This window comes from Lentibacter algarum (assembly GCF_018860975.1).
Classification (GTDB): domain Bacteria; phylum Pseudomonadota; class Alphaproteobacteria; order Rhodobacterales; family Rhodobacteraceae; genus Lentibacter; species Lentibacter algarum_A.
The window spans coordinates 1-224613 of sequence record NZ_JAHKQI010000009.1 but is presented as its reverse complement, the minus strand read 5'-3'; the positions used below and the strand labels follow the sequence as shown (position 1 = coordinate 224613).

The 224613-nt window shown below is 56.9% G+C and carries 219 protein-coding genes, 3 tRNA genes, 3 rRNA genes and 4 pseudogenes; 99 read left to right on the top strand and 130 right to left on the bottom strand.

The window, feature by feature from the left end:
* Positions 1-165: 165 nt before the first annotated feature.
* Positions 166-1062, bottom strand: a complete 897-nt coding sequence (locus tag KO498_RS14980) for a LysR family transcriptional regulator (RefSeq protein WP_215960726.1) — start codon at positions 1060-1062, stop codon at positions 166-168.
* 84 nt (positions 1063-1146) lie between these two features.
* Between KO498_RS14980 and KO498_RS14975 the strand changes: the two genes are divergently transcribed.
* Positions 1147-2328 carry an MFS transporter gene (locus tag KO498_RS14975; RefSeq protein ID WP_215960725.1) on the top strand — a complete coding sequence of 394 codons (1182 nt, stop codon included), beginning with the start codon at positions 1147-1149 and terminating at the stop codon, positions 2326-2328.
* Positions 2329-2743: 415 nt separating this feature from the next.
* Entirely contained in the window at positions 2744-2989 is a 246-nt protein-coding gene (locus KO498_RS14970) for an aldo/keto reductase (protein WP_252731470.1), read from the top strand.
* A gap of 57 nt (positions 2990-3046) precedes the next feature.
* On the opposite strand, the gene KO498_RS14965 is transcribed toward KO498_RS14970, so the two are convergent.
* Genes KO498_RS14965 through KO498_RS14955 form a run of 3 tightly spaced genes read right to left on the bottom strand, consistent with a single transcriptional unit; the run spans position 3047 to position 5741 of the window.
* Entirely contained in the window at positions 3047-3622 is a 576-nt protein-coding gene (locus tag KO498_RS14965; RefSeq protein ID WP_215960724.1) for a GNAT family N-acetyltransferase, read from the bottom strand.
* Between the two features lie 58 nt (positions 3623-3680).
* Positions 3681-4787: a 3-isopropylmalate dehydrogenase gene (gene leuB / locus KO498_RS14960; RefSeq protein ID WP_215960723.1), complete on the bottom strand. Its 1107-nt coding sequence runs from the start codon at positions 4785-4787 to the stop codon at positions 3681-3683.
* 57 nt (positions 4788-4844) lie between these two features.
* A complete protein-coding gene (locus KO498_RS14955; protein ID WP_215960722.1) occupies positions 4845-5741 on the bottom strand; it encodes a LysR family transcriptional regulator in 897 nt (298 codons plus the stop codon).
* Between the two features lie 93 nt (positions 5742-5834).
* Between KO498_RS14955 and KO498_RS14950 the strand changes: the two genes are divergently transcribed.
* Positions 5835-6761, top strand: coding sequence for an NAD-dependent epimerase/dehydratase family protein (locus tag KO498_RS14950; protein ID WP_252731469.1), 927 nt, complete (start codon positions 5835-5837; stop codon positions 6759-6761).
* Here the strand turns inward: KO498_RS14950 and KO498_RS14945 are convergent.
* The 4 genes from KO498_RS14945 to leuC form a co-directional block, all read right to left on the bottom strand.
* On the bottom strand, positions 6693-7601 hold the full coding sequence (locus tag KO498_RS14945) for an endonuclease/exonuclease/phosphatase family protein (RefSeq protein WP_354667668.1): 909 nt from the start codon (positions 7599-7601) through the stop codon (positions 6693-6695). The genes KO498_RS14950 and KO498_RS14945 overlap by 69 nt on opposite strands.
* Positions 7602-7747: 146 nt before the next feature.
* A complete protein-coding gene (locus KO498_RS14940; protein ID WP_215960721.1) occupies positions 7748-8587 on the bottom strand; it encodes a hypothetical protein in 840 nt (279 codons plus the stop codon).
* Positions 8588-8932: 345 nt separating this feature from the next.
* Positions 8933-9538: a 3-isopropylmalate dehydratase small subunit gene (gene leuD, locus KO498_RS14935; RefSeq protein ID WP_215960720.1), complete on the bottom strand. Its 606-nt coding sequence runs from the start codon at positions 9536-9538 to the stop codon at positions 8933-8935.
* Complete coding sequence (gene leuC, locus KO498_RS14930; protein ID WP_215960719.1) at positions 9538-10944, bottom strand: 3-isopropylmalate dehydratase large subunit; 1407 nt, start codon at positions 10942-10944, stop codon at positions 9538-9540. The genes leuD and leuC overlap by 1 nt, the downstream gene beginning before the upstream one ends.
* A 241-nt stretch (positions 10945-11185) precedes the next feature.
* Here leuC and KO498_RS14925 point away from each other — a divergent pair, with 241 nt between their 5' ends.
* Positions 11186-12571, top strand: a complete 1386-nt coding sequence (locus tag KO498_RS14925) for a mechanosensitive ion channel family protein (protein WP_215960718.1) — start codon at positions 11186-11188, stop codon at positions 12569-12571.
* A gap of 464 nt (positions 12572-13035) precedes the next feature.
* Positions 13036-13353 (top strand): hypothetical protein, encoded by a 318-nt coding sequence (locus tag KO498_RS14920; protein ID WP_215960717.1) that lies wholly within the window; start codon positions 13036-13038, stop codon positions 13351-13353.
* 114 nt (positions 13354-13467) lie between these two features.
* On the opposite strand, the gene KO498_RS14915 is transcribed toward KO498_RS14920, so the two are convergent.
* On the bottom strand, positions 13468-14721 hold the full coding sequence (locus tag KO498_RS14915) for a DNA polymerase IV (RefSeq protein WP_215960716.1): 1254 nt from the start codon (positions 14719-14721) through the stop codon (positions 13468-13470).
* A 144-nt stretch (positions 14722-14865) separates the two neighbouring features.
* On the opposite strand from KO498_RS14915, the gene KO498_RS14910 reads away from it, so the two are divergent.
* Both KO498_RS14910 and KO498_RS14905 read left to right on the top strand, forming a co-directional pair.
* Positions 14866-15705: an SPFH domain-containing protein gene (locus KO498_RS14910; protein WP_215960797.1), complete on the top strand. Its 840-nt coding sequence runs from the start codon at positions 14866-14868 to the stop codon at positions 15703-15705.
* Positions 15705-16013, top strand: a complete 309-nt coding sequence (locus KO498_RS14905; RefSeq protein ID WP_215960715.1) for an NfeD family protein — start codon at positions 15705-15707, stop codon at positions 16011-16013. The genes KO498_RS14910 and KO498_RS14905 overlap by 1 nt, the downstream gene beginning before the upstream one ends.
* A 67-nt stretch (positions 16014-16080) precedes the next feature.
* Here the strand turns inward: KO498_RS14905 and KO498_RS18355 are convergent, their stop codons facing one another.
* The 4 genes from KO498_RS18355 to KO498_RS14885 all read right to left on the bottom strand — a co-directional run bounded on the left by KO498_RS18355 (position 16081) and on the right by KO498_RS14885 (position 19453).
* The gene (locus tag KO498_RS18355; RefSeq protein WP_215960714.1) at positions 16081-17382 is read right to left on the bottom strand and encodes a calcium-binding protein; all 1302 of its coding nucleotides are present in this window, start codon (positions 17380-17382) and stop codon (positions 16081-16083) included.
* A 178-nt stretch (positions 17383-17560) separates the two neighbouring features.
* Complete coding sequence (pyrF, locus tag KO498_RS14895; protein WP_215960713.1) at positions 17561-18289, bottom strand: orotidine-5'-phosphate decarboxylase; 729 nt, start codon at positions 18287-18289, stop codon at positions 17561-17563.
* Positions 18290-18319: 30 nt separating this feature from the next.
* Positions 18320-19048: a phosphatidylethanolamine N-methyltransferase family protein gene (locus KO498_RS14890; RefSeq protein ID WP_215960712.1), complete on the bottom strand. Its 729-nt coding sequence runs from the start codon at positions 19046-19048 to the stop codon at positions 18320-18322.
* A gap of 132 nt (positions 19049-19180) precedes the next feature.
* Entirely contained in the window at positions 19181-19453 is a 273-nt protein-coding gene (locus tag KO498_RS14885; RefSeq protein WP_215960711.1) for a hypothetical protein, read from the bottom strand.
* A 240-nt stretch (positions 19454-19693) separates the two neighbouring features.
* On the opposite strand from KO498_RS14885, the gene clpB reads away from it, so the two are divergent.
* Positions 19694-22309, top strand: coding sequence for an ATP-dependent chaperone ClpB (gene clpB, locus KO498_RS14880; protein WP_215960710.1), 2616 nt, complete (start codon positions 19694-19696; stop codon positions 22307-22309).
* A 138-nt stretch (positions 22310-22447) separates the two neighbouring features.
* Here the strand turns inward: clpB and KO498_RS14875 are convergent, their stop codons facing one another.
* Both KO498_RS14875 and KO498_RS14870 read right to left on the bottom strand, forming a co-directional pair.
* A complete protein-coding gene (locus KO498_RS14875; protein WP_215960709.1) occupies positions 22448-23986 on the bottom strand; it encodes a calcium-binding protein in 1539 nt (512 codons plus the stop codon).
* Positions 23987-24216: 230 nt separating this feature from the next.
* On the bottom strand, positions 24217-24663 hold the full coding sequence (locus tag KO498_RS14870; protein ID WP_215960708.1) for a DUF302 domain-containing protein: 447 nt from the start codon (positions 24661-24663) through the stop codon (positions 24217-24219).
* Between the two features lie 94 nt (positions 24664-24757).
* Here KO498_RS14870 and KO498_RS14865 point away from each other — a divergent pair, with 94 nt between their 5' ends.
* Together KO498_RS14865 and msrP are read left to right on the top strand one after the other, a co-directional pair.
* Positions 24758-26275 (top strand): FMN-binding glutamate synthase family protein, encoded by a 1518-nt coding sequence (locus KO498_RS14865; RefSeq protein ID WP_215960707.1) that lies wholly within the window; start codon positions 24758-24760, stop codon positions 26273-26275.
* Positions 26276-26363: 88 nt separating this feature from the next.
* Complete coding sequence (gene msrP, locus KO498_RS14860) at positions 26364-27257, top strand: protein-methionine-sulfoxide reductase catalytic subunit MsrP (RefSeq protein WP_215960706.1); 894 nt, start codon at positions 26364-26366, stop codon at positions 27255-27257.
* 8 nt (positions 27258-27265) lie between these two features.
* On the opposite strand, the gene KO498_RS14855 is transcribed toward msrP, so the two are convergent.
* On the bottom strand, positions 27266-27736 hold the full coding sequence (locus KO498_RS14855; protein ID WP_215960705.1) for a hypothetical protein: 471 nt from the start codon (positions 27734-27736) through the stop codon (positions 27266-27268).
* 116 nt (positions 27737-27852) lie between these two features.
* Here KO498_RS14855 and msrQ point away from each other — a divergent pair, with 116 nt between their 5' ends.
* From msrQ to KO498_RS14810, 9 genes and pseudogenes are all read left to right on the top strand, one after another.
* The gene (gene msrQ, locus KO498_RS14850) at positions 27853-28473 is read left to right on the top strand and encodes a protein-methionine-sulfoxide reductase heme-binding subunit MsrQ (RefSeq protein ID WP_252731468.1); all 621 of its coding nucleotides are present in this window, start codon (positions 27853-27855) and stop codon (positions 28471-28473) included.
* An 833-nt stretch (positions 28474-29306) separates the two neighbouring features.
* Positions 29307-30768: ribosomal RNA gene (locus KO498_RS14845) — 16S ribosomal RNA — on the top strand.
* A 149-nt stretch (positions 30769-30917) separates the two neighbouring features.
* A tRNA-Ile gene (locus tag KO498_RS14840) sits at positions 30918-30994 on the top strand.
* Positions 30995-31003: 9 nt separating this feature from the next.
* Positions 31004-31079, top strand: a tRNA-Ala gene (locus tag KO498_RS14835).
* Between the two features lie 447 nt (positions 31080-31526).
* Positions 31527-34355, top strand: a 23S ribosomal RNA gene (locus tag KO498_RS14830).
* Between the two features lie 90 nt (positions 34356-34445).
* Positions 34446-34560, top strand: a 5S ribosomal RNA gene (rrf, locus tag KO498_RS14825).
* The 16S, 23S and 5S rRNA genes sit together here with 3 tRNA genes alongside, the layout of an rRNA operon.
* A gap of 95 nt (positions 34561-34655) precedes the next feature.
* Positions 34656-34732, top strand: a tRNA-Met gene (locus KO498_RS14820).
* A 49-nt stretch (positions 34733-34781) separates the two neighbouring features.
* Positions 34782-35443: pseudogene (locus KO498_RS18475) on the top strand (IS6 family transposase).
* Between the two features lie 185 nt (positions 35444-35628).
* Complete coding sequence (locus tag KO498_RS14810) at positions 35629-36441, top strand: IclR family transcriptional regulator (protein ID WP_215960704.1); 813 nt, start codon at positions 35629-35631, stop codon at positions 36439-36441.
* On the opposite strand, the gene KO498_RS14805 is transcribed toward KO498_RS14810, so the two are convergent.
* From KO498_RS14805 to KO498_RS14795, 3 genes are read right to left on the bottom strand one after another with little or no spacing between them, the layout of a single operon-like run.
* Positions 36383-37306, bottom strand: coding sequence for a DMT family transporter (locus KO498_RS14805; protein WP_215960703.1), 924 nt, complete (start codon positions 37304-37306; stop codon positions 36383-36385). The genes KO498_RS14810 and KO498_RS14805 overlap by 59 nt on opposite strands.
* Positions 37303-39009, bottom strand: coding sequence for an FAD-dependent oxidoreductase (locus KO498_RS14800; RefSeq protein ID WP_215960702.1), 1707 nt, complete (start codon positions 39007-39009; stop codon positions 37303-37305). Before KO498_RS14800 ends, KO498_RS14805 begins: the two co-directional genes overlap by 4 nt.
* Positions 39010-39035: 26 nt before the next feature.
* Complete coding sequence (locus KO498_RS14795) at positions 39036-39788, bottom strand: SDR family NAD(P)-dependent oxidoreductase (protein WP_215960701.1); 753 nt, start codon at positions 39786-39788, stop codon at positions 39036-39038.
* A 168-nt stretch (positions 39789-39956) separates the two neighbouring features.
* On the opposite strand from KO498_RS14795, the gene KO498_RS14790 reads away from it, so the two are divergent.
* From KO498_RS14790 to KO498_RS14780, 3 genes are all read left to right on the top strand, one after another.
* The gene (locus KO498_RS14790) at positions 39957-40985 is read left to right on the top strand and encodes a TRAP transporter substrate-binding protein (protein WP_215960700.1); all 1029 of its coding nucleotides are present in this window, start codon (positions 39957-39959) and stop codon (positions 40983-40985) included.
* Between the two features lie 73 nt (positions 40986-41058).
* On the top strand, positions 41059-41631 hold the full coding sequence (locus tag KO498_RS14785; protein WP_215960699.1) for a TRAP transporter small permease subunit: 573 nt from the start codon (positions 41059-41061) through the stop codon (positions 41629-41631).
* A complete protein-coding gene (locus tag KO498_RS14780; protein WP_215960698.1) occupies positions 41624-42961 on the top strand; it encodes a TRAP transporter large permease in 1338 nt (445 codons plus the stop codon). Before KO498_RS14785 ends, KO498_RS14780 begins: the two co-directional genes overlap by 8 nt.
* A 276-nt stretch (positions 42962-43237) precedes the next feature.
* Here KO498_RS14780 and KO498_RS18425 read toward each other — a convergent pair.
* A pseudogene (locus tag KO498_RS18425) lies at positions 43238-43339 on the bottom strand (DDE-type integrase/transposase/recombinase); the annotation flags it as partial.
* A 274-nt stretch (positions 43340-43613) separates the two neighbouring features.
* Between KO498_RS18425 and KO498_RS14770 the strand changes: the two are divergent.
* From KO498_RS14770 to KO498_RS14755, 4 genes are all read left to right on the top strand, one after another.
* Positions 43614-44105: a Csu type fimbrial protein gene (locus tag KO498_RS14770; protein ID WP_215960696.1), complete on the top strand. Its 492-nt coding sequence runs from the start codon at positions 43614-43616 to the stop codon at positions 44103-44105.
* 46 nt (positions 44106-44151) lie between these two features.
* Positions 44152-44598, top strand: coding sequence for a fimbrial biogenesis chaperone (locus KO498_RS14765; RefSeq protein ID WP_215960695.1), 447 nt, complete (start codon positions 44152-44154; stop codon positions 44596-44598).
* A gap of 114 nt (positions 44599-44712) precedes the next feature.
* Entirely contained in the window at positions 44713-47082 is a 2370-nt protein-coding gene (locus KO498_RS14760; RefSeq protein WP_215960694.1) for a fimbria/pilus outer membrane usher protein, read from the top strand.
* An 8-nt stretch (positions 47083-47090) separates the two neighbouring features.
* Positions 47091-48023 carry a Csu type fimbrial protein gene (locus KO498_RS14755; protein WP_215960693.1) on the top strand — a complete coding sequence of 311 codons (933 nt, stop codon included), beginning with the start codon at positions 47091-47093 and terminating at the stop codon, positions 48021-48023.
* Positions 48024-48116: 93 nt separating this feature from the next.
* Here KO498_RS14755 and KO498_RS14750 read toward each other — a convergent pair whose 3' ends face one another.
* Complete coding sequence (locus KO498_RS14750; RefSeq protein ID WP_215960692.1) at positions 48117-49199, bottom strand: Hint domain-containing protein; 1083 nt, start codon at positions 49197-49199, stop codon at positions 48117-48119.
* Between the two features lie 366 nt (positions 49200-49565).
* Between KO498_RS14750 and dapE the strand changes: the two genes are divergently transcribed.
* The 3 genes from dapE (at position 49566) to rnr (ending at position 53713) form a co-directional block, all read left to right on the top strand.
* Positions 49566-50714, top strand: a complete 1149-nt coding sequence (dapE, locus tag KO498_RS14745; RefSeq protein ID WP_215960691.1) for a succinyl-diaminopimelate desuccinylase — start codon at positions 49566-49568, stop codon at positions 50712-50714.
* Between the two features lie 3 nt (positions 50715-50717).
* A complete protein-coding gene (locus KO498_RS14740; RefSeq protein WP_215960690.1) occupies positions 50718-51332 on the top strand; it encodes a TIGR04282 family arsenosugar biosynthesis glycosyltransferase in 615 nt (204 codons plus the stop codon).
* Positions 51333-51469: 137 nt separating this feature from the next.
* Positions 51470-53713, top strand: coding sequence for a ribonuclease R (gene rnr, locus KO498_RS14735; RefSeq protein WP_215960689.1), 2244 nt, complete (start codon positions 51470-51472; stop codon positions 53711-53713).
* On the opposite strand, the gene KO498_RS14730 is transcribed toward rnr, so the two are convergent.
* Together KO498_RS14730 and KO498_RS14725 are read right to left on the bottom strand one after the other, a co-directional pair.
* Positions 53714-54097, bottom strand: a complete 384-nt coding sequence (locus tag KO498_RS14730) for a DUF1801 domain-containing protein (protein ID WP_215960688.1) — start codon at positions 54095-54097, stop codon at positions 53714-53716. It lies immediately after the preceding gene.
* Positions 54094-54792, bottom strand: a complete 699-nt coding sequence (locus KO498_RS14725) for a glutathione S-transferase family protein (protein ID WP_215960687.1) — start codon at positions 54790-54792, stop codon at positions 54094-54096. The genes KO498_RS14730 and KO498_RS14725 overlap by 4 nt, the downstream gene beginning before the upstream one ends.
* An 85-nt stretch (positions 54793-54877) precedes the next feature.
* Between KO498_RS14725 and KO498_RS14720 the strand changes: the two genes are divergently transcribed.
* Together KO498_RS14720 and KO498_RS14715 are read left to right on the top strand one after the other, a co-directional pair.
* Complete coding sequence (locus KO498_RS14720; RefSeq protein WP_215960686.1) at positions 54878-55588, top strand: helix-turn-helix transcriptional regulator; 711 nt, start codon at positions 54878-54880, stop codon at positions 55586-55588.
* Positions 55589-55658: 70 nt separating this feature from the next.
* The gene (locus tag KO498_RS14715; RefSeq protein ID WP_252731466.1) at positions 55659-57029 is read left to right on the top strand and encodes a lytic murein transglycosylase; all 1371 of its coding nucleotides are present in this window, start codon (positions 55659-55661) and stop codon (positions 57027-57029) included.
* Between the two features lie 42 nt (positions 57030-57071).
* Here the strand turns inward: KO498_RS14715 and KO498_RS14710 are convergent, their stop codons facing one another.
* The 6 genes from KO498_RS14710 to KO498_RS14685 all read right to left on the bottom strand — a co-directional run bounded on the left by KO498_RS14710 (position 57072) and on the right by KO498_RS14685 (position 63038).
* On the bottom strand, positions 57072-57317 hold the full coding sequence (locus tag KO498_RS14710; RefSeq protein WP_215960685.1) for a MoaD/ThiS family protein: 246 nt from the start codon (positions 57315-57317) through the stop codon (positions 57072-57074).
* Complete coding sequence (locus KO498_RS14705) at positions 57318-59561, bottom strand: xanthine dehydrogenase family protein molybdopterin-binding subunit (protein WP_215960684.1); 2244 nt, start codon at positions 59559-59561, stop codon at positions 57318-57320.
* A complete protein-coding gene (locus tag KO498_RS14700; RefSeq protein WP_215960683.1) occupies positions 59561-60040 on the bottom strand; it encodes a (2Fe-2S)-binding protein in 480 nt (159 codons plus the stop codon). Before KO498_RS14700 ends, KO498_RS14705 begins: the two co-directional genes overlap by 1 nt.
* Complete coding sequence (locus KO498_RS14695; RefSeq protein ID WP_215960682.1) at positions 60037-60906, bottom strand: FAD binding domain-containing protein; 870 nt, start codon at positions 60904-60906, stop codon at positions 60037-60039. Before KO498_RS14695 ends, KO498_RS14700 begins: the two co-directional genes overlap by 4 nt.
* 100 nt (positions 60907-61006) lie before the next feature.
* Positions 61007-62032 carry a hypothetical protein gene (locus tag KO498_RS14690; protein WP_215960681.1) on the bottom strand — a complete coding sequence of 342 codons (1026 nt, stop codon included), beginning with the start codon at positions 62030-62032 and terminating at the stop codon, positions 61007-61009.
* A 76-nt stretch (positions 62033-62108) separates the two neighbouring features.
* The gene (locus KO498_RS14685; RefSeq protein ID WP_252731465.1) at positions 62109-63038 is read right to left on the bottom strand and encodes a GlxA family transcriptional regulator; all 930 of its coding nucleotides are present in this window, start codon (positions 63036-63038) and stop codon (positions 62109-62111) included.
* Positions 63039-63126: 88 nt separating this feature from the next.
* Here KO498_RS14685 and KO498_RS14680 point away from each other — a divergent pair, with 88 nt between their 5' ends.
* The gene (locus tag KO498_RS14680; RefSeq protein ID WP_215960679.1) at positions 63127-63693 is read left to right on the top strand and encodes a cysteine hydrolase family protein; all 567 of its coding nucleotides are present in this window, start codon (positions 63127-63129) and stop codon (positions 63691-63693) included.
* A gap of 55 nt (positions 63694-63748) precedes the next feature.
* Here KO498_RS14680 and KO498_RS14675 read toward each other — a convergent pair whose 3' ends face one another.
* The gene (locus KO498_RS14675; RefSeq protein WP_215960678.1) at positions 63749-65380 is read right to left on the bottom strand and encodes an AMP-binding protein; all 1632 of its coding nucleotides are present in this window, start codon (positions 65378-65380) and stop codon (positions 63749-63751) included.
* A gap of 59 nt (positions 65381-65439) precedes the next feature.
* Between KO498_RS14675 and KO498_RS14670 the strand changes: the two genes are divergently transcribed.
* From KO498_RS14670 to KO498_RS14660, 3 genes are all read left to right on the top strand, one after another.
* Entirely contained in the window at positions 65440-66390 is a 951-nt protein-coding gene (locus KO498_RS14670; protein ID WP_215960677.1) for a DMT family transporter, read from the top strand.
* Between the two features lie 9 nt (positions 66391-66399).
* Complete coding sequence (locus tag KO498_RS14665) at positions 66400-67050, top strand: sulfotransferase family 2 domain-containing protein (RefSeq protein ID WP_215960676.1); 651 nt, start codon at positions 66400-66402, stop codon at positions 67048-67050.
* A gap of 198 nt (positions 67051-67248) precedes the next feature.
* Positions 67249-67896: a Hint domain-containing protein gene (locus KO498_RS14660; RefSeq protein ID WP_215960675.1), complete on the top strand. Its 648-nt coding sequence runs from the start codon at positions 67249-67251 to the stop codon at positions 67894-67896.
* Between the two features lie 441 nt (positions 67897-68337).
* Here the strand turns inward: KO498_RS14660 and KO498_RS14655 are convergent, their stop codons facing one another.
* From KO498_RS14655 to KO498_RS14615, 9 genes are all read right to left on the bottom strand, one after another.
* Positions 68338-70536: a 3-hydroxyacyl-CoA dehydrogenase NAD-binding domain-containing protein gene (locus KO498_RS14655; RefSeq protein WP_215960674.1), complete on the bottom strand. Its 2199-nt coding sequence runs from the start codon at positions 70534-70536 to the stop codon at positions 68338-68340.
* Positions 70537-70560: 24 nt separating this feature from the next.
* Positions 70561-70851: a hypothetical protein gene (locus KO498_RS18470; RefSeq protein WP_252731464.1), complete on the bottom strand. Its 291-nt coding sequence runs from the start codon at positions 70849-70851 to the stop codon at positions 70561-70563.
* A 2-nt stretch (positions 70852-70853) separates the two neighbouring features.
* Complete coding sequence (locus tag KO498_RS14645; protein ID WP_215960673.1) at positions 70854-72065, bottom strand: acetyl-CoA C-acetyltransferase; 1212 nt, start codon at positions 72063-72065, stop codon at positions 70854-70856.
* Between the two features lie 24 nt (positions 72066-72089).
* The gene (locus tag KO498_RS14640; RefSeq protein ID WP_215960672.1) at positions 72090-72722 is read right to left on the bottom strand and encodes a glutathione S-transferase family protein; all 633 of its coding nucleotides are present in this window, start codon (positions 72720-72722) and stop codon (positions 72090-72092) included.
* A gap of 166 nt (positions 72723-72888) precedes the next feature.
* Positions 72889-74028, bottom strand: a complete 1140-nt coding sequence (locus KO498_RS14635; RefSeq protein WP_215960671.1) for an acyl-CoA dehydrogenase family protein — start codon at positions 74026-74028, stop codon at positions 72889-72891.
* 24 nt (positions 74029-74052) lie between these two features.
* Entirely contained in the window at positions 74053-74265 is a 213-nt protein-coding gene (locus tag KO498_RS14630) for a hypothetical protein (protein WP_215960670.1), read from the bottom strand.
* Between the two features lie 27 nt (positions 74266-74292).
* Positions 74293-76068, bottom strand: a complete 1776-nt coding sequence (locus KO498_RS14625; protein WP_215960669.1) for an acyl-CoA dehydrogenase C-terminal domain-containing protein — start codon at positions 76066-76068, stop codon at positions 74293-74295.
* Between the two features lie 36 nt (positions 76069-76104).
* On the bottom strand, positions 76105-76491 hold the full coding sequence (locus tag KO498_RS14620) for a MerR family transcriptional regulator (RefSeq protein ID WP_215960794.1): 387 nt from the start codon (positions 76489-76491) through the stop codon (positions 76105-76107).
* 127 nt (positions 76492-76618) lie between these two features.
* Entirely contained in the window at positions 76619-76996 is a 378-nt protein-coding gene (locus tag KO498_RS14615) for a MerR family transcriptional regulator (protein WP_215960668.1), read from the bottom strand.
* A gap of 154 nt (positions 76997-77150) precedes the next feature.
* Here KO498_RS14615 and KO498_RS14610 point away from each other — a divergent pair, with 154 nt between their 5' ends.
* The 3 genes from KO498_RS14610 to KO498_RS14600 are packed head-to-tail and all read left to right on the top strand — an operon-like array spanning position 77151 to position 79384.
* Positions 77151-77564: a PaaI family thioesterase gene (locus KO498_RS14610; protein WP_436835942.1), complete on the top strand. Its 414-nt coding sequence runs from the start codon at positions 77151-77153 to the stop codon at positions 77562-77564.
* Between the two features lies 1 nt (position 77565).
* The gene (locus tag KO498_RS14605; protein WP_215960667.1) at positions 77566-78087 is read left to right on the top strand and encodes a PaaI family thioesterase; all 522 of its coding nucleotides are present in this window, start codon (positions 77566-77568) and stop codon (positions 78085-78087) included.
* A complete protein-coding gene (locus KO498_RS14600; RefSeq protein ID WP_215960666.1) occupies positions 78080-79384 on the top strand; it encodes an MATE family efflux transporter in 1305 nt (434 codons plus the stop codon). Before KO498_RS14605 ends, KO498_RS14600 begins: the two co-directional genes overlap by 8 nt.
* Here the strand turns inward: KO498_RS14600 and arsC are convergent.
* The 4 genes and pseudogenes from arsC to KO498_RS18250 form a co-directional block, all read right to left on the bottom strand.
* Positions 79381-79722, bottom strand: a complete 342-nt coding sequence (arsC, locus tag KO498_RS14595; protein ID WP_215960665.1) for an arsenate reductase (glutaredoxin) — start codon at positions 79720-79722, stop codon at positions 79381-79383. The two genes, KO498_RS14600 and arsC, sit on opposite strands and share 4 nt — an antisense overlap.
* Positions 79719-80777: a quinone-dependent dihydroorotate dehydrogenase gene (locus tag KO498_RS14590; protein ID WP_215960664.1), complete on the bottom strand. Its 1059-nt coding sequence runs from the start codon at positions 80775-80777 to the stop codon at positions 79719-79721. The genes arsC and KO498_RS14590 overlap by 4 nt, the downstream gene beginning before the upstream one ends.
* Positions 80774-81130 (bottom strand): DUF1330 domain-containing protein, encoded by a 357-nt coding sequence (locus KO498_RS18255; protein WP_354667670.1) that lies wholly within the window; start codon positions 81128-81130, stop codon positions 80774-80776. Before KO498_RS18255 ends, KO498_RS14590 begins: the two co-directional genes overlap by 4 nt.
* A 72-nt stretch (positions 81131-81202) precedes the next feature.
* A pseudogene (locus tag KO498_RS18250) lies at positions 81203-81535 on the bottom strand (DUF952 domain-containing protein); the annotation flags it as partial.
* A 119-nt stretch (positions 81536-81654) separates the two neighbouring features.
* Between KO498_RS18250 and KO498_RS14580 the strand changes: the two are divergent.
* On the top strand, positions 81655-83217 hold the full coding sequence (locus tag KO498_RS14580; protein ID WP_215960662.1) for a bifunctional metallophosphatase/5'-nucleotidase: 1563 nt from the start codon (positions 81655-81657) through the stop codon (positions 83215-83217).
* A gap of 418 nt (positions 83218-83635) precedes the next feature.
* Here the strand turns inward: KO498_RS14580 and KO498_RS14575 are convergent, their stop codons facing one another.
* The 4 genes from KO498_RS14575 to KO498_RS14560 all read right to left on the bottom strand — a co-directional run bounded on the left by KO498_RS14575 (position 83636) and on the right by KO498_RS14560 (position 86105).
* Positions 83636-84241: a sulfite oxidase heme-binding subunit YedZ gene (locus KO498_RS14575; RefSeq protein WP_252731463.1), complete on the bottom strand. Its 606-nt coding sequence runs from the start codon at positions 84239-84241 to the stop codon at positions 83636-83638.
* A gap of 122 nt (positions 84242-84363) precedes the next feature.
* Positions 84364-85221, bottom strand: coding sequence for an SDR family oxidoreductase (locus tag KO498_RS14570; protein WP_215960661.1), 858 nt, complete (start codon positions 85219-85221; stop codon positions 84364-84366).
* Between the two features lie 81 nt (positions 85222-85302).
* Entirely contained in the window at positions 85303-85773 is a 471-nt protein-coding gene (locus tag KO498_RS14565; protein WP_215960660.1) for an ester cyclase, read from the bottom strand.
* A 38-nt stretch (positions 85774-85811) separates the two neighbouring features.
* Entirely contained in the window at positions 85812-86105 is a 294-nt protein-coding gene (locus KO498_RS14560) for a DUF2218 domain-containing protein (protein WP_215960659.1), read from the bottom strand.
* 94 nt (positions 86106-86199) lie between these two features.
* On the opposite strand from KO498_RS14560, the gene KO498_RS14555 reads away from it, so the two are divergent.
* The gene (locus KO498_RS14555; RefSeq protein WP_215960658.1) at positions 86200-87093 is read left to right on the top strand and encodes a LysR family transcriptional regulator; all 894 of its coding nucleotides are present in this window, start codon (positions 86200-86202) and stop codon (positions 87091-87093) included.
* A 147-nt stretch (positions 87094-87240) separates the two neighbouring features.
* Here KO498_RS14555 and KO498_RS14550 read toward each other — a convergent pair whose 3' ends face one another.
* Positions 87241-88140, bottom strand: coding sequence for a LysR family transcriptional regulator (locus tag KO498_RS14550; RefSeq protein WP_215960657.1), 900 nt, complete (start codon positions 88138-88140; stop codon positions 87241-87243).
* Positions 88141-88233: 93 nt separating this feature from the next.
* Between KO498_RS14550 and KO498_RS14545 the strand changes: the two genes are divergently transcribed.
* The gene (locus KO498_RS14545; protein WP_215960656.1) at positions 88234-89133 is read left to right on the top strand and encodes a fatty acid desaturase; all 900 of its coding nucleotides are present in this window, start codon (positions 88234-88236) and stop codon (positions 89131-89133) included.
* A gap of 5 nt (positions 89134-89138) precedes the next feature.
* Here KO498_RS14545 and KO498_RS18245 read toward each other — a convergent pair.
* Positions 89139-89336, bottom strand: a pseudogene (locus KO498_RS18245) (hypothetical protein); the annotation flags it as partial.
* Between the two features lie 238 nt (positions 89337-89574).
* On the opposite strand from KO498_RS18245, the gene KO498_RS14540 reads away from it, so the two are divergent.
* Positions 89575-90462 carry a cation diffusion facilitator family transporter gene (locus KO498_RS14540; RefSeq protein ID WP_215960655.1) on the top strand — a complete coding sequence of 296 codons (888 nt, stop codon included), beginning with the start codon at positions 89575-89577 and terminating at the stop codon, positions 90460-90462.
* A gap of 392 nt (positions 90463-90854) precedes the next feature.
* On the opposite strand, the gene KO498_RS14535 is transcribed toward KO498_RS14540, so the two are convergent.
* Genes KO498_RS14535 through KO498_RS14520 form a run of 4 tightly spaced genes read right to left on the bottom strand, consistent with a single transcriptional unit; the run spans position 90855 to position 93814 of the window.
* Positions 90855-91820, bottom strand: coding sequence for an OmpA family protein (locus KO498_RS14535; protein WP_215960654.1), 966 nt, complete (start codon positions 91818-91820; stop codon positions 90855-90857).
* Entirely contained in the window at positions 91795-92364 is a 570-nt protein-coding gene (locus KO498_RS14530) for a peroxidase-related enzyme (RefSeq protein WP_215960653.1), read from the bottom strand. Before KO498_RS14530 ends, KO498_RS14535 begins: the two co-directional genes overlap by 26 nt.
* Positions 92365-92367: 3 nt before the next feature.
* On the bottom strand, positions 92368-93096 hold the full coding sequence (locus KO498_RS14525; protein ID WP_215960652.1) for a GNAT family N-acetyltransferase: 729 nt from the start codon (positions 93094-93096) through the stop codon (positions 92368-92370).
* On the bottom strand, positions 93083-93814 hold the full coding sequence (locus KO498_RS14520) for a competence/damage-inducible protein A (RefSeq protein WP_215960651.1): 732 nt from the start codon (positions 93812-93814) through the stop codon (positions 93083-93085). Before KO498_RS14520 ends, KO498_RS14525 begins: the two co-directional genes overlap by 14 nt.
* Positions 93815-93859: 45 nt before the next feature.
* Here KO498_RS14520 and sfsA point away from each other — a divergent pair, with 45 nt between their 5' ends.
* Positions 93860-94561 carry a DNA/RNA nuclease SfsA gene (sfsA, locus tag KO498_RS14515; protein ID WP_215960650.1) on the top strand — a complete coding sequence of 234 codons (702 nt, stop codon included), beginning with the start codon at positions 93860-93862 and terminating at the stop codon, positions 94559-94561.
* Between the two features lie 123 nt (positions 94562-94684).
* On the top strand, positions 94685-95470 hold the full coding sequence (map, locus tag KO498_RS14510) for a type I methionyl aminopeptidase (protein WP_215960791.1): 786 nt from the start codon (positions 94685-94687) through the stop codon (positions 95468-95470).
* A gap of 51 nt (positions 95471-95521) precedes the next feature.
* On the opposite strand, the gene rsmD is transcribed toward map, so the two are convergent.
* Both rsmD and KO498_RS14500 read right to left on the bottom strand, forming a co-directional pair.
* Positions 95522-96070: a 16S rRNA (guanine(966)-N(2))-methyltransferase RsmD gene (gene rsmD / locus KO498_RS14505; RefSeq protein ID WP_215960649.1), complete on the bottom strand. Its 549-nt coding sequence runs from the start codon at positions 96068-96070 to the stop codon at positions 95522-95524.
* Positions 96067-97278 carry an NAD(P)/FAD-dependent oxidoreductase gene (locus KO498_RS14500; protein WP_215960648.1) on the bottom strand — a complete coding sequence of 404 codons (1212 nt, stop codon included), beginning with the start codon at positions 97276-97278 and terminating at the stop codon, positions 96067-96069. The genes rsmD and KO498_RS14500 overlap by 4 nt, the downstream gene beginning before the upstream one ends.
* Before the next feature lie 84 nt (positions 97279-97362).
* Here KO498_RS14500 and KO498_RS14495 point away from each other — a divergent pair, with 84 nt between their 5' ends.
* Together KO498_RS14495 and KO498_RS14490 are read left to right on the top strand one after the other, a co-directional pair.
* Positions 97363-97851 (top strand): peroxiredoxin, encoded by a 489-nt coding sequence (locus KO498_RS14495; protein WP_215960647.1) that lies wholly within the window; start codon positions 97363-97365, stop codon positions 97849-97851.
* Between the two features lie 120 nt (positions 97852-97971).
* Entirely contained in the window at positions 97972-98520 is a 549-nt protein-coding gene (locus KO498_RS14490) for a YaeQ family protein (protein ID WP_215960646.1), read from the top strand.
* A gap of 8 nt (positions 98521-98528) precedes the next feature.
* Here KO498_RS14490 and KO498_RS14485 read toward each other — a convergent pair whose 3' ends face one another.
* From KO498_RS14485 to KO498_RS14460, 6 genes are all read right to left on the bottom strand, one after another.
* On the bottom strand, positions 98529-98819 hold the full coding sequence (locus KO498_RS14485) for a 4a-hydroxytetrahydrobiopterin dehydratase (RefSeq protein WP_215960645.1): 291 nt from the start codon (positions 98817-98819) through the stop codon (positions 98529-98531).
* Complete coding sequence (locus KO498_RS14480; protein ID WP_215960644.1) at positions 98816-99991, bottom strand: GNAT family N-acetyltransferase; 1176 nt, start codon at positions 99989-99991, stop codon at positions 98816-98818. The genes KO498_RS14485 and KO498_RS14480 overlap by 4 nt, the downstream gene beginning before the upstream one ends.
* Positions 99988-100779: a glycerophosphodiester phosphodiesterase family protein gene (locus tag KO498_RS14475; RefSeq protein ID WP_215960643.1), complete on the bottom strand. Its 792-nt coding sequence runs from the start codon at positions 100777-100779 to the stop codon at positions 99988-99990. The genes KO498_RS14480 and KO498_RS14475 overlap by 4 nt, the downstream gene beginning before the upstream one ends.
* Positions 100779-101243 (bottom strand): RidA family protein, encoded by a 465-nt coding sequence (locus KO498_RS14470; RefSeq protein ID WP_215960642.1) that lies wholly within the window; start codon positions 101241-101243, stop codon positions 100779-100781. The genes KO498_RS14475 and KO498_RS14470 overlap by 1 nt, the downstream gene beginning before the upstream one ends.
* A 73-nt stretch (positions 101244-101316) precedes the next feature.
* Positions 101317-102588, bottom strand: coding sequence for an HlyD family type I secretion periplasmic adaptor subunit (locus tag KO498_RS14465; protein ID WP_252731482.1), 1272 nt, complete (start codon positions 102586-102588; stop codon positions 101317-101319).
* Between the two features lie 128 nt (positions 102589-102716).
* Positions 102717-104450 (bottom strand): type I secretion system permease/ATPase, encoded by a 1734-nt coding sequence (locus tag KO498_RS14460; protein ID WP_215960640.1) that lies wholly within the window; start codon positions 104448-104450, stop codon positions 102717-102719.
* A gap of 169 nt (positions 104451-104619) precedes the next feature.
* On the opposite strand from KO498_RS14460, the gene KO498_RS14455 reads away from it, so the two are divergent.
* Both KO498_RS14455 and KO498_RS14450 read left to right on the top strand, forming a co-directional pair.
* Complete coding sequence (locus KO498_RS14455; protein ID WP_215960639.1) at positions 104620-105372, top strand: MlaA family lipoprotein; 753 nt, start codon at positions 104620-104622, stop codon at positions 105370-105372.
* A 14-nt stretch (positions 105373-105386) separates the two neighbouring features.
* The gene (locus KO498_RS14450; RefSeq protein ID WP_215960790.1) at positions 105387-105980 is read left to right on the top strand and encodes an MlaC/ttg2D family ABC transporter substrate-binding protein; all 594 of its coding nucleotides are present in this window, start codon (positions 105387-105389) and stop codon (positions 105978-105980) included.
* A gap of 5 nt (positions 105981-105985) precedes the next feature.
* Here the strand turns inward: KO498_RS14450 and KO498_RS14445 are convergent, their stop codons facing one another.
* Entirely contained in the window at positions 105986-106351 is a 366-nt protein-coding gene (locus KO498_RS14445; RefSeq protein WP_215960638.1) for a response regulator, read from the bottom strand.
* A 293-nt stretch (positions 106352-106644) separates the two neighbouring features.
* Here KO498_RS14445 and KO498_RS14440 point away from each other — a divergent pair, with 293 nt between their 5' ends.
* On the top strand, positions 106645-107826 hold the full coding sequence (locus KO498_RS14440) for a lytic murein transglycosylase (RefSeq protein ID WP_215960637.1): 1182 nt from the start codon (positions 106645-106647) through the stop codon (positions 107824-107826).
* 10 nt (positions 107827-107836) lie between these two features.
* Here KO498_RS14440 and KO498_RS14435 read toward each other — a convergent pair whose 3' ends face one another.
* Genes KO498_RS14435 through KO498_RS14425 form a run of 3 tightly spaced genes read right to left on the bottom strand, consistent with a single transcriptional unit; the run spans position 107837 to position 110627 of the window.
* Entirely contained in the window at positions 107837-109192 is a 1356-nt protein-coding gene (locus KO498_RS14435) for an aspartate aminotransferase family protein (RefSeq protein ID WP_215960636.1), read from the bottom strand.
* Positions 109189-109854, bottom strand: coding sequence for an HAD-IA family hydrolase (locus KO498_RS14430; protein ID WP_215960635.1), 666 nt, complete (start codon positions 109852-109854; stop codon positions 109189-109191). The genes KO498_RS14435 and KO498_RS14430 overlap by 4 nt, the downstream gene beginning before the upstream one ends.
* Entirely contained in the window at positions 109851-110627 is a 777-nt protein-coding gene (locus KO498_RS14425) for an IclR family transcriptional regulator (protein ID WP_215960634.1), read from the bottom strand. The genes KO498_RS14430 and KO498_RS14425 overlap by 4 nt, the downstream gene beginning before the upstream one ends.
* A gap of 156 nt (positions 110628-110783) precedes the next feature.
* Between KO498_RS14425 and KO498_RS14420 the strand changes: the two genes are divergently transcribed.
* The 5 genes from KO498_RS14420 to recO are packed head-to-tail and all read left to right on the top strand — an operon-like array spanning position 110784 to position 116083.
* Positions 110784-111725, top strand: coding sequence for a tripartite tricarboxylate transporter substrate-binding protein (locus tag KO498_RS14420; protein WP_252731462.1), 942 nt, complete (start codon positions 110784-110786; stop codon positions 111723-111725).
* A gap of 58 nt (positions 111726-111783) precedes the next feature.
* Positions 111784-112323, top strand: coding sequence for a tripartite tricarboxylate transporter TctB family protein (locus KO498_RS14415; protein WP_215960632.1), 540 nt, complete (start codon positions 111784-111786; stop codon positions 112321-112323).
* Positions 112324-112330: 7 nt separating this feature from the next.
* Positions 112331-113959, top strand: coding sequence for a tripartite tricarboxylate transporter permease (locus KO498_RS14410; protein ID WP_215960631.1), 1629 nt, complete (start codon positions 112331-112333; stop codon positions 113957-113959).
* Positions 113878-115299 carry an aldehyde dehydrogenase gene (locus tag KO498_RS14405; protein ID WP_215960789.1) on the top strand — a complete coding sequence of 474 codons (1422 nt, stop codon included), beginning with the start codon at positions 113878-113880 and terminating at the stop codon, positions 115297-115299. The genes KO498_RS14410 and KO498_RS14405 overlap by 82 nt, the downstream gene beginning before the upstream one ends.
* A gap of 49 nt (positions 115300-115348) precedes the next feature.
* Positions 115349-116083: a DNA repair protein RecO gene (gene recO / locus KO498_RS14400; RefSeq protein ID WP_215960630.1), complete on the top strand. Its 735-nt coding sequence runs from the start codon at positions 115349-115351 to the stop codon at positions 116081-116083.
* Here recO and KO498_RS14395 read toward each other — a convergent pair.
* The 7 genes from KO498_RS14395 to KO498_RS14365 form a co-directional block, all read right to left on the bottom strand.
* Complete coding sequence (locus KO498_RS14395) at positions 116070-116471, bottom strand: META domain-containing protein (protein WP_215960629.1); 402 nt, start codon at positions 116469-116471, stop codon at positions 116070-116072. The two genes, recO and KO498_RS14395, sit on opposite strands and share 14 nt — an antisense overlap.
* Positions 116472-116476: 5 nt before the next feature.
* Positions 116477-116977 carry a TetR/AcrR family transcriptional regulator gene (locus KO498_RS14390; protein WP_215960628.1) on the bottom strand — a complete coding sequence of 167 codons (501 nt, stop codon included), beginning with the start codon at positions 116975-116977 and terminating at the stop codon, positions 116477-116479.
* A gap of 35 nt (positions 116978-117012) precedes the next feature.
* Complete coding sequence (locus KO498_RS14385; protein ID WP_215960627.1) at positions 117013-117579, bottom strand: DUF3726 domain-containing protein; 567 nt, start codon at positions 117577-117579, stop codon at positions 117013-117015.
* Complete coding sequence (locus KO498_RS14380) at positions 117576-119237, bottom strand: hypothetical protein (protein WP_215960626.1); 1662 nt, start codon at positions 119235-119237, stop codon at positions 117576-117578. The genes KO498_RS14385 and KO498_RS14380 overlap by 4 nt, the downstream gene beginning before the upstream one ends.
* The gene (locus KO498_RS14375; RefSeq protein ID WP_215960625.1) at positions 119234-120211 is read right to left on the bottom strand and encodes a membrane dipeptidase; all 978 of its coding nucleotides are present in this window, start codon (positions 120209-120211) and stop codon (positions 119234-119236) included. The genes KO498_RS14380 and KO498_RS14375 overlap by 4 nt, the downstream gene beginning before the upstream one ends.
* Positions 120212-120217: 6 nt before the next feature.
* Positions 120218-121705: an aldehyde dehydrogenase family protein gene (locus KO498_RS14370; protein WP_215960624.1), complete on the bottom strand. Its 1488-nt coding sequence runs from the start codon at positions 121703-121705 to the stop codon at positions 120218-120220.
* Positions 121706-121783: 78 nt separating this feature from the next.
* Entirely contained in the window at positions 121784-122668 is an 885-nt protein-coding gene (locus KO498_RS14365; RefSeq protein ID WP_215960623.1) for a LysR family transcriptional regulator, read from the bottom strand.
* 187 nt (positions 122669-122855) lie between these two features.
* Between KO498_RS14365 and KO498_RS14360 the strand changes: the two genes are divergently transcribed.
* From KO498_RS14360 to KO498_RS14340, 5 genes are all read left to right on the top strand, one after another.
* A complete protein-coding gene (locus KO498_RS14360) occupies positions 122856-123920 on the top strand; it encodes a Hint domain-containing protein (protein ID WP_215960622.1) in 1065 nt (354 codons plus the stop codon).
* 153 nt (positions 123921-124073) lie between these two features.
* Positions 124074-124694, top strand: a complete 621-nt coding sequence (gene rpsD / locus KO498_RS14355; protein WP_215960621.1) for a 30S ribosomal protein S4 — start codon at positions 124074-124076, stop codon at positions 124692-124694.
* Positions 124695-124810: 116 nt separating this feature from the next.
* Positions 124811-125893, top strand: coding sequence for a histidinol-phosphate transaminase (hisC, locus tag KO498_RS14350; protein ID WP_215960620.1), 1083 nt, complete (start codon positions 124811-124813; stop codon positions 125891-125893).
* The gene (locus KO498_RS14345) at positions 125890-126804 is read left to right on the top strand and encodes a prephenate/arogenate dehydrogenase family protein (protein ID WP_215960619.1); all 915 of its coding nucleotides are present in this window, start codon (positions 125890-125892) and stop codon (positions 126802-126804) included. The genes hisC and KO498_RS14345 overlap by 4 nt, the downstream gene beginning before the upstream one ends.
* Complete coding sequence (locus KO498_RS14340; protein ID WP_215960618.1) at positions 126801-127520, top strand: extensin-like domain-containing protein; 720 nt, start codon at positions 126801-126803, stop codon at positions 127518-127520. The genes KO498_RS14345 and KO498_RS14340 overlap by 4 nt, the downstream gene beginning before the upstream one ends.
* Before the next feature lie 109 nt (positions 127521-127629).
* Here the strand turns inward: KO498_RS14340 and KO498_RS14335 are convergent, their stop codons facing one another.
* Together KO498_RS14335 and KO498_RS14330 are read right to left on the bottom strand one after the other, a co-directional pair.
* Positions 127630-128253, bottom strand: a complete 624-nt coding sequence (locus tag KO498_RS14335) for an HD domain-containing protein (RefSeq protein ID WP_215960617.1) — start codon at positions 128251-128253, stop codon at positions 127630-127632.
* On the bottom strand, positions 128250-129233 hold the full coding sequence (locus KO498_RS14330; protein WP_215960616.1) for a DUF2125 domain-containing protein: 984 nt from the start codon (positions 129231-129233) through the stop codon (positions 128250-128252). Before KO498_RS14330 ends, KO498_RS14335 begins: the two co-directional genes overlap by 4 nt.
* Before the next feature lie 68 nt (positions 129234-129301).
* Between KO498_RS14330 and KO498_RS14325 the strand changes: the two genes are divergently transcribed.
* The 7 genes from KO498_RS14325 (at position 129302) to folD (ending at position 136783) form a co-directional block, all read left to right on the top strand.
* Positions 129302-129829 (top strand): gamma-glutamylcyclotransferase, encoded by a 528-nt coding sequence (locus tag KO498_RS14325; RefSeq protein ID WP_215960615.1) that lies wholly within the window; start codon positions 129302-129304, stop codon positions 129827-129829.
* 358 nt (positions 129830-130187) lie between these two features.
* Positions 130188-130451, top strand: coding sequence for a hypothetical protein (locus tag KO498_RS14320; RefSeq protein ID WP_215960614.1), 264 nt, complete (start codon positions 130188-130190; stop codon positions 130449-130451).
* 147 nt (positions 130452-130598) lie between these two features.
* Positions 130599-131816, top strand: coding sequence for a biopolymer transporter ExbB (locus tag KO498_RS14315; protein ID WP_215960613.1), 1218 nt, complete (start codon positions 130599-130601; stop codon positions 131814-131816).
* Between the two features lie 3 nt (positions 131817-131819).
* A complete protein-coding gene (locus KO498_RS14310; protein ID WP_215960612.1) occupies positions 131820-133337 on the top strand; it encodes a peptidoglycan -binding protein in 1518 nt (505 codons plus the stop codon).
* Positions 133338-133359: 22 nt separating this feature from the next.
* A complete protein-coding gene (locus KO498_RS14305) occupies positions 133360-133959 on the top strand; it encodes an MOSC domain-containing protein (RefSeq protein ID WP_215960611.1) in 600 nt (199 codons plus the stop codon).
* 139 nt (positions 133960-134098) lie between these two features.
* A complete protein-coding gene (locus KO498_RS14300) occupies positions 134099-135775 on the top strand; it encodes a formate--tetrahydrofolate ligase (RefSeq protein WP_215960610.1) in 1677 nt (558 codons plus the stop codon).
* Positions 135776-135883: 108 nt separating this feature from the next.
* Positions 135884-136783 carry a bifunctional methylenetetrahydrofolate dehydrogenase/methenyltetrahydrofolate cyclohydrolase FolD gene (gene folD / locus KO498_RS14295; protein WP_215960609.1) on the top strand — a complete coding sequence of 300 codons (900 nt, stop codon included), beginning with the start codon at positions 135884-135886 and terminating at the stop codon, positions 136781-136783.
* 56 nt (positions 136784-136839) lie between these two features.
* On the opposite strand, the gene KO498_RS14290 is transcribed toward folD, so the two are convergent.
* The gene (locus KO498_RS14290; protein ID WP_215960608.1) at positions 136840-138147 is read right to left on the bottom strand and encodes an ATPase; all 1308 of its coding nucleotides are present in this window, start codon (positions 138145-138147) and stop codon (positions 136840-136842) included.
* A gap of 150 nt (positions 138148-138297) precedes the next feature.
* Between KO498_RS14290 and KO498_RS14285 the strand changes: the two genes are divergently transcribed.
* Positions 138298-139818: a hypothetical protein gene (locus KO498_RS14285; RefSeq protein ID WP_215960607.1), complete on the top strand. Its 1521-nt coding sequence runs from the start codon at positions 138298-138300 to the stop codon at positions 139816-139818.
* 92 nt (positions 139819-139910) lie between these two features.
* Here the strand turns inward: KO498_RS14285 and KO498_RS14280 are convergent, their stop codons facing one another.
* From KO498_RS14280 to KO498_RS14225, 12 genes are all read right to left on the bottom strand, one after another.
* Entirely contained in the window at positions 139911-140408 is a 498-nt protein-coding gene (locus KO498_RS14280; RefSeq protein ID WP_215960606.1) for a prepilin peptidase, read from the bottom strand.
* A 12-nt stretch (positions 140409-140420) separates the two neighbouring features.
* On the bottom strand, positions 140421-141278 hold the full coding sequence (locus KO498_RS14275) for a tetratricopeptide repeat protein (RefSeq protein WP_215960605.1): 858 nt from the start codon (positions 141276-141278) through the stop codon (positions 140421-140423).
* Positions 141279-141311: 33 nt separating this feature from the next.
* Entirely contained in the window at positions 141312-141884 is a 573-nt protein-coding gene (locus KO498_RS14270) for a tetratricopeptide repeat protein (protein WP_215960604.1), read from the bottom strand.
* An 8-nt stretch (positions 141885-141892) separates the two neighbouring features.
* Positions 141893-142858 (bottom strand): type II secretion system F family protein, encoded by a 966-nt coding sequence (locus KO498_RS14265; protein ID WP_215960603.1) that lies wholly within the window; start codon positions 142856-142858, stop codon positions 141893-141895.
* Between the two features lie 22 nt (positions 142859-142880).
* Complete coding sequence (locus KO498_RS14260) at positions 142881-143849, bottom strand: type II secretion system F family protein (protein ID WP_215960602.1); 969 nt, start codon at positions 143847-143849, stop codon at positions 142881-142883.
* Positions 143850-143854: 5 nt separating this feature from the next.
* Entirely contained in the window at positions 143855-145318 is a 1464-nt protein-coding gene (locus tag KO498_RS14255; protein ID WP_215960601.1) for a CpaF family protein, read from the bottom strand.
* 12 nt (positions 145319-145330) lie between these two features.
* Positions 145331-146590 (bottom strand): AAA family ATPase, encoded by a 1260-nt coding sequence (locus tag KO498_RS14250; protein ID WP_215960600.1) that lies wholly within the window; start codon positions 146588-146590, stop codon positions 145331-145333.
* 222 nt (positions 146591-146812) lie between these two features.
* On the bottom strand, positions 146813-147484 hold the full coding sequence (locus KO498_RS14245) for an OmpA family protein (RefSeq protein ID WP_215960599.1): 672 nt from the start codon (positions 147482-147484) through the stop codon (positions 146813-146815).
* Between the two features lie 16 nt (positions 147485-147500).
* Positions 147501-148928, bottom strand: coding sequence for a type II and III secretion system protein family protein (locus tag KO498_RS14240; protein ID WP_215960598.1), 1428 nt, complete (start codon positions 148926-148928; stop codon positions 147501-147503).
* A gap of 219 nt (positions 148929-149147) precedes the next feature.
* The gene (cpaB, locus tag KO498_RS14235; protein WP_215960597.1) at positions 149148-149984 is read right to left on the bottom strand and encodes a Flp pilus assembly protein CpaB; all 837 of its coding nucleotides are present in this window, start codon (positions 149982-149984) and stop codon (positions 149148-149150) included.
* A gap of 186 nt (positions 149985-150170) precedes the next feature.
* Positions 150171-150356 (bottom strand): Flp family type IVb pilin, encoded by a 186-nt coding sequence (locus KO498_RS14230; RefSeq protein WP_215960596.1) that lies wholly within the window; start codon positions 150354-150356, stop codon positions 150171-150173.
* A gap of 98 nt (positions 150357-150454) precedes the next feature.
* The gene (locus tag KO498_RS14225; protein WP_215960595.1) at positions 150455-150643 is read right to left on the bottom strand and encodes a Flp family type IVb pilin; all 189 of its coding nucleotides are present in this window, start codon (positions 150641-150643) and stop codon (positions 150455-150457) included.
* A 358-nt stretch (positions 150644-151001) separates the two neighbouring features.
* Here KO498_RS14225 and KO498_RS14220 point away from each other — a divergent pair, with 358 nt between their 5' ends.
* Together KO498_RS14220 and KO498_RS14215 are read left to right on the top strand one after the other, a co-directional pair.
* Positions 151002-151868 carry a lytic transglycosylase domain-containing protein gene (locus tag KO498_RS14220; RefSeq protein ID WP_215960594.1) on the top strand — a complete coding sequence of 289 codons (867 nt, stop codon included), beginning with the start codon at positions 151002-151004 and terminating at the stop codon, positions 151866-151868.
* Between the two features lie 2 nt (positions 151869-151870).
* Positions 151871-153094: a UbiA family prenyltransferase gene (locus tag KO498_RS14215; protein ID WP_215960593.1), complete on the top strand. Its 1224-nt coding sequence runs from the start codon at positions 151871-151873 to the stop codon at positions 153092-153094.
* A gap of 5 nt (positions 153095-153099) precedes the next feature.
* On the opposite strand, the gene KO498_RS14210 is transcribed toward KO498_RS14215, so the two are convergent.
* The 18 genes from KO498_RS14210 to coxB all read right to left on the bottom strand — a co-directional run bounded on the left by KO498_RS14210 (position 153100) and on the right by coxB (position 171227).
* Complete coding sequence (locus tag KO498_RS14210) at positions 153100-153837, bottom strand: SDR family NAD(P)-dependent oxidoreductase (protein ID WP_215960592.1); 738 nt, start codon at positions 153835-153837, stop codon at positions 153100-153102.
* Position 153838: 1 nt separating this feature from the next.
* Complete coding sequence (locus KO498_RS14205) at positions 153839-155143, bottom strand: FAD-binding oxidoreductase (RefSeq protein ID WP_215960591.1); 1305 nt, start codon at positions 155141-155143, stop codon at positions 153839-153841.
* A complete protein-coding gene (locus tag KO498_RS14200) occupies positions 155143-156138 on the bottom strand; it encodes a lysylphosphatidylglycerol synthase transmembrane domain-containing protein (RefSeq protein ID WP_252731460.1) in 996 nt (331 codons plus the stop codon). The genes KO498_RS14205 and KO498_RS14200 overlap by 1 nt, the downstream gene beginning before the upstream one ends.
* Positions 156139-156257: 119 nt before the next feature.
* Entirely contained in the window at positions 156258-156881 is a 624-nt protein-coding gene (locus KO498_RS14195; RefSeq protein WP_215960589.1) for a 3-oxoacid CoA-transferase subunit B, read from the bottom strand.
* A gap of 1 nt (position 156882) precedes the next feature.
* Positions 156883-157596, bottom strand: coding sequence for a CoA transferase subunit A (locus KO498_RS14190; RefSeq protein WP_215960588.1), 714 nt, complete (start codon positions 157594-157596; stop codon positions 156883-156885).
* Between the two features lie 96 nt (positions 157597-157692).
* Entirely contained in the window at positions 157693-158274 is a 582-nt protein-coding gene (locus tag KO498_RS14185; RefSeq protein WP_215960587.1) for a L,D-transpeptidase, read from the bottom strand.
* A gap of 102 nt (positions 158275-158376) precedes the next feature.
* Positions 158377-160986, bottom strand: coding sequence for a type I DNA topoisomerase (gene topA, locus KO498_RS14180; RefSeq protein ID WP_215960586.1), 2610 nt, complete (start codon positions 160984-160986; stop codon positions 158377-158379).
* A 144-nt stretch (positions 160987-161130) separates the two neighbouring features.
* Complete coding sequence (dprA, locus tag KO498_RS14175) at positions 161131-162300, bottom strand: DNA-processing protein DprA (RefSeq protein ID WP_215960788.1); 1170 nt, start codon at positions 162298-162300, stop codon at positions 161131-161133.
* Between the two features lie 73 nt (positions 162301-162373).
* Complete coding sequence (locus KO498_RS14170; protein ID WP_215960585.1) at positions 162374-163795, bottom strand: FAD-binding oxidoreductase; 1422 nt, start codon at positions 163793-163795, stop codon at positions 162374-162376.
* 4 nt (positions 163796-163799) lie between these two features.
* Positions 163800-164390, bottom strand: coding sequence for a GNAT family N-acetyltransferase (locus tag KO498_RS14165; RefSeq protein ID WP_436835941.1), 591 nt, complete (start codon positions 164388-164390; stop codon positions 163800-163802).
* Positions 164387-165649 (bottom strand): M16 family metallopeptidase, encoded by a 1263-nt coding sequence (locus tag KO498_RS14160; protein ID WP_215960584.1) that lies wholly within the window; start codon positions 165647-165649, stop codon positions 164387-164389. Before KO498_RS14160 ends, KO498_RS14165 begins: the two co-directional genes overlap by 4 nt.
* Positions 165646-167034, bottom strand: coding sequence for a threonine synthase (gene thrC / locus KO498_RS14155; protein WP_215960583.1), 1389 nt, complete (start codon positions 167032-167034; stop codon positions 165646-165648). The genes KO498_RS14160 and thrC overlap by 4 nt, the downstream gene beginning before the upstream one ends.
* Entirely contained in the window at positions 167034-167705 is a 672-nt protein-coding gene (locus tag KO498_RS14150) for an SURF1 family protein (protein WP_215960582.1), read from the bottom strand. The genes thrC and KO498_RS14150 overlap by 1 nt, the downstream gene beginning before the upstream one ends.
* Before the next feature lie 79 nt (positions 167706-167784).
* Complete coding sequence (locus KO498_RS14145) at positions 167785-168585, bottom strand: cytochrome c oxidase subunit 3 (RefSeq protein ID WP_215960581.1); 801 nt, start codon at positions 168583-168585, stop codon at positions 167785-167787.
* Between the two features lie 18 nt (positions 168586-168603).
* The gene (locus KO498_RS14140) at positions 168604-169188 is read right to left on the bottom strand and encodes a cytochrome c oxidase assembly protein (protein WP_215960580.1); all 585 of its coding nucleotides are present in this window, start codon (positions 169186-169188) and stop codon (positions 168604-168606) included.
* On the bottom strand, positions 169188-169391 hold the full coding sequence (locus KO498_RS18240; protein ID WP_252731459.1) for a cytochrome C oxidase assembly protein: 204 nt from the start codon (positions 169389-169391) through the stop codon (positions 169188-169190). The genes KO498_RS14140 and KO498_RS18240 overlap by 1 nt, the downstream gene beginning before the upstream one ends.
* Entirely contained in the window at positions 169388-170329 is a 942-nt protein-coding gene (cyoE, locus tag KO498_RS14130; protein WP_215960579.1) for a heme o synthase, read from the bottom strand. The genes KO498_RS18240 and cyoE overlap by 4 nt, the downstream gene beginning before the upstream one ends.
* 55 nt (positions 170330-170384) lie before the next feature.
* Positions 170385-171227 carry a cytochrome c oxidase subunit II gene (coxB, locus tag KO498_RS14125; RefSeq protein ID WP_215960578.1) on the bottom strand — a complete coding sequence of 281 codons (843 nt, stop codon included), beginning with the start codon at positions 171225-171227 and terminating at the stop codon, positions 170385-170387.
* Between the two features lie 193 nt (positions 171228-171420).
* On the opposite strand from coxB, the gene tldD reads away from it, so the two are divergent.
* Positions 171421-172842, top strand: coding sequence for a metalloprotease TldD (gene tldD / locus KO498_RS14120; RefSeq protein WP_215960577.1), 1422 nt, complete (start codon positions 171421-171423; stop codon positions 172840-172842).
* Between the two features lie 113 nt (positions 172843-172955).
* On the opposite strand, the gene KO498_RS14115 is transcribed toward tldD, so the two are convergent.
* Genes KO498_RS14115 through KO498_RS14095 form a run of 5 tightly spaced genes read right to left on the bottom strand, consistent with a single transcriptional unit; the run spans position 172956 to position 179951 of the window.
* Positions 172956-174227 carry an aspartate aminotransferase family protein gene (locus tag KO498_RS14115; RefSeq protein ID WP_215960576.1) on the bottom strand — a complete coding sequence of 424 codons (1272 nt, stop codon included), beginning with the start codon at positions 174225-174227 and terminating at the stop codon, positions 172956-172958.
* A 3-nt stretch (positions 174228-174230) separates the two neighbouring features.
* Positions 174231-175334 (bottom strand): mandelate racemase/muconate lactonizing enzyme family protein, encoded by a 1104-nt coding sequence (locus tag KO498_RS14110; protein ID WP_215960575.1) that lies wholly within the window; start codon positions 175332-175334, stop codon positions 174231-174233.
* The gene (locus KO498_RS14105; protein ID WP_215960574.1) at positions 175331-176437 is read right to left on the bottom strand and encodes a mandelate racemase/muconate lactonizing enzyme family protein; all 1107 of its coding nucleotides are present in this window, start codon (positions 176435-176437) and stop codon (positions 175331-175333) included. The genes KO498_RS14110 and KO498_RS14105 overlap by 4 nt, the downstream gene beginning before the upstream one ends.
* Positions 176434-177516: an alcohol dehydrogenase family protein gene (locus tag KO498_RS14100; protein ID WP_252731458.1), complete on the bottom strand. Its 1083-nt coding sequence runs from the start codon at positions 177514-177516 to the stop codon at positions 176434-176436. The genes KO498_RS14105 and KO498_RS14100 overlap by 4 nt, the downstream gene beginning before the upstream one ends.
* Complete coding sequence (locus KO498_RS14095; protein WP_215960573.1) at positions 177513-179951, bottom strand: FAD-dependent oxidoreductase; 2439 nt, start codon at positions 179949-179951, stop codon at positions 177513-177515. The genes KO498_RS14100 and KO498_RS14095 overlap by 4 nt, the downstream gene beginning before the upstream one ends.
* Positions 179952-180019: 68 nt before the next feature.
* On the opposite strand from KO498_RS14095, the gene KO498_RS14090 reads away from it, so the two are divergent.
* From KO498_RS14090 to KO498_RS14080, 3 genes are read left to right on the top strand one after another with little or no spacing between them, the layout of a single operon-like run.
* On the top strand, positions 180020-180910 hold the full coding sequence (locus KO498_RS14090) for a MurR/RpiR family transcriptional regulator (protein ID WP_215960572.1): 891 nt from the start codon (positions 180020-180022) through the stop codon (positions 180908-180910).
* Positions 180903-182003 (top strand): aromatic ring-hydroxylating oxygenase subunit alpha, encoded by a 1101-nt coding sequence (locus KO498_RS14085; protein ID WP_215960571.1) that lies wholly within the window; start codon positions 180903-180905, stop codon positions 182001-182003. Before KO498_RS14090 ends, KO498_RS14085 begins: the two co-directional genes overlap by 8 nt.
* Positions 182004-182057: 54 nt before the next feature.
* The gene (locus KO498_RS14080) at positions 182058-182438 is read left to right on the top strand and encodes a carboxymuconolactone decarboxylase family protein (protein ID WP_215960570.1); all 381 of its coding nucleotides are present in this window, start codon (positions 182058-182060) and stop codon (positions 182436-182438) included.
* 644 nt (positions 182439-183082) lie between these two features.
* Here KO498_RS14080 and KO498_RS14075 read toward each other — a convergent pair.
* Positions 183083-184105 (bottom strand): helix-turn-helix transcriptional regulator, encoded by a 1023-nt coding sequence (locus KO498_RS14075; protein WP_215960569.1) that lies wholly within the window; start codon positions 184103-184105, stop codon positions 183083-183085.
* 134 nt (positions 184106-184239) lie between these two features.
* On the opposite strand from KO498_RS14075, the gene KO498_RS14070 reads away from it, so the two are divergent.
* On the top strand, positions 184240-185286 hold the full coding sequence (locus tag KO498_RS14070; RefSeq protein ID WP_215960568.1) for an alpha/beta hydrolase family protein: 1047 nt from the start codon (positions 184240-184242) through the stop codon (positions 185284-185286).
* A 40-nt stretch (positions 185287-185326) separates the two neighbouring features.
* On the opposite strand, the gene KO498_RS14065 is transcribed toward KO498_RS14070, so the two are convergent.
* The 6 genes from KO498_RS14065 to KO498_RS14040 form a co-directional block, all read right to left on the bottom strand.
* The gene (locus tag KO498_RS14065) at positions 185327-185857 is read right to left on the bottom strand and encodes an adenine phosphoribosyltransferase (protein ID WP_215960567.1); all 531 of its coding nucleotides are present in this window, start codon (positions 185855-185857) and stop codon (positions 185327-185329) included.
* A gap of 14 nt (positions 185858-185871) precedes the next feature.
* Positions 185872-186348 carry a DUF2269 family protein gene (locus tag KO498_RS14060; protein WP_215960566.1) on the bottom strand — a complete coding sequence of 159 codons (477 nt, stop codon included), beginning with the start codon at positions 186346-186348 and terminating at the stop codon, positions 185872-185874.
* Complete coding sequence (locus KO498_RS14055) at positions 186349-187620, bottom strand: SDR family oxidoreductase (RefSeq protein ID WP_215960565.1); 1272 nt, start codon at positions 187618-187620, stop codon at positions 186349-186351. It lies immediately after the preceding gene.
* Complete coding sequence (locus KO498_RS14050) at positions 187617-188246, bottom strand: LysE family translocator (protein ID WP_215960564.1); 630 nt, start codon at positions 188244-188246, stop codon at positions 187617-187619. The genes KO498_RS14055 and KO498_RS14050 overlap by 4 nt, the downstream gene beginning before the upstream one ends.
* 73 nt (positions 188247-188319) lie before the next feature.
* Positions 188320-188985, bottom strand: a complete 666-nt coding sequence (locus KO498_RS14045) for a DUF2927 domain-containing protein (RefSeq protein WP_215960563.1) — start codon at positions 188983-188985, stop codon at positions 188320-188322.
* Positions 188982-189854 (bottom strand): S-methyl-5'-thioadenosine phosphorylase, encoded by an 873-nt coding sequence (locus tag KO498_RS14040; RefSeq protein ID WP_215960562.1) that lies wholly within the window; start codon positions 189852-189854, stop codon positions 188982-188984. Before KO498_RS14040 ends, KO498_RS14045 begins: the two co-directional genes overlap by 4 nt.
* Before the next feature lie 309 nt (positions 189855-190163).
* Here KO498_RS14040 and KO498_RS14035 point away from each other — a divergent pair, with 309 nt between their 5' ends.
* The 6 genes from KO498_RS14035 (at position 190164) to KO498_RS14010 (ending at position 196618) form a co-directional block, all read left to right on the top strand.
* Complete coding sequence (locus KO498_RS14035; protein WP_215960561.1) at positions 190164-191792, top strand: SulP family inorganic anion transporter; 1629 nt, start codon at positions 190164-190166, stop codon at positions 191790-191792.
* A 66-nt stretch (positions 191793-191858) separates the two neighbouring features.
* The gene (locus KO498_RS14030) at positions 191859-192902 is read left to right on the top strand and encodes an aldo/keto reductase (protein ID WP_215960560.1); all 1044 of its coding nucleotides are present in this window, start codon (positions 191859-191861) and stop codon (positions 192900-192902) included.
* 203 nt (positions 192903-193105) lie between these two features.
* Positions 193106-194017, top strand: coding sequence for a 3-keto-5-aminohexanoate cleavage protein (locus tag KO498_RS14025; protein WP_215960559.1), 912 nt, complete (start codon positions 193106-193108; stop codon positions 194015-194017).
* On the top strand, positions 194017-194370 hold the full coding sequence (locus KO498_RS14020) for a hypothetical protein (RefSeq protein ID WP_215960558.1): 354 nt from the start codon (positions 194017-194019) through the stop codon (positions 194368-194370). Before KO498_RS14025 ends, KO498_RS14020 begins: the two co-directional genes overlap by 1 nt.
* A gap of 20 nt (positions 194371-194390) precedes the next feature.
* The gene (locus KO498_RS14015; RefSeq protein WP_215960557.1) at positions 194391-195866 is read left to right on the top strand and encodes a carnitine 3-dehydrogenase; all 1476 of its coding nucleotides are present in this window, start codon (positions 194391-194393) and stop codon (positions 195864-195866) included.
* Complete coding sequence (locus tag KO498_RS14010) at positions 195863-196618, top strand: SDR family oxidoreductase (RefSeq protein WP_215960556.1); 756 nt, start codon at positions 195863-195865, stop codon at positions 196616-196618. Before KO498_RS14015 ends, KO498_RS14010 begins: the two co-directional genes overlap by 4 nt.
* Here the strand turns inward: KO498_RS14010 and KO498_RS14005 are convergent, their stop codons facing one another.
* Positions 196619-197473, bottom strand: coding sequence for a helix-turn-helix domain-containing protein (locus tag KO498_RS14005; RefSeq protein WP_215960555.1), 855 nt, complete (start codon positions 197471-197473; stop codon positions 196619-196621).
* A 105-nt stretch (positions 197474-197578) separates the two neighbouring features.
* Between KO498_RS14005 and KO498_RS14000 the strand changes: the two genes are divergently transcribed.
* Genes KO498_RS14000 through KO498_RS13990 form a run of 3 tightly spaced genes read left to right on the top strand, consistent with a single transcriptional unit; the run spans position 197579 to position 199597 of the window.
* Positions 197579-197785 (top strand): DUF2061 domain-containing protein, encoded by a 207-nt coding sequence (locus KO498_RS14000; RefSeq protein WP_215960554.1) that lies wholly within the window; start codon positions 197579-197581, stop codon positions 197783-197785.
* A complete protein-coding gene (locus KO498_RS13995) occupies positions 197775-198677 on the top strand; it encodes a fatty acid desaturase (protein WP_215960553.1) in 903 nt (300 codons plus the stop codon). Before KO498_RS14000 ends, KO498_RS13995 begins: the two co-directional genes overlap by 11 nt.
* Positions 198678-198697: 20 nt before the next feature.
* The gene (locus KO498_RS13990) at positions 198698-199597 is read left to right on the top strand and encodes a DMT family transporter (RefSeq protein ID WP_215960552.1); all 900 of its coding nucleotides are present in this window, start codon (positions 198698-198700) and stop codon (positions 199595-199597) included.
* Between the two features lie 3 nt (positions 199598-199600).
* On the opposite strand, the gene KO498_RS13985 is transcribed toward KO498_RS13990, so the two are convergent.
* Together KO498_RS13985 and KO498_RS13980 are read right to left on the bottom strand one after the other, a co-directional pair.
* Positions 199601-200329 carry an NUDIX hydrolase gene (locus KO498_RS13985; RefSeq protein ID WP_215960551.1) on the bottom strand — a complete coding sequence of 243 codons (729 nt, stop codon included), beginning with the start codon at positions 200327-200329 and terminating at the stop codon, positions 199601-199603.
* Between the two features lie 30 nt (positions 200330-200359).
* Positions 200360-200698: a DUF983 domain-containing protein gene (locus KO498_RS13980; protein WP_436835943.1), complete on the bottom strand. Its 339-nt coding sequence runs from the start codon at positions 200696-200698 to the stop codon at positions 200360-200362.
* 272 nt (positions 200699-200970) lie between these two features.
* Here KO498_RS13980 and KO498_RS13975 point away from each other — a divergent pair, with 272 nt between their 5' ends.
* The 4 genes from KO498_RS13975 (at position 200971) to KO498_RS13960 (ending at position 202997) form a co-directional block, all read left to right on the top strand.
* Positions 200971-201459 (top strand): EF-hand domain-containing protein, encoded by a 489-nt coding sequence (locus tag KO498_RS13975; RefSeq protein ID WP_215960549.1) that lies wholly within the window; start codon positions 200971-200973, stop codon positions 201457-201459.
* A 74-nt stretch (positions 201460-201533) separates the two neighbouring features.
* Positions 201534-202118: an RNA polymerase sigma factor gene (locus tag KO498_RS13970; RefSeq protein WP_215960548.1), complete on the top strand. Its 585-nt coding sequence runs from the start codon at positions 201534-201536 to the stop codon at positions 202116-202118.
* Positions 202093-202506 carry a hypothetical protein gene (locus KO498_RS13965; RefSeq protein ID WP_215960547.1) on the top strand — a complete coding sequence of 138 codons (414 nt, stop codon included), beginning with the start codon at positions 202093-202095 and terminating at the stop codon, positions 202504-202506. The genes KO498_RS13970 and KO498_RS13965 overlap by 26 nt, the downstream gene beginning before the upstream one ends.
* Positions 202503-202997 (top strand): periplasmic heavy metal sensor, encoded by a 495-nt coding sequence (locus KO498_RS13960; protein WP_215960546.1) that lies wholly within the window; start codon positions 202503-202505, stop codon positions 202995-202997. Before KO498_RS13965 ends, KO498_RS13960 begins: the two co-directional genes overlap by 4 nt.
* 10 nt (positions 202998-203007) lie before the next feature.
* On the opposite strand, the gene KO498_RS13955 is transcribed toward KO498_RS13960, so the two are convergent.
* Positions 203008-204408: a diguanylate cyclase gene (locus KO498_RS13955; RefSeq protein ID WP_215960545.1), complete on the bottom strand. Its 1401-nt coding sequence runs from the start codon at positions 204406-204408 to the stop codon at positions 203008-203010.
* Between the two features lie 83 nt (positions 204409-204491).
* Between KO498_RS13955 and KO498_RS13950 the strand changes: the two genes are divergently transcribed.
* Entirely contained in the window at positions 204492-204776 is a 285-nt protein-coding gene (locus tag KO498_RS13950) for a DUF3572 domain-containing protein (protein ID WP_215960544.1), read from the top strand.
* Positions 204777-204778: 2 nt separating this feature from the next.
* Positions 204779-205474 (top strand): HAD family hydrolase, encoded by a 696-nt coding sequence (locus KO498_RS13945; RefSeq protein WP_215960543.1) that lies wholly within the window; start codon positions 204779-204781, stop codon positions 205472-205474.
* Between the two features lie 277 nt (positions 205475-205751).
* Here the strand turns inward: KO498_RS13945 and KO498_RS13940 are convergent, their stop codons facing one another.
* Together KO498_RS13940 and KO498_RS13935 are read right to left on the bottom strand one after the other, a co-directional pair.
* Positions 205752-206663, bottom strand: a complete 912-nt coding sequence (locus tag KO498_RS13940; protein ID WP_215960542.1) for a pirin family protein — start codon at positions 206661-206663, stop codon at positions 205752-205754.
* A gap of 111 nt (positions 206664-206774) precedes the next feature.
* Positions 206775-207950: a 4Fe-4S double cluster binding domain-containing protein gene (locus KO498_RS13935; RefSeq protein ID WP_215960541.1), complete on the bottom strand. Its 1176-nt coding sequence runs from the start codon at positions 207948-207950 to the stop codon at positions 206775-206777.
* A gap of 162 nt (positions 207951-208112) precedes the next feature.
* On the opposite strand from KO498_RS13935, the gene KO498_RS13930 reads away from it, so the two are divergent.
* Positions 208113-209057: an NAD(P)-dependent oxidoreductase gene (locus tag KO498_RS13930; protein WP_215960540.1), complete on the top strand. Its 945-nt coding sequence runs from the start codon at positions 208113-208115 to the stop codon at positions 209055-209057.
* Between the two features lie 3 nt (positions 209058-209060).
* Here KO498_RS13930 and KO498_RS13925 read toward each other — a convergent pair whose 3' ends face one another.
* On the bottom strand, positions 209061-209417 hold the full coding sequence (locus KO498_RS13925; protein ID WP_215960539.1) for a VOC family protein: 357 nt from the start codon (positions 209415-209417) through the stop codon (positions 209061-209063).
* A gap of 94 nt (positions 209418-209511) precedes the next feature.
* Between KO498_RS13925 and KO498_RS13920 the strand changes: the two genes are divergently transcribed.
* Positions 209512-210246: a helix-turn-helix transcriptional regulator gene (locus tag KO498_RS13920; protein WP_215960538.1), complete on the top strand. Its 735-nt coding sequence runs from the start codon at positions 209512-209514 to the stop codon at positions 210244-210246.
* 64 nt (positions 210247-210310) lie between these two features.
* On the opposite strand, the gene KO498_RS13915 is transcribed toward KO498_RS13920, so the two are convergent.
* Both KO498_RS13915 and KO498_RS13910 read right to left on the bottom strand, forming a co-directional pair.
* Positions 210311-210532: a pyridoxamine 5'-phosphate oxidase family protein gene (locus KO498_RS13915; RefSeq protein WP_215960537.1), complete on the bottom strand. Its 222-nt coding sequence runs from the start codon at positions 210530-210532 to the stop codon at positions 210311-210313.
* Positions 210522-211385 (bottom strand): DMT family transporter, encoded by an 864-nt coding sequence (locus KO498_RS13910; protein ID WP_215960536.1) that lies wholly within the window; start codon positions 211383-211385, stop codon positions 210522-210524. Before KO498_RS13910 ends, KO498_RS13915 begins: the two co-directional genes overlap by 11 nt.
* A gap of 84 nt (positions 211386-211469) precedes the next feature.
* Here KO498_RS13910 and KO498_RS13905 point away from each other — a divergent pair, with 84 nt between their 5' ends.
* Positions 211470-212135, top strand: coding sequence for a helix-turn-helix transcriptional regulator (locus tag KO498_RS13905; protein ID WP_215960535.1), 666 nt, complete (start codon positions 211470-211472; stop codon positions 212133-212135).
* Positions 212136-212224: 89 nt separating this feature from the next.
* On the opposite strand, the gene KO498_RS13900 is transcribed toward KO498_RS13905, so the two are convergent.
* From KO498_RS13900 to KO498_RS13890, 3 genes are read right to left on the bottom strand one after another with little or no spacing between them, the layout of a single operon-like run.
* Positions 212225-212785 carry a TadE/TadG family type IV pilus assembly protein gene (locus tag KO498_RS13900; protein ID WP_215960534.1) on the bottom strand — a complete coding sequence of 187 codons (561 nt, stop codon included), beginning with the start codon at positions 212783-212785 and terminating at the stop codon, positions 212225-212227.
* Positions 212785-213318, bottom strand: coding sequence for a TadE/TadG family type IV pilus assembly protein (locus tag KO498_RS13895; RefSeq protein WP_215960533.1), 534 nt, complete (start codon positions 213316-213318; stop codon positions 212785-212787). The genes KO498_RS13900 and KO498_RS13895 overlap by 1 nt, the downstream gene beginning before the upstream one ends.
* Positions 213315-214958, bottom strand: a complete 1644-nt coding sequence (locus KO498_RS13890) for a TadE/TadG family type IV pilus assembly protein (protein WP_215960532.1) — start codon at positions 214956-214958, stop codon at positions 213315-213317. The genes KO498_RS13895 and KO498_RS13890 overlap by 4 nt, the downstream gene beginning before the upstream one ends.
* Before the next feature lie 412 nt (positions 214959-215370).
* On the opposite strand from KO498_RS13890, the gene KO498_RS13885 reads away from it, so the two are divergent.
* The 6 genes from KO498_RS13885 to KO498_RS13860 all read left to right on the top strand — a co-directional run bounded on the left by KO498_RS13885 (position 215371) and on the right by KO498_RS13860 (position 222447).
* Positions 215371-216801, top strand: a complete 1431-nt coding sequence (locus tag KO498_RS13885) for a Glu/Leu/Phe/Val family dehydrogenase (protein ID WP_215960531.1) — start codon at positions 215371-215373, stop codon at positions 216799-216801.
* Positions 216802-217013: 212 nt separating this feature from the next.
* On the top strand, positions 217014-218267 hold the full coding sequence (locus KO498_RS13880) for a sarcosine oxidase subunit beta family protein (RefSeq protein ID WP_215960530.1): 1254 nt from the start codon (positions 217014-217016) through the stop codon (positions 218265-218267).
* Positions 218268-218279: 12 nt separating this feature from the next.
* Positions 218280-218705, top strand: a complete 426-nt coding sequence (locus KO498_RS13875; RefSeq protein ID WP_215960529.1) for a hypothetical protein — start codon at positions 218280-218282, stop codon at positions 218703-218705.
* Between the two features lie 13 nt (positions 218706-218718).
* The gene (locus KO498_RS13870) at positions 218719-218991 is read left to right on the top strand and encodes a sarcosine oxidase subunit delta (RefSeq protein ID WP_215960528.1); all 273 of its coding nucleotides are present in this window, start codon (positions 218719-218721) and stop codon (positions 218989-218991) included.
* Positions 218988-221918, top strand: a complete 2931-nt coding sequence (locus tag KO498_RS13865; RefSeq protein WP_215960527.1) for a sarcosine oxidase subunit alpha family protein — start codon at positions 218988-218990, stop codon at positions 221916-221918. Before KO498_RS13870 ends, KO498_RS13865 begins: the two co-directional genes overlap by 4 nt.
* Positions 221911-222447 (top strand): sarcosine oxidase subunit gamma, encoded by a 537-nt coding sequence (locus KO498_RS13860; RefSeq protein WP_215960526.1) that lies wholly within the window; start codon positions 221911-221913, stop codon positions 222445-222447. The genes KO498_RS13865 and KO498_RS13860 overlap by 8 nt, the downstream gene beginning before the upstream one ends.
* On the opposite strand, the gene KO498_RS13855 is transcribed toward KO498_RS13860, so the two are convergent.
* A complete protein-coding gene (locus KO498_RS13855) occupies positions 222444-223841 on the bottom strand; it encodes a cytochrome P450 (protein ID WP_215960525.1) in 1398 nt (465 codons plus the stop codon). The genes KO498_RS13860 and KO498_RS13855 overlap by 4 nt on opposite strands.
* A 103-nt stretch (positions 223842-223944) precedes the next feature.
* Between KO498_RS13855 and KO498_RS13850 the strand changes: the two genes are divergently transcribed.
* Positions 223945-224496 (top strand): hypothetical protein, encoded by a 552-nt coding sequence (locus KO498_RS13850; RefSeq protein ID WP_215960524.1) that lies wholly within the window; start codon positions 223945-223947, stop codon positions 224494-224496.
* The last annotated feature ends 117 nt before the right edge of the window (positions 224497-224613 follow it).

Genomic DNA, 224613 nt, shown 5'->3' with positions numbered 1-224613 from the left:
CAATCAAGGTGAATGCACAAAAACCGCATTAGGTCGTGGTGCTGCGGTGCAACTTCCAGGCAGCGGACATACAAATAAATGTCTGTATAGGGCTAACGCGGAGTTACCTTTTGAGGCCACGCTTTGCACGGAAGCGCTATACATGATCAAAGGCGCTCGCATGACTTAGCCTCCACCAATTTTCCCCACCCAGTCAAGAAAAACCCCCAGTCGCCGCAGGCCCGAGACGCGGGTAAGGTAGAGCGCTGAGATATTCAAAGGGGCGGCGTCGAGTTGGCCGGGAAACAGCTCAATCAAACGCCCGGCTTGGATATCGTCAGCGATCATGAAATCGGAAAACCGCGCGATGCCCAGACCGCCCAAGACCATCTGGCGCACGGCCTCTCCGTTGCCTGCGGTGATGGCGGTGGGCACTGTCACGGGAGAGGACAGACCAGCAAAGCGCAATGTGTTGATATGATCGGGTGCCGCGAACCGTACTTGCTCCAGCTGTGCGAGGTCGGCGGGTATTTCTGGCCAGCCGTTGCGGTCAAGATACTCCGGCGCAGCCACCAATTTCCAAGCTGTACGCCCCAAGGGACGGTGCAACATGTCGCTATCAGGCAGCTGGCCCAGCCGAATGGCAACGTCCGCATGGCTACCAATCAAGTCGACCAGCGTGTCGGTCATATCGATCGACAACTTGATGTCAGGGTACTTTGCGTGAAACTCAGCCAAACGCGGGGCGAGAACATGCAGAACGTAAGGAACCGGTGCGTTTACACGCAGTGGCCCCGCGGGGGCTTGTCCGCTTGTTGCGATCTCTTGCAGGGCCTCGCTGCGGTCCAAAATCTCGCGCGCCTCGGCCAGAACAGCAGCACCTTCAGGGGTGATTTCGATAGACCGCGTCGTGCGCCTTAGCAACGTGACCTTCAACTGCTCTTCCAGCCGCGTGACCGACCGGCTGAGCGTAGAGGCAGACACCCCCCTGCGCCGAGCAGATTCAGCAAAGCCGCCATCGTCGACGATCCCGACAAAAGCGGCCAAATCCCCCATGCGCAACAATTCGTGCAATTTTTGCAATGATCCATTCCAAAATTGTCTATTCTCGCAATAGATAGCGGCTGGCATATACGGCGTCGACATCAAATTTATTGGAGAACACCGATGCCCCTTGCCCTTTGGGCGCTGACCATCAGCGCTTTCGCCGTCGGAACGACCGAGTTCGTTATCGTCGGCTTGCTTCCCACCATCGCCGCCGATCTTGGCGTTTCTATTCCGTCTGCTGGCATGCTGGTCAGCCTCTATGCGCTTGGCGTGACCATCGGTGCGCCGGTGCTGACGGCAATGGCGGATCGCGTGCCGCGCAAAACGCTGTTGCTGCTCTTGCTGGGGCTGTTCATCCTCGGCAATGGCTATGCCGCCTTTGCGCCGGATTATGGCAGCCTCGTCGCCGCACGCTTTATCACCGGTCTCGCGCACGGCGTGTTCTTTGCCATCGCCTCGACCATCGCGACCGATCTTGTCGAACCGGAAAAGGAAAGCTCGGCTATTGCGCTGGTGTTCCTCGGTCTGACTGTCGCGCTGGTGACGGGTGTGCCTTTGGGAACGTTCATCGGCCAAAACTTTGGCTGGCAGTCGACCTTCCTTGGCGTTGTCGCTCTGGGCGTCATCGGTTTCATTGCTTCTGCCATCTTGGTGCCCGCGAACCTGACCAAAGTCGCCTCGGCGGGGATCAAAGCCCAATTACAGGTGCTGACTTCGCCGCGTCTTCTGCTGGTCTACCTGATCACGGCTGTCGGCTATGGCGGCAACTTCATCGCCTTCACCTTCCTTGCGCCGATGCTGAACGAAGTCACGGGCCTGTCTGCGGGCGCGGTTAGCTTGGTGCTTTTGCTTTACGGTGCATCTGTCGCAGTGGGCAACATAGCCGGCGGCAAACTGGCTGACCGTATCGGCGCAGTGGCCTCCCTGACGGTGATCTTTGCGGGTCTTGCGATATCACTGGTCGCACTGGGCGCGTGCCTGACCAGCCCGATTGCGGCCATCGCGGTTGCGGCCTTCTGGGGTGGTTTTGCCTTCGCCAACGTGCCGCCGTTGCAGTCTTACGTCGTGCAAATCGCACGCGAAGTCTCGCCCGGTGCGGTTGATGTGGCCTCTGGCCTGAACATCGGTGCGTTCAACCTCGGCATTGCCGGCGGCGCATGGGCCGGTGGGCTTGTGGTCGAAGGCATCGGCCTTGCGGCTGCCCCCTACATTGCTGCTGGTGTGGTGGTTGTCGGGATCGTTCTGGTGCGCTTGTCCGGCCGCCTGAACGGCGCCGCCCCCCAAGCCGTCGCTGCCGAATAACCTCAGCGCCCCGCAGCGTCTTTGATGCGGCGGGGCGAAACACTGAACAGGAGGTTGGTATCATGTCGGCCTTCAATCTGATTTACAAAGACCGCATGAGTTTTGGCATTGAATTGCCACTGGACCGCGACTGGTCTGAGGCCGGACAACGCCGTGCCCGTACCGAAGGTCGCCCCTTTGACGCGCCTGACATCTCAAACCCTGCCAAGGGCGTGAAGCTCGTCGAAAACCTCGGCCTCGACGCCGTCTGGCTGCGGGACGTGCCAGTCCACGATCCCAGCTTCGGGGATGCAGGGCAGGTGTTCGACCCGTTGCCCTCATCGCCCTTAACTTGCGTCAATCGCAGCGCGAAATCGAAGATGATCTGGCCGAGTTGGCTGCGCACGTCATGCCTGAATTTGCATAAGAAAACACAATGGTGGCCGCGGCTCTGTCTGAAGGGTTCCGCCATATTGACTCCGCACAAGCCTATGACAATGAAACGCAGGTCGGCGAAGGTTTGCGCCGCGCCGATGTCCGCCGCGATGAGATGTTCCTCACCACCAAAATTCTGCCGGAACACTTCGCGCCAGAAGCCTTCACCGCTGCCGCCGATGCGTCTTTGGAACGACTGGGAACAGACTATGTGGACCTTTTGCTACTACACAGGTCCTGCATGTGAACTGCAGGGCCAATACCCGTCACCAAACACCAAGTCGAGACCGACCACGTGGCATAATTATGCCCGTTTCGACATGCGAGTTGCCTTTGAAAAACCGAGGAACAAGCGCATGAATGACGTGCTCTCCTGACTTACCGCCTCAAAACCGAGCCTCTCGTAAAGGGCTTTTGCACGCGGATTCGTGTCGATGACATCAAGGGTGATGTGGCTAAAACCATCAGATTTTGCCCGTGCAAACAAGGCCTCAAGCAACGCAGTGCCGACACCCTTACCGCGCGCGGCGTCGCCCACGCAGATGCCGTCCATTTGCAAAGTGCCCTCTGGCGGCTCGCGTTCAAGCAAGGCCAACAACGGCAGTCGCCAAAGCGCACCGAGGCCGTAATGCTTGAATACTTCGCCCGCTCCAGCAGTTGAAAACCCTTTGTTATCAACCTGAAAAGCCGCAATGCCGAGCAAAGTGTCGCCCTCGACAGCGGCAAGGATCGCTTTGCGGTTGATGCTGCCTGAAAAGAAACGAAGCGCTCGGGCATCAGGCCCTAGCAGCTTGCCGAATTTTTCGCCAAATGCCTGCCAGTATAGCGCTGCGGCGGCGTCTTCCATGCCTTCGGGCAGCCCGTGAATGATATCAACCATTCTTAAAAGATAAGAGGCCTCGCAAATCCTGCAAGGCCTCTTCCGGTGAGTTGGCGGCTTAGAGGCTGGCTGTCAACGCGGCGACAATAGCGTCGCCCATTTCCGAGGTGCTGACAGGTGTAACGCCTTCTTCTCCGAGCAAGTCAGCGGTGCGAAGGCCGTCGGCCAGCACCTTCTCAACTGCCTGCTCAAGACGGTCGGCTTCCGTGCCCTGATCAAAGCTGTAGCGCAGGGCCATAGCAAAGCTGAGCACACATGCGATCGGGTTGGCTTTGCCCTGGCCGGCGATGTCGGGCGCTGAGCCGTGCACCGGCTCATAGAGCGCCTTCGGGCGGCCATTGGCCATGGGAACACCGAGCGAAGCCGAGGGCAACATGCCCAAACTGCCCGTGAGCATCGCGGCCATGTCTGAGAGGATATCGCCGAAAAGGTTGTCGGTGACGATCACGTCAAATTGCTTGGGCCAACGGCAGAGTTGCATCGCGCCTGCGTCGGCATACATGTGGCTGAGCTCGACATCGGCATACTCGGCTTGGTGCACTTCTGTGACCACGTCGCGCCAGAGGATACCTGACTCCATGACGTTGGCTTTTTCCATCGAGCAAACTTTGTTGCCGCGCTTGCGGGCCAGCTCAAACGCCGAGCGGGCAACGCGGGCGATCTCGCTTTCGGTGTAGCGCTGCGTGTTAATGCCGACACGCTCGTTGCCTTCCTCGATGATGCCGCGCGGCTCACCAAAGTAGATGCCGGAGGTCAGTTCGCGCACGATCATGATATCAAGGCCAGCAACGACATCTTTCTTGAGGGATGAGAAATCGGCCAAAGCGTCAAAGCATTGAGCGGGGCGCAGGTTTGAGAACAGGTCCATCTCTTTGCGCAGGCGCAAAAGGCCGCGCTCGGGCTTTACGGAAAAGTCGAGGTTGTCATACTTTGGACCGCCAACAGCGCCAAGCAAAACAGCGTCAACTTGTTGGGCTTTTTCCATCGTGTCGTCGTGCAGGGGCGTGCCGTGTTTGTCGTAGGCCGAACCGCCGACGAGGTCTTCGCTGACGTCAAAAACGAGGTCACGCTTGGCCCCGAACCAATCGACGATCTTGCGGACTTCGGCCATGACTTCGGGGCCGATACCGTCACCAGGGAGGATAAGTAGCGAAGGGTTGCTCATGTCGGTGTTCCTTGAGTTGATAAGTTGTCTATCAGCTATCGGCTTGGGCGCGGAGCGTCAAGAAACATGCGGCTTGAGGCCCTCTTCCAGTGCATTCCAAACGTGACGAACGCGGGGCGTATGTTGCAGCGCTTTGGGCACCGCGAGCCAGACTGGCAGTCTCGGGATCGGTAACTCGGGAAAAAGTTGCACCATGTCGGGCGTGTTGATGCCAATACTGGTTTGCGAAAAGCCTATGCCGCAACCTGCGCGCACCAGCTCCCAGTAGACAGTTTGGTCGTCGCATTTGACGGTGAACCAGCTCTCGTCAGCAGGGATGCCAGCGGCGCGCATGCCCTCGATGATCAGCGGGTTTTGGTGGTAACCGACAAGGTCATGCTCGGGTAGGTCTTCGGGTGCTTGCGGCTTTTTTGTTCGGGCGAGATAGCTTTGGGAGGCAAATATCCCGACGCCGATTTCGCCGATCTTTTTGGTGACGACGTCAAGCTGATCGGGGCGATACATACGCACGGCGATGTCGGCCTCGCGAAACAGCAGGTTTTCTGTAGTGTTAGAGGGCAGAAGCGTGAGGTTGATGCCGGGGGCATCTTGTCTCAGTCGGGCGAGAGCCGGTGGCAGGATGTGATGGGCGACAAACTCGCTGGCGGTGATCCTGACAGCGCCTTCAAGGCTGGTGTCCTGGCCTTCTGCCGCGAGTTCGAGTGCCTTCGCAGCAGCGCGCATGTTCTGTGCAGGCTCAAGCAGCAATGCACCCGTTTGTGTGAGCTCAAGCCCGCGGGCATGACGCTGGAAGAGCTCGACGCCAAGGCTTTTTTCGATCCGCTGGATCTGACGGCCAAGAGTTGGCTGGCTGCGCTTTAGCCTGCGCGCGGCCTCGGAAAGCGATCCGGTTTCAGCGACCGCAAGGAAGGCTTGCACGAGCGACCAGTTGAGGGAAGAGAGCATGTTGTCCATTCACATTTGAATAGCACATAGAGATTCTTGCGCAATTTCTATTCGCGGATGGATGCATCAGGTTGCTGTCATCACCAACCAAAGGAAAGAGACATGACACAAAACCCAACTCAGGGCCTGAAAAAGACAGCGCTCATTCTTGGAGCTTCCGGCAAAATCGGCACCCATGCAATACGTGCGTTCACGGCGCGCGGCTGGATCTGCCGAAAGTATGACCGTGCAGAGGGCAATATGACCGAGGCGGCCATGGGCTGTGATGTGATCATCAACGGGCTGAACCCGCCGAACTATCACAACTGGGCAGAGATCATTCCCGAGATCACCGAACAGGTTATTGCCGCAGCTAAGGCGAGCGGCGCGACCGTTGTTTTGCCCGGCAATGTCTATGTTTTTGGCGATGAGGCGGGTGAATGGTCGGAGCAGACGCCGCACCGTCCCGTGTCACGCAAAGGTAAAATCAGAGCCGACATGGAAGCTCGCTATGCACATAGCGGGGTGCAAGTGATCAACCTACGGGCCGGTAGTTTTATCGACCCAGACAAGAACGCCGATATTGTTTCACTTATGATCCTCAACAAAATCAAGAAGGGGCGGATCGGCGCCACGGGCGATCGTCGAGTGAAGCACGCCTATGCCTATCTCCCCGATTGGGCGCGCGCGGTGGCGTTGCTGGCGGAGCAGCGTGAGGCGCTGGGTGTCTATGAGGACATCCCGTTTCCGGGGCATGCGTTTTCACTTGATGAATTGAAGGCCGAGATCGAGCGAATGACTCAGAGCAAACTCATTGTTCGTGCGTTTCCCTGGTGGCTTTTCCGTCTGACCGCGCCGTTTTGGGAGTTGGCGCGGGAACTCCTGGAGATGCGCTATCTCTTTGACACCTCGCATTGGCTTTCGTCGGATAGGTTTGACGCGCTCTTACCAGAGTTTGAGGCGACACCACTTGAGACGGTGTTAAGGCAGCTCGACGTCAACCCAAACCAGCTTGTGACGGCTGGCGCGGCTCGCGAGAGCGCTGTTTGATGCGGTCGGCGCGGGCCAGAAAACGCCTGCGTCGAGCACCTTAAAGGCCGCCGATGGCAGCACATAGTCGACGCGCATGTTGCCCGGAAAAGGATCTTTCCAATCGGCGGTATCTAGCGCGGGGTCACCTTTGTGACTCGGGTTTGCGACTTGCCTGCCGCCTTCGCTTGCTGGCTTCGGGTCTTGCAGAGCGGGGTGCGCGAGCAGAGCTTGCATAACTTCGACGCGGCCATCGCCATCGGCCGGGTCAAGGTTTGAGCCGCCAAGGAGCACAAACGGAGTGGCTTGCGGTGTGTCGAGCAGGTGCAGCCAAAAAGCAGTTTCATCGTGGTTGCGCTTGCCGTTCTGGTCTTCGGGGCCGTCAAACACTGGCGGGGTAGCCTGGTAGGCGAGCAGGTTTAGGGGCCCGCTAGGAAGCTGCACTGGCACCAGCCAATGCGCGACATATGAAAGGCGCTGCACGGCTTGCGCCTTGGGCGAGGGGAAGGGCGAACCGTCGGGCCATGTTGGCAATAGGGCGTTTGGCATGTCCTTCCAAAGCAGTGTCGAAAAGTCTTGCACGGCAGATTTGTTGATGGGGTAGCGCGAGAGCAAGGCCAGCCCGCCTTGCCCCGCAAAGTAGCCAAAGCCCTGTGCATCTTGGGGTGAACCGAGGCGTTTGTCGCCGTTGAGATCAAGGCCTGTGTGCATGCCGGAGTTTGGGCGCAGAGCAAAGAGATGCGGATAGCGAGCGGCCCCGAGCCGCTGGTTAAAGACATTGAGCGCGCGTAAGTCGGCGTCATAATCAAAGTCAGACAGCAGCAGAATATCGGGAGAGATTTGCTTGATGATCTCTTGCACGGCGGCGATTTGTTGGTCTTTGCCAGAAGCAATATCGCGGAGAAGTAAGCCCGGGCCCTTGCGGCTAAGGTCGGCGCTGAAGAAGGCAATGCGCAGTTCGTCGGCTGTAAGCGGGGTCGAGAGGCATAGCGCTAATAGCCCAGCTATCAGGCGGTTTGCATGCCCGCCTGCTCGGAGCTCGAATAGGCGCGGTTGCGCTTCTCTTCGATCAACTCGGCGATGCGCCCCATAGCGACACCGCGCATGATCATTGATGTTGGCAAAAAGGCCCATGCAGTCATTGTCCAAATCAGCGTTTGCGGGTTCTCAAGTGACAATGGGTTGATAAAACTCGATGTCGCTTTCACCACCGCCGGGATCAAGAATGGCAGCAAAACCCCTAACACAATGTTAAGACCAGCATCGCGCTTCAAGCGGTGAACAACGTCGCCGCCTGCGGTTGGATCAAACAAGGGGAGGTTGATCCAGACGTTGAAGGCGCGGTTGCGTGTTGGCCATCCGAGCAGGCGCACAAGTGTGATGAAGACAAACAGTGCTATGATCGAGATGAAATATGACAGGCCAGCCGCGGTGCGGACTGACGCGATCAGAGTTTCCGATGCATTCTCGGGCATCATCAGCACAACGAGGCGCACCGGTGAGAACGGGAAGTCGAGCACGTTGCCCCAAGCCACTCCGATCTGCGAGAGTGTTGCGGAAATCGGGGTTGGATCGGATTTGTTGGCGCAAATGACTGACAGCAAAGTGACGGACACGAAGAGCGCAAAAAAGCGGAGCCGGTTGAACGGCGAAGCGTAGCGGAACTCGATGATTGATGGGTATTGGCTGTAATACTCGATGAAGGTGAGCAAAAACGCCAGCAGCGCTGCGAGCACAACAATTTGCGTCGAGTCAGCGCTGATACCCGGAAGTATCAGAGCAGGCATTGCTACGAGCAAAGCCATAAGTATTGCGCGCAAAACTGCGCCTGCCATCCGGGTTACCACTGCCCAATCCTCTCAACTTGGCTGGCTGCGATGCGTTGCCGCGGCCTTGTTCCAACTTGATCCCGTCGTTTGTGACGGTATGCCTCAATCTTGCCCAATTTTTGCCTTCTTTCGATTCTCAGCTCAAGTGTTGGTTTGATAAGAGCTTGGAAATGGGGCGTTTTAAGGGAGCAAGTGGTGCGAGATTGCATCAATTGCGGAGCGTAAATGTGGCGAAAGAAACGAAATTTACCAGATTTTGTGGAAAATCGTAATTGTGCCCATAGGGGCTGAGTAACGAAGTTTTAGTCAAATTGCTCAAAAGCGGCCATGGGAAGAGTTTCCATGACCGCTCTTAAAAAAGTCTTACACCCAAGGGCGCGCTGTGCTGGCGCTTGCTTCAAAGGCGTCGATTGCGGAAACTTTTTCCAACGACAAGGCGATGTCATCAAGTCCCTCAAGCAGGCAGTGCTTTTTGAACGCGTCGACTTCAAAGCTAAAGATCTCGCCATCTGATGTTGTCACGGTCTGCGCTTCAAGGTCAACTTCCATGCGCGCGTTGGCGCCTTTCTCGGCGTCTTGCATCAGCACATCGACAACTTCTTGCGGCAAGACGATCGGCAAGATGCCGTTCTTGAAGCAGTTGTTAAAGAAGATGTCGGCGAAGCTGGTTGAGATAACCGCCTTGATGCCAAAGTCGGCGATTGCCCACGGGGCGTGTTCACGCGAGGAGCCGCAACCGAAGTTGTCACCGGCCACAAGGATCTGTGCTTCGCGGTAGGCCGGCTGGTTGAGAACAAAGTCTTCGATCTCGGTGCCGTCACGGTTGTAGCGCATCTCGTCGAACAGGTTCTTGCCAAAGCCGGTGCGCTCGATTGATTTGAGGAACACCTTGGGGATGATCATATCGGTGTCGATATTGACCAGCGGCATCGGCGCGGCAATGCCTGAGAGTTTTTCGAACTTTTCCATTACATCATCTCCCGAATGTCAGTGAGGTGGCCAGTGATCGCAGCGGCGGCGGCCATGGCGGGGGACACGAGGTGTGTGCGGCCCTTGTAGCCTTGGCGGCCTTCAAAGTTGCGGTTTGAGGTTGCGGCGCAGCGCTCGCCTTCCGAGAGCTGATCAGGGTTCATCGCGAGGCACATCGAGCAGCCCGCGAGGCGCCACTCAAAGCCAGCCTCTTTGAAGATATCTGCGAGGCCTTCTTCTTCGGCTTGCGCACGGACAAGGCCCGAGCCCGGAACGATCATGGCGCGCATGCCTTCCTTGATCTTCTTGCCTTTGACAACCTCGGCCACAGCGCGGAAGTCTTCAATGCGGCCGTTGGTGCAGGAACCGATGAACACTGTGTCGATCTCGATGTCAGTCAGCTTCTGGCCTGGTGTGAGGCCCATATACTCAAGTGAGCGTTTGACAGCCTCAACCTTGCCACCGGTGAAGTCATCGGGGTTTGGCACATAGCCTGTGATCGGCAGAACGTCTTCGGGCGAAGTGCCCCATGTGACGACTGGTTGGATGTCTTCGCCTTTGAGCGTGATGGTCTTGTCAAACACGGCGTCTTCGTCGGTGTAGAGCGTTTTCCACCACTCAAGGGCGTTTTCCCATTGGCCGGCTTTTGGCGCGTGGGGGCGGCCTTTGACGTAGTCGTATGTTGTCTGGTCAGGCGCGATCAAGCCAGCGCGCGCGCCGCCCTCAATAGCCATGTTGCAGACGGTCATGCGGCCTTCCATGGAAAGATCGCGGATGGCTTCGCCGCAGTATTCAATCACATAACCAGTGCCGCCAGCGGTGCCAGTTTCGCCGATCACCGCGAGGGTGATGTCCTTGGCTGTCACACCGGGGTTAAGCTTACCGGTAATCTCAACCTTCATGTTTTTGGATTTCTTCTGGATCAGCGTTTGCGTGGCCAGAACGTGCTCGACTTCGGAGGTGCCGATGCCGTGTGCCAGCGCGCCGAAAGCGCCGTGCGTGGCGGTGTGGCTGTCGCCGCAGACCACTGTCATGCCGGGCAATGTCCAGCCCTGCTCGGGGCCGACGATGTGCACGATGCCTTGGCGCACGTCAGAAACAGGATAGTAATGCACGCCAAATTCCTTGGCGTTTTTGTCGAGTGCCTCAACCTGAATGCGGCTCTCTTCGGTCATCGTTGCGGCGTTGGCGCGGTCAAGCGTGGTTGGCACGTTGTGATCCGGCACCGCGATGGTCTTTTCCGGTGCGCGCACTTTGCGGCCCGTCATGCGCAGGCCTTCAAAGGCTTGCGGGCTGGTCACTTCGTGCACCAAGTGACGGTCGATATAAAGCAGGCAAGTGCCGTCGTCGGCTTCGTGGGCGACGTGAGCATCCCAGATTTTGTCGTAAAGCGTTTTGGGGGACATAGGTCCTCTCCCGTGTTGTTGAATGAAGGTGTTGCGACAGGTGTTGCGGAGCTTACAAGCAAGCAGCTACAGCGCGGGTTTCGCCGTAAAAGCGCTCACGTAGGCGGGCGCGGTCATCAATGTCGAATATCATGATCATGACATAGCAGATACATCTTGCTGCAATGACTCGCAAGAGTGCGATCAGCAAAGCGCTTGCCCACTTCTGTGCGGCATGTAAGGTTTGTGCTAAGAGGTATCTATGGCTGGCGAGACAGACTTAAAGGCAGAGCGAGCGGCCGGCACCGAGCCGGGGGACGCAGCAGACACGGTTGCTGAATCTGCCGAGGCCGCAGCATCGGTTGCGCAGGAAGTGGTTTTGTCGCTGGCTGACAAGGTGCAAGTGTTTGTTGACGGCTTGTTCAGGCCCTGGAACGTCTACCAGATAGGTATTGCGCTCGGGCTTTTTATTTTCGCGCATCTTGTCGCCAAGTTGCTGACACCTCGCTATCGCGAATGGATGCGCACGCGTGACAACTGGCCCAAGTGGCGGTTGCGGTTTTTGTTGCTGATCGAGCGACGTTTGCGGCTGATCCTGTTTGTGTCGATGATCTTTCCGCTCGTCTGGATCATGCGCGAAATCACATGGCCGTCGCGTTCGTATCTGCTTGGTTGGGTGGCCAATCTTGCCCTGGCCTGGCTGGTGATTGCGGTCGTTACGCGACTGATAAACAACAACTTATTGCGAACTTTGGTGCGCTATGTAGGCTGGGCGTGGATCACGCTTGCAGCCTTTGGCGTAACCGAAGAGGCGCGCAGACTGCTTGACTCAGCGGCGATTGATCTGGGCACCACAAGGATATCACTGTGGTTTCTGCTACAGGCGGCGTTTACGCTCGGAGTGCTGTTTTTCATTGCCCGTTTTGTCTCGAAGTCAACGGCCAGCGGGGTGCGCAAGAACGAAGACATAAGCCCTTCAATGCAAGTTCTGGTGGTCAAGTTCGCGCAGGTCGGGTTTTACGGATTGGCGACATACATCGGCCTAAAGACCATCGGGTTTGACCTCACTGGCCTTGCCGTTCTCTCCGGTGCGATCGGTGTCGGCCTTGGTTTTGGCCTGCAAAAAGTGGTCTCCAACCTCGTGTCCGGCGTGATCATTCTGCTTGATAAGTCGATCAAGCCGGGAGATGTGATCAGCCTTGGCGAGACGTTCGGCTGGATCAATACACTGGGTGCACGCTATACTTCAGTTGTCACGCGTGATGGCCGCGAATACCTTATTCCTAACGAAGATCTGATCACCGGACAGGTTGTGAACTGGTCGCATTCTGACGACTTTGTGCGGCTAGATATCTTCTTTGGCACGGCCTACGGAGATGACCCTCACAAAGTGCGCGCGCTTGCGATCGAGGCGGCGAAGAGCGTTGAGCGGGTGTTGGTGCACCGGTCACCGGTTTGTCATATCGTCGGCTTTGGTGACAGCTCGGTCGACTATATCCTGAGGTTCTGGATTTCTGATCCGACGGGGGGGCTGACGAACATTCGCGGGAATGTCTATCTGGCGCTGTGGGACGCGTTTCAAGAGGGCGGCATTTCTATTCCGTTCCCACAACGCGAAGTCCGGATGTTGGAAGACGAAGCGAATTAGCCTTATTTTGCGAGCTTATCAGCCATTTCTATAGATTTGCCTCAGGCTACGTTCCAAAGCGTTAACCTTTGCAGATGCGAGCTGCTCGCAGGTGACTCGGGTGCATATAGCAGTGCATACCACAGTGCATAATGCGTATGCACAAATTTGCCGAGCGGGTTTAGCGACATTAACTTAACGCAACGTGCGGTGGCGCCGGATATCCTTGCGAGGCAAGGTAGACCCTAGGAAGCTTTTAACCTTAGCGTCATCAACTGACCTGAAAAAGAAACCAGTTCTTGGTCGATGCTGCAGCGAATGGCGGGTTTGAGCCCAGAGTGACGAATGCTGCTTGATCGTCGAATGTCGGCTATGTAGGAGATTGAAAGCGGTTCGCTTCACGAGCTTCTTGCAAAATTGAACCTATGAGGGACCAAAGCTGCACCTAGCGATTGTCCTTACAGCATTGGGTTAAGGAGAGCAGAATGGGCAGGTTTATTGGTCAATTATTAGGCTTCATAGTGGGTGCCGTCATTGGCTTGGCCGTAAGTGGTAGCGTTTTATGTGACCCTATTGTTGTTGCTCCTGACAATATTGAACAAAGACTTTTGGACATAAGCTCAGAGGCTGCAATGATGGTCTTAGTTGAAGGTGGAAATCTCATTAATCGTTGCACCTTAGTTGGTTGGTCGTTCGACCTTGGTAACTTTGGTTTCATGCTTCTAGCTTGGGGCGTACCGTTGCTTTTTGCATGCCTAGGTTGGTTCCTAATTCGTCGGATATGGCGAAAGCCCCGTCAATAAAGTTTATGAAAGCAGCCCTTGGTACTCAATTCTTGAACGGCAGCTTCGTCCCGCGCTGTGGACTTTTGCTTGGGTTTCAGGGAATGTCCGGTTCGGGTCGAGCTTGATTGAAGCTCATCGTAGGGCGCGGCCTTTGCGGATGGCGCTTTTGCCGAACTTTTCGCGGATGCTGTCGGTTGCGCGTTCGATGTCGGAGCGTTTGCCTGCGTCGGGGTCGAGCAGGTCGCCGGCACGGTCGGCGTCATCGGCGGAGACGAGGCCGGAGATACCAGTGCCGATCAGCCGGAACGGCGCTTCGCTTGCAACCTGATCAAACAGACCACGGGCGGTGCGATAGATCACATCAGCCAGCTGGGTGCTGTCGCGCAGCGAGAGCCTGCGGGTGAGCGACTGGAAGTTGGATTTCTTCAGTTTCAGCGTTACCACTTGCCCCGCCAGACCCCGCGCTTTGGCGTTGTCTGCGACTTGCTCGGCGAGACGCCAGAGGTGCCCGTCCAGCAGCTCAAGATTGCCGGTGTCTTCAAAGAAGGTGGTTTCCTTGGAGATTGATTTCACCGGTTCGTGTGCCGAAACGCGGCGCCTGTCTTCGCCGCGGGCGAGGTGATAGAGCCGCGTGCCGAGAGAACCGAAGCGTGCTGTCAGATCTTCCAGCTCCCAGCGGAGCAAGTCGGTGAAGGTGTGTATTCCTGCCTTGGCCAGCGAGGCCTGCGATACGGCCCCCACGCCCCAGATAAGCTTGACCGGTTTATCTTGCAAAAACTCCTGCGTTTCGGCGACGCCGATCACCGAGAAGCCTTTGGGTTTTTCCAAGTCTGACGCAACTTTGGCGAGAAATTTGTTGTGGCTCAGTCCGATAGAGCCTGTGAGGCCGAGCTCGTCTTTCATTCGCTTGATCAACCGCGCGAGCATGACGGCGGGCGGGCGGCCATGCAGGCGTTCGGTGCCTGCGAGGTTCATGAAGGCTTCATCAAGCGAGAGCGGTTCAATCTCGGGGGTGAGTTCAAGCATCATCTCGCGGATGGCGCGCGAGGCTTCAACATATGCGTTCATTCGGGGCGGCACGACCACGCCGTCGGGGCAGAGCTTGAGCGCCTGAAACATTGGCATCGCCGAGCGCACACCGCGGATGCGCGCAACGTAGCAGGCTGTCGAGACAACACCGCGCTTGCCGCCGCCGATGATCACCGGTTTGCTCGCCAGCTCGGGATTGTCGCGTTTTTCGACTGAGGCATAGAAAGCGTCACAGTCCATATGGGCAATGTTGAGGCTGAACAATTCAGGGTGCGAACGCACGCGTGGGCTGCGGCACTCGGGGCAGCGCGCATGGCTTTCAAATGTGGCAAGGCAGTCGCGGCAGAGGCTTGGCATAGGTGCAGCTTAAAGCGCGCTTGGGAGCAATACCACTTGGAAAATGCTGCAAAACACCCCATATTTAACACAACGACTTTAAGAGGGATCAAAACATTGGAACAACTAATAGCTGAATTTTTGGGCGGCAATCTGGTCACGATCATGATCGCCGTCTTTATCATTTTCTGTATTCTGCTTGGGGTTCGAATTGTTCCTCAGTCAGAAAAGCACGTTGTAGAGCGGTTTGGCCGTCTGCGCTCGGTGCTTGGGCCAGGGATCAACTTTATTGTGCCGTTCCTTGACCGTGTGCGTCACAAAGTGAGCATTCTTGAGCGGCAGTTGCCGACAGCCCAACAAGACGCCATCACCAAAGACAACGTTTTGGTGCAGGTCGAAACCAGCGTGTTTTACCGTATTCTCGAACCGGAAAAGACAGTTTACCGGATCCGCGATGTTGACGCCGCGATTGCGACGACGGTTACAGGCATTGTGCGCGCGCAGATCGGCCTGATGGAGCTTGATGAGGTGCAGTCAAACCGCTCGGTTTTGATCAGCCAGATCCAGTCGAGCGTTGAAAGCGCTGTAGATGACTGGGGCATTGAAGTGACCCGGGCCGAGATATTGGATGTGAACCTTGATCAAGCGACACGCGATGCGATGTTGCAGCAACTCAACGCCGAGCGCGAACGCCGCGCTCAGGTGACACGCGCGGAAGGCTCTAAGCGGTCGGTTGAGTTGAACGCAGATGCCGAGCTTTACTCGGCCGAGCAGATCGCCAAAGCGCGGCGGATTGCTGCGGATGCGGAAGCCTATGCGACAGAAGTTGTTGCCAAAGCGATTGCCACCCACGGCATCGAGGCGGCGCAGTATCAGGTTGCGCTCAAGCAGGTTGAAGCACTGGCCACCGTTGGCGCGGGCGAGGGCAAGCAGACGATCTTGCTGCCGGCCAACGCGATGGAAGCCTTTGGTGATGCGTTCAAGATGCTTAAGGGAGGCAAGTGATGGAAGAGGTTGCAAGCACAGAACTTTGGACCAACGGTTGGGCGTGGTTTGCGGCCGCCGTAGCCTTGGGCATACTTGAGCTGTTTGCGCCCGGTTTTATTCTGCTTGGTTTTGCCATCGGTGCTGGTGTCGTGGGCATATTGCTCGGGATCGGTGGGCCGGTGTCGACGTTCCTTGCGGGCTCGTTCGCCACGACGTTTTTGCTGTTTGCCCTGTTCTCGCTGGTTGGCTGGCTTGTCATGCGCCGCGTGGCCGGCGTGCGCCACGGGCAGGTGAAGGTTTGGGAAACCGACATTAACGACGACTAGATCGCAGCATTTTGCCAAAAGAGAAGCCGCCTGCGAAAGCAAGCGGCTTTACTTTTTTGCGCCTTGATCAGGCGAAGTCATCCATTGTGAGGAGCGCGGAACTCACGGTAACCGTTCCCAGCATCTCTCCTGTAACCGCGTGGGTGAGGGTGATCAAAGTGTCAGTGCCATCCTGAAAGGACAAAGACGCTTCGACGTTGTTGCGCAGCACGATCAGATCACCTTCGGCATGAGAGAAGTCGAGCAAGGTGTCGTCGCCATTGTCGGAGGCTCCGAAAATGAAGCGGTCTGCGCCGTCGCCGCCTGAAAGCAAGTCATTGCCAGCGCCGCCAATAAGTTTGTCGTCACCAGCGCCGCCGAGGAGGCGGTCGTCGCCGTTTCCACCGCTGAGCTTGTCGTTCCCGATGCCGCCGTCTAGCGTGTCGTTGCCATTTTGGCCCGCAAGCGTGTCATTGCCCTGAACGCCATGCAGCGCATCGTTGCCACGGCCACCTCTGAGGTAGTCGTTGCCATTGCCGGCATCGACCCAGTCATCGCCGCCACCGGCATTGAGCACATCGTTGCCGTTTTCGCCTTGCATGGTGTCTTCTCCGCGGCCGCCCTTAAGCGTGTCGTTGCCATTTGCGCCCCAGAATTCGTCGTTGCCGGCGCCCCCTTTCAGCAAGTCGTTGCCTTCTCCGCCGAGGAGTTCGTCGTGACCGTTGCCACCAAAAATCTGGTCGTTTCCGCCCTTGCCTGTGAGCAGATCGTCTCCGCCTTCGCCGCGCAGCGTGTCGTCGCCCAAGCCGCCAACGCCCATGTCATCGCCGGCACCGAGGAGGAGCAAGTCGTCGAGGTTATAGCCTTCAACGAAGTTGTTTTCTGCCGTGCCAAAGTAGGCAGATAGCCCGCCCGACATTGCCCAGGTGAGCCAATGCGCGAGGTGGCCGACTGTGGCGTTAGCGTTTCCGTCTTCGTTGTAGATAATGCCGTTGCGAATTTCGAAACCGAGGTGATAGAGCCCGTCAAACACCGAATCGACGAGATCGTCAGTTTCGAGCAGGGAGGTGGCTCCGTCGTCTTGCACGAGGTGAAAGCCGGTCTCGACGTTGCCCTCATCGTTGCCGTGGTGAACGACCCATTCGTCGTAGTAGTTGGCGCGGATATAGTCGTTGAGCGTGTGGACATCAGCGATCGTGATCAACCCGTCTTCAAACAGGTTTTCAGCGTTAATGGCTTCGACGATGATGTTGTTCATGGCGTCGGCCGCTTCGGTTCCGCCGATAATATCTTCCTGCGACACACTTGCAGTCAGACCGGGGTCAGCCCAGATCATGTCGATAATGTTGTCAAAATTGGTCCCAGTGGTGCCTGTCGTTGGAGTTGGCATACGATATCCTTGCAGTTGCGGGCTGTCCGTGAGCGGGCCCTTGGGTTGCGTAAAATCTGCGCGACCCTACCGTCAACTCGACGTCAACGACTGCTTGAAATATGGAAAACTGGCGAAAATGGCGGAGAATCGCGTAGTTTTCGGCCTTGTGAGCGCTGTTTTGCTCAAATTCGCGCGTTTAGCGGTTTGGCGTTCTTGCTTGAGGTGAACCGATCTCGGCCAAAACGTCGCGTGCGGCTTGTGCGGGGTCTGGCGCTTGCCAGATAGGGCGGCCAACGACGATGTGGTCGGCACCGTCGCGTATAGCCATTGCTGGCGTGGCGACGCGCTTTTGATCACCCAGTTCGGCACCAGCAGGGCGCACGCCGGGGGTGACGATAAGCCTGCCGTCTGCGTCTGGCAGATCACGGATCAGTCGTGCTTCTTGCGGTGACGCGATGACGCCATCGGCTCCAGCTTCGAAAGCCCGTCCGGCGCGTTCAAGCACCAGCGCCTGCATCTCACCTTCTTTGATCAGCGATGCGTTCAGATCTTCGCGATCAAGCGACGTGAGGATCGTCACGGCGAGGATCTTCATGTCGCTGCCAGCCGCGCCTTCTTTGGCAGCGCGCACAACATGGGGGTCACCGTGGACTGTGAGAAAATCGAGATCAAACTGCGCAAGGCCACGCACGGCGGCCTCAACCGTTGCGCCGATGTCAAACAGCTTCATATCCAAAAAGATGCGTTTGCCGTGTTCTTGCTTGAGCTCATTGGCCAGAGCCAGCCCGCCGGTTGTCAGCATCCCGAGGCCGATTTTGTAGAACGACACGGCATCGCCGAGGTTCATGGCGAGTTGATGCGCTTCGATCGCGTTTGGCACGTCGAGGGCGACGATCAGGCGGTCGTCTGGTAGCGGCTGTGTCATGGGGTGCTCCGGCTGTTGGTTCGCGGCTGTTTACGCGTGATCATCTGTTGGCGCAAGCGCGGCGCGGTTGCCATAGATCCAGTCCATGTCGGGGCGCTCGGTGCAATACATATGCACCCAGATATAGGCATGCTGAAACAACGCCACAACAAGCGCATTCCAAGAGCCGAACAGCAGGGCTATGGCCCAGAGGCCAAGGAAGGCCACACCATACATACCGTTACTGGTGTAGGCAAAGATGCCTTTGCTGACGAGGGGCATTTGAGCGTAAGCGTCGCGGAAGTGATCGCCGCCCAAGGCGCGGGGGATGGTGAAGTGTTTGAACGTCGAGTGCAGCGCCCAGAGTGCGGGGGCCAGCAAGGCGAGGCCGAGCAGCATTTGCAGGGTTGCGAACTGGGTGATGGGCGTGGCGTCGGCCCATCCAACCATGATCAGCGAGATCGGGCGGGCGATGAGCAGAGGTATGAAGACCAGCGCCCAGACTTTCATGTCATTGTCGCCAAAGCGCTTGGTCAGCCAGTTGAGATGAAGTTGTGTGCGAAAGCCGAGCGCAACGATAACTTGATGCAGTATGGCAAGGCTGATCGAGAGTTTGGCCCATGCAACGCTTGATACGCCGAGGAGGCTTGCGCCTTCGGTTGGTTCGAGCAGGGAAACCGCCCCGAGGGTCATCAGGATTGCGATGCCAATGTGCTGTAACTGGCCTTCAAAAAGGTCGGCGAGGCCCGAACGGGTGCGGATGTCTTCCAATGTGTTCATGGTAGAAGCTTAGAGTGTTTCGCCATTAACCTGAACTATAGATTTATAGCGAAACACGAGCAAAGCCAGCAAGACGGCACCAGCACGGGCCTCTGTGCCTGCGCAAGGGGGGCTTGCGCAGGCAGTAACGTCTTATGCGGCCAGCGGGGGGTGCGTTGGTGCAAAAGGCGTATTTGTCAGGCGGCGCAGGTAGGAGCGCAGGCCCGGGTTATCAGAGCGGTGTTTGCGATAGGCGGCCTCTGTCAGGCTGCGCATCACCAGCGCGTATTCGGCGTCAAGCGGGGCGGTCACAAAGCTCGGATAGGTGTAATCCGTGCCGTTCTCGCTGATAAAAACAACGGCTTCATAGCCGGCAAACTCAAGATTATAGCGGATGCGTGCGATGCGTGTCTGTTTATTGGTCATGTTACGTCTCCTGTTTGAGGCGCGGTTATGCCGCTTGCCTGACACCAACATGGGGGCGAAATGTAACGGTTTAAGGGGCTGCCCACGTTTTCGTGAAAATGTGTGAAGATATGTGCGGATTTCCGCTTGGATGCCCTTGAAGGCCAAAGGGGTGTTCCCCATTTTAATCTCAAGGTTCCCGACGCGACGTATGCCTCTTTTGGGTGCGCCAGCTGGGAAGGCTTATAAAAGGAGAACGATATGAACTTGGAGAAATTCACCGAGCGCGCGCGTGGTTTTTTGCAGTCGGCACAAACTATAGCGATGCGGGAAGACCACCAGCGGGTTATGCCCGAGCACTTGCTTAAGGCCATCATGGATGACAGCGAGGGGCTTGCGAGCAACCTGATCACCAAAGCAGGCGGTGCGCCTCAGCGGGTGAAGGAAGCGGTTGACGCGGCTGTTGGCAAAATTGCCAAAGTGAGCGGCGATACGGGGCAGCCTTACGTTGATAAATCACTTATGAAGGTGCTCGACGAGGCCGAGAGCCTTGCCAAAAAGGCGGGCGACAGTTTTGTGCCGGTCGAGCGGGTCTTGATGGCGCTTGGCATGGTCAAGTCGGCCGCTAAGGAAGCTATGAGTGCGGGCGCTGTGAATGCGCAGGCGTTGAACGCGGCTGTGAATGACATTCGCAAGGGCCGCACGGCAGACAGCGCTAGCGCGGAAGACAGCTATGAGGCGTTGAGCAAGTATGCTTCTGATCTCACCGAGCGCGCTCGAGAGGGCAAGATTGACCCGATCATTGGCCGTGATGACGAGATCAGGCGGACAATGCAGGTTTTGTCCCGCCGCACGAAAAACAACCCTGTTTTGATCGGGGAGCCGGGCGTTGGTAAAACCGCGATCGCTGAAGGCTTGGCCCTACGCATTGTGAACGGCGATGTGCCTGAAAGCCTGCGCAACAAAAAGCTGATGTCGCTCGACATGGGCGCTTTGATAGCTGGCGCGAAGTATCGTGGTGAGTTTGAGGAGCGGCTAAAGGCTGTGCTCAACGAGGTGACCGATGCAGCGGGCGAGATCATCTTGTTTATCGACGAGATGCACACGCTTGTTGGTGCGGGTAAGGCAGACGGCGCGATGGACGCGGCGAACCTGATTAAGCCCGCGCTTGCGCGGGGTGAGTTGCACTGTGTTGGCGCAACGACATTGGACGAATACCGCAAGCACGTTGAGAAAGACGCAGCTTTGGCGCGGCGTTTTCAGCCGGTGTTTACCGAAGAGCCGACTGTGGAAGATACGATCTCTATTCTGCGTGGCATCAAGGAAAAGTATGAGCTTCACCACGGTGTGCGCATCTCTGACAGTGCTTTGGTTGCGGCGGCGACTTTGTCGAACCGCTATATCACTGACCGGTTTTTGCCGGACAAGGCGATTGATTTGATGGACGAGGCCGCGAGCCGTTTGCGCATGGAAGTCGACAGCAAGCCAGAGGAGCTTGATGCGCTTGACCGCCAGATTTTGCAAATGCAGATCGAGGTTGAGGCCTTGAAGGCGGAAGACGATGCGGCGTCGAAGGAGCGCCTCGAACAGCTTGAGAAAGATGTCGGCAACTTGCAGGAGAAGTCGGACGAAATGTCGGCCAACTGGCAAGCGGCACGCGACAAGCTTGAAGGCGCACGCGAGCTGAAAGAGCAGCTTGATCAAGCCCGTGCCGAGGGCGAAATCGCCACGCGGGAGGGCAACCTTGCCCGCGCCGGTGAGCTGCGCTTTGGCGTTATTCCCGAGCTTGAGAAGAAGCTCGCCGTGGCCGAGGCCAGCGAGGGCGATATGACGGTGGAAGAAGCCGTGCGGCCCGAGCACGTGGCGCAAGTTATCGAGCGTTGGACAGGCGTGCCAGCCGGCAAGATGCTGGAAGGCGAGCGCGATAAACTGCTGCATATGGAAGCTGACTTGCATCAGCGGGTTATCGGCCAGAGCAAGGCTGTTACAGCGCTGTCGAACGCGGTGCGACGTGCGCGGGCCGGGCTGAATGACGAGGGGCGGCCTTTGGGCAGTTTCTTGTTCCTCGGGCCAACTGGCGTGGGTAAAACCGAGCTGACCAAAGCGGTTGCCGAGTTCCTGTTTGATGACGAGAACGCGATGACACGGGTTGATATGAGCGAGTTCATGGAGAAGCATGCGGTCAGCCGTTTGATCGGCGCACCTCCCGGCTATGTCGGCTACGACGAGGGCGGTGTGCTGACCGAAGCGGTGCGGCGCAGGCCTTATCAGGTGATCCTGTTTGACGAGGTTGAAAAGGCGCACCCTGATGTGTTCAACGTGCTGTTGCAGGTTCTGGACGACGGTGTTTTGACCGACGGGCAGGGCCGTAAGGTTGACTTCAAGCAGACGCTGATCATCCTGACATCAAACCTCGGCGCGCAGGCTTTGAGCCAACTGCCGGACGGGGCCGATGCCTCCGATGCCAAGCGCGATGTGATGGATGCGGTGCGGGCGCACTTCAGGCCCGAGTTCCTCAACCGGTTGGACGAAACGATCATCTTTGACCGCCTCGCGCGCGATGATATGAGCGGGATTGTCGAAATACAGCTCATGCGCTTGGCGCAGCGGCTGGCGGGTCGCAAGATCACGCTGGATTTGGACGACGCTGCAAAGACCTGGCTTGCCGATGAGGGCTATGACCCTGTCTTCGGGGCGCGGCCTTTGAAACGGGTGATTCAGCGCGCACTTCAAAACCCGCTCGCCGAGGCGATCTTGTCGGGCGATGTGCATGACGGTGATAGCATCGCCGTAAGCGCGGGAGCCGAGGGCTTGATCATCGGTGATCGTGTTGGCAACAGCAGGCGCGAGCCGCCGGAAGATGCAGTCGTGCATTAAGCTATAAAACGAAAAGGGCCGCCCCGATGAGGAGCGGCCCTTACCGTTAGCGCCGGTTTTGGTGAAGCCTTGTCGACGGCAAAGCTATCCTAAAGCGTTTCGAGGTTAAGCTGAGCCACAATTTGATTTCGAAGCGCATTAATAGAGGAAGTCGGCTTCGGTAAGTGTTATGCCTTCGCCGGAGGTGTTTTTGATGGTGATGCTGTCGCTGCCGTTGACGAGTGTGTAACTCTGCCCCGCGCCGATGGTGACGTCGATCATGCCAGAGGCCAGTTGAGCGGAAAAGCTTTGGCCCCATCCGCGCAGGTCGATGAGATCATAGCCATCTTCAAAGTCATTGATCTGATCTTTGCCGCTGCCCGTGGCAAAGACAAACACATCTTCACCTGCACCGCCTGTGAGATGGTCATTGCCCGCACCGCCGACCAGTGTGTCGTCTCCGGCGTTGCCCTTGAGCTTGTCTTTGCGTGCACCGCCGATGAGGAGGTCGTCGCCGGCATTGCCGTTGAGGCTGTCGTTGCCAGCACCACCGCGCAAAGTGTCGTTGCCCTCGCCGCCGCGTAGGGTGTCGTTGCCAGAACCGCCACGCAAAGTGTCGCTGCCCGCGCCTGCGCGAATTATGTCGTGGCCATTGCCTCCGAGAATGCTGTCATCGCCGAGGCTACTGCGGATGTCATCGTTACCGTTACCAGCGTCGATCACATCATCGCCGGCTTTGCTATTGATGGAGTCTTTGCCGTCGTAGCCTTCGATGCTGTCATCATCCTCCGTGCCTGTGATGCGGTTGTCACTATCTGTGCCGTTGATGATGTTGACGCCACTGTCGGGTAGATCGTCACCGCCGAAGTAAACAGCGGACTCAGCTTCGACAAATGCGACGACCTCGGCGAAGTTGTCGGCGACGAGGCTGTGAATGCTGTCCGGAATCGGAAACCCGAGAGGTGCGGGCGCACCGACTGTGGCCTGATAGGTGATCAGGCTTGCGAGAAAATAGAGCGTGTCGGTGCCATGCGGGGCACTGTCAACAAACACGTCGGTTGTTGCGAGGCCAGCGAGCGGGCCACCGTCGGCGAGCAAGCCCGCAAGCACCGGCGCGACTGGAATGAGCGTGATGCTGGCATCGGGGAATTCTGCCTGCAAACTGCTGACATAGCTCAGATACCAGTCGTGATAGTCGGCCTGGTTGAAGGAAAAATAGCTTTGCATCACGGCATTTGAGGGCGGGAAGGCCTCACTGAACAAGCCAAGATCGGACCAACCTTCATAGATGAAGACGTCAGCGGATGGCTGATCTGCGAGGGTGTCACCGATGATGTCGATTGTTGCGGTAAGCGGGCTGTAGCCACTGCCATAGTAGAGCGTGCTGGGGGTTTGGTCTTGAATGAAGTTGGCGGGGGTTATGATCACTTGATCAAAAGTCACATCTTCAAAGCTGTTAACGTCGGAGTCCCAGAGGCCCGCAACGCCCTCAAAGCCCCATTCATTGTTTGGCTCGGGGCGATCGGCAAACTGCTGGAGAAAGCCGTAGCCGCCATTTGCGGCGTAGCTGCCTTCAGTGTGATTGATCAGTTGGTTGAGCCAATAAGGCACGTTGGTCTGGGGGCTGTCGCTGTAGTGATTTACGAGTGAGTTACCATAGAAATACTGACTGAGGTTAACATTTGAGAGAGGTGGCATTCGTCAAAATCCATGTTGTTGGCTTGCATGTTCAGTGCTGCGTCAAGCACTGGTGATACCACGCAGGCAAGCCAATTGGACGATAAATTTGTCGATACCTGGGAAACTGGGCGGAAACTCGCGCTCGATGGCGAAAACTGCAAACTGGCATTTACTGTAATGCCAGTCTTGGTTTTGCGCCGATCGGCTGAGGTAACAAGCGAGTAGGGCGCTGTGATCCGAGATGGGTATTACTCAATTCCGATTGCGGTTTTGGCGATGCGATCAAGCAGTGCTTCGACTTTTTTCATCTCGCCTTCAGGGAAGCTGCGAAAGCCGATCTTGGTTTCGTCGGGTTTGTCAGGCAAGACGATGACGAAGATGTCGTAAGGGCAAAAGACGATGTTCATCGGATCGGCTTCCATCACGTCGCGCGAAATTTTGGCAGAGCAAAAGCTGTAAGTGTCGGCTTTGGAGAACAGGGTGATGTCAGAGCCGACATCGGCTTTTGTGCGCTCGAGCATGTCGCCGACGTGGCTGACACCCTCAATAACCAAACCTTCGTCGATGATTGCGTTCTCCAGGCCGAAGATCACATCTTCAAAGCTGTCTGAAGTCGTGTAGGTGATCATGGTTGAGGTGTCGGCGATTGCGGTCGTGGCCGCGAGCATGGCGAAGGCTGAAAGAAGGGCGCGCATGATGTCTCCTCATGAATTTGTCTGGCAGGTGTGTTAACGCAGCCTATAGTAACAGAAATGCAGTAGAAATGACATATATCAAACAGGGAATGTGATGCAGTTTGCAATGAGTGTGGTGAGCTTTCTGGCTTTGGCCTTTGTGTTTGCGCTAGGCGTTTTGGCGGCGGTGTTGATTGCCATGTATGTGGTTGATCGCCGGCAGAGGGGCGATGCGATCCGGCGCAATTATCCGGTGATCGGGCGGTTCCGGCATGTATTCTCGACTTTAGGAGAGTTCTTCCGGCAATATTTTTTTGCGATGGACCGCGAGGAGATGCCGTTTAACCGAGCACAGCGTGATTGGGTCGAGCGCTCGGCCGAGGGCAAGGGTAACACTGTTGCTTTCGGCTCGACACGCAACTTGGGCATTCCGGGCACAGCGCTGTTTATGAACGCCGCCTTTCCGCCTTTGGATGATCAGTTTGCCAGCAGCGAGCCTTTGGTGATCGGGCCGCAAGCACGCACACCTTATAGTGCACCTTCTTTTTTCAACATTTCGGGCATGTCCTTTGGCGCGTTGTCAAAGCCTGCCGTGCGCGCACTGAGCAAGGGTGCGGCTAAGGCCGGCATTTGGTTGAACACGGGTGAGGGCGGTGTTGCGCCTTACCACCTTGAGGGCGGCGGCGATGTGATCGCGCAGATCGGAACGGCGAAATACGGCGTGCGTGATGAGGCCGGCGCAATGAGTGACGACAAGCTGCGCGAGCTGGCGGCTTTGGACAATATCCGCATGTTCGAGCTGAAGCTGGCGCAGGGGGCGAAGCCGGGCAAGGGCGGGATACTGCCTGCCGAGAAGGTCACTGACGAGATCGCCGCAATTCGGGGTATCACGGCCGGTCGTGCAAGCATTTCGCCCAACCGGCATTTGGAGGCAGGCGATTGGGGTGAGCTTCTCGACATGATCGCGCACATCCGCGAGGTGACTGGCAAGCCTGTCGGCATCAAAACGGTGCTCGGCGGGGACGAGGCCTGGGCGGAGTTCTTTGAGTTGATCGTAGCGCGCGGGGCCGATAGCGCGCCTGACTTTATAACTGTTGATGGCGGCGAGGGCGGCACGGGTGCGGCGCCGATGCCGTTGATTGACCTCGTGGGCATGCCGATCAGAGAAGCGCTGCCGCTGATGTGCGACATGCGCGACAAGCACGGGCTACACGCGCGCATCAGGATTATTGCCAGCGGCAAAATGGTGAACCCGAGCGATGTTGCTTGGGCGATCTGTGCCGGGGCAGACTTTGTCACAGCGGCGCGGGGCTTTATGTTCAGTCTTGGCTGCATTCAGGCTTTAAAGTGCAACAAGAACACCTGCCCGACAGGGATAACCACCCATGATGGCAAGCTGCAGCGGGGGCTGGTTGTTGAAGAGAAATACCTCAAAGTTGCGAATTATGCCAAGCAGGTGATCAAAGAGGTTGAGACCATTGCGCATTCTGTCGGGGTGGCGGAGCCACGCTTGATGACACGCGCGCATGTGCGGCTGGTGCAAGACGACGGCCGTTCAAGGCCGATGAGCGAGCTTTATCCAAGTCACAGTCACAGTCACAGTCACAGTCACTCTCACAGTCACAAGTTATAGTGATCTGGCGAAAACGTGAGAAAGCGTTGGTTGGCGGTTTTGGGAAACGCAGCTAACTTGAGCGGAAACCGGGATAAGGACTGATACTATGGCATTTCGCTGGCGCAACACTCTTAAGGATAGTGACGTAACCGAAGAGAGCGTTTTTTTGAACCGGCGACAGATTATGGCCGGTGTTGCGGGGCTTGGGCTTGTTGGGTCTGCGGCGCGGGCCGAGGCGCTTGAGCCTAACAGCCTTGAGGACATCAGCGGTTACTGCAACTACTACGAGTTCGGCACTGGCAAGGAAGATCCGGCGAAATACGCAGGCCGCCTGACGACAAAGCCTTGGTCGGTGAAGATTGACGGGATGGTCGACAACGCGGGCGACTATGCTTTGGAAGACATTCTTGCGAAGGTGAGCATTGAAGAGCGCATCTACCGGTTTCGCTGTGTCGAAGCCTGGAGCATGGTTGTGCCCTGGAACGGCTTTGAGCTTGCCGACTTGTTGGCCCTCGCAGGTGTGCAGAGCGGGGCGAAGTATGTTGCTTTTGAAACTGCGCTGAGGCCCGACGAAATGCCAGGGGTGAAATACCCTGTCCTTGATTGGCCCTATGTTGAAGGTTTACGGCTTGATGAGGCGATGCACCCGCTCACGATAATGGCCGCCGGGATTTACGGCAAAGAGCTCCCCAACCAGAACGGTGCACCGCTGCGGCTAGTTGTGCCCTGGAAGTATGGCTTCAAAAGCATCAAGTCGATCGTGCGGATAACCCTGACAGACAAAGAGCCGGCGACCAGTTGGAACAAGGCCAATGCCCGCGAATATGGCTTTTATAGCAATGTGAACCCCGAGGTTGATCATCCACGCTGGTCACAGGCGACGGAACGCAAACTTGGCGGCGGGCTGTTTGCCGGGCGCGAACCGACGCTCATGATGAACGGCTATGGAGAGGATGTGGCCAGCCTCTATGAAGGCATGGACTTGAAAGCCAACTTTTGACGCAGTCTTTAGGTGTTCCGCGCGATATGTGTATTCAAGAGTGCAAGGAATGTGTCGCGCTGGGAAATGTAGCGCATGGTGTAGAGCGGCTTGGCGTTATGGAATGTGAGTTTCAGCAAGCCCTCTTTGTGAAGGGTTTGCACTTGCGACAATCCATCCAAATCACGGGTTTGCGCAAAGAGCGAGTTTCCGTAGCTTGTGATCGTATTGCCCTCAAGCCGGATGCGGCAAACAAAGTTGAGCATGATCCACTGATAGAGCGCCAAGAACAGAGTTATGCCAAGCAGCGCCTTGCCGACGAAAGTTTGTCCGTCAGTCAGCGATATCTGCATGTTGCTGAGATCAATGATCAACAAAATCGAGAGCATGACCGCAGGGATAAGCAGTCTAGCGCCCCATGTGGGCCGGAAGACTTGTTTGCTGTTGCTTGCGCTGTCGTGAAGCGCCGCGTTGACGTGAGGCACAAGAGAGTAAGTCATATGCGTGGTCCTGTAACTGCTGTTTTTTGTCGAAGCTTGCGAAACGATTGCGCCGAATTTGTGAAACGGGTCGGGCGGAACTGTGGGGCTTTGAAGGCTCTCGAAAAGGCACCTAAATGACGCCCGCAATGAAGCCGATTTCCGACCACCTAAATGCCCTTGTAAAACGGGTTCCGGCATGGCCCCTATATATACTGTGTATGGGGCATGTTTTCTGGCTGTTCTATCAAGGCCTAAATGGGGCGCTTGGGCCGGAGCCGATCAAGGCGCTAGAGCATGCTTACGGAGAGGCCGGGCTGAAGGTTTTGATTGCGGTTTTGGCGGTGACACCGCTGCGCAAGTACGTGGGGCTGAACCTGTTGAAGTTCCGCCGCGCGCTGGGGCTGAGTGCGTTCATATATATACTGTCGCATTTGTTGGTCTGGCTGGTGCTTGATCTTGGCAATGTGGCGCTGATCTGGGCCGATATTGTGAAGCGCCCCTATATAACTGTCGGTATGGTGGGATTTGCGCTGCTTCTGCCGCTGGCAGCGACGTCTAACAACGCTTCGATCCGCCGACTCGGCGCAACGCGCTGGCGAAAACTACACAAGCTTACCTATCTGGCGGCGATTCTTGGTGCGGCGCACTTCATAATGCTGGTGAAAGGCATTCAGATTGAGCCGCTGGTGTTTATGGCCGTGATTCTGGGGCTGATTGGCACGCGATTCTGGGCCAGGCTGGCAAAGACTGCCTGAATCGGCAGTGATTTGGCAGTGATTTGGTGGTGACTTGGCTGTGAATCGGGCTAGCGACTCGCTGAATGGGTGAGAATCTTCTCTTCAGAGCATGAATTTTCAAATGAATCGGTGATTTGGGGTGATTCATTTGGAGCGATTCAGGTGAATCGGAGGAAAATTGCGAGTCGGATTGATGAATCGGAGCGCGATTCACCAGATTGCGCGGTGAGTCTTGTTGCTCAGCCTGTGGATAACTCAATATCTGGGTTCTGTAGCCAGTCATTGCAGCAATAATCTTGCTTAGGAGCGGTGATCGGCGGAATTATCAACAAGTAACCCCCTCAAAACATAGGAAAAATCAGAAACATGTAAAAAAAATGACATTCGGTGAAAAAAGGGGTTGCGGGTCTCAGCTACTAACCTTAGAACCCCCCTTACCGGACGAGCAGAGACGCTCCAACGGGCCGCCAAACAGACCAACGGAGCGACGCTCCAGCGGGACGGGAGGCAAGAATATTGAGGGATCTGAGGCGGGGCGCGCCAACAAGTTAGGGCGCATCCAGTCACTTTTGTCTCTGAGGCTTCGGTCTCGACGCTCTTTGAAATTGATATTAACTGAAGAGATATGTGGGCGGTTTGGTTCATTCGATGGATCAACCTCTTCATATCAACTACCTAGCGAAGGCTTCGGCCCTAGCGATTATGGATAGTCAGCTTCACTGTTTGGACGGCTTCTAGTTATCTTTGATAACTTCAAGCACGATAAACAGAGAAAACGCCATATGATTTCAGTAAGGTCATATGGTGATGTGCAGAGGTTCGACGTCAAGGTTAAGCAAGCAATTGCTTTTCAACTTGAGAGTTTGATCCTGGCTCAGAACGAACGCTGGCGGCAGGCCTAACACATGCAAGTCGAGCGCACCCTTCGGGGCGAGCGGCGGACGGGTTAGTAACGCGTGGGAACATACCCCTTTCTACGGAATAGCCTCGGGAAACTGAGAGTAATACCGTATACGCCCTTCGGGGGAAAGATTTATCGGAGAGGGATTGGCCCGCGTTAGATTAGATAGTTGGTGAGGTAACGGCTCACCAAGTCAACGATCTATAGCTGGTTTTAGAGGATGATCAGCAACACTGGGACTGAGACACGGCCCAGACTCCTACGGGAGGCAGCAGTGGGGAATCTTAGACAATGGGCGCAAGCCTGATCTAGCCATGCCGCGTGTGTGATGAAGGCCCTAGGGTCGTAAAGCACTTTCGCCAGAGATGATAATGACAGTATCTGGTAAAGAAACCCCGGCTAACTCCGTGCCAGCAGCCGCGGTAATACGGAGGGGGTTAGCGTTGTTCGGAATTACTGGGCGTAAAGCGTACGTAGGCGGATTAGTCAGTCAGAGGTGAAATCCCAGGGCTCAACCCTGGAACTGCCTTTGAAACTGCTAGTCTTGAGTTCGAGAGAGGTGAGTGGAATTCCAAGTGTAGAGGTGAAATTCGTAGATATTTGGAGGAACACCAGTGGCGAAGGCGGCTCACTGGCTCGATACTGACGCTGAGGTACGAAAGTGTGGGGAGCAAACAGGATTAGATACCCTGGTAGTCCACACCGTAAACGATGAATGCCAGTCGTCGGGCAGTATACTGTTCGGTGACACACCTAACGGATTAAGCATTCCGCCTGGGGAGTACGGTCGCAAGATTAAAACTCAAAGGAATTGACGGGGGCCCGCACAAGCGGTGGAGCATGTGGTTTAATTCGAAGCAACGCGCAGAACCTTACCAACCCTTGACATCCTATGACAACCTGAGAGATCAGGCTTTCCTTCGGGACATAGTGACAGGTGCTGCATGGCTGTCGTCAGCTCGTGTCGTGAGATGTTCGGTTAAGTCCGGCAACGAGCGCAACCCACATCTTTAGTTGCCAGCAGTTCGGCTGGGCACTCTAGAGAAACTGCCCGTGATAAGCGGGAGGAAGGTGTGGATGACGTCAAGTCCTCATGGCCCTTACGGGTTGGGCTACACACGTGCTACAATGGTGCATACAGTGAGTTAATCTCCAAAATGCATCTCAGTTCGGATTGGGGTCTGCAACTCGACCCCATGAAGTCGGAATCGCTAGTAATCGCGTAACAGCATGACGCGGTGAATACGTTCCCGGGCCTTGTACACACCGCCCGTCACACCATGGGAGTTGGTTCTACCCGACGGCCGTGCGCTAACCTTTCGAGGAGGCAGCGGACCACGGTAGGATCAGCGACTGGGGTGAAGTCGTAACAAGGTAGCCGTAGGGGAACCTGCGGCTGGATCACCTCCTTTCTAAGGATGTTCTGGCAGATGAGCTTGCTCATTTCGACGAACACTTAGCAGCTACTTCGGTAGCATATAGAGACACTTCGGTGTCTCAAACCGGACCGGACCGTCCTCATATCTCTTCAGAAACAAATTTCAGACCTGCCGGTCTGTATGGGTCGGTAGCTCAGGTGGTTAGAGCGCACGCCTGATAAGCGTGAGGTCGGAGGTTCAAGTCCTCCTCGACCCACCATTTCCTTAAGGGGCCTTAGCTCAGCTGGGAGAGCGCCTGATTTGCATTCAGGAGGTCAGGAGTTCGATCCTCCTAGGCTCCACCAAGGAACAACACCTTAAGATCAAATCTTCAAGCAGCACACGCTGTTTGAACGTCTGATCTTTCAGACGAAGACGTTTCATTCTTAGAATGAGCGTTATTGACATCGTATAGAGAGATATCAAAAATCAACACTGTTGGTTTCCGCGAGTAAGTGGATAACCTCAGATTGGTGCCCTTCGGGGCGAGCTTTAGGCAAGATTGTTTCCTCGATCAGTTCTAGAGTATGCCAGCCTGAAAAGAACAGAGTTGTCCAAGTCAAGTACACTAACCAAGTTGAAGTTCGCACGGACTTCAACTGAAACGCGGTCTTGTTCATACCAAGATCGTAGTTTTTGTCAGGCCTTATAGGCCTGGCGGGAAAATGTATGCTTTTGATACCAGAATAAGGACACCTGCTTTGAACCAGCTTGGTGTCGCGACATGCGCAAGCCTGTCTTTTTCTGGATCAAATCAAGCGCGAGAAGGGCGTTTGGTGAATGCCTTGGCAGTAAGAGGCGATGAAAGACGTGATACTCTGCGATAAGTCATGGGGAGCTGAGAATAAGCTTTGATCCATGAATTTCTGAATGGGGGAACCCACCTGACAGTTTACTATAATTACTTCGGTAATTTATAGTCGGCTGAACCAGGTATTTATAGACTGAATACATAGGTTTATAAAAGCAAACCCGGGGAACTGAAACATCTAAGTACCCGGAGGAAAGGAAATCAATTGATACTCCCCTAGTAGCGGCGAGCGAACGGGGACCAGCCGAGCCTCAATTGTGATTAGAATGGTCTGGAATGGCCAACCATAGTGGGTGACAGTCCCGTATAAGAAGCATGAGAGGACGTATTAAGTAGGGCGGAACACGTGAAATTCTGTCTGAAGATCGGAGGACCACCTTCGAAGGCTAAGTACTCCTTACTGACCGATAGTGAACCAGTACCGTGAGGGAAAGGTGAAAAGCACCCCGACGAGGGGAGTGAAACAGCTCCTGAAACCGAACGCCTACAATCAGTCGGAGCCTCCTTGAGAGGTGACGGCGTACCTTTTGTATAATGGGTCATCGACTTGGTCTATCTAGCAAGCTTAAGCCGTTAGGTGTAGGCGCAGCGAAAGCGAGTCTTAATAGGGCGAATGAGTTAGATGGATCAGACCCGAAACCGAGTGATCTAGGCATGACCAGGTTGAAGGTAAGGTAACACTTACTGGAGGACCGAACCCACACCTGTTGAAAAAGGTCGGGATGAGTTGTGCCTAGGGGTGAAAGGCCAATCAAACTCGGAGATAGCTGGTTCTCCGCGAAATCTATTTAGGTAGAGCGTCAGACGAATACCCCGGGGGGTAGAGCACTGAATGGGTAATGGGGGCCTACAGCCTTACTGATCCTAATCAAACTCCGAATACCCGGGAGTAATATCTGGCAGACACACTGCGGATGCTAACGTCCGTAGTGAAGAGGGAAACAACCCTGACCTCCAGCTAAGGCCCCTAATTCATGGCTAAGTGGGAAAGCAGGTGGGACGACCAAAACAACCAGGAGGTTGGCTTAGAAGCAGCCATCCTTTAAAGATAGCGTAACAGCTCACTGGTCTAAATAAGTTGTCCTGCGGCGAAGATGTAACGGGGCTCAAGCCATGAGCCGAAGCTGAGGATGCACATAGTGCATGGTAGCGGAGCGTAGTGTGACATAGTTCCATGCGTCTTTAGCCTTCTTCGGAAGGTGTTGGACGCAAGGAGCTTTCAGTGAAGCGGGCGCGTGAGCGATCCCGTGGAGAGATCACTAGTGAGAATGATGACATGAGTAGCGACAAACAGGGTGAGAGACCCTGTCGCCGAAAGTCCAAGGGTTCCTGCTTAAAGCTAATCTGAGCAGGGTAAGCCGGCCCCTAAGGCGAGGCAGAAATGCGTAGCCGATGGGAACCACGTTAATATTCGTGGGCCAGGAGGATGTGACGGATCCCGAAGATTGTTTCCCCTTATTGGATTGGGGAGGCCGTTTAGGGGTTCCTGGAAATAGCCCTCCATCAGACCGTACCCTAAACCAACACAGGTGGACTGGTAGAGAATACCAAGGCGCTTGAGAGAACTATCTTGAAGGAACTCGGCAAAATACCTCCGTAAGTTCGCGAGAAGGAGGCCCAGTTCTTACGCAAGTAATGACTGGGGGCACAAACTAGGGGGTGGCGACTGTTTACTAAAAACACAGGGCTCTGCGAAGTCGCAAGACGACGTATAGGGTCTGACGCCTGCCCGGTGCCTGAAGGTTAAAAGGAGGGGTGAGAGCTCTGAATTGAAGCCCAGGTAAACGGCGGCCGTAACTATAACGGTCCTAAGGTAGCGAAATTCCTTGTCGGGTAAGTTCCGACCTGCACGAATGGCGTAACGACTTCCCCGCTGTCTCCAAGATAGACTCAGCGAAATTGAATTGCCTGTCAAGATGCAGGCTTCCCGCGGTTAGACGGAAAGACCCCGTGCACCTTTACTACAGCTTCACATTGGCATTAGGCCGAGCATGTGCAGGATAGGTGGTGGGCTTTGAAGCGAAAACGCCAGTTTTCGTGGAGCCTCCCTTGAGATACCACCCTTGCTCTGCTTGATGTCTAACCGCGGTCCATTATCTGGATCCGGGACCCTGTGTGGCGGGTAGTTTGACTGGGGCGGTCGCCTCCTAAAGCGTAACGGAGGCGCGCGAAGGTTGGCTCAGAGCGGTCGGAAATCGCTCGTTGAGTGCAATGGCAGAAGCCAGCCTGACTGCGAGACTGACAAGTCGAGCAGAGTCGAAAGACGGCCATAGTGATCCGGTGGTCCCGAGTGGAAGGGCCATCGCTCAACGGATAAAAGGTACGCCGGGGATAACAGGCTGATACTGCCCAAGAGTCCATATCGACGGCAGTGTTTGGCACCTCGATGTCGGCTCATCTCATCCTGGGGCTGGAGCAGGTCCCAAGGGTACGGCTGTTCGCCGTTTAAAGAGGTACGTGAGCTGGGTTTAGAACGTCGTGAGACAGTTCGGTCCCTATCTGCCGTGGGTGTAGGATACTTGAGAGGAGTTGCCCCTAGTACGAGAGGACCGGGGTGAACGATCCACTGGTGTACCAGTTGTTCCGCCAGGAGCAGTGCTGGGTAGCTATGATCGGACAGGATAACCGCTGAAGGCATCTAAGCGGGAAGCCCCCCTCAAAACAAGGTATCCCTGAGGGCCGAGGTAGACCACCTCGTCGATAGGCCAGAGATGTAAGTGCGGTAACGCATTCAGTTGACTGGTACTAATTGCCCGATAGGCTTGATTTGATCCAGTAAAAGCTAGGCTTTAACTGATCATCATCAGCATACACTTACTAAAAGTATTGCCTGACTTGGATTTTGATAGACCTTATTTAGTTTGGTGGTCATAGCACAAGCGAAACACCCGGCTCCATCCCGAACCCGGTCGTTAAGCGCTGTTGCGCCAATGGTACTGCATCTTAAGGTGTGGGAGAGTAGGTCACTGCCAAACTTAATAAGGTCTATCAATTCGCTGTCAATCGGCAGCGTTGATGTCTCTCTTTCGATGCCTCAAACCCTAAAATTCGAGTTTGAGGCACTTTTTGGCGCGGGATGGAGCAGTCCGGTAGCTCGTCAGGCTCATAACCTGAAGGTCGTAGGTTCAAATCCTACTCCCGCAACCAAAATAAACCAACAAATACAACACGTTAACAGCCGCCCTCGTGCGGCTTTTTGCGTTGCCGTTTCAGGCGGTGCTACGCTGGTGCTACGTTTTGGGCTTATCTGCGTTTTCCGTTATCCTACCAGGATGTGATCGATCTGCTGTCTGAACGTGGCATATCGGTAGATCGGTCTACGGTTTATCGATGGGTCCAGAAATTTGGACCTGAACTGACCAAGCGAACCGAGAAGCATCTGCGTCGCGCCAGCGTCGATTTGCATATGGATAAGACCTACATCCGTGTCGGCGGCAAGTGGTGATACCTCTGGCGCGCAATTGATGCGAACGGTCAAATGGTTGACTTACGCCTCACTGCACAGCGGGACGCGAAAGCAGCCAAAGCCTTTCTGAACAAAGCAATCGAGCGTGTCAGGCTCCACCGCCCGGTGACAATTGTCACCGACAAAGCGCAAGCGTATCGGCGCGTCATACGCGAAATCAATCATCGCTATGATCCACATTTCGATAGCATCCGGCATATCGACCGAAAATGGAGGAACAATCGGATTGAAAGCGACCACGCCGCCATGAAACGGTTACTTGGATATCGACAAAGGCGACCCTCAGCGGGATCGAAACAATCCGAACCATCAAACGCGGCCACATCCATCAAAACCAATCAGGTGTTCTGGGCGAGATCCAGTCTGTCTGCCAACTCTTCGCAACCGCATGATCCACCGAGTCCACAAACCTCCCCACCGACATAAGTCAATTAATGCAACAGTCCCGTTCAGTTTGCGTCGATCGCAACAGTCCCCTGTTTTTTCAGTCTGAAAATCTAGCGGTATTAATTTCTAGAGCAACGCCCTTATTCTTGATATGGGTTACTGAAAGAGTTTCTAAAAGAAGTAGTTGAATATGGTAAAGCAGAATGACAACTCGTCGAAACGGCGTGGTGTGCAGACTGTCGAAACGAGCGGACGCATACTTACAGCTCTATTGCAGGCGAAGTCTCCTCAAAAATTGAGTAATATTGCTGAAGAAGTTGGAATTTCAGCTGCGCAATTGCACCCTTATCTTGTCTCGTTTCGAAAGATGCAGATGGTCGAGCAAACTGAGCGTGGACTGTATCAATTGGGCCCTTTTGCCTTGCACCTCGGGTTGTCGAGACTACGCAACCAGAATGCGCATCGCGACACGATCGTGCGGGTCGGCGCATTGTCTGTTGAACTACGGCTGATGGTCACTGTTTCTGTATGGGGCACGCATGGCCCTACGATTACCTATGTTCAGGAGTTCGATGACCGTATTCATGCGAACGTTCAAGTTGGCGGGAACTACAGCATGACTGTAACCGCAACTGGGGCAGTTTTCGGGGCGTTTTTGCCTTCGACAATCACGTCGCCGTTGGTTGCAGCAGAACTTACGAACACCGAGTTTGAAAGGCGGGCCTTTTTCAAGGTCGATGAAGAAACCTATTTAGGTGCACAGCAAAAAGCCAAATCGGATGGCTATGCTGTGACACGCGATATGCCAATTCCGGGTGTATCAGCGATCGCGGCACCTGTTTTTGACCATACGGGTCAGATACAGTTGGTGATCACTATCATAGGTCCAACGGGCTATATTGATCTCGCGCCAGATGGTGCGCCTGTGTACCGGCTTCTTGAGTTCACAAGGAACCTTTCTCGTGACCTAGGCTACGAAGAAGCCGTGAATTCTGGCGATTAAAAATTCCCAATGAAACGAAAAGGCCAAGACTCGCTGTGGCCAATCCGGCGAATTGAAGCACGTTCGGTGATTGTCCGGTCATAGGTATCGCGCAGAAAACAGCGGTTGATGGCACTAGGGCAGGGAAGACTGCGGCTGTTGTGCTTCCTAGACGGCTAATTGCGATTGCGAAGAACACCACAGCCAAGGCCCCGCCTAGCGCGCCTTGGTATATAAACTGTTCGAGCCATACCGTTACGGCGACAGGTGGAAGCTCAAACAGATACCAGTAGATGGGAAGGTAAACTGTGGTTGAACAAATAGCGATGAGACCGGTTGTTCGCACGGCGTCCAGTTTCCAGTGAGACATAAGCCATGTAAACACGCCCCAAAGCGTGCCGGTTACAACAAAACACAGATCACCAAGCCAAGGTCCAAATCCTGAGTGCGGTTTACTTTCTTGGTCCGAGGCAATGAAGATCAGCCCTAAGATTAGTAGGGACATTCCAAGTTTGCGGTGCAGAGAAAGCGGGGCGCCGCCAAACCAACGGCCAAGGCCACTTGCAACTAACATGGTCATACCCGGGCTGATAACGACAGCATGACTGAGAGGCGCTAAGGTGTATCCGGTGTTGAATATCCAAGCGAATGGCGGGCCTGCGACAGCAACCAGAACCGCGGTTCGAAACACAGTCGTATCTGTAAAGGGGCTAACCCGCATGAACGCCATAACCGGTAGCATAACTATCATGCCGCCAGCATAGCGTAGCAAGGTTAGGTCGGCACTGCTCAGGCCTTGTTGGTGGCCGATCTCAACGCCAACATTGTAGATCGCCCAAGCGAAAACGGCGGCTATGCCGAAGGCTATGCCACCGCTTCTGTTCATTTGTTGCCACCAGCCATGTGCCGTGCGGCGATATAGCCAAAGGTCAATGCTGGGCCGAGTGTGATGCCGCCGCCTGGGTAATTGCCACCCATGATACTCGCTGCATCGTTGCCGGCTGCGTACAGGCCGCTAATAGGCTGGTTGTTGTCATCAAGCACTTGCGCATACTCGTTGGTGCGCAAGCCTGCGAATGTTCCCAAATCACCCATCACGAGTTTGACTGCATAGAAGGGTCCTTTCTCGACAGGAGCGACGCAAGGGTTAGGCTTGTGGTCGGGATCGCCCAGCGACCGGTTGTAGGACGTTGACCCTTTGTGAAACTGAGGATCCTCGCCATTGCGCGCATGAACATTAAAATCGCTTACAGTGCGCTCGAACTGCTCAGCGTCAGCCCCGATCTGTTTTGCAAGGTCAGCAATCGTTTCGCCTTTAAAGAGGTAACCTGACTTGATGTGCTGTTTGTAGGGCACAGGATATGGCTTCACAAAACCGAGCCCGTATTTGCGCAATGCGCGGTGATCGGCAATGAAGAACGCGCAGATTTCTCCGCCTTCGTCTTTGCACGTCTTGGTCATCGACTGCCCAAAGTCATGATAACTGTCAGCCTCATTGCAAAACCGCCGGCCTGAACGGGTGATAGCTATCACGCCGGGTTTTGAACGGTCAACAAAATGTGGGAAGGTGCCAAGTGTGCCATTCTTGTTGACGGGCCGTGAGATAGGAACCCAAGCTGCCGCGTTTGGCAAGTCATCATTGAGAGCAGCACCTGCTGATTGTCCAAGACGTAATCCGTCCCCTGTGTTTCCGGGAGGGGCAGGTGAGGCGTGTTCGTTCCCTGTTGTCGCGTGCCCAAACAGCTTCATGCGGCGCGCAACATCATGTGGGAAACCACCTGCGGCCATGACAACCCCATCATTCGCGCGAACCTCGACTGTTCCTTGGACAGTTTCAACGAGAGCGCCAATAACACGCCCTTTTGCATCTCTGGTAAGTTCTTTTACTGCGGCCCTAGTCCAGATGGGAACGTCTTTGTCAAAACAGGATTTCGCCAACCGTGCTGCCAACGCGTTGCCGTTCATCAGCCGCATCGGCCGGCCATGAAAGGCCATGTCGCGTAGAAATTTCATGAACAGACCAGCAACATAAAACGCTGATATAGGAGAGCGTGTCACGTTGAAGAAGTGCAAGAGCTCTTTACCTGTCCCTATCATCATCCCTAAGAATGTGATCTCGGCCAATGGAGGGCGCAAGCGTTTGATCTCGGCGCCGAGTTCGCGTCCATCGACAGGGCGCGCAACGATCGAACGGCCACCATCCAAGCCACCGGGGGCATCAGGGTGATAGTCGGCAAAGGTGGGGCCAAGATCGAACTGCAGAGATGTTTCACTCTCAAAGAACTCTACGGCTTTTGGGCCAGCTTCGAGAAAGGCATCTACGCGCGCCGCATCGAAGTGCTCACCAGTTTCGTGCTGTAAGTATGTGCGCGCTTTTTCAACACTGTCTTGAACACCTGCGCGCTTTCCTGGTCCGTTGTTGGGGATCCAGCTCCAGCCTCCAGAACGTGCAGTTGTACCGCCAAAAACAGGTTCCTTTTCGACAACCAGAACTTTCTTGCCGCGGTGCGCGGCACTCACAGCCGCTGATAGCCCACCCGCGCCAGAACCCACGACCAAGACATCGCATTCATATATTTTGCGTTCCATTTTGCTTCCTATTTTCTCAAGTTCGTTCATGCGGTCAAATAGCCGCCGTCGACCGGCAGCAGCGCGCCAGTTACATAGCTTGCTGCATTTGATGCGAGGAAGATCACCGGTCCGACAAGTTCTGTGGGCTGTCCGACGCGCTTCAGAGGCGTGTGCGCCATGAAGCGAGCAATCGCTTCAGGAGTGTCTCTCGTAACTTGGGTCATCGGAGTTTCGATTACTCCCGGTAAGATGGCGTTAACGCGCACACCATGAGGCGCCATGTCTTGTGCCAAGGCTTTGGTAAACTGCGCGATAGCGCCTTTGCTTGCCGCGTATGCTGTTAGGCTGGGGCCCGCGACGATTGACATAATCGAGGCGAGGTTGATCACGCTGCCCGATGTTTCGATCAGATCAGGCAGGAACGCACGCACCATGTTTTTGGCGCCGGTCACATTCACGGCAAACGTTAGATCCCAATCGTCTTCATACGTGTCAGAGTCGATTTCGGTACGCCGAATGATTCCTGCGTTATTCACAAGGATGGAAACAGCTCCGACTTCCTTAGAAATGGTGACACGCAATGCGTTTACTTTGAACTGATCAGTCACATCCAGTTGATAGGCAACAGCCTCACCGCCACTCGCGATGATTTTGTCTCTCACCTGCTCGACAGTTTCCTTATTGATATCAATAAGAACGACAAGGGCGCCGGCGCTTGCCATGCCTTCGGCTATTGCGGCGCCGTTGCCCTGGCCTGCGCCCGTCACGACCGCGATCTCTCCATTTAAAAGAAACATTCGTCTAGCACCTTTTTGAATTTCACATATTGCAAATCAGTTTGTATATATCTAATGTTTTGATTGTCGCCAAGGGAGAAAATAAATTGGCGAGCAATCTATCAACGGCTGGATACGATTTGAGCATGTTTCAAATCGGCTCTCAGCGCAGCGCTCTAGGGAGGCAACATGAATAAGTTTTTAACATTGGCCACGATGGCCGCAGTAGGGGTCGGCAGTTCCGTAACTGCTGAGAATTTCGACCTGCAAAGCGTGTTTGGTTTGACCGTACCGTCTATTGGCCCAAGCCCCGTTAACTGGTCAAATAAGGTTCGCATGATGACCGGTGGCGAGATCGACATCAAGGTTCATGGCTCAGGTGACTTTGTCCCGCCATTTGAAGTTTTTGGTGCGGTAAGCACGGGTGCAATCCCGATGGGTTTTGATTGGATTGGCTACTGGGCCGGTCAAATCCCGGTTGCCAACCTTGTTGGATCAATGCCGTTTGGTCCGACACCTGACATTGCTTTGGCGTGGATGTTTGAAGGTGGTGGCCTTGAAATTATCCAGAAGGCTTATGACCCACACAACGTAAAGATCATCCCATGCCATCTGGTTGTGCCTGAGGCTGGCGGTTGGTTCAATAAAGATATCAACACTGTCGAAGACCTTAAAGGTCTCAACATGCGGATCGCTGGTTTGGGCGGGCAGGCGCTTGCCAAATTGGGCGCCAATACGCAACTCGTTCCTGCTGGCGAAATCTATGTTTCGCTTGAAACAGGTCGAATTGACGCGGCTGAATTCTCTGCGCCACAACTCGACAAGAACTTCGGTTTTCAAGAGATCGCGAAAAACTACTACTTTCCTGGTTGGCACCAGCCTTCAAGCTGGGACTCTATCATCATCAATATGGATGTTTGGAAGGGCCTATCAGAACAGCATCAAGGAACAATGATTGAGGCTTGCAAAGCCAACATTGTTGACAACCTTGGCGATCAGTTGAACCAGCAGATGCTTGCGATTGAAGAAATCGAAGCCGCGGGTGCAACTGTTAAGCGCTTCCCTGACGAAGTGTTGGTCGCAATGAAAGCTGCTGCGACAGAAGTGATGGAAGAAGAAGCCGCGAAAGACCCAATCTTTCAGGAAGCTTATGCCTCTCTGACAGCTTACGTCGAACGCGTTAGCCGTTGGAGCGAGCTCCAAAGTATGCCTAACTGAAACAAGCTAGTAGCATAGGGGGTTACTTAAGTGGCCCCCTATTGCAATTGTTAACAAAGCGAACAGGCCTGACATGGATCGTTTTCTAACCAATATCATCGGCATCTGCACGCTACCCGGGCGCTTTATAGGATGGCTTATGCTACCGCTTATTTTGTGCGTTTGCCTAACCGTATTTGCGGCACAAGCTGGCTGGAACAGTTTCGGTTCTTGGGAAGGTGATGTCTTCCTGCTCGGAGATGGTATAACAGTAAACACGCTCACGGACATGCAGTGGCACATCTTCGCTTTGCTGGTTTTGTTCGGTGGAACACTGGCGTTTCGCGACAACGCACATGTTTCGGTAGACTTTCTGTCTTGCAACTTCTCCAATCGAACCAATGCAACCTTTCAGGTTCTTGGTGATTTATTCCTTATTCTGCCATTTTGCCTTATCATCGCTTGGTTCGGCACCAAGTTTGCGCTTACGGCCCTTTCATCTGGTGAAGGGTCAAACTACGGCGGCCTTCAAGACAGATGGCTTATCAAAGCCTGCTTGCCCGCTGGTTTTGCTTTGCTTGGAGTGGCCACTTTGGCTCGAGCTATGCGCTCAGTTCTAAGAGCTTCTCGTGGACTACCTATCTATAGTGAGCATACTCATGATTGAATACATCTGGCCTATCGCCATGCTCCTTGGCTTGATTGCGGGCATTTTCGCGGGGTATCCAGTCGCCTTTGTTTTGGCGGGTGTCGGGATCATTTTTGCAGTAGCCGCAGGCGTACCAATGTTATTTCTCTCGATTGGTGTGCAACGAATTTTCTCTGGAGTGCTCACGAACTGGCTGCTCATAGCGATTCCATTGTTTGTATTCATGGGGCTAATGCTCGAGCGTTCCGGCATTGCCGAAAGACTCCTACGTTCGCTTGCGTCGCTGTTTCGCTCGATCCCGGGTGGCTACGCTTTTGCGGTGGCTTTGATCGGGATCATCATGGCGGCTTCAACCGGCATTATCGGCGCATCTGTTGTGCTGATGGGGATGATGGCTTTGCCACCAATGCTCAAAAACGGATACGACCCCAAAATTTCGACGGGTTTGATTGCAGCGAGCGGGACCTTGGGGATATTGATACCGCCAAGCGTCATGCTGATCATTCTGGGCGACCAACTTTCAATTTCGGTCGGAAGTCTTTTCATCGGCGCGGTTGGCCCTGGCTTGTTGCTGGCATTCCTCTACGTAGGCTACCTCGTTTATATAGTTATTCGTTCACCAGAGCGTATGCCTGCGATCGCACAAGATAGACCTGAGAGTTTTGGTAAACTGATGTTTCAGTTAGCATTTGATTTGCTCTTGCCAATCATTCTAATCTTATCTGTCTTGGGAACGATTATCGCAGGCATCGCAACCCCCACTGAATCCGCAGCGATTGGAGCAGCAGGAGCTTTGGTGTTAGCGCTGATCTCTCGCCGTCTAACTCTTTCATCGCTTTCAGCAGCTCTCACAGACAGTACAAAGACGACAGCGATGATCATCTTTGTGATGATCGGTGCAACGATCTTTAGTCTTGTTTTTCGGAAACTCGGCGGCGATGAAATGATCATCGATCTGTTTTCATTTGAAGGTAGCAGCCCTTATACGTCTCTGCTTCTGATCATGTTCGTGGTGTTTATCTTGGGCTTTTTCCTTGAATGGGTGGAAATCACCCTTGTTGTTGTTCCGATAGTTGCACCCGTGATCGCTGGGCTTGATTTTGGAATGGACCAAGAGCATGTATTGGCTTGGTTCGCGATCGCTCTGGCAGTCAACTTGCAAACATCGTTTCTCACCCCGCCATTTGGTTACGCGTTGTTCTATCTTCGGGGTGTAGCGAAAGATGTCCCAATCAAGACGATCTACCTTGGAGTTTTACCATTTGTGTTTTTGCAAATGGTTGCTCTTGCCCTGATCATCGTCTTCCCAGAGATCACACTTTGGCTACCACTCTATTTGGGTAGGTAAAAGTGGGCTCTGTCGCAAAGTCTTGGCGTTTGGCTGGAACCAGCAGGCGGCATTGTCATGTTAACTCAGATGGCCAAATAGGCTGGTATCATTCCAGATCAAGCAGCCACAATTTGGTGTTGTCTAACAGAGCGCGCAATTCACTTATCACTAACAGAAATTAGCGCGGCGGCGTTTTTGTGCAACCTTTCGACCTGCGCTTGAAGTTCCTTTTCGTCCTTCGCAAATAGCTTCCGATCCCCCGTGCGGCAAATAGAGAAATCATAGAAAAAGTCATCGGTACGTTGTGTCCTCAACTTGGCAATACCGGCCATTTGCATCGACGGTGCGCCACAGGTAGCGCCATTTGCCGCCAACTCGAATGTAGGTTTCCTCCAACAGTCAGTTGCCTAGTCTTCATGCGGTATATTTGTCCGATGTTGTACAACGGCAATGGCGGTTCTTGAGGTGTGCTGGAAAGGCGCGTTCCTGCTGATGAGGTGAGCACTATGCTCTTCGTCGGCCACTCTTTTTCACGAAGAACACTCTTATTCGACAAGATTTGGACAAGTTTATCGAGAAAGATGGTCTGGCTACTTCGCAGGATTCCACGCCGTGAACTGCTTCTAAGAAGCCCGGTAACGATCACTGTCAAACCCAGAAAGGCATGACTATGTTTATTAAGAACTCCTTGAAACTCTCACTGTTAAGTGCCCTTTGCGCGGCGTCTTCGATGGCTTCTGCTGCTGAGGAAACTGCCAACCTTAACGTTTCAGCCATTGTTGCTGACAGCTGCACGCTGACATCTGCGACGGCGCTATCATTCGCCAGTATCGATTCATCGACGGCCTCAAACGAGATTACGCCAGGCTCGATTGTTGTGCTTTGCACTGGCAGCCGAACCGGCGCTACTGTTACGCTGGGCGCTGGCCAAAACGAAGAAGGCGGCACACGCAAAATGGCCAGCACTGGTGGCGACTTGCTGCCTTATACTGTCTTCTCCGACGCTGGGCACTCAAGTGCTGTCGCGTCAGGCGGCACAGTATTCTCGGGCAACTTGACGGCAGTTGTTCCACAAGCAATACCTGTTTATGGGCAGATACCCCCAGGCAGCTACAGTGCAGGGCTCTATACGGACACAATTTTGGTTACTCTTAACCATTAACGGTTAGAGTAGCCGAGGCAAACCAAACATAATAAGGGAAAATCCCATGTTGAAATCGAGCATAGTGAAAATTGTAAAGCCGGCGTTCGTCGCCGCTCTACTTATCAGCGGGGGCGTCACTTCGCCCCTGCTGGCAGATAGCCTTACGGTGTCACCTACGCGGCTGAATGTGAAAGCTGCGAGCCAGACTACACTGACGGTCAAGGCCAGCGGCAAGCAAGCCTCGGTCTTGCAGATGCGGGTTCTCAAATGGCGCGAAGGCACCGACCCCAAGAAAGCCAAGCCAACGCGCGATGTTATTGTGAGCCCTCCCGTGGCACGCCTTAACCCTCGTCAGGAGCTGACAGTGCGCTTGGTTCGCGTGAGCAAACGCCCCGTGCGTGGCCGCGAATGCTACCGCGTATTGGTTGATCGCCTGCCGGGAAAAGAGCAGTCAGGTCAAGCTGTTAAGCTTCAGGTTCGTCACTCTGTTCCAATGTGCTTTAGCTCCTAAGTTTTGTTTTGAACAAAGTGCCAGCGAGGCGTTTCTCTTGCTGGCTCACGAGTTTAAGGGGTAAAACAGATGAACTGCGCAAAAATATTAGCTATCGGACTCATCAGCTTAGGTATGGTTCCAGTAACCGGTATCGCACAGACAGCTGAAACAGGTCTCGAAGTAAACGCTAACGTGCCTGACCCACTGGCTGTTCTCGAGGAAGAGACGCCGCTGTTTCTCGCCGTTGAAATGAACGGTTCCGACACGGGGTTAGCCGCTGAGTTCTTGGCGCACCCATCGGAAAACCGTATTTCGATCAAACGCTCGGAGCTGGCAGAAATTGGTGTGAAAGCCCCGGGCGCTGTTAATCCGCGTGTTTACCTGGATACTATTCCCGGCCTGACATACCGATATAAGCCGGACACCCAACAGATCATCCTGAATGTTCCAAACGGCAGCTTGCTTCCCAAAGTTCAGTCAGCGGCACGTCGTCCTGAATATCTGGCTGCCGAGAAAAGCACCGGCGCGGTTCTGAACTACTCGCTCGGCGTTGACTTCGGCACCAGTGGAGCCAACAAGAGCTTCGGCTTCAACTCGCTTACACTCGGGCTGGATAGCTGGGTTTTCACTCCATATGGCACACTCAGCACGACAGGTGCTTACCGCTATAGCAACGCAGCCGGCGCAGACAACGCCTTTACACGCTATGAAACCCGCTATGAAATCAGCAATGCAAGCAAGGCGCTGACGCTGTCGGTTGGTGATGTCAAAACATCCGGAATGTCGTGGTCGCGGCCCATTCGCATTGGTGGTGTGCAGCTTCGCCGCGATTTTAGCTTGCGCAGTGACATCGTGACCGAGCAGTTGCTGTCGTATTCTGGTGCGGCTGCAGTGCCTTCAACCGTCGATGTGTTTATTGACAATAATCGCTCTTACACCACATCTGTTGGATCAGGGCCGTTTCGCATCGATGACTTGCCAATATACTCGGGAGCGGGTGACGCTGTTATCGTCGTGCGCGACGAGTTGGGCCACGCCAAGAAGCAAAAGGTCTCGTTCTTTGCCTCACAAAATCTGCTCAAAAAGGGCGTTGCCGATTACTCATTGGAGTTTGGTTATGCCCGCCAGGCATACGGGCTGGAAAGCAACAATTATGGCAGTGACCTTGTCTACTCCGGTAGCCTGCGCTACGGGCTCACCAAAAATGTAACATTAGAAGGGCACTTTGAAGGCAAGAGCGATCTGGCCATGGCGTCTTTCGGCATTAATGTGGTGCCATTCTCGTTTGCCGAAGTCTCTCTAACCGGAGGTGTCAGTGACTACTTTGATACGAAAGCAAAGTTTGTGCAGGCCAATTTCCGCACCTCTATCGGCCAATTGGACTTCAACCTGAACACCATGCGCGCAGAAGACGGGTTTGCCGATCTGGCTTATGCCACTGGCCTTGACTACCTCGGCATTCAGAACATTACGAGCACTGGCTCATTGCTTGAGTTCCCCACAGCGATGGATGTTGTCAGTGTTGCGGTGCCGATGCCGTTTTCCGACCGAAAGCTCGGTGTGAGCATGGTTCACGCGCAAAGGGCCAGCTCTAGTGATCTGTTGCTGTCTACGTCCTATGGGCTGTCTCTCAAAGAGGGTCGCGGGTCGATCAATTTTAATGGCTCTCGCAACTTACGCACCGATGAGACGACGGTTTCGCTGGGTGTGTCGATGTCTCTTGGTAACCGCACCTATGCGCGTAGCAGTTATGACAAGGGCTATGATGGAAGCACGTCAGGCAACCTCTACCTTGCTCGCTCGATAGGAGAGAAAGTAGGCGACACCGGTTATGCCGTTCAGCTCGAAAGCCAACGCGGAAACCAGCTTGTCTCTGCGAGAGGCGACTATCGCAGCCCATTTGGCAAAGGCGGCCTTGAGTTGCAAACAGGCGGTGGTGGCACGTTTGCGCGCGGCACGTTCGAGGGCTCTTTCGTTGCGACGAAACAGGGCATCGCGGCTGGCAACCCGATCACAGACAGCTTTGCTTTGGTTGATGTGGGTGTGCCGGACTTGCCGATCTATTTGCAAAACCGCCCTGTGACGCGAACCAACCAGCGTGGTAAAGCGCTTGTTACCGGCCTCTCATCGCATCGCCGTAACCGCGTCTCTATCAACGTTCAAGACCTGTCAGAGACTGCCAATGTCGGCGCGACGGCGATGGATGTTGTTCCTGCACGTAAATCGGGGATGTTTGTGGGCTTCAATGGCAGCATCCGCCCCAATGTGCTGGTTGTGTTGCGCTACCCGAACGGAGATTTTTTGCCAGCAGGAACATACGGTTATCTGAATGGTCATAAGGACGAAACCTACGTCGGCTATGACGGGCAAGCCTGGCTTGAAAACGTCAAAGGGCGCAACACGATCCGGTTTGACACTCCGCGCGGAGCTTGCACAGCAACGTTCCAGTTTGAAGAGACTGCCGCAACCCAAGACCTTATTGATCCGGTGATTTGCAAATGAACCAAGCTATGCGAAAACTCTTACGTTTGGTCCTTGCGGCTGGTTTTTTGGGCCTGATGCCGCAAGTGGCCTCGGCTCTGTCTTGTCGTGCAACGGTGAGCAACATCAACTTTGGCTCTGTCAGTGTACGTACGGGCGCAACCAACCAAACCTCCGGCACGGTGAACATTTCGTGTAGCGGGACGCTGCTAAGCCTTGTGGGTGTCTGCCTGCGCTTTGGGCCGGGAAGCGGCGGCGCGGGCAACAGCAATTCGCCACGCTATATGCGTCGCGGTGACGGGGCGGCTTTGCCCTATCAGCTCCGCCCGGTTGGCAATGGAAATGCGTTTGGCACACTCAACGAGATCTACGTGCCCGTGACGACGCTTCTGGGGCGCGGCTCTGCGACTGTTCCAATTTTTGCAGATATCACCGCAAATTCAGTGGCGGTGGGCAGTGGCCAATATAGCTCTACGTTCTCGGGCGCGTCCGACATTGAGATGGAATATGGCGAGCTTACAACCTGCGCTTTGCTGAACCAGTCGGCGAGCATTCCGCCGTTTACCGTCTCTGCGGAAGTTGTTCCGAGTTGCGAATTGGATGTGACGTCATTGAACTTTGGCACCATCAGCGGCAGCCTCAACCAACCTGTTGATGAAACGGCAACTATCAATGTGCGCTGCACCTCTGACACCGACTACACTGTCGGGTTGGACATGGGCGGTGGCGGCGGATCAAACCCCGCAAACCGACAGATGCGAAGTGGTTTGCAAACGCTGAACTATGGATTGTACCGCGACGGTTCTCGCACGATGCCTTGGGGCAACTTGCCGGGCAACAGCATGTCGGCCACGGGCAATGGCAGCAACAATGCTTTCACAGTGCATGGGCGTATCCATGCAGGACAGTCGCCTGGTATGGGTGTATATACTGACAGCGTGATCGTTACGATCACCTACTAACGGCAAGGATATGCCGCTCAGTTCAAACGGCTCAGCGATGGGTGTAGTTTGCTGGATGTTCAGGAAACTATCTCGAGCACAGGTTTGCGGGCTTTATGCGGCGCATTGCTCGACCAGTGTGATAGCTTCAAAGGGGCGCAAGACAGGGTGAACCGAACGCATATGTTCGGGCAGTTGGGAACGCGAAACAGGCGCTAGAAGCGTCTCGGCATGTTGCTCGGGCTTGCGCCGCAAACGACCCAAAAACAAGCTTTCGAGTGCCGCTCCAGCAGCGTAGAGCGTTTCGTGCGCAGGCAATATCAACTGGTGGTAGGTCTTGATGAGGCCACTATCAGCCCAGATCGCGGAGGTTCCGTTGACAAGATGTCGGGCGCGTACCAACACGGATTCACAGCCAAACATGTATTCCACCATTGGTTGAGAGATGACAAGTTTTTGGTCGGGGGCGACGATGATATCACGCTGCAAGCCAAAGTAGGGAGCACGCAACTGCACAGGGCGAAAACTGCCGCGAGCCGGCACTGTGCGTGCCAGCGCGCCGAGCACCGAAACAGCGCCATGCTCGACGGTTTGCACAACATCACGGGGTTTGATCTTGGCAACGGGCTTGTAGCGCCCTTGGCTAAGAACTGGGATCGAAGCAGACAGGCTGGGCATCGGGCCGAGCGGCTCAACCTGATCAGAAATCGCAAAAAACTCAACATCACTGTCAATCTGAACCAGATGGGGCGCGAGTGTCATCGAGCGAATGTCATCGGTCCAGAGAGGCTGCGGATGCGAGATAGCGGTGGTTGAACTCCAGCCGGTTTCGGGCCGCTCTAGCGCGAGGCGGCCCCAATTTTTACGCATGTCCCAACTGTAAGTGATGCGCAGCAGATCGGTGCGCTCTGAGCTGTCGAGATCGACAACCGCGTGAGTGGTCTGCCCCCCGCTTTGCAAAACCAAAATGATCCCGCCACCGGGGATTGCGTGAAAGGAAATGATACGTTTTTCGGGGCTGCTAACGCGATGGGCAAGCAGGTTTTGCGGGCGCCCTTCAGCTGAAATACTGGTTTCGATCACCAAGCTGCCTTTGAGCAATGGCGCACCCTGTTGCAAGTGAGCTGCGCTTTTAGGCTCAAGCCCGCGCAGGGCGTAATGCTGTTCATCGCTGCCTGCGATCGCCAACCAGCTCATGCGACACCTGCTTGATACAAGAATATTGTCTTGAATAACCGGAAAAATGTGACCGGAAATTCCGATGCAACGCCCATGCCAATACTGCCTCATTCAGGGCAAAACGAAGGACGCGGCACTGTTGCTTAACAGCGGATCGTCGGCTTTTCGCTCGTTGTGATCAGGGCGGGTTCACCCGCGCGCCTGTTCTGCCTCTGGTTTATTCTTCTTTGAAGATTAACACGAGAACGCCGAGCCTGTTAAGACGTTTCATCATTCACTCAACAGCTTAGTGAAAACAATGTGGCATGTTTGCTTGGTTTGCGGAGACGGGTGTAAACCGATATTGGGGTGACTAGGTTAACATCTTTCTTAAGGAGCGTGCGCATGGTCACGAAGATTGATCCGGTCGAGCTGACGAAAGCCCTCATACGTTGTCCTTCAGTGACGCCTGAAGAGGGCGGCGCTTTGGTGCTGCTTGAGGAGCTTCTGACTGCCGGTGGTTTTGAGTGCACGCGGGTTGATCGAGGAGGTGTTAGCAACCTGTTCGCCCGATGGGGCACGCGCGGAGCCAACAAGAGTTTTGGCTTTAACGGGCACACCGACGTAGTGCCAGTTGGTGATGTTTCGGCATGGAGCGTTGACCCGTTTGGAGCTGTTGAGAAGGACGGCTACATCTGGGGGCGCGGCGCGACTGATATGAAGTCAGGCGTGGCGGCTTTTGCGGCGGCGGCCGTCGACTTTGTGCGTGACACTCCGCCTGACGGCGCGGTGATCCTGACCATCACGGGCGACGAAGAGGGCGACGCGATTGATGGCACGACGGCGCTGCTTGACTGGATGGCCGCGCAGGGCGAGCGCATGTCTTGCTGCCTTGTCGGAGAACCAACCTCGCCGGACACAATGGGCGAGATGATGAAGATCGGACGGCGCGGCTCGATGACGGCTTGGTTCACTGTGACTGGCGAGCAGGGGCACTCGGCTTATCCGCATCGCGCACTCAACCCGCTGCCGGCGATGGCTCGTTTGATAGACCGTTTGGCGAGCCACGAGCTTGACAAAGGCACCGAACATTTTGATGCATCGACGCTGGCCGTGGTGACGATCGACACGGGCAATGCCGCGACCAATGTTATTCCTGCGGCCTGCTCAGCCGCAGTCAATATTCGCTTTAACGACAGCCACTCCGGCGCGGGTTTGACGGCTTGGCTTGAGGGCGAAGCTACTAAAATAAAAGAAGAATTTGGCACTGGCGTCGAGATGCGGGTGAAGGTTTCTGGCGAGAGCTTCATCACGCCACCGGGCGCGCTTTCGACTTTGATTGCAAGCGCTGTGAATGCCGAGCTTGGCGTGACGCCCGAGATGTCGACAACTGGCGGCACCTCGGATGCGCGCTTTGTGAAGGATCATTGCGACGTGGTCGAGTTTGGCCTTGTGGGCAAGACTATGCACCAAGTTGACGAGCGCGTTCCGGTGAAGCAGATCGTCCAGCTGAAGGCGGTTTACACGCGTATTTTGCAAGAATATTTTGCCTGAGTTATGCGGCGGCAACACCTCATTGTCATGGTCAAAAATCCACAAGTCGGACGGGTGAAAACGCGGCTTGGGCGTGATATTGGCATGGTCAAATCAGCGTGGTGGTTTCGGCATCAGGTGGCCGATATGTTGCGCCGGTTGGATGATCCACGCTGGCGAATATGGCTAAGTGTAGCACCTGACTCGGCCGCAGCGAGCAAGGTATGGCCGCTGCATTTGCCGCGTATTTCGCAAGGGCAAGGCGGTTTGGGCCTGCGGATGAAGGGCGCATTTGAGGCACTTCCCAAGGGGCCAGCGGTGCTTGTTGGTGGTGATATTCCGGGTGTGACAAAACCTGAAATCGCGCAGGCCTTCGGGCTGTTGGGCAGGCATGATGCGGTTTTTGGGCCGGCTGATGACGGCGGGTTTTGGTTGACGGGGTTTGCCCGAAAACGCCCGCTCCCGCGCGAGATTTTTGAGAATGTGCGTTGGTCGAGTGAGCACGCTTTGAGCGATAGTATCGCCACACTTTGCGGCCAAAGTTATGCGCTGGCGGCGGAGTTGAGCGATGTTGATACAGTGGATGATTTACGAAAGTTAACGGCGCAAAAGCGCCTGCACAATGCGTGCATACCGTAGTGCATACCACAGTGCATAATGCGTGCTGACAGATTTTACACCGCGAAAACCTTAACGCTGCGCCTGCCGCGTTAAGCGCTTTATGAACAGAGCGTTAAATATTCCCTTCTATTGGCGCGCATGTTAGGTCCGAAGGCATGAACAAACTTCCCACAAAAGACGAAGTCCTTCAGTGGATTTCAGATAACCCGACCCTTTCTTCCAAGCGCGATATTGCCAAGGCTTTTGGCATCAAAGGTGCTGCTCGGATCGACCTGAAGCGCATTCTCAAAGAGCTTGAGGCCGAGGGCCATTTGACCAAGCGCAAGAAGACGTTTCGCGACCCTGACAAGTTGCCGCCTGTGTCGGTGCTGCGGGTGTCTGGCCCGAACAATGACGGTGACTTACTGGCGCGGCCGATGGAATGGACGGGCGAGGGCGAAGAGCCGATGGTGCTTTTGATCACCAAGGCGAGTGACCCGGCTATGGGTGCGGGCGACCAGCTCCTGGCGCGGTTGACCGAAGTGAAAGGCGAAGAGCATGCCTATGAGGGGCGGCTGATCCGGCGGATCGGCACCAACCCGTTGCGCATCCTCGGAGTGTTCAGAAAAGGTTCGGAGGGGGGGCGGATTGTCCCTGTCGATAAAGGCCAGCAAAAAGAGTGGACGGTTGCCGAAGGCGCAACAGAAGGCGCCAAAGATGGCGAGCTTGTAGAAGCCGAACAAGCGGGGCCTAAGGGGCGTATGGGCCTGCCAAAAGCGCGGGTTGTTAACCGGCTTGGAGATCCGTCAGCGCCCAAGGCCGTGAGCCTGATTGCCATTCATCAACATGCTATACCTGATGCCTTCCCTGACGCGGTGATCGCCGAGGCGGATGCGCAAAAGCCAGCAGGGCTTGAGGGCCGTGAAGACCTGCGCGAGATGCCCCTGATCACCATTGATCCGTGGGATGCGCGCGACCATGATGATGCCTGTTTTGCTCAGGCTGATGATGACCCGAAGAACAAAGGCGGGCATATCATTTGGGTGGCGATTGCCGATGTCGCGCACCATGTGCAGCCCGGCACGGCGCTTGACCGCGAGGCGCGCAAGCGGGGCAACTCAACCTACTTCCCCGACCGCGTTGTGCCGATGCTGCCTGATCGCTTGTCGGGTGATTTGTGCTCGCTGCACGAGGGCGTTGAGCGGGCCTGTATTGCTGTGCGAATGCAGGTGAGCAACGTTGGTGAGAAGCTTGGCCACAAGTTTGTGCGCGGGCTGATGCGCTCGCAAGCCTCGCTGAACTATCAGGAAGTGCAGGCCGCCCAGAACGGTGATGTAAACGAGAAGTGTGCGCCGTTTATGGACGACGTTATTGCGCCGCTCTATGAGGCCTATGGCGCTTTGGTAAAAGCCCGCGCCGCGCGGCAGCCGCTTGAGCTTGACCTGCCCGAGCGCAAAATCGTGCTCTCGGATGAGGGCAAGGTGACATCGGTTGATTTTGCCGAGCGGCTTGATGCGCACCGGATGATCGAAGAATTCATGGTGCTGGCAAATGTCGCCGCCGCTGAAGAGCTTTTGAGCCGCAAATCACCGCAGTTGTTTCGCGTTCACGAAGAGCCGAGTGTGCAAAAGCTGGACGCGCTGCGCGAGGTTGCTCAGGCATCGGGGCTGACACTTGCCAAGGGGCAGGTTTTGAAAACGGCGCACCTTAACCGCCTGTTGCGGCAAGCCGAAGGGCGCGACGAGGCCGAGCTGATCAACATGAGCACTCTGCGTGCGATGACGCAGGCCTACTACTCACGCGAGAACTTTGGCCACTTCGGACTGGCACTCAAGGCCTACTCGCATTTCACCTCGCCGATCCGCCGGTATGCCGACTTGATTGTGCACCGCTCGTTGGTGAGTTCGCATGGTTGGGGCGACGACGGTTTGAGCGCCGAGGACATCAACACGCTTGAGGAAACTGCGCAGCAAATATCAGAAACCGAGCGCCGCTCGATGGTGGCGGAGCGCGACACCAACGACCGCTATCTGGCGTCTTATCTCAACGAGCGTATCGGTGCCGAGTTCATGGGGAAAATCAGCGGCGTCACCGGTTTTGGTGTGTTTGTGCGGCTTGATGAAACCGGTGCTGACGGGCTGGTTCCCATCCGCGAGTTGGGCAATGAGTTCTTTCGCTTTGACGCGGATCGCGGCGTGCTTGTTGGCTCGCAAAGCCGACGTGAAATCGGGCTTGGCCTACGTGTCAAAACGCGGTTGCGTGAAGCGGCGCCTGTCACGGGCGGGCTGTCGCTCGAGCTGCTCGAAATCGAGGGTAAAGCCGTTGCCAAGGGCGCGGCTCGCGGACGTGGAAAACCAACCAAACGCAAGCTTGGTGCGGCCAAGAAGAAAGCCGCGAAGGTTAAGCGCAAACGCAAATAGCTATTTTTGATGGTAGCTCAAGCCATGTTTGATCAGCTGCATCAACTCCGCATCAACGACGTTTTTCGTCGTGTCAAACAGGACAGCCCTGTTGCCGTCAAAGCGGTAACTTGCTGGAGCTTGTGAGGCGAAGTTAGAGATGATGTCTGTCTGACAGTGGGCAAACAGCGCGATGCCGCCTGTCTTTGGCAAGCCTAGCCTCAGGGTTGATCCCTTTGCGGTCAGGTAGGCTGGTTGGCCCCAACGTAGCTCTTCTGACAGTGTAACACCGAGCTCATCGGCGCTTGTGTAAATCAGCTCACGCAGATGCATCAACCCTGCGCGTTCTGGCGCGGGGAAGGCTTCAAACACGGCTTCAACGGCGGGGTTGAGAAAGGCTCTCACGGGAGTTTCACAGTTTGCTGCATGGCATCAACATAGCGCATCAACACCGCATCACCAATGATGCGTTTTGACTGCGGCGTCGGGGCCGGGCTGGCGCGCATCCCACCAAGAATTGCAGCGATGGAAGCATCGGCAGAGCAGGGCGTGTCGCCGAACAGGAACTTACGGTTTTCGAGGCGACCGGCGATTGCCTGCAAGTCGTGCTCTAACCGCGCCAACCGCTCTTCGGGGGTGAAGCGCCCGAGGCCTTGCACATGCATGCCTTGCAGAAAAACCTTCCGCATTTTGCCGGTCACAAAGCCGCGCACCAGTTTGGGGATCATGCTGAAATACTCCTGCTGGATGATCGGCCAAACGTCCTCGTTTCCCCAACGATCAAGCGCTTGGTGGAAATACATGTGCTCTTCGGCCATGCGCGAAAAGGCACGGGCGCTTGCGCGGTCATCACCGTTCAGGGCTGCGTCAAAGTCGGCACCTTTGCTCTCGAGAAACGCGCGGATGTTGTCGCTGTCGCAGATCACTTCACCGTCTACGCGGATTGCTGGCAGCTTGGCATATTTGAACTTGCGCGGATCAAGCGTGTCTTCGCGTTGCCACTCGAAACCCGACATTTGCAAGAGGTAGCCTGCTTTGGTGCAAAACGGGGAGGCCGAGAATTCGCCGAAGGCTTTTGGATAGGTGAGCAGCGTGATCATGGGTTTGTCCTTTGTGAAATTGCTTGCTCAAGCTATAAGCAACCCTACTGTCAGTTTTTGTCAGTAAGTTGTGCAAAGATAAATCATGTCCAGAACTGCTCGCCTCTTTCAGCTCATGCAAGCCCTGCGCAGCCACACACCGCCGATACGTGCCGAGACTTTGGCGCAAGATACGGGTGTCAGTTTGCGCACGATATACCGTGATGTTGAAAGCCTGCGCGGCCTTGGAGCGGTGATCGAAGGCGAGGCAGGTTTTGGCTACACGCTGCAAGAAGACGCGCATTTGCCGCCGCTGGCGTTTGAGGAAGACGAGCTGGAAGCGCTTGTGCTTGGCCTACGTGATGTCGAGCAAGTCGGTGACCCGGCACTGGCTGAAGCTGCGCGCTCGGCGCTTGTCAAAATACGTGCACGTGTGCCCGAGCGGCAAGCGCGTCGGCTTGAACATGCGGTGCTTTCGGCGCGGAGGTTCAAGCCCCTGTCCGAGCCGACGATTGACGCCGCAACCCTGCGCCGCGCTGCGTGGGACGAGCGGCTGGTGAGTTTTGCTTACCGCGACAAGGGAGGTAGCGCGAGCGCCCGCAGCGTCAAGCCGCTGGCGATTGTCTTTATGACCAACGCGCATATGCTCTTGGCGTGGTGTCTGCTGCGGCAGGATTTTCGCGCTTTCCGGCTTGATCGCATGCTCGAGCTTGAGGTGCTTGAAGAGAGCTTTCGCCCCGAGCGGGTGCCGCTCTTGCGCGAACACCTCGCTTTGATCAAAGCCGAATACAACTCGGCGACTAACGGCCAGACCTGAAAGCTTTTGCTTTCGGCGCTGGGCAATCCGCGCTAGGCTTCCCGAAACGAGCAGAGAGCGGGGAAGAACCATGCTACGGGTTTCGGGCGGTATTGCAGCACTACTCATGATGATCAGCGGCGAAAGCGTTGCCAGCGGCACGGTTGATGTCTCTTTGCGGCCGATTTTGCGGCCCGGAAGCGGGCTTGGTGGCGAGGTGGTTTCTGTTGAGCCTGTCAGCGCCATACGCTCGACTTTGCGGCCACGGCTGCGCCCCGACGGGTTTGAAAACGCCCAAAGCCCTCTTGTAACCGAAGTTAAAACCTACCCGCGCAATGCCCGTTTTGAGGCTTGGGTTGAAAGCTTCAAGCCGCGCGCAAAACGTGCAGGCATTTCGCAGGGCGTCATAAACAGCGCCTTTCGTGGAATTCGTTACAACACCGATGTGATCGAGCGTGACGGCAACCAAGCCGAATTCAGCAAGACAATTTGGGAATACCTGGCAAACGCGACCTCGGCCAAGCGCGTGAAGCAAGGCAAGCAGATGCTGCGCAAGCACAAGCGCTTGCTTGACCAGATCGAGCGCAAATATGGTGTGGAAAAGGAAGTTGTCGTTGCTGTTTGGGGGCTTGAGAGCTTTTACGGTGATTTGCGCGGTGATTATAATGTGATCGAAGCGATGGCGACGCTGGCATATGATGGCCGCCGCCGTGATTTCTTTCAAAAACAGCTGATTGCAGCGCTCAAAATTTTGCAGCGCGGCGATACGACTGCCTCAAAAATGAAAGGCTCTTGGGCCGGCGCGATGGGCCATACACAGTTCATCCCAACCAGCTATGAGCTTTTCGCAGTTGATTTCACAGGTGATGGCAAACGCGACATATGGGGCAAAAACCCCGCCGATGCCTTGGCCTCGACGGCGGCCTACCTGTCGCGCTCGGGTTGGCGCAAGGGCATGCCTTGGGGCGTCGAAGTGCGCTTGCCTGCAGGCTTCAACCGTGGCCTCGCCAGCCGTAAGGTCACCAAGATGCCCTCGGACTGGGCCAAGCTCGGTATCAAGGATGTCAACGGGCGCGCGATACGTGACTACGGGTCTGCTTCGATCCTGATCCCCAAAAGCGGGCGCGGCCTTGCGCTGATGATCTTTGCCAAGAACTTCCGCGCTATAGAGCGCTACAATGCCGCCGATGCCTATGTGATCGGGGTGGGGCACTTGTCAGATCGCCTCAAAGGCGGCGCGCCTCTCAAAGGGAACTTTAAAGCGGGTGAACGCCCTTTGACGGAAGAAGAGACCAAGGAGTTGCAGAAGCATCTCAAACGCGTCGGATATCCGCTTGAGAAGATCGACGGTAAGATCGGCCCGAACACCAAGAAAATGATCAAGTCCTATCAGTCACGCAACGGGCTGACGGCTGATGGATACGCCAGCGAGGCGCTGCTCAAGCATATTAAAAGGCGCTAAGGCAGGCTTTTCTTTTCGCCTAAATACTCAAAAGAGCCTCGCTCAACCGCCTTCCAGACGGTTGAGGAGCACGACTTCGCTGGTTTCGGAGATAGGTTGAAACCAGCTGTCGTTGTAGATTTTGCCATCAATAGAGACCGACACGCCGCGCGCAAGTTGCGGCTCCAAAGCGGGGTGCGCAAGCTCAAGGGCTTGCAACAACTCCCGCAGGTTTGTGGCTTCGACCTCGACGGAGCGCTGCCCCTCTGCGAGCTCGGCGAGCGAGCCCCAGAGGGTGACAGTAACCACTTACTTAGCCTTGATCGCCGCCAGCAGTTTTGGCGGTGACATGGGTAGGCTTGTCATCCGCACGTCTGCTGCGCGGCTGACTGCGTTGGCGATGGTGGCGAGCGGTGGCACGATGCCGGTTTCGCCCACACCACGCACGCCGTAGGGGTGCCCGGGGTTGGGGATTTCCAAGATAACCGGTTCGATCATCGGCAAGTCGGAGGCCACGGGGATGCGGTAGTCAAGGAAGCCGGGGTTTTGCAGGGTTCCGTCTTCACCGTAGACATATTCCTCGTTCAGCGCCCAGCCGATGCCTTGCACCGCGCCGCCTTGCAGCTGCCCTTCGACATAGTCGGGGTGCACGGCTTTGCCCGCGTCTTGGAAGACTGTGTAACGCAGGATTTTGACAGCGCCTGTTTCGGGGTCAACTTCGGTGTCGCAGATGTGCGTGCCAAAGCTCACGCCCGCGCCTTCGGCGTTTGCCTCGTGGTGGCCGGATATTGGCCCGCCGGTGTTTGACATGGTTGCCGCGATTTCTTTCAGCGTCAGCGGCGGGAACTTGCCCGCGTTAGGCCCTGCGGGCTGTGCGGCGCCATCGACCCACTCAACTGCGTCAGCGTCGATGCCCCAAGTCTTCGCAGCACGGGCTTTCATGGTTTCAATCGCGTGGCGTGCGGCTTTGATCGTGGCGAGGCCAACAGCAAAGGTCACGCGTGAGCCGTCGGTGACGTCGTTCTCGCCGAGGCTGGCGGTATCGGCAATAATGGTGCGCACTTGGCGGTAGGGGATGCCAAGCTCTTCAGCGGCCATCATCGACATTGAGGCACGCGAGCCGCCGATGTCAGGGTTGCCTTCCGACAGGCTCACTGTGCCATCGGGGTTGATCATCAGCGAGACAGAAGTGTTGCCGCCGAAGTTGAACCAGAAGCCACAGCCAACGCCGCGGCCTTGATTTTCACCCAGTGGTGCACTCCAGTGCGGGTGGGCTTTGGCGGCTTCCAGTGTCGCTTTGAGGCCGATCGCTGGGTAGGTCGGGCCATAGGCCGATTTGGTGCCTTCTTCTGCGCCGTTCATCAGGCGGAAGTCGATTGGATCCATGCCGATTGACGAGGCGAGTTCGTCCATGACGCTTTCAACCGCGAAGGCGGCCATTGGTGCTCCTGGGGCGCGGTAAGCTGCGGCTTTGGGGCGGTTGGTGACAACTTCCCAGCCGACAGTCTTGAGGTTTTCAAGATCATACGGCGCGAAGCCACACATCGCGCCGAGCGCGCCGTTCATGGCGTAGAATGCGCCTGACTGATAGCGAAAATCGCCCCAAGCGCCTGTGATGCGACCGTCTTTGGTTGCGCCGATTTTAATGTCGATGCTGGTAGAGGCTGTCGGGCCGGATGCGCGCAGCACCTCATCGCGCGACATGGTCATTTTGACAGGCTTGCCGGATTTCTTTGACAGCATCAGTGCCACTGGCTCAAGGAACACCGTGGTCTTGCCGCCAAATCCGCCGCCGATCTCGGAGGAGGTGACGCGAAGGCGGCCTGACTCCATGCCCATGATTTCGGCGCAGGTTGAACGCACCAAGAAGTGACCCTGCGTGCAGCAAAACAAATCACCTTGGTTGTCATTGCCCATAGTGGCGAGGCAGGCGTGCGGCTCGATATAGCCTTGGTGCGTTGCGGCTGTGGTAAAGCTACGCTCGATGATCACATCGGCCTTGGCAAAGCCTGCGTCGATGTCGCCGTGGCCGTATTGCGAGCGGGCCAGCACGTTTTGCGAGTAGCCTTCGGGCACGCTTTCTTGCGAGCGACCTTCGTGTAACTCGGGTGCGCCGGGTTTCATGGCTTCGTCAACGTCGATGACATGGGGCAGCACTTCATATTCGACCTTGATGGCCTTTAGCGCCTTCATGCCAGCCGAGCGAGAGGTGGCGGCAACGGCGGCAACGGTGTGCCCGTCATAGAGCGCCTTTTTGTCGGCCATGACGTTATCAAGGATGTCGCGGGTGCCTTGGTCTTCCGGCGTGACAGTAAAGTCGGCGCGGGTGACGACGGCTTTGACACCGCTCATGGCTTCGGCTGCCGAGGTGTCTATCGAGACAATGCGCGCATGGGCGTGCGGGGAGCGCAGGCAGTAGCCGTGCAGCATACCGGGGGCGGACATATCGGCGCCGTAGCGGGCGCGTCCGGTGACTTTGTCAAGGCCGTCAGGGCGCGGAACGCGGGTGCCGACAACTTTGAACTCGCGGGTTTGGAACTCATCTTTAGCCATTATGCAGCGCCTCTCATTTCGGCGGCGGTATCAAGCACCGCGCGGATGATTTTGTCATAGCCCGTGCAGCGGCACAGGTTGCCAGCCAGCCAGTAGCGGACTTCTTCTTCGGACGGATCCGGGTTCTTTTCGAGCAGGTTCTTGGCCGCAACCAGGATACCCGGTGTGCAGATACCGCACTGAAGCGCGGCTTTGTTGATGAAGTTTTTCTGCAGCGGGTGTAGCGTGTCGCCCTCGGCCATGCCCTCAATCGTTTCGACTGTGCGGCCTTCGGCTTCGGCACCGAGCACGAGGCAGGAGCAAACGAGCCGCCCGTCAACCAGTACAGAACATGCGCCACAGTCGCCCGAGGCGCAGCCTTCCTTGGAACCGGTGAGATCAAGCGTGTCGCGCAGGACATCAAGCAGGGTGTCTTCTGCTTCACAGAGGTAATCAACGGCGTCGCCATTGACGGTGGTGTTTACGTGGATACGGCTCATGCTGAGGCTCCCTTTGCGCGGGTGTAGGCGATTTTGGCGGCGCGTTTTGCGAGCACGCCGGAGACATCTTTGCGGAACGCGATTGTGCCGCGTTTGTCGTCGATCGGGGTTGCGGCTTCGGTGGCTGCGGCAGCGAGTGCATCGAGGCTCGCATCGTCGCAGGTGCTGCCGACAATGGCGCTGGCGTCAACTTGCTTGACCTTCGGGCCAACCGCGCCGAGCGACATGCTGGCGGCGGTGACTGTGCCTTGCGCATCGAGCGTGAGGTTCACAGCGCAGCCGACAACGGCGATGTCCATCTCGGTGCGCGGGATAAAGCGCAGGTAGGCGTCGGAGGCGTTGTCCGGACGGGCGGGCAGAAAGACGGAGGTGACGAACTCGCCCTCAGTGAGCGAGGTTTTGCCCGGCGCGACAGGAATGTCGAGCACTGGAACGTCGCGGGTGCCGTTCGGGCCAGCGACGCGGATGAGAGCCCCTGCGGCGACCATGGCTGGGACGCTATCACCCGCGGGGCCAGCGTTGCAGAGGTTGCCGACCATAGTGCAGCGGCCTTGCACTTGGGTTGAGCCGATCAGTTCGGCGCCTTCGACAACGCCCGGGTAGGCGGCAACAAGGCCTGCATGCTCGCCCATTTCGGCGCAAGATACGGCCGCGCCGATGCGCCAGCCGCTACCTTCCGGAGTGTCTTCCTGCGTGATGTCGCGCATGCCGGAAATGTGCTTGATGTCAACAATTGCGCTGGGCGAGATATGACCGGAGCGCAGGCGCACGAGCAAGTCGGTGCCCCCTGCCAGAACGCGGGCATTTGTGTCTGCGGCAAGCATTGCAATGGCGTCGTCAACGGTTTGAGGGGATTGAAATTTCATGCCCGTCTCCTTTGATATGGGTGGTGTCTTTGACAGACTCAAAAAGCCTGCTTTGCGAATACTGTCGCCGCTGTTGGCTGGCTTGGCAAGGGGGTGCGTGTTAGCTTCCGCAGATGCTTTGTAGACGCTGCCAATCATTGTCGCTGAGAAGCGGCTCAGGATCGGACGTGGCGAAAGGGTCGGCTTCAATGAGACCGAGGGTGCTTTCTCCGGTGATGTCACGGGCAAAGGCGTAGGGGCGTGCACGAACCGACCAGGCTTTGAGGCCTGCGACCATAGTGCTGTCACTGATTGCGGCCGGATCAGAAGTGAGCAAGTGCTCGGCGTAGGCGTCAAGCGCTGCGGCTTTGACGTGGCCCGTGGTGAGCAGGCGCAGGGTTGTAACAGAGCCTGCTTGCTTCAGAAAGTCATTGAGCGGGTCAGATAGCTGAGCGTGCAGGTGTTCGGCGACAATATATCCGGCGGCGACGTCGGGCTGCTCATAATCCTCGATGAGCGCGCGATTGAGCAGGATGATCCCCCCTGGAAGGTGCGTGGCGTCCCGCACACCGGCGGGCAAGACGACCAGCTTTGCGCTACCCTTGGGTGAGGGCAGACGCGCGCCAAGCCTGCGCAGGGCTTTGACGCCAGAGGCGTCAGTGCAAGGCTGGCCGGAAACACGGATAATCCGCGCCAGCAGGGCAGAGCCGATCTCTTGGCGTTTGACGGCAGGCACCACGCGGGCGGCGTGATCGCGGGCGGCGCCAGGCAGCCAAAAAGCGATAAGGGCAACCACCGCAGCGACAACAGCAAGGCTAACCAGCCAACGCAGGCGGCCCGGGTGCGGCTTGCCACGGTCTATAGCCGAGCGCAGCTTTTCGATGGCCGCGATCATTTGAGCTTCGTCCTCGGCCAGCTCGAGTGTTTCGCCGTTGTTACCGTCAGGAAAGAAAACTGCGGGGAGTTTACCAGGGTTGGCACGCTCGACGGCTGGCAAGAACCAGTGCGCGAGTGCGGTGTCGTTGCTGTCGGATATCGTCAGGGTGCTTTCGCCGATAGAGAGGATCACCTCGCGGCGCTGGGCCTCGGGTGCTGCACGCCAAAGCGCGGTGGCTTCGATGCGGTCATATTCTTTTAGCGCTGTCATTGCGGGCCTGCTCTTGCCTCTTTGAGCGAGGTTAGCATGGGTGTGGCATGTTGGGAAAGAGAGATTGCACGGCCTTTCAGTTTGTTTTGCTTATCTTGAAGCGTTGTCTGTAGCTGCCCGCGCTGAGGCCGGTGACTGACTTGAACAACCTGTTGAAGGCTGACACGTCTTGATAGCCGACTTGCCAGCAGATCTGGCTGATCGGGAGGCTGGTGAGTTCGAGTAAGCCCTTGGCTTTTTCAACGCGGAGTTCCTGTATGTAGCGGTTTACAGGCAGGCCGGTGCTTTTGGTGAAGCGGCGTTGGAGCGAGCGGGTCGAGAGGCCGGAGTGTGCCGCGAGCATTGGCAGGGAGAGGTCGTCGTTTGCGTGGGTTTCCATCCAGTGTTGCAAGGCGCGAATGGTTTGGTCGGTGTGGGACGTTTCGGGGCGGAACGCACGGTAATTGCGTTGCTCGCGGCCTGTCGGGTCGATCAGCATCTGGCGGCAGGTGCGCGACACCACGGTTGGGCCGAGCCAGCGGCCGATCAGGTGAACGCCGAGATCAACCCAGGCCATGACGCCGCCAGCGGTGACGATGTCGTTGTCGTCAAGCAGGATGTGCTCGGGGCCGAGCAACACCTTTGGAAAGGCCTCGCGGAAGTCGGCCTCAAGCGCCCAGTGCGTCGTTGCTCGGCGACCATCTAGCAAGCCGGCGTGGCCGAGCCAGTAGCCGCCAGCGCAGGCCGAGCAGAGGGTTGATCCGGCGAGGTGCTGCTGCTTAAGCCATGCATGCAGGGCGTGATCACTGGTGCCGCGTTTTCCAGTCAGGTTTGGAGGCAGGATGATTGCGTCGAACTGCGGGTTTTCAGCAATGTCGGAAGATGACACGAGGCGGTGCGTGATCTGTTGGCCGAGGGCCGGATCGGTCATGCGGTTGGCCATATCAAACATCTCGCCCAGCCCGAAGAGCGCCGACTGTTGGGCGCCGTCATAGGCGATGATGGCGACGTTTGGCGTATTTGGCATATTTTTTGTCATATGCGCCAATCGTAGAGGGCGGGCAGGCTGCCGTAAAGTGACCGACGACACTGAAACCTAGAGACATGAGGGCGACATGACCAAACAAGCGTTGATTTTGATTGATATCCAGAACGACTATTTCCCGAGCTTTGAAGGCAGCAAAATGCCTTTGCCCGCGATGGACGCTGCAAGCGATAAGGCCGCGGCTTTGCTGAGCGCGGCGCGAGAAAATGGCGTTTTTGTTGTGCATGTGAAACATGTGATGGCGTCAAATGCCGCGCCGTTCTTTCACCCAGATACAGCGGGCGCGGAGCTGCATGATAGCGTTGCGCCCTTGGCAAACGAGACGGTTGTTGAAAAGGCGCGCCCCAACAGTTTTGTCGGCACCGAGCTTGAGAGCATCCTGCGAAAGGCGGGTGTTTCCCGGCTGATCATCTGTGGTGCGATGAGCCAGATGTGCGTTGACGCCAGTGCGCGCGCGGCCGTTGACCTCGGCTTTGAAATCAGCGTCGCCCATGACGCCTGCGCGGCGGCGAATGTGGCGTTCGACGGTGTGAGCGCCCCTGCGGAGATGGTGCATGCGTCGATCATGGCGCCGCTGGCGGCGAGCTACTGCAAGGTTGTGTCCAGCGAGGTGTGCATAGGCCTGCTTGGCGCTTAGGCCGGCTTTGGCCGGCTTTGACGGCGGCGACTGTGCGCAGACCTAGGTGCAGCTTTCAGAGTTTAGAGGCGATACTGCGCAGCTCAAACTTCTGGACTTTGCCTGTCGAGGTTTTAGGCAACTCTTGAAAGACTATGTGCTTAGGGCTTTTGAAACCGGCCAAGAAGCTGCGGGCGTGGGCGATGAGTTCTGCCTCAGTCGCTGTCGCCCCGTCTTTCAGTTCAACAAAGGCGCAGGGGACTTCGCCCCATTTGTCGTCGGGGCGTGCCACCACAGCGCAGAGTGACACCGCGGGGTGCCGGGCGAGCGCGCCTTCGACCTCAACAGAGCTGATGTTTTCGCCACCGGAGATGATGATGTCTTTGGAGCGGTCTTTGATTTGCAGGTAGCTGTTGGGGTGTTGCACTGCGAGATCACCGGAATGAAAGAAACCGCCTTTGAAGGCTTCTTGCGTTGCTTCGGGGTTCTTGAGGTAACCTTTCATCACTGAATTGCCGCGCAGCATGATTTCGCCTTGGGTTTTGCCATCATGGGGCGCGGGTTCGAGTGTTTCGGGGTCGTGAACCGTTGCGCCTTCCATCATTGGCATTGCAACACCAGTGAGGGCTTTGGTGGCGTAGCGCGCCTCATCCGGGTGGTTGTCCCATGCGGGATCCCACAGGCATTCGGTGACGTGGCCGTATGTTTCGGTGAGGCCATAGACCTGCGTAACGTTGAAGCCGAGCGGTTCGATCCCTGCCAAGGTTGCCGCGGGGGGCGGGGCACCGGCAGTGAAGACCTGCACGGTGTGATCAAAGCTGCGGCGTTCGCCTTCGGGCGCGTTGATCAGAGTGTTCAGCACGATGGGCGCGCCGCCAAAATGGGTGACGCCCTCGTCAGCGATGGCGTTGTAGATGTTGCGCGCGGTGATGTCACGGCAGCAGATGATTGTGCCGCCAAGCAGGGGCATCAGCCAGCTGTGGTTCCAGCCGTTGCAGTGAAACAGCGGCACGATGGTGAGGTATTTCGGGCGCAGGGCGAGTTGCCAGCTGACGACAGTGCCCATTGTCATAAGGTAGGCTCCGCGATGGTGACAGACGACGCCTTTGGGCTGGCCTGTGGTGCCGGACGTGTAATTCAGCGCGAGGCTTTCCCATTCGTCTTCAGGCATTGTCCAAGCAAAACCCGCATCGCCGCCAGAAAGGAAATCCTCATAGGTGGTGTGGCGGTTTGAGGCGGGGTGATTTGCTGAAGGGTCTGGCACCTCGATGATGGTCGGTGCTGGCGTTTTCATTGCGGCTATGGCGGTTTCCAGCATGGGCAGGAACTCGGTATCAACCAGCACCAGCTTGGCTTCGCTATGCTCCAGAATGTAGGTGATGGTGCCGACATCAAGGCGGGTGTTGACGGCATTGATCACAGCGCCACAGGCAGGCACGCCAAAATGCGCCTCGACCTGTGCGGGGAGGTTTGGCAGCAGGGTTGTAACCACATCGCCGGATTTGATGCCGGCATTTGCGAGTGCCGAGGCAAGCTGCGAAACGCGGGCGTGATACTCGGCGTATGTTTTGCGGTGCTGGCTGCCATAGGCCACGGCGAGCTGATCGGGGTAAATTTTTGCAGCACGCGCAAGGTGTGACAAAGGCGTCAACGGCACAAAGTTTGCTGCGTTTTTGTCCAGACCTGTTTCGTCTCTGAGCCAACCCATGATGATCCTCCCTATATTCCGAGCTTTCAGTCGGTTTCAGGACAGATTAAACTCATGCGATGCGGTTTGGGAAGACCGGCAACGACATTTGGGGGCAAGCCGAAGTGAGTGACACAAAACCCGTAGCGGCGGCGCTTTGGATATTGGCGGCGATGATGATATTGGGCGTGATCGACAACTTTGTTGCGGTGATCGCGCAAAAGATCAGCATCTGGCAGCTTTACTTTGTGCGAGTCTGTATTTCGATTCCGGTCATTTTTGCGATGGCACAGCTGGCTGGTGCACGGTTTTTACCGCAGCGCTGGGGGGCTGTGCTGATGCGCAGCACGTTCTTTGCCTCGGCTATGCTGTTTTACTTTAGCTCTCTCGCGTTCCTGCCGATTGCGCAGTCGTTGGCGGGGTTGTTCACCTCGCCGATCATTGTTGTGGCGGTGACGGCGCTGGTGCTGAAAGAACCGATCGGGATTTACCGCATTGGTGCGGTTCTGGTTGGATTTGTTGGCACGTTGATTGTGTTGCAAGTCAGCCCGAGCGCTTTTAGCCCGTTGGTGATCGTGCCGGTGATCGGCGGCTTTTTATATGCGATGAGCGCGATTATCACCCGTAGGATGTGTGATGGCGAGAGCACCTATACCTTGCTGGCTGGCACGATGGGCATGCAGGGGGTGCTTGGCATTGTCGGCCTGCTGGTGATTGCCGCGCTGGGCATTGAGGAGCAGCAAGGGCCGCTGGCGTTTGTGACACGTGGCTTTGTGTGGCCGATGGGCGAGATGGGCTGGCTTGTGGTCGGGCATGTGCTCGGCTCGATCGCGGGGGTGTTTTGCCTCACTAAGGGCTATCAACTTGGCGAGGCGTCCTACGTCGCGGTGTTTGAATACTCGGTGATGATCTTCGGGCCGTTGTTTGCCTGGTATTGGTTCGGGCAGAACCTGAGCTTTGGTCAGATCATTGGCGTCGGGTTGATCATTGCGGCGGGCTCGGTGATTGCGCTTCGCTCACGTGCGCAGTAGCGTTCAGGCATGATCATTTCGCCCGGCCGTAACTATATTTTTGTCCATATTCCTAAAACAGGCGGCACCTCGCTGGCACTGGCTTTGGAAGAGCGGGCGATGCGAGACGACATGATGCTGGGGGACACGCCCAAGGCGTTGAAACGGCGGCGCAAGCTTAAAGATGTGCGCGCTGCTGGCCGACTTTGGAAGCATTCGACACTGGCTGACATCGAGGGGGTGGTGAGCCGAGAAGATATCGCTCAGATGCTGGCGTTTACGCTGGTGCGCAACCCGTTTGACCGGCTGGTGAGTTACTATCACTGGCTGCGGGAGCAGAGGTTTGAGCACCCCGCAGTGCGGACTGCCAAGGCTTTGGAGTTCGATGCGTTCTTGCAGGATCAGGGTATCGGACATGCGATGCAAACCATGCCCTACGAGAGCTATATGCGCGACGGGGCAGGGGCCGGGCGCGAGGCGCTCTACATCAGGTTGGAGCATTTTGAGGAAGACGCTGCACCGCTTTGGGAGCATCTGGGCTTTGAACTCGTCCTGCCTCGGATAAACGCGAGCCCGCGAGAGGACGACTATCGGGCTTACTATTCGCAGGCGTCGCGGGAACGTGTCGAGACCATTTGTGCCGCTGATCTCGCGCGTTTTAACTACGGGTTCGAGAATTAAGGCAGGTTTGCCGCAAGTTTGATGACAATTCACAATGATGCGCTATCATTGTTTTTATTGTGGCGACAATGCCCTCAAATTGCCCAAAGTCAGCCCCATAACCCACACGAGAATCACCCCTTCTGGTTGCATAACGCAAAAAGGTCACCTGCCAGTGACCGCAAAAAAAGCTGCTAATTCACAGTCTGGGGAAGACAAATGTTTGGATGGAAAGGCGCTGGTCGCCAAAAAACTTTTAGAGTTTCTGAGCCTTCAGGGGCTTTTTCTGGAGCACAAACCGTAGAGGCAACAGGTGTTCTGACTGGTATCACTGCGGGCACCAAGATCGGAACGGCGATTGGCTGGCGAGATGCCGCGAGCTTGCAAGCTGGCGACATGGTGCTGACATTTGACAACGGGCTACAACCGCTGGAGGGCGTCACGCGCCGCCAGCTTTGGAGCGGCGAAGAGGCTTGCCCTGTGCAGTTCTGGCCGTTGCTGGTGCCGACCGGAGTGCTTGAAAACTCTAGCCCGATCATGCTTCTCGGCCGTCAAGGCGTGATGCTGGAGAGCGACATCGCGGAGGCGCTATACGGTGATCCGTTTGCGCTGCTTCCTGCGGCGGCGCTTGAAGGGCTGCACGGTATCGAGCGGATGTATCCGGCAGACCCAATTGAAGTGATTACGCTCGAGTTTAGAAGCGAGCAGGTTGTTTTCGGTGACCACGGAACGCTGCTGTTTTGCAGTGCGGGCGGCGATTTACTTGAACGCGCCACGGCGGAAAAACCAGAAACGGTTGGCTACAACATGTTGGCTGAGACCAAGGCGAGCCAACTGGTTGAGATGGGCGTTTTGGAAGTTGCCTGAAGGATTGCATGGTGGCTTGGCACCAGTTGACACAATTTGACGGGATTGTTCGCTTTTCATCAATGATGCCTAAAACTTACCACAAATGCGCCCAACCTTTTGCGCATATCCTAGGCAAAAGTAGGGTATTGCAAGAGATCGTCTGCCAGCGATTTTGCACTTGGGGATGACAGTTATCGAACTGTTTCTGGACAGGACAGGCCCGCGCGGCAAGGGGTGAAGAGAGAGCCCCCCTTGCCCGACGCGGCCCGGCCTGAGCACCAGCATCAATCCAAAGTGAAAACCGTTGGCAGAGCCTGAGCTCTGGCCTGGTTTGGTGGGCTATGCATGTCTAATCCCCGCCCTTTTGGGCAACATGTGGGGTGCACCATGCCGGAACCAGAAGAAAGGGTGCGTTGTTTCCAGCGCACCCTTTCAGCTTTTAAGATCGTGAAGTGCAGCTTAGGCTGCGGCTTCCTCGTCTTTTGAGAAGCGACCATAGAAAGTCTGGTTCTTGTCGGCCATTTCCTTGAGCAGGGCTGGTGTGGCGAAACGCTCGCCATACTTTGCGGCCAGCTCGGCGGTGCGCTCGGCAGCGTAAGGCGTGCCAATGATGTCGAGCCATGAGAGCGGACCACCTGACCAAGGCGCGAAGCCCCAAGCCAAGATTGCGCCTACATCGCCTTCGCGGATGTCTTCCAGCACACCTTCTTCAAGCGCGCGAACGGCTTCAAGAACCTGGCTAAACATCAGGCGCTCTTGCACTTCGATGAGGTCTGGCTGTTCTTCGAGCAATGGGTGTTTCTCGTTGAGACCTTCCCAGTAGCCGAGGCGTTTGCCTTTTTCGTCATAGTTGAAGAAGCCAGCATTTGCCTTGCGGCCCATACGGCCCTCTGCTTCGAGGTAGAAGATCAGATCATCAGCTGGGCTATCGGGGTAGTCGTCGCCCATCGCAAGCTTAGTCGCACGTGCGATTTTTGCGCCAAGGTCGATCGAGGTTTCATCCGTCAACTGGATGGGCCCGACAGGGAAGCCAAGCTGGCGTGCTGCGTTGTCGATCAGGGCTGGTGCGACACCTTCGGTGAGCATGCGCGCACCTTCGTTGACGTATGGAATGATGCAGCGGTTGCAGTAGAAGAAGCGTGCATCGTTCACAACGATCGGCGTTTTGCGGATCTGGCGCACGTAGTCGAGCGCCTTGGCCACGGCGCGGTCACCTGTTTGCTTGCCTTTGATGATCTCGACCAGCAGCATTTTCTCGACGGGCGAGAAGAAGTGGATGCCGATGAACTGATCGTCGCGCTTTGAGGCTTTAGCCAGCTCGGTGATCGGAAGCGTCGAGGTGTTCGAGGCAAAGATGCAATCTTCCGGGATGATCGCTTCGACTTTTTTGGTCATCTCGGCCTTGACGCCTACGTCTTCAAACACGGCCTCGATGATCAAGTCGCAGCCCTTGAGCGCGTCGAGATCAGGCGTGGCGGTGATCAGCGAGAGAAGCGCTTCCTTCTTCTCTTCCGTTGCTTTTTTGCGGGCGATGCCTTTGTCCATGTAGGTGGCTGCATAGGCTTTGCCCTTGTCGGCGGCGGCTTGGTCACGGTCGATCAGCACCACTTCGATACCAGCTTGAGCCGAGACCAGCGCGATGCCTGCGCCCATCATACCCGCGCCCAAAACGCCGAGCTTTTTGACGGTTTGGTCCGGCACACCAGCGGGACGCACGGCGCCTTTTTCCAGCGCTTCTTTGTTGATGAAGAGCGAGCGGATCATTGCTTCCGAGCTCGGGTTCATCAGGATGTTGGTGAACCAGCGTGCTTCGATCTTGATCGCGGTGTCAAACGGCACAAGCGCGCCTTCGTAGACAGCCGAGAGCAGGGCTTTGGCCGCAGGAAACGCGCCTTGTGTCTGGGCGTGAACCATTGTTGCGGCGCCCATGAATGTCATGAAGCCAGCAGGGTGAAACGGCGTACCGCCGGGCATTTTGTAGCCTTTCTCATCCCATGGCTTAACGATCTTGGGCTCGGAGAGAACCCACGCGCGCGCGTCGGCCATTGGATCATCTGACACTTCATGGATGAGGCCCGCAGCCTTGGCTTTGTCGGGGCTGACCATCTTGCCTTGCAAGAGGAAGGGCGAAGCCGCCATTGCGCCGAGCATACGTGTGAGCCGGGTTGTGCCACCCGCGCCGGGGAAGATGCCGACCATGATTTCAGGGAAGCCGATTTTGGCTTTCGGGTTGTTGGCGGCAAAGATGCGGTGCGTTGACAGAGGCAACTCATAGCCAATTCCAAGCGCTGTGCCCGGAAGCACAGAAGCAATCGGCTTGCCACCTTTGTTGGTCTTGGCATCCATACCGGCGCGCTCGATTTTGCGCAGCACCGAGTGCATTTGCATGGTGCCATCAAACAGGCCCTTTGCGGGCTCGTCGCCTGCGTCGGCCTTCATCTTGGCGATGGCGTTGAGGTCCATCCCGCCGGCGAAGCTGCCTTTCTTGCCTGACGTGATGATCACGCCTTTGACAGCATCATCCGCGAGGGCGTCGTCGATGTGGGCGTCAAGATCGGCGAAGCCCTGAATGCTCATCACATTCATGGATTTGCCAACGGTGTCCCAGACGATTGTGGCGATGCCTTCGGCATCTTTGGTCATGGTAAAATCAGTCATGTTTTCATCTCCCGTTTTGGGTTGTTAGGGGGCTGTCGTTTCGGCGGCGATCGCCTTTTGAATGACAGCCAATATTTCTGCAGGTGTTTTGGCGTTCACTTTGATATGCTTTGCATAGTCAAAACGCTGACGGTCGATTGCGCTGCCCGGATCGCCTTCCAGCCGGAAGACAACAGATGGCTTTTTGCAAAACAGCCGCATCAGCGCCCCGTCGTGCATTGTCACGAGTTCCAGCTGATCATAGCCCTTGGCCTGAGCCAGAGCATAGACCAGCGGAAACGGGTGAGCATCGCCGATGGGGTGTGAGTACGCCAAAGTTACACCCGTTCGAGAATGGTAGCGGCGCCCATACCTGAGCCGATGCAAAGCGTGGCGAGGCCAAGCTCTTTGTCGGAGCGTTCGAGCTCGTCCATCAGCGTGCCGAGGATCATCGCGCCGGTCGCGCCGAGGGGGTGGCCCATCGCCATTGAGCCGCCGTTGACGTTGACTTTGTCGTGGTCGACATCAAACGCCTGTTCAAAACGCATAACAACCGAGGCGAAGGCTTCGTTGACTTCAAACAGGTCGATGTCGCTGATGCTCATGCCGCTGTCGCGCATGATTTTCTCGGTCACGGGCACTGGGCCTGTGAGCATGATGGTCGGGTCGGTGCCGATCTTGGCTGTGGCGCGGATGCGGGCGCGGGGCTTGATGCCCATTTGCTCGCCGAACTCTTTATTGCCGATCAAAACCGCGGCTGCGCCATCAACGATGCCCGAGGAGTTGCCCGCATGGTGAATGTGGTTGATGCGCTCAAGCTCCGGGTATTTGAGCATAGCGATCTTATCAAAGCCGGGCATGACTTCGCCCATCTGCTGGAACGAAGGCTTAAGAGCGCCGAGGCTTTGCATGTCAGTCTGCGGACGCATGAACTCGTCATAGGCCAAGATAGGCAAGCCATTCACGTCGTTCACCGGAACGACCGAGCGGTTGAAGTGCCCCGCATCCCATGCGGCTTTTGCGCGGCGCTGGCTTTCAACGGCCATGGCGTCGGCTTGGTCGCGAGTGAAGCCATATTTTGTGGCGATGATGTCGGCCGAGATGCCTTGTGGCACAAAGTAGTGGTCGATCGCGATTGATGGATCAACGGCGATTGCGCCACCGTCAGAGCCCATCGGGGTGCGGCTCATGGACTCAACGCCGCCAGCGATATAGGCGTTGCCTGCTCCGCCGCGCACTTGGTTTGCGGCGACGTTGACGGCCTCAAGCCCAGAGGCGCAGAAGCGGTTGATGGACAGGCCGGGGATGCTTTCGTCAAGATCAGAGGCAAGCACGGCTGTGCGCGCGAGGCATGCGCCTTGCTCGGCAACTTGGGTGACGTTGCCCCAGATTACGTCTTCAACGGCGTGACCCTGCAGGTCGTTGCGTTCCTTCAAGGCGTTAAGAGCCACAGCCGAAAGGCGCGCGGCTGAAACTTCGTGCAGTGAGCCGTCTTTGCGGCCCTTGCCACGCGGCGTGCGCACGGCGTCATAGATATAAGCTTCGGTCATGGTTTTCTCCTATCCGGTGTTGTCTTAAGCGCGGTCAGCGGGGCTGCCGGGCATCAGGTCGTATGGGGCTTTCCACCCCGGTGTTTGTTGAATGTTGGTGAGCCAACGGTCGATATTGGCCCATTCTTTGCGCTCAAAGCCGAAGGGCTCCGGGTAAAACAGGTAGCCACAGTTGGCGATGTCGGCGTTGGTGATCGCATCACCGACGAGCCAGTCGCGGCCCTCAAGATGTGCATCAAGCGTTGCGTAAACCGCTTTAAGGCGGCCTTGCAGGAAGTTGATAGCTTCTTGCGGGCGTTTGTCTTCTGGCAGGAAGTTGAGCAGAAACCGAGTGATGCCGGTTTGTGACGAGTTCTTGTGGTTGTCCCATAGTACCCAACGCAGCACTTCGTATTTATCACTTGGCGCGCCGCCGAGTTTGCCTGATTTGTCGGTGACGTATTGCTGGATCACACCGGATTGACAGAGGCGGATGTCGCCGTCTTCAAGCATTGGCACTTCGCCCATGATGTTTTTGGCGCGGTATTCCTGCGAGCGGGCTTCGCCGCCGAAAAAGTCGACATAGACAGGCTCCCAGTCAAGGCCGGAGAGCTCAAGTGCAAGGGCGGCTTTGTAAGCATTTCCAGACTCGCCGAAACAGTGGAGTTTGAGTGTCATATCATAGTTCCTTTCTTTTAGGTCGGCGGTGGGGGTTTCACACCCCCACACCCCCGTGGGATATTTCTACCAAGAAAAAGAGTTGCCGGTTTCTGGCTCTTTTTCTTGGTGAAAGTATCCCCGCCGGAGGCTTCCAGGGGCGAGGATTATTGTTGTCGTTGCGGATTTAGAGTGACCTTGAGATCAACTCCTTCATAATTTCGTTGGTGCCGCCGTAGATGCGCTGAACACGGGCGTCGGCCCACATTTCGGCGACGGCGTATTCTTGCATAAACCCATAACCACCGTGCAGTTGCACACATTCATCAAGCACTTCGCCTTGCGTTTCTGTCAGCCAGTACTTGCACATCGCCGCTTTTTCGACGGTGAGTTCGCCGCGCATGTGCTCGGAGATGCACTCATCAAGGAAGGCGCGAGAAACTGTAAGTTTGGTTTTGCATTCGGCAAGTTTGAAGCGAGTGTTCTGAAATTGCATGATCGGGCCGCCGAAGGCCTCACGCTCGTTGCAATAGGCGATGGTGCGCTCGATGGCGCCTTGCATGGCGCCGACCGCGCCACAGCCGATGATCAGGCGTTCTTGTGGGAGCTGCTGCATCATCTGATAGAAGCCTTTGCCCTCGACTCCGCCAAGGATGTTTTCCGGCGGAATTTCGACATTGTCAAAGAACAGCTCTGAGGTGTCGGCGGCGTGCATGCCGACTTTTTCGAGGTTGCGGCCACGCGCGAAACCCTGCGCTTTGTCGGTTTCGACAACCACCAGCGAGACACCTTTGGAGCCAAGCGACGGGTCGGTTTTGGCCGCGACGATGATCAGCTCGGCGTGCTGGCCGTTTGAGATAAACGTCTTTTGGCCCGTAAGGCGGTAGGCATTGCCGTCGCGGACGGCGCGGGTTTTGATCGCTTGCACGTCAGAGCCTGTTGACGGCTCGGTCATTGCCAATGCGCCAACGGTCTCGCCGGTGACCATCTTGGGCAACCAGCGCTGCTTTTGCTCTTCGGTGCCGCAGTTGAGGATGTAATGTGCGACGATGCCTGAATGGATCGGATTACCCCAAGAGGCGAGGTTGGCGCGGGGGTGTTCCATCATCACCACGGCCTCATGGCCAAAATCGCCGCCGTGGCCGCCGTATTCTTCGGGGATGGACGGGCACAGCAGGCCAAGCTCGCCAGCTTCGTTCCATGCCGTGCGGTCCATCTGGCCTTGCTTGCGCCATTTCTCAAAGCGAGGCGACCATTCATCAGTGATGAACTTTGCCGTCATGTCTGCGAGCATTTGGTGCTCGTCTGTCATCCAGCTTGATGTCATTGGCTTTTCCTCCCCAGAAAAAAACTAACGTTTGCGCGCGTCGAGCTCTGAATTGAACAGCCGCAGGCGGGCTGTCAGGTTTTCTTGGTTGGTGACGCTCTCGAAGTTTTCAAACAGAAACGAGAGCGCTTCACCTTCGTCGAGCCCGGCCTCTGTCGCAAAACGCTTGAGCCGTCGGTAGCCGTCTTCTGTCATGGCACAGGGAAAACGGCGGGTGAGGCGGAAGCGTTTTGGCATCGGGGCGGGGCTCCTTTTCTTGGTGGCTTAGAACTGGTCGGCGGCGAGCGCCATGACAGTTTCTGCGCCCGTCTCGATGCGCGCAAGGTGCATCGCGGTCGCGGGCAGGCGGCGTGCCATATAGTAGCGCCCCGTTGCCAGCTTTGTCTCGTGGAACGCCGCGTCAGAGGTGCCATTTGCCAGCGCTTCCAGCGAGGCTTTGGCCATGCGACCCCACATCAGGCCGAGGCAGACATGACCCATCATATGCATAAAGTCGTTTGAGCCAGACAGAGCTGCGTTCGGGTCTTTCATGCCGTTTTGCATGAAGAACATGCCAGCGGTTTGCAAATGCTTTGACGCTACTTTCAACGGCTCGACAAAGTCTTCCATGCCTTCCACATCTTTGTTCTCAGAGCAGAAATCTTTGACCAGGGCGAAGAAGGCCATGACGTGTTTGCCGCCATCTTGCGCCAGTTTACGGCCGACAAGATCAAGCGCCTGAACGCCGTTAGCACCTTCGTAGATCATCGCGATGCGCGCGTCGCGGGTGAACTGGCTCATGCCGTGCTCTTCAATGTAGCCGTGGCCACCGAAGATTTGCTGGGCCTTAACGGTCATGTCGTAGCCCTCGTCAGTGAGGAACCCTTTCACAACCGGTGTCATCAACGAGATGAGGCCGTCAGCGTCGGCGTCTTCGGCGCGGTGGGCTTGGTCGATCAGCTGCGAACTCCAGAGGATAAAGGCGCGCGCGGCCTCGATGAAGCTTTTCTGGTCCATCAACGAGCGGCGGATATCAGGATGCACGATCAGCGGATCGGCTGGGCCTTCTGGGTTTTCAGCGCCGGTAACCGCACGGCCTTGCAGGCGGTCGTTGGCGTAGATCACTGCGTTTTGGTAGGCCGCGTCTGCGGCCGAGAGGCCCTGCATGCCAACACCGATGCGGGCTTCGTTCATCATCGTGAACATGGCGCGCATACCTTTGTGCATGTCGCCGAGTAGATAGCCTGTGGCTTCGTCGTAGTTCATCACGCAGGTCGAGTTGCCGTGGATGCCCATTTTCTCTTCAATAGCACCACACGAGACGCCGTTGCGCGCGCCGACTGTGCCGTCGTCGTTGACGATAAACTTGGGCACGATAAAGAGCGAAACGCCTTTGATGCCTTCGGGCCCGCCGGGGATTTTTGCCAGAACGAGGTGAATGATGTTGTCTGACATCTCGTGCTCGCCTGCCGAGATAAAGATCTTCTGACCGGAGACTTTGTAGCTACCGTCATCCTGTGGCTCAGCCTTGGTGCGCATCATGCCCAAGTCTGTGCCGCAGTGTGGTTCTGTCAGGTTCATGGTGCCTGTCCACTCGCAAGACACCATGTTTGGAAGGTAGGTTTCCTTTTGTTCTTGCGTGCCGTGCGCCAAGATAGCCGAGGCCGCGCCGTGGGTGAGACCTTGATACATGGTGAAGGCTTGGTTTGAGGCCGAGAACATCTCGCCCACTGCCGTGCCGAGGACGTAGGGCATGTTTTGGCCGCCGAACTCTTCAGGCATATCAAGCCCTGTCCAGCCGCCTTCACGCACTTGATCAAACGCTTCCTTGAAACCTGTAGGCACGCGCACAACACCATTTTCGAGCGTGCAGCCCTCTTTGTCGCCAACCACGTTCAGCGGTGCGAGCACTTCGCTGGTGATCTTGCCGGCTTCTTCCAGCACCGCGGCTGTGAAGTCACGATCAAGATCGGAATACCCTGGAATCGAAGATTCACTCGTTTTGAGAACATCGTGCAGAACGAATTGCAGGTCTTTTGTGGGGGCTGTGTAGCTGGGCATTGTGAATGTCTCCGGGTTTTGGCGTGAGTGATTGGGTTATTCGGCGGCGGCGGGCAAATCGGCGTTTGACGCGATAACCTTGCCGAGCCAGTCAAGCTGGGTTTTGAAATCGGTGATCGCTTCGTTGAGTTCGTCGCGCTGCGATTCCATATCGTTCAGGCGCTCCTGTGCGATGCCATAGGTTGCCTGAAGCTGCGTTTGCTGTTGGTCACCGACATAGTAGAGCTCCAGCAGTTGGCGGATCTCTTCAAGGCTGAAGCCGAAGCGTTTGCCGCGCAGAATTAGCTTGAGGCGGGCACGGTCGCGCTTGGTGAACAGGCGCTTTTGGCCTTCGCGAATAGGGAAGAGAAGCTCTTTGGCTTCGTAAAACCGTAGGGTGCGAGGTGTTACGTCAAAAGCCTCACACATTTGGCGGATTGTCATGGTTTCATCAGAATCAATCACTGAACGTCTCCCTGTCCGTCGTGTGCAACTTGGTGATGCACCTTAGATACTCAGGGTTGGTCTCGTTTCAAGCAAAAGTTGACGTTAACGTAAGGAGTACGTTGCGTCACCTTTTGGATTGCAGGGCGCGCAGCGTTTCTTCACGGTTCTGAGTGAGCTCGGCGATGGCCTCATCAAGTTCGGCGCGTTGTCTTTCAAGCTCTTTGAGCTGCCTTTCAGCAGAATCAACCCAGGTTTGAAGTTGCGCTTCGGTGCCTTGCTCTTCGTAGAGCATGAGAAACTGGCGGATGCCTTCAAGTGAGAACCCCCAACGGCGACCACGTAAAATAAGTGTCATGCGGGCAATTTCACGGGGGCTATAAAACCGTGCGCGCCCCTCACGGGTGGGTTGCAACAGCTCGATGTATTCGTAGTAGCGCAGGGTGCGCGGCGTTACATCAAACTTGGCGCACATATCCTTGAAGGTGAGGCGTTGTTCTGTCACGGTCGTTCTCCTTGGTGCTAACTTATGGCGCGAGTGCAGCAGACACAAGATCAAGGCATGAGTTGTTTTGGGATTATTCAGCCAGCGCTTGCAGGCCTTCACGGAGCGTGGAAGTATGCGTGCAATTAGAGCCGATATGCAGGAGATGACACCAATGGATAAGGTCAAATTTGCGAAGCAGTTTGTGGCCGCGCTTCCGCATTGTCGCGAGCTTGGCATGCGGTTGACAGACATCGGTGATGGGGTTGCTGTGGGCGAGATGCCCTACGATGCAAAGCTGGTTGGTGACCCTGAGACCGGCGTGCTGCATGGCGGGGCGATTTCGGCTTTAATGGACACATGCGGGGGGGCCGCAACAATGAGCCATCCGCGTTCGCCCGCTGGCACTGCAACGATTGACCTGCGCATTGACTACATGCGCGCGGCGACCCCGCAGCAGACGATTGTTGCGCGCGCAGAGTGCTACCACATCACCCGCTCGGTCGCCTTTGTGCGGGTGACGGCTGTTGATGATGATGTTGACAACCCTGTCGCCGTGGCAACCGGCGCTTTTACGGTGGAGCAATAACATGGCGCGTAAACGGCCCGAGCCTGTTCAGGTTATCAAACAACGCCGCGATGCTGTGCTTGCTGCATTGGTGCATGGCGTGCCTTACATCAACTTTCTCGGCATCGAGTTTGACCGGCGCGGCGATGAGCTGACCGCGATTTTACCTTATGATGACAAGCTGATCGGCAACCCGATGCTGCCTGCGATTCACGGTGGCGCGATCAGCGGCTTTCTTGAGGTCGCGGCAGTGATCGGCCTCGGCTGGGCGGTGCTTTGGGACGAGATGGAACGGGGCGAACTTGATGCCGACGAAATCATCTCCGGACATTTGCCCCGCTTGCCAAAGACCATCGACTTCACGGTTGATTACCTGCGCTCGGGCCTGCCGCGAGACGCCTATGCGAGGGCCAAGGTGAACCGCTCGGGCAGACGCTATGCGAGCGTGCATGTCGAAGCCTGGCAAGACAACCGGCAGCGCAGTTTTGCGCAGGCGACGGGGCATTTCTTGATGCCACAGCGCAAGCCTGACAGTGATGATTGAGCTAACGCACCGGCGGGTTCTGACGATCGCTATCCCCATTTTGCTGGCCAATGTGACGGTGCCATTGTTGGGGGCTGTCGATACCGCTGTTGTCGGGCAAATACCCGATGCTGCACCTATCGCAGCGGTGGGAGTTGGCGCGATTATCTTGTCGGCAATTTACTGGGTGTTCGGCTTTTTACGTATGGGCACAACCGGCCTCACCAGCCAAGCCGCAGGGCGGGGGGAGACGGGTGAAGTCGCGGCTTTGCTAACGCGGGCTTTGATGATCGGGCTTGCGGGCGGCGTTGTGTTTATTCTGATCAAGCCGCTGCTGTTTTGGGGCGCTTTCGCAGCCTCGCCAGCCAGCCCCGAAGTTGAAGGCATGGCGCGCACCTATATGCAGATCAGGATCTGGTCTGCCCCTGCAGCGATTGCCAGCTACGGCATTTCCGGCTGGCTTATTGCGCAGGAGCGCACCAAGGCTGTGCTGGTCATTCAACTGGTGACAAACGGTGTCAATGTGAGCCTTGATTTGCTGTTTGTGATCGGCATGTCGCTTGGCGTTGCGGGGGTGGCTTGGGCCACGTTTGTCGCCGAATGGGCGGGTTTTGGTGTTGGCCTCTGGGCTTGTCGTGAGGCTTTCCTTAGCCCCGCTTGGAACGATTGGGCACGGGTGTTTGACCGCGAGAAGCTCAAACGCATGGCGGTGGTGAACACTGATATCTTGATCCGCTCGCTGTTGTTGCAAGGCATCTTCGTGTCGTTCCTGTTGGTCGGCGGGCGCTTTGGCACTGTGACGCTGGCCGCAAACCAGGTGCTGCTGCAATTTTTGCACATCGCAGGTTACGCGCTTGACGGGTTTGCCTTTGCCGCCGAGGCGCTTGTCGGGCAGGCCTACGGAAAGCGCGCAGTGGCTCAGGTGCGCGCGGCTTCAAAGCTCACCAGTCTTTGGGCGCTGGGCTTTGGCTTTGCTATGGCGCTGGTGTTCTGGTTGTTCGGGCCGATGATCATTGACTTGATATCAAAGGCGCCGGACGTGCAGCAGGAGGCGCGACGCTACCTGCCGTGGCTGGTTGCTGCCCCCGTGATGGTTGTCGCATACTCGCAGCTCGACGGCATTTTTATCGGCGCAACGCGCTCGGCGGATATGCGCAACATGATGGCGGTTTCATTTGTGATCTACGCCGTCATGGCTTGGCTGTTGATGCCCGTGTTTGAAAACCACGGGCTTTGGCTGGCGCTGCATATCTCGTTTGTGGCGCGCGGGCTGACGCTGTGGCTGCGCTATCCTGCGTTGGAGCGCAGTGTCGCTTAGAGAATGTCGAGCACGCTTTCGGGCGGGCGGCCAAGTGCTGCTTTGTTGTTGGCCAATACGACGGGCCGCTCGATGAGTTTCGGCACGCGGGCCATGGCGGCAAAGAGCGTGTCGTCTGGGCTGTCTTTGGTCAGACCCTCGGCTTTGAACTCGGCTTCGCCTGTGCGCATCATTTTGATTGGCGCAAGGCCGAGCGCCTTGGCAACACTGCGCAATTCGGCCTCGGAAGGGGCGTCTGTGAGGTAGGTTCGCACCTCTGGTGTGTGGCCGTGCTCTTCCAGCAAAGCCAGTGTTTGCCGCGACTTCGAGCAGCGAGGATTGTGCCAAATGGTGATCATAGCCAAGTGTCCCTTTCGGTTCCGACGGCCTCGGAAACATTGCTGAAACCGTCTTGTTTGAGGAGGTCATCAAGCCCGCGGGCGATTTGCGGCACAAGGCTCATGCCGTGATAGACGAGTGCGGAGTAAAACTGCACCGCCGAGGCCCCTGCACGGATTTTGGCGTAGGCCTGCTCGGGCGTTGCGATGCCGCCGACACCGATAAGTGGGATTTTACCTTGGGTGGACTTTGAGAGCTTGGCGAGCACGCGTGTCGAGGACTCAAACAAGGGCGCGCCTGAGAGGCCGCCTGCCTCTGCTTTGTCAGCACCTGTCAGGCCTTCGCGAGAGAGAGTTGTATTGGTTGCGATCACTGCACTAAGCCCCGCTGCGAGGGCGACATCGCCGATCTCGGTGATCTCGGCATCGGTCAGGTCTGGCGCGATTTTGAGGAAGATCGGCAGCGGTTTTGTGAGGGCGGCGTTGGCTTGCATGACGCCGGATAGCAACGCGGCGAGGGCTTCGGCGCCTTGCAAGTCGCGCAGCTTTTCGGTGTTGGGAGAGGAGACGTTGACTGTCGCAAAATCAAGGTGATCGCCGCAATGGGCAAGCACTTTGGCGAAGTCGTCGGCGCGGTTGTTGCTGTCTTTGTTGGCTCCGAGGTTGAGGCCGATAACGGCGTCTTTCGGTCGCTGGGCGAGCCGCGTTGCGGCCGCTTGCATGCCCTTGTTGTTAAAGCCGAAGCGGTTGATCACGGCGGCGTCTTCTTTCAGGCGAAAGAGCCGCGGCTTGGGGTTGCCGTCTTGAGCGCGGGGGGTGACTGCGCCAACTTCGACAAAGCCGAAACCCGCGCGTGACAGCGGCGCAAGCACCTCGGCGTTTTTGTCAAAACCAGCGGCGAGGCCAACGGGGTTCGGTAGCTTGAGGCCTGCGATTTCGGTTGCCAAACGGGGCGATGTAACTGAGCCGGGCAGGGGCACGAGGCCCGACGCGAGCGCTTTGACCGCGAGGCCGTGAGCGCGCTCGGGGTCGATGCGGTGCATGCCGAAAAGGGCCAGTTTTTCGAGCAGATTCATCCGAACTCGCTTTTGCCAGATGAGGGCTTGGTGCGGATCAGGCGTGAGGTGAGCACGGCGGATTGCCGGTGCACAACGGCGCGCTGATATTCGGGGTCTGTGATCATCGCGAGAAAGGCTTTGGCATTCGGATACCGCGCAACAAAGATGTGATCCCAGTGCTCATTGCTTGGCCCCATGAGGACGGCTTCAAAGCGCGCACGCCAGACGATTGTGCCATTGTTGCGCTGGAAAATCGGCCCGGTTTCACGGCCATAGTTTGCGTAGGCGTCGGCGCCTGTCAGGTCTTTGCCATGCAGCGCGTGGCCTTCGGGGTAGGCGGCGGCGTCACGTAGACGCACGAGGTTAAGCATCTCGATGGGGGTGTCGCGATCCAGCGCTTTGAAGGCCTCAAACTGGGCGCGGGTCGGGTCAACAAAACCTGCGAGCTCTTCCGGAAAGACATGTGTGCCATGCACAAGCGGCAGGGGCCAAGCGAAGGCGACATCGGAGAGTTTTAGAGTGCGGTAGAGATGCGGGAAGAGGGCGTCGCCGCGTGAGACCTCCCATTTGAGTGCTTCACCTAGGGGCTCGGCCTCTACCCCCAGCAACATAAGATCATCGGCACCGGCAAAGTGCTTGGCGGCGGTCTCTTGCGCTTGCTCGGGGGTTGAAAAGTGAACATAGCCATCGGCTATATCTATCGGCGCACCTTGGCTTTCGCCTTCAGCACGGAGCGCGGCCCATTCGGCAGCGCGGAATATCTTGAGGATAAGCATGCGGGTTTGATGCCCTCAAAGGCAGTAAAGGGTCAAGCCCAGAAGCGGCTTCATAAAGCTTTTGACCTCCTGCGGGAAGAGTTGCACCATCATGCCTTAACCAACACAGGAGATTCGACATGTTTGCTCGTATTTTGGGCGCGGCCTCGGCTTTGGCACTGAGCGCAGGCGCAGCGGCGGCGGATTACACGCTGCACATTGTTCATATCAACGATCTGCACAGCCGGATTGAACCCGTCAACAAGTATGACTCAACCTGCAACGCCGAGGACAACGCCGAGGGTAAGTGCTTTGGCGGCTTTGCGCGGGTGGCGACGAAGATTGCCGAGTTGCGCAAAGAGCTTGCCGGCGAGAACTTGCTGGTGATGGATGCGGGAGACCAGTATCAGGGCTCGCTGATGTACACGACATACAAGGGCGATGTCGAAATCGAGATGATGGAGAAAGTCGGCTTTGACGTGATGGCCGTTGGCAACCACGAGTTTGATGACGGGCCTGAGGGACTTGCCAAACTGGTTGACGGTGTTTCGTTTCCGGTGATCTCCGGGAACATAGATGTGTCGCGCTCCAACGTGCTGGCAGGGAAGGTGACCAACCATGTCGTGCTCGAAGTCGGCGGCGAGAAGGTTGCGATTATCTCGGCGTTGGCGACGGACACGGCTGAAACATCATCACCGGGTGAGGCGGTGGTTTTTCAAGACGAAATCGAAAGCCTGAAGGCCGATGTTGCTGCGCTTGAAGCTGAGGGTGTGACCAAGATCATCGCGCTCAACCATGTTGGCGTGAAGAAGGACATGGCGATTGCCGAGGCTGTTGCCGGTCTTGACGCTGTGGTTGGCGGGCATTCGCATACCAAGTTTTCCAACACCGAAGAGGGGGCGATGGCCTATCCGACGATGGTTGGAAATGTGCCGGTTGTGCAGGCCTATGCTTACTCGAAGTATGTCGGGCACCTTGTGCTGACATTCGATGACGCAGGCGTTGTGACGGCGGCGACTGGCGACACGATCTTGCTTGATGCTTCTGTTGCTGAAGATGCGGAAATCGTGGCGCGCGTTGCCGATCTTGCTGGCCCGATTGAAGAAATGAAGAGCCGTGTTGTTGCCGAGGCGGCAGAAGTGATCGGCGGAGATCGCGAGACCTGCCGCTCCAAGGAATGCACGATGGGCAACCTGGTTGCGGATGCGATGCTTGATCGGGTGAAAGACCAGGGCGTCGAGATCGCCATTCAGAACGGCGGGGGCCTACGGTCGTCAATTGACGCCGGTGAGGTGACAATGGGCGAGGTGCTTTCAGTGCTGCCGTTCCAGAACACGTTGTCGACCTTTGAAGTCACTGGCGAGGCTGTTCTGGCGGCACTTGAAAACGGTGCGAGCCAGTATGAAGAAACTGCTGGACGGTTCGCTCAAGTTGCCGGGATGAGTTACACGGTTGACCCGAGCCAACCCGCGGGAGCGCGCATTTCTGATGTGATGGTCGGCGGTGCGCCGCTTGATATGGCAAAAGTCTACAAGCTGGTTTCCAACAATTATGTCCGCAATGGGGGCGACGGTTACAAGATGTTCCGTGATGCCGAAAATGCCTATGACTTTGGCCCTGATCTGGCTGATGTAACGGCTGAGTATCTGGCAAAAAACGGGGCATACACGCCTTACACCGATGGGCGAATTACTGTGAAGTAGGCAGTTTGACCCAAGCCGGTTAGCAGAATGATAAGGCCCCGCGCGCTAAGCGTGTGGGGCTTTTTTTGTTGGTCGAGGGCGGCCCGGTAAACAGAGCGTAAAGCCTGCGTTCCGGCAGGTTAAGGCGTTAAGCTTTTTCGCAAGGGCCGTGCCTAAGCTATGCATACCGCAGTGCATAAACCAGTGCATAATGCGTGCATACGATCCGGCCAAGCGGAGCGTTAACGAATGTACTAACAATGCGCAGGGTGACGCGTGGGGCAAGGAAACCCGAGGTTTTGGGCAAGATCGATGCGGCGACGGTGAAACAGGCGCATGCTATTCTTGAAAGCAACAGGGCCAAGGGCAAACTGGTTCTTGAGGGCTTCTAGGGTAAACACGGGGGCGGCGTTGAAAATCCTGCGCCGCCCTTAATTGCTCAGGCTGCCCGAAGCCGCTGGCGTCGCAGGTTTGATCCGACGCGATAAAGCTCTAATGCGGCGAGGGGGCCGAAGTGCACCAATGCCGCACCAACGCCGCCCCAGTCGTGTAAGGCCGCCCAGTGCAGCAGCGTCATTACAGCGGCCAGATAGACAAACCGTTGCAAGCTTTTCCAGCGGGTTCCCAAGGATTTGACCCAGCCGTCAGTTGATGTGATCGCAAGCGGGATAAACACCAAAAACGCGACCCAGCCTGTCCAGATATAGAATTTGGAAATCTCGCCGCCTGAAAACGCCACCATGTTTTCGTCAATCAGATACAGGATCGTGTGCGCAAGCGCGTAGCCAAAGGCCGCGACACCAAGATAGCGGCGGCGTTTCATCATCCAACGCGGCCAACTTGCCCCCTTGAACAGCATCATCAGCGGGGTGATCATCATAGAGATGATCATGAACCGCGCGGCGAATTCGCCTGTCGGATGTAGCAGTTGATGGATGGCTTTCGGGTCGCCCGACGTCAGCATGGCGAGCATGGGAATGGCGGGCAAACTCAGGATCACCCAAAAGGTGTAGGGGCTGTTGAAGAAGGATTTCAGTGCTGACATGGGCTTGGCTCCGGTTGGTCTCGACGAAGGCGCTGTGACACGTTTGCGGCTATTGCGCATAATCGTAGCGTGCTTTTACTGGCTTTATGGTCATACGAACAGCGCCGGTGTTTCCGTCGCATTTAACTGCTTAGCGATTGAAAATAGTCCTCCCAGCTTTGGTGGGGGCGGCCCGCCACGGCTGCAAAGTCGCTTGGCGCGTCATAGATGCCACGCCGGATACCTTCATAGATGCCGCCGATGATCGGGCCGATGAAATCGCCGAGTTCGGCGGTGCGATCGGCGATGAAGTCTTCCGGCGTCATCTCGCGGTAGGTTAATGTCGTGCCGAATGCACCGTTCAGATAGGCCGCAAGCTGCGTCTGGGTGATCTGTGGCCCATAAAGATTGAAGGTCTGGCCGTTGAAGGTGTCGCTGGTCAGAAGGCAGGCATAGGCATGGGCCAGTTCAGCACGTGTCGTGTAGCCGCATTTGCCATTCCCTGCGCTGTTGGCGATCTCGCCTCTGGCTTTGTAGCTTTCGATGTATTCGACGTCTGGTTCAATATAGATGCCGTTGCGCCCGATGGCGTAGTCCAGCCCGCAGGCGCGCACATCGGCCTCGGTTTGACGGTTGCTTTGCACGACAGCCGAAAAGGCGGTGCCTTCTTCGACGCCTTGGATGCTGGTGTAGACGATCTTTTGCACGCCTGCAGATTTCGCGGCCTCAATGACATTGCGGTGCTGGCCGATGCGTAGGTCTGGCGCATCCATTCCGGAGACGAGCAACAGGGTGTCGACACCTTCCAAAGACGCATGCAACTGCTCTGGCTTGCCGTAATCGCCGGGGCGTATTTCGATGCCGATTTCGGTGCCGAGACCCTTGGCATTGGCCGGTGTGCGGGCAAGGCCGATGAGTGTTTCTTGCGGGTAGGTTTTGATCAGATTGCGGGCGATTGCGCCGCCCAACTGGCCGGAAACGGCGGTTACTGCGATTGTCATAAACTCTCTCCTTGAATGAAGCATGCGGGCGCAACATCGGCCCGCACCCTTCGGATTTATCCGGGCTTTTGCTGGGTTGGCTTATTTGCCAGCCAACTGCTGCAACGCGCCTGCCCAATCTTCAATGTGGTAGGTTTGGGTGATAACGCCGTCTTCCATCTCGTGGATGTCGATTGTCATGATGTCAAAGCTGCGGCCCTCGCCATCGATACCAAAGAACGGCGCGACGGGGGTGCCGGTTGCACGGCTGCGCACGATCACGGTGTCGCCGTCTTGGTGCATGTCTTGAATGGCCCAGTTCAGGTCGGGCATCAGCTTGGCAAAACCGCCGACTTGCCCGAGGAAGGCATCGCGGGTTTTGGCGTTGCCGGAGTAGTCGCCGATGCTGACCCAATCTGCGGATGTTGCGGCGACGAAAGCGTCGACTTGTTCTTGCTGACCGGGGTTGCTGAGCAAGTCGTAGAATGCGGTTACGGTGTCTTTGTTGTCCGCGAATGCGCCTGTTGCGGCAGTTGCGATGACGGCGGATGCGATGAATGTTTTGATGTTCATGGAGTTCTCCAGTGTCGCTTTGGGTTGTTGGAGAGGGATCAGCCGGCGGTTAGAGGCTGCCAATTGATTTCGGGATTTTCACGAAATGCGAACCGCTCGAGGTGGCTGGCAATCACGCGGGTTGTTTTTGTCAGGTCTGCTTGGTTATTGGCCGTTGCCGTCAGTGTCAGCGTGGCGTCTTGAGCGACCAGATCACACTGACCGAAGGGGAATGCGATGTGCCCTGATTGCGGGTCAAACTGCACCTCGATCTTGTGGGCGAAGTGTTTGCAGAGTTGCTGCAGGTAGGTACTTGCGCGGTCGGTTGTGATGTTGGCTGTACGTGTGAACATTTCTGACTTCCTTCTGTTGACCCCAGAAATAGACAGAAGCTGCCTTTTTGATTATCCCATGATGTAAGAAAACATTCTTACAGGAATTAGAAAGATGATTGATGATTACCGCAGCCTCGCTGTGTTTGTAGCGATTGCGGATACAGGAAGCCTGAGTGCGGCAGGACGCCGGCTAAAGCTATCCACCTCTGTGATCAGTCATCATCTTTCGCGTTTGGAGGAGCGTCAGGGTGTTACGCTGTTCTTTCGATCTACGCGCTCGATGTCGCTTACGCCTGAAGGCCAGATCGCCCTTGATCCCGCCCGTCGGATGGTCACCGCTGGCGAAGAAGCTCTTGATGCGATCAATGCTGGCAATGATGAACCTGTCGGGTCGCTTCGTGTCGCAATGCCCGCCTTTGGTGAACAAGGTCGCCTGCATGCCGCGCTTTGGGAGTTTGCACGGCTGTATCCGATGGTAGCGATCTCGCTTCATTGCAGCGACACGCCAGCCGATCTTGTGAAAGGCGGGTTTGACTTGGCGGTCCGCTTAGGCACCCTGCGCAGCAGTAGCCTGAAGAGCCGCCGCATTGCCGATTTCAAGCGCTGGCTGGTTGCTTCACCCGACTACTTGGCTGCTCGTACGCCGATCAGATCCCCCGATGACCTCGCGAAGCAGGACTTCATTTCAGTCACTCAAATTCCGTCGGTGATAACGCTGGAACAGGGCGGGGGGGCGATACAGTTTGAGCCCTCGAATGTGCGTATCGAGGTCACCACAGTGACCTCCGCAAAGGCCGCAGTGCTGGCGGGGCTTGGTATCTGGCACCTCCCGCTCGGAGAAATTGAACATGACCTAGCGCAGGGCCGTTTGGTTCGGGTGCTGCCCGATTGGAGCCTACCTGATCTTGGCATTTACGCCGTCTGGCCGGATATTGGCCCACAAAAGGCGCTGACCCGTCGGTTGATCGATCATTTCGTTTCCCAGAAATCGGACCTGATGCTGTGACGGGGAACTTGCGCCCCGCCCCCTATGCAGCCATCCGATCAGCGATTGCAATGATGCGCTACATATCCCGCAGAGGCCGTTGCATGCACGACCCTTGAGCGAGGTTGAATTCCTGTTCAGAGCAGACGGTTTCGCTCGTTGCAGGGCTTAGTGGCCCGCTATGTCTGCCTGCAGACAGGCTGTTAGCCACGTCGCAAATTGAACGACCATGGGCCGTGTTGAAACGGCCTGCCGCACTGACAGGCAATAGCTTTGCGGCATTGCCAAACGCTTCGGACTCGCCAGAACAAGGTCTCCGCGTCGCAAAGGTTCTGCCGCATACAGTTTCTGCACAAGAGCAACGCCCAGACCGGCTTTTGCCATTGAGAGTGCTGCGTGTGATGACGCAACGATATGTGTCTGCCGGCTTGGGGGTTCACCAAGGAATTCTGTCCAGGACGGAAACGATGCCGCGACACCGCCCCAATCGGTTTCAATGAGACGGGCCGTGGAAAAGAACCCAAGATCGGCGGCACAGTTGTGATCGTCAAAATACGCTTTCGTACACACCGCCACAACATCATCCGACACTTCCGAAACAATTCGTGCGACCTCATTGGGGAATGAGCCATAGGACAATCGTATATCGATCCGCTCTGCTTCCAGATCGAGCGGGCCATGGTCTTCTCGGGTTCTGAGGCTGACATTGGGCTCCTTGACCAAAAACTCAGGCAATCTTCGGGGCAACCAGCTTGTCGCAACGGAGGGAGGCACAGAAACAACCAGTCGGGATTGTGCGACACGATGATGCAATATCTGTGATGTTTCGCGGATATCCTGAAACGCCGCAGTCAGCCTAGGCAAAGCCTCTCGTCCGGCCTCGTTGAGTTGGATGCTTCGCTTTGCGCGATCAAAGAGCCGCCGCCCTGTCTGCTCTTCCAGACCCCGGATCAGCTGGCTGACGGCCGCGGGTGAAATGCCCAACTCTTCTGCTGCGCGCGCAAAACTACCAAGGCGCGCAGCGGCTTCGAATGCCTGAAGGGCCCGCAAGGAAAGAGTATCGGCCATGCTTATTGGTAAGCTTAGCTTATGTAATCGTCAATTATTCGCGCTATTGAAATGAAGGGTTTTTCTATAGTCATGCAGAAAAGGGGCACCAAAATGGATCATAAAGCATTTCTATCCTCCTTGGACGTCGCGCAGCGCGAGGCCTTGCTGGTGCGCAGTGATGGCAAAGGGTTGCGACACTTGGCGGGGCATTGGGGCGCGATCTTGATTTGCGCGGCGCTTATCTATCTTGCGGTGCCATTCTGGCAGGTGCTCGTGCCCGTTCTTGGCATCCTCCTCGTGTTTCTGTTCACGCTGCTGCATGAAACCAGTCACAAGACGCCGTTTGACAGTGGTTGGATAAATGATGCGGTTGGCCACGTCTGTGGCTTCGTGTTGTTCCTGCCCTCAAACTGGTTTCGGTATTTCCATTTTGCGCACCACCGTTTCACGCAAATTCCGGGAAAAGACCCCGAGCTTGAGGCGCCAAAGCCGGAAACATGGGGGCAGTATGTTCGACACGTATCAGGTGTTCCGGTCTGGATCAGCCACGCAAAAACACTTGTCAAGAATGCGGTCGGGCGACAGCACGATGCTTACGTTCCTCAAGCGCGGCGAGGCAAAATCACAAAGGAAGCGCGGTTGTATCTGCTCGGTTACGGCATTCTGCTTGGACTGAGCCTTTGGCAAGCCTCAATGCTTCTGGTCTATGTCTGGCTCTTGCCAATGCTGCTAGGCCAACCGTTTTTGCGCTTTTATTTGCTTGCAGAACACGGGCTATGCCCCACGGTCGCAAACATGTTCGAGAATACGCGCACGACCTTCACCAACAGGCTTGTGCGCTTTCTTGCGTGGAACATGCCCTACCACACCGAACATCATAGCTATCCGTCTGTGCCGTTTTACAAACTGCCCGAATTGCACGACCTCATCAAACCGCATCTGGCTGTCACGGCAAACGGCTATGCGGCTTTTACCAAGGACTATGTTGATACTGCATTCTCGGAAAGATGAAGCGGCAGGCGATCATCTCTTGCCAAGTCAGCCACTGCGAGTTTGACCAGATCGCAGCCACGCAACCTGCTTTCAGTCGCTCCGCTAAACAACGCAAGGTCGCGAAAGTAGCCGGCTGGTTCGGGCCGCGCGCAAATGGCCCACACCTGTTTGGGACGCAGTGGACGCTTCTGGCCCATTTTTACCGATGCTGCGTGATGCATGGATGTCTGCTTGCACGAGTGAGCCAAAAACCTTTGAAAACTGGTTAGGTTTCGAACGTGATTTGTGGCAGCAAAAAATGAGACGTTTTACGCCCCTGTTAGAAACGGAGTTTTGGGAGCATTCCAGCTATAGAAATATAGATTAACTTGAACATGACTTTCACTCGCAAAGTCAGTGGCTTGCACCACTGCATCGCGCAGTCTAACTGCCGTGATCAGGACTAGAGGAACGGCCAACATGACCACAATCAAACTTGCAATTGGCAGTATTTTCGTCGGCTTCGCTGTCTTGGGATTGAAAGCCCTTGCCTACTGGATAACTGGTTCGGTTGCACTTTTATCAGATGCACTCGAAAGCACGGTCAATGTCGCAACAGCGTTCGCCGCGCTCATCGCGATCCATATCGCGGCGAAACCCGCTGATGCCAATCACCCCTACGGCCATCACAAAGCAGAATTCTTCAGTGCTGTCCTTGAGGGTGTAATGATCATCGTTGCCGCACTGCTCATCTTTCGCGAGGCCTACCACGGATTTATGCAGCCAGTCATGCTTGATGCCCCAGTAGAAGGGCTTCTTGTGAACATGACCGCAACAGTCATAAACGGGCTGTGGGCTTGGGTGCTGATCACACGTGGACGAGCACAGAAATCACCGGCTTTGGTAGCCGATGGAAAACACCTGATTACGGATGTTCTTACCTCTGTCGGGGTTGCCGCTGGCGTTATTTTGGCTGTTGCAACAGGATGGTGGATACTGGATCCGGCACTGGCGGCGCTCGTGGCCATCAACATTCTCTGGTCAGGTTCGAAAATCGTCAAAGAGTCCCTGAGCGGTCTGATGGATGAGGCTGTCTCAGCGCAGACACTCGACGCGATCCGTAATGTTATCGCGTCACAATTGAATGGCGCAATGCAAGCGCACGATCTTCGGACACGGCACGCAGGCGCGGCAACGTTTATTGATTTCCATCTGGTCGTGCCCGGTGAAATGACTGTCTTTCAAGCTCATGAAATCTGTGACCGTATGGAGGAGTCTATAAAAGATCGCTTAGATGGTGCCAAGGTTACGATCCATGTCGAACCTGAACACAAGTTAAAGCATTTAGGAGCGATAATTCCGGATTGAAGATGCGATTTTATTGCCGCGCTACAAATGTCGGTGCGGCCCCAAAAGGGACATTCTCAATGTTATAGAAATCACCGTTTGTTAAACGGTTTCCTGAAAGCCGACATTCGGGCTTTTTAAGTGGGGGTCCGCTCTGTCCCGCAGTCTGTCAATTCGACGCCCGATCCTTGCTGTGATCTGCGCGTATGGCTGGTTTTCCCGCCGCGCGGCAGCAGCGAAATTTATGCTGACGCAGCATTTTCTCCCTGCGAGCACGCGCCGCACAAAAACCGATTTCACACACTGGGCTCAAACCCGCCATTCGCGGCATATCGGGTGAATAGTGGGCTGGCTGCGGTAAAGCGGTGGCGCTGGTTATTGGGCTCGATCGACGTGGTTACTGTCAGCAGATTTTACTCTGTATTGAGCAAGATCACTTCAACGCGGCGGTTTTCTTCGCGGCCGTCTTCGGTGAGGTTGGATGTCAGCGGCGACAGGTAGCCCATGCCTTCGGCCTCCATACGGGCGCCGGCAATGTTATAGGCGCTGATCAACCTTTGTCGCACCGAAGCCGCGCGGCGCTTTGACAGGGTGATGTTTCCGCTCAGGGAACCCACGCTGTCGGTATGGCCGACGAGGGCAACTTTGCGGGTGGGGTTTTCGCTTAGGTAGGCTGCGAGGTCTTTGAGAGATGCAAACTCGGCTTCGCCAAGATCAGAAGAGCCGGTGTTGAAGGCCAGACCCGTCAGGACAGAACGCCCGACAGTTTCGAGCTGTTCGGCGAGGCTACCGTTTTGGCCAGGTCGCGTAATCGGTGTTGTCGTTTCGGCTTTGATATCTGCTGACTTTTCAGTGCTGAGCAGCGTTGCTCCTTCGGGGGTGACTTGAATGATCTGGATGTATCCGGCTGTTGCGTCGCGGCTGGTGAGCACAGTGATATACTCGCCTGCGTCGCGTTTGGCCGTCAGGAAGGTATAGTCAAACAAATCCACGAACATATCGGGTGCTGTGATGACATCGGTAGCGAAGCGAAAGTCAAATCCACCACAAAACCTGTCTTCGCATTTGAACAGGAACTCAAAGCCCGCTTCGGCGAGGCTGTCTTCAACGGGGGCGAGCAGCTGTTGGGGGGTGACGCCTTGTGTGTCAACGCGGAAGGCCTGTTTGGTCACGCGGCCGCTGATTTCGAAGGCTGGCAAAAGGCCCTCGGCATAGGGTGCGATCGGGGCGATGTAAGTTGCTGAAGCGCGGCTGCTTTCATGCGTTGGTGACGCATTGAGCGGCAGGGCCAAGTCAGCACTTCGGGCGGGTGCGCTGGCGAGCACACCCAGAAGAAGACCGAGGCAAAGAAGGTTAGCGCGAAAGGGCGTGATACTCATCATTTGGCCGTTGATCTGTGGCCGAGGCCACGCGGTTTGACATGTTGTAAAATCCGGCAACGTTCGAGATATCCCAGATGTCACGGTCTGAGAATCCGACACTGCGCAGGTGCTCGCGGTCGGCTTCGACAATCTTGTGGCTTTCAACAGTGACTTTTTCGGCGAACAGCAGCATTGCGGTTTGGCGGGCGTCAAGCTCGGCGGCGCGCCAGTTCATCACCAGCATTTCGCCCAAAATGGGATCACCTGACAGTGCGCGCACGGCTTGGCCATGTGCGGTGAGGCAATAAAAGCACTTGTTGATCGAAGACACGACGACGGCGATCATCTCGCGCTCGAGTTTGCTCAGGCCACTGTCGGCGAGCATCAGGTCATTGTAGAGCGCTGTGAAGGCATTGAGCTTGTCGATGTCAAAGGCATGCGCTTGGAGCACATTTGGCACCATGCCGAGTTTCTCTTGGCAGATGTCAAAATACTTTTGCGTGGCGGCGGGTAGCGGGTCGACCATTGGCAGGTCAAGGGCTGTGGGTTGTTTGGGGCTCATGGCTTAGCTCTCTTTCTTCAAGCGGTAGTGATACTGTCCCACACATGTCATGCCGAGGGAAGTGTAGAGCGCATTCGCGCCGGTGTTGGCTGCGGTCGTGACCAGCGAAAAATGGCTCGCGCCGTTTACTTGCGCCCAGTGAGCGAGCTCGTGAATGGCGTGTTTGGCCATGCCTTGACGGCGCTGATGGGGCAGGACTTCGAGGGCGTGCAGCATGGCGATGTTGTCGTGAATGGCGCAGAATCCCGCGGCGGCGGGGTGATCGTTGAGGCGCCCGATGAGGCCGGTTTTTGGCCCTTTGGCACGGTGCATGACGTCGATGCGGCCTTGGTCGACGCCGCCTGCCTTCCAGATGTCGAGCATGATGGCCAGAGGCTCCCATGCGAGCAGGGCTGTGACACGCGGCGGGCGCTGGGCGGCAAGCGGGGCAACAGGGGAGACGTAGGCATTCACCGCGTCGTGCACCATGTAGCCCCGGGCGTCGAGCAGAGCATCAAGTGCTTCGTCGTCTTCGCGGATCATGAAGAGTTTGGGTTGGCCCAGTGCCAGCATCGCGTCTTCAGCGGTTTTGATGTCAGAGGCAGAAACTGGCTGTTGCGCTGTCGCAGCGCTCACCCGCTGGCCGCCGCCTGCGCCTGTCCGGATGAGCCAGGGGCCGGTTTCAGCATACTCGGCTGCTGGCCAAGTGCCATCAACCACGTCATAGATTTGCGCGATATCAGGAAATGTCATCGGCGAAGGCCTTTGCGAGTTCGATCATGGCAGCATTCAGAAGCGCGGCATCAGAGCCGCGCATGACGATGTCAGAGCCATAAGCGCCATTCTTTTGAAACGGGTAGGAGCCGACGGAAAGGGCGGCGTATTTTTGCGCCAATTCCGAAAGCGGGCCAGCGATGTCGCCTTCACCACGGTTGATCCGCAGGCTTTGACTGAGCAGGGGCGCGCCGCCTGTGAGGGTTGGAAGCACGCTTGCGACCATTGCCTGAAAGACATTGGGAACACCGGCCATGACGTGAACGTTTTGCAGGGTAAAGCCCGGGGCGATAGACACGGGATTGTCGATCAGGGTTGCGGTGTCAGGGATGCGCGCCATGCGTTGGCGGGCCTCAGTGAATTCCATGTTGCGGCTAGCGTAATGCGCGCCCAGCAGCGCGCGCGCATCGTCACGCACTGTAATGTTCTGACCGAAAGCCTCGGCGATACAGTCGGCTGTGATGTCGTCATGCGTTGGCCCGATGCCACCGGAGGTGAACACCGTGTCGTAGGCCACGCTGAGCGCTTGCACGGCAGCAACGATCGCAGCGTGATCGTCTGAAACCACGCGCACTTCGAGCAGGTCAATCCCAACCTTGGTGAGCTCGCCTGCGAGGAAATACATGTTGGCGTCGCGCGTGCGGCCTGAGAGGATCTCGTCGCCGATGACCAGCATCGCGGCTGTCGGGTTTGGCATATGCGCTCCTTGAATGGCTTTCATCTTGGGTATAGGCCTTTGGTTATGCGCTTTCAAACCCCACTTGTGCCTGCTGTGCTTATTCGCCGCTACAAACGCTTTTTGGCGGATATCCGGCTGGAAGACGGGCGCGAAGTTGTCGCGCATTGTGCCAACCCCGGCAGTATGATGGGACTGGCGGAGGAGGGTATGCGCATTTGGGTTGAGCCCAACGACGACCCCAAAAAGAAGCTCGATTACGGTTGGCGGTTGGTTGAGCACGCCGACGGGAACTTCACTGGCGTCGATACGAGCGTGCCCAACCGCGCTTTGCGAGAAGCCTTGATGCGGCATCAGGTGTCTGGGCTGAGTTACGATACTGTGCGTCCCGAGGTGAAATACGGTGAACGCTCGCGCGTTGACTTTCTGCTCGGGACGGTTGGCGCGCCGGATATCTACCTTGAGGTAAAATGCGTAACGTTGATGCGGCAGGCGGGACTTGGGGAGTTTCCTGATAGCGTCACCGCGCGGGGGCTCAAGCATTTGCAGGAGCTTGAGAATGTTGTGAAAGAGGGGCGCCGTGCCGTGCTGTTTTACTTGGTGCAGCGCACGGATATTGAGCGGGTGAGCGTCGCGGCTGATATTGATCCTGCCTACGCGGCAGGCTTTGCAAAGGCGCGGGCGGGCGGTGTCGAGGTTATGGCATTTGATTGCAACATCAGCCCTGAGGAAATAACCCTTGGGCAGGCTTTGCCGGTGCTTGATTGAGTATTTTTACGAAGAGAAAGCCGGTGGGCTGGTTATTACTTGTAGGTTTGCCTAAATAGAGGCGGAATTAGGAAACGAGAGGCTGGGCCTGTGACTGACCAGAGTGGTGAACATCGCGGACGGATGACCAAAGACGGCATTCGCATTCATGAGGCAGCTGATTTTGCAGGCATGCTGAAGGCTGGGCAAGTTTCGGCGCAGATTTTGGACGAGGTTGCCGAGCTTGTTGAGGTTGGGCAGACCACGGCTGCGCTTGATGCGTTTATCGAGCGGCGCGCTGGTGAGCTTGGCTCTAAGTCGGCGACAATTGGCTACAAAGGCTATCAGCACGCAAGTTGTATTTCGGTGAACCATGTTGTTTGTCACGGTATCCCGGGCGAGAAGAAGCTCAAGGATGGTGACATTCTCAACATTGATGTGACGGTGATCGTTGACGGCTGGTTTGGCGACACGAGCCGGATGTATGTTGCTGGCAAGCTCGGTCGCAAGGCCGAGCGGCTGATCGAGGTGACCCATGAGGCGCTCTTCAAGGGGATTGAGGCGGTGAAGCCGGGCAATACCTTTGGCGACATCGGCCACGCTATCCAGACATATGTTGAAGGTCACCGCATGGGTGTTGTGCGCGATTTTTGCGGGCATGGGCTTGGAACTGTGTTTCATGCGCCACCGAATGTGTTGCACTATGGGCGCGCGGGGACGGGGCCTGTGCTGGAAGAGGGCATGTTCTTCACGATCGAGCCAATGGTGAACCTCGGGCGGCCCGAGACCAAGGTTTTGGCAGATGACTGGACAGCTGTGACGCGAGACAAGTCGCTGTCTGCGCAGTTTGAGCACTCGATCGGGGTGACGGCGACGGGCTGTGAGATTTTCACGCTCTCGCCGACTGGGAAGTTCCACCCGACTTACTGAAAAACCAGTTGATGTAGATTGCCAAGCTCGGCCGCGCTTTATGTCGTTGGCTTATGTGCGGCTCAGTATCGTGATGATAGTGCCGCCGTAGGAGCGCTGATCTTGCATTGTGAAGCCTTGTGGCGGGATCGGTGCGCGGCTTTCTTCCCAGACGATGAGTGCGTCGTCTGTCAGCCAGCCTTGGGCGAGGGCTGAGGCGAGGGCTTTTTCACCGAGGGATTTGCCATAGGGCGGATCAAGAAACACCAGCGAGCAAGGTGTTTGCGCGGGAGGCAGTTTTGTCGCGTCAACGCTGAGCAGTTTGGCGTCCGTTTCACGGCGAGCTTTTCGCAGGTTCTCGGTAACCAACTTTTGCGCAGGGCGGCCGTTTTCGACGTAGGTAACATGTTCTGCACCACGCGAAAGCGCCTCGAGGCCGAGCGCACCTGTGCCAGCAAAGAGGTCAAGCACGCGGGCGTTTGCTGGCTGGCCGTAGTGTGCGAGGATATTGAACAGGCTTTCGCGGGTGCGATCAGACGTTGGGCGCAAGTGTGCGTCGACATCGCCCTTTCCGACAGTGGCAAGCACAAGGCCGCGATGCTGTCCGGCGATGATCCTCATGCGCGCGTTAGGGCTTTCATGTCGGTTTCGGGATCAGTGATCTGAGCGGGTGTCGGTGACTTTCCGGCTTCGATGAGGCGCTTGCCGATCATGTAGGCGCGCGGGTCATTGGCGGCGTCGACAGCTAGGAGTGTATCACCGAGATAATACCAAAACGAGATGCTGCCTTCTTTGTCGCCTTGACGGGAAACCACGCGGTCATAGCCAGTGTTAAGGCCGGCGATTTGCAACTTGACGTCGTATTGATCAGACCAGAACCAAGGTTTGGCGGCATAGTCCAGCCCGGCGCCGAGCATGTTTTGGGCGACGACTTCGGCTTGCTCAATGGCGTTCGGGACGCTTTCGAGCCGGATACGCGTGTCGCGGTAGGGGAAAGAGGCGCAGTCACCTGCGGCCCAGATGCTCTCGTCAGAGGTTCGGCCTTGCGCGTCGGTTTTGATGCCGTTCTCAAGGGCGAGGCCTGCTTGCTCGGCGAGGGCTGTTGCAGGGGCGATACCCACGCCGACAACAACGAAATCAACGTCGAGCTTGGATCCATCGGCGAGTTCTGCTCCAGAAACACGGCCCTCTCCGGTGAGCTGTTTGAGGCCGGTGCCCTCAATGATATTGACGCCGTGGGTTGTGTGCAAAGCGCGGAAATAGTCGGAGGTTTGCGGGGAGGCGACGCGCTGTAAGATGCGATCAGCCATTTCAACCAGTGTGACTTTGAGGCCTTTCTTTGCGGCTACGGCTGCGGCTTCTAGCCCGATGTAGCCACCACCAACGATAAGCACATGCTTGCCTGTCGCGAACTCCGGTTCCATCGCATCAACATCGGCAAGGCCGCGCACCACATAAATGCCCTCTAGTGCACCGCCGATGCTGGCGGGGAGGCGGTGCGGGGTTGAGCCTGTGGTGAGCGCGAGCTGGTCGTAAGCGAGCGGTGCACCGTCAACTGTGAGGGTCTTGGCGACTGGATCAATCGCGCTGACATGAGCGCCGAGCAGCAGGGTGATGTCTTGATCCGCGTAAAAGCTTTCGGGTCGCAGATAGAGCCGTTCGAGTTCCATTTCGCCCAAGAGGTAGGCTTTCGAGAGCGGCGGGCGTTGGTAGGGCGGCGAGGTTTCTGCGCCGATCAGCGTGATCTGGCCTGTGAAGCCTTCCTTGCGCAGCTTGGCGGTGAGCGATGATCCGGCCTGACCGGCCCCGACGACGACGATATGAGACACGAGAGAGATCCTTCTGCTGGCTCTTTGGCAAGGAAACCCTATAAGTTTGTAACTAGCAAATGCAATCTAGGAGAGGGATGCGATATGACTATTTCTGTAGGTGACAAACTGCCCGAGGCGACATTGATGACGCTTGGTGCCGATGGGCCAGCGCCTGTGGCTCTGGGTGAGAAGCTAGCTGGCCGCAAGGTTGTGATCTTTGCGGTGCCAGGGGCATACACGCCGACATGCAGCAGCGCCCATGTGCCGAGCTTTATTCGCCAGAAAGACGCTCTGGCTGGCAAGGGCATTGACGAGATCATCTGCCTGTCGGTCAACGACCCTTGGGTTATGCAGGCTTGGGGCGAAGCAACGGGCGCGACGGGTGAGGGCATAAGTATGCTTTCTGACGCCTCGGGTGCGTTCACCGCTGCAATCGGCATGGACTTTGACGCACCGCCAGTTGGCTTTTCGGGCCGTTCAAAGCGTTACGCGATGATGGCCGACGACGGTGTGGTGAAGGTGCTGCATGCAGAAGACAGCCCCGGCGAGTGCGACATCTCTGGCGGTGAAGCGATGGTTGAGGCGCTTTAAGGCGCGCAATCAGGTGAAGTTAGTCAGGCCCTCTATGCCGTAGAGGGCCTTTCTTTATGGGCTTTCACAAAGTCATGAGACGCTGTAGGCAACGCTAAAACCACAAGTCAGGGGCCGAACATGGCACAAAAAGCGACGATTTATAAAGTTGAACTTTCTGTGTCTGACATAGACCGTCACTACTACGAGACCCATAAGCTGACCGTTGCCAAGCACCCGTCAGAGACAGACGAGCGACTTATGGTGCGGTTGCTTGCGTTTGCTTTGAATGCACATGAGCAGTTGGAAATGACCAAGGGGATTTCAACAGATGACGAGCCTGACATCTGGCAAAAAAGCCTGAGCAACGAGCTGGAGTTGTGGGTCGCCTTGGGGCTGCCGAGCGAAAAGATTGTGCGGCAGTCCTGTGGCAAAGCCGGTAAGGTGATCATCTACAGTTACGGCGGCAAGACCGCCGAGATGTGGTGGGCCAAGCTCAAAAACAGCGTCACCCGGTTTGACAACCTTCAGGTTACAAATCTTGTCGAGAAAGACACCGCAGAGCTGGCAAAACTGGCGAACCGTTCGATGAAGCTGCAAGTCAATATCCAAGACGGTGAGGTCATGGTCAGCGGTGATGAGGGTATGGTTTACGTGACACCTGTCGAGTGGAAGAATGTTGTGAGTTGATCACCTGCTCACAAACCATCCATCTTTCGAGCGAGCTTGGCGTCAAGGGCGCTGAGCCCTCCGGCGTCATGGGTTGTGAGAGTCACGGTGACGCGGCTGTAGATATTGCTCCACTCGGGGTGGTGGTCCCACTTTTCGGCCCAGATGGCGGCGCGCATCATCCAGCTGATGGCCTCTGAAAAATCGGCAAACTTAAAGGTTTTGCTAATCGCATCGCGGGTGTCGTCGTGCTCCCAGCCGTTGGCAACCAAGGGTGCGAGGAGCTGCTCGCGGGCGGTGTCGCTCAGTTTCTCGATCAATCTTGTTCCTCCCTGGTGTCTGCGGTTTCGGACTTGAACGGCCCGTATCCGGTGAGTATCTCGATTTCTTCACCAATGGCTTCGGTTTCGGCAGTTAGATACTGCGCAACGGCGTTTGAAAAACCCTCGTCCGCTATCCAGTGTAGTGAGTGGCACGCGGTTGGCAAATAGCCGCGAGCGAGTTTGTGCTCGCCTTGTGCGCCGGCTTCGACGCGGGGCAAGCCAAGCTCGATGGCAGCTTCTATTGCCTGATAGTAGCATAGCTCGAAGTGCAAGCAGGGGTGATCTTCTATGCAGCCCCAATAGCGGCCAAAAAGCGCTTGTTGGCCGATGAAGTTGAGCGCGCCTGCGACGGGTTGCCCGTCACGTTCGGCGATGACGAGAATCATGTCGTCGCGGAGAGTTTCCTGAGCGATGTCAAAGAACGAACGGCTAAGGTAGGGCGTGCCCCATTTGCGTTGCCCGGTGTCTTGGTAGAATTGCCAAAAGGCGTCCCAATGCTCGGGGGTGATCTCGTCGCCGGTGAGGCGGGAGATGGTTCCACCGAAAGCCTGAGCGCGGGCGCGTTCCTTACGGATGTTCTTACGTTTGCGAGAGGCCAGCGTTGAGAGAAAGTCGTCAAAGCTGTTGAAGCCTTTGTTGAGCCAGTGAAACTGCTGTGTGGTGCGGCGCATCAGGCCCATTTGCGCACCGGCTATTGCTTCCGCCTCGGTGCAGAAGGTTGCGTGAAGTGAAGACACTCCATGCTCGGAGGCGAGCTGAACTGCGCCCTGTACAAGGGCGGTGAAGGCCTGCGTATCATACTCCGGATGCGTCAGAAAGCGGCGGCCTGTGGCGGGAGTAAACGGCACTGCGATTTGAAACTTCGGGTAATAACGCCCGCCAGCTTGCTCGTAGGCATGCGCCCAGTTGAAGTCAAAAATATACTCGCCCTGAGAGTGGGATTTACCGTAAAGAGGCGCACAGCCAATGATCTGATCACCCAGGTGGGCCGTGAGGTAGAGTGGCTGCCAACCGCTGCCCTGACCGACAGAGCCACTCTCTTCAAGGGCCAGCAGAAAGCGGTGCGTGGTGAAGGGATCAAGCCCCTGCGCACAGGCATCCCACGCGGCGGCGGGGATATCGGCAAGAGTGGGGTTAAGCCTGATTTCTATCGGAGTGTTGTTGGTCATCTGCTTTCCGATAGGTCTGCTGATGCGGGCAGGTAGCCCTCGAATGTAATGTTGTCGGCAGCTTTGCGCACTGTGGCTTCCTGCTCGGGCGAGCGGATTGTCCAACACAGCACGGGCAGGCCTTGAGCCCTGAGTTTGGTGACTTGCGGGTTGTTGAGGTCATCGGCTTGGTGCGAGACAAATCCGGATCCGACACGGGTTGCATCCGGCAAGAGGCGCAGTTCGGCAAGGCGGGCTTCGGGCACTGTGGGCCAATCTTGTTTGAGGTAATCACAGGTTGTCAATCCGCGCGACAGGGTGGGCGCAAGGCGGGCGAGTTCTGCAACAGAATGCGGGTTGAACGACATCAGGGCAACATCGCCTGAGTAGCCTTGTAAGGCCTTAACGGTAGCGGCTTCCAGTTTGCCGATATTCTCGCCAAGCTCGCCGTCTTGATCCTTGAGCTCGATCAGCAGCGGCACGCGGCCTGCGACCACAGCCAGCACTTGCGCCAGTGTCGGGATACGATCGGCGCGGCTGTGAAGAAGCGAAATTCCGCAGAGTTCCTCGGCTGTGCGCTGGGCGAGGGGGCCTTTTTCTGAGGTGAGGCGATCAAGAAAATAGTCGTGAAACACGATCGCTTCGCCGTCTTTTGAAAGCTGCAAATCAAGCTCGATCCCGTAGCCGAGCGCGGTTGCCGCCGTGAAGGCGCCAAGGCTGTTCTCCGGCCGTCCTTCGGCCATATCATGCAAGCCACGATGCGCTATAGGGGCTTCGAGAAAGCTTGCTGGAAGGGCTGGGGCCTGCATCAGCTGATCTCGAAAATGCCTTCGATCTCAACCGCGACACCGAAGGGGAGAGACGCTGCCGAAAGGGCTGAGCGCGCGTGGCGGCCCTTGTCGCCCAATGCTTCGACCATAAAGTCTGAAGCGCCGTTGATGACGGCGGGTTGTTCGCCATAGTCTGCTGTCGAATTGACGAAGCCAACCAGTTTGACGACGCGCACGAGGCGATCAATGTCTCCTCCGCAGGCAGCTTTGAGCTGTGCGAGCAACGATATGGCGCAGGTTTTGGCGGCGGCAGCGCCATCGGCTGTGCTCAAGGTGTCGCCAAGTTTACCGGTGATCATACCGTCAGCATTGCTTGATATCTGACCGGAGACATAGACGGTGTTTCCTGTGACCACGAAGGGTACATAATTGGCGGCCGGAGCGGGGGCTTCTGGCAAAGTGATACCGAGCGTGGCAAGGCGGGTTTCGATCTGGGAAGTCATGGGTGTCTCCTGTTAGGTGAGTCGCCATGAGGCTAACGGCAAACGCGGCGGGCCGAAACGGCAAAACATGCGGTCAGTCGCGAAATGCCCCTTCAAAATAGTCGGAGAACGGTTTGATAAGGTAGTCAAGAGGGCTGCGCTCGCTGGTTAGGATATAGGCCTCGGCTGGCATGCCGGGGATCAGCACCGAGCCCTCCGGAAGTTTGTCGATTTCACCCTCTGCAAGGATGATCTCGGCGCGGTAATACGAAGTGCCGCGGGCCTCGTCGGTGAAGCTGTCAGGCGAGACGTGCACGACTTGGCCGGACAACTCGGGTGTGCGGCGCTGATCAAGAGCGGAAAAGCGTAGGTTCACTTTCTGTCCGGCATAAACCTGATCAATGTGGATCGGTGGCACTTGGGCTGCGATCACCAGAGGGCGGTCTTGCGGAACGATGTAAAGCACAGGTTCGGCGGGGCGTAACACCGAGCGTGGTGTGTTGACGGTGAGGCCATAGATGACGCCAGACACAGGCGCGGTGATCGACAGGCGAGAGAGCCTGTCCTTGAGGCTCAAGCGGCGTTCGCGCAGTTCGTGTTCTTGCACTCTCAAGTCGCGCAGTTGGCTGATGGCTTCTTCGCGAACGGTGCCCGCGAGCTTGAGGCTTTCAAGCTCGGATTCGATGATCCGGCCTTCGGCTTGGGCCATTTGCGCGGTGAGCTCACCGACATTGCCTTTGAGGCGAGCGGCTTCTCGTTGCAGAGACAGCACCCGTGAAGACTGCGCAAGCCCGCGTTCCAGCAGGCTTTCCTGGTTCTTCAGCTCTTCACCGATGAGGGCAATTTGCTCGCTTAAGGCTGCGGTTTGGGCATTGAGGCCGCGCACCTGATCGCTGATTTGATCACGTTGTTTGGCAAGTTGTGCACGCTCGCGCGACACGCCTTCGCGCCGGGCCGCAAACAGCCGCTTCTGGCCTTCGATAAGGTCGGCAATTTCAGTGTTTGTTGCCGCCAGTTCGGTCAATTCCTGATCGACGGTGAAGGTGTCGTCTTCGTCGCGCTCGGCCTCAAGGCGGGCGCGGCGCGAAAGCACTTCGAACAACTGGGATTCAACAATGGAAAGCTCGGAGCGTAGCGTGGTGCTGTCAAGCTCCAGCAAGATGTCACCGGCAACGATTGTGTCGCCTTCCTCTACGAGAATTTGCGCAACAACACCGCCATCGAGGTGCTGAACAACTTGCCTGTTTTGCTCGACTTCAACGCGCCCTGACGCGACGATCGCGCCTGCGAGCGAGCTGAACACCGCCCACCCGCCGAAGCCGCCAACAAGCAGCAAAGTTGCGAGAAGGCCTACGAAAACGGGCATGCGCGCAGGCCAGCGACGGCGGGTTTCAGCCTTGGCTTGCGACGCGTCCTCACTGTGGTGCCCAGCAAGCTTCGCCGGGAGCGTTCCACCGCGCGGCACAAGGGCAGTGTTGCTGTCACGGCGTGGCATCAACTGTCTCCCTTCGGGGCAGGTTTGGCGGCAAGTTGCGCATGGTTTTGCGTGACTTTGCGCAGCACTTCATCTTTCGGGCCAAAGGCCAGCATGCGCCCGTCTTCGAGCATTAGCAGAAGGTCGCATTCTTCGATGGCGGCGGGTCTGTGGGCCATGATCAGCACGGCTCCACCGCGGTCTTTGAAGCCCTTGATGGCACGGTTGAGAGCAAGGCCTCCGTCGTTGTCGAGGTTGGAGTTTGGCTCATCAAGAATGAGTAAAACCGGCTCGCCATACATCGCTCGTGCCAGACCGATGCGCTGGATCTGCCCGCCGGACAGCCGCCCGCCATTTGCCGACACGCGGCTGTCATACCCATCGGGCAATTGCAGGATCATGTTGTGCGCATCGGCGCGTTTGGCGGCGGCGATAACAGCTTCGGAATCGGGTGATTGCGAAAGTTTCGCGATGTTCTCGGCAATGGTGCCGTCAAACAGCTCGACACGTTGCGGAAGGTATCCGATCAATGTGCCGAGAACGGTCGGATCATATTGATCGAGAGTTGCACCGTCGAGCCGGACTTTGCCGCCTGCCGGGCGCCAAGCTCCGGTAAGGGTGCGCGCCAGCGTTGACTTTCCTGCCCCTGATTTTCCGATGACACCGACAGCTTGGCCGGGCTTGAGCGTGAAGTTAACCATCTTGAGGGCGGCTTGTGCTTCACCCGGTGGAACGACTGTTGCTTGCTGCACTTCAAGAAGGGCTTGCGGGCGTGGCAGGGCTGTGCGGGTAGCCTCGGGTGACACTTCCGAGAGCAGATTAGAGAGCGTTTCCCAGCCTTTTCGAGCGCGCTCGAACACCGGCCATTGACCAATGGTGACTTCAATCGGCGCCAAGGCGCGGCCCATGAGGATGGAGCCGGCGATCATGGCGCCGGGGGTAAGTTCGGCTTGCAGCACGAGGTAGGCGCCAAGCCCGAGCATCAGCGATTGCAAGAGCATCCTGAAGGCCTTGCCAGAAGTGGTAAAGATACCGCCAAGATCGGCAGCATGAAGCTGTTCACTCAACGAAGAGGTGCGCGACTGCTGCCAGCGGTGAAAGGCTGCTTCGCGCATCCCCATCGCCTGGATCATTTCGCTTTCGGCGCGCAGTTGTTCGGAGGTTTGCTCGGCGATCACGAGGGCCTGGTTGGCTTTCATCAGTGGACGACGCGTTGTTTTCAGATTGGTCAGAGTGATCAGAACCAGAACCGCACCACCAACAACTGCGAGTATGCCGAGCCAGGGGTGAAACAGAAAAATCCCGAACAAAAACAACGGGGCAAATGGCATGTCAAACAAGGCCATGAGCGCTGGAGAAGTGAGCAAGCGCTGCACTGCCTCAAGATCACGGAGGGCTGTGGCGCTTTGATCGTGGATGCCAAGGGCGTTTTTGCGCAGCACTGCGTCAAACACCCGCTGATCAAGTCGCGTCTGGAAACGCGCCCCAACTCGGGCCATGATCCGCCCGCGAGCGTAGTCGAGCAAGCCCATCATCGTGTAGAGAAAGATGACAAGCACTGTTAGGGCAACCAACGTGGCCTCGGAGCGCGAGCCAAGCACCCTGTCATAGACCTGCAACATGTAGAGCGGGCCGGTGAGCATCAACAGGTTAACAAGCACACTGAACAAACCCGCAGCCCAGAAAAGGCCCCGGCTTTCGCGCCGTATTGCGCGAAGCTCTTCAAGGCCGGTTTGAAGATTTGGTTTGTTCATAGGGTCTTTCTAGTTCGAATAGGTTGTAAAAGGTTGACCACGCGGGAGTCCGCCCATTTCTATAGCGGTTCTGTTTCCAAACTGCCACAGATCTAAGAGAACCCTTTGCGTGGCATGGACTTGCGGGCATGATGAATTAGATGAGACCAATGGAATTAGGGGGTGCTACGTGAATTTCCGCGTTTTGAACGTTATTTCAGCAGTATTGATCAGTGTAACGCTTGCCGGGTGTAACAATCCGGGTGCTGGGCATGATCCTGCTTTGGCGTTTGATCCGTTTGAAGAGCGCAACCGCAACAACCACGAACTGAACAAGTCGATTGACCGCGCTGTGGTGCGTCCGGCAGGCAACGGGTATGTGAAGATCATACCAAAACCAGTGCAAAAAGGCGTTAGCAACTTCTCGGCGAACCTTGGCATGCCTTCGTTGGTGGTGAACAATTTGCTGCAAGGCCGTATCGGTGATGCTGGCAAGAACACTTTGCGCTTTGCGCTGAATACCACGATCGGCCTCGGCGGGCTTGTTGATGCTGCAGGCGAGTTCAAGCTTGAGGAAGCCGATACTGATTTTGGCGAAACGCTACATGTCTGGGGTGTTCGTGAAGGCGCTTATGTAGAGCTGCCAGTGCTGGGCCCATCAACAGAACGTGATGCTGTCGGAAAAGTGGTTGATCTGTTTACCAACCCGCTGTCATACGTGCTGCCAAGCCCCGAAAAATACATCGGCACCGGAGCTTCGCTGGCGGCACGGCTTGGCGACAGGGGCACCTACGCCGATACGCTTGATGCGCTGCTTTATGAAAGCGCTGACAGCTACTCGCAGGCTCGGGCGATTTACATCCAGAACCGGCGCTTCGAACTCGGGGAAGATGCTGCCGAAGTTGAGAGTGACCCGTTTGATCTGAATACCGAAGGATTTTGACCATGAAACATCTGATGACCCGCCGTTCTGTTGTAGCAACTGCAAGTGCAGCCCTAGCGGCAATGATCGCCCCGAAAGCGGCGCTGGCGCTCAACGAGAATGAGGCCAAAGCGTTGGTTGACAAGCTGGTCGGTGAAATCAACAAAGTGATCGCTTCGGGCAAGTCGGAAACTGCGATGTATGGTGACTTCGAGCGCATTTTCGAGCGTTACTCGGACACATCCTACATTGCGGCTTACACACTTGGGAACGACGGGCGCAAAGCAAGCTCTTCTCAGAAGCGCTCTTACTCAAAAGCATTTCAGGTTTACGTGGCGCGTAAATACGGACGCCGTTTCCGCGAGTTTATCGGCGGGCGACTGGAAGTTACCGGCGTGCGCAAGGTGAAGAAATGGTATGAAGTCGATGCGACGGCGTATCTTAAAGGGCAATCGCCATTCAAGGTGACGTTCCTTGTGTCTGATCGCTCGGGCCGCAACAAGTTTTTCAACCTTTATGTCGAAGGTATCAACATGCTGCTTACCGAGCGCACCGAGATCGGGGCTATGCTCGACAAACGTCGCGGTGACTTTGACAAATTGGTCGCTGATTTGAAAAAGGCGAGCTAGGCCTGCTAGCTTGCGCGGCTGCCGAAGTGCTCGGCCATTGCGGCAATGTCGTTCGGGGGCGTGTCTGCTTGAATAAGCGCACAGGCGTTCGAACATAAGTTAAAGATAGAACCGTCGGAAAAGAACGAGGAACTCGTCACGCAGATGACTTGCACCTCGGGAAGCCGGAAGCTGGCAAAGTCGGCTATGGCAAGAGCGCTGCCCTTCGCGAGATCAAGGTCAAGAATAACCACGCTGAACTTTTGCTCTTGCAGATAAGAAACAGCGCTGTCTTCGCTTGCTGCAACGGTGACAATTGCCCCCTGTCGCTCAAGGTGTTTGCGCCAGAGCTCTGCCAGAGCTGTCTGATCTTCGACAATTAGAAGGTTCACACGATCCTCACCAGTTAATGCAGTCTTTGCCGGAGAGAGCCTGAAGCCGACAGTCTGCATAGATATTGGGCAGTTTAAGGGTTTGGTTGCAAATTTGATATCCTGAAAATCCCCAAATTCCTGCCAAAATTGCGTGGTTTTCGGCGAGATCACGCTAATTTGTTTACAGTTTTAGTATTTCTAAGGGTGTTCAAGAGAGAAAGGCGCTCTGTTGCAGCACTTGCATGTTTTCAGGATTTGAGCTCTTAGGAGCGCGAGCCTTTTGGGTTATTCAGGTGAATGTGGGAGCAGACATGCGCAGACTCGGTTTTACATCTTTATTGGTTTTGGTTCTTGGTGCAGGCTCAGGTGCTTTGGCAAACAGCGCATGTGGCGGCAGCTTCGGCGGGTTTGTCGAAGGGATGCGCAAAGAAGCGCGTGCCAAAGGCTATGATGCGAAGACGGTGAACTCCTTTTTTGCCAATGTGCGACAAGACAAAAAGGTGCTGAAGGCAGACCGCGCCCAAGGCGTTTTCCAGTTGGATTTCACCAGTTTCTCACGGCGGCTTATCTCGAACGCGCGGTTGGCCAAAGGCCGCGACAATGCCAAGCGCTATGGACGCACGTTTGCTCGCATGGAGAGCGACTATGGTGTGAGCCGCGGTGTGTTGCTGGCATTTTGGGCATTTGAAACCGATTACGGCAGCTTTCAGGGCGACTTTAATACGCTCAATGCACTGACGACATTGAGCCACGATTGCCGCCGCCCTGAGCTGTTCCGACCGCAAGTTTTTGCGGCACTAGAGCTATACAAACGCGGCGAGTTTAGCCCAACCAAGACTACAGGTGCTTGGGCTGGAGAGATCGGCATGGTGCAAATGCTTCCGCAGGACATTCTGGACAACGGTGTTGACGGTGACGGTGACGGGCATGTGCGGCTGAAAACCTCACCAACGGATGCACTGCTGAGCGGCGCGAAAATGCTGCGCCATCTTGGCTGGCGCGCTGGCGAGCCGTGGTTGCAAGAGGTTGCGGTTCCAGCCGAAATGGACTGGTCAAAGTCTGGGTTGGGGACGCAGTTGAAGGCGGCGGATTGGGCCAAGATGGGCGTGAAGCCGAGGCACGGGAAGCTTGCGGGGCATTTGCCTGCTTCACTGATTTTGCCACAGGGGCGCAAAGGCCCGGCGTTTTTGGCCTATCCGAACTTTAGGGTCTATTTTGAGTGGAACCAGAGCTTTACCTATGTCTTAACCGCGGCGTATTTTGCCAACCGCCTTGAGGGCGCCCCTGTGTTCAATGCCGGCCAGCCCGAACGAGGCCTCAGCGGGCCGGATATGAAACGCTTGCAGGAAAAGCTTGCACGCAAGGGGTATGATGTCGGCAAGATTGACGGCATCTTGGGTGCAGGCACCCGTGCCGCAGTGCAAGATATGCAAAAGCGGTTAGGGATGCCTGCGGATGCCTGGCCGACACGCCAGCTTTTGAACCGCATTTAAGGGTTGCCGTTTAGCCGGCGGCCTTGAAGCCTGCGTCGAGGGCATTGAGGATGGTTTGAACATCGTCACTTGTCAGAACCAGCGGCGGCGAGAGGATCACATTGGGGCCGGAAATTCGCACCATTGCGCCATTGTTATAGGTGACCTCTTGCAGGGTCGCCGTTGTGGCTTTGTCAATCGGGGTTTTGTTACCGCGGTCTGAAACAAGTTCCATTGCGCACATGAGGCCGTGGCCGCCGCGCACGTCACCGATGATGCTGTGCTTGTTTTGCAGAGCTTGCATGCCTTCGAAAAGTTCGGCGCCACGGGCAGCGGCGTTTTCGTTTACTTTCAGGCGTTTGGTTTCGGTCAAGCAAGCCAGTGCCGCAGCTGCGCCGACAGGGTGGCCTGAGTAGGTGTAGCCATGACCGATAGCAGCTTTGCCTGTTTTGTCGTTCTCGAACACTTGCACGACTTCGTCGGCGATCATCACCGCGCCAAACGGGAAGTAACCGTTGGTGATCGCTTTGGCGGTGCACATGAAGTCGGGTTTCACGCCCCAGTGACGTGAGCCCGACCATGAGCCAGTGCGGCCAAATGCTGTGATCACTTCATCAGCGATGAGCAGGATGCCATTGCGGGTGCAGATGTCGCGCACGCCGGGCATGAAGCTTTCGTGTGGCGGGATGACGCCGCCTGCGCCCAAGACAGGTTCCATGATAAAGGCGGCGATTGTGCCGGCACCTTGAAAGGCAATCTCGTCTTCAAGCGCCGCAAGGCAGAGCTGGGCGAGCTTTTCGGGGTCTGTCTCGTTGAAGGGGTTGCGGTAGGTGTAGGGCGCCGGGATGTGGTGACATCCAGCCAGTAGCGGCTCGTAGGCGGTGCGGAAGTTGGCGTTGCCGTTAACGGATGCGCCGCCGAAATGCGTGCCGTGATAGCCTTTTTTGAGCGAGAGAAACTTGGTTCGGGCGGGCTCACCCTTCACCTTGTGATACTGCCGCGCGAGGCGCAGGGCTGTCTCGACAGAGTCAGATCCACCAGACGTATAGAACGCCCGGGTGAGGCCGTCGGGCTCAAAAAACTCACGCAGCTCTTCGGAGAGTTCGATGACGGCGTCGTTGGTCGTGCCGCGAAACGTCGAGTAGTAGGGGAGCTGCTCAAGCTGGGCTGCGATCGCGTCTTTGACGGGCTGGCAGGAGAAGCCGAGGTTGACGTTCCAGAGGCCGCCAACACCGTCGACAACTTTATGACCATCGACATCAATAATGTTCACACCTTCCGCACCGGTGACGATTGTCGGCGGGTTGGCGAGGCTGTCGGCTGGGTGTGCCATCGGATGCCAAAGCGAACGGGCGTTTTTCTCTTTGAGGAAGTTGCTGTCTTTCATGTCAGTGTCCTTTCAGGGAGGCCCAAGAGGCCGAGTGCGTCTTGGTAGCTTGTTGCAGGTGAGGTGACGTCGAAGTGGACGTTGGGCAGGCCGATGGCCTCAGCGCCTTTGATGTTGCGGAGCTGGTCGTCGACGAAAACACAGGCGCTTGCAGGCAGGGCCAGCTCTTCCAGCACAGCCTCATAGGCGCGTGCGTCGGGCTTGAGGATGCCGGTGTAGGTGGCGTCGATAATCACTTCGAAGTCAGCGAGGAAAGGCAGCTTCTCGCGAAAGTCGGCGCCATAGAAGAGATCAAGCTCGTTGGAGAGGATCGCGAGGCGAATGCCCGCTGCCTTACATGCAGCGATGGTTTGGCGAAACTCGGGGCGGATGACGGCTTCGGGCTCGGCCCCGCGCGCGGCGCGTACAAACTGGCTCATCTCTGTCCAGTTTTCGCCCACAAGCTGGCCGACTTCACGGGTGCGCTCGCTCCAGTAGTCGCGCTCGCTTATCTCGTCGGCTTGCATGTTACGCCAGAGCGTATCGGTGTCGGGTGCGAAAGGGCCTTGCCAGGTAAGGCTACCAGCGGGCAAGCCAAGAGCGGCTTCGGTGAGGTTGTGTGTCTCGAACAATGTGCGCGACACGACGCCTCCAAAGTCAAGGATAAGGGCTTGCTGACTCATGCGGCGGCCTCATTAAACGATTGCGGAAGGAAGCCACCCGTCGCGCGTGTGAGGCGCAGGGCAGCCTGTCGAAGGTTGGCGCGAATGGCGGTGCGCAGCGCGTCATCCATGCGTGACACGGGTGCGGCTATGGCGAGTGCGCCGATGCAGGATTGGCGCGCATCAAACAGCGGCATGGCGTGTGTGTGCACGTCGTCTTCAAAGTTTCCGACGGATTCTGCCATGCAATCTGCGCGCACCTGCGCGAGAATTTTGCGCAGCTTGGCCGGGTTCGTCTCGGTGTTGGCTGTGAGGGCTTCAAGCCTTGCAGACAGCACTTCGTCAACAAAACCCGCATCCGAAAACCCCAGAACAGCAAGGCCCGAGCTTGTCGCGTGGAGCGGCAGAACCTCTGCGTCTTCCATGGTGACGCGGGTGCCGTGCTGGTGCGAGTAGACATAGGCCAGCGTGCTGAGTGTGCTGCCTTGCAAGAGTGAAATATGCGCGGTTTCGCCGGTCGCTTCGGCGAGTTTTGTGAGGGCAGTCATTGCGATATCGCGCATAGGAACGGCGGCTTCGCGCAGGGCAGCGAGGCGCAAAAAGGCGACGCCGAGGCGGTATTCGCGGCCCGTTCCGGCTTGTTCAACGAATCCCTGGTCCTGTAATTCGGTGAGCAAACGGTGCACCGTGGCCTTGTTTAACCCGGACAGACGAGACATCTCGCTCAACCCGATCAGGCTGCGCGAGCGCGAGAAATATGTCAGCAAAGATAGGGCTTTAGAGACGGTTCCCATTGTCTACTTTCTCGCCCAATTTTTGGGCGCTTGCGGGTTTGGAGGCCCTGATGAACGGTTCACTTGTTAAATTTGTTGACAGACTTGGCATTGGTCTGTCAATCTATTTTAGAACCAATGGTTCAAATAATGAACCAAAACATCAGGGAGAACAAGATGCTAGGTAAACAATTTCTGGGCGGCGCACTCGCTCTTGCAATGACAGCTTTGGGAGGCGCGGCGTTTGCTGAATACCCAGAGAAACCCGTGAGCTTTATCGTGCCTTGGCCTCCCGGTGACTTGGAGGATGTGCTGACGCGGATGATCGCCGAGGACTTCCAGAAGGAATACGGCGTTTCGGCGGCAGTTGTGAACAAACCCGGCGGCGGCGGCGGCCCTTTCCCTGGTGCGATAGAAGTCGCGCAGGCGCCTGCTGACGGCTACACTATCGGCTCGTTTGTGATCGGTGTTCCTGTGGTAGGCCACCAGATCGGCATCGACGAATTGGCACCTGAGAAGTTCGACCCGCTGGGCATTTTCCTTACCTATCCGTTTGTAATTGCCACCTCAAAAGATGCGCCCTACAGCGATATGGACGAGCTGGCGGCATACGCCAAAGAGAACGACGTTGCGCTTGGTCACTTTGGTGATCCGCTGACGCCGACGCAGGTGACCAAAGCTCTGGCCGTCAAGAAAGGCTTTGAGTGGGGCTCGGACGCCGCATTTGACGCACTTGATTGCAACACGCTTGCCTCGGGCGATGCGGACGTGATCAACACCACATTGCAGCTTGTATTGCCGTGCCTCGACGACGTGAAAGTACTTGTGTCGATCACGGATGAGCGCATTTCACTGGTGCCGGATGCGCCGACTGCGGGCGAAGTTGACCCCGAGATGAACATCGCGCTTTGGAACGGCCTGTTTGTGCTCAAAGATACGCCAGCGGACGTGCGAGAGAAAATCATCGCGGTTGCCAAAAAGACTGTGATGTCTGAGCGTGCACAAAACATTGCCAAAGAAACCGGCGCGCTGGTTTACTGGCAGGGTGCTGATGAGGCTGCCGCACGTGTGGCCCGCAACATCGAAACTGTCGGCACGATCCAAGGCCTCTTGGAGTAAGCAAACTGTCGGGCTGGGCGTGTGATATGCCCAGCCTCTTTCTGTCCGGAGCCATGTGATGAGCAAAGATCGTAGTGAAGAGATCAAACGTTTTGACGGGCCTTTAAGGGGGCAGGCGCTGTTTGCAATTGTGTTTTTCCTTGCGGCAGCTTTGTTACTCAGTCAGCTCGGCAGCGAGACCAAGTGGGCCAAGGGAACCAAGTTTTTTGCGCAGCCGCGGTTTTGGCCTGCGGTGTCTGTTATTGGCATGCTGTTGTTTGGCGGGCTGCATCTTTGGAAGCTGCCGCGCCGGAGTTTAACGCGGGTTGATGCCGCTGAATGGCTCGTTTGGGCGAAAGCGCTTGAGTATGTGGCGTGGTTTATGGGCTACGTTTGGCTCGTGCCGCGGCTCGGCTACTTGCCAATGACGGTTTTGTTTATGCTGGGTCTGGCTTACCGGCTTGGCTATCGCAGCCGGAAAATGCTGTGGATAAGTGCCATTTTTGGCGTTGTCGTGGTCGTTGTGTTCAAAGGGCTACTCAATGTCAAAATCCCTGGTGGGGCTGTTTATGAATACCTGCCGGGTGCGTTGCGCTCGTTCTTTATCCTGAATTTTTGAGGCGCAGATGGACCTGATACTGGATGGCTTGCAGATACTAGCCCGTTGGGATGTGATGATCGCGCTGCTTGTCGGTTCGATCGGCGGCGTTTTGATCGGCGCGATCCCTGGGGTTGGCCCTGCTGTGGCGATTGCGATCTTGCTGCCTGCGACCTTCAGCATGGATCCGATTGTCGGCCTCACTGTGCTCTTGGGTATTTACGGAAGCTCTATGTATGGTGGTGCGATTCCGGCGATCTTGATCAATACTCCCGGCACGGCTGTCAATGCGCTAACGACCTATGATGGCTATCCGATGACGACCCGCGGTGAGGCACGTCGGGCATTGTCCCTGGCCTACTCGGCGAGCTTCTTTGGCGGGGTGTTCTCTGTTGTTTGCCTGATACTGTTCGCGCCCGTTCTTGCGAGGATCGCACCGATGTTTGGCAGTCGCGAAATATTCCTCGCGGCGCTTTTGGGGCTTATTTTGGTGGTCATTGCTCACCGCGGCCAAAGCCTGATCGCCGCGGGGCTGGCGTGTTTCGGGATATTCCTTCACACCATCGGGCTTGAGCCGGTGAAATACTCCAAGCGCTTCACGTTTGATCAAAGCTGGCTGTCGTCGGGTGTTGACCTCATTGTTGTTGTGCTTGGCTTGTTTGCGATCAGTCAGGCGATCTTTTTGCTGCGCGGAGAAGACGAAAAAGTCCGATTGACCAAGCTGCGTGGCGGGCTCTTTCAGGGGTTGCGAGAGCTCGGTCGGCATCCGCGTGTTGCCAGCGTTTCAGCAAGCCTCGGCGTGCTGATGGGGATGATCCCTGGAGTTGGCGAGTTTACTGCGCAGTTCCTGAGCTATACTTATGCGCAGCGCAGTTCTGAACGTCCTGATGACTTTGGACACGGGGCCAGTGAAGGGCTCATCGCGGCGGAGACGTCAAACAATGCTGTGCCTGCAGCGGCGATGGTTCCGCTTTTGGCACTTGGCATTCCCGGTGAGGCGCTAACCGCGATGATGCTCTCGGTGTTTTATGTGCACAACGTCGTGCCCGGGCCAGCGCTGTTTCAAAACGATATGGATTTTGTTGTCGCACTCTATCTGGCGCTTTTAATCCTCAATGTGTTGGTGCTGATCTTCCTGTTGTTCGCAACCAACCAATTGATCAAGGTGGTCAAAATCCCCAATCGTTTTCTGGGCGCAGCAATCCTGACACTTAGCTTTGTTGGAGTTTACTCCCTGCGCAATTCGGTCACTGATTGCATGCTCGCCGCGGGCTTTGGCATCTTTGGATTTGTGCTCAAACGCCTTTCCTTGCCAGCTGTCCCGATCGTTCTGGGGATGGTGCTTGGCGGCATCATGGAAGTAAAACTACGCGCTGGCATGGCGCGGGTGAAAACCCCGTTTGATTTTATCGACCGCCCCGTGGCGATGATCCTGTTTATCATGATTGTCGGCGTGCTTATCATTCATCTCCGCCACGTTTGGCAGGAGCGCAAATCCCTTAAGGAGGCCAAATGGCAGTCCAAGCACAGATCAACGAACTTCGGAGCGCAGATGTCGCGCCGCAGAAGCTTTTTATCAACGGAGCGTGGCAAGACGCTCAGGGCGAAGCGCTCGAAGTATGCTCCCCGATCGACGGACAAAAACTCACCACGCTAGCTTCAGCAACCACTGAGGATGTTGACCGTGCCGCTTCAGCCGCGCGGGCTGCGTTTGAAGACGGACGATGGGCAAGCATGGCTCCTGCGGGCCGCAAAAAAGTGCTGCACAAAATTGCTGATTTGATCGAGCAGTATGCTGTCGAGCTGACTGTGCTCGGCGTGCGTGACAATGGCACCGAGTTTAACATGGCGCTTAAGGCCGAGGCCGGCTCGGCGGCGGGAACATTCCGCTACTATGCTGAAGCTATTGACAAAATCTACGGTGAGATTGCACCAACCGCCCCCAACGTTCTGGGCCTTGTGCATCACGCGCCTGTCGGTGTTGTTGGAGCGATTGTTCCCTGGAATTTCCCATTGATGATTGGTGCATGGAAGCTTGCACCTGCATTGGCTGCGGGTAATTCCGTGGTGCTCAAGCCTGCGGAGACTGCGTCACTTTCATTGTTGAAACTGGCCGAGATTTGCAGTGAAGCCGGCTTGCCTGACGGGGTGTTGAACGTGGTCACTGGCGCAGGCGCGGTAACGGGCGAAGCCTTGGCGATGAGCATGGATGTTGATGTGCTGGTGTTCACCGGGTCAGCCGCGACAGGCCGCCGTTTGCTGGAGTATTCAGCGCGCTCGAACCTCAAGCGGGTCTACCTTGAGCTTGGTGGCAAATCGCCCAATGTGGTTTTCGCGGATGCGCCTGATCTGGCGCAAGCCGCTAAGGTTTCTGCGATGGGCATTTTCCGCAATTCCGGGCAGGTTTGTGTGGCAGGTTCGCGGTTGTTGGTCGAGCGTTCCGTGCAGGACGAGTTCGTCGCGCTCATGGCGGCAGAAGCTGAAAAGCTGGTCGTCGGTGATCCGCTTGATCTCGGTTCACAGATCGGAGCGGTGAACTCGCCACAGCAACTTGAAGGCAATCTGAACTTTGTTGAAAAAGCACTTGTTGAAGGTGCCGAACTGGCGACCGGTGGCGCGAGAATTCTGCAAGAAACGGGAGGCTATTACATGGCACCGACGATTCTGACGGGGGTTGAGCGTGATCATAACGTCTTCCAGAATGAGGTTTTCGGGCCTGTGCTTGCTGTCACTCCGTTTGACACCGAAGCCGAAGCTGTGGCGCTGGCCAATGGCACTGACCACGGGCTTGCCGCCGGAGTCTGGACAGAAAACCTGAGCCGTGCGCACCGGATGATTGGCGCCATCCGTGCAGGTGTTGTGCATGTTAATACCTACGGTGGGGCCGATAACACTGTGCCTCTTGGTGGTGTCAAGCAGTCGGGCAACGGGCATGACAAGTCATTGCATGCGCTTGATAAATACACTGACCTTAAGACGGCTTGGATCCAGCTTTAGGACAAATTCACTGCTCGCTAAGCCTCACGTTTATCGCTAGGCTCCAAGCATGGACTGGCGAGACACTGGCATACTTCTGACGGCGCGGATGCACGGCGAAAACAGCGCGATCGTTGAGGTGCTTACGCCTTCGCGGGGGCTGCACGCAGGTGTTGTGCGGGGAGCGAATAGTCGCAAGATGGCGCCGGTTTTACAGCCCGGTGCGCAGCTTGATCTGGCTTGGCGCGCGCGGCTGGAGGAACATCTGGGCAGTTTCACAGCCGAATTGCAACGCTCGCGCGCGGCGCAAGTGATGGGATCGCGGTTGGCTGTCGCAGGGCTGAATTCTGTCTGCGCTTTGCTGCGTTTTGCGCTGCCCGAGCGCGAGCCGCATCAGCCATTATACGAGCGCACCGAACAGTTGCTTGACTTGCTGGGTCAGGACGAGATCTGGCCATTGGCCTACCTCAAATGGGAGACTGCCTTGCTTGATGAACTCGGCTTTGGCCTTGATCTGACATGCTGTGCCGTGACAGGCGCAGTTGAGCCTCTGGAGTTTGTCTCGCCCAAGACAGGCCGTGCAGTGACCCGCGCTGGTGCGGGTGAGTGGCAAGACAGGCTGTTGCCTCTGCCGCCAGTTATGCTCGGGAAGGGTGAGGGGAGCGATGCCGAAGTTGCAGCGGGATTGCGCCTCACCGGGCACTTTCTGACGCATAACTTTGCGCATGAACAAGGCGGCAAGCCTTTGCCGTCGGCGCGCGCGCGATTTGTTCAAGTGTTCGAGAGGCGGCTTACTCTGCCTTGAACACCATGGTGCGGCCGGCATCATTGCTGAGCAAGAGAACGTCACCGCTCACTTCCGACAAGCTCATTTCTGATAGAGCTTTCAGGAATTTGCTTTCGCTCGTTAGGTCGGGGCAGGCCATGCGGGTGCTGGCAACCTGACCCGCGTCAAACCACGGGTAAGGCACGGTCATTGGCCCGAAATAGCGGTTGCATGGAGCTTGCCCGGCGATCTTTCCGGGTTCGGGGAAAGTGAGAGTTGCACGGGCCGAAAAAGCGGCTCCATCAATGCTTTCGAGGCGCCACACACGCTCGGCGGCACCGTAGCCACCAACGGTTTCGTCGGCGCGGCAGGCGGGTAATACCGCGAGGGCAGGGATCAGTGCGAAGGGAAGCAACGAGCGTTTCATAGCGTTTACCTAAGCGCCAAAATCAGATCGACAAGGGTCGCGATCGCATTTTTCGCGTCGCAACCCGGAGTTTCTGTGAGGCCGATGGTTGCTGCAAAGAGCACCTGTGCCAACTCCGGGTTGCTGACGCCGCACTTTTCAAGAAGGGATGCGATCTCGGTGAGCTTTCTGGTGTCACTGTCCGCGAGGGCCTGAGCGACCTGCTCATTCGAGCGGGCCCAAGCGCGCAGGTTCGGATCGGCCATGACGGCATAGTTCTGAGCCAAATTGCGCAGCGTTGTCGCCGGATTCTCTTCATCGGTGATAACCGTAGCGCTGTTTTGCCACTTGTTGATCATACTGTCGTGAAAGGCGGCGACATCCTTGAAGTGCCAGTAGAACGAGCCTTTAGTTGTGCCTAATGCGCGTGCGAGCGCCTCGGCCTTCAAGGCCTGCGGGCCTTGTTTGGCGAGAGCTTCGAAACCGGCGGCGATCCAGTCGTTTTTGGAGAGTTGTTTGTCTGACATGTTAGAAGCATACGCTTACGTATGGATAGGTGCAATCATCTGTTGCCGTCGTTGCCAGCACCGGCGCCTTGTTGCCTGCGGGCTTCGGTTTCGGGGGCATAGGTGCGCTGTGCAAATTGCGACAGCGAAACGATGTCGGCTCCCGACGCCTCGGCGCGGTAAACGCGCGCGATAGCGGCAGGAGCAGCTGTGGGGGTAAGCTGAAGGTCGCAGTTGACCTCCGTTGTCTTGACGAGTGTGATCGCCATGCAGGGCGCCGCAGTTGCTTGAAACCCCTCGCTGGAAAGCAACAATGCGCGGTTTTGAACCGCAGCGACCCGCGCAATAAAGGGCATTAGAAGAAGCGGGAAAGCGCAACTGAAGGCCGAGACACGCGACCCGTCAATGAGCTGGCATCCAAGTCGGATCGGGCAGGTTTGTGAGGGGACGATACCAGCCTCTAGTGCCTCCAAATAGTGAGCGAAGGTTCGGACCGCAGGGAGGCGTGAGGCGGCAAGAACACGTATGGCTTGCCCGGTTTCTTCGGCTTCGCCCCACGTAAAGCCTGCGCCTTTTGCGGCCTTCCTGCAGAGGCCTTCAATTTCTCCAAGGGCGTAACTCATTTAACAACTCCGTAGACCCAGTCATCGGAGTTTTGTTGCGATAATTCAGAGGGGTAAGGCGCGCCGCGAAACATGTTGATGCGCACCCATCTGTCGGAGCGTGGATCAAAATTTGTTGCGCCAAAGAAGCTGAGTTTGGCGCGCAGCATGTCAATAGGCAGCATCTTCGCGTCGATGGTGTTGTCGCAGACTTCGCTATAGGGAAAGAGGGCGCGCATTTGCACACGGCGCGCTGCGCTGCGGTGTTCGGGGTGCGCTTGTAGGAACGCGGCGGTGTTGCCTGCGAAAGTATGCAAGTCGCCAAACATTCTGCATATATCGCGGGCCGGTGCGAGGGGTTGCTCGTAGTCTTCAAGTGGCTCGTTGGCCCGTTCGCAAAGGCGCGGTTCGAGTTTTTCTTCCGAGACATACCAAAGACGCGCGATTGCTTGGGGGGCAGTCCAATCAATCTGCAAAGCCCAGTCGTAGTGTGTGCAAATCAGTGCAGAGAGGGTTTCGGCGGGCATTGCGCCGTCGATCATGAACAGCGTGCTTTCGTCGGCTTGCATCTGCGGGCCGAGGCTGTCGACCAAATCAGCGTGAGGCTCGAGCATCAGAGACACCAGCAGTTCTTGGCCTTCTTCCGAGAGAGTGTTTTCGGCCCATAGGTAGAGAGCGTTCCACGCTTGGGGCTGTGTGAAGTCGAAACTTTCAAGCCGGGCGTCGAGCATCTGGATGTCAGCGGCGAGCTGCTTTAGCTTGGCTTTTTGCAAGGGGTGCTCAGAGTGCCAGAGGCCGATGCTTTGTTTGGCGTGCAGGTAGGTCGAGAGAAACGCGTGCGCGGTGCTATCTGCGCTTGCAAGTGAGCGGATCGTCGCAAGAGCGCGCTCGCGGGCACTGATCCAGTTGTTGAGCAGCCGCGGATGATTGAGCAGGAATGGGGCCATGCCGAGCCCTGTCGAGTTGCCGATGCCAAGGCCGCGGCGCAGGCCGGGCGCGAGGGGCACGGCACTGTTCGGGGATCTGACTTTTGCCATGTGTTCGACAAGGTCGGCAACAAAGGCGCGGATAAGGTAGACCGAGAGCATTTCGACTTGAAAGGGCGGCGAAAACTCAGGACGCTCTTCCAGTGAGGCGCGGTCGGCAGCGCCGAACTTGCCGGATCCGTAGACGGCGGTTGTGCGCATGAGGTAGCCGACATTTGCCAGTACATCCGCGTCGGGTTGTTGGCCTTTGGCGAGGGTTTCGACTGTAGCGTTCCAGAGGCGCGCCGAGCGGTTGGCTCGGGAGATCGAAAGCTCGGTTTCGGAAACGCGGCCTGCTTCTTGCAAGGGGACATTGGCACGTAGGCGTTCAATGTCGGCCAGATTTGGCGTGCCGTCAAACAGGGCAAACGTCGCATCCCATGCTGTGGCAATTACGCGATCTGAGCGCATGTCATCGGGCAAGTCATGAGCAAAGGCGATGAGAGAGTAAGCACGGGTGGGGCCTTGGCTGGTGTAAACAGCGAAGCCCTCGCCGCTTGTGTTGATGTCAAAATGTGGGCGGGTAAACGACCAGTTTTCCTGCTTCATCCGGCGCAGGAGTTGGCGCATGAAAGACAGCCGGCATTGGTGCAGACTCCCCAATCGCGAGAGCGTCATGACTTGCTCGGGCGGGCGGAGAGGAATGCGTGTCATACTTCGGGGCCGAAATTTTGCTCGTAAAAGCGAAACCAGTTGTCGCCCATGATACCGTCAACTTCCGTCTGAGAAAAACCGACGGTTGCAAGGCCCTTGGCTATATTGCCAAAGTCGCGGTTGTCTTGATACCAGCTTGGCATTGGTGGGAACCCGGGAGCTGCGGCCGACCCTTCTCCGTAGTCAATCTCTTTGCTCCAACGGCCGACGCGCATCCACTCGACGACGCTGTCCGGCTGGTCTTGGCAAAGATCGGAGCCGATGCCGAGGTGATCAACGCCGAATTTCTCGGCGGTGTCGGCGATCATCTGGCAGAAGCTCTGAAGCGTGCAGTCGGAATTGTCTTTGAGGTGATGCGGGTAGAGCGAGAAGCCAAGCATGCCGCCGTTTTGCGTGACCGCGCGAATGACATCGTCGCGCTTGTTGCGCAGGGCGGGCTGCCAGAAATGCGGGTTAGCGTGGGTGATGGCGATGGGGCGGGCAGAGTGATCAGCGGCTTCGATGGTGCTGCGATCGGCGGAATGGGACATGTCGACGACCATGCCGACGCGGTTCATCTCACGCACAACCTGTTTGCCCATACGCGTGAGGCCCGTGTCGTCATCCTCATAGCAACCGGTCGCGAGGAGAGACTGGTTGTTGTAGGTAAGCTGCATGAAGCGCGCGCCAAGATCGTGCAAGACTTCGACGAGGCCAATGTCGTCTTCAATGGGTGAGGGGTTCTGGAAACCAAAGAAGATCGCCGTGCGGGAGGACTCGTGCGCCAAGCGCACATCGCCCGCCCACCGGCCCTTGAAGATCAGCTCGGGAAACTGCTCAAACCAGCGATTCCATTGCTCGATGTTGAGCACCGTTTCGCGAAAGTTTTCGTGATAGGCGATGGTGACATGCACCGCATCAAGCCTGCCCGCGCGCATTTGGCGAAAGATTTTTTCAGACCAATTGGCGTATTGCAGGTTGTCGATGCGATACATGGTTGCTTACTCCGGGTCGCCGGCAGCGATGTAGGCCGTCTTGACCGTGGTGTAGAACTCGGCGGCGTTTGAGCCTTGCTCGCGTGGGCCATAAGAGCTTTCACCGCGGCCACCGAAGGGCACGTGATAGTCGGTTCCGGCAGTGGCGAGGTTGACCATGACACAGCCTGAGCGCGCGTTGGCGCGGAAATGGTTGGCGCGGGCCAGTGAGCGTGTCATGATGCCAGCAGTGAGGCCAAAGCGGGTGTCGTTGACGGTGTGCAGGGCCTCACCATAGGAGCCGACTTTGATCACGGCCGTGAGCGGCGCGAACAGCTCTTCACGGTTGATTTGCATCTGGTTTGTGGTGTTGAGGAAAACGCCCGGTGTCATGTAGTACCCCTGTGTTGGGCGTTCGACCTGGACACCACCACAGGCAAGTTCGGCACCCTCAGCGCGGCCTTTTTCGATCCATGCGAGATTTTCGCTCATCTGGGTTTCGCTGACAACGGGGCCGATCTGCGTGCCTGCTTCAAGCGCGTGGCCGACTTGCATAGCTTCGGCGCCTTTGATCAGGCGCTCAACGAAAGTGTCGTGAATGGCCTCATGCACCACAAGCCGCGAAGAGGCGGTGCATTTCTGGCCTGTGCCGCCGAAGGAGCCTCCGAGAGCTGCGGCGACGGCGAGGTCAAGGTCGGCATCATCCATCACTGCGAGTGCATTTTTGGAGCCCATTTCCATTTGCAGCTTGGTGAAGTTGCCGACAGCGGCTTGCGCGATGCCACGACCAACAGGCACGGACCCTGTGAAGGAGATTGCGTTGATGCCCGTGTGTTCGACAAGCTTTTGGCCAATGTCGCGGCCAGAGCCCATGACCAAGTTGAACAGACCTTTGGGGATGTCTTGCTTGGCGATGATCTCGGTCAAGGCATGGGCCGAGGCGGGGGTCGCGTTGGCTGGCTTCCAGATGACGGCGTTGCCATAGGCCAGCGCAGGGGCAATTTTCCAACTGGCTGTCGCTGTGGGGAAGTTCCAGGGGCTGATGATTGCCACCGTGCCAACAGGCTCGCGGCGGATGTCGATGTCGACGCCCGCGCGCACTGACTGAGCATTTTGGCCCAGCTGGCGCAGCACTTCAGCGGCGTAGTATGTGAAGAACTGACCCGCGCGGTAGACTTCGCCTTTGCCTTCTGCAAGGGGCTTGCCTTCCTCTCGGCTGAGCAGGGTTCCGAGCTCTTCGGCGCGGGCCATCATCTCGTTGCCGATGGCATTTAGCACAGCTTGCTTGCGTTCGAGCCCGTAGTTTGCCCATTCGGCTTGAGCGGCATGTGCGGCGTCTACGGCTTTATCTAGTTGGGCAGTATCTGCCTGCGCAAAATGGCCCACCACATCAGACAAATCTGAGGGGCTAATATTGGCGATATCCGAGACGCCAGAGAGCCATTCGCCGGCGATGTAGTTCTTGTTGGCCTGTGTCGAGGGCTGTGTCGAAGGCTGTGTCGAGGGCTGTGTCATGTGGCATCCTGAAAGAGTTCATCTACCAGTTGGCGCAGAATCGGGCTTCAGATCAATCGAATTTGAGTTGAGTAAACTTCAGTTTTTCTGAATCGTTTGAAGGTGTTCGGCTTGCAAGCAGCGTAAAAAGGCAAGAACCGGCGGCATGAGCGCTGCTTCGGGGCGGTGCATAATATGCACTTGCCGGGTGACGTTGCTGCCGGTTATCGGCAAGAAAGCGAGGTCTTGTTCGTTGGGCGACAAGACAAGTTCGGGCAGAATGGTTACGCCCTGTCCAGCACGCACCAATGCCAAAAGCGAAGCGGTGCTGTGCACCATCATCCGCGATTGCGAGAGAAGAGGGGCAAGCTCAGAGTCATCAATTTGTGCGCAAAGTCCATTCGCGATCAGAGTTTCTCCAGTGAGATCGGCCCATGTTAGATCGTTTCGGTCGCTTTGCAGACGGTGCCCGCGGGGGCAGACAATGCCGAATGCATCCGAAAACAGTTGTTTGCGCTCAAAGCCGGGGCGCTCTGGAAGTGTAGCAACGGCGATGTCGGCCTGATCATGGCTAAGCGCATTCAGAACAGCGCTGCTGTCCATGTCACGCAACTCGACCAAGACATCAGGGTGGGTTCGCTGGAACCGGTGCAAAACCGGTGGTAAGAACACTTGTGCAAAAGAAGGGATTACCGCAAGGCGGATGAGGCCCGACTTTGCTTTGGCAAGCTTTTCTATCCGGCTGATGGTTTCGTCGAAATGGGCGATCTCGCTTTGAGCTTCGAGCAGGACATGCCGGCCCATCGGGGTGAGATGTGACTTGCGCTGTGTCTCAAACAACGCCACGCCAATGTGCTCTTCCAGGCTTTTTAGGGACATAGACAGCGCAGAAGACGTGCGCCCCAACTGCTCGGCAGCATGCGCTAGAGAGCCTGTTTCGGCAACGGCGCGAAAGACGCGCAGCATGTCAATTTTGATCGCCACGTTAAAGTTCCTGCTTGTTTTCAGCACAGTGACAATGTGAAGCAGGGCTGTCCAGTCGGTGCGCTTTCCGAGGGCAACTATTATGTCACATGTTCGAATTTCCCTATCATTTCGGGGGTATGCAGCGCGAATCTCATCTGTTAGTTTTTTTCTAATAACAAAAAACGACGAGGCAGGCAGTTTAGAAATGGCAACGGGCTTTAGAGGCGCGTTTGTAGTTTCCTGGCCGCAAACAGAACTGGACGGGCTGGTGAATGCACCAGTCACCGACTTGAATGTCGGGGCGACTTGGGCGTGGCGCGGAGATGCGGTGCGTGTTGATGGCCCCAATGATCTGTTGCAGCTTGAAGACACAGACGACATGGCAAACATGCGAAAGCGCGCGGCACGTATGGTGCAACGGCTTGTTGGTGTTGCATTGGACGCGACAAAATCGTTGCACGATCCGAATGACGCATTGCCATTTGACGACAGCAGCTTTGTTGTCACTGACGGCACTCAGAGCTACACGATCACGTTGATTGACCCCCAGACTGGCGGCCAACCCTTGTTGATGTTTGTAGATCAAATGCCGCCACAGGGGCGCGACTTGTGGATTGTTCACCAGAACTTTGACAATAGTATGATGCGGCCCGAAGGGCCTGACGCTGGCGGGGTGATATGTTTTACGCCCAACACGCGGATAGAAACACCGGAAGGCGCCAAGCTCATTCAAGACTTGCGCGTTGGCGACAAAGTTCAAACCAAAGACAACGGCGCGCAAGAGATCGAGTGGATCGGAGAGCGGCGGATGACCGGGGCACGCTTGTTTGCGATGCCACGTTTGCGGCCCATACGTATCAGAGCCGGAGCGCTCGGGATCGAGCGGCCGGACGAGGAACTCATCGTGTCCCCCGAACACCGCATGTTGGTGAAGGGAAGCGCAGCACAGGCGCTGTTCAACACTGACGAAGTTCTGGTGCGCGCCAAGGACTTGCTCAATGACGGTAGCATTGTTGTCGACAGTCAGTTGCGTGAAGTGACCTATGTGCATTTGCTGTTGCCTGAGCATCAGATTGTTTGGGCCAATGGCGTCGAAACAGAGAGCTTTCACCCCGCAAATACAGCCCTTGCAACGCTTTCTGACGAAGATCGTGCTTCACTTTTGGAGATGCGACCGGAGTATGAAAGTCGGCCCGAAAGCTACGGTGCATTTGCGCGCCGGAACCTGTCTGGCTCCGAAGCTGCCATCCTCAACTTTGACGCGGCCTAAACCCTTGCTACATAGCTGTTGACTCCTCCTCTGAGGCGGCTATAAGCGCGGCTTCATTGGTGTTGGTGGCCCTCGCAAGAGCCAGCCTGTCATTCCGGCAAAATCCGGGAAGAGGACAACGCCCTTCGACAACCTAAACGAAGGAGATCAGCTGTGACCAAACGCACATCTGCCAAATACAAAATCGACCGCCGCATGGGTGAAAACATCTGGGGTCGTCCAAAATCACCAGTCAACCGTCGCGAATATGGCCCCGGCCAGCACGGCCAGCGCCGTAAGGGCAAACTGTCAGACTTTGGTCTGCAGTTGCGCGCCAAGCAGAAGCTTAAAGGCTACTACGGCGACCTGACTGAAAAGCAGTTCCGCCGCATCTTTAAGGAAGCTGAACGTGTAAAAGGCGACACAGGCGAGAACCTGATTGGTCTGCTTGAGCGCCGCCTTGACGCGGTTGTGTACCGTGCCAAGTTCGTTGCAACTGTTTTCGCAGCGCGCCAGTTTGTAAACCACGGCCACGTCACTGTGAACGGCAAGAAGGTTAACATCCCTTCATACCGCGTTAAAGAAGGTGACGTTATCGAAGTGCGTGATCGCTCAAAGCAGATCGCTGTTGTGCTTGAAGCCACGCAACTCGCCGAGCGCGATGTGCCTGACTACCTCGACGTTGATCACTCAAAACTGACCGCGACATTTGTTCGCGCACCTGGCCTTGGCGACGTGCCATATCCGGTGATGATGGAACCAAACCTCGTCATCGAATATTACGCACAAAACTAAGCCAGCGGTTTTCGCAAAGCTTATGAAGGGCTGTGGCGGGAACCCGCTGCGGCCCTTTTTCTTTTCTGGCCGCAGCTTTCCCGACTGTCTAAAACAAAGCGACACAGGAGAGAGTGATGAGCCTGACACCACAAACCGGCATCATGGAAATTGCGCTTTATGAAAGCGGCGCCTCAAGCATTGCGGGGCGCGACGATGTGCTCAAGCTGTCGTCAAACGAAAACCCGCTCGGGCCACCGCCTGCTGCGCTTGAAGCCATCGTCAAAGCGGCCAGCGAAACGCACCGCTACCCAGCGACCGACCATGCAAGCCTGCGCGAGGCGATTGCCGACGTTTACGGGCTTGAAGCCGATCGCATAATTTGCGGCGTGGGCTCTGACGAGGTTTTGCAATTTGTGTCTCAAGCTTACTGTGGTGAAGGTTACGAAATCCTTTACACCGAGCACGGCTTCTCGATGTATCCGGTTTTGGCGCATATGGCGGGGGCAACGCCGGTGGTTGTGCCTGAGCGCGAGCGGGTTGTTGATGTTGATGCGATCATCGCTGCGGTCACCGACAAAACCCGCCTCGTGTTCATTGCCAATCCGGCCAATCCCACGGGCACTTTGCTGCCTGATGATGAGCTGGTGCGGCTGACTGATGGCTTACCAGCGAACGTGATTTTGGTGCTGGACGGCGCTTATGTCGAGTTTGCTGAAGGCTATGACGGCGGCAAATCACTGGCAGCGACACGGCCTAACGTGCTGATGACGCGGACGTTTTCCAAGATATATGGCCTGGGCGGGCTGCGCATCGGCTGGGGGTATGGCCCCAAGGAAATGATCGACGTGATGACCCGCATTCGCCAGCCGTTCAACCTGTCGGGCGTGCAGCTCGCAGCGGCCGAGGCAGCGGTGCGTGATCCTGACTGGGTGCAAACCTGCGCCGAACTCAACGCCGAACAACGGGTGCGCCTCACCGGAGCGATGCGTCAACTGGGGCTAGCGGTTGACGATAGTGCTGCCAATTTTGTGCTGGTGCGCTGTGCTGATAAGCTTGAGGCGGATGCTGCCGAGGAGGCGCTATTGAGTGACGGAATAATCGTGCGACGGCCAACTGGCTATGGCTTTCCGGAGGGGCTGCGCATTACGGTTGGGGATGCCGAGCAAACCGGGCGCGTGATAGATACGCTGACAAAATGGCGAGAGGCCACGCAATGACGCAAGTATATGATAAAGTGGCTCTAATCGGCTTGGGGCTGATCGCGTCGTCGATGTTTTGGGCGATGAAACGCGGGGGGTTGGCAAGCGAAGTGCGCGGCTTCGCGCGATCATCTGAGACGCGCGAAACAGCCCGCAAAATAGGGCTTTGTGACGTGGTTTGCGATAGCCTCAAAGAAGCCGTGAAGGACGCTGACTTGGTGGTTCTTTGTGTGCCTGTCGGGGTGATGGGCGATGTGGCGAAAGAGATCGCGCCGTTCTTGAAGGCAGGCGCGACTGTGAGCGATGTCGGCTCGGTGAAAAATGCAGTGATCGACGCAGTTGGCCCGCACCTGCCTGAGGGGGTCGAGTTCATCCCGGCACACCCTTTGGCTGGCACCGAACACTCGGGCCCGGAAGCCGGATTTGCCGAGCTTTTTGACAACCGCTTTACCGTGCTTGTGCCTGTGGAAGGCTCTGAAAAGAAAGCAATTTCCAAGCTTCGCGAGCTCTGGGAAGGTATGGGCGCAAACGTTGAGGAAATGGATGCCGATCACCATGATTTGGTGTTGGCTGTAACCTCGCATGCGCCGCATTTGATCGCCTACACGATGGTTGGCGTGGCTGATGATTTAAGCCGTGTCACCGACAGCGAAGTGATCAAATACTCGGCTGCAGGCTTTCGCGATTTTACCCGCATTGCAGCCTCTGATCCGACGATGTGGCGCGATGTGTTCCTCAACAACAAGGAAGCCACATTGGAAATTCTGGGGCGCTTTACCGAGGAATTGTTCGCGCTTCAAAGGGCTATCAGAACCGGGGATGGCGAGCATTTATTCGACTATTTTACCCATACAAGAGCGATCAGACGCGGGATTATCGAAGCGGGGCAGGATACGGATGCACCAAACTTCGGGAGAGAGAAAAAATGAGATTTTTCATTACGTTAACGGCAGTTTTGATGGCCCTTCCGATGTTTGCAGCGAATGGAAGTATCCGCCCTGTTGCGCGACCGGAGGTGCCGGAATTGGCTCCTGTCACGAGCCCTAGGCCGAAGCTGAAGGACGAGCAGTTGGCGCTGTTTGGATTGGGTAAAAAACGCAAGCGCGAGCGTGAGGCGCGTAAGGGGATGGTCTGTGGTGATCCGGCGTTGCAGGGCGATGCGATCGGGCGGGTTCCGGGGAAGATCAAGGGCTGTGGCGTCGAGGATGCGGTGCGGCTGAAATCAGTCTCGGGTGTGGCCTTGAGCCAGCACTCAGTGATGGATTGTGTGACCGCTAAGGCATTGAAAACATGGGTTGATGGCGGGTTGAAACCGGCGTTTGGCAATCTCGGTGGAGGGGTGAGCAAAATCCGCGTGGCGGCGCATTATGCCTGCCGGACTCGCAACAACCAAAAGGGCGCGAAGATCAGCGAGCATGGTAAGGGACATGCGATTGATATTTCCGGCATCTATCTTGAAAATGGCAATGAAGTCAATGTGTTGAAGGACTGGGGCAAGGGACGAGGCGGCAAGGCCTTGGCCGGAGCCCGCAAGGCCGCGTGTGGGCCGTTTGGCACGGTCCTGGGGCCGGGGTCAGACCGGTTTCACCGCGATCATTTCCACTTTGACACGGCGCGCTACCGCGGCGGGCCCTATTGCAAATAGTTAATGTGATTTTGGCGGCGAAACGGCCTGCACAACCCGTGCATACCACAGTGCATAAACATATGCATAATGCGTGCAGACAATTCCGGACGCGGCAAAACAGCCGAAATTAGTTAACGGCACTCTCAAGCAGAGAGGCGCGGAAGGCGCGCATTTCTTCGCGGCGGGCCCTCGCGAGGGCGCGGCCTTTTTCAGTGTTCATCATCTCGGGCAGTTTGAAGAGTTTGGTTTCAAAGTGGTCGATGGCAAAGCGGGTGTCGTCAAGCTCGCGGCTTTGAGCAAGCGGATCATCGGGATCGTAGAGTGCGCGACCAAGGGCGCCTGAAATTGCAAACATACGGGCGATGCCGATTGCGCCTAAAGCGTCGAGGCGGTCGGCGTCTTGCAGAATTAGGGCTTCCTCGGTTTCCGGTGCGATGTTGGCTGAATAGCTGTGGGCGATGATGGCGTGCTGCACGGCGACAAGTTTGGATTGCTCAAAACCGAGGGCAAGAAGCAGAGGCGCTGCCGCCTCGGCTGACAAGCGCGACGCGTCGCTGCGGTTGGGCGAGTCTTTTGGCAGGTTGACCAGATCATGAAAAATGCAGGAGGCATAGAGCACGTCTTGGTCGGTTTGTTCGGTGCTAAGGGCTTGGCAGTTGCTCCAGACGCGGCGGATATGCGCGATGTCGTGGGCGCTGTCGGCCTGTGGGCCCCAAGCCTTGAGGAGGGCTGTCTCGTAGGCGTCGCTCATTGGATAAACACGCGCGGGGCAGGCCCGAGGGGCAAGGGGCCGAGCTTGATCAGCCCGCCAGAGAAGCCAAGCGGAATGTCGAGAGTGCTTGCGTTGCCGTTAAGCTGCGCCAGCAGGGAGAGCCCTTGTTCGATTTGGTTGAGCAAAGCTTGGGGCGCAACCTCCATTGCGCTCGCAAGGGCGATGATCTCGCGCCAGTTACGGGCCTTGATGGTGATTGTGCCAGTCGGCGTTCCGGCGCGGTCAACTTCCAGTGTGCCAGCAGCTTCAAGCTCAAGCTCACCCCATTTTGCCTCGGCGAGGTGCAGCTTGATTGTGCGGGGCTGTGGGCGGCCGTCTTCCAGTGCGGAAATATCCCACGGCTTTGAAAAGCCCAGCGTCGCATCGGCGCGCAGGGCAGAGAGCGCAGCGGGGAGGTTGCCTGTGATCTCGGCGGGCAGAGCGGGTTTGAGACCGTCGATGTTAAGCGCGAGGCGATAATCGGCGCCTTCAACCAGCTTGAGCGCGGCTTGCAGGCCGTCAACATGACTAGCTTTGCCGCCATCGGGCATAACGCTGAACGCTTCAGAGACCAGATTGGCGCGATCAAAAGCGAGGTCGGTGTTGGGTTGCATGACCATCGAGGTGCGCATGCCTGTGCTCTCTATACTATAGCGCTGGTGCGGCGTGCTGATGGTTTGGCTGTCGGCGAAAGCGGCGATGATGTGGTTGGGCTTGTAAGACAGTGCGAATATCTGAAGGAACGGTGCTTGCCATGCGAAGCCTGTGTGCGGGTCGGCCAGTGCCGGCTCGGTTAGGGTTGTGTCAAAGCGGTTGGGAAAACCGCGCAAGGACAGACCGCTATACTCGGCTTGCCAGCCCTCGGCGCGGCGGTCTTCGAACCAGGCTTCAAAGCCGGTTTTGACCGCGCTTGAGCCGACAAACCAATAGCCGAACCAAAGCGCGGAGAGGGTTAGAATGACAACAAGCAACTTTTTCATGTGATGCGCTCTTTTCTCGGGTGTTTGCTTGGTGTTTATGGGGGGCAAGCGCAGGGGGAACAAGTGTTATGACGATGTGGGTGTTTGGCTACGGTTCTTTGCTTTGGAACCCCGGCTTTGATGTGGCTGAAATGCGGGTTGCCAGTTTGCGCGGCTATCAACGCAGTTTTTGTATGCGCTCTATTCATCACCGCGGAACGGTTGCCAACCCCGGCCTCGTGCTGGCGCTTGACGAAAGCGAGAAGGCAAGCTGCCACGGTGTCGGCTTTGCTGTGCGTGAAGGGCAAGAGGACGAGGTGCTGGCTTATTTGCGCGAGCGCGAGCTGGTGTCTGCGGCCTACCTTGAGAAACATGTCGAGATCGTTTTTGCGGGCGGCGGCAGTGTCGAGGCGCTGGCCTATGTGATTGATGCCGAGCACGAGCAATATTGCGGCGGGCTTGATCTTGAAGAACAGGCGCAGATCATCGCCCGTGCGCAGGGCGGACGCGGCCCGAACCACGAGTATCTGATCAACACAGCCGAGCACCTAAGCAAGCTTGGAATTACCGATCACGAGCTTGACGAGCTGGTTCGTCGGGTGAAATTTCTGCTTTGAGCAGGTGAATTTCTGTAACAGTGATCACGGGCGCGGCCTTTGAGCGGGCGGCGCGAGCCTTGGCTGTAGGTTTTTGCCAAGCCGATTGATCACAAAACCCATCACCGCGAGATTACGGCGGCGTGATCTGTGAGTAATGTTTCATGAGGCGTGTTTTTGACGCTGTCTAGTGCATTGAAATTAAAGGTTTAATGCGTGTTTTCAAATCCTAGGGCGAAAGATCACAGGGGCCTCGCGGGGGCTCACGGCGAGGTGAGTTGAGGTGTTTTGAATAACCGGTTGGGCGTGACCAATTTGGTTGTAGAGCGGAAGGCAGCTTCCGACATAACCCTGAACCAACTCTAGAAGGAACCATCTTATGAAACGTTTTATCACAGCAGTCACACTCGCCGCCGTAACCGTTACAGCAACATCAGCCTTTGCGGTGACAACTCCTGAAGACCGCGCCTTTGAAGAGGCATTTCGCGCCAAGCTTGATCACAAAGTTGATGTGAGCACGAAGGACACAGCCAAGACGAACATGAGCGGCGGGGCCGTCGTTACGGACACTAACGGTCATGTCCTGAAAAACTTTGGCAATGGTGTGTATGATGAGAACTCTGAAAGAGGCGGCCGCCGCTAAGGAGCGATCCTCTCTCTGATTAACGTAAATCAAACGGCAGCGCTCTTTTTTGGGGGCGCTGCTTTGCTTTTAGGATAACATCTTGGCTTGGCGACATTATCTGCCTATGGTTTTCGACAATGATAACTGTGTCAGGAGCACGTCCACATGGACCATCCGGACCGCGAGGCCGAGCCGCATTTTTCTCACCCTGTGAGACCCGTCTTGTTGATGTTGGTCGTGCTGGGGCTGACTGTTGGTGTGACGCTGCTGGCATTGCCGCGGGTTTTACCTGTTTTCGAGGCCAACCCCTACCTCAACGGCTTCATCCTTTTTGTCTTTCTGATCGGGGTGTTGGCGACATTTTGGCAAGTCTATCAAATGGTGCGTTCGGTGCGGTGGATCGAGGCGTTTGCAGGGCAGAATGACGACCGTGAAGGTGTTGTTGTGCCTTCGTTGCTGGCACCATTGGCAACGCTTATGGCCAGCCGTGGGCGGGGCAGGCAAATTTCATCCAGCTCGGCGCGCTCGATACTGGACTCGGTGGCGCAGCGTATTGATGAAGAACGCGAGATCACGCGGTATATCGTTAGCTTATTGATTTTCCTCGGTCTTTTGGGGACATTCTACGGTTTGGCGACGACTGTTCCGGCTCTTGTTGACACCATTCGCAGCCTCGCGCCACAGGAGGGTGAGAGCGGGGCCGAGCTGTTCGGGCGTTTGATGGGCGGACTTGAGAGCCAGCTTTCGGGCATGGGTGTTGCTTTTGCTTCGTCGCTTCTGGGGCTTGCCGGTTCGCTTGTTGTGGGCTTGCTTGAGCTCTTCGCCGGACACGGGCAGAACCGTTTTTACCGAGAGCTGGAAGAGTGGCTGAGCTCGATCACCCGGCTTGGTTTTGCTTCGGGTGACGGCGAAGAAAGCGGGCAGGCGGCGGTGCTTGACGGCGTGCTTGAGCACATGGGCCGGCAGATGGAAGACATGCAGATGATGTTCACGCAGTCGGATGTGAGCCGCGCGCTGGTTGACGAAAAGCTCGGCACGCTGGCCGATGCGATCGACCGGATGAGCCAGAACATGAATGCGCAGACGCCGGTGACAAGTGCATTGGCGCGGGTGGCTGAGGGGCAGGAGGCTTTGATTGCGGAGTTGCGCCGCACGGGTGGCACCATGGCAGATGCCGGAATTGATGCGGAAAGCCGTATGCGCTTGCGCTCGATTGATGTGCAAATGCTGCGTGTGCTGGAAGAGATCAGCGCTGGTCGGCAAGAGATGATGGCAGAGCTGCGCCAGGACATAGCGGCTTTGGGCCAAGCCCTGAACGACAAACCCGCGGCAGGCCCGCGACGGATGCGCACGACGGGTAAGAAACCACCGGAGGGGAGCTAGGCTATGGCTCTTTCGCGGCGCACGGGCGCTCGGTTTCAAGCCAATATCTGGCCGGGTTTCGTCGATGCGATGACAGGCCTGCTGCTGGTTTTGATGTTCGTGTTGACCATCTTTATGGTCGTGCAGTTTGTGCTGCGCGAGACGATCACGGGCCAGGAAAGCGAGATGAACCAGCTCAACCAGGAGATCGCCAAACTGGCGCAGGCTTTGGGGCTGGAGCAACGCAAAACCACAGGGCTTGAGGCACGTGTTACCGAACTTGGAACAACGCTGGAGGATGCGGAGGCACGGCTTGGGCAACAGGCCGCGTTGATAGCAAGCTTGACGGCAAAGAGTGACGAGCAAGCGGAGGTTATCACGAGCTTTGAGGCCCGTGTTGCGAGCCTTGTGGCGGAACGCAACACTGCGCAGAGCGAAGCTGACGCGCTGAGGCTTGAAGCTGCTGACTTGGCGACGCAGCGCGCGGCTTTGGAGGCGGTGATTGCAGCAGCAGAAGCTGAGGCTACAGCCAAAGAGGACGAGCTTGCCAAGCTGCAAACCCAACTGAGCGAAGAAGAGGCGGCGCGCCTCGTCGAGATTGCGGCGGCAGAAGCGTTGCGCAAACAGCTTGAAGCGGCTGACACCGAGCTAACGGCGATGACGCTGAGCCTTGAAGCCGAGCGCAAGAAAGCCGAAGAAACGCTGACGCTCTTGGCGGCTGCTCAGGCAGCGGAAGAAAAGCTAAACGCGGCTTTGGCGGAGACGCTGACCGACAGCGAGGCTCGTGCGGCTTTGTTGGCAACGGCAAATGCTGCGCTGGCCGAGGAGGAAGCGGCATCGGCGGAAGCGCTGCGCGAGCAAGCACTTTTGAACCAGCAAGTCGCGGCCTTACGCGAGCAACTAGGCGGACTTCAGGCGATCATCGACGACTTCAAGGAACGTGATGCCGCGTCAAACATCCAGCTGTCAAACCTCGGTCAGGATTTGAATGCGGCCTTGGCGCGCGCGGCAGCGGAAGAACGGCGGCGGCGTGAGCTTGAGGAAGCCGAGCGCAAGCGCATCGAGGCTGAAAAGCAGGATCTGGAGCGCTATCGCTCGGAGTTTTTCGGACGGCTGCGTGATGTTATGGGCGCTCAAGAGGGCGTGACGATCGTTGGTGACAGGTTTGTGTTCTCTTCGGAAGTGCTGTTTGCGCAGGGGCAAGCAGACTTGTCACGCCTCGGGCAGGGCGAGCTCGCAAAAATTGCAACAATTCTGCGCAACGTTTCGAGTGACATTCCTGATGAGATCGAATGGGTTATTCGTGTGGACGGGCACACCGACAATGTGCCGCTCTCCGGCACCGGTGAATTTGCTGACAACTGGGAGCTCAGCCAAGCGCGGGCGCTGTCAGTCGTGAAATACATGGTGAATTTTCTAGGCATTCCGCCGGAGCGGCTGAGTGCAAACGGGTTTGGGCAGTATCAGCCGATAGCGACCGGCAACTCGGCCTCGGCGCGTGCGCAGAACCGGCGGATCGAGTTGAAGTTTACAGAGAAGTAGACCCGGGAGATAGAGGTGGACGATGCCAGCATTGATGGCGACGGAATTTAAGGCGGTTATCAATTGGATCGGACGGGTGTCTGATCGGGGCGAAGGCATGCGCTCGGAGGCTGTCGAGGCGGCTGAGCTTACGTTTGACGGGCTTGTCGGCGAGGCCCACGGCGGACGCACGCGGGCCTCGGATGTGAGAGTGCTAGAGCAACACGAGCGCGGCACCGAGATTGCCAATGTGCGGCAGTTGTCTGTCTTATCGGCAGAGGAGATCGCTTTGAGCGCACAAGCAATGGGCCTTGCGGGGCTTGAGCCGGCGTGGCTTGGCGCGTCGCTGGTGATTGAGGGCATTGGTGACTTTAGCCATGTGCCGCCATCGTCGCGGTTGCAGGCACAGTCAGGGGCGACGTTGGTTATTGATATGCAAAACCGGCCTTGCCTGTTTCCGGCAAAAGAGATCGAACGAGAGCATGAGGGCTTTGGCAAAGCTTATAAGCCAGCTGCCAAAGGGCGGCGCGGTGTAACGGCTTGGGTTGAGCGGCCGGGGGCGATTGCGCTTGGCGACGAGCTTGTTTTGCACGTGCCAGACCAGAGGGTTTGGGAGCATTGGAATGAGGCGCGTGGTGTCTGATAGAAGTTTCCGAAATGAAACTGCTAAGTGGGCCTCGCCGTTTGTTGGAGCGGAAATGTCGGATTCACGCCCTTTGTCGCGCAAGTAAGCAAGTAGACCTTAGGGAACGTTAGCCGGATCAGCAGAGGGACTCCGCCACATGAGCTATAAGTCAGACATCGAAATTGCCCGCGAGGCCAAGAAGAAACCAATTCAGGAGATCGGTGACAAGATCGGCATCACGACTGAGCATCTGCTGCCGTATGGCCATGACAAAGCGAAGGTAAGCCAAGCGTTTATCAACTCTGTTCAGAAGCAGAAAAACGGCAAGCTCATTTTGGTGACGGCGATCAATCCGACGCCAGCGGGCGAAGGCAAGACGACCACGACTGTCGGGCTTGGTGACGGGCTTAATGCCATTGGCAAGAAGGCGATGGTCTGTATTCGCGAGGCGAGCCTTGGCCCGAACTTTGGTATGAAGGGCGGGGCTGCTGGTGGTGGCTATGCGCAGGTCGTGCCGATGGAAGACATGAACCTGCATTTCACCGGTGACTTTCATGCGATCACCTCGGCGCACTCGCTGTTGAGCGCGATGCTCGACAACCACGTTTACTGGGGCAACGGCCAAGAGATCGACACGCGGCGCATCACTTGGCGGCGGGTTGTTGACATGAATGACCGCTCGCTGCGCCAGATCACGTCTAGCCTTGGTGGTGTGTCCAACGGGTTTGCACGCGAGGACGGGTTTGACATTACAGTTGCCTCAGAGGTTATGGCGATCTTGTGTTTGGCGAAAGATCTGAAAGACCTCGAGCAGCGTTTGGGCGACATGATTGTTGCTTACCGTCGCGACAGAAGCCCTGTTTTTTGCCGTGATATCAAGGCACAAGGCGCGATGACTGTGCTGCTTAAGGACGCGATGCAGCCGAACCTTGTGCAGACGCTTGAGAACAACCCGGCCTTCGTTCACGGCGGGCCTTTTGCCAACATTGCACATGGCTGCAACTCGGTTATTGCCACCACGACGGCGCTTAAACTGGCGGATTATGTTGTTACTGAAGCGGGCTTTGGTGCTGACTTGGGCGCCGAGAAATTCATGAACATCAAGTGCCGCAAAGCGGGCCTTGCGCCTGATTGTGTGGTGCTGGTTGCCACGGTGCGGGCGATGAAGATGAACGGCGGCGTGGCCAAGGCCGACCTCGGCGGCGAGAATGTCGAGGCGGTGAACGAAGGCTGTGCAAACCTCGGACGCCATATTGGCAACCTCAAGTCGTTTGGCGTGCCTGTTGTTGTGGCGATCAACCATTTTGTCACAGACACCGAGGCCGAAGTGCAGGCGGTGAAGGACTATGTTGCTACGCAGGGCAGTGAGGCGATTGTGTCTCAGCACTGGGAGTTTGGCAGCAAGGGTTCAGAGGCGCTTGCAAAGCGTGTGGCCGAGATTGCAGACTCAGGCGTGAGCCAGTTTGCGCCGCTGTATCAGGACGAGCTGAGCCTGTTCGAGAAGATTGAGCGGGTTGCCAAGGGCATTTACCGCGCCGACGAAGTGATTGCAGACAAGAAAACACGGGATCAGTTGAAGCTGTGGGAAGAGCAAGGTTACGGGCATTTGCCTGTGTGCATGGCGAAAACGCAGTATAGCTTCTCAACCGACCCTTCCTTGCGCGGTGCGCCAACAGGGCATTCTGTTCCCGTGCGTGAAGTGCGGCTTTCAGCGGGGGCTGGTTTTGTTGTGGTCGTCTGCGGTGAGATTATGACCATGCCTGGCTTGCCACGCGTGCCAGCAGCGGAAACGATTTGCCTCAATGAGGCGGGTGAGATCGAAGGGTTGTTTTAAGCCAAAGGGCCGTGGCAAAAGGGGCATTGAACCCCTTTTGCCACGGTCGCCTCTGAAGAGGCTCCAGCCTCCGGCGGGGATATTTGTAACAAGAAAAATGAGGGTTTGATGAGCGCGACTTTGATTGACGGGAAGGCTTTTGCGGCCACGGTGCGTGGCAAGGTTGCAGAGCATGTGACGCGGCTGAAGGCTGATCACGGGATCACACCGGGTTTGGCTGTTGTCCTCGTGGGTGAAGACCCTGCGAGCGAAGTTTACGTTGCCGCGAAGCACAAGCAGACTGTCGAGGTCGGCATGGCTTCTTTCGAGCACAAGTTGCCTGCGGATGTCTCTGAAGCTGATCTCTTTGCGCTGATTGACGAGCTGAACGCTGACCCCTCCGTGCATGGTATCCTTTGCCAGTTCCCTGTGCCTGATCATCTGAGTGAGCGCGCGGTTGTTGCGCGGATCGACCCGGCAAAGGATGTGGATGGCCTCAGCGTTGTAAACGCAGGCCTTCTGGCCAGTGGCGAAGTCGGGTTGGTGTCGTGCACGCCTCTAGGCTGCCTGATGCTGCTGCGGGATCGGCTTGGCTCCATGTCGGGGCTTGAGGCGGTTGTGATCGGACGTTCGAACCTTTTTGGCAAGCCAATGGGCCAGTTGCTACTGCGTGAAAGTTGCACCGTAACCATCGCCCATTCGCGCACCAAAGATCTGGCTGAGGTGTGTCGCCGAGCTGATATCCTTGTGGCTGCCGTGGGCCGTGCTGAAATGGTTAAGGCCGACTGGGTGAAGCCGGGCGCCACTGTGATTGATGTCGGTATTACGCGCGCGCCACACCCTGACAAGCCGGGCAAAAGCAAGCTTCTGGGTGACGTCGACTTTGCAGAAGTGTCGGAAGTCGCGGCGGCGATTACGCCTGTGCCAGGCGGTGTCGGGCCGATGACGATTGCTTGCTTGCTGGCCAATACCGTGACCGCATGTTGCCGTGCCAACGGGCTTGAAGAGCCCGAAGGGCTGACGGCTTAACAGGAAAAAGTGCGGGTGCGCCGGAAGGCACACCCGACAGCTTAAAGCGTTTGCTGTTAGTGGATGATCTTCTCTTCCTTAACGAACATGTTGTCCCATGCGCGATCGATCAACTCGGGCGTCATTTGGTAGGGGATGCCCTCAAAGTCGCAGACCGCGCGCATCTGGTCGATCAGGAAAACAGGTTGATAGTTGGCGTAGACATTGTCGATGGTCGGGTATTTGACCTTGAGCAAATGCACCAGCGCGGCCTCGTCGAGTTGCATGCCTTTGGCACGGGCAACAAGCGCGAAGATTTTGAGGAAGTTTTCCTGATTTGGCCCGTCAATTTTGATCTTGAAGAAGATACGGCGCAGGGCAGCTGTATCGAAGATCTCGTTGGGGTGGAAGTTGGTAGAGAAGATAACCAACGTGTCAAACGGCACTTCAAACTTCTCGCCTGATTGCAGCGCGAGGATGTCTTTGCTCTCTTCGAGCGGAACGATCCAACGGTTGATCAGCGCTTGTGGAGGCTCTTGCTGGCGGCCCAAATCGTCGACGATGAAGATGCCGCCGGTGGACTTGAGCTGAAGCGGTGCCTGATAGGTGCGCGCTGTCGGGTTGTAGACAAGATCAAGCATGTCGAGCGTCAACTCGCCGCCGGTGATAACAGTCGGGCGGTCACATTTGACGTAGCGTGTATCAAAGGTTTTGCGGCGGCGAAGAGCGGTTGCGTCTTCAACGTCTTCCTCAACGGCGGTGTGCACGATCGGGTCATAGACGGTGATCACCTGACCAGCGTATTCGATCGCGCGCGGAACATAGACTTTGTCGCCCATCGCGTCGCGGATGCCGTTGGAGATCGAAGATTTGCCGTTGCCGGGAGGGCCATACATGAGCACCGAACGGCCTGCGGAGACGGCTGGCCCGAGGTGCCCGAGCAATTCGTCAGGCAAAACGAGGTGCCCCATCGCTTTGACAAGCTGCTCGCGGGTGACCTGAATGTTGCGGATTGACTGGCGTTTGACCTGCTCGCGGTAAACCTCAAGCGGCACCGGCATGGCGCCGAAATACTCGGATTGCGACAGCGCGTCGAGGGTGCGGGACTTGCCAGCCTCGGTAAGTTGATAACCCATTTCGCCGCCGGAGTTTGCGTTGAGCGTGCCTGTTGCTTCAAGCAGTTTTTGCTCGCGGGCCATGTCGATCAGCTCTTGGGTGACGGGGCGGGGCAGGCAAACAGCGGCGGCAAGCTCACCGACCTCGGTAATGTTCTTGCGAAACAAAGTTTTCAAAACGATGTCGCGCATCATCACGATCGGAAGGCGCATTTCTTCCAGCGTTTTGGGCGGGGGCGGAGCCATTACGGCTGTGGGCTGCATGTTCATTTTGTGCCTCGACTGCTCAAGTATGTTGGCCTGCTTTGTGCAGGCTTGATTTTTGCAATTAGTTTACCCGCTCTGAGCGAGGTTCCCAAACAAAAACCGTGCAAAGGACAGTATGCACCCATAAAGTGCAGAAAATATGAAGAGGTTGTGATGCAGTCAGCACAAAGAGGGCGTGTTTTCGCCTTGTTGTTAGGGGTTTTGGCCGTTTTGGCAGGCTTGGCGGCGGTGCGAGGCGGGTTTGATTTTGCCAAACACGAGACAGATATGCTGCATTTGGTTGATATCGTGCTGAGGTTAGCGGATGGCGAGCGTATTCATCAGGATTTTATGACACCGCTCGGGCTGTGGAGCGTCGCGCCATTTGCGCTGTTGACCTCTGCGGGCCTTGGCCTTGGAGATGCGCTGAAATGGGGGCAGATCGGGCTGGCGGCTTTGCTTTTTCTGCCGGCATGGTATGTGGCAGTGAGCCGTATGCGCGCAACCTGGCTTGGGGTTGCTTTCGGGGCTGCTGTCATGCTGCTTGCTGCGGGGCTTGTTTACGGCGGAACGGACGCGAAGCTGTCGCTGTCGATGCACTATAACCGTTGGGCTTGGGCCGTGGTGTTCCTGCCGCTGGCCTTGGTTGTTTTACCTGCCGAGCGGCGGGTTTTCTGGGCCGAGGCGCTGATCATTGGCGCAGCTATGGCCGCGCTGACATTGATCAAGGCGACTTACTTTGTGGCCTTTGCACCGGCTGTTGTTCTTGGACTATTGGTCAGAAAAGAGGCCAGGCTTTTGGGCGCTGCTGTGCTGGTTGGTCTGGCAGTTTTGGCTGTGCAGACGCTGTTTTGCGGGCTTGGCTTTTGGCAGGCTTATGTTGGCGATTTACTGGCAGTTGCGGCTTCGGACGTGCGGCCGCAACCGGGTAAGGGCTGGGCACAGGTGATGCTCTCGCCAGCCTACGCGGCGGGCACGCTTTTGGCGGTAGGCTCGGTGTTGTGGCTGCGCTCCAAAGCCAAGGACAACCCCGCGGGGCTGGTGCTGGCGCTGATGCTTCCGGGGGCGATTTACGTGAGTTATCAGAACTACGGCAATGATCCGATCTGGCTTGTCTTGTGGGGCATTGTCTTGTTGGTTCTAGCGCGTGAGCTGCGCAGTTTGCAGATCTGGGGCGCGGTTGCGCTCGCACTGATTGCGCCTGTGGCGGTAAATGTCGGCTTTAGCCCGGTGCGGCATATCACACAGCCGAGGGCGGCGTTTGAGCCAGTTTTGCCAAGTGACAACAGCCTGCGCGGCGTCACGGCGCGGTTTGAAAACCCCTCCGGAGTATGGCCGCTTGGCGAGGATGACGGGAGCTGTAAACTACACGGCGGGGCTGTGGGCTATATGCGTGCGATGGCCCGAACGCTTGAGGCAGAAGGGCATGCCGGAAAGCGCGTTTACGCGGCGGGGCTGTTCAACACCTTCTGGCTGTTTGCCGACTTTGAGCCGCTCAAGGGCGGCGCGCCATGGTATTATGGCGGGCTGCCGGGCATTGAAGATGCGGAGCTGTTTGTGCTGCCGGAATGCAGCCTTAAGCCTGAATTCAAAGAGCTGGTAATGCGTGAAATCAGCGCGCGCCAAATCAAGCTGGAGCCGGTCTATCAGGATGAAAATATGGCAGTTTTTCAACCTCAAAACGCCTCGCACTAAACCTGAAACTGAGTGAGTGCGGGGGGTGCAGAACATAGCAATGTTCTGGGCGTTTCGAGCCAACCAGCGCGGCAAGTTTGGCGCGGCACGCTTCAGCTGCCGTAGATTGCACAGAAGCCGAGGTAGATCGCCAGTGTTGCGCCGAGGCTGAGGCCCATCGGAAAATCACTGCCGACGTTCCAGCTTTTCCAGTCAGGTGCGAGCTTGTGTAGGGGCGTGTGTTTGGCCAGGCGGTGTGTGGCAAAAGCAGCGAGCAGGTTTGCCATATAGAAGGCGATAAGGATGCGCAGATCGCCGAGCATCACAAAAGGTGCGGCGGCGGCGGCGAATTTGGCGTCACCCGCGCCCATAGCGCCAGCGGCGTTGAGCACGATGCCAACAAGCAACACGATCACCACATGCGAGATCTGCCAGAGGTATGTCTGAAAGGGCATGACAAACAGCCCGACCACAACAAACACCGCGAACAAGGCGGTAACAGCCTTGTTGGGGATCTTCATGACGCGCAAGTCAGACCATGCAACCCAAAAGCAGATAGGAAGCACAAAGGGCAGGAACACACGGGCCGCAAGGGCGGTTTGCTCGATCATGGCAAGTGCCGATCAGTTGGTGACGTTGGCTTCGAGTGCACGCAGGCTGCGCACGGCGGCTTCAAAGTGCTGCGGATGCGTGTTCACGGCTTCGCGCAGCAGTCCCTTGCCTGTTTCGACATCACCACGTTTGATCGCGGCGAGGGCCATCGTATGCAACAGTTCAGCACGCTCTGTCTGGTTCATCGGAATGACCGGCAGGTTGTAGTTACCCTGCGCACCGCGGGCGAGAACCATGTTGTTCTTGGCGGTAAAGAGCGATTTATCTTGGCGGATCGCGTCACCAAACAAGCGTTCGGCACCCGCATAGTCACCGCGGGCCAGTTTGGAGTAGCCCCAGTTGTTGAGCACACCCGAAGGCTTGGTTGTCAGGCCAACGGCGGTTTCATAAAAACTGTCGGCTTTTTTCCACTGCTTATTGCTGTCGGCGATCATCGCCTCCAGGCGGTAGCGCTTGAATGTTTCGTGGGTTGGCGGAACTTTATTGAGGGCTGCCTCGGCTTCAGGCCATTGATCGGCGCGAATGAGGGCGTCCGCGTAGTTGACGCGGTCTTCATTGGTTGAATCTTCATGCGCGAGCAGCTTCACATAGACAGGCAGAGCCTCGCTGGCGCGTTTGGCACGCACGAGTGACTGCGCGAGCCCACGCTGCAAATCAGCACGATCCGGGTTCTCGGCGGACGAGCGTTTGAAGTAGCTCACCGCTTCGTTCGGGTCGGCAACCGTGAGCATAATGTCACTCATGTTGCTTTCATCGACCACGTTCACGTCTTTGAAAGCGCGGGAAACTTCGCTGTTGCCTGATTTTTCACAACCAGCAAGAGCAACTATGCCAACTGCGCATAGCGAAATAATTCTAATATGGCGCATGTGCCTGCGTCCTTTTAACTGCCTCAGCCTCTTTTATGGTATCGATCTTATTAGGAAGTCGCTGCTTCCGCGCCGTACCAATTTGTATTCTTGTTCTTCTGCCTCGTCATTATAACTCGAAAAGTCATTTTTTGCGAGTGCTAAGCGAAGATTATCGCGAATTGGGTCACTTTGGCCATTATCAAGTGCATAGGCGCGGCGAAAAACCTGTGCGGCTTCGGCATATTCGCCACGCTCCATGAGCAAAACTCCTAGATTGTTCCATGTTTCGGGCACGGCTTCATCGGAGGTTATGGCTTTGCGCAGGTAGTTTTCGGCTTGCCCTAGGCGGCCAAGGCCGAGGTTGACGGTTCCGAGTGCGCTGAGAACGTCGACTGTGAGGCCATGCTCGCCTGCCGCCCGAGTGAAATGTGATAGGGCCAGCTCATACTCGCCCGCCTCCATAAGCCGGTGTCCGACAAGCAAACCGTCGACGGCCTTGCCGTTCTTCTTTGCCCCCGGCGCAAACGGGCTGTCTTTTGACGTGCCAAGGCCGCCTGTCGAGCAAGCGGCCAAAGCGAGTGTCAAAGTGGTTGCCAGATACAGCCCAAACCGGCGGAGTTGCATAGAGTGCCTTACATATTGCCCAACTGCGTGATGCCGTGAACCGAAGGCCCGACCAGAATGATCAGGAGCGGAGGCACCGTCAGCATCATTGTGGCAAGTGTCATCTTGGTTGGCAACTTGTTCGCGGCTTCTTCAGCGCGCATCACACGTTTGTCACGCATTTCGGCAGAATAGACACGCAAAGCATCCGAGATCGGCGTACCGAAGCTTTGTGACTGGTTGAGAACGGTCACGAAACTCGAAATATCTTGCGAGCCGCACCGTTCGCCCATGTCGTTGAGCACGGTTGTCTTGTCTTTACCGGCCTTCATCTCGTTGGCGACGATGTCAAATTCGTCGGCGAGATCAGCGCAAGAGGGGCGCACTTCGGCAGCAACCCGCAGGATCGCTTGTTCCATTGACTGACCTGCTTCAACGCAAACCAGCAGCATGTCGAGGCTGTCGGGAAAGCCGTTTGTGATGTTTTCAGCGCGAGTCTGCATGCGTTTTGTCACCCAGTATTTGGGGAACATATAACCAACGGCACCCGGGCCGATGATGTAGAGAATGGTTTGCTGCATGGTGGTCTGATCGTCTTGCACGAAAGTGATGAAGTAGATCACCCCGAGCAAAAGCATACCAATTCCAAGCGCGAACTGGGCAAAGTGGAAGTAGCGCACGGCGTCTTTGCCGCGGTAGCCCGCTTGCATAAGCTTGAGCTTCATGCCGGCAAGTTCTTGGTCGTCCTGTGGCTCAAGGTAGTTTGCGAACTTCTCAAGCTTTTCATTGCGCTGGGAAGCGCGCAGCTTTTGCTTAACTTCGCTGGTGTTCTTGGGCATGCGCGTGTCGTGCTTGAGGCGTTCAAGCGGGTCACGTTTTTGTGCGACCATCAGCGAGACGGCGACAGCAACCAGCACGATGCCCAGAAGGCCAACCGCAATCAGCGGGCCAAAGGGGCCAAGGAAGCCAGTGAGCGTTTCGTTAATCCCGTCCATGAGATTGATCCTTTGTTACCGGTTACACTTTGATGTCGGTTAGGACACGCATAACGAAGAGGTTGAGGGTAAGCATGACCCCGACGAAGATACAGGCGGGGATGAAGTATGGGTGATCCATAACAACATCGTAGTAGTGCGGGTCGAGCACGTTGATCACGATCAGCGCCACCACCGGGAAGGCCGACAGGAACTTGCCTGACCATTGTGCTTCCGCGGTGATCGCTTTCACACGGCGGAAGAGGCGGAAGCGGGCGCGAATAACCTTGGCCAAACCATCAAGAATTTCGGCGAGGTTACCACCTGAGACTTGCTGGATCGTCACCGCAACCGCGAGGAAGCGCAGATCTTGCAGGCCGATGCGCTCGGCCATATCCTTAAGCGCTTCGCCCACGTCACGACCATAGGCGCTTTCATCGGCGATGATGCCGAACTCGCTGGCTAGCGGATCTTTGATCTCTTTTGACACGATCTGAACAGCACTGGCAAAGGGGTGCCCAACACGCAGGCTTCGCACCATCAGCTCAACCGCGTCAGGCAATTGCTCTTCGATCATCGAGATGCGCTTTTTGGCTTTCGAGTTCACCCAGAAGAACACACCGCCAATGCCCATAGCCGGTGCAAGAGCAATGCGAATTGGCAAGTCGGTATCGGTTCCTACCGTGAGGCCGAGAAAGGCGACAACCGAAACAATACCCATGATCCCGATCAGTTGACCGGGGGTGAAAGCGAGGGCCGCGCGCTGGGCTTTTTCGGCCAGAAGCGAGTAGAGCGGAATGCCCATCGAGCCTTTGTGCTGGTTCATTTCCTTGCGGAGTTTGTCCATCACATCGGCGCGTTTGTTGCCTTTCTCGATCATGTCGAGGCGGCGGTTGACCCTGCTGTTCAGCGAGATCGACTTGCCGAAGGCAACAAGGTAAAGGCCCTCGACGAGCACCAGCACGCCGATAAAGATCAGGCCATAAATGAGAGGTTCTGCGCTGATTGCCATGGGGCTTACTCCGCTGCGACAGGTTCAAAGAGGGATGCGGGCAGATCATAGCCCCAGAGACGGAAGCGCTCGGAGAAGTGCGAGCGAACGCCTGTGGCTGTGAAGTGACCGATGATTTTGTTGTCAGGTGTCAGGCCGACACGCTGGAAACGGAAGATCTCCTGCATCGAAATAACGTCACCTTCCATACCGGTGATTTCGGTGATCGAAGTCATCCGGCGTGAACCGTCTTGCAAACGGCTGGCTTGCACGAGCAAGTTCACGGCTGAAGAAACCTGTGAGCGCACGGCTTTGAGCGGCATTTCGATGCCGGCCATAGCGATCATGTTTTCAAGACGTGAAATACCATCGCGCGGGTTGTTGGCGTGAATTGTTGTCATCGAGCCGTCGTGACCGGTGTTCATCGCCTGGAGCATGTCGATAACTTCCTCGCCGCGGGTTTCACCCACGATGATGCGGTCAGGGCGCATACGCAGTGCGTTTTTCAGACAGTCGCGCGGGGAAACTTCACCTTTGCCCTCAACGTTAGGAGGGCGGCTTTCCATCCGGCCAACGTGTGTCTGCTGGAGCTGGAGTTCGGCGGTGTCTTCGATCGTCAGGATGCGCTCGGCGTCATCAATGAAGCTCGACAAGGCGTTGAGCGTTGTGGTTTTACCCGAGCCGGTACCGCCAGAAACGATGATGTTGAGGCGCGTCGACACAGCGGCCTGAAGGTAGGCGGCCATCTCTTCAGAGAAGGCGCCGAACTCGACAAGATCGTCGATGCCGAGTTTGTCTTTTTTGAACTTACGAATGGAAACGAGGCTTCCGTCAACCGCGATCGGCGGCACCATTGCGTTGAAACGCGAGCCGTCTTGCAAGCGCGCATCGACATAGGGGTTACTTTCGTCGACGCGACGGCCAACAGCAGAAACGATTTTGTCGATGATCCGCATCAGGTGCTTTTCATCTTTGAAAGTGATGTCGGTGAGCTGAAGCTTACCGTTGCGTTCCACAAATATCTGACGCGGACCGTTAACGAGAATATCGTTGACGGTTTCGTCTTGCAAAAGCGTCTCGAGCGGGCCGAGGCCCTTCACTTCATCAAACAGCTCTTTGCACAGCGTCGTGCGGTCTTCGCGGTTAAGAACAACGTTCTTTTGCGCCAGAACCTCATCGGTGATGGCGTTGATTTCACCACGCAAATCGTTCTCTGACGCGGTTTCAAGTGCGGCCAGGTTGAGGTTGTCGAGCAGCTCGCGGTGGAGCTCAAGTTTGAGTTCACCAATACGGTCGCGGCGTTTCGTTTCGCGGTCAGCGGCAACGGGCACGGCTGCAGAAGGCTCTATAACTTTGCGCATGCTGACGGCCTTTTTCGGCGCAGGGGCGGGTGCGGCCTCTGGGGCTTTGGCGTTTGCTGTCGGAAGCTCGGTGACATTCGCGCTGGCGCCCTTAGGAGTGGCCCCATCTTTTTTGTAACGTGAAAACATCAGGTCTCTCCCTTAAGCCGCTTGAGCGTCGGACTGGCCGAGCGCATGCAGTTCGGCCGCGAGTTTGGCGATCTCTTTACGGAGCGGGTTTTTGCTTGCCGAACTGGCAAGCGGCAAACCGTGATCCGCACCTTGGGTAACAGGCTTACCACCGTCGGGCAGCTGCACTTCGATCTTGATATCAAGGCTCTCTGCCAAGCGCTTAACGCGGGCCTTGCCATTGAGATCAGTGAACTTCGGCGCGCGGTTCAGCACGTAGCGCAGCTTCTCGAGCGGCATATCTTCGGCCAACAACGCACGCTTGAGGCGCAGGGTGTTTTGGGCTGATCGCATGTCAAGCTCGACAGGGGCGAAGTAGACATGCGCCTGACGCAAAACTGGCTCGGTCCACTGGACAAGCGTTTTGGGCATGTCGACGATCACGTAGTCAAACTGGGTGCGCGCAATGGTGAGCACGCGGTTCACGTCATCCGATGTGATCAGATCCAGCGGGATCAGTTCGCTTGGCGCGGTGAAAACGCTGAGTTGATCTTCATAGCCAACCATAGCGTGCATAAACATATCGGCGTCCATCGCCTCGGTGTCTGACCAAAGCTCGAAGATCGGCTCAAGGCGCGGCAGGTCGAGGTATGTCGCAACAGACCCGAACTGCAAGTCAAGGTCGATCAGACAGACTTTCGGCGGGTTTTTCTTATCAATCGTGGCCAGTTCCCAAGCGAGGTTAACCGCCATCGTGGTTGCACCTGTGCCGCCAGCAAGACCGTGAACAGCCAACAAGACACCGTCTTTTGTGCCCGGGCTGGCGACTGCAGGAGCAGGGGCGGCTGCGGGTTGTTCAATCTGCGGCGTCGCAACTGGCTCGGGTGCGGTGTGCAGGCGCTCGATCGCAGCATGCAGCTCACCCTCGGGGAGCGGGTAGGGGACAAATTCGTCAGCGCCATCACGCAGCAGCTGGTGCAGCGAGGCAGGTGTGACATCGTCGGCGATCAGGATAACTTTGATGTCCCGAGCCTTGGCTGTTTCGATGATGCTACTCAGAAGTGCAAGCTTGTCTTCATCCTCGGCGTCAATTGCCAGGGCTATGAACTCAAGCTCGTCGGCTTCCGGTTGATCGAAGAACGCTCGCACTTCGTCAAAACCAAGGTCGCCCCAGGCTTCGCCCAGTGCGGCTTCCATGTCTTCGATGAGCAAGTCGAATTCCTGCACGTCTCGGCTTACGGTGCACGCTTTCAGCGCGGGGAGGCCGGATTGTTGAATGTCTGCCGTCGTCATTGCCTATTCCTCAAATCAAGGGTGTTCAGAGTGCGGACCGTTTCTCGGCCTCTATCTAAAACCCACGCGCTCAAAGCCTGAACGCACTACTAGTTTTGAAGAATGTCGGTGAAGACTGGGGCAGAAATAGGGCTAAAAAGCTCCCTTTCTGCGGTATTTGTTCCTGTCAGGAACCAATAAAAAAGGCGCCGTAGCGCCTTTTTCTTGCATATTTTCGCAGGTTTACTGCTCTGTCGAGAACTCGGCGCCGGATATGCCGGTGAGTCCTGTTTTGGCTTGGGCGCTTTCAACATAGTCACGATAGATGATCTGCGCATACTTGCCGTCAAGCACTGTCGGATGACGCTGCGAAAAGCCAGAAACTTCGGTGACAGCGCGGCGGTTGCGACGTTCGCGACCGGCAGCTGCAACCAGCGGCTGGGTTTCGCCAAGTGAAGAGACTGCCTGAAGACGACTGCGGCTGATGCCCTGTGTCGTCAGGAAAGAGACAACAGCTTTTGCACGGCGCAAGCCAAGACGTTTGTTGTAGGCGTTTGAGCCCGGAGCATCAGCATGACCAAAGACCCTAAAGGTGATCTCGGGGAACTGTTTGATCCAGTTGGCTTGCTCACGAAGTGCGTCACGTGCGCCAGCGTCGAGTGTGGCGCTGTTAAACCCGAAATGCACGGTTGTGATCACGTCTGCGGCAAATCTGTTCGCCAGATCAATGGCATAAGACTTTTGGCCCGACATGATCATGGTGTTGTTCATGGTCGCATTGCCAAAGTCGTTGCCACGCAGTAGTTGGCCGGATTCGCCCTGGAACTGTTCCATTGCCGGGCTGTTGGCGCATCCCGACAGGGCAAGGCCTGCCGCCAATGCGATTGCGCTTGTTTTGGTGATACGTTTTTTCATGTGCCCCAACATCGCTTTACTCCATCACGTAGCCGTAAGAGCCGTTGAAGTCTTGCTTGGCGACTTCTCCGACAACACCTGTTTGCACTTGCTGGCCAGTATTGGCCACGCGACCCTTCAGGAACAGGTCTTTTTCACTTGGTGGGCGAACACGGTCGGTTGGAAGCACGTAGGCCTCGCCGCGTGTCGGCGTTACAAGGTGAGCAGTGATAATGATCACGAGCTCTGATTGTTGACGAGCGTAATCTGCGCTGCGGAACAATGCGCCGAGGACTGGAACGTCGCCCAACCAAGGCACCTGACCGGCTGTATCGCGGAAGTCGTCTTGCAAGAGACCGGCAATCGCAAAGCTTTCACCGTCGCGCATTTCAACTGTGGTTGATGTTTCACGCTTTTTGAACGCGGCAATGGTGAAGTTGTTGAAGGTTGTGCCGTTCGCCGGATCAAGCGATGAAACAGCTGCGCCGATTTCAAGGTTGATCAAGTCACCGTCGACAACACGCGGGATGAAGTTAAGCTCAACACCGAATGGCTTATACTGAACTGTCACTGAGCCGCCGTCTTGCGCCACAGGAACCGGATATTCGCCGCCCGCAAGGAACTTGGCCTCCTGGCCCGATAGGGCAGTGAGGTTCGGTTCGGCAAGAGTGCGAACAATGCCTTTTGTTTCAAGGGCTTCTAGCAGAACGCCGACTTCGACCGAGCCTGCATTAAAGCCAAACATCATCGCACCGTTTTGCTCGGATGATGCGGGCACGGAACCACCAAGGCCAGTTGTGATGGCCCCTGAGTTGTTCATGGTGTTGCTGCCGCCGTTGATGCCAAGGTTGCCACCGAGGGCGCTGCCGTTAAGCGCCAGTGAAGCGCTTAGTGACTTGGACACAGTGCGTTGCATCTCAGCGAAACGCACTTTTAGCATGACCTGCTGGATACCACCTACGACCATCAGGTTCGAAACCCGCTCGGGCGCGTAGCGCTCGGCCAGATCAAGCGCGCGTTGAAGGCGCGAAGCAGATGAAATGGTGCCCGACAGCACGATACCGTCATTCGCGGTGCGCACTTCGATTTTCTCGCCGGGCAAGATCTGCCGCAACCGTTCCTTGAACTCGCTCACATCCGCGGCGACGCGAACGTCAACGTTGGTGATCAAGCGCCCGTTGGCGTCAAGGATCGTCATTGTTGTCAGGCCAGGGGCCTTGCCGAGAACGTAGATCGTTCTGTCGGACAGTGACGAAATGTCGGCGATTGCCGGGTTTGCGATCGACAGCTCTGCAAAGGGCTGATCGCTTTCAACCACAACCGCACGGTTCATCGGCACGTTTAACGTGCTTGCCGTGCCGCGCTTAACAACGCGGATCGACTCGGCGATTGTGACGCTCGGGATTGATGTAAGTGTTAAAGCGATGCCTGCAGCGATTGCTTTTAGTGTGTTGCTCAATGTCATGGTGACCTGCCTCTCCGATCACGTGGGTATTATGCGGGGTTTTCCCCATTATTATTGTGACCATGCTTCATTTTGTTTTTTATTGCAAGAATCAGTAACTTCGCTTGCATTGTTTATGTGGGCGATGAGCAACAGACGGGTCTGAAGCCCTTGAAATCGCAACAAGGCGCAGCTTTCGCCGCGCCTCATTATGTCGTGAAGAATACAAACTACACTACCTTAGTTTGTGCAGGGGATCTCGATTTCGACCACTTCCGCGCCGCGTCGGGTGCGGATCGTGCAGATCTCTGCTTCAACCTCAGCTTGTGGGGCTTCGACAGCCGCGAGGCCCAAGAGTGAACGCTGATCGACTTCGACTGACTCGCTGCTTTCTTCGTCACCCGAGCCAACGAGGGCCAGCGCGAGCTTGCCAGTTGACTGGGCTTGCTGAAGGTTCGCAGCCTGCTGTGCGGACACAGCTACGGTGACAGTTTTTGCGATGCCGGAAGATTTGACCTCTTCGTTGGCTGACTGGTCAATCGCGATGAGTGGCAGGCTGGTTTGAAGCAGCTTGGTGACTTCACCGTTGTCGGTGCGCACTGTCCAGTAGACATCAACGCGGTGGCCGGGGCGCAAGAAGCCGGAGACACCTGATGAAACGTCGACCTTAATAGTAAAGGCGCGCTCTTGGGGTTTGAGCAGGGCTGTCAAGCCGGCAGGTTCACCCGCTTTGGTTAGCTTGGTTTCCAAGATCGCTTCGCCTGGCTCGATTGAGCGCAAAACGGCACGCGGCTTGTCAAAACCCTGTGGGAAGAGCTTTTCAGGCTCAACGTAAGCGCCCTCAGGCACTGAGTTGACGGGCCACATAACCAAACGCACGTCATCTTTGGTGAGCTCGTCACCGTAGATAACGGCCTTCTTGGTTACGAAAATTTTGATGGTGTCGACTGAACCACTGTTTGCTTTGGCTTGCTCAAGACGGCTTTGATAGTCGTCGATGTAGCCTTTTGCCATAAAGACGGCGAGGCCCGCTAGGCCAACCCCGGCAATTAGCACTAATCCAAATACTGCTCGCATTGTTGCATCCTCAAACTTTTATTATGGGTGAGGGAATAGCCCGCCACGCCTTGCGAGAAACATGGCATGAAAATATGGCAGCTTCATGGTGGTGCTATGGTGTTTTAAGGGTTTCACACCTCTGAATGCAAAGAAACCGCTGAGTGTTACAGCGGTTCCAAGACGTTCCGTAGTGTGGGTAGATGATCAGAAGTTACCGACTTCAACCGAACTCATGTATTCTTCGGTGCCATCTGCGAGATCAGTCGTGCCTTCTTTCATCGCGCCGTATCCGGCAGCCATAAGGCCGACAACTGCGGCAGACAGAACAACCCAGTCAACAGTAACAGCGCCGTCATCTTGTTTGAAGAACCGTTTGATAGTGTGCAGCATTACTTGGCCTTCCTTGGAAAACATGTCTTGGACATATGCGTTCTGGTAAACGCGAAAATGCCGCACCGCCCGTAAGGCGATGCGGCGGTCAACTCAACTTAGTTGAATGAACCTGGGTCTTGGCTACCCATGAAGTCGTTTGTGCGTGAAGTAAGGTCTTCTGCACCGGTTTGGATTGACGAGTATGCAGCTACTGCAAGGCCAACAACCGCGGCTGTAAGAACAACCCAGTCAACTGTTACGGCGCCGTCTTCGTCTTTACGGAAGTTTTTGATAAATTTCATCATGGTAGGTCCCTCCAAAGGATCTTTAAGTGTTTACAAAACCGAGCCGGTGGTTGAGTGGGCCGCTCTCTCTGTGACCCATCGTCGACTTGGTATGAACATATATAGCCCTCGGAATTGGGCGAGAATTGGGCGCGATTTGAGCATTTTTTGAGTATTTCCAAGAAGAGTGACATAACGGTGTTATCCAGTTGAAAATAAATAAAAATCTTTTTTGAATTTTTTCTTTTTTGCCTTTTCGGCGTAGAAAACGAGCCAAAATCGCATCAAATGTGGCACAAATTCAGGCTTTCGCTAGCGCTTTGGCGCGGATTCTGCGATATATTCAGAATAACCGAGGCAGAGCAGAACGCAGGAAAACATGCGGCGCCTATTAAAATACTCACTGGTGGCACTGATAAGTGCTGTTCCGGCGGCTGCAGACGAACCTGCGCCGTTTCGCTCGTTCACGTTCAAAAGCGTGAAACCCCCGAGCTCGGGCAGTAAGAAGAAGCGCATTACCATTCAGATCACACCTGAAGACCTCGAGCGGCAGCGCGGCAAGAGCTCGACTCTAGGTGCACCAACTGCGCCCAAAGTGGCGAAACCGGCCGAGAGCGGAGCAAAGCCCGCAAAAAGTGCAGCGCATTATGCATGGTTCTGGGATAAAGTCTCACCGAAGATCGCGGAGAGCGGGCCGGGGCGGCTGCGGCCAGCCCTCATTTTGCTTGATAACGGCCCTGGCGGTAAGAACGTTACCTCGCCACGCTTGCAAGTGATGCAGGAAATTGCTGCCAAGCACGGGGCTGACATTTTGCGTGAAACGATCGGCACCAATGTTTCTCCAGCCCTGGTGCTGGCAGTCATCGCGATTGAAAGCGGCGGGCGCGTTGATGCTGTGAGCAAGGCCGGTGCCCAAGGGCTGATGCAGCTTATGCCGCCAGCGGCCAAGCGCTTTGGAGTTGAAGACCGGTTGAAGCCTTCGCAGAATATCAAAGGTGGCGTTGCCTACCTGAACGTCTTGATGAAGCAATGGGGCAATGACCCCATCCTGACGCTGGCCAGCTATAATGCTGGTGAGAACGCTGTGAAGAAACACGGCGGTGTTCCTGACTATGCAGAAACTCGGGATTATGTGCCCAAGGTGCTTGCCGCGTTCAAAACCGCGCGTGGCCTGTGCCTGACACCGCCCGAGCTTGCCTCGGACGGCTGCGTCTTTAATGTGAAACTTGCAAAAGCTGAGAAGTGAACATGTCAAAGGTTACGGTTTTCGCGTTGAAAGACGGCTTGCTGCGCACAAGCCCCCGGCTAGAATATTTTTGGGCGGCGTTTGGTCAAGCACCTGTTGCAACTCTGGGATCGCTGATTAGTGGCAAGCGGGTTGAAGGTGTTGAGTTGCGCGCCGACTTGTTGCCAGTCGATAGCGAAATGCTCGCACGGATGAACAAGGCCAAGGCAGCAGGCGACAGTGTTGCGCTAGCTGAAGAGAACGAGCCTAAGTTGGCGCATGCTTTGGCTGCGCAATACGGTGTTGATGTTGTCAGTGAAACCAGCGGGCCGCTGCAAATGCGCGATTCTGGCTGGCAGGTTAAGAGCCTGCTCAAGGCGATCCGCCCGCATCAGTGGGTTAAGAATATCCTGCTGTTGTTGCCTTTGCTGGCTGCGCACCGCTTTGATGGCGGCTCTCTGATGATGGCGCTGTTGGGCATGGTGGCTTTCTCGGCGGCGGCTTCAAGTATTTATGTGGTCAATGACTTGCTTGATCTGGAAGCTGACAGGCTGCACCCGAAGAAATGCAAGCGCCCCTTTGCCTGCGGCACGGTGCCTTTGAGTGTGGGAATGTTGACAGGTTTGTTGCTGGTTTGCATTGCACTTGGTGTTGGCGCTTATCTCGGGCCGAAGTTTCTGGCGGTGACAGTATTATATGTGTTTGTCTCGGTCGCCTACTCGATGCGCCTCAAGCGGATGCGTTGGGTCGACATATTTATGCTCGGCTCGCTTTATACTGTGCGCGTGGTTGCTGGTGCGGCGGCGGCGCAGGTCGAAGTCTCCGGCGCGATGCTGTTTTTCATCTTTCCGGTGTTTCTGACGCTCGGTGCAGTCAAGCGGCTGACCGAACTGACCTTGGCGAAGACTGATGATCACTTGCCGGGGCGGGGATACGGAAGGCTTGACCGAGGAAAGCTTTTGAACTTCGCGATTGTCAGCATGATCGCGGCTTTGGTGGTGTTTTATTTTTACACTCTAAGTGCGCAGGCCGTGGCGCTTTATCCTGATCGCTGGTTCCTGTGGTTTGCAATGGTTCCGCTTGCCGCGTGGCTCTGGCGCATGGTGCGCCTTGGTTACTACGGCAAGCAAGACTATGACCCGATCGTTTTTGCCCTGCGCGACAAACGCGGCCTCGGGCTGATTATGATCACCCTGTCGCTGATGTTTTACGCGGCTGGGCTTTGGGCAAAGTGGCTTGGGTTTTAGGGCGGCTAGATCGACATCTTCTTGAAGATCGGCTCGGGGATGTTGCGGATGACCATCATCACCAACCACCAGATACCCGCTGTGTAGACAACATTGCGCTTTTTGCGCAGGCCTTTGAAGATGTCGTTGGAGACGCCTTCAGGGGTTGTCATAAACGGTTGTTTGCCGAGGCCCCATGTCATTGCAGTGTCGACCGGGCCGGGTTTGACGGTCATCACATGAACACCCTCGCGGCCCATGCGGTTGCGCAGGCCCGAGAGGTAAGTCGCGAAGCCGGCTTTGGCGGCGCCGTAGACGTAATTGCCAAGGCGGCCACGGTCGCCTGCGACAGACCCGACACCCACAATAGTGCCGCTGCCGCGCTCTTCCATTAATGGCGCGAGCAGTTGCAAGAACCGCGCCGGGCCAGTGAAGCTGTCGGCGATCACGCCGTCGATGAGGCTTGGGTCGGCGTCGATTTCTGATTGATCGGGCATAGAGCCAATGAACATTGCGCAAGAGAGCGTGCCGTCAACAAGGCCGGCTTTGCTGATGATCGGGGTGAAGCTCTTGGCATCACGCGCGTCGATCATAAAGCTTTCGCAATGGGCTGCGCCGCGCGCCAGGCAATCGGCTGACAGGCGAGCAAGGTCGTCCTTGTCACGGCCGGTGAGGATGAGCGCGTGGCCCTCTTCAGCCAAGCGGCGGGTAAAGTTGCGCGCCATTGACGAACTCGCGCCCAGGATGATCCATGTTTCACTCATATCATTCACTCCTCAGGCCAAGGCGGCGGGTCAGGTCAGTTTCAAGGGCTTTGCTTGGGTCGGCCTTATTGGCCTCCGCCGCCCATTTGCGCCAGTCAGGATACATGGCTTTGGCTTGTTCTTCAGTCGCAAGGCTGTCTTTGGCGAAGTAAATCCGTCCGCCAGCCTTCAGCGTGTCTTCATTGAGCTCGGCAATCAGCTTGCGCGCCTTGGGGCTTTCGCGAAAATCAACCGCGAGGGTGTAGCCTTGCATAGGGAAAGACATGATGCCCGAAGCGTCAGGCCCCATGCGTTTGAGCACGGCGAGGGGAGAGGCGAGGCCGCTACCAGCGATCTTCTCGACCATGGCTTTAAGCGCGTCCAAGCTATCGTCAGGCACGACGCATTGAAACTGGTGAAAGCCTTGTTTGCCATAGAGACGGTTCCAGTTGTGTATGCCATCAAGCGGGAAGAAAAACTCCTCCAGCGGTTTGATGCGGGTCTGACCACCGTCGCGGATGCGCAAGTAATACGCCTTGTTAAAACCGCGCACGATCGCCTTTGACAGCGTGATGCGGGGGAAGTTGAACGGCACAGACTTGCTTGCACCTGCGGGCGAGCTTTGAGGTTCAACTGCGGTGGTGATCGCTTCTTCAACAATGCCACGCCCGAGCTTGCTGCCCTTGGCCGTCGCGTCAAGCCAGCCGACAGTATAGGGCGCGTTTGACGACGCGAGCAGGGCGATATGCTCTTCCCAGTTCTCGGCGCGTTGCTCGGTGACTTCCATGCCGCGACCGTCGCAGCGCTTCATTTGCAGCGTTGCCGACAGGATTATGCCGGTTTGGCCGAGGCCCCCGAGGGTTGCTGTGAACAAGGCTTTGTTCTTTGGCGTGATGGTCTTTGGCCTGCCGTTTGTGACGAGTCTGATCGCGGTGACATGGGCACCAAATGAGCCGTCGACATGGTGGTTCTTGCCGTGCACATCCATAGCGATGCATCCGCCGACAGTCGCAAAGCCTGTGCCGGGCATGACGGCGGGCATCCAGCCTAAAGGCGCGAACAAGCGCGCAAGCTCGCCAATGGGCATGCCGGCCTCGGCCTCGACCAATCCGGTTTCGGCGTTAAATGACAGCACGCGATCAAGGCGTGACATTTCAACAGCGCGGCCGCCGTTGTTTGTGCATGCATCGCCATATGAGCGGCGGTTGCCAATAGCAGGCACGGGTGCTGCGGCTTCGACCGCTTTGCTACGTTCGGGGCGAGCGACTTCGCCTGTGGCTTGAAGCGCGCGGCCCCAACCAGAGTAGGACATTTCATTCCAGCGCATCAGTGCGCTCCTTTGCTTCTTAGTGATTTGGTTTCGGCGTATGGGAACACACCGAGGCCCAAAAGAATTGCGAACCATAGGGTTGTGAAGCGGATGACGGCGGTTGCTGGCAACGCGACTTCGAGCGGCACGCCCTCGACCAGCAAGAGCGCAACCATTGCGGCCTCAGCGCCGCCGATGCCGCCCGGCGCGCCTGTGAGGCCGCCAGCGAGCGTTGAAAAAACGAAGATCAGCACGGCCATCGCGAACCCGATGTCGGCTTGCATCCACATGAGCAAAAGCCAGAACGCATAGCCCTCCGCGAGCCATCCGATGAGGCCGAGGACGGTGGCAGCGGCTAGGGTGCTCGCACCTGAAAACATACGAAGTGATCGCGCCGCACGGCGAATGCGGGCCATGAAACGCGGGAACAACCCTGTGGCTTTGTAAAACCGCTTAGCGGTGAAAGAGAGCAATGTCGGGCGTGTCACCAGAATAGCGCCTGTGAGTGCGAGCAATGTGACAGGGATGCCAAAGCGGATCATGCTTCCGGAGAACAAGAGTGAGAAACCAAGGATCAGCGCCATTGCCGCGAGGTCTGATGCGCGATCAACCAGCACAAGCGGCGCGGTGCGCTCAAAGCTCCAGCCCGTTTCGCGCTTGAGCCAGCGCATGCGAATAAGCTCGCCCACACGGCCGGGTGTTGCTGACATGGCGAAGCCGCCGATGAAATGCCGCAAGTTTTGGCCGAGTGTGGTGCCAAGGCCGAGTCGGGTTGTGAAAAAATGCCAACGGAAGCCGCGAAAAAAGTAGTTGACGAGGCTAAGCGCCAGAAGGGCGAGGAGCTGCAGGAAGCCGAGCTTTTTGAGCTGCGTCATCGTCTCTTCCCAGCCAGTTGCGGCGGCGAGGGAGGCGAGGCCAATCAGCACAAGCACAAACAGCCCGCCGAGCAACAAGATGTCGCGGTTGCGGGTGCTGGCCTTAGCGGGGGCGCTCAAGGGTATGTCACTGCTCATAGTCATTGCTCGCCGATTTACGTATCAATTCGGGCAATTTTATGGATTTGTTGCGAAGGGCGAAACAAAAAAGAAAACGGGCCACCGAAGTAGCCCGCTCTGTTGTTTGAAAACGTGGTTTAAACCAGCGTTGCTTGCGTGCTTGAACGCATTTCTTCTTCTGAAACACCGTCAGCCAGCTCAACAATTTTAAGGCCGCCTTCGACAACATCCAGCACACCGAGGTTGGTGATGATGCGATCGACAACTTTCTGGCCGGTCAGCGGCAGGGTGCATTCTTTGAGAACTTTGCTGTCGCCGTGCTTGTTTGTGTGATCCATGACCACAACAACACGCCCAACACCCGCAACAAGATCCATCGCGCCGCCCATGCCTTTAACGAGCTTGCCTGGGATCATCCAGTTCGCGAGGTCGCCATTTTCGGCAACTTCCATCGCGCCGAGGATGGCCATAGCGATCTTGCCACCACGGATCATGCCGAAGCTTTGTGCACTGTCAAAATACGCAGTCTGCGGCAGTTCGGTGATGGTCTGCTTGCCGGCATTGATCAGGTCGGCGTCTTCCTCACCGTCGATGGGGAAAGGCCCCATGCCGAGCATACCGTTCTCTGATTGTAGCGTCACTTCAACGCCGTCAGGGATGTAGTTGCTCACCAGCGTCGGAATGCCGATGCCGAGGTTAACATACCAGCCGTCTTGCAGCTCTTGCGCGGCGCGTGCCGCCATTTGATTGCGATCCCACATATTATGCGCTCCTCACTGTGCGTTGCTCGATGCGCTTCTCGTGATCCCCTTGGATGATGCGATGCACATAGATGCCGGGCAGGTGAATGCTGTCAGGGTCAAGCGAGCCTGTCGGCACAATCTCTTCAACTTCGACAACGCAGGTCTTGCCACACATGGCAGCAGGCGGGTTGAAGTTGCGCGCGGTTTTGCGGAACACAAGGTTGCCTGTCGCGTCGGCCTTCCATGCTTTCACAATGGCAAGGTCAGCAAACAAGCCTGTTTCCATGATGTAAGTCTCGGCTTCACCATTTGGGCCAGTCGGGAAGTCTTTGTGCTCTTTGCCTTCTGCGATCACCGTGCCAACACCTGTTTTGGTGTAAAACCCGGGAATGCCGCAACCACCGGAGCGCATGCGCTCGGCGAGCGTGCCTTGCGGGTTGAACTCAAGCTCAAGCTCGCCAGACAGATACTGGCGCATAAACTCGGCGTTCTCGCCGACATATGAGCTGATCATTTTCTTGACTTGCTTGGTTTGCAGCAAAATACCGATACCGAAGTCGTCAACACCTGCGTTGTTAGACGCAAAGGTAAGATCCTTTGTGCCGGCGTCTTTGATCGCCTGTAGCAACAACTCTGGGATGCCGCAAAGGCCGAAACCGCCCGAGGCGATGAACATGCCGTCGTGCAGCAGCCCGTCGAGCGCCTCAGTTGCGGAACCATAGACTTTTTTCATGGAGAACTCCCTTGAAGATACGTTGCCTGAGTTGTGGCGCGGCAGGCAAGCAGAGTCAATCACGAGGGGGTTTCTACGTAGGCTAGAAAACGGTGCCTAGATCAGCCGCACCTGTGTGCCGACTTGCGCCAGCGCGAACAGTTCTGCGATTTTTTCGTTGTAGAGGCCAATACAACCATCAGAGGACGGGCGGCCTATCTTGCGGGTGTCGTGGGTGCCGTGAATGAGATAGGCGGGCCAGTCGAGATAGAGCGCATGTGTGCCGAGGGGGTTTTCGGGCGCACCGCCTGCAACAGGCTTCCAGTCGGGGAAGCGCTCTCGCATTGAGGCTGTCGGTGTCCAGCTGGGCCCGACTTTCTTGCGCACGATCTTGGTGTAGCCGCGTTTGGTCAGCTCTTCGGTTCTGGGAACCGATGTTGGATAAATGCGATAGTCAGAGCCATTCGGGGCCCAGTAGTGAAGCGCCCGTGAGACCGTGTCGCAGACAATGGCGCCGTTGCCGAGTGTCTCGAAATGATCACTCCACTGCTGGGTCTTGAAGCTGGAAATGTTGTGGCGCTCTGCTCCAGCTTGGGGCGTTGCTTGCCCGTCGGTGTTCGCGCGTGCAACGGCTGGCATTGCGAGGGCGGCGCTTGCTCCCAAAAGAAGAGAACGACGGGAGACAGATTTAGCTAACATTGTTCTGGCCTTATGAAGGTTGGTATTTGCCAATGTAAAAGCACTTTTGCGAGCTGTCAGGAACTCACGTTTTTGTGCGCTGGCAATAACGTGCTCAACCGGTCACTCTGCGGCCGGTTTTTTAGCCGTTGTTTTCTTTGCTGCCGGTTTCTTTGCTGCCGGTTTTTTAGCTGCTGCTTTCTTCTTTGGAGCGGCCTTCTTCTTTGCGGCAGGCTTTTTCTTGCCGCCTTTGGCCGCCTTCTCGGCGATCCACTCCACAGCCTGCGCCATTGTCACGTCAGCAGCTTCGACATCTTTCGGGATGGTCGCGTTAACCTTTTCCCATTTTACATAGGGGCCATAGCGGCCGTCCATCACGTTGACGGGCCCGCCGCTGTCGGGGTGTTCGCCCAGCTCTTTGAGCGGCTTGGCAGCCGCAGAGCGGCCACGACCCGGGTTGGCGCGTTTTTCAGCGAGCAGTTCAACGGCGCGGTTCATCCCGAGCTCGAACACATCGTTCGGGTCTTTGAGGTTGGCGTAGGTCGGCTTGGCGTCATCGGGCAGTTTGTGCATGACATAGGGGCCAAAGCGGCCGAAGTTCGAACTGATCATGCCGCCATCGGGATGCTCGCCGATTTCGCGTGGCAACGAAAGAAGCGTGAGGGCCTTTGGCAGGTCCATCTCGTCTTTCTGCCAGCCTTTCGGGAGCGAGGCACGCGGCGGCTTTTTGTTCTCGGGTGTCGGCTCTCCGCGTTGCACATAGGGGCCAAAGCGGCCTGACTTGAGCCAGATCTCGTCGCCGGCATCTTCGCCGAGCACGCGTTCGTCACCGTCAGCGCCTTCGCCCGCGATCGGGCGGGTGTAGGTGCACTCGGGGTAGTTTCCGCAGCCGACAAACCCGCCGGTACGTGAAGACTTAAGATGCAACTGGCCGTTGCCACACTTGGGGCAAGCGCGCGGGTCTGAGCCGTCTTCCTTAGGCGGATAAAGCTGCGGTGCCAGCGCGTCATCAAGCACATCAAGCACAGCGGAGATGCGCAACTCCGATGTCTCGGCGATGGCGGCGTTGAAGTCCTTCCAAAAGCGGTCAAGCACGTTCTTATAGTTGCGGTTGCCCGCCGAAACATCATCAAGCTCTTCCTCAAGGTTGGCTGTGAACTCATAGCCGACATACTTGCGAAAGAAGTTGAGCAGGAAAATCGTGACAATGCGGCCTTTGTCTTCGGGGAAAAGGCGGTTTTTGTCTTTGCGCACATACTCGCGGTCTTGGATCGTGGTGATCACTGACGCGTAAGTTGAGGGGCGACCGATGCCGAGTTCTTCCATGCGCTTCACGAGCGTCGCCTCGGTGTAGCGCGGCGGCGGCTGGGTGAAATGCTGCTCGGGGCTGACAGACTTCTTGTCAGCGGGCTCACCTTGGGAAATCTGCGGCAGGCGCTTGTCGTCGTCATCAACCACGTGGTCATCGCGGCCTTCCTCATAGACGCGCATGAAGCCGTCAAACAACACGACTTGCCCCGTGGCGCGCAGCCCGACTTGGCCATCGTCAGAGGCGATGTCGACCGTGGTGCGCTCCATCTTGGCGCTGGCCATTTGGCACGCGAGCGTGCGCTTCCAGATCAAGTCATAGAGCTTGGCTTGGTCAGCGTCGCGCAGTTTGAGGGCTGCTGCGTCGGCGTTAAGGTCGGTCGGGCGGATACATTCGTGCGCTTCTTGGGCGTTCTTGGCTTTGTTCTTATAGATGCGCGGCTCGCTTGGCACATACTCTGCGCCATAGCGGCTGTTGATAGCGTCGCGCGTGGCTGTCACGGCTTCGGGCGCCATGTCGATGCCATCGGTTCGCATATATGTGATGTGTCCGGCCTCATAAAGGCGCTGCGCCGTGCTCATGCAGACTCGCGCGCCCATGCCAAACTTGCGGCTGGCCTCTTGTTGAAGCGTCGATGTCATGAAGGGCGCGGACGGGTTGCGCGCGGCCGGTTTGGCCTCAACGGAGGCAACCTTGAGCGTGCGCGAGTTGACGGCTTGAACCGCAAGCTCGGCTTGGGTGTCGTTGCTAATGTCGAACTTTTCAAGCTTCTTGCCAGCGAGAACAGTGAGGCGCGCTTCGTATTCCTGCCCGCGTGGTGTCGCGAGCATGGCCTTAACTGTCCAGTATTCTTGCGGGTTAAAAGCCTCGATCTCCATTTCGCGCTCAACGATGAGGCGCAAGCAGACAGACTGCACCCGGCCAGCAGAGCGCGCTCCGGGCAATTTGCGCCAGAGCACCGGGCTAAGGTTGAACCCAACGAGATAATCAAGTGCGCGTCGGGCGAGATAGGCCTCAACCAGCGGCGCATCGATCTCGCGGGGGTTTTGCATCGCCTCGGTGACGGCGGCCTTGGTGATCGCGTTGAAGACAACGCGGCTGACAGGCGTGTCTTTTTTGATGGCCTTGCGTTTGCGCAGAGCCTCTTCAAGGTGCCAGCTGATCGCCTCGCCTTCGCGGTCAGGGTCGGTCGCGAGAATGAGGTTCGGGTCGTCTTTCAAAGCATCGGCGATGGCTTTGACATGCTTGCGGCTGTCGTAGCCGATCTCCCACTTCATCTCGAATTCATTGTCGGTGTCGACTGACCCGTCTTTTGGCGGCAGATCACGAACGTGCCCGTAAGAGGCGAGAACGGTGTAGCCCTTACCCAAATACTTGTTGATGGTTTTTGCCTTGGCAGGGGATTCGACAACAACAACGGGCATAAAATTCCTCTCAACTCCGAAACACGACTGGCGGCGCAAAATGTGATTGCGAGAGAGGGAATGTCAATGCGGCTTATGATGCTAAGTTGAATTTTCCTGAGAAGTGAGCTGTTTGGCGCGTGTTTGTTGCAACGTCTCAATCCGTTAATGCATGGGTTCCTCAACCTCTTTTGAAAGCATGCCGCCTGCGGCGCGGTTGATTTTTCCGTCAAGTTCAAGCTCGATCAAGACAGGGGTGACGGCCTGTGGAGGGCGGGCCAGATCGCGTATGAGTTGGTCTTCCAGCAGCGGCGACGGGCCGAGCCGGTCAAGGATTTGCTGATGAAGACTGGTGGTTTGAGCGAGGTCGCGTTGTTCGGGCGGGGGCGGCGGTATGTCGAGCGCGAGTTCCGCTTCCGGCGCGGCCTCGGGTGTTTCGGCGAGGGGCTGGAGGGCCTCAAGCACGTCTTCGCTAGAGCGCACGAGCGTGGCCCCGTCGCGGATCAACATATTGCAGCCCGATGCGCGGGCATCAAACGGATGCCCCGGCACGGCCAAAACCTCGCGGCCTTGATCAAGCGCGTTGCGGGCGGTGATCAGGCTACCGGATTTGGACGCGGCCTCGACGACAACCAAACCCTCGGAGAGGCCGGAAATCAGACGGTTGCGGCGTGGGAAATGCCGCGCTTGCGGGCGCAGGCCCATAGGCTGCTCAGAGATCAGTGCGCCATGTTCAAGGATGTCATCGGCCAATTGCGCATTCTCGGCGGGGTAGATCACGTCAACGCCGCCGGCGAGCACTGCGATTGTTCCGCCTGACAAGCTGGAAATATGGGCGCAAGTGTCGATCCCGCGGGCAAGGCCGGATACGACAACCTGACCCTTTTCAGAAAGCCCGCGGGCAAGCGCCCGCGCGGTGCGCCCGCCCAAGGACGACGCGTTGCGCGCTCCGACCATGCCGATGGCGGCGCGTTTGAACACCGAAAGCTGGCCGCGCACCCAAAGAATTGGCGGCGGGTCGGATAGATCAAGCAAGGCACGAGGGTAGTTTGGAGAGCCGATGCAAAGCATCGTGGCACGAGCGGCGGCAGCTGCACACAACTCGTCACGTGCGGCGGCCTCAGTGCAAACCTGATAGCCGCTTACGCCGGTGCTTTGGGCGAGCGCAGGCAATGCAACAAGCGCTGCAGCGGCGCTGCCATGTTCGCCGAGCAGGCGATAAAACGTCGCGATACCGACACGGCGAGAGCGCAAGAGACGAAGCCACAACACCTGTTCATCTTCCGTGGATGGAGGGAATGGGGGGTGAGTAGAAGGATGATAGTCTTCAGCCATTGTGACTCCGCCTGCTTGCAGAATCATGTTTACGCTCTGTTGGTTAACAGCCCGTAAACTAAGCTTTAGATTTTCAGAAAACTGTGCGCAGAACGGCACCGGGGTTCATGATTCCGAGTGGATCAAGCGCGTTCTTTGTGGCGCGCATGGCAGCAAGGCGTGTCGGGTCTCCGTAGTGTTCTAGTGCGTCAACTTTGTGCCGCCCGACACCGTGTTCAGCACTGAAAGACCCGCCAAGCCTGACAGCAATATCATGCGTGATTTCCTGCACTTGTGCGGCTGCGTCGCCGTAGCTTTCACGCGTCTTTCCAAGTGCCGGGTAGACGTTGTAATGCAGGTTTCCATCGCCCAGATGGCCGAAGCAATTGATCCGATAGTCGCCATGAGCGGCGAGAGCTGCACCAGTGGTTTTGATGAACTCCGCGAGTTTGCTCAAGGGCAGCGAAACATCGTGACTGGACAAGCCACCAACGAGGCGGTTGGCTTCCGGAATGCTCTCGCGGACGGCCCAGAAAGCTTGAGACTGGGCCGCATTCTGAGCGATCAACCCGTCACTCACGAGATCAGCTTCCAGAGCACGCGCGAACAGGGTCTCGAACTCGGCTTGCGGATCAAGTCCGGCTGGCAATCCAAGATCTATCAGCACGGACCACTCAGGCGGTTCGGCGAACATCTGGCGCACATCGGGGAGCCTTTCGGTCAGGAACTCAAGGCCTTGGCGGTGAATGAGCTCAAAGGCGCTGATGGTTTCGCCAAGCTGCTCACGCGCGAGAGACAACAGCGACAAAGCCGCAGCGGGGTTTGGAACGACAAACGCGGCAGTGCCAGTGTTTGCCGGCCTCGGGAACAGTTTGAGCGCAGCAGCGGTGATCACGCCGAGCGTGCCTTCAGAGCCAATAAGCAGGTTGCGTAAGTCATAGCCTGTGTTGTCTTTGCGTAGGCGGGTAAGCCCGTGCCAGATATCACCATTGGGCAGCACGGCCTCCAAACCCAGGCAAAGGTCACGCGCATTGCCATAGCGCAGCACGTTGAGGCCGCCTGCATTTGTCGCGAGGTTGCCGCCGATCTGCGCAGTGCCTTGCGAGGCAATCGACAAGGGAAACAAGCGCTTTGCCTCGGAGGCGGCCTCTTGAACCGACTGCAGCGTTGCTCCGGCTTCGGCGATCACAACGTTCTCTTCAGGGTAAATGGCGCGGATCTTGTTCATGCGTTCAAGCGAGAGCAACAAGGGTGCCGGGCCGTCAGGCATAACTTGTGCGCCGACAAGGCCTGTGCCGCCGCCGTATGGCACTACGGGAACGCAAGCCTCTGCGGCGCAGCGAATTGCAGCAGCAACGTCTTGGACTGTGCTCGGGGCGGCAACGATGCCTGCCTTGCCTCTCCATTTGCCACGCGGCTCTTCGAGGTAACGTTGTTCGGGAGCACGCAGGGCGGCTTCTGGTAGAACACTTGAGAGTGCTTTGATAAAGGCGGCGTTGGCAGGGTAAAGCGACATCTTGTTAGCCTACATCGGTTTTGCCGCGTCGGTCTATCCGCAGGGCAGCAAAGAGCACGTGATTTCGCCAGCGCCCGTCGATCTGCAAATAGCTTTGGGCAACGCCTTCGTATTTGAAGCCCGAGCGCTCTAGCAGCCCGCGAGAGGGCGTGTTCTCGGGTAGGCACGCGGCCTCTATTCGCGACAGATCCATCACATGAAAAGCATGATGAACGGTAGCAACAAGGGCTTCGCGCATGATGCCTTGCCGGGCATAGGGCTCGCCTGTCCAGTAGCCGACAGTGGCGGCTTGAGCGGGGCCGCGGCGGATATTATCGAGGGTGATGGCGCCAACCAACTGTTCGTCTTCACGGCGGAAGATGAACAAAGGCACCGCGGTTTCGCCATTTATCGCGCGCTGCGCCCAGTAAACACGGTTGGTAAAGGTGCGCCGCGAAAGGTGATCTTGCGCCCAGGCGGGCTCCCACGGAACGAGATATTCTTCAGAGTCGCGGCGCAGAGATGACCAGCTGATAAAGTCGGAATGTTGCGGTGCGCGCAGGGTCAGACGTTCGGTCTCGATCCGAAGCTTTTTATGCGCGCGCATCAGCATCATGCGGCAGACTTCTGGCGCAGGTTTTGCAGGCTCGGCGCGTTTTCAACTGGGCCATAAAGCGCTAGCGAGCTGCGCGCATCACGCGCCATATGTGCAGCCATTGCACGCACGTCGGCTGTGCTGACAGCTTCGACCTTTTGCACGACCTCCGAAATGTCAGGCACGCGGCCCCAGATTTGCACCATGCGGGCCAGACGCTCGGCGCGGTTTGAGGGGCTCTCAAGGCCCATGAGCATACCAGCCTTCATCTGCGCACGGGCGCGGGCAAGTTCGTTATCGTTGATATCGCTTGCTGCACGCGCCATTTCCGCGAGGGTAACCTCGGCGAGTTGGCCAAGTTGGTCGCCTGAAGTTCCGGCGTAGATTGTCATCATGCCGGTGTCGCCGTAAGCGCCGGCTTGGGCAAAAATAGTGTAGCAAAGGCCGCGCTTTTCGCGCACTTCCTGGAACAGGCGCGAGGACATGCCGCCGCCCAGAACGGATGCGTAAAGCTGTGCTGTAAAGATCGCATCGTCGCGATAGTTCGGGCCTTCAAAGGCGAGGGCAAAATGGGCTTGCTCAAGGTCTTTGACAACACGGCGCTCACCACCTTGGAACAATGCGGGTGTTTCGCTTGGGCTTTGCGAGGCGGGCATATGGCCGAACAGCTCGGTTGCTTGCGCGACGATCTCATCATGGTTCACGTCACCAGCCGCGGCAAGGATCATGTTGCCGGGGCCGTAGTGCTCGGAGACGAACTGTCGCAAGTCGGCTTCGGTAAAGCTGTTCACCCGCTCGGCGGGGCCGAGGATCGTGCGGCCAAGGGGCTGATCGGGGTAGCTCTGTTCTTGGAGCCAGTCAAAGATTACGTCATCGGGCGTATCAAGCGCTTGGCCGATCTCTTGCAAGATAACGCCGCGCTCGACGTCGATCTCTTTTTGCTCGAATAGCGGGTTGAGCAGGATGTCGGCGATCACGTCGATAGACAGGTTTACATCTTCCGCCAGAACACGGGCGTAATATGCTGTAGTCTCGCGCGAGGTGTAGGCGTTGATATAGCCGCCGACGTTCTCGATCACTTCAGCTATTTCAAGCGAGCTGCGCTTTGCCGTGCCTTTGAACGCCATGTGCTCAAGGAAGTGGGCGATGCCGTTTTGCTCGACCCGCTCATTGCGCCCGCCTGCCGTCACCCAGACGCCAACAGAGGCCGACTTGAGGCTCGGCATACGTTCGGTGACGATGCGAAAACCGTTGGGAAGTGAGTGGGTTTGGATGCTCAACTGCGAGTCCGATCTTTGATGAGAGTTTGGATTTCTGCGAGGTCGTTCTCGACACGGGTGACGCGCTCGTCACGCGAGAACTGCTCAAGCATGTGTGCTGGGAGCGGCGGGCGCACGCCAGATGCGGCCTCAACTGCGTCGGGGAACTTTGCAGGATGCGCCGTTGCCAGTGTGATCATCGGCGTGTCGGCTTGCAGGTGTTCGCTCGCGACTTTGACGCCGACGGCGGAGTGCGGGCAGAGAAGCTCGCCAGTCGCTTTCATGGCCTGCGCGATGGTCGCGGAGGTTTCCTCTTCAGAGCAGCGGCCACTGTCGTAGCTCTCACTGAGGGCTTGCGCCGCACCTTGGCTGACTTTGAAGCCACCTGCTTTAAGCTCGTCCATCAACTGCGCTACGGCGGCACTGTCACGCCCGTAGGCTTCAAACAATGCGCGCTCAAAATTGCTGCTGACTTGGATATCCATTGACGGGCTGATCGAAGGGGTGACGCCGTCAGGCTTGTAATCCGAAGTGCTCAGGCAACGGTGCAGGATGTCGTTCTGGTTTGTCGCCACGACAAGTCGATCAATCGGCAGGCCCATTTGCTTGGCGATGTAGCCTGCGAAAATATCACCGAAGTTGCCTGTTGGCACGGTGAAGCTGACTTTGCGCTCCGGTGCGCCGAGCGAAACTGCGGAGGTGAAGAAGTAAACCACCTGCGCCAGAACGCGGCCCCAGTTGATCGAGTTGACACCTGCAAGGCTGACTGTGTCGCGAAAGTCAAAGTCGTTGAACATGTCTTTGACGCGCGCTTGGCAGTCGTCAAAGTCGCCAGTCACAGCCAGCGCGTGAACGTTGCTCTCGCTGGGTGTGGTCATCTGGCGGCGCTGCACGTCTGAAACGCGGCCGTGCGGGTAGAGAATGAAAACATCAACATTGTCCAACCCGCGGAAGGCTTCGATCGCGGCGGAGCCTGTGTCGCCCGATGTCGCGCCGACGATGGTGATGCGTTTGCCCGAACGCGACAGCGCGGCTTGGAACATCTGGCCGATGAGCTGCATGGCGAAGTCTTTGAAGGCCAGCGTCGGGCCGTGAAATAGCTCAAGCAGGAAGTGGCCACTGTCGAGCTGCTTAAGCGGCGCACGCGCGGCGTGGTTGAAACCGGCATAGGCCTGCGCGATCAGCTGTTTGAACTCGGCGTCTGTGAACGTGTCACCAATGAAGGGCCGCATGATCGTGAAGGCTGCTTCTTCATAGGGCATGCCGTGCAGCGCTTTGATCTCGGCTGTGCTTAGTGTCGGGATGGTCTTGGGCAGGTATAGCCCTCCATCACGCGCGAGGCCTGTTAGCATGGCCTCCTCAAAGCTGAGTTCGGGGGCTTTTCCACGGGTCGAGATATAGCGCATCAGGTGCCTTTCCTTGAACGGCGGGTGAGGAAGTAAATCGTCATTAGCACCCAAACTGCCGCCAATCCATACCAAGTGATGATGTATTCGAGGTGTCGGTTGGGAATGCTTGAAGTGTCGACGGGAAGCGGCAGGATTGTGCCGTCACGGGGTGTGCTTTGACGGGCGATTATGAGCAATGGCTCGGCACCAAGCTCGGCGGCAAGTTTGGGCACATCGCGAGCATACCAGATATTGGCCTGCACGTCATCTTCGGGAGTGTATTGGTCACGCTCGGAGGGCCAATGGAGGTTACCAAGGACTGTCGTGTAAACAGCCGGGCGCGGCGCGTCTTTGCTCTCAAGGCGGATGTAGCCGCGGTCAACCATCAGTCGGCGGTTGTTAAACTCGAAGGCCTGAATGATGCGATATCCAGCGCCGTAGTCGCGGGTAGACACCAGCATGTGAACCTCGGGGCCAACAAAGCGACCTTCGGCAATGACGGAGGTAAACTGATCCGCCTCGGGCCTGGCATTTTTCGGTGGCGCAACCGGTGCGGCGGTGAGCTTGCTTTCGATCTCGGCGATGTAGGCAGTTTTCTCCGCCAGCCTACGCACTTGCCAGTTTCCGAGCGAGACAAGCAGGCTCAAGACAATGGCAGTGAGGGCAAGGAAAGGCAGGTTGCGGCGCAAGGGACATCTCGGTGAGTAGACTTAAACGCAAAACGCCCCGCGTGTGTGGCGGGGCGCTTGTTAACTTTTGGGCCTAGGCTTAACCGCCCCAGATGTAGACCGCTGCGAAGAGGAACAGCCAGACAACATCAACAAAGTGCCAATACCATGCTGCCGCTTCAAAGCCGACGTGGTTTTCGCGCGTGAAGTGACCGGCTTGCAAACGCAGCAGGCAGACCAGCAGGAAGATCGTACCGATCAACACATGGAAGCCGTGAAAGCCTGTCGCCATGAAGAAGGTCGCGCCATAGATGTTTCCTGAGAAACCAAAGGCCGCGTGGCTGTATTCATAGGCCTGGAAGATCGTGAACAAGACGCCCAGTGCGACCGCGATAACAAGGCCCCACTTCATGTCTTCACGGTTGTCTTCATGCGCAATCGCGTGGTGTGCCCATGTGGCGGCAGCACCCGAGCAAAGCAGGATCAGCGTGTTGATCAGCGGCAAGTGCCATGCGTCAAAGGTTTCGATACCGGCAGGAGGCCAAACACCGTCAACCAGCGGGCTTTCAGGGCCCATCGGATACATCGCGTGTTTGAAGAACGTCCAGAACCAAGCTGCGAAGAACATGATTTCGGAGATGATGAACAAGACAACGCCGTAGCGCAGGCCGATTTGCACCACAGGGGTGTGATCGCCAACATGGCTTTCTTTCACCACCTCAGACCACCATCCGAACATCACGTAGAAGACGAACAGGAAGCCGACGATCATCATGATCGAGGTCACTTCGTGAAAATAGAGCACCGAGCCGAACAGCAAGATGAAACCCGCAAGCGCGCCAAGAAGCGGCCACGCGGAAGGTGCGAGAATGTGGTAGTCGTGGTTTTTTTCGTGCGCCATGATATCCCTCGTTGGAGGCTAGTTTGTTGTTGATAGGTCGGTTTTTGTGCCCGTGTCTAGTGAAGCTTGCGCTTCGGGCAGGTCGATTTCGTAAAAAGTATAACCCAGCGTGATGGTGTGGACGTATTTTGCCGCGCGGTCTTCTATGATCTCGGGATCAACGAAGAAAGTGACAGGCATTTGAGCCGTCTCACCGGGTTGCAACACTTGCTCTTCAAAACAAAAGCAGTCGATCTTGGTGAAAAACCCACCCGCCTCGTAGGGCGTGACATTATAGCTCGCCGATCCGGCGATAGGCCGGTCTGTCGGGTTGTGAGCCTCGTAAAAGGCCAGCCCGGTTTCACCGATGCGCACAGTCATTTCGCGCTGCATGGGCTTGAAAGACCAAGGCATATTACGGTCTTTTGAAGCGTCAAAACGGATCTTGATGGTTTGATCAAGGATCACATCGCTGCCGGCATCAGCTGTAAGCGTCACGCCGCCAAAGCCAGTGACGCGGCAGAACCAGTCGTAAAACGGCACCGATGCAAAGGCCAAAGCCCCCATAACAACGACCAAAGCGCTGGTTTGCGCGAGGGTTTTCATTTTTGCGTCCATGGCCATCAGTCAGAAGCCCCCGTCTGTGAGGCTTGCTCGGCAGCTTGCTTGGCCTCGAAGGCGGCAGCGGCGGCGGCATTTTGGGCGGTGAGCTTTACGTATGTCATCCCCATCACCAGCAGCACAAAAGAGCCAAGCACGAGGCCAAGCCCGACATTGCGGCTCTTGCGGCGGTTGTGCAGCTCATGTTCGACGCGGGGCAAGCTCATGACCAGCCTCCGAACTCGTAGGCGCCCAGAACGGCCTGCGCGAGAATGGCGAGGAAGTGACCGAAAAGGTAAAGCAACGAGAAGTAGAAAACCTTTTTCTCGACTTTGTAGTCGTCGGCTTCGGCTGTGGCTTCGTCACGGCGCCAGATGTCGAAGGCGCCCTTGAGAAAAACGAGGTTGAGCAGCACGGAAACGGCCAGATAGACTGGCCCGCCTATCGCTGTGAAGGCCGCGCCGATCGCAATAGGTGCGAGCAAGATAGTGTAAACAAGGATATGCCTGCGAGTGGCTTTGCGGCCGTGGGTGACTGTCAGCATCGGCACGCCGGCATCGCGGTAGTCAGACTTCATGAACAGCGCCAGCGCCCAGAAGTGCGGCGGCGTCCACATAAAGATGATGGTGAACATCAAGACGCTTTCAACGCTGATGCCGCCGGTGGCAACGGCCCAGCCGATCATCGGAGGAAAGGCACCAGCTGCGCCGCCAATAACGATGTTTTGCGGCGTCCAGCGTTTGAGCCACATGGTGTAGACGACAACGTAAAAGAAGATGGTGAAGGCCAAGAGGCCTGCGGCAACCCAGTTTGCGGCCAGTGCCAGCATGATCACAGCAAAGACAGACAAGAACACGCCGAAAGCGAAAGTTTCCTGTTCACTAATGCGGCCAGCAGGGATGGGGCGCGACTGGGTGCGCTTCATAATGCGGTCAATATCGGCGTCCCACCACATGTTGAGCGCGCCAGAGGCCCCGCCGCCGATGGCGATGAACAGGATAGACGCGAAGGCCAGCAGCGGGTGAACAGGCTGCGGTGCCGCCAAAAGACCAACGAGCGCCGTGAACACAACAAGCGACATTACCCGCGGCTTGAGCAACGAGAAATAGTCGCCAAAGCTGGCGTCGCCTGTCGTTAGCTGGGTGTTGATCGACGTGTCGCTCATGTTTGCTCTCTGTCGTGTGGTTGCAGGGCAGCGGTTGCCGCCCCGCCATGTGCGTTTAGTCAGCTGATGCGACTGTCACGTTGGTGGGTGTGCCGGCGTATTCGGCTTTGGCTGTTTCGAGCCAAGCAGCATACTCTGCATCAGAGACAACTTGAACCGTGATTGGCATATAAGCGTGGTCTTTGCCGCAAAGCTCTGAGCACTGACCGAAGTACAGCCCTTCTTTGTCAGCTTGGAACCAGAGCTGAGCGAGGCGTCCTGGCACGGCGTCTTGCTTTACACCGAAAGCAGGGATCGTCCACGAGTGAATCACATCAGATGCTGTAACAGTCATGACCACAACCTTGTTAACCGGAACAATGATACGGGTGTCTGTTGCCAACAGGTATTCATCGTCGGAGTAGCCATAGTCAGCCAGCTCTTCACGGGCGACAAGGAAGCTGTCAAAGCCGAACTCTTCGTCGGTATATTCGTAGCCCCAATACCATTGGTTGCCTGTCACTTTGATGTGCACGTCACCCTCGGGGATGATTTGCTGCTTGAACAAGATCGGCAGTGAGAACGCCCCGATGAACACCAACACCAAAACCGGACCAAGCGTCCAGAGCACTTCGATTGTGCTGTGGTGTGTAAAGGTGCCGGGTGTCGGGTTGGCGCGGCGGTTGTAGCGCAGGATGATCACAGCGACGAGGCCGATCACCAACAGGCAGATCGCGGCAATGATCCAGTTGATCATATTGTCGAGGAAGTGAATGTCGCGGGCAAGGTCTGTCGCGGCGGGCTGAAAGCCCATGAGGCCGTCAACCGGCTTACCAACGCGTTCAACCGCGTCTTGAGCCAGTGCGGGAAGGGCAGAAAATGTGGCAAGAGCTGCCAGAAGGGACGTGAGAATTCGCATGGTTCACCCTGATCGGTTGCGTGTTATTTCGTAACGTTAAGCGACTGGGATGAAAGACTCACCTTTCAACCCATTGCCAATTATGGCCCCAAAAACCATATTCTGACTTAAGAGACAACAATCTCGCTTGCGTCAAAGAGCCGCTTTTTTGATCTATATCAAAATAATTCGCTCAACCCTGTTAAGGAATCCAATGAATAACCCTCCATTTCGCCCGTTTGAAACCACTCTCGATCTTGATGAAAGCCTTGTTTTACTGCGTGAAGCGGTGGCCGGAGCCGACGATGGCGAGTTGTTTTTGGAAAGCTCGCAGTCAGAAGCGCTGGTTTTTGATGATGGCCGCGTCAAAACCGCCAGTTTTGATTCTGCGCAGGGTTTTGGCCTTCGCGCAGTGCGCGGAGAGGTCGCCGGATATGCCCATTCGACAGAAATTTCGGAAAAAGCTATCAAACGCGCAGTTGAAACGGCGCGTTTGGCTGTTGGCGCGGGCGGCGGCACTTTGGCGGACGCACCCGCAGGCACCAACCGCAAACTTTATACAGACAATGACCCGATCGCCAGCGCAGGATTTGCCAGCAAGATCGACATTCTTGCCGAGATCGACGCTTTCACCCGCAGCCTTGATCCGCGTGTTGTGCAGGTGACGGCCTCAATTTCCGCCAGCTTGCAACAGGTCGAGATTTTGCGCCCTGAAGGCACACACCTGCGTGACGTGCGGCCCATGACGCGGGTCAATGTCGGGGTGATCGTCGAGCAGAACGGACGGCGCGAGAGCGGCTCGGCTGGCGGCGGCGGGCGCATCGGGCTTGAGGGGCTGCTTGAAGCGAAAGACTGGCAAGTCAAAGCCCGTGAGGCGCTGCGCATTGCTTTGGTCAACCTTGAGGCCGAAGCCGCACCTGCGGGGCAGGTTGATGTGGTGCTTGGGCCGGGCTGGCCGGGCATTTTGCTGCACGAGGCGATCGGCCACGGGCTTGAGGGCGACTTTAACCGCAAAGGCACCTCGGCTTTCGCAGGGCTTATGGGCCAGCAAATCGCGTCCAAGGGCGTGACGGTGCTGGATGACGGCACAATCCCTGATCGGCGCGGATCTATCAGTATCGACGATGAAGGCACACCATCCGCCAAGAACGTGCTTATCGAAGACGGCGTGCTCGTCGGCTATATGCAAGACCGTCAAAACGCGCGGCTCATGGGGGTTGAACCCACAGGCAACGGCCGCCGCGAGAGCTATGCGCACACGCCGATGCCACGGATGACCAACACCTATATGCTCGGCGGTGATAGCGCGCCCGAAGATATCGTCGCCGACATGAAAGACGGCATCTGGGCGGTCGGTTTTGGCGGCGGTCAGGTTGATATCACCAATGGCAAATTCGTGTTCTCCTGCACCGAGGCCTACCGCGTCAAAAACGGCAAAGTCGGCGCACCCGTCAAAGGCGCAACGCTGATCGGCGACGGCGCAACCGCCCTCAAGAACATCCGCGCCCTCGGCAACGACATGGCGCTTGATCCGGGCATGGGCAACTGCGGCAAAGCGGGGCAGTGGGTTCCGGTCGGGGTTGGCCAACCGACAGTGATGATCGGTGGTTTAACCGTAGGCGGTTCTGCCGCATGAGCCTGACAGCGCGCCAAGGTCAGAGAACCGTCATAATCTGATAATTCCGTTGCACCCGATCAGCGGCAAATCTTTGGGAGCCGTTCGACGTTGTGAAAGGAATGTCGCTATTCCTAAGAAATGGATCGCACAGCGTGCTCGACAGCGGCTTTCGTCTGTTCCAGGTCGTTTGGGCTTGTCGCAAGTGACGGGTAGAGCTTCCCTGGCGACTTAAATATCCCGTGCTGGCGCAATGTCGCGTTATAGGTCGCATTTCGGGCGGGATCATCATGCTTGGCGGTGCGGTAATCGCGGCACTGGCTGGTCGTGAAGAAGATATCGAACAAGGTTTCATCCCCGCAGATTTGGTGTGGAATACCTGCGGCATCGAGTGCGCTGCTTTGCATGTCCTGCAATGCGCGACCGGTTTCGCGCAAGCGCTCATAGCTGCCTTCGCGTCTGAGGATTTCCATCGTCTTGAGGCCCGCGGCGGCCGCAACGGGGTTGCCCGATAGCGTTCCAAGTTGCATGAGCCATCTGTCACCGCCCACGACGGATTTGTCAAAATGCTGCATGATCTCGGCGCTGGCTCCGAGGGCAGCGAGCGGGAAGCCGCCGCCAATGATCTTGCCAAGTGTGCAGATATCAGGCGTCACGCCGTAACGTTCCTGCGCGCCGCCATAAGCCAGCCGAAACCCCGTGACGATTTCATCAAAGATCAGCAAGACGCTGTGTTTGTCACACAGATCGCGCAGGCCTTGAAGATACCCCGGTGCGGCAGGAATGATCCGTTGCAGCGGTTCGGCGATGATGGCTGCGATGTCATCGTGCTCGCTCAGCAAAGCCTCGACAGCAGCCAGATCGTTATAGGGCGCGATCAACATCTGATCGGCAACGCTCTGCGGGATGCCTGCACTGTCAGGCACCGCTTGGGGGAAATTCACGCGCTTGTCGGGGGCAAGGCTCATCTGCGCCTCGGCGCTCATGCCGTGGTAGCCGCCTTCGAACTTCAGGATCTTGTTTTTGCCGGTATAGGCGCGTGCAAGGCGAATGGCGTACATGTCCGCCTCGCCGCCTGACGCCACAAAGCGCACCTGTTCGCAACATGGGACTGCATCGACAATCGCCTCTGCCAGCTCGATCCCCTTTGCGTTGTTGGCAAAAAAGGTCATGCCTTTGGGAAGTTGTTCCAATACGGCTTCCATCACCTCGGGGTGGCCGTGGCCAAGCAACATCGGGCCAGACCCGATCAGGTAGTCAATGTATTCGTTTCCGTCCTCGTCCCAGACGTGGCTGCCTTCGCCGCGCGCAATCACAATACCGGGGTCGAAGTTGCCAAAACCGCCTGCGGGCAAAACTGCGTGGGCGCGGGTGATCCATTCAGATTGGGATGTCAGTTTTTGCATGTTTCAGTCCAGTTCAAGTATGGGGGTTCCAAGTAGGTCTAGATCAGGCGTGACGCCAAGGCCGGCGCCTTCGGGCGGGGCAATGCGCCCGTCTTTGCGTGTCGGGCAATCGGGCGCAATGCGCGGGCTGACGTAAGACGACAGATCACAGGTGTTCAGCAATGCGCCCTGCGGGATCGAGGCCGCGAAGTGCAGCGACGCGGCGGTGACGATGTCAGACCCCCACGTGCATTCGGCGCAAATCTCTGCCCCTAGGTGAACAGTGAGGTCGCGCGCGCGGCGCATGGCCGAAAGTCCGCCGAATTTTGACAGCTTCAGCGCAACCGCGTCCAAGACGCCAAGCTCATGTGCACGCATCAAGGATGCCAGATCATGCGCGCCCTCGTCGATCTTCATCGGCAAGCCAGTTGCTTGCCGGACAGCCGCACAGTCCTCAAGGGTTTTGCACGGCTGTTCTAACATGACATCAAGATGTGCAACCGCGCGGCCTGTGCGCGTGGCCTGCAGCTTGGTCGCGCCACAGTTCCAGTCGCCATAGACCAATGGCCCGTCGCCCACTGCCTCGCGAACCTTAGCCAATCGTTCCGCATCGGCCTGCCAATCAGCATCCGCGCCCAGTTTGACCTGAAACTGGCGGATACCTGTGTCGTAGGCGTCACGGGCGATCCGCGCCATCTCGTCAGGTGCAACGCAGGTGATCGAATGATAAAGCGGCATGTCGGCGCGGGTTCGACCACCAAGCAGGGCATAGAGTGGCTGCTCGGTTGCTTTGCCGAACAGATCCCAAAGCGCCATATCCACGACGGATTTTGCGTGCAGATGGCCTTGCAGAAACCCATCCAGCTTGCGCATCGGAGCATCGACCCCAAACGGGCAGACGCCCAGAATTTGCGGCGCCATTTCGGTGATCGCGCTCGGCACACCCTCGGCAAAGGCTGGCAAGTAGTGTGGTATCGGGCAGACCTCGCCCCAGCCTTTCAACCCACTGTCTGTTTCCAGACATAGCACGTGGGTTTTGACTGTGTCGCAGGTCTTTCCCTCGGCCATGTAGTAGGTTTCATGGCTGGTCAGATCGACTGACCATAGGGAGATGCCCGTTACCTTCACGGGTAAACGGCCACTGGATCACCAAGCGAATCCTCATCAGGATGAACGCCAAGGCCCGCTTCTTCGGGTAAATGGAGATGACCATCAATGTTGCGCGGGCCACGGCCACTGGCGATATCAATGGTCAGCATATCCTGACAGGCCCAGACGGCGTGACAGTTGGCGTCCGGAATGGTGGCGGCCAAATGCAGCGCTTCGGTGTCCGCCAGCACGGAGCCGCCCGTTGCCATGACGAACATGTCGATCCCGTGGGCTAGCGCCACATCACGCAACCGCGCGGCTTTGGTCAGCCCGCCGACGCGGTTGAGCTTGATGCCAAAAACTTCGGCCAGCCCGTCGCGTGCGATACGTGTCGCGTCTTGCAGGGTTACCAGCGTTTCATCGACCGACACAGGTGCTGCGTGTTTGCCAGCAATCGCCGCAATATCATCCAGCGTTTCGCAGGGCTGTTCGAACATCACATTCAAGTCTTCGGTTGCCGACATGACCCGCAATGCCTGCTGCCGCGTCCAACCTCGGTTCACGTCATAGAGAACAATCTCTCCATCCCGGCGAATGTCTTCAACGTCGCGAATACGGGCAATGTCACGCTCCACATCGCCTCCGATTTTGACGGAATGGGCGATATAGCCGCGCTGGCGGTAACGGTCGATCACAGCGCGGGTCTCCTCCACCGTCTTCGCGCCAACGGACGAGGCTATGGGGCGCGGCGTTCGTGATCCGCCTCCCATCAGGTCGGCGATTGGCAGGCCCGTAGCTTGGCCAGCGATATCCCAACACGCCATGTCGATTGGACTTTTGGCATAAAGGTGACCAGGCAGCGCGAGGTCCATCGCACGTTCGACATCCAGAACACGCCGCGGATCGAGCCCAATGATAAAAGGTGCCATCGTCTCGATGCCAGCACGTATGCCAGGCCCATGGGCGGGCACGTAGGTGTGCCCCCAAGGCGTGCCTTCACCCCAACCGATGAACCCTGAGTCGGTCTCCACTTTGACAAGTGTCGCATCTAACACTTCGAACTTCAGCCGCCCACCAGCCAGCCAGTAGGGATGCTCCAATGGCAGATCGACTTGGTAGACAGAAACGCGCGTGATCTTCATGGTGTCACCACAATGTTGCCGGTGTGTTTCTTGGCAATGAATGCTGCCTGAGCTTCGCGTAATTGATCGAGCGGATAGGTTGCGGCCAAGGCGGGTTTAATCTCGCCATTTTCGATATAGCGGATCAGGTTTGGCATAACCTCGGGCGCAATCACGGTTGAGCCAGTGAAGGTCAGATCGCGCAGGTAAAAGGTGCGCAGGTCTAGGTTAACCATGGGCCCTGCAATCGCACCCGAACAGGTGTAGCGCCCGCCGCGTTCCAGCACATCAATCAGCGTTGGCCAATAAGGGCCGCCGACGACATCTGCCACGACAGTGATTTTCTCGTTACCTAACGCGACGCGTAAGTTTTCAGGCGCGCGCGGAAGGATCACATCTGGCCCCAGCCGTGCCACTTCATCGTGCTTGGCTTCAGACGCCAAAGCGATCACGCGCGCGCCGCGGCGTTTGGCCAGCTGAACCAGCGCGCCGCCAACACCCCCCGATGCGCCGGGAACCAGCACGGTGTCGTTCGCACGAACTTGAGCTCGCGTCAGCATGCCTTCGGCGGTGGAATAAGAACACGAGAAGGTCGCCAGTTCTGCGTCGCTCAAACCCGACTGCACGGCAAGCGCGTTGCGCGAAGGCGTTGTGGTGTATTGCGCAAATCCGCCATCTCGTTCCGACCCGAAATAGCCGGTCTTGTTCATGTCATCGGGATCGTCTGCATCGCGCAGCCAGTTATCGCTGATCACACGCGCGCCGATACGCGACGGGTCGACACCTTTGCCCACAGCAACGATCTCTCCGCAGACATCGGCCCCCTGAATGCGCGGAAAGGTGATTGGCGCGCCGCCCCAAGTGGGGTCGTCTTCACCGACCTCATCAAACGCGCCACCCGTTGTCGCGTCCGTTACCGTCTTGGAATACCATCCAGAGCGCGTGTTCACGTCCGTGTTGTTCAGCCCGCAGGCCCCAACGCGGATCAGAACCTCGCCCGGCGCGGGGTCTGGGCGGGGCCAATCCTCGTGCAAAACCATTTGATCCAGATCGCCATGGCCCATTGTGACCATCGCCCGCATTGTCTTTGGGAGTGTCATGATACGTCCTTCCGTGGTTTCAGGCTTTCGGGGTCATAGGCAGGTTCGCCCAATACGCGGGCCGCACGGGGTTGGCCGTGGATCACCACCTCAAGCGCCGTGTCCGGTTTAGCAGCTTCGGGCTTGATATAGGCGAAAGCAAGGATTTTGCCCACGGTGGGGCCGTAGGCCACCGATGCGGTAGAGCCGACAACCTGACCGTTCAACATCACAGCCTCGCCGCCATGCCCGTCGGCTTTTCCATCGGGCTCGATTTCCAGATAGGCACAAACCCAAGGCAGATCGGTGTTCAATGTCTTGTCACGCCCAAGGTATTCCTTGTCAGAGCGGGCAAATCGCAGAACATCGGCCTCGGCCAAGGTCACTTCGTTGGTCAGCTCGCCCGCGCCTTTGAAGCCCTTCTCCATGCGCATAACATTCATCGCAAAGCTGCCGTAGTCGGCAATACCGTGGGTCTCGCCCGCAGCCCAAAGTGCATTGTAGACATCAAGGCAGGCGGCGGCAGGCATGTGGAATTCCCAACCAAGTTCGCCCGCATAGGACATCCGGAAGGCCCAAACGCTGTGCCCTGCAACCGTAATCTCTTGCGCGGACAGCCAGCGGAAGCCTGCGTTGCTTAAGTCGGCATCTGTGCATTTCTGCAAAACGTCTCGCGCCCGTGGCCCGTTTAGGGACAGCGCAGACCAGTCAGAGGACACCGCGGTGATTGTGGCGTCTTCGCCCGAACGGTTCTGGTTCAGGTGGTCAAGGAGACGCTGCTCAAAAAACGCGGCACAGACGAGATAAAATTTATCGTCGGCCATGCGCACAATCGTCGTTTCCAACTCAATCCGACCCGCGCGGTTTAGCATATGGGTGAGCGTGATCGATCCAACCTTTTGCGGCATCCGGTTCGCCGTGAGGCGATCAAGCAGCGCATAGGCGTCCGGCCCTTCGACGACGACCTTGGTGAACGCGGTGACATCCATAATGCCGACGTTTTCGCGTACGGCTTTGACTTCACTTGCGACGACATCGTCTACGACCGTGCGATTGAAAGAATAGTGATCTTCTTGTGTCACGCCATCGCGGGCAAACCAGCGGGGGCGTTCAAAGCCGTAAACTTCTTCGTGAACCGCGCCTTTGGACTTCAGCAATTCATAAAGCGGTGACGGCTTGATCGGCCGCCCTGCCAATCTGTTGAAATGCGGAAAGGGGATTTCGTGGCGCAGGCAATAGTCTTCCTCGGCTTTCACAACCTGCCAGTCCTTGGTGGCATAGCTTCCGAACCGGCGCGGGTCATAGTCGCGCATGGAAATATCGGCGGCACCATGCACCATCCAACGGGCCAACTCCCGCGTCAAACCGGGCCCCCAGCCGATACCGATTTGTGTGCCGCAGCAGCACCAATAATTCGTCACGCCAGGCGCGGGGCCGATCAGCGGGTTGCCGTCCGGTGGATGGCTGATCGCGCCGTGGACTTCACGTTGAATGCCAAGCTCGGCAAAGATCGGCATGCGGTTCAGGCTTTCCTCAAGATAGGGCATGACCCGATCGTAGTCGGCATCAAACAACCAGTTTTCATAGTCCCACGGGCAATGGTCATGCCAAACGGAATTCGGGTTCTCTTTCTCGTAGATCCCGATCAGCCCGCGCTTTTGCTCCATCCGGATGTAACCCGACACCTTCTTGTCGTCGCGGATGACGGGTAGCTCGGTGTCCAACGCTTCAAACTCTGGCACCGGCTCGGTCACGAAATAGTGGTGCGTCATCGAGGTCATCGGCAGTTGCAACCCCGACCACTCTCCCATCTGCCGCGCATAGGTTCCGCCTGCGTTGACGACATGCTCACAGATGATCGTGCCTTTGTCCGTCTCAACCTGCCACTCGCCTGAAGGCAATTGCGTGATGTTGGTTGCGCGGCACTGGCGGATGATTTTCACACCTTTCTGGCGGGCACCCGCAGCCATCGCCATAGTGACGTTGGTCGGATCAACATGGCCGTCGTCTGGCGTGTGCAGCGCGCCTAGAACACCTTCGAGGTTATAGAAGGGATGCAACTCGGCAACCTTGTCCAGCCCAACCAGTTCGATATTGAACCCAAGCGAGCGCCCGACCGACAGCGTATGACGCAGCCAGTCCATCTCGTCTTCCGTATAGGCCAAGCGGAACGACCCGCAGCCATGCCATGTCACTGGCTGGCCGGTCTCTTTTTCCAATCCACCAGAATAAAGCCCGATGTTGTAATCGACACATTTGCCCAGCCCGAAACTAGAGGTCGAATGGGTGATCTGCCCCGCCGCGTGCCATGTGCTGCCAGACGTCAGCTCTGCCTTCTCGAGCAGCACGGTGTCTTCGCCCCATCCCTCGTGGCCGAGGTGATAGGCAAGGCCTACGCCCATGACGCCGCCGCCAACAATGACGACGCGTGCGTGACTTGGAAATTCATTCGCCAATGGAATTGTCCTTTTGTGAGTCGTTTTTCTCTCGACAGGCTAAGCGAACAAATATACCATCGTCAATCATGAATGGGACAAATGTATCAAATACGATTCTCGAGCGTCTGGCAGGCGAGCTCACCGAGCTGACGCCTGAGGCGCGCAAGGCCGCAACCTATGTGCTGGAGAACCCCCGCGATGTGGGGGTTTCGACTGTGCGCGAAATTGCTGAGGCCGCGAACGTCAAGCCCAACACCGTTGTGCGCATGGCGCGGCAGGTTGGCTTTGAGGGCTACGAAGATTTCCGCGCCCCGTTTCGTGACGCGATCCGCCGCGGGGCGGCAGACTTTCCCGATCGCGCGCGCTGGTTGCAAGAAATCCGTAAATCGGGTGACCTTGGCGGGCTATACGCCGATATGGTGCAGGCTGCTCTGCGCAACATCGAAGACACCTTCGCCGGTATCTCCGTCGATGAGCTGAAAACAGCGGCGGAGGTCATTTGGGCCTCACGCAATGTCTTTACGCTTGGTGTCGGGGTGAACAATTCCAACGCCCGCAATTTCACCTATCTCGCCTCCACCGGCATGGTGCAATTCCACGCTATCCCGCGCCCCGGTTCCACCCCGATCGACGACCTCGCTTGGGCTGACAAACGTGATGTCCTGATCGCGATCACCTGCAAGCCCTACCGCACTGAGGTTGTCGAAGCCGTGCAATTGGCCCGCGCACAAGGCATGACCATTGTCGCGATTTCAGATAGCCCAGCCAGCCCGATCATTCGCGGCGCGGATCATGGCTTCGTCATTTCCTGCGATACGCCACAGTTTTTTCCCTCCTCCACCAGCACAATCGCCCTGCTTGAAACGTTGCTGTCCTTTGTCATCGCTGTTGCCAGCGACGAAATCGTGGATCGCGTCGAGACGTTTCATAAACGGCGACACTCTCTGGGGATTTATCGAGAGGCCGCCGATGACTGAAGCAATCCGATCCCTCGCCGCGCGCTACTACACCGATCCAAAGGTCTTTGAGGTTGAGGGCGCCGGGCTGCTGGCCCAGACATGGCAATTTGGCTGCCATGCTTCCGAACTGGCCAATGTGGGCGACTACGCCACTTTTGAGATCGCCGGTGAGAGCCTGTTTGCCATCCGTGGGCGTGATGAAAAAATCCGCGTGTTCTACAACGTGTGCCAGCACCGCGCGCATCAATTGGTCAACGGAAGTGGCACAACACGCGTCGTTGTATGCCCCTATCACGCTTGGACATACGAGCTGACAGGTGAATTGCGCGCAGGGCCCAATATCAAGGCCGTCGAGGGGTTCGACAAGTCCAGCATATGCCTGACCGAAGTCCGCGCAGAGGAATTCCTCGGCTTTGTGTTTGTAAACCTCGACCCGAACGCCGCCCCGATGGAAGAGTGGTTTCCGAATGCCCGCGCCGAGCTTGAGGAATGGGTGCCCAATTGGGCCGATCTCAAGCCGTTGGAATGGGTCGATATTCCGGAAAACTGCAACTGGAAGGTCTCGGTCGAGAACTATTCGGAATGCTACCATTGCTCTTTGAACCACCCGACCTTTGCCAATGGCGTGGTCAAGCCTGAAACCTATGACATCCAGCCCCAAGGCAAGTGCTTGCGGCACACCACCGAATGCCAAAGCCTTGAGGACATGACCTATGACGTTCACTCCGGCTTTGCGCATCAATACGAATATTCCAGCTGGTTCCTGTGGCCGATGTTTTCGTTTCAGGTCTATCCGGGCAATGTGCTGAACACCTATCACTGGCGCGCCATCGACGCGGATCATGTTGTGGTTTGGCGTGGCTGGTATTCAGTTGAGGGAGCGGACGACCCCAAAGTGCGGCAACTGGCCGTGCAGGATCGCGAGACAACAGTAGAAGAAGACATCCATCTTGTTGAAAGCGTGCAACGCGGGCTCGGATCGCGCGGCTACAAGCCCGGCCCACTGGTTCTAGACCCGTGCGGCGGGGTGAATTCGGAACACCCCGTCATGCACCTGCAAAGATGGATGCGCGAAGCGATTGATGGCCAAGACAAAGGATCGCATTCGTGAAGAGCTACTGGCAAAATTGCAGAAAATGACCCCATCAAATTGAAAGGCTAAGACATGAGTGCATTTGACGAAGATCTTTTTCTGAAAGGCTTGGAACAACGCAAAGCCACGCTTGGCGCTGAGTACGTTGAAAAGAACCTTGCCGCCGCCGATGATTTCACCCGCCCCTTTCAGGAAGCGATGACTGCATGGTGTTGGGGTTTTGGTTGGGGCGACGATGTGATCGACGCCAAGACGCGTTCGATGATGAACCTGTCGATGATCGGGGCATTGGGGAAGATGCATGAATGGGAAACTCATTGCCGTGGGGCGATTAACAACGGGGTCACCCAAGACGAAATCCGCGCAATTATCCACGTCATCGGCATCTATTGCGGCGTGCCGCAGGCGTTGGAGTGCTTTCGCGTTGCCCGAAAGGTTTTAGAAGAGGCCTGATATCAAGACATTGAGCCAGTTTAGTTGCTTGATAATGCAAACACCGTGTTAGTGGCCCTACAAAAGAGAAGACCCCTTCTAACGCCTTTACCGTCACCAAGAAGCAGACCTTTGAGCACTTGCAGCGAAAGGCAACGCCGTCTGCAAAGCCGATGTTCGGAACGATCTAAACCCAGCCAAGTTTAACAGTGGTTTCAGAGCGTGGGAGTTGACGCTGGAGGCGCCCGAAACGAACGCCTGCTGAACACAGCGCACGGCGCATTAAGTTAATCAGCGTTAAGCTTTGGTGCCAAAACTGTGCATACAGGGAGCCATACATGTTGCTGCATAGGGTGCTGCACAGCGTTGGCACGGGCGGCTCTTGTGGTGCTGACGGCGTTAACCACAAAGTGCGCAGGGGTTATGCGGGCTTAGGGGGCTTGTTGTAGGCTATTGTTACGAAACAGTTATTTGAAAAATTATCAGCTATATGTTCAGACGGTTGCACCTGTCATATCTGCCCACTCAACGCTGATGAGCCGCAACGAATAGCGCCAAAACCAAAAACGGAGCGATTTCGGAAGATATTTTATTTTTTGTTAAGCAAGCTTGCCAAAGCCTTATAACGCCGTGCGCTTGGAGCTTGGCAGATCGAAGATAGCGGATCAGCCGCCAGATTGGGTGCGATACTGCGCCGGAGAGCAGCCAAAGACGCGCTGGAATTCGCGGTAGAAGTTGGAGCGGGTCAGGAACCCCGAGCGCTCCATCACCTTGCTCACACTAACGTCGCTTTCGCGCAAAAGCATCGCCGCGTGATCAAGCCTAAAGCTGTTGACGTATTGTGACACGTTCATCTGCTTGGTCTGGTTGATCGCCGACGAGAGACTGCGCGCAGGAACATGCAAGCGCTTGGCGAGGCGCTCCAGTGAAAGTTCGGTATCAAGGTAAAGCTCGTTGTCGACAAGAAGGTTGCGGGCGGCTTCTTCAATGTGGGCCTCGTCGTTTTCGGGCGTGACCTGCGTCTTGTTGGTGCTGTCACGGGTGTTGGCCGAGACCGACAAAATCAGCGTTAGTAAGCCCGCAAGTAGGGACAGCGAGCCATAGGAAATTAGTGTCATGGCGTTGTCTTCACGGCCAAAAGCAAAGCTAAGCGCGATGGCTGTGTCGATGGTGAAATTGACCAGCAAAAACCCGACAGACCAAAGCGTCCATTTGTGCAGTGAGGGGGCCATCTCAAGGCGCACATAGGCGAGGTAATTGGCCCCTTTGCGCCACAGTCGAAGGAGCGCAACGGCGTAGGCCAGATAGCTGATGCCAATGGCGATATCGAGGGTGTCCCAGCTTTGAAGGCTTAGGCTAACGACGAGCGCGATCGTCGCTATCGCGAGGTGAACGCCGATACGCTGTTTGTCCGTTTCCGGTGGGAAGGCAAGCGAGGAAAATCCGAGGTAAACCAGCGGTGCGGCATACAAGGGCAAACAGCGCTGCAAGACGACGAGACGCTCGAACCCATACCCGAAGCGCAGGCCAACGAGCAAAGCGGATACGGCGGTAAGCGCGAAGAAGGCGATGAACAGATTGCGCGAAAACCTGCGCCCCAGATCAAGTCGCGCCGTGAGCACACAAGCAACGCAGGACAGCACGAAAACGAGGATCGGAAGCGGAAAGGAAAGCAAGGGAGGCTGCATAACTTGTCCTATATTCTGCGACGGCTGTCCTTGATCGTGATTGAGGACAGGTTTGAGCGGCTCGTGCCATTGCGTGCTGTGTTTTCTTAGACAATCTCGATGTCATAGCAAACCTCAAAAATGGAGACGACCCAATGGCACCCTTTAATGTAACGGCATCAGTTTTGGCTATTTGCCTAAGTGCATCCACGGCTTTGGCCGACACGTTGAGCACCGGTTTGAGTACTGGCATCCAACAGCTTGAAGTCAAAGACGCCAGTGTCAGCCGCCCGCTTTCAGGCTTTGTGTGGTATCCAACAGAGGCCAAGGGCGCGAGCGTTATGGCCAACGGGAACCCCGTTTTCCAAGCAATTCCTGTGCAGCCGGACGCAGAAGTCCAAGGGGGCAAGCACCCGTTGGTTGTGTTCTCGCACGGGATGTATGGCAACGTACGCAACCAGGCTTGGTTGGCGTCGGCGTTGACGCAAAAGGGCTATATCGTGGCTGCGGTTGATCACCCGGGAACCTCATCGTTTTCGCGTGATGCTGATCAGGCCCGTGAGCTTTGGCAGCGGCCCAAAGATATCTCACGGCTGATTGATCATCTGCTGGCTGACGAGAGTTTTGCCGCGCATGTTGATACGTCGCGGATATTCATGGCGGGGCACTCGCTGGGCGGGTTTACTGCCGTTGCCCTGGCTGGAGGACGGTTTTCGCCGGAGAAGGTTGATGCCATGTGTGCGGCGGGGGAGGACGATTTGATCTGCGGAATTCTGGACGGTTGGAACATTGCCAAAACACAGGACGATCGCGCGGCTATGGCGGCTGATTTGTCTGACGACCGGATCAAGGCTTTTGCTGTGTTTGACCTTGGCGCAACGCAGGTATTTTCACCCGAGAGCTTGGCGGCGATCAACGCACCATTGCAGATATGGGGCGCTCCTGAAGACATTGCAGGCATGAACCTCGATCTTGAGTCGAGGGCTTTGAAAGCCGCTTTGTCAGAGGGTGTCAGCGAGTATCACGAGCCAGAGGGCATGGCACATTTTGATTTTCTCGGAGAGTGCACGGCGAAGGGCTTGATGATCTTGAAAGAGGAAGAACCCGAGGATGCGTTTATCTGTATTGATGGCACGGAACCAAGGCGCGCTCTTCACCAGATGATCGCCGAAAAAACCGAGGGCTTCTTTGCAGACCAATAGCCAAAAGAACGGCACCTCGCTTGAGCAATCAGGCGGGGTCTCAAAGCCCCTCGAACTCGCAGAGCACTTTGACGTCCATGCCCATGTTTTCAAGACGTTTGCGGCCGCCAAGCTCGGGCAAGTCGATGATAAACGAACAGCCGATGATCTCGCCGCCTAGACGCTCGATGAGCTTAATGCTGGCCTCGGCGGTGCCGCCGGTTGCGAGGAGGTCATCAACGACGAGAATACGCTCGCCAGCTTTGATAGCATCGTCGTGAATTTCCATTGTCGCCTCGCCGTATTCAAGCGTGTATTCTTCCGAAATCACGGCGCCGGGGAGTTTGCCTTTCTTGCGGATCGGTACGAAGCCGAGCGAGAGCTGATGCGCGATTGCGCCGCCAAGGATAAACCCGCGCGCCTCAAGCCCGACGACCTTGTCGATCTGCATGCCAGCGTAGGGGTGGAGCATCTGGTCAATCGCCATGCGGAAACCGCGAGGATCGGAAAACAGCGTGGTCACATCGCGAAACAGGATGCCCTCATGCGGGAAATCAACGATGGTGCGGATGTAGTCTTTGACGGTTTTCATCTTGGTGTTCCTCATCAGAATCCGAAGTCTGGTTTGCTTACCATGAGCCAGAAAACACCTACAAGTGCTATGAAGGCGGGCCAGCCGAGACTGAACCATATTTTGTAGGCTTTGCGGGCTTTCTGTGGAAGGCCTGTGCCGGTGTTAAGCGCGGTTTTGGCAAGGTCGCGGATGCGCATTTGCAAGTGCACGACGGGCAACCAGCAGGCGAGAGCAAGAACGTAAAGCGCATAGGTTACGAGCAACCATGGCTCGGTGAATTCATAGCCTTGCAGACTTATCAGCCAAAGGCCGGTGAGCGGCTGGATGATGCCTGCCGGTGTGGTGAATACCCAGTCAGCGATCACCACACCCGAGGCCACAGAATGAATGGTTTCCGGCTTTCCGGTGCGCATAGCCCAGACCATCTGAAAGGCCGTGCCCATGCCCGTTCCGAAGAGCACAGTGCTTGACAGAATGTGCAGAAATTTGACGGTGAGATAGGCGTCCATCTAGCGTTCTTCTTCAAGAATAAGGGTGACGGCAATGAGGGCGAGAATAGGAATATTTTTGAGCAAGCCACCAAGCGGAAGGAGCCAAAGAGCAGGGCTTAAGGCGCTGAAAACAAAGGTATACCCGCCGACCAATGCGAGTTGCGCTAGCGCTGTGAGCCTAGGCCTATACCCGCGCAAGAGAGCCGCAGCGAGGGCAATGTCAAACAGCCCGCCGAGCCGCGCGAGGGCTATGAGAAACCCGTCAGGAAGGCCAGTATGGCCGAGCATCGGCAGGAAGGTATTTGAGGGCAATAGAAGGCCAAGAAGACCGGAAGCCAACCAAAGAAACGCCAGCGTTAACCGCAAGGCCGGACGGGCCAGATAGAGCCGCGCATGCCAGATATCCTGAGTGCCTGCGGGGCGTGCATTGACGAATTGCGAGAAGCCACGTGGGTTGGTCGGCAGGGGGCTGTCGGATTTGGCGACGACACCGTGTTCGAGCTGCGCAACCGCCTGCGCCGAAATGGGGCCAAGATGCATCTTGTCGCCGATCCAACCCAAAGCGCGCGCAAGTCGTATCGGCAGGCGAAGAACGGGCTGAGGCTTTAAACCGAGCCAAGCACGTAAGCCTTGTAGCACCTCTGCTTGGGTGAGGGTTTCCGGCCCGCCCACATCGCGCGGTTCGGGGTTTGTTGGCTGCGACAGCGTATGCTCGACCATTGCGGCCAGATCGCTGGCATGGATCGGGTTGAACTGCTGCTGACCGTCGCCAACGACAGGCGTGCGAAAGGGCAAGACGGCGAGCGCGCGAGCGAGGGAGGAACCACCATAGGAGGTGTCGGCGAGCACAAGCCCTGCGCGTAGGATGTTCAGGCCGTTTTCGCGTGCGACACCTTCACCTGCTCGGCGGTATCGAGCGAAGTCTGTGTCGGCGGTCTGGATGCCGACTGCCGAGACAAGAACGCCCTTGGTGCCGGCCGGAAGAGCTTTGTAAATATGGTTCGGAGCGATCACGTGAACAGCTTCATAGACAGGGTGCGGGGCACTTAAAACACCGGCGGCATTGACGAGGTGTGTGACGGTTTCAAGCTTGCTTTGCCAGAACTCGGCAGTCAGGCTTTCGGGCTTGAAAAGATCTGCCTCAAGCGTGTCAAAACCCATCGCCTTGAGCTTGGCAGTGTTGCGCGCATGGGCCAGAACGCGCCATCCGCAGGCGCGAAAATGAAAGGCGATGTGACGCCCGATAAAGCCGTCAGCACCGAGAATGAGAACGGTCTTTCGGGCAGTCATGCAGCGCGGCGCAGGGTTGCAGTGAGCACGCCCATACCGATGAGTGTGAGGCCGCCAGCACGGGTGAGCCAGGCGAGAACCGAGGGCTTCGAGATGACGCTGCGCAGCTTGTCAGCGAGCAGGGCATAGGCCAGCGCGTTAAGCGTGGCGAGGCCAACAAAGGTTCCGATCAGGATCATGATTTGCGGCAGTAGCGGCGCGTCAGCCTGTAAGAACTGCGGCACAAACGCGACGAAAAATGCGATGCTCTTCGGGTTGAGCGCGGTCACTGTCGCGGCCTGTGTGAACACACGGCGGGGCGTAACATCTGCGGCGCCTTCCGACAGGGCGATGCCGTGGCTTGAGGCTGATCGCAAAAGGTTTACGCCCATGTAAACAAGGTAAGCCGCACCGGCCCATTTGAGCACAATGAAGGCCGTTGACGATGCGAGCACCAAAGCGCCAAGACCCGCAAGAGAGGCCGACATGGCGACCAGATCACCCAAAGCGACACCAGCGGCCGAGGCCAAGGCAACAGAGCGGCCCTTGCTCATTGCGTAGCTGAGCACCAACAAGATTGTCGGGCCGGGGATCATTAGCAAAACCGTTGAAGCAAAAACGAACGTTAGCCATATCTCCAGTGTCATAGTTAAAGCTATCCTCTTAACAAATCATGAGCGGCGCGTTCCGCACCCTAGCAGCCCGCAAAAAACTGACAAGCTACTTGCTTGCGTAATGCCGCCGCAGCGCACGCTTGTCCTGAATTGAGAGCGCCTTCACATCGTTGCCTGTCTGGCTAAAGATCGAGACACCGACATATGCAGGGCTGTCGATGTCGGTCATCAGCCCGAGCGCTTGGGTGAGTTCTTCAAGCACGACGCTCTCATAAGACGTGATGCGCAGGTCTTTGGAAATCGCGATCGCGCCGTCGATGATCCGGCCTTTCGCGGCTTCGATCCGCAGGCGCGTCGTGGCGCCTCCAAGTGTGCTGCCGTCAACCCAATGCAGGCCGGTTCCGGAGATCGAGCCGCCACGCGGGGCGTCGATCAAAAACAACTGCAAATCTGCGGCGCTGCGGTCTTTGGTTTTGCTCAGGGTAACGCCGGCGTCGGCGGCGTTTATCTCTTTAATGGCAAGGGTTAAAGCAGCGCGTGCGCGAGGGCCCTTACTGCCGAGGAACGCGCGTGGAAACGGGGCCAGCCAGACTCGCAAAGGGCGTTCAAGATGCCAGTGCACCAGCGGTTTTTGGCAGCTGCCTTCAGGGGGCGCGGCACAGGCAACGAGGCGGTAGAAATCTTCGTCGTTGAGCAAGCCTTCGACGGTGACATGGTCTTGAGCGGCCGCGCTGTTCGCAAGTAGAAAGAGGGTTGCGAGGAGGAGCCTCACAGCACGCGGCCTGCGATGACGTCAAGCTTCTTGACGAGTGCCGGATCGCGGGCTTCGGGCGCTGTGAGAATGGCGTATTCCAGCGCGCGGTCGCAACCATGCGGGCAAGCCTCGCGGGTGCTGCCGAGGAGGGCAGGAAGACGGCTGACAAGAGCGCGGCCCTTATCGGCATTGCCCATCAAAGTTTTAATGATTTCAGTGACATCAACCTCGCCGTGCTCAGGATGCCAGCTGTCATAGTCGGTGATCATCGCAACGCTCGCATAGCAGAGTTCAGCCTCGCGAGCGAGCTTGGCTTCGGGCATATTGGTCATGCCGATCACATCAGCCCCCCAGCTTTCGCGATACATTTTGCTTTCTGCGAGAGTCGAGAATTGCGGGCCTTCCATCGCCAGATATGTGCCGCCCTTGTGCACGGTTATTCCGGCGTCTTGCGCGGCAGTTAGGCAAGCCATTGAAAGGCGCGGGCAAGTCGGATGCGCGACGCTGACGTGGGCGACACATCCGGTTCCAAAGAAGGTTTTGTCACGGGCGAATGTGCGGTCAATGAACTGATCTACAACAACAAAATCACCTGGGGCCATCTCTTCTCGAAAGGAGCCGCAGGCCGAAACCGAGATTACATCGGTGACGCCGATGCGCTTGAGAGCGTCGATATTTGCGCGGTAAGGCACGCTGCTTGGCGTGTGGATATGGCCACGGCCATGACGCGGCAGAAAGACCATTTTGACACCATCGAGAGAGCCTGTGAGAAGCTGATCTGAGGGCGCTCCCCAAGGGGTTTTAACGGTTTGCCATTGGGCGTTTTCCAAGCCGTCGATGTCGTAGATTCCTGACCCGCCGATCACGCCAATTACAGTTTCACTCATGTGTTTTCCCTCAAAATATGTCGGCCCATTTGTGACCTTTCATACCGCCAAAGGCAAGGGAGCGGGCGCAGTGTTAACCTTGTTGGCGAGCGTGGTTAACGGGCTGTGACTCGGGTGCATATCACAGTGCATACCGCAGTGCATAATGCGTGCAGACAGTTTTTGAACCGATTTTGATGTGAATTTGTTTACTGTTAGGAGCAGAATTAAACGGATGTTAACTTGGTGCTGGCATTTTTGCGCCAATGCCGTTAGGCGGCGGGCAAGATATGAACGGCCTTCGGGCCTCCCGCGAGCAGGAAAACAGATATGAAACGCGCTTTGATGGCGGCTTTTGCCAACCGTGTCGCAATGCCCGACCTTCGGGTTATGCAGGATGAACCCTTCTCGATGGGGCGCGTGCGGATCGAAGTTCTCTCGGGGTTGACTGTTGCTTTGGCGCTTGTGCCCGAGGCGGTTGCCTTTGCGTTTGTCGCGGGTGTTCATCCGCTTGTGGGGCTTTACGCGGCGTTTATGGTCGGGCTGATCACAGCGGTTTTCGGCGGGCGCCCGGGGATGATCTCGGGGGCGACGGGGGCCTTGGCTGTTGTTATGGTGGCGCTCGTTGCGCAGCACGGTGTTGAATACCTGTTCGCCACGGTTGTGCTGATGGGTATTTTGCAGCTGATTGCCGGAGCGATGCATTGGGGCAAGTTTATCAGACTGGTGCCACACCCTGTGATGCTGGGCTTTGTGAACGGGCTGGCGATCGTTATTTTCCTTGCACAGATGACGCAGTTCAAGGTGCCTGGAACGGTTGTGAACACGGGCCACGGCATGAGCGGCGGCGAATGGCTGAGTGGCAGCGCGCTGTTTTTGATGCTTTCGCTGGTGGCTATGACGATGGCGATTATTTGGGTGATGCCGCGTATCACCAAGTTTATTCCAGCGCCTCTGGCGGGTATTGGCATCGTGGCGATTTTGGTGATCGCGCTGGGGCTTGATGTGCCGCGCGTTGGTGATTTGGCCTCGATCAAGGGCGGGTTGCCGCCGTTCCATATCCCGCAGGTTCCGCTCAACTGGGCGACATTTGAGATCATCCTGCCTTATGCGGTTATTCTGGCGGCGATTGGCTTGATTGAAAGCCTGCTGACTCTGAACCTTGTTGGCGAAATTACCGGCAAGCGCGGTGGTGCTTCGCAGGAATGTCTGGCGCAGGGCGCGGCCAATGTGGCGACAGGATTTTTCGGCGGCATGGGTGGCTGTGCAATGATCGGGCAGAGCATGATCAACGTGAAATCAGGCGGGCGCACGCGGATTGCGGGCATCGCTGCGGCGCTGTTTTTGCTGAGCTTTATTTTGTTTGCCTCACCGCTTATCGAGCAGATCCCCTTGGCGGCGCTGGTTGGGGTGATGTTCATGGTGGTGATCGGGACGTTCGCTTGGAACTCGTTGACCATCTTGCGCCGCGTGCCGTTTAACGACGCGTTCGTGACGATATTGGTGACAATTGTAACTGTTGCATATGACCTTGCAATCGCGGTTGTTGTCGGGGTGATTGTGTCGGCGCTGAGCTATGCCTGGAACAACGCACGCCGCATTGATGCGCATATCGACGAGGCCGATGGCGAGAAGGTTTACCGCGTGCAGGGGCCTTTGTTTTTTGGTTCAGCCGACGGATTTGCAGAGCTGTTTAGCGTCGCGAGCGACCCTGATAATGTGGTCGTAGACTTTGCGGGAAGTCGTGTTGTCGATCAGTCGGCTTTGCAGGCGATTGAAGCAATCGCAGCCAAGTATGAAGCCGCAGGCAAGCGCTTGCAGTTGCGCCATTTGAGTCGCGATTGCCACCAGTTGCTGACCCGCGCTGGGCATTTGATGGTCGATAGTGATGATGACCCCGACTATGAGCTCGCGGTCGATTACGAAGTGCGCACCGGCATTCTGGACAGCGGTCACTAAGCGTTAGCAATTTGACATTCTGAAACGGTTCGCCAGAGTGCTGGCGAGCAAAAACAGGATGCAAATATGAAACAACGTGAACTAGGCCGAACCGGAATAGTGGTCTCCGAGATGTGTCTCGGCACGATGACTTTTAGCACGCAGACCAGCGAGGCCGAGAGCTTTGCGCAGATGGAGCTTGCGCTTGACCGCGGTGTCCAGTTTTGGGACTGCGCGGAGATGTATCCGGTGAACCCGCTGAGCCGCGAAACGCAGGGCGATGCAGAGCGCGTGCTTGGCAACTGGTTTGAGAAGAGCGGGCGGCGCAACGAGGTTGTTTTGGCGACCAAACACTCGGGCAAGGGCTATAAGAATGTGCGCGATGGCGCGGCGATCTCGGCGGCGACAATTCCTGAAGCGATTGAAGGCTCTTTGAAGCGCCTCAAAACGGATGTGATTGATCTCTATCAGTTTCACTGGCCCAACCGCGGCTCGTATATGTTCCGCCAGAACTGGGATTATGACCCTTCTCACCAGGACAAGTCAGATACGATTGCCAATATGGAAGAGTGTTTGGGCGCGTTGCATAAGGAAGTTGACCGCGGGACGATCAGGGCTTTCGGGCTGTCAAACGAGAGCGCCTGGGGCACGGGGCAATGGCTTGCGGCGGCCGAGCGTGTCGGCGGGCCGAGGGTTGCATCGGTGCAGAACGAATATTCGCTGCTGTGCCGGATGTATGACACCGATTTGGCCGAGTTGAGCGTCAATGAAGACGTGGGCTTGCTGGCGTTTTCGCCGCTAGGGGCAGGGCTGTTGAGCGGCAAGTATCAAGGCGGCAAGGTGCCTGATGGGTCACGCAGGAGTCTGGTTCCGGAGATGGGCGGACGCATAACGCCGCGGGTGTTTGACGCGGTTGAGGCCTACTTGGAAGTTGCCAGGAAGCACGGGCTTGATCCTGTACATATGGCACTGGCGTGGACGTTGACGCGGCCTTTCATGGGCAGTTCTATCTTCGGAGCGACGACGGTTGCACAGCTTGAGCACGCACTTGAGGCGGCTGATATCGTGCTGTCGGACGAGGTGTTGTCGGAGTTGAACGCTGTGCATAAGCAGCATCCGATGCCGTATTGAAGCGCTTTGAAATCAAGCTGTGCCTCACCTTATTCTCGAAACGTTTTAGGCAGGCGTTGGATTTGAGTATTTTTGCGAAAAGAAAGCCTGGAGGGCGTGAAGTTTTCCGGGGGCGCGGCTTAAAATGTCTCGAAAGGGCTTTCGGGGCAAGGGTGTGGTGTGAGACGCTGCGCAAAATGACTGTTGCTTGAAGGGATTCGGCTATGCCACTGACTATGAACAAAGACGTGTTTATCACCTGTGCGGTGACCGGATCGGGCAGCACGCAAGATCGCAGCCCGCATGTTCCGCGCAGCCCTGAGCAGATTGCTGATAGTGCTATCAAGGCGGCCAAGGCAGGTGCGGCTGTGGTGCATTGCCATGTGCGCGACCCGGAAACTGGTGCGCCGAGCCGTGACCTCAAGCTGTATCGCGAATTGACTGATCGTGTGCGCAGTGCGGATGTTGATGTTGTGCTCAACCTCACGGCTGGCATGGGTGGTGACATTGTTTTTGGCGGGGTGGAGAGCCCGTTTCCGACGATTGACGGCACAGATATGGTTGGGGCCAGTGAGCGTGTGGCGCATATTGCCGAGTGCCTGCCAGAGATATGCACGCTTGACTGCGGCACGATGAACTTTGCCGAGGCTGACTACGTGATGACCAACACGCCGGGCATGTTGACGGCGATGGGCAGCATGATGACAAAGCTCGGCGTGAAGCCGGAGATTGAGGCATTTGACACCGGGCATCTTTGGTATGCCAAGCAGCTTGTGGCGGACGGAGTGCTTGAGCCTGACGCGCTTGTGCAGCTTTGCATGGGTGTTCCCTGGGGCGCGCCGGATGATCTGAATACTTTCATGGCGATGGTGAACAATGTGCCTGACAGCTGGACGTTTAGCGGCTTTGGCCTTGGGCGCAACCAGATGGCTTATGTGGCGGCGTCTGTTCTGGCGGGCGGCAATGTGCGTGTCGGGCTTGAAGACAATCTCTGGCTTGATAAGGGCGTGTTGGCCGAGAACTACCAGTTGGTTGAGCGCGCCCGCGGGATCATTGAAGCGATGGGTGCGCGCGTGATCGGGCCTGACGAGGTGCGCAAGAAGCTTAACCTGACAAAACGCGAGCCGCGCTCGTGATGCGGCTGTTTGCGGTTGCCCTGCTGGCAGTGCTGGCGGCGTGTCAGCTGGTTGAGCCTGCAGGCGACGAGGATGGAATCGCTGCTAGCACGAGGGTTGCTGACCAGAGCTCGGGTTCACCGCTGTTGCTAGAGGCGCAGTGTAAAGCGGCGGGCGGTAGCATGGTGATCGGGCTGGCGGGGCCGCAATGTGCGAGGCCACAGCCGGACGCGGGCAAGGCCTGTTCGGACAGCAAAGATTGTGCGGGCCTTTGCCTTGCCGCAACGCGCACCTGCTCGCCGGTGACACCGTTTTTTGGCTGTCATGAAGTGCTGATGGCTGGCGGCAAAAAAGCTGCGCTTTGCGTGGACTAAACATTGAAAGGATGACGGGAATGACCAAACGCGCAGCGATTATTGGCGGTGGTGTTATTGGCGGCGGCTGGGCTGCGCGCTTTTTGCTTAACGGCTGGGATGTGCGGGTGTTTGACCCTGACCCGGAGGCCGAGCGCAAGATAAGCGAAGTGTTGGAGAATGCACGGCGCTCGCTGCCGGGGCTTGGCAATATGGCGCTGCCTGCAGAGGGCGCTTTGAGCTTTCATGCTGAATTGGCCGATGCCGTTGAGGGCGTTGACTGGGTGCAGGAAAGCGTGCCGGAGCGGCTTGAGCTCAAACACAAAGTCTATGCACAATTGGCCGAGAGCGTGCCTGCGGGGGCTGTTATCGGTTCGTCGACATCGGGCTACAAGCCGAGCGAGTTGCAGGCGGGCATGAGCAACGCGAGCCAGATCGTGGTGACGCACCCGTTTAACCCTGTGTATCTGCTGCCTCTGATTGAGCTTGTGAGCACAGAGGCCAACGGCACCGATGTGATCGAACGCGCGAAAGAGATTATCAGCGGCATTGGCATGCACCCGCTGCACCTTAAGAAAGAGATTGATGCCCATATTGCAGACCGCTTTTTGGAGGCCGTGTGGCGCGAGGCGCTTTGGTTGATCAAGGATGGCATTGCCACCACTGAAGAGATCGACGATGCGATTAGATATGGTTTTGGCATACGCTGGGCGCAGATGGGCCTGTTTGAGACCTATCGTGTGGCGGGCGGCGAGGCGGGCATGCGCCACTTTATTGCACAGTTCGGGCCGTGTCTGAGCTGGCCCTGGACCAAGCTTATGGATGTGCCGGAACTGACCGACGAACTGGTTGATGCGATTGCCGATCAGTCGGATGCGCAAAGCGGAATGCACACGATCCGCGAGCTTGAGCGTATTCGCGATGACAACCTTGTGGGCATGATGCGGGCGCTGGGGGCGAACAACTGGGGCGCTGGCAAGTTACAAAACGACCATGACAAGACCCTGCGCGAGGGTGCGGGGATTGCGGCGCATGTGGATGATGTTGCTGACTTGAGCCAGCCAGTACTGACGCTGCACCGCGTGGTTCCGCTTGATTGGCTTGATTACAACGGGCACATGACCGAGAGCCGCTATTTGCAGGCTTTTGCGGATAGCACTGACCGCTTTATGGAGATGATCGGCTGCGATGCGGAGTATATCGCGAACGGTGGCAGTTACTTTACCGCCGAGACGCATATCCGGCATATCGACGAGGTGCATGCGGGGGCGAAGATCACGGTGCATACGCAGGTCGTTATGGGCGCTGGCAAAAAGATGCACTTGTTCCATGAAATGCGCGAGGGCGAGCGGTTGTTGGCCAGCGCTGAGCATATGCTCCTACACGTTGATCTGGCGACGCGGCGTGCGGCTCCGCCGAGCGCTGAGGTTGAAGCGGCGCTTGTGAAGGTTGCGAGCGCGCATGCCGGCTTGAGCAAACCTGAAGGGCTTGGCCGCGCGATTGGCGATCCGCGATGAGAGTATTGGTAACCGCGGGTGCGTCTGGCATCGGGCGGGCGATTGCCGAGGCTTATGCGGTTGAAGGCGTGCGGGTTTGGGTAACGGATGTTGACCGCGCAGCGCTTGCCAACACGCCCAAGGACTGGGGTGCAGCCGAGGTTGACGCCAGCGACGAGGCGGCCGTGAAGGCGCTGTTTGCAGAGATTGATGCAGCTTGGGGCGGGCTTGATGCGCTCTGTGCCAACGCGGGTATCGCGGGGCCGACAGCGGCGGTTGAAGATATTACGCTCGATGACTGGCGCACTTGTATGAGCGTCAATGTCGAAGGCGCGTTTCTGGCGGCAAAATATGCTGCGCCGATGATGAAGGCGCAGGGCAGCGGCTCGATCATTCTGACGTCGTCAACGGCCGGGCAGTTTGGCTATCCGTTACGGGCGCCCTATGCGGCGGCTAAATGGGCGGTGATCGGCTTGATGAAAACGCTGGCGATGGAGCTTGGGGCGCATGGCATTCGGGCCAACGCTATCTGTCCGGGGGCCGTGGAAGGGCCGCGGATGGAAGGCGTTTTGCAACGGGAAGCGGCGGCGAAGGGCATGAGCCGCGACGATGTTTACAAGGGCTATGCCAGCGGCACCTCGATGAAGTCCTTTGTGACGGCTGAAGATGTGGCCAATATGGCAGTGTTTTTGGGCAGTGACCGCTCGCGGCTGGTCAGCGGGCAGGTGATCGCTGTTGACGGACATACGGAAAACCCCGACCCGAAGGTGTGATTACATACCGGCAAGACTGTCTAGGTGATCAGGGAAGTCGCGGGCCGAGATGTGGGCTTCGCGGACGAGTTGATCAAAGTGCTGGGTAAGAGCCTGAACGCGCTCGGTGTCGCGGAATGTGAGGTAGTCACGGCCCACATAGAGCGCAGCGAGGAGCGGGCCGAAGATTGTTACCGGAGCCGAGAACAGCTGTCGGGCGTCGAAAGCGTAGATGCGCAGGCGCGGGTAGAGTTGCTGGTGAAGCTCTTTGAAACGGCTGATCTGGGCTGCACGAACGTCTTCAGGAAGGCCCCGGTAGTAGCCTTCACCGTGCACGAAACTTGCGAGTTCATAAAGCGGCAGGGCGATTTCATAGTCGGAGGGTGAGGCGTTGATCAGCGCGAGGCGGTCTTCCATTGCGTTGATCGCTTGCTCCGTGGTGCGTCCAAGGTGCGGTGTGTATTCCCACATTAGCATGTCGCGGGTTTTAAGCATGTCGGGCAGAGCGGCGGGGACATGACGGATTTTGTATCCGGCGGCTTCCTTGTGCCAGTTGAAGATCGCTTCGTCGATCATCGCACGGGGGGCATGGGTGAGGGTGAGCGAGTTTGCCAAGAGGTGCGAAGCGGTTTCGGGCCTGTCGGAGAGCGACAAGAGCCAGTCGGCCGAGACACCAAGCGCAGCCGCACATTCACCCACAACCTGTGCATTTGGCAGGCGCGCGCCGGTGCCTGTGAGCAATTGCGAGATTGTTGAGCGGTCAACCCCGATGCGGCGTGCTAGGGCGCTTTGACTGGTGTCATTGCTCTGCAATGCTACGGCGAGGCGCTGGCGAAACTGCTCGGCGCGAACGCGTTTGTCGATTTTTTGGTTCATATGGTGAGTTATATCACCATTGGTGAAATTTGTTAATCATATTCGGAATGTTTGCACGCGGTTCTGGTTGATATCGTTTTTGAGAACCAACCTATGGAGCCAGAATTGGACAGTGCAAAACGAACTCTGCTGAAAGCCACTTTGTGGAACGTGTTGGGCTTTTATGTAATGAGTCTTGTTGGCTATCTGGCAACCGGATCGTGGAGTATTGGCGGCGCGATGGCTTTGATCAATACGGCCGTCGGGTTTGCGATGTATTTTGCCTATGAGCGGGTTTGGTCGGTGATCACCTGGGGGCGACATGCGGAGTAGGGCTGTCGCGCGAGTTGAGTGGCCGACGCTGGCTTTGCTAGGGCTGACTTACGGGCTTTGGCTGCTGGGAATAGGCGTTGCGTCACAGCTTTGGTTGCCGTTGGGAATGCTGTTGGTGACGCTGGCGGGTGTGCAGCATTCGTCGCTATGCCATGAGGCGTTGCACGGGCATCCGACGCGCATGCGATGGCTCAACGAGGCGCTGGTTTTCCCTCAATTGACTTTGTGCATTCCTTATGGCCGGTTTCGTGATCTGCACCTTGAGCACCACCGCGACGAGCAACTGACCGACCCGTATGATGACCCAGAAAGCAACTATCGTGACCCAAAAGCCTGGGCGCGGTTCGGGCTGTTGACGCGGCTTTTACTGGAAGCGAACAACACCCTGCTCGGACGCATGCTTATCGGGCCGATTGTGGGGCAGGTTTGCTTTATGCGCAGTGATTTTGCCGCTATCAGGGCTGGTGAACGGGCGGTTCTGCGGGCTTGGGTGGCGCATATTGTGTCTGTATTCGTGGTGATCTGGGTGTTTGCCGTTGTGGGCCAGATGCCTGTTTGGGCGTTCTTGCTGGCGAGCTATGGCGGGCATTCTGTGCTTAAGATCAGGACCTTTCTGGAGCACCGAGCGGATGAACGAACAAGTGGGCGCACAGTGATTGTGGAGGACCGCGGGTTGTTGGCGCTTTTGTTTTTGAACAACAACTATCATGTGGTGCACCATGAGCGGCCTGGCGTGCCCTGGTATCAATTGCCGAGCGCGTTCAGGGCCGAGCGCGAGGGCGTAATGCAACGTAATGGCGGTTACTATTACCGCTCGTATCGCGAGGTTTTTGCGCGTCACTTTTTGCGGCGCAAAGACCCTGTGGCGCATCCTCTCTGGCCAAAAGAGTGAAATGCAGCCAGTAAGCTTGCATGGCTTGGATATTTCTCGCAATCGGCGCGGCGGCGTTTCAGACGCTCAGGTTTATGCTGCAAAAAATGCTCAGCATGGGCACGCTTTCGGCGGGCGGCGCGACGCTGGCGCGGTTTCTCTACTCGGCGCCCTTTGTGTGTTTGCTGGCAGCTGGTTACGTCTGGTTCCGCGGGCAAGGGCTGGCCGAGTTTGGCCCGCGCTTTTGGCCCTATGCGCTCACTGGCGGCTTGGCGCAAATACTCGCAACGTGGTGTGTTGTGGCGATTTTCGCCAGCCGCAACTTTGCTGTCGGGATTACCTTTAAAAAGACCGAAGTAATGCTGACCGCCTTGGTCGGTTTCGTCGTGTTGGGCGACACTGTGACGCTCGGGGCGCTGGGGGCGATCGCGCTTGGGCTACTTGGTGTGTTGGTCTTGTCGGACATGCCGGAGGGTGCGGGCGGTTTGCTGGCGAGGGCGATGAACCGCGCGGCGGGGCTTGGGGTTTTGTCGGGCGTGCTGTTCGCGGTTTCGGCAGTGAGCTACCGTGGTGCAACGCTTGAAGTTGTCTCGGATGATGCCTTTATGCAGGCGGTTTTGACATTGGCCTGTGTCACCGTGAGCCAGACCGTCGGACTAAGCGCTTGGCTGATGTTTAAAGAGCCTGGCGAGATCGGCCGTGTTGCGCGTGCGTGGCGCAGGGCAGTTTGGATGGGGCTGACGGGGCTTGGCGGATCACTCGGTTGGTTTACCGCCTTCGCGATGATGAATGCGGCCTATGTGTTCGCTGTCGGACAAGTCGAGGTGATCTTCTCGATCCTTGCCTCGGTACTGTTCTTTGGCGAAAAAATCACCCGCCGCGAGGGGCTCGCAATGCTGTTTATCACGGCATCGGTGATTGCGCTGGTGGCACTGGCCTGAGCGTCAGTCGCCTTTGATCTGGCGACCAGACAGCGGACCCTTGCCGTTGAGGCGCAAAAACAGGCTTTCTTCGGTGTCATTGTGAAAGAACGGCACATTTTGGGGCGGCTCAGTGTCGTGTAAGCGGTGCGCGACCTCGGCTAGAACGACTTCAGTGATGAAGGGCAGATCAAAGCTGCGCACGTCTTCAAGGCCGATCCATTGCAGATGCGAAAGCTCGTCTTCGGCGTTGGAGAAATCATCGAGGTCAGAGGCAATTTCGGCGGCATCGACCAGAAAGAAGCGCGCGTCAAAACGGCGGGGGCGGCCCGGCGGGGTTATGGCACGAAAGACGAACTGAAGCGGGTGCGCAGACGGGGCGAAGCCGGCTTCGGCAAACTCGCGCCAATCCTCGGGAACTTCGCCTGCCCATGTGCCCTTCTGGCCGAGCACAAGGCCTGTTTCCTCCCAGAGTTCACGGATTGCAGCAGCACCGAGTGCGCTAGAGATGTCAGTGTCGCAGCCCTCGGCCAGCCGTTCGGCACATGTTGGATGAAACCCGCGCGCAAGGGGGATTGCGTAGTCGGCCTGATCAACCGCACCGCCGGGAAAGACAAACTTGTTGGGCATGAAGGCGGCTTTTGCACCGCGCTGGCCCATGAGAACTTTAGGCGCAGTCAGCCTATCACGGACGGCGATAATCGTCGCGGCATTGCGGATCGCGGTTTTGTCGATCGGTTGCGGAGTGGTCATTGGCAGCGCCTTTGTGATGTGGCGCCGGGGTTAACGGGTTTTGAACCCATGCAAACCGCGCGCCCATTGATACGCGATGAACGCGCCTTTTATTCTGGGCAAAAGATATAGCGACAGCAGCGTCGCGCCAAGAGCGAAGATCGTGAACAGCACCAATGGCTCGGGGCGATAGTGCGTGAAGAAGATATGCAACGCTGGCATCATGATGTGGCCGACAATGAGAATGGTCAGGTAGGCGGGCCCGTCATCGGCGCGGTGATGGTGCAGTTCCTCATGACAGACTGTGCATTCATCCTGAACCTTGAGGAAGCCTTTGAGCAGCGGGCCTTTGCCACAATTCGGGCATTTGCGGCGCCAGCCTTTGAGCATGGCGTCACGCACAGGACGGTCTGGGCGGTCTGGCTGTTCTTGTGAAAAGTCTGTGAGGCTATTTGGTACTTGGCTCATCGTTTGTCCTTGCTCGCATAATGGCAGCAATGTGCTGCATTCTGCCGGATAACTAAAGTGCCAAGTGAGCCTTGCGTCTTGATGTCGCAAATCCGGCCCATGAAAAAAGTTGCGACGGAAGTTGAGGGTGCCACCGTAATAGGCTGCAGTGACGGGGTAAGCCCGCACACAGTAAAGAAAGTTGGAGACACGTTATGACTACTTATAATGCACTCACACGGGCAACTGCCCTTGCTATGATCGTAAGCATTGCCGCAGTTGGCGGACAAGCCGTAGCGGCCGGAGCGAAGGGCGAAGGCCGGCATATGAATTTCGAACAGCTTGACACCAACAGTGACGGGAAGTTGTCGCAAGAAGAGCTGAAAGCCGGAGGCGACCAGCGCTTCACGCAATCAGACAGCAACAACGACGGCAAGATCACTAAAGACGAAGCTGTTGCCAAAGCTGGCGAGCGTGCCGGACAGCGCTTTGACAAAATGCTTGAGAAGTTTGACGCCGACAAAGACGGTGCGCTGACGCAAGACGAGATCCGAGCTGGCAAACGCGAAGCGCGGATGGAAAAAATGTTCAAGCGTGCAGACACCGACAATGACGGTTTCATTTCGGAAGAAGAAATGAAAAACATGCATGAGAAGCGTGGCGGTCATCGGAAGCATGGCCACGGCCACAAAAAGAACGACTAACGCAACCGCAGGCACCGCCTTGAAAACGAGGCGGTGCCTGTCGTGAGCACCCTTGGGATAGCAGCCAAAGTGACATGAGTATGGCCTTTGACGACACTACAGAGCTGAGCGATGCAGCGCTTCTGACCTTGTTTGCCAATGGCGACAAGGAAGCCTCGGCTGTGTTGACACGGCGGCTCGTTCCGGTGGTTCTGGCGCATGCTTTCCGGTTGCTCGGGGTGCGTGCGGAAGCCGAAGACGTTGCTCAGGAAGCGATGCTGCGTTTGTGGAAAATTGCACCCGAGTGGCGACAGGGTGAAGCCAAAGTGACGACCTGGCTTTACCGTGTGACGGCAAACCTGTGCACTGATAAACTGCGCAAACGCCGTTCTGTTCCGCTTGAAAGCGTGGCCGAACCACTTGACGAAAGCGCGAGCGTGCCCGAGCAGATGCAAGACAAAGCGCGCATGCAAGCCCTTGATGATGCTTTGGCACAACTGCCTGACAGGCAGAGGCAAGCGGTGGTTTTACGCCATATAGAAGAGATGCAGAATCCGCAGATCGCAGAGATTATGGAGATCAGCGTTGAGGCGGTTGAAAGCCTGACAGCTCGCGGTAAGCGGGCTTTAACCAAGGCGCTAGGGATGCGCCAAGATGAACTGGGGTATAGCGATGAGTGATCATGACAGAGACACACAGATGCTGAACGATATGTTTGCAACGGCCCGTGACAGCAGCCCTGACGCCACGGCTGACTTGATGGCGCGCGTGATGCGAGATGCAGCGGTTGTTCAGGACGGGTTTGAGCAAGCGGGTATCGGGCGGAACAGTGAGAAGTCTTCGCGGCGGTTTGGCTGGCGATCGCTCATTGAGGGCCTCGGCGGCTGGCCAGCTATGGGTGGGCTGGTGACGGCAACGGCTGTCGGCGTCTGGTTGGGGCTAGCGCCTTACACGGGCCTTTCAGAGACGGTGGCCGGCTATCTTTTCGAGAGCACATCACTTGATGGGTTGGAAACCGATTACGTTTGGCTGGATACACTGGATGATACATTGGGGGATGCGCTATGACGCAAGATATGAAAACAAATGACGGTTCAGAGACAGGTGGTAAGTCTAGGATGAGCCGTGGATGGCGTGCCGTACTTGTGGTCTCCCTCGGGCTTAATCTGGCGGTTGCCGGGCTGGTTGTCGGTGCGGCTTACCGGTACAATGGCCCACCTCACAATAAAGTTTCCCGCGAAGACCCGATACTGCGTGCGCTAGACAAGGACGCCCGTCGCGAGATCGGCCGTGCCATGCGAAAGAACCGCGCCGGAGCGCCGGGCATTCAACAGGAGATCGCTGCGGGCTTTGCGAATATGCAGACGGCTTTAAGGGCGGACGAGTTCGACGCGGTGGCTTTTCGGGCGGCAATGGCACGCAAAGGGGCAGCTTTTCGCGAGATGCGCGCTGTTGGTGAAACGGCGCTTGTTGATTACATTAGCGGGTTGAGTAAAGTGCAAAGAACTGAGCTTGCGAACCGCCTGAAAGATGACCCTAAACGCCGAAAAAATCGCTGAGGCGCGGACATTAGGCGGCAGAACGCGGGCTGAGTGTAACTTGATTGCGGCCGTGATTTTTTGACCCGTAAAGCGCCTGATCGGCCTCGCGCAGCAGAGTTTCAGCTGTTTGTGTCGCACAAGCATTGACCCTACTTTGCGTGTTGGTCACTGCGACTCCGATGCTGACAGTGAGGCGCTGTGGCTCCGGGGTGCCCGGCAGGATAAAGCTGTGGCTCGAGATCATCTTGCAGAGGCGGTGAGCGGCGAGCCGCGCTTCCCGGACGCAGGTGTCAGGCGATACGATCATGAATTCTTCCCCACCGATCCGAGACGCGAGATCAGAGCGGCGCAACGAGCGTCTGAGCAACTCGGACAAGGTGACCAGGGCGGCATCTCCGGCCTCATGGCCGAAGGTGTCATTGATCAATTTGAAGTGGTCAACGTCGATAACCATAACGGCGCAGCTGGTTTGTTTGAAGTCGCAACGGCTTGCCATGCGCGCAAGATGCGGCAGTGCGAAACGGCGGTTGTAAAGCCCGGTGAGAGCGTCGGTTGCCGCGGCGCGCAGGCCTTCGTGCATGTTCTCGCGCAGCTTGTCGTCTCGCTGTTTGACGGCGGCTTGACGGCGCAAACGAAGGGCCAGTTCATCGGCGCAATAGCCGTATACGAGCACATCATCGGCGCCGCGGTTCAGGGCCTCGCAGAGAAGCGCGGGTTGTGCGCTGTCTAAGACTGCGATGATTTTTGCGTAACGGGTGCGGCTGGCTGCACGCAAATCCGAGAGCGTCGTTAGCGCTTTTTCGGCGTTGGAATCCCTTATTTCAAGGGTGATGACGTCAGGTGACGGGCCTGATTGCAAAGGCTTTACAGCGCCTTCAAAGCAGTGCGCAGTCGAGCTGTCGCCCGCACGAAGAGGAAGCGCCTCAAGCCAGTTCTTGGCAGTGATGCGTGTCTCGCAAATGAGAGCAATGTCGGTGCTAGGAGCGAAGTTATGTGCGGCTTCACCGAAACCAAGAACACGCGAGGCGCTTTCTTGCAGGAGCGTGTCTTCACGGCTGACGCGGTTGCGCAAGATCGCTCGAAACCGTGCCAGCAATACGACGATATCAACTGGCCTGGCGAAGACATCGGTTGCTCCGAGGGATAGGAGTTTAGTGCGTTGATTTAATTCACTTAATTCACACAGTACGATGCGTGATATCTTGCAAATCCGGGGATCATTTTCAAAGGCCTGATGAAAGGTTTCTGCGCTCATGCCGTCTAGTCGAGCCGAGCAAAGCATGAGATCAGGCTGCGCCTCACGGGCGAGCTGCAACGCGTCATTGGCGTTGTTGGCTTGCAAAACCGTATACCCTGCAGTTGTTAACTTAACCTGCAGAATGACACGGTTTGTGGCAATGTCGTCGACGATCAGGACTTTACCGGGCATTGTGGCCTCTGGCTCCTTTGTGCTTGTGGTCTTGGCTATCATTTCGCAAAAGAGGTTAAGAAAACCTTTCTAGGATGTGTAAAATGTCTGTTTCGCGGGACACAGCCGAGAGCATCGGCGTAAAAGCGCTCATTTGGTTGGGCAACAGTGATGATCTGATGCCGGTGTTTTTGGGGGCCAGCGGGGCTGCGGTTGAAGACTTGCGCGCTCAGGCTTCTGATCCGGCATTCCTGGGTTCTGTGCTCGACTTTTTGTTGATGGATGACGCCTGGATTGTCGCTTTTTGTGACAGTGAAACGCTGCCTTATGATACGGTGATGAAAGCCCGAGCCGCGCTGCCCGGTGGCGAGCAAGTGAACTGGACATAAACATGACTTCATCGGTCAAAGGCGCATTGTTTGACAAGGACGGCACATTGTTTGATTTCGCCAGCACATGGGAAGCATGGGCGCTGGCCTTTTTGAACCGAATGGGCCGCGACGAAGTGCATGCCGCCGAGCTTGCCGGGTTGATCGGATTTGACTATTCAGAGCAGAAATTTCTCAATGATAGTATCGTGATAGCGGGAACATCAGGCGAGGTTGCAAAGGCTCTGACACGCGGGCTTGAGGGCTGGAGCGCAGAGGCGATCGAAGATGTTTTAAACATGGAAGCCGCGAATGCGCCACAGGCCGAAGCGGTGCCGTTGAAGCCGCTATTGAACCGGTTGAAAGCTGCCGGATTGAAGCTGGGTGTGGCGACGAACGATGCGGAGATGCCGGCACTGGCGCATCTGAAATCGGCCGATGTTACGGGGTATTTTGACTTCATTGCCGGCTTTGACAGCGGCTATGGTGGCAAGCCCGCGCCGGCGCAGATGCAGGGTTTCTGCAAGGCTGTCGGATTGGCCCCGAATGAGGTGATTATGGTGGGCGATAGCCTGCATGATCTGCACGCTGGCAAGGCCGCTGGCATGCGCTGCGTTGGTGTTTTGACGGGGCTTGCCGGTGAGGCTGAATTGTCACCGTTTGCCGAAGTTGTTTTGCCGGATATCGGGCATATTCCGGCTTGGTTGGGCCTGAAATAGCGCAAAGTGTTAACACGGCGTTGCGTGAAGTTAACGCTTATGAACGTTAACGACACGGGTTGTGACTTGCGTGCATACCACAGTGCATACGGCAGTGCATAATGCGTGCAGACGATTGTGAGGCCAATAGTTAAGGAAAATTAAGTTAATGCTGCGTGCGGTGGAGCCGAGAGGGCGGGTGGCCGCAACGCGGGTATCCGCCCTCTCGGCCACGCCCAACCAACGGGCACGTGTCGCAGACGCGGGCTTAGTGGGCGGGAGCCGTGGTCAGCCTTGGTTAATGTGCCGGTTTGATGAAAGTGCCGTTTTGCAAGTCTTTCACAGCTTGGCGGATCTCGTCGCGGGTGTTCATCACGATCGGCCCGTGCCACGCGACAGGCTCTTGTAGCGGTGCGCCGGAGATGAGCAAAAAACGCAGGCCCTGTTCGCCTGCCTGCACTGTTATCTCGTCGCCTGTGCCAAAGCGGATCAGCGTGCGATCGCCGGACATATCACGGATGTTGACTTCCGCGCCCATCACCTCTTTTTCGAGCAGCACGCCGGTCGGGGCGCTGGCATCGGAAAACGCGCCGGAGCCTTCAAACACATAGGCGAAGGCGCGGCGGTAGGTGTCAACCGGCAGTGTTTTCTTCACGCCAGCGGGGATGCTGACATCAAGGTATTGCGGGTCAGCGGCGATGCCGTCAACAGGCCCACGCTTGCCCCAGAACTCGCCTGTCACAACACGCACATGGGTGCCGTCGTCATCGGTGATCTCGGGGATTTCACGCGCCTCGACGTCTTGATAGCGCGGGTCGGTCATTTTCAGATCAGAGGGCAGGTTGGCCCAGAGCTGAAACCCGTGCATCTGGCCTTGGCTGTTTCCGCGTGGCATTTCCTGGTGCATGATGCCTGATCCGGCGGTCATCCATTGCACGTCACCGGCTTTGAGCGCGCCTTGGTTGCCGAGGCTGTCGCTGTGCTCGACTTCGCCTGACAGAACATAAGTGATGGTTTCGATGCCGCGATGCGGGTGCCACGGGAAGCCCTTGTCATAGTCGGCGGGGTGTTCATTGCGAAAGTCGTCAAACAGCAGGAACGGGTCAAGCTCGCTCGGGTCATGAAAGCCGAATGCGCGGTGCAGGTGCACGCCTGCGCCTTCAAGTGTGGGCGTTCCTTTGCGGGTCTCTAGAACTGGGCGAATAGACATGTGAGGGCTCCTTTGCGGTCGTTCTCAAGGTGGCCTTTGAGCCGTTCTCTGGCAAGCTGCGCGGACGGGCAGAGAGTGTGCGCAAATGCACAGAAGGTTGCGAAAGGCCGTTTAGCGGGCGCGGAAGGCGGCCCACCAAGTGTCGGGCTTGAGGCGTTCGGGCACCTTAGCCAGCCTGAGCGCCAGTTTGCGAAAGCGTGACAAGGCGAGAGCGCGCCAGAGGCGGTTGCGCCACTTGCCGAAGTCGCGGTTGAACGGGCAGACGCGCATACAGATCGCGCAGTCAGAGCTGAGTTTTGCCCAAAAGCCGAAGCATTTTTCGGCGTTGGATGTCCATTTCTTCACGCCTTTGATGGCGCTTTGGTTTTCTCCGCCAAACTCGGGTGCGCCAAAAGGCAGCGCCTTAACCGGGCAGGCGTCGGCGCAGGCGGTGCAGATATCGCAGAACTTGGCAAAGCCGGGCCGCTTTGGCACGTCATGTGTGAGCGGCATGTTGGTGAGGATTTTCGAGAACCTCAGCCGCGGGCCGTATTCTGGCGTCAGCACCATCTGGTTGCGGCCATATTCGCCCAGCCCCGCTTTGATCGCGTAGGGGATCACCAGCCCCGTGTCGTTCATGCTTGCCACAGCCTCATAGCCGAGGTTGCGGATATAGGCGGCGGTTTGCATGACGATGCTGGCTTCGTGCGAATACTCGCGGCCTGTCGCGGCGCCAGCAAGCGCCGAGGGGTAGGTTTTGACCAGTGTTTTGTCCATCTCGTGCCCCAAAACGATGACTGTATGCAGGCTTTCGGGGAGGGTGTTGGGAGCCTCGGACATATCGCGGGTGTCGACGCGCGTGGCGTAGAGGAAGCGTTCATCAAGGTCGGTGATGCCGCAGAGGTTTGCGCCAAAGAACTTGGCGATCTGTTTGATTTCGGCGCTCATCTCCGCCGTGTCTTCGATTTCGAGCTTGTCGGGGGCGACTGGGGTGTCAGACCTTATCGGAGCTTGGAAGCCTTCGCGCTCGCCTGTGGCGGCGTTGCGGTCAGAGATCACGTCGGACACCAGCCAAGCCGCGTTGCGCAGGGCAAAGTCGCGTTGTGAAAAGCCGGCGCCACGGCGGGGTGTGGCTTCCATGCGGTAGGAATTGAAGAAGGCATCAGAGTGTTTGGAGCGCACGCCTGCGTCCCAGAAGGCGCGGGTGAAGACGTCGTTGCGCTGTTTGAAGGGTGAGAAATCATCAGCGATTTCAAAACCGGCGGCAGCATCTGTGTCGCGTTGCGGGGAGTTTTTTGGCCATGACATGCGGTGAGCCTATGGGCGGGCAATATTTGTGGCAAGGGCTTGGGAGGTGAGTATTTTTGCAAAGAGAAAGCCGGGGGGCGGGAAAACGTCAAGGCGGTGTCGTTTGGGGGCTTGCGTGGCTGTGACTGTGCAGCAAGGATGCGGGAAAACGGGAGAAAGATTATGAAGATCGGGTTTGTCGGATTGGGCAATGTTGGCGGGAAGCTCTCGGGGAGCCTGCTGCGCAACGGTGTTGAGCTTGTCGTGCATGATTTGAGCGCCGAGTTGGTTGCTGGCAAGGTTGCCGAGGGGGCGGTTGCTGGCGGTAGCCCTGCATTGATGATGCGTGATTGCGATGTGGTGATTACCTGTCTGCCGAGCCCTGCGGCCTGTGCGCTGGTGGTTGAAGAGATGTTGCCTGAGGTGACCGAGGGCAAGATCTGGCTTGAGATGAGCACGACTGACGAGGCCGAGGTGAAGCGGCTTGGTGAGGCCGTGATTGCGGCGGGCGGTGCAGCGGTTGACTGCCCTGTATCAGGCGGCTGTCACCGTGCAGACACCGGCAACATCGCGATTTTTGCGGGCTGTGATCGGGCGACGTTCGAGCGCATTCTGCCTATTTTAACCATCATGGGGCGGCGGGTTTTGCACACAGGTGATCTTGGATCCGCGTCGGTGTTGAAGGTTTTGACCAACTTTCTGGCGACGGCGAACCTCGTGTCTGTGGCCGAGGCGCTCACCGTGGCCAAGGGTGCGGGGATGAACCTGAATGTGGCTTATGAGGCGATGGCGATTTCGTCGGGGAACTCTTTTGTGCACGAGACCGAGGGGCAGGTTATTCTCAATGGCAGTCGCGATATTTCGTTCACGATGGACTTGGTTGCCAAGGACATTGGCTTGTTTCAGGACGTTGCCGACCGCGCCGGTGTGCCGCTTGAGGTGAACCCGCTGTTGATCAATATTTTCAACGACGGCATCGAGCGGTTTGGCCCCAGAGAGCTGAGCCCGAACATCATCAAACGGCTGGAAGAGGCGACGGGGCTTGATGTGACAGCACCGGGCTTTCCTGCAGAGATGACCGATGACGAGCCAGAAGAGCGCGGCGCTGAAGTTGTGCCTAAGTTTTAGGGCCTAGTCGGAAAAGCACAGCTTGTTTCCATCGAGATCTCTTACATAGGCAGAGAAGCGCGGGCCTCTCTCATTAGGGGTGCCCTCGCATGTGCCTCCGAGGCTTAGGGCCAATTTGTGTAGCCTTCTGACCTCTTGATTGGAGCCGACCGAAAACCCCACCATCGTTCCGTTGCCGATGGTGGCTGGATTTGTGTCAAAGGGGATCGCGGTTGCAAAGGCAAAATCTTCGCCTAACCAGTAGGTCATTCTGTCTGAGGGTGACAGGCTTTGAAGACCTGACTGCGCAAAGAGAGCATCGTAGAAGGCTTTTGAAGCTTCCATGTCGTTGGTTCCGACAACAAAATAGTTCATTTTCATAGGGTGGGTTCCTTTAGGTTTCTGTAGGCTGTTGGTGTGTTTGTGCTGTCTTCGTCATATTGCTTAATGTGACATTTTATGTCCTATTTGTTGCATGGCACGTACAAATGCACATGACAGGCTGCGGCGGATGGAACTGCTTGCGGTTCAGATGAAGCAAGAAGCGCATTGCACAGTGAAAGACCTGGCGCAGCAGCATGGGGTTAGCATGCGAACCATTGCGCGGGATCTGTCGCTCATGCGCGAACAGGGTATGCAGATCGACGCTGATCGCGGGCGCGGCGGCGGCGTGCGACTTGACCGCAATTGGGGTGTTGGCCGGATGAATTTGGCCTACCCCGAGGCTGTCGATCTGCTCATCAGCATTGCTGTCGCAGAAAAGATGGACTCGCCGATGTTTTTGGCCAGCCTTGAATCTGTAAGGCGGCAATTGGTTGCTTCGTTTTCGCCGGAAAAGCGCAGCAAGGTTACACGGCTGAAATCCCGCATTCTGATTGGTGTCACGGCATCAACCTATGTTCAGGCAAGCGCCAACTCGCCTCCCAAACGGGTTGTGCAGAGGTTGCATCAGTCCTTCATCAACCAAGAGGTGCTGGAGATCGGATACCAAAGGGAGGATGGCGTCAGTTCTGAACGGCAGATTGAACCGCATTACCTTTTGCTGAAGTATCCCATTTGGTATGTCGTCGCGTTTGACCGTCTTAGGAACGGGCCAAGGATATTTCGTTGTGATCGCATCGGCGCTGCCACAATGACGGGCGCGCGTTTCCAACTGATGCCAAAGGATGCGTTTCAACCTTCGCTGGCAGAAGACGACCTTTCACTGTGATGATCGCTGCGAACCCTATTGGAGTGTTAGTCCTCAAAAATGCCTGTTGGGGGGCCGTCGAGGCTTAGGAGGTTTTTCTTGCGCCAGAAGGCGCGGCGGTTTCGTTGCTGCTCCCAGACAGGCTGAGCCAAGTGATTTGTTGGTCAGACGTGATGCGCAGAGTGTCGAGGCCCTTGGGCGACACATTCACGCGGCCATCGGGGGCGGCAGTGGCGACAAAGAACATCGGTTGGTCTTGGGTGAACCTACGGAAGGAGCGGTTGAGCTTGTCGGTTTTAAAGCCCATGTTGCATCGCCTTTCTGAACGGGAGTTGTGAGGCGAGCACGGCTGCAAAGACAATTGTGCCGTCGATGACGGTTGAAAGCGTGGGCCACTCGGCGAGAACGATAATGGCCCAGAGCGGTGCGAGGGGTGTTTCGAGCGCGCCGATGAGGGCGGCTTGGGCTGTGGGCACCAGGCGCGCGCCCTCGAGCAAGAGCACCGAGGCAAGTGCGAAGACAAGGCCGAACAAGGTGAGCATGCCGACCTCCAAGCCGCTGGTTTGCAGGGGTGTTGCGAGCATCAGCGCGAAGGGCAACAAGACGATCGACGACAGCGCGGCTGGCAGTTTTGTCGGTGTGTCGGGGCGGGCGCGAAACATCACCATCATCAACGACATGAAGAATGTCATGCCAAGGGCGAGGATGTCGCCTTTCTGGCTGCCCGTTGTGTAGGAGCCTTGCAGGGTGATGCCGACACCGGTGAGCGCGAAGGCGCTACAGGCGAGGGTTTTGGCGGAAGGACGTTCACCGATGAAGCCCCACGACAGCACGGCAGAGACAAACGGCGCTGTGGCCCAGATCAGCGTGACGTTTGCGACGCTGGTATGTTTGAATGCCGAGAGGAAGCAGGCTGTGGCGATGCCGCCAACGCAGGCGGCGAGGAAGGCGAAGGGTGTGAAGCGCGCGAGCTCGTCTTTGACGCCGCTACGCAGGGCGAGAAAGGCGACTGTGAAGATCGCACCGGAGAGGCCGCGCCAGAAGATCACCTCCCATGCCGGGGCCTCGACCGCTTTGGTGAAGATGCCGGCGAAGCTGAAGGCGAGTGCGGAGAGTGCTACAAGCATGACGCCGCGGCGGAGGGAGGGTGAGGTGTTCATTTGAGCCGTTTACCCGAGGCCTGCTGACAGCCTATTGTCAGCAGTGATGTGTTAGGGCGGCGCGCATAGCAAGAGGGGCGGACAATGACGAGATCGACACGGATGTTCGAGATCATCCAGATATTGCGGGCGGCGCGCCAGCCACGCACAGCGCAGCGGTTGGCGGATGAGTTGGAGGTGACCAAGCGCACGGTTTACCGCGATATTGCGGCACTGCAGGCGATGCGGGTGCCAGTCGAAGGCGCGGCGGGCCTCGGTTATGTGATGCGCTCGGGCTATGATTTACCGCCGGTGAACTTTGATGTGGAGGAAGCCGAGGCGGTGACTGTCGGCCTCGCGCTGATTGCGCGCACGGGTGACAAGGGGCTGACCCGTGCGGCCAAGTCGGCGGCGCAGAAACTGGCCGCGGCGACCGGATTGAGCGAGACAGTCTATGCGTCGACATGGGGTGTTGAAGCGCCAACGGGGGTTGATCTGTCACAGGTTCGGCAAGCGATACGCGAAGAGCGCAAGATGGCGATTGCCTATGAGAACGGCGAAGGCGAGCAGACCCAGCGGGTGATCTGGCCGATCGCGATCGCTTATCATTCGGAGGTTAACATGCTGGCGGCCTGGTGTGAGATGCGGCAGGATTTGCGGCACTTCCGGCCAGACCGGATCAGCGCGGCTGAAGTGCTTGATGCTCGGTTTGCCGGCGCGGGTGACAAGCTCAGGCAGGAGTGGATCAAGGGATATGCCGACCGGCTTTAGAGGCTGTCGGGCGATAACACGAAACAGGCCGGAGCGCTGTTGTGAGCGTTCCGGCCTGTGGGGTTTTCTGCACGGGGTAACGGGTTGCGTTAGCCGTTGTCGTCGTATGAGATTCGCGGTGCAAAGCGGGGGCGCGCGAAGACGAATGTCTGGATCGTGTTCTCTTCCATCAGCCCGTAAAGGAAGGGCGGCGTGTATTCCACTTTGGTTTCGACCAACAAGATGCGCTCGCCATTAACCATCGTAGGCAGCTTGTCGTGCCAATTCTTGACATCAGAGTTGCGCAGTTTTTCCATTGAGCCGCGCTTTTGCGACCAATCAAGTTGGAACTGGTCAAGACGTTCAACATATTGGATCACGGAAATACGCATGTCGGCCTCATCTGACGAGCGGGCTAGAAAGCTCACGAGTTTGCGCGTCGCGTCGATATAGTCCGGTGTGATCGGATCTGTTTCGCGCGTGATCATATCGGCGATCGTGAAGGCGGCCTTTTCGTGCACGCCAACCTGGCGATAGGCGTCAAACCACGAGAACATCGAGGCGTAGGCCCAGAAGACGATTGGCGCCATGACGATAAATTCTACCGAAACAGAGCCACCGGTTTCATCGCGGAAAGCGGCTAAGCGGGTTTTGATGCGTGACCAGATCATTAGATTGGCTCCTGAACAAAGGCCGATGTCGCAACCATTGCAGCGTTACCGGCTTGGTCGGTCGTCAGGTGACGGCCGAGGCCTGTCAGTGGGAAGACAGGTTTAAAAACATAACATGCACGCAGCACCATCATCTGGTTTTGCTGACCATTCGTCCACTGGCGGATCGGGTTCGCTGTCAGGGAGTGGTCAATGCAGTTTGCCGTGTTGTCCGGGCTAACATAGTTATGCATGTCCAGCGGGATCATCTCAAGACGCAGGTTTGAGTCACAATCCGGCAGGAAGCCGGCGTAGCCACAGGTGCGTTCGAGAATGTCGTCGTGCTGGAAGTTGGCTCCGGTTGTCAGGCGCACGTCGCGCACTGCCATATCGAGGCCGCGTTCGAGCATCGAGTGGCGGAAAGTGATCATGCCAAGCTCAACAGCGGCGCAGAACATGAAGATGAAGAAGGGGAACAGGATCGCGAACTCGATCGTTGCGTTGCCTTCTTCTTCCCGACGGAAGCGGCTGAAAAATGATTTTATCTGTATCATTGGACCAATCTCAACTGGCTGATTGACTGGGCGATTGCAGCAAAGGCTTCAGAGATCTCCAGGCCTTCCACGTCAAAGAAGTGACTTGGTGAGCTGGCACAGGCTTCAAGCTGGTCCGACCCGTGCTGTGGCGCTTCAAAACCGATGGCGTATACGATCACACCCTGGTTCTTGACCGCCGTGCAGATGTCTTGCAGGCGCGAGTCCTTGGTGCTGCCGCCGACATATGTGCGGGGGCTGCTGTCCCAGTTGTAGGAGCCGATGTTTTTATAGAGGATATCGTCGATATACTCGTTTGAAACACGGGCGAACAGCTGAGGGTAGGTCAGGCGCTGGTAGCTTGAGCTCAGGTTATATGTCCAGTTGTAGGTGTAGATCGGGTAGTCACCATCGTTGTGCTGGTAGTAGTAGCGGCTGCCATACTTCACAGCGTAGGTTTCACTGTTCGGGTTGTAGTATACATCCGAGTTGCCACTGCGGAACTCATCGCGCAGCATATACTGGCTGGTGTTTTGGCCGTCTGTCATAACCACCATGATCTTCATGGAGTCAGGATCAGAGTAGCTTGTCGGCAGGTGCGAGAACTTGCTTTCGACGTCACCTGAGGCAATCAGATTGGTCACAACGGGTTGCAGGCTCGGGTCAAGCAGGGCAGCGCCCCATTTTACGCCAACGTCGATTGACGTGTTGCCGCCGGCGTCAAGGCCATTGATGCGTGCATAAAGATCTGTCGTGTCGTTGGTGAACGGCAGGATCTGGCTGTGCTCATACTGTGGGCAAACAGGCAAGGTGTGGTTGCGTGGCTGTTGACGGCCCCATGTAAGCTGTTGGTCAAGACCCTGGGGGTCTTCGGCTTCATACCATGGGTCAAAGTGCATGGTGCGCTCGTAGGAGTGTGAGCCGCTTGACAGTGGTTGCATGGTGGTCACGTCAAAGTCGTCGCTCTCGAAGTTGAGGCAATAGGAGAACTCATTGTCGCCGTGGTTGCGGAACTGGCTCATGAGTGTCTGACCGGCGCCAACTTGGGTTGCGTAGGGCACGATCGAGATCGAGACATCGTCATCGTCAGACAGGGCCAGAACGGTATCGACAAAGTCGATGGCCGCAGGCTTGAGCCGGTTGATACGGTTGCCGTCCATTGAGCCGGATACGTCGAGGATCATAGAGATTTCGACTCCTTCGACACGTTCTTCGGCTTCGGATACTGCCGGAGCGACAAGCTCTCGGACACCGAGCATGTGCATGATGTGAGTTGGCACGACTTGCTCGGCGCGGGCTTTGACGTTGCGATAGTTCAAGCCCTCGTCCACGACTGTCGAGACCAGCTCGGCGTCAACATCAAAGCGTTCAAAGTATGATGCAACCACATCTGCGGGCGGGCGCGTCTGATCAAGATCGGCAGCGGCGAGCACGGCCTGGTCAAGCGAGGCTTGCAAGCGTGAGCGCTGGGTTTCGAGGCGCATGACGTCAACACCAAGGGCGCCAACGAACAGGATGAGAAGCATGAACCAGACCGAGAACGCGACGATGACGCCGTCTTCCTCATTATAGAATGCGCGGATGTGTTGCTGCACAGCTTTACGCAAGCTGGCGCGGCTCGTTCCGCAGTCGTTTTGGTTTGAGACATTGATCTCGTTCATAGTTCCTCACTCTCCGGGCCATTCCCAGATAATTTATTGGGGAAAAACAGACTTTTCTCCGAGGCTTTTTGTGACTGAGCAATCGGGCAAGAATGAGGCAAGAAAGTGTTAAATATTACTTAAAATCAAGGCTTTTGGAGCCAATGAGGTTTTTTGGACTGGTTTGTTTCTGACTGGTTAACAGTTGATTAAAATTCGCGGTAGAATCACTGTAGGGCAATGTGGCAACCCGCAGAAATGTGCCACATTGTTTAACCGCGGTTGGATTTTGGCGGTTTCAACTATTTCGAAAGACCTGTTGGCCATTCTCATTATCGGTGCAACAAATGGGCACACTGGCCTGAGTCGCGCCCATCATCACGCTATGTGTGTAGGCGCAGCAGTTTTCAGGCTGTCTAAGGGAGAAAGCAACATGAGTACTACCAACGAGCCGTCCTTTCGCGAGAGCGTAGATATGATGTTTAACCGCGCGGTTTCCGTGATGGATCTCCCGCCCGGGCTGGAAGAGAAGATCAGAGTCTGCAATGCCACCTATACGGTGCGCTTTGGTGTGCGGCTGCGTGGGCAAATCCAGACGTTTACCGGCTATCGTTCGGTTCACTCCGAGCATATGGAGCCGGTCAAAGGCGGTATTCGCTATGCGCTGGGCGTCAATCAGGACGAGGTTGAGGCGCTTGCGGCGCTAATGACTTACAAATGCGCGTTGGTTGAAGCACCGTTTGGTGGCTCAAAAGGCGGGCTGTGCATTGATCCGCGCCAGTATGACGAGCACGAGCTTGAGCTGATCACCCGTCGCTTTGCTTATGAACTCGCCAAGCGTGACCTTATCAACCCCTCCCAGAACGTGCCTGCGCCTGACATGGGCACGGGCGAACGCGAGATGGCGTGGATTGCTGACCAGTATCGGCGGATGAACACCACCGATATCAACGCCGCTGCTTGTGTGACCGGCAAGCCTATCAACGCGGGGGGCATTCAAGGCCGCACCGAAGCGACGGGCCGTGGCGTGCAATATGCGCTGCAAGAGTTTTTCCGCCACCCGGAAGATATTGCCAAAGCCAACCTCGAAGGCACGCTTGAAGGCAAGCGGGTGATTGTGCAGGGGCTTGGCAATGTGGGCTACCATGCGGCAAAGTTTTTGTCGGAGGAAGACGGCTGCCTCATAACCGGTATCATCGAGCGCGACGGTGCGCTGGTGAACCCGAAGGGGATAGATGTTGACGCGGTGCATGCGTGGATCGGCAAGAACGGCGGTGTGACGGGTTACCCCGACGCCAAACATGTTGCCGAGGGCGCGAGTGTGCTTGAAGAGGCCTGCGACATTCTCATTCCTGCGGCGCTAGAAGGGGTTATCAATCTTCGCAACGCTGACAAGATCAAGGCGCCGCTGATTATCGAGGCTGCCAATGGCCCCGTGACAGCGGGTGCGGACGATATTTTGCGCAACAAAGGTGTGGTTATCATCCCTGATATGTATGCTAACGCGGGTGGTGTTACGGTTTCCTACTTCGAGTGGGTCAAAAACCTGAGCCACATACGCTTTGGACGCATGAACCGCCGGCAGGAAGAATCGCGCCACCAGCTTGTTGTCGACGAGCTTGAGCGGCTTGATCGCTATCTTGGCGATGCTTGGTCAATGTCGCCGAAGTTCAAAGACAAATACCTGCGCGGCGCGGGAGAGCTTGAGCTGGTACGCTCGGGCCTCGATGACACGATGCGCGCGGCCTATCAGGATATGCGCGAAGTTTGGCATGGCCGTGACGATGTGCCTGATCTGCGCATGGCGTCTTACATCGTCGCGATCACCAAGGTTGCCGCAAGCTACCGTGCGAAAGGGCTCTAGCGCCGCTCGCAACACAACGATCTTACGGAGGGCGGCTTGCAATAGGCCGCCCTTTTGCGTTTGCAGAGCGTAGCGGCGAAGCTGAACTTAAAGTCGTAGGTTTGATATTTCTTGTCGAAAAGGAGTGATTGCTGACGGGATGGTCTTGCTAGTCTGGCAAAGAATTGTTTGAGTTGGTTAAAACACGCCGCCGATCGGCAAGGGGGAAGAATATGCGCTTTTCTGCGCTTCGCGTTCTGAAAGAAGGCCTGACCGGCAACAAAGGCTGGTCTCCGCACTGGCGCGACCCTGCGCCTAAGCCCGAATATGATGCAATCATCATCGGCGGCGGAGGGCATGGGCTTTCCACGGCCTATTACCTTGCCAAAAACCACGGGATGACCAACATCGCTGTGCTCGAGAAGGGTTATCTTGGCGGCGGCAATGTCGGCCGCAACACGACGATTGTGCGTGCCAACTATATGATGGAAGGCAACTCGCAGTTTTACAGCCATTCGCTCAAGCTTTGGGAGGGGCTGGAGCAGGATTTGAATTACAACGCGATGATGTCGCAACGCGGGATCATCAACCTCGTGCATTCCGACGGGCAGCGCGATGCCGTTATGCGGCGCGGCAACATGATGCTGTCTCAGGGCGATGATGCGGCGTTTCTCAGCCCTGCCGAGCTCAAACAAAAGTTGCCTTACCTGAACTACGACAACATCCGCTTTCCGATTTACGGCGGGTTGTATCACAAGCGCGGCGGCACGGCGCGGCATGATGCCGTGGCTTGGGGCTATGCACGCGGAGCCGACCAGCGCGGGGTTGATCTCATACAGAACTGTGAAGTCACGGGCATCGACATTGAAAACGGTGTGGTCAAAGGCGTGCAGACGACGCGCGGGGCGATCAAGGCCAAGAAAGTTGGTATGGTCGTGGCGGGGCGCTCTTCACAGGTTGCTGCGATGGCGGGGATGCGCCTGCCTGTCGAGAGCCATGTGTTGCAGGCGTTTGTCACTGAAGGGCTGAAGCCCGTTTTGGACAATGTCGTCACCTTCGGCATGGGCCACATGTATATCAGCCAGTCAGACAAGGGCGGCTTGGTGTTTGGCGGCGATCTTGATTTCTACGCTTCCTATGCGCAACGCGGGAACCTGCCGACCAAGGAACATGTGATGGAAGCCGCGATGTGCCTGATGCCGATGATCGGCAAGGCCAAGGTATTGCGCTCTTGGGGCGGGATCATGGATATGAGCCCTGATGGCAGTTTTATCATGGACCAGACGCATGTTGACGGGCTGTTTGTAAACACCGGCTGGTGCTACGGCGGTTTCAAGGCGGTTCCGGCCTCGGGCTATTGCATGGCGCATCTCATGGCGACGGGGCAGTCGCACGAATACACGGCGCGCCACCGGCTTGACCGTTTTGAAACCGGACGCGGGCTGATGGACGAAGAGACCACTGGCAGCCAGCACAATTTGCACTAAAGGAAATCTAACGTGATCAAGCTTTTTGCACCTGCAATTGTCACTCTGGCTTTGGCCTTGCCCGCGCAGGCCGGCGGCAAGTTTGGTAGCCCGCCGCCTGACGCGCATCTTGTGCCAAAAATGAGTGAGGTTCTCGGGCGCGCGCAAAAGAGCCTGGGAAAAGATATTATCCCTGGAGTGCGGCTGACGGCGGCAACGTCGCAGGGCAACACTGTTGTCTTTATGACGCGTGCCAAGAGTCAGGCTGCGGCTGAAATCGGCATGAATCAGGACCCGAACCTGAGCTATCAACAGCGGTTCGTCAAAACCTTTGGACGGAAGTTTTGCCGCAAGGGGGCTGCGACCCGCAGGTTTGTTGATGCGGGTGGGAGCATTTCCATCGCGATCGGCTTGAACTCGGGTAAAATGCTGGGCGGCGGCAAGCTGACCAGATGTTAAAGGAACAATAGAGATGCGTATTGCCTGTCCGCTTTGCGGCGAGAGAGATCTTCGGGAGTTCACCTACAAGGGGGCGGCTTTGGCTTTAGCCTATCCCTCCGAAGCGGCGAGCGCGCAAGAGTGGGACGACTATTTGCACAACCGCGACAACCCCGCGGGGCCGACGCGCGAGCTTTGGTATCATGGCTCTGGCTGCACGTCTTGGCTGGTTGTCACACGCAACACGGTGACGCATGAGATACTGGCTGTCGAACTGGCTGAAAATGCTGAGGAGGCAAGCGCATGAGGATCGCGGGCAAGGGGCTTATCAACCGTAAAAAGCCGGTGAGTTTTACGTTTGACGGCACTGTGTATTCGGGCTTTGAGGGCGACACTTTGGCCTCGGCTTTGCTTGCCAACGGCGTCAAGCTCATGGCGCGATCGTTCAAGTATCACCGCCCACGCGGCGTGTTGACGGCGGGCTCGGAGGAGCCAAACGCTTTGGTGACGATCGGCAATGGCGCCAGCCAAGACCCGAACGTGCGCGCGACAGTGCAAGAGATATACGAAGGGCTTGAGGCCCGCTCACAGAACCGCTGGCCCTCGCTGGCGCATGACGTGATGGCCGTGAACGACCTTGGCGCGCCCTTCCTCGGGGCGGGGTTTTATTACAAGACATTCATGTGGCCCAAGGCGTTCTGGGAAAAGCTGTATGAGCCGGTTATTCGCCGCGCGGCGGGGCTTGGTGCGCTGTCTGGCGCGGCTGTAACCGACAAATATGAACGCGCCTATGCGCATTGTGATGTGCTGGTTATTGGCGCGGGGCCAACGGGCTTGATGGCGGCTTTGACCGCGGCTGAGGCTGGCGTTGATGTGATCCTGGCGGAGGAAGACAGTGTTCTTGGCGGGCGGTTGCTCTCTGAGAGTGGCGAGATCGACGGTGTGCCTGCGCGCGACTGGGCTGAAGCGACGGTTGCTCGACTGCAGGGCATGGCCAACGTGCGGATTATGACACGAACCAGCGTGACGGGGGCCTATGACGGCGGCACTTACGGCGCTCTGGAGCGGGTCGGACATCATGGTGTTGTGGCGGCTGATCTGCCGAAAGAGTGCTTCTGGCGGATTGCGGCGAAGCGGGCTGTTTTGGCGGCGGGTGCATTGGAGCGGCCAGTGGCCTTTCAGAACAACGACAGGCCGGGAATTATGCTGGCCAGCGCGGTGCGCTCTTATGTGAACCGCTGGAATGTTGCGCCGGGCAAGGCGGTTGCGGTGTTTGGCAACAACGACAGCGCCCATGATACGGCGGCTGATTTGCTGGCGGCAGGTGTGCATGTGAGTGCGCTGATTGACAGCCGGCCTGATGCAACGACAGACCTGCCTGTGCCGTTTTACGCAGGTGCGCATGTCTGCGGCAGCGAGGGGCGCAAGGCGCTTGAGGCGGTGAGTATTTCGCGCGCCTCCGGCATTGATAAGGTGCAGGCTGATTGCTTGGCGATGTCAGGGGGCTGGAACCCGACGCTGCACCTGACGTGTCATATGAGCGGGCGGCCTGACTGGGATGAGGCGATCGCCGCCTTTGTGCCACGTGCTGGTATGGTTCCGGGGATGATCGCGGCGGGGGCGTGCAACGGCGTGTTCTCGACGGCGGCTTGCCTGGGTGAGGGCGCGGGGGCCGCTTTGGCGGCTCTGGACGGTTTGGGCGTTGAGGCCGAGATGCCCGCCTTGCCTGCTGCCGAGGCGCGGGACTACCGTATCAGCCCGCTTTGGGCGGTGCCGGGTAAGGGCCGCGCTTGGCTTGATTTCCAGAACGATGTTTCGGTGAAAGATGTGAAGCAGGCGGCGGTCGAGAACTTCCGCTCGGTCGAGCACATGAAGCGCTACACCACGCAGGGGATGGCGACCGACCAAGGCAAGAACTCCAACGTGGGCGCATTGGCCGTGCTGGCAGACGCCACTGGGCGCGGCATTCCGGAGACAGGCACGACGACTTACCGACCGCCGTTTCAGCCTGTGGCGATTGCGGCGATGGCGGCGGGCTCTGAGGACAAGGGCTTTGCACCCGAGCGGTTGACCACCTCACATGAGCTGACGGTGAAAGCCGGTGCGCCAATGATCGAGGCAGGTTTGTGGTATCGGCCTTCCTACTTTCCGCGCAGTGGCGAGACAACGTGGCGGCAGAGCTGTGATCGTGAGGTTATGCATGTGCGCCAAGCTGTTGGTGTTGCTGACGTTTCGACGCTGGGCAAGATTGACATCAAAGGCCCCGACGCTGGCGCGTTGTTGGATTTTCTCTACACCAACATGTTTTCGACTTTGAAGGTCGGGCGGGTGCGCTACGGGCTGATGCTGCGTGAAGACGGGCATGTGATGGATGACGGCACCACGGCGCGTTTGGCGGAGGATCACTTTGTGATGACCACCACCACAGCTGCGGCGGGCCAAGTGATGAGCCATATGGAGCTTATTACGCAGGGGGTGAAACGCAAACTTGATGTGCGCTTTACCTCGGTCACCGAGCACTGGGCGCAGTTTGCCGTGGCGGGGCCAAAGTCGCGCGAGCTGCTCAACGGTTTGCTTGATGCGCCGATTGACGGCGAGAGCTGGCCGTTTATGGCCTGTGGTGATGTCAGTGTTGGCGGTGTTAAGGCACGGCTATTCCGCATCTCGTTTTCGGGCGAGCAAGCCTATGAATTGGCAGTGCCTTCACGCTACGGCGAGGCTTTGTTTGCCGAGTTGCGCAAGCGGGCCGAGGGGCTTGGCGGCGGCGTTTACGGCATGGAAGCGCTCAACGTGTTGCGTATCGAGAAAGGCTTTATCACCCATGGTGAGATCGACGGTCGGATGACGGCTTTTGACATCGGTATGCAGGGGATGATGAGCAAGAAGAAAGACTTTTACGGCAAGGGTGCGGCAGCGCGTCCGGGGCTGTTAGACGACGAACGGCCGCAGCTTGTGGGCCTCAAGCCTGTTGGCGTGGTCAAGCAGATCACTGCCGGTGCACATTTGTATAAGGACGGAGCCGAGGCCGTGCGCGAGAATGATCAGGGTTATGTGACGTCGGTTGGCTTTTCGCCGGAGATGGGCAGCTTTCTTGGCCTCGCATTTTTAAAAGGCGGGCGGGCAAGGCACGGCGAGACTGTGCGGATGGTTGACGCCATGCGCGGTGTCGAGACGACTTGCGAGGTTTGCCATCCGGTGTTCCTTGATCCTGAAGGGGAGAGAGCACGTGATTGATTTGAAAGCAAAATCAGCCTGTGAGGGTTTGTTGCCGATCGAAATTGGCGGTGTAAAGCTGAGTGAGGTTGCGCCCGCCGAAATGACGCTGATTGCACCGTATAGGGGCAAAGAGGCGGCCCTGGCGAAGGCGTTTGGCGGGCGTTGGCCTGCGGCTGGCGAGACTGCCTCGGTTGAAGGCGGCGTGCTTGTCTGGTTCGGGCGGGCACAGGCGATGCTGATAGGCACTGCGGCGCCTACAACGCTTGCCAAGTTTGCCGCCGTAACCGAGCAATCAGACGCATGGGCGCGCGTGCTGCTTGAGGGGGCTGGCGCGCGGGATGTGCTGGCGCGGCTCACGCCATTGGACATACGCGATACGGCGTTTGCGGTTGGTCAAACGGCGCGCACGGAGTTGTTTCACATGCAAGTTTCGATAACGCGGGTGAGCAAGGATGCTTGGCAGATCATCGGTTTTCGCTCGATGGCAGGCACTTTGGTGCATGACCTTCAGCGCGCTATGAAGGGCGTAGCGGCGCGCGCGATCTAGGCTGGCTCTGAAGTCAGCCAGACACCGCCTTCGGGGCGCAGAGTTAGGATCATCACCGGCTCGGGCGTTTTGCCTTCTACGGGTTTGAACACACGTTGCGAGAGCAAGGTTGCAAGGATGATGACCGCTTCTTGCAACGCGAAACTGGCGCCGATGCAGATGCGCGGCCCGTCACCGAACGGCAGGTAAGCGTAACGCTCAACGGCTTTGCGGTTGGCAAAGCGCTCGGGGTTGAAACTGTCGGGCTCGCTCCAGAGCAGAGCGTTGCGGTGCAGTGCGTAGATCGGGATCATCACAGTGTCGCCTGCGCGCACCTCGCGGCCTGCGAGCGTGTCGTCAACCTGCGCTGTGCGCGACAGAATGCCAGCCGGAGGATAGAGGCGCAGGGCTTCGTCGATGATCATGCGGCAGAGCGGCAGCTTGCCGAGATCGTCCGCCGTTGCGGTGCGGCCTTGTAGGGCGGTTTGGGCCTCATCGCGGGCGCGCTTTTGAATGTCTTGATCGAAGGCGCAGAGATAGAGCGCCCAACTGAGAGTGAGGGCGGTTGTTTCGTGGCCAGCGACGATGAATGTCAGCAGGTTGTCGCGCAGTTCGGGCGTGCTCATGGTGCGGCCTGTTTCAGGGTCTTCGCCGTCGAGCAGCAGATCAAGTAGATCGGGTGTGTCTTTCGCGGGTGCGCTGCGGCGGGCCGTAACAGCGCTGTCGGCGATAGACTTCATGAGCCTGAGTGAGCCGCCGCCGCGTAACCGCCCCGGGCGCGGGAGCCACTGCGGCAGGCCGAGAATATCAAACAGCGAGACTTTGCCAGCCGCAGCGATATAGGCGTCGATGGCCGCATGCACTTCGGCGGCATCAAAGGTGTCGCTGCCCGAGAGCGTGACATTGGTGATCACTTCAAAAGTGGCACGAACCATTTCGTCGTATATCTCGACGGGGCGGCCCTTCGCAGATGAGATACGGGCTAATGTCGCCTCGGCAGCGGCACTCATCACAGGGGCGAGTGCGGTGACGTTACGGTGCGAAAACACCGGCGCGGCGGCGCGTCTTTGCCAGCGCCAATGCGCGCCTTCCGCGATAAACAGGCTTTCGCCGATGGCGGGGCGGAGGATGTTCTTGGTTGCATCGGATTTGGGGTAATTCTCGAGATCTTCCAGAAGCACACGGCGGATTGCGTCCGGATCCATCAGCATATGCCAGCGCACGCCCGTTTTGCCCGAAACCACTGCCTGCTTGGTTGCGATGTCCGGCAGAATTGCCAGTAAGTTGCGCCGCGCGAGGAGTAGACTTTTGAGGATACTTGCGGGTTCTGTCACCAGTGGCACACGGGCAGGAACACGGGCAGGCACACGGGTAGGAAAACTGGGTGGAGGGCTCGCAGGAGGGTGAGGAGTCATAAATGTGCACCTTTGTTTGCTATTTCAAATATAGGGATGCGGCATGGGTTTGCACTAGCTTCGGCAAAACGATATCTGCAATGCAACGTTTTTAGGGGGCAAAATGCTGCGTCGATTCTTTCTCTTGGCCTGTGTGGGCGCTCTTGTGGCCTGCACCAACCCGAATGACCTTGATGAGCCAGCGGCTGATCTGGGCAACTTCCGCCTCGGACATAACATTGTTATTGCGCCGAATTTTCAAAAAGGCCCGCTGAGCCGCGAGATGAGTGACGAGCGCTGGATCGAGGCTGTGAAGGCGCGGATTGCGGAGCGGTTTGAGCGCTATGACGGCGAGAAGCTCTATCACTTTGGCATTTCACTCGAGGGTTATGTGCTGGCTCAGCCGGGTATTCCTGTTGTTGCGAGCCCCAAGTCGGCGCTGGTGATGCGGGTGACTGTCTGGGATGATGCGGCAGGCGTGAAGCTGAACAAAAAGGCCGAGCAACTGCTGGTTCTGGAATCACTTTCAGGCGAGCAAGTGATCGGCTCCGGACTGACACAATCGGCTGAGCAGCAGCTTGAAAATCTCACCAAGAATGCGTCAAAAATGCTTGAAAGCTGGCTTTTGAAGCAGAAGGCCAGCGAAGGCTGGTTTACAGAACCCGAAACTGAGTAAACGAAGCCTTGATTTCTCGTGAATAAGGCAATAAACGCCCGCACAGATAATCATTGGTTTCGTATGAGACGGACCACAACATAAGGGGCGCCAACGTATGGCTAAGGAAAAGTTTGA

Excerpts from the sequence above, each read along its gene's own strand:
- KO498_RS14340 (WP_215960618.1), top strand. The coding sequence starts at position 126,801 with ATGAGATTTTTCATTACGTTAACGGCAGTTTTGATGGCCCTTCCGATG.
- cpaB (WP_215960597.1), bottom strand. The coding sequence starts at position 149,984 with ATGCGAGCAGTATTTGGATTAGTGCTAATTGCCGGGGTTGGCCTAGCG.
- KO498_RS14550 (WP_215960657.1), bottom strand. The coding sequence starts at position 88,140 with ATGGCCGATACTCTTTCCTTGCGGGCCCTTCAGGCATTCGAAGCCGCT.
- KO498_RS14410 (WP_215960631.1), top strand. The coding sequence starts at position 112,331 with ATGGACCTGATACTGGATGGCTTGCAGATACTAGCCCGTTGGGATGTG.
- KO498_RS14300 (WP_215960610.1), top strand. The coding sequence starts at position 134,099 with ATGAGCTATAAGTCAGACATCGAAATTGCCCGCGAGGCCAAGAAGAAA.
- KO498_RS14335 (WP_215960617.1), bottom strand. The coding sequence starts at position 128,253 with ATGAGCGACGCCTACGAGACAGCCCTCCTCAAGGCTTGGGGCCCACAG.
- KO498_RS14700 (WP_215960683.1), bottom strand. The coding sequence starts at position 60,040 with ATGAGCCGTATCCACGTAAACACCACCGTCAATGGCGACGCCGTTGAT.
- KO498_RS14115 (WP_215960576.1), bottom strand. The coding sequence starts at position 174,227 with ATGCAAAAACTGACATCCCAATCTGAATGGATCACCCGCGCCCACGCA.
- KO498_RS14390 (WP_215960628.1), bottom strand. The coding sequence starts at position 116,977 with ATGTCAGACAAACAACTCTCCAAAAACGACTGGATCGCCGCCGGTTTC.
- KO498_RS13980 (WP_436835943.1), bottom strand. The coding sequence starts at position 200,698 with ATGCTCAAAGGCTGGCGCCGCAAATGCCCGAATTGTGGCAAAGGCCCG.
- KO498_RS14025 (WP_215960559.1), top strand. The coding sequence starts at position 193,106 with ATGCCACTGACTATGAACAAAGACGTGTTTATCACCTGTGCGGTGACC.
- KO498_RS13900 (WP_215960534.1), bottom strand. The coding sequence starts at position 212,785 with ATGATCTGGTCACGCATCAAAACCCGCTTAGCCGCTTTCCGCGATGAA.
- dprA (WP_215960788.1), bottom strand. The coding sequence starts at position 162,300 with ATGGCTGAAGACTATCATCCTTCTACTCACCCCCCATTCCCTCCATCC.
- msrP (WP_215960706.1), top strand. The coding sequence starts at position 26,364 with ATGGCATTTCGCTGGCGCAACACTCTTAAGGATAGTGACGTAACCGAA.
- KO498_RS14010 (WP_215960556.1), top strand. The coding sequence starts at position 195,863 with ATGAGAGTATTGGTAACCGCGGGTGCGTCTGGCATCGGGCGGGCGATT.
- KO498_RS13965 (WP_215960547.1), top strand. The coding sequence starts at position 202,093 with ATGAACTGGGGTATAGCGATGAGTGATCATGACAGAGACACACAGATG.
- KO498_RS14565 (WP_215960660.1), bottom strand. The coding sequence starts at position 85,773 with ATGAACATCAAAACATTCATCGCATCCGCCGTCATCGCAACTGCCGCA.
- KO498_RS14790 (WP_215960700.1), top strand. The coding sequence starts at position 39,957 with ATGAATAAGTTTTTAACATTGGCCACGATGGCCGCAGTAGGGGTCGGC.
- KO498_RS14605 (WP_215960667.1), top strand. The coding sequence starts at position 77,566 with ATGGCGCGTAAACGGCCCGAGCCTGTTCAGGTTATCAAACAACGCCGC.
- KO498_RS18355 (WP_215960714.1), bottom strand. The coding sequence starts at position 17,382 with ATGCCAACTCCAACGACAGGCACCACTGGGACCAATTTTGACAACATT.
- sfsA (WP_215960650.1), top strand. The coding sequence starts at position 93,860 with ATGCGCTTTCAAACCCCACTTGTGCCTGCTGTGCTTATTCGCCGCTAC.
- KO498_RS14635 (WP_215960671.1), bottom strand. The coding sequence starts at position 74,028 with ATGACATCAAGCTGGATGACAGACGAGCACCAAATGCTCGCAGACATG.
- arsC (WP_215960665.1), bottom strand. The coding sequence starts at position 79,722 with ATGATCACCATTTGGCACAATCCTCGCTGCTCGAAGTCGCGGCAAACA.
- KO498_RS14760 (WP_215960694.1), top strand. The coding sequence starts at position 44,713 with ATGGTTCCAGTAACCGGTATCGCACAGACAGCTGAAACAGGTCTCGAA.
- KO498_RS14040 (WP_215960562.1), bottom strand. The coding sequence starts at position 189,854 with ATGAGTGAAACTGTAATTGGCGTGATCGGCGGGTCAGGAATCTACGAC.
- leuD (WP_215960720.1), bottom strand. The coding sequence starts at position 9,538 with ATGGAAAAGTTCGAAAAACTCTCAGGCATTGCCGCGCCGATGCCGCTG.
- KO498_RS14060 (WP_215960566.1), bottom strand. The coding sequence starts at position 186,348 with ATGGACGCCTATCTCACCGTCAAATTTCTGCACATTCTGTCAAGCACT.
- KO498_RS13865 (WP_215960527.1), top strand. The coding sequence starts at position 218,988 with ATGAGGATCGCGGGCAAGGGGCTTATCAACCGTAAAAAGCCGGTGAGT.
- KO498_RS14560 (WP_215960659.1), bottom strand. The coding sequence starts at position 86,105 with ATGTTCACACGTACAGCCAACATCACAACCGACCGCGCAAGTACCTAC.
- KO498_RS14575 (WP_252731463.1), bottom strand. The coding sequence starts at position 84,241 with ATGTCAGCACTGAAATCCTTCTTCAACAGCCCCTACACCTTTTGGGTG.
- KO498_RS13920 (WP_215960538.1), top strand. The coding sequence starts at position 209,512 with ATGGCACGTACAAATGCACATGACAGGCTGCGGCGGATGGAACTGCTT.
- KO498_RS14645 (WP_215960673.1), bottom strand. The coding sequence starts at position 72,065 with ATGACCGAAGCTTATATCTATGACGCCGTGCGCACGCCGCGTGGCAAG.
- KO498_RS14535 (WP_215960654.1), bottom strand. The coding sequence starts at position 91,820 with ATGAGTATCACGCCCTTTCGCGCTAACCTTCTTTGCCTCGGTCTTCTT.
- KO498_RS14195 (WP_215960589.1), bottom strand. The coding sequence starts at position 156,881 with ATGTGGGATCGCAATCAAATGGCGGCACGCGCCGCGCAAGAGCTGCAA.
- KO498_RS14915 (WP_215960716.1), bottom strand. The coding sequence starts at position 14,721 with ATGCCAAGCCTCTGCCGCGACTGCCTTGCCACATTTGAAAGCCATGCG.
- KO498_RS13905 (WP_215960535.1), top strand. The coding sequence starts at position 211,470 with ATGACGAGATCGACACGGATGTTCGAGATCATCCAGATATTGCGGGCG.
- msrQ (WP_252731468.1), top strand. The coding sequence starts at position 27,853 with ATGACGCCCGCAATGAAGCCGATTTCCGACCACCTAAATGCCCTTGTA.
- KO498_RS13970 (WP_215960548.1), top strand. The coding sequence starts at position 201,534 with ATGAGTATGGCCTTTGACGACACTACAGAGCTGAGCGATGCAGCGCTT.
- KO498_RS14685 (WP_252731465.1), bottom strand. The coding sequence starts at position 63,038 with ATGCCAAATACGCCAAACGTCGCCATCATCGCCTATGACGGCGCCCAA.
- KO498_RS14325 (WP_215960615.1), top strand. The coding sequence starts at position 129,302 with ATGACGATGTGGGTGTTTGGCTACGGTTCTTTGCTTTGGAACCCCGGC.
- KO498_RS14260 (WP_215960602.1), bottom strand. The coding sequence starts at position 143,849 with ATGGCAATCAGCGCAGAACCTCTCATTTATGGCCTGATCTTTATCGGC.
- KO498_RS14810 (WP_215960704.1), top strand. The coding sequence starts at position 35,629 with ATGGTAAAGCAGAATGACAACTCGTCGAAACGGCGTGGTGTGCAGACT.
- KO498_RS13870 (WP_215960528.1), top strand. The coding sequence starts at position 218,719 with ATGCGTATTGCCTGTCCGCTTTGCGGCGAGAGAGATCTTCGGGAGTTC.
- KO498_RS14885 (WP_215960711.1), bottom strand. The coding sequence starts at position 19,453 with ATGACCAATAAACAGACACGCATCGCACGCATCCGCTATAATCTTGAG.
- KO498_RS14750 (WP_215960692.1), bottom strand. The coding sequence starts at position 49,199 with ATGAGCTGGTTGGCGATCGCAGGCAGCGATGAACAGCATTACGCCCTG.
- KO498_RS14690 (WP_215960681.1), bottom strand. The coding sequence starts at position 62,032 with ATGACAGCGCTAAAAGAATATGACCGCATCGAAGCCACCGCGCTTTGG.
- KO498_RS14210 (WP_215960592.1), bottom strand. The coding sequence starts at position 153,837 with ATGAGTGAAACATGGATCATCCTGGGCGCGAGTTCGTCAATGGCGCGC.
- map (WP_215960791.1), top strand. The coding sequence starts at position 94,685 with ATGACCAAAGACGGCATTCGCATTCATGAGGCAGCTGATTTTGCAGGC.
- KO498_RS14890 (WP_215960712.1), bottom strand. The coding sequence starts at position 19,048 with ATGAACACATTGGAAGACATCCGCACCCGTTCGGGCCTCGCCGACCTT.
- KO498_RS14030 (WP_215960560.1), top strand. The coding sequence starts at position 191,859 with ATGAAACAACGTGAACTAGGCCGAACCGGAATAGTGGTCTCCGAGATG.
- KO498_RS14435 (WP_215960636.1), bottom strand. The coding sequence starts at position 109,192 with ATGAAAGACAGCAACTTCCTCAAAGAGAAAAACGCCCGTTCGCTTTGG.
- KO498_RS14065 (WP_215960567.1), bottom strand. The coding sequence starts at position 185,857 with ATGAAAACCGTCAAAGACTACATCCGCACCATCGTTGATTTCCCGCAT.
- KO498_RS14920 (WP_215960717.1), top strand. The coding sequence starts at position 13,036 with ATGGGCAGGTTTATTGGTCAATTATTAGGCTTCATAGTGGGTGCCGTC.
- KO498_RS14655 (WP_215960674.1), bottom strand. The coding sequence starts at position 70,536 with ATGACTGATTTTACCATGACCAAAGATGCCGAAGGCATCGCCACAATC.
- hisC (WP_215960620.1), top strand. The coding sequence starts at position 124,811 with ATGAGCCTGACACCACAAACCGGCATCATGGAAATTGCGCTTTATGAA.
- KO498_RS14415 (WP_215960632.1), top strand. The coding sequence starts at position 111,784 with ATGAGCAAAGATCGTAGTGAAGAGATCAAACGTTTTGACGGGCCTTTA.
- KO498_RS14950 (WP_252731469.1), top strand. The coding sequence starts at position 5,835 with ATGACACAAAACCCAACTCAGGGCCTGAAAAAGACAGCGCTCATTCTT.
- KO498_RS14870 (WP_215960708.1), bottom strand. The coding sequence starts at position 24,663 with ATGCGCGCCCTTCTTTCAGCCTTCGCCATGCTCGCGGCCACGACCGCA.
- KO498_RS14725 (WP_215960687.1), bottom strand. The coding sequence starts at position 54,792 with ATGATCACGCTGCTCACCTATCCAAAAGCCTTCGGCGAATTCTCGGCC.
- thrC (WP_215960583.1), bottom strand. The coding sequence starts at position 167,034 with ATGCGCTATATCTCGACCCGTGGAAAAGCCCCCGAACTCAGCTTTGAG.
- KO498_RS14465 (WP_252731482.1), bottom strand. The coding sequence starts at position 102,588 with ATGCCCGTTTTCGTAGGCCTTCTCGCAACTTTGCTGCTTGTTGGCGGC.
- clpB (WP_215960710.1), top strand. The coding sequence starts at position 19,694 with ATGAACTTGGAGAAATTCACCGAGCGCGCGCGTGGTTTTTTGCAGTCG.
- KO498_RS14785 (WP_215960699.1), top strand. The coding sequence starts at position 41,059 with ATGGATCGTTTTCTAACCAATATCATCGGCATCTGCACGCTACCCGGG.
- KO498_RS14590 (WP_215960664.1), bottom strand. The coding sequence starts at position 80,777 with ATGAATCTGCTCGAAAAACTGGCCCTTTTCGGCATGCACCGCATCGAC.
- cyoE (WP_215960579.1), bottom strand. The coding sequence starts at position 170,329 with ATGAGCGACACGTCGATCAACACCCAGCTAACGACAGGCGACGCCAGC.
- KO498_RS14540 (WP_215960655.1), top strand. The coding sequence starts at position 89,575 with ATGACCACAATCAAACTTGCAATTGGCAGTATTTTCGTCGGCTTCGCT.
- KO498_RS14480 (WP_215960644.1), bottom strand. The coding sequence starts at position 99,991 with ATGACCAACAACACTCCGATAGAAATCAGGCTTAACCCCACTCTTGCC.
- KO498_RS14475 (WP_215960643.1), bottom strand. The coding sequence starts at position 100,779 with ATGCAGGCCCCAGCCCTTCCAGCAAGCTTTCTCGAAGCCCCTATAGCG.
- KO498_RS14570 (WP_215960661.1), bottom strand. The coding sequence starts at position 85,221 with ATGACAATCGCAGTAACCGCCGTTTCCGGCCAGTTGGGCGGCGCAATC.
- KO498_RS14520 (WP_215960651.1), bottom strand. The coding sequence starts at position 93,814 with ATGCCAAACCCGACAGCCGCGATGCTGGTCATCGGCGACGAGATCCTC.
- KO498_RS14910 (WP_215960797.1), top strand. The coding sequence starts at position 14,866 with ATGATCGCCGTCTTTATCATTTTCTGTATTCTGCTTGGGGTTCGAATT.
- KO498_RS14795 (WP_215960701.1), bottom strand. The coding sequence starts at position 39,788 with ATGTTTCTTTTAAATGGAGAGATCGCGGTCGTGACGGGCGCAGGCCAG.
- KO498_RS14070 (WP_215960568.1), top strand. The coding sequence starts at position 184,240 with ATGGCACCCTTTAATGTAACGGCATCAGTTTTGGCTATTTGCCTAAGT.
- KO498_RS13850 (WP_215960524.1), top strand. The coding sequence starts at position 223,945 with ATGCTGCGTCGATTCTTTCTCTTGGCCTGTGTGGGCGCTCTTGTGGCC.
- KO498_RS14385 (WP_215960627.1), bottom strand. The coding sequence starts at position 117,579 with ATGAGTTACGCCCTTGGAGAAATTGAAGGCCTCTGCAGGAAGGCCGCA.
- KO498_RS14660 (WP_215960675.1), top strand. The coding sequence starts at position 67,249 with ATGTTTGGATGGAAAGGCGCTGGTCGCCAAAAAACTTTTAGAGTTTCT.
- KO498_RS14695 (WP_215960682.1), bottom strand. The coding sequence starts at position 60,906 with ATGAAATTTCAATCCCCTCAAACCGTTGACGACGCCATTGCAATGCTT.
- KO498_RS14525 (WP_215960652.1), bottom strand. The coding sequence starts at position 93,096 with ATGACATTTCCTGATATCGCGCAAATCTATGACGTGGTTGATGGCACT.
- KO498_RS14270 (WP_215960604.1), bottom strand. The coding sequence starts at position 141,884 with ATGCAACTCCGCCGGTTTGGGCTGTATCTGGCAACCACTTTGACACTC.
- coxB (WP_215960578.1), bottom strand. The coding sequence starts at position 171,227 with ATGCGAATTCTCACGTCCCTTCTGGCAGCTCTTGCCACATTTTCTGCC.
- KO498_RS14440 (WP_215960637.1), top strand. The coding sequence starts at position 106,645 with ATGCGCAGACTCGGTTTTACATCTTTATTGGTTTTGGTTCTTGGTGCA.
- KO498_RS14370 (WP_215960624.1), bottom strand. The coding sequence starts at position 121,705 with ATGACACAGCCCTCGACACAGCCTTCGACACAGCCCTCGACACAGGCC.
- KO498_RS14460 (WP_215960640.1), bottom strand. The coding sequence starts at position 104,450 with ATGAACAAACCAAATCTTCAAACCGGCCTTGAAGAGCTTCGCGCAATA.
- KO498_RS13955 (WP_215960545.1), bottom strand. The coding sequence starts at position 204,408 with ATGCCCGGTAAAGTCCTGATCGTCGACGACATTGCCACAAACCGTGTC.
- KO498_RS14015 (WP_215960557.1), top strand. The coding sequence starts at position 194,391 with ATGACCAAACGCGCAGCGATTATTGGCGGTGGTGTTATTGGCGGCGGC.
- KO498_RS14765 (WP_215960695.1), top strand. The coding sequence starts at position 44,152 with ATGTTGAAATCGAGCATAGTGAAAATTGTAAAGCCGGCGTTCGTCGCC.
- KO498_RS14805 (WP_215960703.1), bottom strand. The coding sequence starts at position 37,306 with ATGAACAGAAGCGGTGGCATAGCCTTCGGCATAGCCGCCGTTTTCGCT.
- KO498_RS14625 (WP_215960669.1), bottom strand. The coding sequence starts at position 76,068 with ATGCCCAGCTACACAGCCCCCACAAAAGACCTGCAATTCGTTCTGCAC.
- KO498_RS14425 (WP_215960634.1), bottom strand. The coding sequence starts at position 110,627 with ATGGGAACCGTCTCTAAAGCCCTATCTTTGCTGACATATTTCTCGCGC.
- pyrF (WP_215960713.1), bottom strand. The coding sequence starts at position 18,289 with ATGACACAGCCGCTACCAGACGACCGCCTGATCGTCGCCCTCGACGTG.
- KO498_RS14315 (WP_215960613.1), top strand. The coding sequence starts at position 130,599 with ATGGACCATCCGGACCGCGAGGCCGAGCCGCATTTTTCTCACCCTGTG.
- KO498_RS13915 (WP_215960537.1), bottom strand. The coding sequence starts at position 210,532 with ATGGGCTTTAAAACCGACAAGCTCAACCGCTCCTTCCGTAGGTTCACC.
- KO498_RS14265 (WP_215960603.1), bottom strand. The coding sequence starts at position 142,858 with ATGGACGGGATTAACGAAACGCTCACTGGCTTCCTTGGCCCCTTTGGC.
- KO498_RS14975 (WP_215960725.1), top strand. The coding sequence starts at position 1,147 with ATGCCCCTTGCCCTTTGGGCGCTGACCATCAGCGCTTTCGCCGTCGGA.
- KO498_RS14050 (WP_215960564.1), bottom strand. The coding sequence starts at position 188,246 with ATGACACTGGAGATATGGCTAACGTTCGTTTTTGCTTCAACGGTTTTG.
- KO498_RS14720 (WP_215960686.1), top strand. The coding sequence starts at position 54,878 with ATGTCCAGAACTGCTCGCCTCTTTCAGCTCATGCAAGCCCTGCGCAGC.
- KO498_RS14320 (WP_215960614.1), top strand. The coding sequence starts at position 130,188 with ATGAAACGTTTTATCACAGCAGTCACACTCGCCGCCGTAACCGTTACA.
- KO498_RS13910 (WP_215960536.1), bottom strand. The coding sequence starts at position 211,385 with ATGAACACCTCACCCTCCCTCCGCCGCGGCGTCATGCTTGTAGCACTC.
- KO498_RS13895 (WP_215960533.1), bottom strand. The coding sequence starts at position 213,318 with ATGATACAGATAAAATCATTTTTCAGCCGCTTCCGTCGGGAAGAAGAA.
- KO498_RS13975 (WP_215960549.1), top strand. The coding sequence starts at position 200,971 with ATGACTACTTATAATGCACTCACACGGGCAACTGCCCTTGCTATGATC.
- KO498_RS14925 (WP_215960718.1), top strand. The coding sequence starts at position 11,186 with ATGGCTGGCGAGACAGACTTAAAGGCAGAGCGAGCGGCCGGCACCGAG.
- KO498_RS18240 (WP_252731459.1), bottom strand. The coding sequence starts at position 169,391 with ATGAGCTTGCCCCGCGTCGAACATGAGCTGCACAACCGCCGCAAGAGC.
- KO498_RS14200 (WP_252731460.1), bottom strand. The coding sequence starts at position 156,138 with ATGAGCAGTGACATACCCTTGAGCGCCCCCGCTAAGGCCAGCACCCGC.
- KO498_RS14305 (WP_215960611.1), top strand. The coding sequence starts at position 133,360 with ATGCCAGCATTGATGGCGACGGAATTTAAGGCGGTTATCAATTGGATC.
- KO498_RS14165 (WP_436835941.1), bottom strand. The coding sequence starts at position 164,390 with ATGATGCTGATGCGCGCGCATAAAAAGCTTCGGATCGAGACCGAACGT.
- KO498_RS14035 (WP_215960561.1), top strand. The coding sequence starts at position 190,164 with ATGAAACGCGCTTTGATGGCGGCTTTTGCCAACCGTGTCGCAATGCCC.
- tldD (WP_215960577.1), top strand. The coding sequence starts at position 171,421 with ATGAATAACCCTCCATTTCGCCCGTTTGAAACCACTCTCGATCTTGAT.
- leuC (WP_215960719.1), bottom strand. The coding sequence starts at position 10,944 with ATGTCCCCCAAAACGCTTTACGACAAAATCTGGGATGCTCACGTCGCC.
- KO498_RS14705 (WP_215960684.1), bottom strand. The coding sequence starts at position 59,561 with ATGGCTAAAGATGAGTTCCAAACCCGCGAGTTCAAAGTTGTCGGCACC.
- KO498_RS13890 (WP_215960532.1), bottom strand. The coding sequence starts at position 214,958 with ATGAACGAGATCAATGTCTCAAACCAAAACGACTGCGGAACGAGCCGC.
- leuB (WP_215960723.1), bottom strand. The coding sequence starts at position 4,787 with ATGAGCAACCCTTCGCTACTTATCCTCCCTGGTGACGGTATCGGCCCC.
- recO (WP_215960630.1), top strand. The coding sequence starts at position 115,349 with ATGGACTGGCGAGACACTGGCATACTTCTGACGGCGCGGATGCACGGC.
- KO498_RS13940 (WP_215960542.1), bottom strand. The coding sequence starts at position 206,663 with ATGTCTATTCGCCCAGTTCTAGAGACCCGCAAAGGAACGCCCACACTT.
- KO498_RS14380 (WP_215960626.1), bottom strand. The coding sequence starts at position 119,237 with ATGACACGCATTCCTCTCCGCCCGCCCGAGCAAGTCATGACGCTCTCG.
- KO498_RS14240 (WP_215960598.1), bottom strand. The coding sequence starts at position 148,928 with ATGACATTGAGCAACACACTAAAAGCAATCGCTGCAGGCATCGCTTTA.
- KO498_RS14255 (WP_215960601.1), bottom strand. The coding sequence starts at position 145,318 with ATGTTTTCACGTTACAAAAAAGATGGGGCCACTCCTAAGGGCGCCAGC.
- KO498_RS14450 (WP_215960790.1), top strand. The coding sequence starts at position 105,387 with ATGACCCGCCGTTCTGTTGTAGCAACTGCAAGTGCAGCCCTAGCGGCA.
- KO498_RS14630 (WP_215960670.1), bottom strand. The coding sequence starts at position 74,265 with ATGCCAAAACGCTTCCGCCTCACCCGCCGTTTTCCCTGTGCCATGACA.
- KO498_RS14280 (WP_215960606.1), bottom strand. The coding sequence starts at position 140,408 with ATGATCGAGCAAACCGCCCTTGCGGCCCGTGTGTTCCTGCCCTTTGTG.
- KO498_RS14610 (WP_436835942.1), top strand. The coding sequence starts at position 77,151 with ATGGATAAGGTCAAATTTGCGAAGCAGTTTGTGGCCGCGCTTCCGCAT.
- KO498_RS14100 (WP_252731458.1), bottom strand. The coding sequence starts at position 177,516 with ATGACACTCCCAAAGACAATGCGGGCGATGGTCACAATGGGCCATGGC.
- KO498_RS14555 (WP_215960658.1), top strand. The coding sequence starts at position 86,200 with ATGATTGATGATTACCGCAGCCTCGCTGTGTTTGTAGCGATTGCGGAT.
- KO498_RS13925 (WP_215960539.1), bottom strand. The coding sequence starts at position 209,417 with ATGAAAATGAACTATTTTGTTGTCGGAACCAACGACATGGAAGCTTCA.
- KO498_RS14495 (WP_215960647.1), top strand. The coding sequence starts at position 97,363 with ATGACTATTTCTGTAGGTGACAAACTGCCCGAGGCGACATTGATGACG.
- KO498_RS14580 (WP_215960662.1), top strand. The coding sequence starts at position 81,655 with ATGTTTGCTCGTATTTTGGGCGCGGCCTCGGCTTTGGCACTGAGCGCA.
- KO498_RS13935 (WP_215960541.1), bottom strand. The coding sequence starts at position 207,950 with ATGTCATGGCCAAAAAACTCCCCGCAACGCGACACAGATGCTGCCGCC.
- dapE (WP_215960691.1), top strand. The coding sequence starts at position 49,566 with ATGGTCACGAAGATTGATCCGGTCGAGCTGACGAAAGCCCTCATACGT.
- KO498_RS14675 (WP_215960678.1), bottom strand. The coding sequence starts at position 65,380 with ATGGGTTGGCTCAGAGACGAAACAGGTCTGGACAAAAACGCAGCAAAC.
- KO498_RS14215 (WP_215960593.1), top strand. The coding sequence starts at position 151,871 with ATGTCAAAGGTTACGGTTTTCGCGTTGAAAGACGGCTTGCTGCGCACA.
- KO498_RS14490 (WP_215960646.1), top strand. The coding sequence starts at position 97,972 with ATGGCACAAAAAGCGACGATTTATAAAGTTGAACTTTCTGTGTCTGAC.
- KO498_RS14170 (WP_215960585.1), bottom strand. The coding sequence starts at position 163,795 with ATGTCGCTTTACCCTGCCAACGCCGCCTTTATCAAAGCACTCTCAAGT.
- KO498_RS14420 (WP_252731462.1), top strand. The coding sequence starts at position 110,784 with ATGCTAGGTAAACAATTTCTGGGCGGCGCACTCGCTCTTGCAATGACA.
- KO498_RS14855 (WP_215960705.1), bottom strand. The coding sequence starts at position 27,736 with ATGACTTACTCTCTTGTGCCTCACGTCAACGCGGCGCTTCACGACAGC.
- KO498_RS14055 (WP_215960565.1), bottom strand. The coding sequence starts at position 187,620 with ATGACTGCCCGAAAGACCGTTCTCATTCTCGGTGCTGACGGCTTTATC.
- KO498_RS14290 (WP_215960608.1), bottom strand. The coding sequence starts at position 138,147 with ATGAACATGCAGCCCACAGCCGTAATGGCTCCGCCCCCGCCCAAAACG.
- KO498_RS14220 (WP_215960594.1), top strand. The coding sequence starts at position 151,002 with ATGCGGCGCCTATTAAAATACTCACTGGTGGCACTGATAAGTGCTGTT.
- KO498_RS14780 (WP_215960698.1), top strand. The coding sequence starts at position 41,624 with ATGATTGAATACATCTGGCCTATCGCCATGCTCCTTGGCTTGATTGCG.
- KO498_RS14275 (WP_215960605.1), bottom strand. The coding sequence starts at position 141,278 with ATGCGCCATATTAGAATTATTTCGCTATGCGCAGTTGGCATAGTTGCT.
- KO498_RS14680 (WP_215960679.1), top strand. The coding sequence starts at position 63,127 with ATGACCAAACAAGCGTTGATTTTGATTGATATCCAGAACGACTATTTC.
- KO498_RS14600 (WP_215960666.1), top strand. The coding sequence starts at position 78,080 with ATGATTGAGCTAACGCACCGGCGGGTTCTGACGATCGCTATCCCCATT.
- rnr (WP_215960689.1), top strand. The coding sequence starts at position 51,470 with ATGAACAAACTTCCCACAAAAGACGAAGTCCTTCAGTGGATTTCAGAT.
- KO498_RS14955 (WP_215960722.1), bottom strand. The coding sequence starts at position 5,741 with ATGGACAACATGCTCTCTTCCCTCAACTGGTCGCTCGTGCAAGCCTTC.
- KO498_RS14225 (WP_215960595.1), bottom strand. The coding sequence starts at position 150,643 with ATGATGAAATTTATCAAAAACTTCCGTAAAGACGAAGACGGCGCCGTA.
- KO498_RS14330 (WP_215960616.1), bottom strand. The coding sequence starts at position 129,233 with ATGAAAAAGTTGCTTGTTGTCATTCTAACCCTCTCCGCGCTTTGGTTC.
- KO498_RS14715 (WP_252731466.1), top strand. The coding sequence starts at position 55,659 with ATGCTACGGGTTTCGGGCGGTATTGCAGCACTACTCATGATGATCAGC.
- KO498_RS14090 (WP_215960572.1), top strand. The coding sequence starts at position 180,020 with ATGAATGGGACAAATGTATCAAATACGATTCTCGAGCGTCTGGCAGGC.
- KO498_RS14375 (WP_215960625.1), bottom strand. The coding sequence starts at position 120,211 with ATGTATCGCATCGACAACCTGCAATACGCCAATTGGTCTGAAAAAATC.
- KO498_RS13950 (WP_215960544.1), top strand. The coding sequence starts at position 204,492 with ATGTCTGTTTCGCGGGACACAGCCGAGAGCATCGGCGTAAAAGCGCTC.
- KO498_RS13945 (WP_215960543.1), top strand. The coding sequence starts at position 204,779 with ATGACTTCATCGGTCAAAGGCGCATTGTTTGACAAGGACGGCACATTG.
- KO498_RS14640 (WP_215960672.1), bottom strand. The coding sequence starts at position 72,722 with ATGACACTCAAACTCCACTGTTTCGGCGAGTCTGGAAATGCTTACAAA.
- KO498_RS14740 (WP_215960690.1), top strand. The coding sequence starts at position 50,718 with ATGCGGCGGCAACACCTCATTGTCATGGTCAAAAATCCACAAGTCGGA.
- KO498_RS14360 (WP_215960622.1), top strand. The coding sequence starts at position 122,856 with ATGGCAACGGGCTTTAGAGGCGCGTTTGTAGTTTCCTGGCCGCAAACA.
- KO498_RS14905 (WP_215960715.1), top strand. The coding sequence starts at position 15,705 with ATGGAAGAGGTTGCAAGCACAGAACTTTGGACCAACGGTTGGGCGTGG.
- KO498_RS13885 (WP_215960531.1), top strand. The coding sequence starts at position 215,371 with ATGAGTACTACCAACGAGCCGTCCTTTCGCGAGAGCGTAGATATGATG.
- KO498_RS14670 (WP_215960677.1), top strand. The coding sequence starts at position 65,440 with ATGCGGTTTGGGAAGACCGGCAACGACATTTGGGGGCAAGCCGAAGTG.
- folD (WP_215960609.1), top strand. The coding sequence starts at position 135,884 with ATGAGCGCGACTTTGATTGACGGGAAGGCTTTTGCGGCCACGGTGCGT.
- KO498_RS14140 (WP_215960580.1), bottom strand. The coding sequence starts at position 169,188 with ATGGCCATGGACGCAAAAATGAAAACCCTCGCGCAAACCAGCGCTTTG.
- KO498_RS14395 (WP_215960629.1), bottom strand. The coding sequence starts at position 116,471 with ATGAAACGCTCGTTGCTTCCCTTCGCACTGATCCCTGCCCTCGCGGTA.
- KO498_RS14770 (WP_215960696.1), top strand. The coding sequence starts at position 43,614 with ATGTTTATTAAGAACTCCTTGAAACTCTCACTGTTAAGTGCCCTTTGC.
- KO498_RS14345 (WP_215960619.1), top strand. The coding sequence starts at position 125,890 with ATGACGCAAGTATATGATAAAGTGGCTCTAATCGGCTTGGGGCTGATC.
- KO498_RS13880 (WP_215960530.1), top strand. The coding sequence starts at position 217,014 with ATGCGCTTTTCTGCGCTTCGCGTTCTGAAAGAAGGCCTGACCGGCAAC.
- KO498_RS18255 (WP_354667670.1), bottom strand. The coding sequence starts at position 81,130 with ATGCTTAACCTCGTGCGTCTACGTGACGCCGCCGCCTACCCCGAAGGC.
- KO498_RS14250 (WP_215960600.1), bottom strand. The coding sequence starts at position 146,590 with ATGACGACGGCAGACATTCAACAATCCGGCCTCCCCGCGCTGAAAGCG.
- KO498_RS14970 (WP_252731470.1), top strand. The coding sequence starts at position 2,744 with ATGGTGGCCGCGGCTCTGTCTGAAGGGTTCCGCCATATTGACTCCGCA.
- KO498_RS13995 (WP_215960553.1), top strand. The coding sequence starts at position 197,775 with ATGCGGAGTAGGGCTGTCGCGCGAGTTGAGTGGCCGACGCTGGCTTTG.
- KO498_RS14530 (WP_215960653.1), bottom strand. The coding sequence starts at position 92,364 with ATGAGCCCCAAACAACCCACAGCCCTTGACCTGCCAATGGTCGACCCG.
- KO498_RS14430 (WP_215960635.1), bottom strand. The coding sequence starts at position 109,854 with ATGAGTCAGCAAGCCCTTATCCTTGACTTTGGAGGCGTCGTGTCGCGC.
- KO498_RS13990 (WP_215960552.1), top strand. The coding sequence starts at position 198,698 with ATGGCTTGGATATTTCTCGCAATCGGCGCGGCGGCGTTTCAGACGCTC.
- KO498_RS14545 (WP_215960656.1), top strand. The coding sequence starts at position 88,234 with ATGGATCATAAAGCATTTCTATCCTCCTTGGACGTCGCGCAGCGCGAG.
- KO498_RS14800 (WP_215960702.1), bottom strand. The coding sequence starts at position 39,009 with ATGGAACGCAAAATATATGAATGCGATGTCTTGGTCGTGGGTTCTGGC.
- KO498_RS14105 (WP_215960574.1), bottom strand. The coding sequence starts at position 176,437 with ATGAAGATCACGCGCGTTTCTGTCTACCAAGTCGATCTGCCATTGGAG.
- KO498_RS14470 (WP_215960642.1), bottom strand. The coding sequence starts at position 101,243 with ATGACTTCCCAGATCGAAACCCGCCTTGCCACGCTCGGTATCACTTTG.
- KO498_RS14875 (WP_215960709.1), bottom strand. The coding sequence starts at position 23,986 with ATGCCACCTCTCTCAAATGTTAACCTCAGTCAGTATTTCTATGGTAAC.
- KO498_RS14145 (WP_215960581.1), bottom strand. The coding sequence starts at position 168,585 with ATGGCGCACGAAAAAAACCACGACTACCACATTCTCGCACCTTCCGCG.
- KO498_RS13960 (WP_215960546.1), top strand. The coding sequence starts at position 202,503 with ATGACGCAAGATATGAAAACAAATGACGGTTCAGAGACAGGTGGTAAG.
- KO498_RS14865 (WP_215960707.1), top strand. The coding sequence starts at position 24,758 with ATGCAGTTTGCAATGAGTGTGGTGAGCTTTCTGGCTTTGGCCTTTGTG.
- KO498_RS14965 (WP_215960724.1), bottom strand. The coding sequence starts at position 3,622 with ATGGTTGATATCATTCACGGGCTGCCCGAAGGCATGGAAGACGCCGCC.
- KO498_RS14755 (WP_215960693.1), top strand. The coding sequence starts at position 47,091 with ATGCGAAAACTCTTACGTTTGGTCCTTGCGGCTGGTTTTTTGGGCCTG.
- KO498_RS14620 (WP_215960794.1), bottom strand. The coding sequence starts at position 76,491 with ATGACAATCCGCCAAATGTGTGAGGCTTTTGACGTAACACCTCGCACC.
- KO498_RS14005 (WP_215960555.1), bottom strand. The coding sequence starts at position 197,473 with ATGAACCAAAAAATCGACAAACGCGTTCGCGCCGAGCAGTTTCGCCAG.
- KO498_RS14185 (WP_215960587.1), bottom strand. The coding sequence starts at position 158,274 with ATGTTAGCTAAATCTGTCTCCCGTCGTTCTCTTCTTTTGGGAGCAAGC.
- KO498_RS14665 (WP_215960676.1), top strand. The coding sequence starts at position 66,400 with ATGATCATTTCGCCCGGCCGTAACTATATTTTTGTCCATATTCCTAAA.
- KO498_RS14190 (WP_215960588.1), bottom strand. The coding sequence starts at position 157,596 with ATGAAAAAAGTCTATGGTTCCGCAACTGAGGCGCTCGACGGGCTGCTG.
- KO498_RS14285 (WP_215960607.1), top strand. The coding sequence starts at position 138,298 with ATGCAGTCAGCACAAAGAGGGCGTGTTTTCGCCTTGTTGTTAGGGGTT.
- KO498_RS13930 (WP_215960540.1), top strand. The coding sequence starts at position 208,113 with ATGAAGATCGGGTTTGTCGGATTGGGCAATGTTGGCGGGAAGCTCTCG.
- KO498_RS13985 (WP_215960551.1), bottom strand. The coding sequence starts at position 200,329 with ATGACCACTCCGCAACCGATCGACAAAACCGCGATCCGCAATGCCGCG.
- KO498_RS14310 (WP_215960612.1), top strand. The coding sequence starts at position 131,820 with ATGGCTCTTTCGCGGCGCACGGGCGCTCGGTTTCAAGCCAATATCTGG.
- topA (WP_215960586.1), bottom strand. The coding sequence starts at position 160,986 with ATGCCCGTTGTTGTTGTCGAATCCCCTGCCAAGGCAAAAACCATCAAC.
- KO498_RS14245 (WP_215960599.1), bottom strand. The coding sequence starts at position 147,484 with ATGAAAAAACGTATCACCAAAACAAGCGCAATCGCATTGGCGGCAGGC.
- KO498_RS14080 (WP_215960570.1), top strand. The coding sequence starts at position 182,058 with ATGAGTGCATTTGACGAAGATCTTTTTCTGAAAGGCTTGGAACAACGC.
- KO498_RS14205 (WP_215960591.1), bottom strand. The coding sequence starts at position 155,143 with ATGCGCTGGAATGAAATGTCCTACTCTGGTTGGGGCCGCGCGCTTCAA.
- rsmD (WP_215960649.1), bottom strand. The coding sequence starts at position 96,070 with ATGAGGATCATCGCCGGACAGCATCGCGGCCTTGTGCTTGCCACTGTC.
- KO498_RS14085 (WP_215960571.1), top strand. The coding sequence starts at position 180,903 with ATGACTGAAGCAATCCGATCCCTCGCCGCGCGCTACTACACCGATCCA.
- KO498_RS14020 (WP_215960558.1), top strand. The coding sequence starts at position 194,017 with ATGCGGCTGTTTGCGGTTGCCCTGCTGGCAGTGCTGGCGGCGTGTCAG.
- KO498_RS13855 (WP_215960525.1), bottom strand. The coding sequence starts at position 223,841 with ATGACTCCTCACCCTCCTGCGAGCCCTCCACCCAGTTTTCCTACCCGT.
- KO498_RS14075 (WP_215960569.1), bottom strand. The coding sequence starts at position 184,105 with ATGCAGCCTCCCTTGCTTTCCTTTCCGCTTCCGATCCTCGTTTTCGTG.
- KO498_RS14230 (WP_215960596.1), bottom strand. The coding sequence starts at position 150,356 with ATGCTGCACACTATCAAACGGTTCTTCAAACAAGATGACGGCGCTGTT.